This window comes from Nigerium massiliense, from assembly GCF_000826085.1.
In the GTDB taxonomy this organism is placed as follows: domain Bacteria; phylum Actinomycetota; class Actinomycetes; order Propionibacteriales; family Propionibacteriaceae; genus Propioniciclava; species Propioniciclava massiliense.
In genome coordinates this window covers 1,085,035-1,309,844 of sequence record NZ_CCYM01000003.1, presented here as the reverse complement: position 1 = coordinate 1,309,844, position 224,810 = coordinate 1,085,035, and the positions used below count along the sequence as shown (strand labels likewise).

The following is a 224,810-nucleotide window of genomic DNA, read 5'->3' as shown; positions in this document are numbered from 1 at the left end:
TGTGCACGAGCGTGGCCCGGTTCGCGCGGGCCACCTCGGCCAGCCGCGCGACGGCCTCGACGTTGATCTTCCACGCCGCGATGCGCCCCGACTCGGTCTCGGCGACGTCGACGGCGGTGTAGGCCGCCGCGTTGATGATCGTCGTGACGCCCGACCAGGGGTAGGAAGCGACGGCGTCCGCGTCCGTGAGGTCGAGATCGTCCTGGGTCAGCGCGTCGGCGTCCGGCAGCACCTTCTGCAGCGCCTGGCCGAGCTGACCGGAGGCGCCCACGATGACCGTGCGGGGCCCCGGGAACGGCGTCACGTCGGCCAGCTTCGGGTGCGCCTTGTCGGCGTCGGAGACGATGGCCCGGTCCAGCGGGATCGGCCAGTCGATGCCGACGGTCTCGTCGGCCAGGTTGACGAACGTGTAGGACTTCTTCGCCTCGGGGCTCCAGTGGTCGTTGACCAGGTAGGAGTAGGTCGTCTTGGGTTCGAGGGCCTGGTAGCCGTTGGCGACGCCGCGCGGGATGTAGACGGCCTTCTCGGGCCCCATCTCGAGCGTGAACGTCTGCCCGAAGGACGGCCCCTCGCGCAGGTCGACCCAGGCGCCGAGGATGCGTCCGGTGGCGAGCGAGATCAGCTTGTCCCACGGCTCGGCGTGCAGGCCGCGGGTGACGCCGGCCTCCTCGTTGTAGCTCATGTTGTTCTGCACCGGCGCGAAGTCGGGCAGCCCGAGGGCGACCATCTTGGCGCGCTGCCAGTTCTCCTTGAACCAGCCGCGGGAATCCCCGTGCAGGGGCAGGTCGATGACCAACACGCCCGGGATCGGGGTCGTGTGGACGCTGAGGTCAGTCACGGGTCGTGTCTCCTGGGGTGGTCCTGGATGATCCGGGGTTCACTGCCCGGACTTGGCGTACTTCGCCTCGGTCGCGTCCTTCTGAGGACGCCACCAGGCCTCGTTGCTTCGGTACCAGTCGATGGTGGCGGCGAGGCCGGACTCGAAGTCGCGGTACTCGGGCTGCCAGCCGAGCTCGGTGCGCAGCCGGGTCGAGTCGATGGCGTAGCGCATGTCGTGGCCCGGACGGTCGTTGACGTGGTCGTAGGCGTCCGCGGGCTTGCCCATGAGCCGCAGGATCATCTCGATGACCGACTTGTTGTTCATCTCGCCGTCGGCGCCGATGAGGTAGGTCTCACCGATCTTGCCGGCCTCGATGATGCGCAGCACCGCGGAGTTGTGGTCATCGACGTGGATCCAGTCGCGGACGTTCTCGCCGGCGCCGTAGAGCTTCGGCCGGACGCCGTCGATCACGTTGGTGATCTGCCGCGGGATGAACTTCTCCACGTGCTGGCGCGGGCCGTAGTTGTTGGAGCAGTTCGAGATGGTGGCCTGGACGCCGAAGGAGCGGACCCAGGCGCGAACCAGCAGGTCGGAGCCCGCCTTGGTGGACGAGTACGGGCTCGAGGGGTTGTAGGGCGTCGTCTCGTGGAAGCGCTCGGGATCGTCCAGCTCGAGGTCGCCGTACACCTCATCGGTGGAGATGTGGTGGTACCGCTTCTCATGCTGGCGGACGGCCTGCAGGAGCGTGTACGTGCCGATCAGGTTCGTCTCGATGAACGGGTACGGGTTGTTGAGCGAGTTGTCGTTGTGCGACTCGGCGGCGAAGTGGACGACGACGTCGGACGCGGCGACCAGCGGGTCGACGACCTCGGCGTCGCAGATGTTGCCCACCACGAGCTCGAAGCGGTCGGGGTCCAGACCGTCCAGCGAAGCGCGGTTGCCGGCGTACGTCATGGCGTCCAGCACGATGACCTGATGGTCGGTGGTCTCGATGATCTTCCGGACGAAGTTACTGCCGATGAAACCGGCGCCGCCGGTGACGAGATAAGTCCCCATAAGCACCATCCTAAAACAGGGGGTGGTCGCCGCGACAAATGGCCCCCGCGGTGGTGGCGTCGACTCACCGTCCGGCATGCTGGTCTTATGCGTGGAATCATTCTGGCGGGCGGCTCCGGTACCCGCCTGCACCCCATCACCCAGGCCAACTCGAAGCAGCTCGTGCCGGTGTACGACAAGCCGATGATCTATTACCCCTTGTCGACGCTGATGTTCGCGGGCATCAAGGACGTCTTGGTGATCACGACACCACACGAGCAGGACGCGTTCCGGCGGTTGCTCGGCGACGGGTCACAGTTCGGCATCTCGTTGACCTACGCCGTGCAACCGGAGCCCAAGGGCCTGGCTCAGGCATTCACCATCGGGGCCGACTTCGTCCGCGGCGAGAAGGCCGCGCTCGTCCTCGGCGACAACATCTTCTACGGCCCGGGTCTCGGCCGGCAGCTGGCGAGCTTCTCCGACGTGGACGGCGCCGCCGTCTTCGCCTACTGGGTCAGCGACCCCACCGCCTACGGGGTGGTGGAGTTCGATGACGCGGGGAAAGCGCTCTCGATCGAGGAGAAGCCGAAGCAGCCCAAGTCGAACTACGCGGTCCCCGGCCTGTACTTCTACGACCAGGACGTCGTCGACATCGCCGCGGACCTCAAGCCCTCGGCGCGCGGCGAGTACGAGATCACCGACGTGAACCGCGTCTACCTCGAGCAGGGGAAGCTGAGCGTCGGCGTCCTGCCGCGGGGGACGGCCTGGCTCGACACCGGAACGTTCGACTCCCTCAACGACGCCAGCAACTTCGTCCGCACCATCCAGGCCCGCCAGGGGCTGCAGGTCGGCTGCCCCGAAGAGGTCGCCTGGCGGATGGGCTTCCTGGACGACGACGGGCTGCGCCAGCGCGCCGAGCGCCTGACGAAGTCGGGCTACGGCACGTACCTGCTGGAGGTCCTCGCCCAGCAGCGCTGAGGACGCCGAGAACCAAGACGAACGTCGGCCCCCGTCCGGTGCGGACGGGGGCCGACGTGGCTTCGGAGGACGACGAAGACCGGGGCGATCAGGCGGCGCCGCGGGATTCGACGACAGCGCCGAAGGTGCGGAACAGGATCGACAGGTCCTGCAGCATCGACCAGTTGTCGACGTAGTACAGGTCGAGGCGGACGGTGTCCTCCCACGACAGGTTGGAGCGGCCGGAGACCTGCCACAGGCCGGTCATGCCGGGGCGGACGTCCAGGCGACGGCGGACGTGCTGCTCGTACTGCTCGACCTCGCTGGGCAGCGCCGGGCGCGGGCCGACCAGGCTCATGTCGCCGCGCAGGACGTTGAACAGCTGCGGCAGCTCGTCGAGCGAGAGCTTGCGGGTGACGCGGCCCACGCGGGTGATGCGCGGGTCGTGCTTCATCTTGAACAGCACGCCGTTGCCCTCGTTCTGGCTGCGGAGCTCGGCGAGCTTCGCCTCGGCGTCCAGGCACATCGAACGGAACTTGAGGCAGTAGAACGGACGCCCGCGGTAGCCCGTGCGGATCTGGCGGAACATGACGGGGCCGCCGTCGTCGATCTTGATCGCCAGGGCGACCGCCGCCATGATCGGCGACGCGACCAGGATGATGAGGCTCGAGCCCACGATGTCGAACGCGCGCTTGAACCACTTGCCGGCGCGTTCGGCGCGCGGCCGCTCGATGTGGACGAGCGGCAGGCCGGCGACGGGGCGCACGTTCACGCGCTCGGCGGAGATGTCGGTCAGGGCCGGCACCACGATCATGCGGGCCCGCTGGTCTTCCAGTGCGCGTGCCATGCGGTTGAACATCTTGGCGCGGGGGAACGACCCCTCGGCGAAGATCACCGCGCCGGCGCCGGTCTCGCGGATGGCGAGCACGGCGTCCTCGGGAGTACCGACGATCGGCAGGCCGGACGGCGTCTCGTCCTCGTAGGAGTCACTCGGCAGGGCGCCGATGACCTCGTAGCCGAGCCACGGCTCGCGCTTCAGGACGCGCAGGACGTCCTCGATGTGGTCGCGGCTGCCCGCCACCAGGGTCGGCGTCATCATCTTGCCGTTGCGGCGCAGCCGGTGCAGCACACGGCGCAGCGTGAAGCGGCCCAGCAGCAGCAGCGGGATGCCGATCGCGAAGAGCAGCAGGAAGTAGCCGCGCGACAGCGTCCACTGGAACAGGAAGGCGATGATGCCGATCGCGCCCGCCGCGATGAGCGAGGCGTTGAGCACGGAGACGTACTCGCTGGTGCCGGCACCCGTCCGCTTGAGGCGGTAGGCGCCGAAGGCGACGAGCATGCCGAACCAGACGGCGAGGATGATGAGCCCCATCGGAGTCATGTACTCGTCCGACGGGGGCTGCTGGAAGATGTTGACGGCGTTGCGGAAGTTGGCCGCCACCACCGTGGCGATGGTGATCGCGAGCAGATCGACCACAAGGAAGACAGAGACTTCGCGAGCCGTCGAGTCGCGCTGGGCGGTCCACTTGGAGCGCAGCGCCTCTGAGCGCGCGCTGGTACGGAAATCTAAGGTCATCGGTGTTCCCCCCGGAACCCATGGTTCTTGGCCCCCCGCGTCGCGATGGTCAGCGCGACTGGTCATAACGGTGGGCCGTTTGCTCTTTCAGTATGGCCGCTGAACGGGCCGTTTGGCAATACGACAAATGTCCCCATTTCCCATTACAAGATCAGTGTGTCGCGAACCTGGCCGACGGTGGGACGGGCTCGGACTGGCGTCCAGACGTTCGGTGACGCCGTTGTCACAGGCTCTTTTGTGGCCAGCCGGGGATCTGGACGGAAGAATCTGCGGTCGCGCCCGGAGCCGGGTGATGCCGGGTGTCGCGCCCGCGGGTTCGCTTTTTGGCCGCTGTCACCCGCGCGGGTGACAGGGTGCGGAAATAGGCAGGGATCCGATGCGAAAATGTTTGTGTCACCCACTGGGGGGACTAAAAGTGAAAGTTTATCGGAGATATTCGCGGTTGAATTGTCAATGCAAATTCGTTTTCGGGAACGCAATTATGCGGGCCGCCCGACGCCGGTCGGGCTCCCTGGGGCGCGGGGTCTCCCTTGTGTTGCGTCCGGGCGAACCGCCTGCCACTACCACGGACGCCGGGCTCCGGGCGGCACGTTCGGCGTGGTTCGCGGCCCGTGTCTACGCGCGGAACTACCCGATAGGTCATTGTGTGCCGCCGCCGCATCCAGTTCTGCGTCGCAATGTGACGCCGGCGCGGGCGGCGGGGCGCGCGTCCGCGCCGACGCCTCGGCCGTCCATACTTGTCCAATTGCCCGTTTTGCATATGGGCATTCTGTTTATTAGTCCAATTGCGCAATAAACCCGCGAGGGCTCAGGGGCGCTCGTCCCGAACCGCGCGTCCGGGCTGCACGACGGTCCAGCCGGCGGCGCGCCACAGGTCGGCGTCCAGCTTGAGGCGTCCGTCGATGAGGAGCGGGTTGGCCACCCGCGTCACGAAGGCGGCCGGGTCGAGCTGACGGAACAGCGGCCACTCGGTGAGGTGCAACATCACGTCGGAGTTGTCAAAGCACTCCTCGACCGTCGCGGCGGCCTCGACACCGGGCACCTCGACGACGCTCGCCTGCGGGTCGAAGACCCGCACGGACGCCCCGGCGTCGGCCAGCATCGTCGCCACCGTGAGGGCGGGGGAGTTGCGGGTGTCATCGGTGCCCGGCTTGAACGCGGCCCCCAGGACGCCGACGCGGCGGCCGGTGGCGTCTCCGCCCAAGGCCTCGATGGCGAGGTCGGCGATCTCGCGCCGCTGGTCGGCGTTGATGTCCTGCACCGCGCCGATGAGCTCGCTGAGGACCGTGACGCCGAGCTCGTTCGCCCGGGCCGAGAGCGCGGCGATGTCCTTGGGCAGGCAGCCGCCGCCGAAGCCGAGCCCGGCGTTGAGGAACTCGCGTCCGATGCGCTTGTCGTAGCCGATGGCGTCCGCCAGCAGCGTCACGTCCCCGCCGGCGGCCTGGCACATCTGGGCCATGGCGTTGATGAAAGAGATCTTCGTGGCGAGGAACGCGTTGGCCGCGACCTTGATGAGCTCGGCGGTGGCCAGGTCGCAGGCGACGAACGGGACGTTCTCGCTGATCGGCATGGCGTAGACCGCGCGCATCGTCGCCAAGGCGTCGGGCGACCGGGTGCCGATGACGATGCGGTCGGGGCGCAGGGTGTCAGCCACCGCGTGCGACTCACGCAGGAACTCGGGGTTCCAGACCACCTCGACGCCGGCCCCGGGCGCGAGCTCGTCGAACCTGGCCTGCAGTTGGGGGGCTGTGCCCACGGGAACGGTCGACTTGCCAGCGATGACGGTCGGGCGTGTCAGCAACGGTCCCAGCGTCTCGACCGCGGCCCGGACCTGGGACAGGTCGGCGGCGCCGGTGTCCGACTGCGGGGTGCCGACGCAGACGAAGTGCACCTCGGCCCAATCGGCGATCTCGGTGTAGTCGGTGGTGAAGCGCAGCCGGCCGGAACTCGTGTGCCGCTCCAAAAGCGGCTCGAGGCCCTCCTCGAAGATGGTCGAGCGGCCCGCGTTGAGGGTCGCGACCCGCGTCGGGTCGACGTCGACGCCGATCACCTCGTGGCCGAACTCCGCCATGCCGGCGGCGTGGGCCGCCCCGAGGTAGTTGGTGCCGATCACCGCGACTCTCATGTCCAAGGACTCCTTTGGGGTGTGTCAACGAGCAGGGGGAGGCTAGCGGGCCGCCACGACCCGATGACGAACGTCAGGCTACGACGGGGTGTCCACAAGGTCACCTCCCGGCGTCGTCTTGCGTCGGAATGTCGCCCTGGGCGCGCAGTTCGGACACAATGTGCTCGTGCCGCGCCTCGTCGAGCGTGAACCGGCGCTGGTGCAGCGCGTAGCCGAGCAGCATCATCGCCAGCGGGACAGCGAGCATCACCGCCTTGAGGCCGGTGATGCCGGCCGGCGACACGGCGTCCGCGCTGGGGGCCGAGTTGATGCCCGTGACGATCAGGGTGACGCCCGCGATCGCGCTGGACGCGGCACCGCTGACCTTGTAGACGAACGGCTGCACCGAGAACGTCGCCGACCCGTTTCGCCGGCCGCTCTTCCACTGGCCGTACTCGATGCAGTCGCTGAGGAAGGCCAGCATCAGCACCGTCACCCAAGCCTGGCTGACGAAGATGGCCAGACCCGCAACGGCCAGCCAGGCCATCTGCCGGGGCGCGACCCAGAAGGCGACATAGCCGACCGTCAGCGTGGCGACGGCCAGGGCGAACATCCGGCGGCGGTCGAGGCGCCGGCGCAGCAGGCCGAACGTGGCGTAGCCGATCAGCTGGCCTACGCCCAGGACGGCCGCGAACGGGGTGTACATCGCCTCGTCACCGTAGACGTACTTGAAGTAGTAGACGCCGAACGCCGTCGTGGTCGAGAACCCGGTCATGAACAGCGCCAGCGCGAGCGCCGTCCAGACCAACTGGTCGTTGCGCAGGACCAGGGCGAGCACGGCGCGCAGCGGCGTCCGGTCGGACGGGGGAGCGAGCCCCGGCTCGCGCAGCCCGAACAGCGTCACCGACTGGCCCGCGACGAGCACGAGGGCGACAGCGGCGGCGAAAAGCGTCCAGGCGCGGGTGTCACCGCCCAATGCCGAGGTGACGGGAAGCACCGCGATCACGGTGGTGAACACCCCGAGGGTGGCGATGATCTTGGTGTGCGAGCTGATTCGCTCGCGCTCACGCGGGTCGAAGCTGAGGGTGGGCAGCAGCGACCAGTACGGGATGTCGTTGACGGTGTAGGACAACCCCCACAACAGGTAGATCACGGCGAATCCCGCGACGACGTGAGGGCCGCGCGCGGCCGGCGCGACGAACAACAGCACGGTCAGCACCGCCGAGGAGAGCGCCCCGGCGGCGATCCACGGCTTGAACTGCCCCCAGCGGGTGTGGGTGTTGTCGACGACCACCCCCATCAGCAGGTCGGTGATCGCGTCGATCAGCCGCGCGCCGAGCATCAGGCCCGTGATCGACCACATCGTGGTGTCGTCGAGATCGACGACCTCGGTGAGGTACACGAGCAGGAACATGGTGACGAGCGTGTAGGCCATGTCCCGGCCCAGAGTTCCCAGCGCGAACGACCACCTGTTGCGGGTGGCGTCGATGGGACGCTGCGTCTCCCTGCGGCCCAGGCTCATGTCTCGCGGGCGGTTCGCTCAGGACCGGTCAGGCCTCGTCGGCCTGCACCTTCTCAACCGCCGCCTTGATCGCGGCGACGCTCTCGAAGGTCTCGCGGCGCATCATCGAGTCGGGGAACTCGATGTCGAACTCGTCCTCCAACGCCATCATCAGGTTCACGCTGGCGTGCGAGGTCATGCCCAGCTCGTACAGGTCGGCGTCGGCGTCCAGCCCGTTCGCCGCGTCGCCGATGCCGGCGTGCTGGCCGACGATGTCCTTGATGGTTTCTTCCATGGTTGCCTTCCCTTCGTGCCCGTCGCCCTCGAGTGCGATGGCGACGGCGAGCGTCCGGTCGTTCCCGGGCGCGATGCTGATGTCGATTGTGCCGACCCCGCGGGCCACCGCCCAGGCGGCCAGCTCGGGGTGCAGGACGACCCGGTGGCCGGCGGCGGCGTCCGGGCGGATCTCGATCCAGTGCCAGGGCAGCGGCTCGGCGGCGGGCCTGCCGAGCGCCTTCGCGACGGCCTCCTTGCCGGCCCAGCAGCCGGACAGCCGCTCGAGGCGTCCCCGCTCGGTGAGGGCGTCGAAGCCCGCCAGCTCGGCGGCGGTGAACACCCGCGTCAGGTAGCGCTGCCCGAAGCGGGCGTAGGAATCCGCGATCGCGGCGACCCCGGCGACGTCGATCCCGACCCCCACGGCAACGAGCCCCCTAGCCGGCGATCAGCCGGATCGCGGGCGGGTTGGCGTTCGACGTGGCGCGCCGGCCCACCGCGGCGATGAGGTCGGCGGCGGTCAGGTCGTCGGGGTTGTGCCGGGTCGCGAGGCCGCGGCGCTCCATCTCGTCGCAGATGAGGGTCTGGTGGTCGTCGACGTGCTCGCCGAACTGGTGCAAGCGGGGCAGCAGGATCGGCCGGTTGCCGGTCTCGAGCGCCATCAGCGTCGACCCGACGCCGGCGTGCGCGATGACGAGGTCGGCCTCGACCATGGCCTGCCGCAGGGTGTCCGGCGGGATGAGATCGCCGGCGACGATGCCGAGGTCGTCCGTGGGCGTCGGCCCCACCTGCCACAGGACATCGGAGGGGCGGACGCCGAGCTCGGTGAGCAGCCGGTGGACGCTCACGACCGCGCGCCGGAACGGGAAGCGCATCGTCCCGAGGGTGACGACGACCTTCTTCGGGACGTCCGCGACGGCGTCCACCGGCGAGAAGCGGTCGAACACCGATCCGGCGTAGGTCACCTTGCCGGTCGCCTGCGCCGGGTATTGCGTGTAGCAGTGCACGCCGGGGATGAGGTCGGCGAGGCGCCCGGTGACGCTCATGCCCCGCACCCGGGCGGCGCTTTCGATGTAGTGGCACTCGGCGCCCACCGCGCGGCCGGCGACGAAGTACGGGATGGCGACGGCGGCGCCCGTGGAGACGATGCGCCCGATGCCGTGAGTGCGGATCAGCGTGCGGGCCTCCGGCAGGGAGCGAACCGCTCCGCGCCAGGCGCGTGGGGGGACGTTGCGGATCGGCAGGTGCCGGCGCCCGGCGAGCAACTGGTCGGACTGCGGCGTGGACGCGGTCGCCCACCACGTCTGCTCGGACGGTGGTTCGATCCGCGGAGCGAGCGCGTCGAGTTCGCCGAGATGTCCTCCCGGCGAGCAGACCAACAACGTGCGCAGCTTCGTCATGCCTTGCTCCCGCTGTAGACCGTGCGCATGCGGCTGAGGTGCCCGAAGAGCCAACGGCCCACGAGCAGCAGGTAGAGCGCGCCGCCCACCAGGCCGCCCACCAGCAGTTGCGCCAGCGGGTGGTCGAGCAGCGTGGTGGTGAAGGAGGCGCCCAGGCCGGCGATCACGGACGCGAACAGCGGCTTGAGCAACTCGGGACGAACCCAACCGATGCCGACGCCCGTGCGGCGGTGCGCGACGATCAGGTACATCGGGATCACGATCAGGATGCCGACGGCGATGTGGGCGATCGCGGCTCCCTCGTAGCCGTACGTCGACACCATCCAGAACATCGCCGGGGCCAGCGCGACGAGCCAGACGACCTGCACCCACAGCAGGTCGCGGGTGAGGCCGAGCGCGGTGAACAGGTCGGTCAGCATCACCTGGACGAGCTTGACGACCGTGAACGCGCCCAGCGTCATGAGCGGCAGCGCGGCGGGTAGCCAGCGCTCGCCGTACACCACGGTGACGAGCGGGGCGGCAAGCGCCATGATCATCGCGGCGGCGGGGAAGGCGACCCCCGAGAGCGCGGTCGACAGCGATCTCAGGTGGAAGCGGAGGGTGGGGAGGTCGTCCTGGGAGCGGGCCAACGTCGTCATGGTGATGTTCATCATGATCTGGCTGAGGATCCCGATCGGCCAGGCCGCCACGGTGAACGCCAAATTGTAATAGCCCAGCGCCTCGGCCCCCGCGAAGCGCCCGACGGCCAGGGTGTCGACGTTGTTGATCCCGACGTCGACGCCCATGGCGGCCGCAAGCGGCAGCGAGAACCGCAGCAGCGGGACCGCCTCGCCCTTGTCGAAGCCGAAGCGGTAGCGCTCCTTGCAGACGACGTTCAGCACGATCGCCGAGGCGGCCTGGCCGCCGAACCGGGACCAGGCGAGCGCCAGGGCGCCGTAGCCCTGCAGGGCGAGCACGACGAGGAGCGCGGACGAGACGATGAGGTTCACCGCGTCCGACCAGAAGCGTTCTTTCTGTCGATAGTCGCGGGCGAGAACCGCCGCGGGCACCGTGCCCAGCGCTCCCACGCACATGGTCAGCGCCAGGATGCGGATGGCCGGCGCCGCGTCGACGGCGCCGAACATGGCCGCCACGGGCTCGGCGGTCCAGGCCATCAGCCCGGCCACCACCACGGTCGCGCCCATGTTGAGCGTCATCACGGTGGGGCCGATCTCGGGCGTCCGGGTCACCTCGCGAGGGATGGCCTGGGTGACGCCCATGTCGCTCATCGTCAGGACGATGCCGTAGACGGTCAGGGCGACGGCGAAGGCGCCGAACTGCTCGGGGGCGACCAGGCGGGCCGCGACGATGCCCATGCTGAACTGCGCGAGCCGAAGCACGACGGCCCCGGTCGCACTCCAGCGGATACCCTGCCCGACACGGCTGAAAGCCCCGTCGCCCGGCGCGCTCATCTCTGGATCGGTCACGACAGGCCAATCCCCCAGGATCGAAGCATTCTCATCTCCCAGTCGTCTCTGTGCGTAGGTGGACGGGCCGACCGGGCGACCGGCACATCAGCAGCACCGAGCGTAACTCCGTCACAAGACCCGGGTCACATTCACGCTTTGGTGTTGCTGTCCCGGACGAGCCGCACGACGCGGTCCGACACCCAGCGACGGCCGGCGCGGCTGAGGAGGGCGTGGTCGACGACATCGTCCTCGATGAGGCTGATCGGGGCGCCCCGGCGTGCGAGCCGACGCACCCCCTCGTCGCCGCGCTGCTGGTGGAAGCCGGGAGCGTCGTCGGGGCCGAAGACCATCGCCACCTCGCTGGTGCGCGCCGACGAGGCGAGGAGGACGCCGGGAGAGTGGGCGACGCGGAAGCGGCCCAGCAGCGTCCACAGCGGGTAGGGCATGTGGGCCTTCCAGAACTGCTTGACCTTGCCCGCCCGGGTGAGCGCCAGCGGCTCTGGCGGGACCTCGCCGGATGGTTCCATGACGACCGCCGTGTACGCCTCGGCGTCGGCGGGGTCGGCGTCCAGGACGACGTTGTTGATCGCCTCGATGTGCCGGAACAGGGGAGCGTTGGGCTCGACCATCGCCAGGTAGCCGCCGGAGCAGTGCCCGACCGCGACCGGCCGGCCGTACCCCGCGCCCAGCCAGCGAGCGGCCGCGCCGGCGTCGTCGGCGGCCGTCCGCGAGTAGGGGGTGGGGTCCTGCAGCTCGGCGCCGCCCAGTTCGCCGGCGCCGCGGCGGTCGTAGCGCAACGCGACGGCGCCCTCGCGGGCCACGTCGCGCGCGAGATCGGCCCACAGGCCGGTCGGGCCGGCCATCGGTTCGCTCGCGCCCGGCAGGAACAGGACGGGGACGCCCTCGGTGCGGTCGGCGGGCTCGGTCAGCAGTCCGGGCAGGTGTCCGGCGGCGTCGATCCACGACTCCCGCAGCCGGACGCCGTCGTGGTCCGCCTCGACGACGGCGTGGACGAGGGACGCGAGGTCGTAGTCGCGGGGCGTCTGGTCGAGGCCGTCGAACCAGTCGGCGATGGCGGTGAGCGTGGCGTCGGGCACGAGCGCGACGAGGCTCGGGGCGTCGACGAGCGCGGGCATCTCGTCCGTGCGCAGGACGTCGCCGGGGGCGACGCCGTCCGGGACGGGGGTCTCGGGGCGTCCGACGAGAAGGGTCCGGACGCCGGACAGATCGACGTTCTTCAGCGCGAGCGCCTTGAGCGCGGCGGCGTCCTCGGCGGTGTAGCTCACGCCGGGCCCGTGGCTGCCGTCGTCGTCCGGGGCAGCGATGCCGGTGACGGCCATCAGGGCGCGCTCGCCGCGCAGGTAGCGCCGGCCGCTGTCGATCGGGTCCCACAGGGTGAGGGTCGCGGGCCGGACGGCCTCGACGTTCGCCGCGGACACCAGGGCGCCGAGCCGCAACCCGAGCAGATGGACGTCCTCGATGCCCGCCGCACGGACGGCGTCCGTGATCGAGGCGAGGTCGGCCGCCCAGTTCTCCACCACGGTCAGGCCGGGGTCGCCGGGCCAGGAGTCGCCGACGCCGCTCCAGGCGAACCGCACGACCAGGTACCCGCGACGCGCGAGGCGATCGCCGAGCAGCCTCATCGCGCGATACTCCGAGACCTGCTCGCGTCCCGCTGCGCCCGCCAGGATGATCGCCCCTCGCGCGGTGCTCTCGCCCCCGGCGGGGGTGTGCAGCCAGGCGGCGATGGGCGCGTCGGGGCGTCCCAGCCAGGTCGGATGGGTGGTGGCAGGCATGAGGGGTCTCCTTGTCGACAACCTGTCCAGCCTAACCTCGCGGCGTATCAGGAGGCGGGGCACCGGGCGGGGGTGCTTTTTTCACGGGACCGCCCCGTTGCCTAGGCTGGGGGCATGATCGCATTCGGCACGTGTGTGGGCGGGGACGGAACGAAGTACCGCGAACGTTCCCTTCCCGGGATCGAGGGCGCCCGCGGCGCCGGCGACCTCGTACTCGCCTCCCCCGGGGACGGCGGCATCTGCTCGGTCTACAACCGCTTCGTCGAGCAGGCCGGTCCGGACTGCCGGGCGCTCGTGCTCATGCACGACGACGTCGAGATCCGCGACCCCGAGTTCCGCGCGAAGGTGCTGGCCGCCGTCGACGAGCCGGAGGTGGGCGTCGTCGGCGTGGTCGGCGGTGCGGGGCTGGCCAGCCTGTCCTGGTGGGACGCGCGCCGGCTGGCCGGGCACGTCGAAGAGCCACGCGGCCAGGTCAGCTTCCCCGATGTCGAGGCCGACGTGGACGCCTGCGACGGGCTCATGCTCATCCTCAGCCGCGCCGCCCTGGACCAGCTCCGCTTCGACGAGGAGACCTTCCCGGCTTTCCACGGCTACGACGTCGACATCTGCCTCCAGGCCCGTGAAGCGGGCCTGCGCGTCGTGACGCGCTCCATCGACGTGATGCATTGGACGAAGGGCGGCTTCGGCAACCAGGAGGCGTTCGACACCGCGGACGCCGCCCTGCGCCGCAAGTGGCCCACCTGGGTGAAGGAACGCGGGCCGCTGGAGCGTGTGGCGCGCCGCGGCCGCAACGTGGTCAAGCGGGTCTCGTCCAAGGTGCGCGGGCGCGAGCCCGGCTTCTGAGGGCGACGCGGCCCGCGCGGACGCCCCCGTTCCCGGGGCCGGAGGGGACTCAGGCCTGCGGGTCGGTGGCCGGCCACGTCCGCCAGCGGGTGGGATCCACCGTCACGAACGGCCCGACCGGGGACCAGCCGAACTCCTCGGAGTTCTCGCCGCGCAGGAGCCGCTCCCACAGGGCGTCGATCTCGTCGTCGCGCTGGCTGGCCAGGTGCTGCCAGTGCGTGCCCACGCCCTCGTCGTAGCCGCCCGCCTTCAAGGCCTCGGTGCCGTTGCGCACCTTGCGGACGAGCTGATCGCGTGAGCGCCACGGGAAGTGGGCGATGCGGAGCCCAGCGGTCACCGTCCCGGGCCGGATGACGAGGTGGTTGCCCTCGAGCACCGAGGAAAGCGGGTGCGACCGGAACACGACCTTGACGTCGGGGTGAGGGTGGGTGTCGAACCGGTTGAAGACGAGCTCGCCCTCGGCGCCCCGGGTCGGGAACACGTTGTGGATCTCGCCGGTCACGATGTCGGCGTCGCAGCCGCGCAGGAACTCCGCCACCGTCTGGCCAGGGGCCATCCAGCGCTCGTCGGCGTCGAACGGGACGATCCACTCGGCGCCCTGGCGCTGGGCGTAGTGCGCCAGCCGGGTGACCTTGATGGCCTGGTAGTACGCGGGTTCCTTGTCGCGGAAGACGGTCAGCGGGTAGGCACCACGGGCGGCCATCAGCCACTCGAGGGTGCCGTCGGTGGAGCCGTTGTCGGCCACCACGATGTGGTCGACACCCTGGTTGACGAGGTTGTCGAGCGTGCCGGGCAGCACGTCGATCTCGTTCTTGACCATCGTGACCGCGTAGATGCTGCCGCGCCTGCGGCGCCGCAGCGTGACCGGGAGCCGCAGGCCGCGGCGTGCGGCGTGCATCCCGCGCAACTGGGTGCGGGATGCGTACAGCCGGACGAGGTCGCCCACCGTCTCGGTCAGCGTGCCCGAGCGGCCGTCCAGCCCCTTGTGCACCAGTGTCGGGATCATGGGGTCCTCCTCCTAGGGGAGCGCGTCGAGGTCGGTCTGTGCCCGCGTCAGCCGCCAGGTGGCGCCGCACAGCCCCACCACGAGGCAGACGATGCCGGCGGATTGAGGGAAGGCGAACGCGTCGAAGAACAGCAGCGACACCGAGCCGGCGGCGGCCGCGGCCAGCAGGGCGGCGGAGTACTCCCGATCGACGGTGGCGCTCAGCCTCTTGGTCGCCTTGTAGGCGCAGACCATCGCGGAGACGAGGATGCCCACCAGGGCCGCCAGGCCGAGCAGGCCGGTATCGACGGTGTACTGCAGGTACAGGTTGTCGAGGATCCAGTACTTGGGCAGGAACGTCGCGAAGCCGCGACCGAGGATCGGGTTCTGCAGGATGAACTCGGTCGCGATGCCGTAGCCGCTCGTGCGGGACTGGACGCTCGGGTCGCCGGCGGCGCCGAGGAACAAGCCGCGCAGGGTGCCGCCCAGGCCCGGGAACACCAGGCTGGCGCCCAGCAACCCGACCACGCCGGTGACCATGATCAGCAGCCGGCTGCGCGAGGGCCACACCGGCAGCATCACGAGCACGGCCACGGCCGCGCAGATCAGGGCCGTGCGCGACATGGCGAGCAGGGCGGCCAGCGAGATCAGTCCCACGGCGAGCCAGCCCCAGATCGCGCGGGCCCGGGAGCGGGCCGCCCGCGCCGACGTGATGGCGATCGGCAGGAACATCGCCAAGATGGCGCCGAACTCGATGGCGTTGGTCGACGTGCCGGTGGGACGCACGCGGCCCTCGCGGAGGGTCACGTCGGCCGTCGCGGTGTCATGGGGCGCCAGGCCGGGGATCGTGATCGAGTCGACGATCAGCGAACCGCTCACGACCTGGACGATGGCCAGCACCGCCATCACGGCCCCGGCGATGCCGAGCCTGCGCAGCAACACCCGCAGCCGCTCGCGCGAGTCGATGCCGTCGTTGAGCGCGAGGATCACCCCGCACATGCCCAGGATGCGCAGCATGCCGCTGTCGGCGACGCTGCGCTCGTCCTCGGGAAGCGGCAGCAGCGCGGAGTGCGCGTAGACCATCAGCAGCACCACGAGGAAGATGAGGGCCGCCTTGCGGACGGCGGTGGAGCCGCCCGGCAGCGGCTGGAGCCGGTTCGTCTGCTCCCAGGCCCACCACGCGAACGCCAGGATGCCGATGAGCATGCCGGGGACGCCGAGGCTGCCGAGGGCGCTGATCGTCAGGTTGGACGGGATCAGCAGCAGCACGAAGACGTAGACGGAGAAGACCGTCACGCCGTCGAGCCGCACCCCTCGCTGCTGCGTGCGTTCCTCAGCCTCGACGGGGCGGGTGACGGTCACGACCGTCCCGTCGACCCCGGCTCGGCCTGGTCGGCGAGGTCACCTGCCCGGCGCGCGCCGGTGCTGGGCTCGCCGGGGACGACCGCGTCCGCGCGCGACGGGCGGCCCTCAAGCGGCCTGGCGTCGTGCTCGGCGGTGTCACCGGAGCCGTGGCGGTCACCGCCGTGGCGGCGCTGCTCGCGCCCCCGCAGTGCGGCGTCCACGAGACCGAGCAGCAGCAGCATGACGACGAGCGTCCCCGCGCCGGCCAGGCCGGCGAACTGGGTCTGGTTGCGGCGACTGACGGTGGGGGAGGCGTCGGCGCTCACGTCCATGGCGGAGACGCGGTTCTGCTCGGTGATCTGCAGCTCGTCCTGGATGCGCTTGAGCGTCGTCCGGATCTGGTTCTTCGTGTCGTTCAGCGCGGCCTGCGACTCCTCGGGGGTCTTGGCCTCCGACTCGATGAGCACGAGCGGGCTCTGCGAACTGGGATCCTCGGCCGCCTTGACGGTGGCGCCGGGGTGCTTCTCGCCGATCGCCTGCTGCACCTGCTCGGACTGCAGGTCGCGGACGACCAGGTCTCGCGCGTCGGACAGGCCGCCCAGGTAGAGCAGCGGGTTCGCCGGAGTGCCGGGGTTCTGCTTCTGCTGCGCCGCCACCACCGCCGGCGGCGGGATGAGCGTCGACGTCGCCTTCGTGACGTACGTGGGACCGATCGCGCTGAACACGAGGAAGCCCATGAGGCCGGCGACAACAAACGCCAACAAAGTCAGATACCACCGCCGGGCCAGTGCCGTGAACACGTGGCTCAGATCCATTCCATATCCCCCAGGTGCAAGTGTTCTTGAGCGTGTAAGCCTGCGGCCGCACACCGGGGCAACTGTAGACGACCCGGGGGTTGCTAAAATTTCTTGCGGAGTGCGTTGCCGTTGCTTCGGGGGATTGATGACTACACGAGAGGCCTTCGCCGCATGGCGTCGCCAGTGGCCGGTTCTCGTGATCGGTGCGTTGCTCACCGCCGCCGCATTGTTCCTCGTGCGCGGCCAGGATGTGTACTCGATCAGCACCGCCGCCGTCATCTCCGAGCCGTCCGGCCCGGTCCGGGACCGGGTGATCACCGACGACCAGAACTTCGCCATCCCGACGGCCCACATCGTCGCGGCGCGCGTCAACGACGGCATCCTCGCCGTCGTGCCCTCCGCCGTCGACGCGCCGTTGTACGGCTTCAGCCCGAAGCCGGCCACCCAGGTGCGGGTCGCCAACGTCGGCGGCCAGTGGGTCAGCATGGTGAAGGAGCCCGCGCTCATCGTGGACGTCGTCGACGTCTCCGAGGACGCCGCGCGCGCCCGCCTGGACGTGGCGCTGAAGGAGATTCAGTCCCAGCTGACCGCGGTTCAGGATGAGTTTCACGTGACGGCCGCCAACCGGATGACCCTGCGCACCGAGGTCCCGCCGGTCGAACACGTCGAGCCCAGCATGGGACGCGCCCGTGGCGCGATAGCCCTGGTGGGTGTCAGTATCACGCTTGGCGCCGCTGTCGTCGTCGATTCAATCCGTCGACGGCGCCGCTGAGACGCCAGAAAGCCTAACCGAGCTGTCATGACCGTTCCGCACGTCTTCTTGACCCGCTACAACCTGCCCAGCCCCGGAGTCGAGAGCCTCATCCGCGCCCAGGAGGGCTGGCTCCGCGAGCGCACCGAACTGTTCGAGCGCTTCACCGTGCCTTCGGTGCGAGCCCAGGAGGGCGACGGCATCCATTGGATCGTCTTCCTCGACCCCGAGAGCCCCGACTGGCTCAAGCAGCGCATGACCTCGCTGCAGGCCGAAGGGCTGCTCGACCCTGTGTACACCGAGAGCGTCGAGGGCGACGACCTGGCCCGCGAGGTGCGCCGCGTCGTCGGCGACGCCGATGCGGTCTCGACGTCGAACCTCGACAACGACGACGGCCTCGCGCGCGACTTCGTGGCGCGGCTGCGGCAGGCGGACGTGCCGGCGCCGCGTTCCGCGCTCTACGTCGTCAACGGCCTCATCCGCACCAGCGACCGGCTCTACCTGCGCCGCGACGACGACAACGCCTTCGTGGCCGTCCGGGAGCCCCTGGACGACGGCTTCCGGTCGTGCTGGGCCGACTGGCACAACAGGCTGCACCTGCACATGCCGGTCGTCGAGATCCCGGGCGCGCCGGGTTGGCTCCAGGTGGTGCACAGCAAGAACGTCAGCAACCGCGTCCGCGGCCGCCTGGTCTCCCCGGCACGCTACCGCGCCCTGTTCGGCGGGCGCCTCAGCGGCGTCCGCAATCCCAGCCGGATCGAGCTCCTGCGGGAGAACGGCGTCGGGGCCCCCGCCCGGGCCGTGCGCGACGGCGTCCGCGAGGGTGGGCGGCTGGTGCTGGTGCGCCTGCTCGGCAAGGAGGGCGTCAACAAGCTGAAGTTCGCCGCCGCCGGGCTCGTGAGGCGCGTCCGCGGCCACTGACGACCGGCGGCGCGGAGGCTCGGTGACCACCCCCGACCGGGGGTCACCGGGCCTTGTCGTCGGCTCGCGTCCGGGCCGGGCGACTCAGTGGACGCGGTAGATGTGGTAGGCCGACTCCTGAGCGAACGTGTCGGTGAAGCGGCCCTGGGCGTCCGGCGTGATGGTGCGGCGCTCGTCGACGACCTCGATCGCGCGGCCGCGCAGCTCCTGGGGGAGCGTGAACGTCCGTTCGCCGGGGTCGGAGGCGTTGTCGATCATCGCGAACACGTAGGCCGACCCGTCGTGCACCTTCAGCATGGTGTCGAGCCCGTCGCCGAACTTGTACCGGTACGACTGGGTGTTGATCACCGGCGCGAGCCTGTGCACCTGGTTGTTGAACTGGCCGACGGCCTCGACGTTCTTGGCCGCGCAGAAGTGCGGGTCCATCTGCGTCTGGCGCACCAGGCTGGAGCCCTTGCAGGAGCCGGTGAAGGACTGGTTGAACCACGCGAGGCCACGCGCCTCGTGGATGATCGAGTTCATCGCGGCGCCCTTGGCCTGGTCCGGCGTCACCTTCAGCTCGTCGTTGCCGCTGCCCATGCCGTTGTAGATCTCGACGAAGTTCCACAGCGGCATCAGCTTGCCGTCCGCGGCGTCCCGCTGCCGCAGGACGTCCACCGAGCGGCCGTAGTTGGCCGCCGTGCGGCAGTGCTTCTGGTCGGTCTGGAACGGGTACCAGGTGGCGTCGTAGTTCGGGTCCGAGCAGTGCGGGATGGTGTACCAGTACATGTCGAGGGAGACGACGTCGTTGTAGTCGTTGATGTACCTCTCGGCGTCGGCGGCCCTGAAGTGCTTGTTCATCACCAGCTGGGTGAAGTTCGTGTAACGGAATCGGCCCGCGTGCCCGGTCTCGTCCTTGCGCTGCTGCATCTGCTGGAAACCCTGGGTCGGGACGCCGAAGCGGCCGTCCGGCTCGTCCTCGAGGAAGTCGCCGACCCAGTTCGTCGAGTGCGCGTTGAAGCTGGAGTTGAGCGCGTCGCCGATCCAGTAGATGTCGTTGTCGGCGAACAGCTGGTACGGCGTGCTCTTGTCCATGCCGATGTAGGTGTTGAACCCCTTGGACTTGTCGTAAGCGGCTTCCTCGTTCGAGCTCACCCCGTTGAACCAGATGACGATCGGGAAGAACGACGGGTCGCTCCAGCCGGCGGCGTCCGCCTTGGGGAACTTCTTCCAGTACGCGGGGCCGCCCTCCCAGGCGATCCGCTCGTGGGGGAGGTCGGTGATGGGCCCGCTGGTGGACGAGCCACCCACCGGCGGCTGCGGGGTCGGCTGATCGGACGTCGTCGCGGAGCAGCCGGTGGCCAGCAGGGCGGTGGCGCCCAGAGCGGCGATCAAGGTGGTCAAGCGAGGACGACGGTTCGTGGGCATGGCTCTTCCGTGGTCGGCGGTCAGGTGGGACGGCCACTTTACCCACCAGGAGGTTGACCCCCCCGGGCGGGGGTTGCCGCCCTTGTCAGCGGGTGGTGCTGTCGCGTTCCCAGGCGCCCCGGCCGGTGCGGCCGCGCAGCCGGTCGGCGACCAGCGCGGCGCGAGCCCCGGCCGCCAGCGTCGTGTAGACGGCCGTGTCGGCGACGCCGAGCGGGCCGCGGCGCGCGTTGCGGGAGACCATCTCGCGCAGCGTCGAGCCGGACGAGCGGCGCTCGCGCGACTCGGCTGCCGGCGGCGCGGCGCTCTGCGGACGGTAGACGCGCTTGAGCGTCGCGGCCAACGCGGACGCCCGCCGCGGCACCCACACGCGCACCGGCTCGGAGTCGACGATCATCTTCTCGTCGTCGTCGAACAGCGAGTCGACGAGCAGGTCGTCGGGGACGTCCGCGGGGAACGCGTCCCAGCGCTCGCGCCCGGCCGCCGACACCGCGAAGAATCCGGCGCCCCACATCGCGCTCATCAACGACGCGGTGGCCGAGCGGGCTCGGTAGAAGGAGCGCACCACGGCGTCCGCGTCGTCGGTCACGTAGGTCAGCGGCGGCCGTGCCACGCGCGCCTGCGGGCCCGAGAGGGCGGCCAGCACCGCGGTGACGGCGGTGCCGCTCACCGCGATGTCGGCGTCGAGGTAGGCCCGCGGCAGCGCGGTGGTGGTGCGCTCGGCTTCGTTGAGCGCGCCCTGCTTGGACGCCGCCGGCACCTCGAGCACCGTCGCGCCGATCGCGGCCCCGTGGGCGCGGGCGACCTCCTCCGTGCCGTCGGTGCAGCCGTTGCAGGCAACGATCACGTCGATGCCGGGAGCCAGGCCGTCGGCGAGGGCGTCCAGGAGGCGTCCGATGACCTTCGCCTCCTGGTGCGCCGGGATGATGACGCTGCCGGTCACGTCCTGCGGCGGGATCGTCGCCGAGGGCTCCGGCTCGTCGCCCGGGCGGGTCGCGTGCGGCAGCTCGGAGCGGTCGCGCAGGCCGAGCAGGTAGGGCAGCGCCTCACGGGCCCCCGGCTTGACCGGGTAGCGCAACACGGACTGCAGGATCGACAGCCCGCGGAACGCCGTGGCGGCGAGCGGCCCGTGCTGTCCTGCGTAGTCGCGCACCCGGTTGACGCTCATCAGCGCCTCCAGCCGCGGCGACGCCCCGGACGCACCGCCGATGTGCATGACCGCGGCCCCGGGCAGGTAGCGGACGCGGAAGCCGGCCTGCCGCGCGCGGCGCATGAAGTCGGTCTCCTCGGAGTAGAGGAAGAACGACTCCTCCCACGGCCCGACGGCGTCCCAGCACTCGCGCGAGGCGACGAGCGCCGCCCCGCTGGCCCAGTCGACGTCGTGGACGCGCTCGTAGTCGTCCGGGCGCCGCAGCGTATCGCCCAGCACAGCCGGACGCCCCGGCCAGGACGCGCCGAGGGTCGCCTCGCCGAGCATCCCCAGCAGGCTGGGCTCGCGGCGCAGCGAGTGGAAGCGGACGCCGTCCGCGTCCTCGATGGCCGGCACGGTGACCCCGACGACGTCGCTCAGCCCGGCGACGAGGAGGTCCAGGGCCCCGGGGCGCACCGTGAGGTCGGGGTTGAGGGCGGCCACCGCGACCGCCTCGGGATCGATGCGGTCGCGCAGCGCGTTGAGGCCGCCGGCGTAGCCGAGGTTGCCTCCTGTGGGGACGAACGTGACGTCCTCCCGCGCGGTCGCGACCTGCGCGGTGTCGTCGGTGGAGCCGTTGTCGGCCACGAGGATCTGCAGCCGGTGACCGGGAGCCCCGGGGGGCAGGGAGTCGAGCAGATTACCGATCTCGTCGGCGCTGTTGTAGGTGACGATCACGATGCTGATGAGGGGTCGGATCTCGTTCGCGACCTGGTCCACGTGCTTGTCCGTTCTCTGTGCTGGCATCGGCCAGCCACAACCCTAACGGGCCGGGGCGCGGTGACCGGCTGGGACGGATCTCAGTTCCGTGCCGGCGCGGGGTGGCGACCCGATAGGTTAAGGACGACGGGGTGACCGGACGACGGATGTCCGGGCCCCCGCGTCGCGGAGGCTCAGCGTCGCAGGCGTCGGAGTTGACGCGCACAGCACGTGCATGGGAGCACCAACAAGGAGATGCAGCACTGATGACCGATCAGACGAAGTACGTCTACGACCTCGCTGAGGGCGACATGTCCATGAAGCCCCTGCTGGGCGGCAAGGGCGCGGGGATCGCGGAGATGAACAAGATCGGGGTCCCGGTCCCGGATGCCTTCACCGTCACCACCGAGGCTTGCGTGGCAGCCATGAAGAACGACGGCACGTGGCCGGACGGACTCAGCGATCAGATCGACGGCGGCCTGGCCCGCCTCGAGGAGCGCACCGGGCTGCAGCTCGGCGACGCCGAGAACCCGCTGCTCGTGTCCGTGCGCTCGGGGGCCGTCCAGTCGATGCCCGGCATGATGGACACCATCCTCAACCTCGGCATCTCGGACGAGACCGTCGAGTCCGTGGCCAAGCTGGCCGACAACGAGCGGTTCGCCTGGGACTGCTACCGCCGCTTCATCCAGATGTACGGCGAGGTCGTCGAGGGCATCGAGCCGCACGTCTACGAGGATGCGCTGACGAAGCTCAAGGACGACAAGGGTGTCGAGCAGGACACCGACCTGACCGCCGACGACCTCAAGGGCCTGGTCGCCACGTTCAAGCAGCTGTCCAACGAGGCGCTGGGCGGCAACTGGACGACCGACCCGCACGAGCAGTTGCACCGCGCCGTCAACGCCGTCTTCAAGAGCTGGCTGAACCCGCGGGCCGAGGTGTATCGCAAGAGCCAGGGCATCTCCCGCGATCTGGGCACGGCCGTGAACGTGCAGCAGATGGTGTTCGGCAACCGCGGCGACACGTCCGCCACCGGCGTCTGCTTCTCCCGCAACCCGTCCACCGGCGTGAAGGAGCTCTACGGCGAGTTCCTGACCAACGCCCAGGGCGAGGACGTCGTGGCCGGCATCCGCACCCCGCGCCCGCTGGCGGAGATGGAGGAGGTGCTGCCCGAGGCGTTCCGCGAACTGCTCGACACGATGGCCCGCCTCGAAGAGCACAACAAGGACATGCAGGACATGGAGTTCACGATCGAGGATCGCAAGCTCTACATGCTGCAGACCCGCAACGGCAAGCGCACCGCCGCGGCCGCGGTGAAGACCGCCGTCGACATGGTCGACGAGGGCCTCATCACCAAGGAAGAGGCGCTGTTGCGCGTCGAGCCCGCGCAACTGGACGCCCTCCTGCACCCCGGCATCGACCCCAACGACGCATCCGAGGCCATCGTCAAGGGCCTGCCCGCCTCCCCTGGCGCAGCGGTGGGCGCACTGTCGTTCAACGCCGACGACGCCGCGGAGCGTGGTGGCCAGGGTGAGAACGTCATCCTGGTGCGCTACGAGACCACCCCGGACGACATCCACGGCGTCATGGTGAGCCAGGGCGTCCTGACCGCCCACGGCGGCATGACCTCGCACGCGGCCGTCGTCGCGCGCGGCATGGGCATCACCTGCGTCGCCGGCGCTCCCGGCATCAAGATCGACCCGAAGGCCGAGACCGTCACGATCAACGGTAAGACCTACGGCACCGGGGACACCCTGACGCTGAACGGCTCCACCGGCGACGTCTTCGACGGCGCCCTCGAGCTGGTGCCGCCGGACCTCAACGAGGACTTCGAGAAGATCACCACGTGGGCCGACGAAGTGCGCCGCCTCGGCGTCCGGGCGAACGCGGAGAACTTCGAGGACGCCTCCAAGGCCCGCGAGCTCGGCGCCGAGGGCATCGGCCTGGCCCGCACCGAGCACATGTTCATGGCGTCCGACCGGTTGCCGGCGGTCCGCAAGATGATCCTCGCCGAGAACGAGGAGCAGCGCGCGGCCGCGCTGGAGGAGATCCTCCCCATGCAGCAGAAGGACTTCGAGGCGATCTTCACCGCCATGAAGGGCCTGCCCGTAACGGTGCGGCTGCTCGACCCGCCGCTGCACGAGTTCCTGCCGAACCTGGTCGACCAGTCGCTGCTCGTGCAGCGGCTGGAGATCGAGGGGGCGCCGGAGGACAAGCTGGCCAAGGAGCGCGAGACGCTGGCCCAGGTCAAGAAGCTGCACGAGCAGAACCCGATGCTCGGCACGCGCGGCTGCCGCCTCGCGATGCTGTACCCATCGATCCCCGAGATGCAGGCCCGCGCCATCATCAAGGCGGCGCTGGCGGTGCAGGAGCGCGAGGGGGAGACCGTCGGCGTCGAGATCATGATCCCGCTGGTCGTGATCAAGAAGGAGCTCGAGGTTCAGCGCGAGATCGTCACCAAGGCGGTCGAGGATGAGTTCGAGAAGGCCGGAAAGCGTCTCGACTACACGATCGGCACCATGATCGAGATCCCGCGCGCGGCCCTGACCGCCGACCAGATCGCCGAGGCCGCCGACTTCTTCAGCTTCGGCACGAACGACCTCACGCAGACCGGCATCGGCATCAGCCGCGACGACGCGGAGTCCGGCTTCCTCGGCCACTACGTCGCCGACGAGGTCATGCCGAAGAACCCTTTCGAGTCCATCGACGTGGACGGCGTCGGCCAGCTGGTGCGCATCGGCGTCGAGAAGGGGCGGGCGACCAAGCCCAACCTCAAGACCGGCGTCTGCGGCGAGCACGGAGGCGACCCGGCGTCCATCGAGTTCTTCAACAGCGTCGGCCTCGACTATGTGTCCTGCTCGCCGTTCCGGGTGCCGATCGCCCGGCTCTCGGCCGCGCGCGCAGAGCTGCTGTCCCGCAAGAAGTGAGCCGCTGACCCGAGAAGTCCTGAGTCCCGGGCGCGGGTGACGCCCGAGCCAGGACAGGGGAACGCCGGTGGTGCAGGCCTCAAGCCTGTGCCACCGGCGTTCGCCTTTTTGCCCGCTGACCCCGCGGTGGCCGAAACTGATGCCGGTTGAACGATAAATCTGGGGGGCGGGGCCACCGTCCCGGAAGTGGGAGTACAAGCGGATGGACCGCACTGAAGAATCGCTCGCCGCGGCGCTGGCCGGCGGCGACCACCAGGTGAACCTCGGCTTCGACGGGCTCCACGCCCGCGGTCAGGAGTTCCAGTCGGTGGTGCAGGCGCTCGGCGCAACCGCGTTCGCGCTGGCCGGCGACGAAGAGAACGTGCGGGCTCTGTTCCTGCCGCCGCTCATCACCGCGGAGAACATCAAGAAGACGAACTACCTGGCGTCCATGCCGAACCTGGCCGGCGAGGTCGAGTCGTTCCAGGGCAACGACAAGGATCATCGCCGCCTGGTCCAGGCGCTGGAGGAGGGCGGCGAGGGCTGGGAGGACTTCTTCAGCCCCACCGGCCTGGTGAACCTGCCGGCCGCCTGCGAGAACCTCTACCCGCTCTACGCCGGACGCCTCGACGAGCCGGTCCGCGTCGGCCTTCAGTCGTGGTGCTTCCGCTTCGAGCCGAGCCCCGACCCGATGCGCATGGTGTCGTTCCGGATGGCCGAGCAGGTCTACATCGGCACCGAGGACGGCGCCGCCGCCCACGCGCACTCCTGGTCGGGCAAGCTGCTCGGCCTGCTCACCGACCTCGGCTTGGACGTCGACTCCGAGTCGGCCAACGATCCGTTCTTCGGACGCGCCGGTCGCATGCTCGCCGGCGCGCAGACCGAGAACGACCTCAAGCACGAGCTGACCGTGCAGCTCTACCCGACGCGCCGCACCGCGCTGGGCTCGATCAACCTGCACGGCACGATGTTCGGCGAGAACTTCGGCATCACGCTGGCGGACGGCTCGCCCGCGCACTCGTCCTGCGCCGGCTTCGGCCTCGAGCGCGCGGCGATCGCGCTGTTCGCCTTCCACGGCATGGCCGTCGCCGACTGGCCCGCCGCCGTCCGCGACCGCCTCGGCCTGGCCTGATCGTCAGCGGGCGAGTTCCTCGGTGATCAGTTCGCCCAGGATCGTCCCCGCCTTGGTGAGTTGTTCTTCGGTGGGCAGGCAGTACGACAGCCGCATGCGGTCGTGCCCCTGCCCATCGATGTAGAACGCGGTGCCGGGGACGAACACGACGCCTCGGGCCATGGCCTTGACCATCAGGTCCTCGGAGTCCAGCCCCTCGGGAAGCTTCACCCACAGATAGAAGCTGCCTCGGGGACGCTGCCAAGTGACCGACGCGGGCATGGAGCCCCTCAGGGCGGCGATGAGGGTGTCGCAGCGGCGCTCGTACAGGGCACGCATGCGCTCCAGCAGGCCCTGCCAGTCGTAGCCGTCCAGATAGGCCGACATCTGGAGCTGGCCCATCGTGGGTGGATTCAGGATGAACGTCTCCACGGTGTCCTTGAGGACCCCGACGAGCTCGCGCGGGGGCACGATCCAGCCGAGCCGCAGCCCCGGGCCGAACATCTTCGAGAACGAGCCGAGGTACGCGACCTGCTCGGGGGCGTCCGCCTTCATGGCCCGCACGGTCTCACCGTCGAAGCCGAGCAGGCCGTAGGCGTTGTCCTCGATCAGCAGGATGCCGCGGTCGGAGCACAGCTGCACCAGCGCCTGGCGCCGCTCGGGCGGCAGGACCGTGTTGCCGGGGTTCTGGAACGTGGGGATGGCGTAGACCATCTTGACGGTCTTGCCCCGGGCGATCAGTTCATCGATCTGCGCCGCGAGCTTGTCGATCACGAGACCGTCGTCGTCGGTCTCGGCGTGTCGGACGTCCGTGTCGTAGCTCATCACGGCCGACAGGCCCCCCGCGTAGCAGGGTCCTTCCGTGATCACGACGTCGCCCGGGTCGACCATCACCTTGCAGATCGCTTCGAGGGCGAGCTGGCTGCCGGCCGTCACGATCACGTCGTCGGGGTCGACGTCCATGCCCTCCAGGGCCATGACGTCGGCGATCTGCTGGCGCAACCGCGGCAGCCCCACGCCGAAGCTGTACTGGAGCGCCACTGCGCCCTGCTCGGTCAGGATCGAGGACGCCTGCGTGGCCAGCTCCCCGAAGGGGAGGTCACCCAGGAACGGAGCGCCCCCGGCCAGCGAGATCATCCCCGGCGCGTTCGCCTGGGCGAAGACCTCGCGGACCTTCGAGGGCCGGTAGGAGCCCACGCGGTGGGCGAGTGGCGGAAGAGTAGCCACCTGGATCACTCCTGAACGCTGTAGTCGTGGGCGGGTTTGAGGCCGATCGGGCGGTCGGTGGAATCCGATTCGATCATCTTTCCGGCGATGATCACGCCCACCAACGAGATCAACGCGATGCCGACGATGAGGACGGTCGGCCCCCAGGCGGAGCCGCCGGTCGCCTGCGTGACCGTCGCGGTGATGTACGGCATGAAGCCCGAGATCAGGCCGGCCAGGTTGGCGGCGACCGCGAGGCCCGAGTAGGCGTAGCGGCGGGGGAACAGCCTGTTCATCACGGCGCCGACGGGTCCGTAGGGGATGCCGGACAGCCCGAGCCCGAGGACGAACGCCACGGCGATGATCGTCATGTTGCCCGTGTCCAGCAGGAAGAAGAACGGCGCGGTGCCGATCGCCGCGGCCAGATAGCCGAGCGCGACGGTCTTGACCGGGCCGATCCTCATGGCGGTGCGCCCGGCGAACCAGAGCGTGAAGACCTCGGCGACCGCGCCGGCGAGGATCGCGTTGAGAGCGATCTGGGGGTTGGCGCCGACGTTGTGCGTGACGTAGCTGATGCCGTAGGTGGTCATCATGAAGAATCCGGCGATGCCGTAGAGGTAGGACATGGTGGCGACGAGGAGGCGCGGCCAGGCCTCCCTCACGAGGTCGAAGAACGGCAGCTTCTGCACTTCGTTGGCGTCGGCCAGCTTGGCGAACTCAGGGCTCTCCGTGAGCCCCGACCGCATCCAGAGCGCCACGAGGACGAGCGCGATCGACAGCAGATAGGGGATGCGCCAGCCCCATTGCAGGAACGCCGGCCCGGTGAGCGCCAGGACGAGGGCGATGGCGCCGGTGGACAGGATGTTGCCGGCGGGCGAGCCCATCTGGACGACGGAGGCGTACAGGCCGCGCTCCTTCTCGGGGGCGAACTCGAGCGCCATGAGCGTCGCGCCGCCCCATTCGCCGCCGGTCGCGAGGCCCTGGACGAAGCGCAGCAGGGTCAGCAGGACCGGCGCGACGATTCCCGCCGTGTGGTAATCGGGAAGGACGCCCATCAGCGTGGTCGCCGTGCCCATCACGGTGAGCGTGGCGATCAGCGTCCCCTTGCGCCCGAGCCGGTCGCCGAAGTGGCCGAACAGAACGGCCCCGAACGGGCGCGCGATGAAGCCCACCGCGAAGACCACGAACGATTGCAGGGTGGAAGCCGTCGGGCTGGAGGCCGGGAAGAACAAGGGCGCGAAGACGATCGCGGCGGTCGTCCCGAAGAGGAAGAAGTCGTACCACTCGAGTGCGGTGCCCAGGAACGAACTCCACACCACTCGGCGGATCTCGGCGGGCGTGGGTTGGTACTCGGCGGCTACGCCGGGCGCATCGGTCATCGTTGTTCCTCGTGGCACAGGCGATTTCAATTCGGTCAACGTACCGCCGGGGTCGGCAGGAGGGAGCCCCGCCTTCAGATGGGGAAAACTGTGCATGGCCACGGACGTTTGGAACAGGCCCGGCGCCTTCGGGGCACGGCAGGCGACCTTTCGGTGAACTCTTGCCGGTGACGACCTCGAGGGACGGCGGTCGCGATAACTTGCCCGGGGCGACGCCCGTCGCGCCGCTTGTCAGCACACCCTCCCGTGTCCAAGGAGATCCCTCACATGCCCCCTGCCTCCACCACACGCCGCGCCTTCGCGGTGCTGTCGGCCGTCGCCTGTACGGCGGCCAGCCTGATCGCGGTCGCACCCACGGCCCACGCCGCCGCCGACCACATCGTCATCAACGAGTTCTACGGTCGCGGCGGGTCCGCGAACCAGCCCTTCGCGAACAAGTTCGTCGAGCTCTACAACCCCACCGGCGCCGACGTGGCGCTGGCCGGGACCTCGCTGCAGTACCGCTCCGCGACCGGGACGGGCAACGCCAGCGGCGTCGCCGCGCTCACCGGCACGGTGAAGGCCGGCGGCTACTTCCTCGTCCAGCTCGGCAGCAACGGCACCACCGGCGCCGCGCTGCCCGCCCCCGACCAGACCGCCACCGGCATCAACCCCTCGGGCACCACCGGCACCGTGTACCTGGCGAAGGCCGCGACGGCCATCAACCCGGACACCACCGCGTCCGTCATCGACAAGCTCGGCTACGGGACGTCCAACTCGCCCGAGACCGCGGCGGCGGCCTACGACGGTTCGAACACCACGCCGGGCTCGCTGAACCGCGCCAACGGCGCCGACACCGACAACAACGCGGCCGACTTCTCCTTCAGCGCCCCGGTGACGCCGCAGAACAGCTCCTCGGCTGGCGGGCCGGTGGATCCGGATCCGACCCCGACTCCTGAGCCGGGCGCGTCGAAGTCCATCGCGGAGATCCAGGGCACCGGCAGCGCGACCCCGCTGGCCGGCCAGTCCGTCACCACCCGCGGCGTCATCACCGCGGCGTACCCGACCGGCGGCTTCCGGGGCGTTTACATCCAGACCCCGGGCTCCGGTGGCACCGCCAAGACGGCCGGCCAGGCGTCCGACGGCATCTTCGTGTTCTCCGACACGCTGGCCGCCATGCCCATCGGCACCTGCATCGACGTCAGCGGCACCGCCACCGAGTACTACGACCTGACGCAGCTCACCAACGTGACCGCGACCCCGCAGACGGGCTGCGCGGCCGTCAAGCCCACGCCCCTGGCGACTCTGCCCGCCACGGACGCCGACAAGGAGGCCTACGAGGGCATGCTGGTGCAGCCCGAGGGCACCTACACGATCACGAACAACTACCAGGCCAACCAGTACGGCCAGATCGGCCTCGCGGTCGGCACGAAGCCGCTCTACCAGGCCACCGACGTGGTCGCGCCCGGCGCCGCGGCCGCGGCCTACGAGGCGGAGAACGTCAAGAAGTACATCACCCTCGATGACGGCTCGTCCTGGAACTACCTGACGAACAAGACCGCCCAGGATTCCCCGCTGCCGTACCTGTCGGCGACCACCCCGATGCGGACCGCGTCCCAGGTCACCTTCACCAAGCCGGTGATCCTCGACTACCGGTTCCAGTGGAACTACCAGCCCACCGGCCAGGTCGTCGGCTCCGACAGCCCGAACATCCCGGTGGCGTCCGAGAACGACCGCGAGGCCACCGTTCCGGCGGTCGGCGGCGACGTCCAGCTGGCGTCGTTCAACGTGCTGAACTACTTCAGCGACCTCGGGGAGAACGAGTCCGGCTGCCGCGCCTACGCCGACCGCAACGGCAACCCGGTGGCGACCAACAACTGTCAGGTGCGCGGCGCCTACACCGCCAAGGCGTTCGCCGACCAGAAGGCGAAGATCGTCTCGGCGATCAACGGCACCAACGCCGAGGTCGTCTCGCTCATGGAGATCGAGAACTCCGCGGGGATCTCGTACCTGCCCGGCCAGAACCGCGACAAGGCGCTCGCCGACCTCGTCGCCGGCCTGAACGCCGCCGCCGGCACGACGCGCTGGGCCTACGTGCCGTCGCCGACGGCCGTTCCCACGTCCGAGGACGTCATACGCACCGCGTTCATCTACGACCCGAGCAAGGTGCAGCCGGTGGGCCCGTCGCTGATCGACGTCGACACCGCGTTCGCCAACGCCCGCTACCCGCTGGCGCAGAAGTTCTCGGTGACCGGTTCCGGCACCCAGTTCGTCGTCGTGGCCAACCACTTCAAGTCGAAGGGCTCCGGCGCGGACGACGGCACCGGCCAGGGCCTGTCCAACCCGTCGCGCGAGGCGCAGGCCCGCCAGCTGACCTCGTGGGTCGGCCAGCAGTTCGCCGACGAGGCCGTGTTCCTGATGGGTGACTTCAACTCCTACAGCGCCGAGACGCCCGTCCGGATCATCGAGTCGGCCGGCTTCACCAACCTGGCCAAGAAGTTCGACGAGGGCTCCGCGAGCTACCAGTTCTCGGGACGCCTCGGCTCGCTCGACCACGCGTTCGCCAACGCGAAGGCCCTGGCCCTGGTGACCGGGGCGTCCGTGTGGGACATCAACGGCGACGAGTCCGTGGCGTTCCAGTACAGCCGGCGCAACTACAACGTGGTCGACTTCTACGCCCCGAACGCGTTCGCCAGCTCCGACCACGACCCGGTCGTCGTCGGGGTCAAGGCCGCGGCCGCGACCAGCCCGGTGGCGGTCAAGGCCACCGCGTCCGACTGCAACTCCTTCGGCTTCGCGGTCGAGGGCACCGTGCCCGCGGGCGCCCGCCTGAAGGTCACCTGGGAGCGCGACGGCCAGGGCCAGACCACCACGGTCACCAACTTCCCCTGGTGGTCGGGCAACAACCAGGCCGGCTGGAGCAACGCGAAGGCGACCCTGGTCGCAGCGGACGGCACCGTCCTGGCCACCAGCGGCGCCCCGATCAACCCGCAGTCGTGCCCGGTGATCTCGTCCTACGGCGTCACCAAGAACGCCTTCGGGTTCAAGGTGACCGGTGCGGTTCCGGAGGGTGCGCGCCTGCGCATCACCTGGACGCGCAGTGGCCAGAAGCAGACGACCACCGTGTCGGCGATGAACTGGTGGTCGGGCGCCAACCAGGCCGGCTGGTCGGGCGCCAGCGCCGTCCTGATCGACGCCAAGGGCGACGTTGTCGCCAAGAGCGCCCTGATCAACCCGCCCGCCTGACGGCGACCTGACAGCCGGGGGCCGACGCGTTCTGCGCCGGCCCCCGGTTCGCGTTTAGGAGTGTTCCGGACGCGCCGTACCTGGCAGGCTGGACGGGGCGGCGGCGTCCGCCCGCGGGAGAGTGAGGAGGACGCATGCTGACGACAAAGGTTCACGAGGACACCAACCTCGTCACCATCGATTTCGACGGGGCGCTCGACGCCGACGAACTGCGCGCCTGCCAGGACGCCGTGCGTCGGGTGATCGAGCGGCACGGCACGGTCCGCATCATCGAGCGCTACCGCAATATCGACTGGCGCGGCATCGATGTCGGCGCCCTGTGGCAAGACCTCAAGAGCGTCGGCCTGATCGGCAAGGTCCAGCGCTGCGCCGTGCTGGGCGACTCCCCGACGCTCCAGCGGGTGACGGATGCGGTCGGCCACCTGCTTCCCGTCGAACTGAAGACGTTCGACACCGACGACTTCGACGCGGCCTTCGCCTGGATTCAGGACGAGTCCCGGCGATCCTGACCGTGATGAACGTGGCCCCGGGGATACCCCGGGGCCACGCGTGCTGTGGCCGGACGCCGTGGGCCGCGCAGAAGTCGAGCATCTCCTGGGTCTCGGGGATGCCGCCGATGTTCGAGCCGGCCAGCACCCGGTTGGCGCCCGCGAGCGACCCCATCCGCAACTGGACGGGATGCTCGGGCAGGCCGACGTCCACCATGACGCCGCCCGGCTTGAGCAGGCGCAGGTACGGGTCGACCTCGTCCGTGCCGGAGACCGTGCACAGCAACAGGTCGAACGTGTTGCGAAGGGAGCGCATGGCCTCCGTGTCCTGCGTCGCGTAGCAGTGGGTGGCGCCGAACCTCAGACCGTCCGCCTCCTTGGCCATCGTCCGCGACAGCACGCTGACCTCAGCGCCCAGCGCCGCGGCGATCTGGACGCCGACGTGGCCCAGCCCGCCCATGCCGATGACGCCGACCGACTTTCCGGGGCCGGCGCCCCAGCGGCGCAGCGGGGAATAGGTGGTGATGCCCGCGCAGAGCAGCGGGGCGGCGTCCCTCAGGTCGATCGCCCGGGGGATCTTCAGGGCGTAGTCCTGCTCGACGGTGATGGCCGCGGAATAGCCGCCTTCGGTGGGACGACCGTCGCGCCCGGTGCCGTTGTAGGTCCAGACGGTGCCGCCTTCGCCCGTGCAGAACTGCTCCTGCCCCTGCAGGCAGAACTCGCACGCGCCGCACGAGTCGACGAAGCAGCCGACGCCGACGTGGTCGCCGACCGCGTGCTTGGTCACGCCGGAGCCCACCGCGGAGACGACGCCGGCGATCTCGTGCCAGGGGACCAGCGGATAGGGGACGCGGCCCCATTCGCCGCGCGCGGTGTGGATGTCGGAGTGGCAGATGCCGGCGTAGGCGATGGCGATGACGATCTCGGTGGGTCCGGGCTCGCGGCGCTCGATCGTGGTCTTGTGGAACGCGCCGTCGGGCGAATCGACGGCGTACGCGGTGACCTGGGACATGGTGCCTCTTCTCGTGTTCGGCTGGGGCGCGTTGACCCGTCCAGTGTGCTGCGCCACCCGGGCGCAGAAAGAAGCCGTCCACCCGGCGAGGGGGCCGGTCAGCCGGCCAGGGGGAGGCGCAGCTCGAAGCTCGTGCGCCCCGGTACCGAGGCGACCGACGCGGTGCCGCCGTGCGCAGCCATCACCGCCTGGACGATGGCGAGGCCCAGCCCGGTGCTGGAGGCGCCGCCGCCCTGGCGGGCCCGGGCCCTGTCGGCGCGGGTGAACCGCTCGAAGACGCGCTCGATGATCTCCGGCGGGATGCCCGGTCCGGTGTCGGTGACGCGGATCACGGCCTCCCGGCCGAGGCGCGCCAGCGACGTCTCCACCGCCGTGCCGGCCGGCGTGTGGGTCCGGGCGTTCGAGAGCAGGTTGGCGACCACCTGCTGCAGGCGGAACGGGTCGCCGAGCACCACGACGTCCTCGTCCGGCAGCGACAGCGACCAGTCGTGGTCGGGGCCGGCGACCTGGGCGTCCGAGACGGCGTTGGCGAGCACCTCGTTGAGCTGGGTCGGCGTCCGGTCGACGGCGGGCCCGGAGTCGAGCCGGGCCAGCAGCAGCAGGTCCTCGACGAGGGCCGACATGCGCTCCGACTCCGCCTCGATGCGGCCCAGCGCGTGGCCCGTCGCGGGCGGTAGTTCGTCGCGGTTGCGGCGGGTCAGCTCGGCGTAGCCCTTGATGGACGCCAGCGGGTTGCGCAACTCGTGCGAGGCGTCCGCGACGAACTGGCGCACCTGGGTCTCGGAACGCTGCCGGGCCGCCAGCGCGCCCTCGACGTTGTCGAGCATGTGGTTGAACGCCAGGCCGACCTGCCCGACCTCGCTGCGCGGGTCGGTGTCCTGGGGGCTCACCCGGACCGGAAGGGTCACCTCGCCGCGGTCGAGTGCGAGCCCGGAGACCGTGTTCGCGGTCGTCGCGAGGCGTCGCAGCGGCCGCAGGCTGCCGGTGACGACCTGCCGGGCCGCGGCGAAGGCGATCAGGATCGCCACGACGGTCAGCGCAGCGGCGGCCAGCGCCAGGTTCCGCACGGGCGCCAGCACCGACGACATGGGCAGTCCCACCACCAGCAGCTGCCCGCCGCTCGTGCGGGCCATCACCCGGTAGGTGCCCAGGTCGTCCAGGGCGATCGTGGTCGGCTTGCTCGTCGTGGGGACGTCCTCCAGCTGCGCGGCCTGCGCGGCGGTCACCAGCGCGGGGCCGCTCGACTGCTGGATGATGCCGGTGCGCACCGTCGTCGCCGAGTCCCAGGTGGCCAGGTCCCCGTATTGGACGAAGCCGAGTTGGCGCCCGATCGGACGCCCCGCCCGGCCGCCGTCCTGTCCGGGGGGACCCTTGTCGGCCTGCACCATGAACGTGCGCAGCTGGTCGTCCACCTGGCCCTGCAGGATGCCCTGCAGCGCGAGCAGTGTCAGCGCCCCCAGCGCGACAGCGACCACGGCCACGAGCGTCGTCACCCGAATGATCAGCTGCCGGCTCATGGTGCCGCGGTCGAGCGGGCGCACGGGCGTCAGCGCGACCGCAGCCCGTTCGGGCGCCGCGTCGGTGGCGCCGGTCCGGTCGTCCGGGGGAGAGGTCATGCTGCGGGCTTGAGCATGTAGCCGGCGCCGCGAAGCGTGTGGATCATCGGTGCCCGGCCCGCGTCGATCTTCTTGCGCAGGTAGCTGATGTACAGCTCGACGACGTTGGCCTGGCCGCCGAAGTCGTAGTGCCACACCCGATCGAGGATCTGCGCCTTGCTCAGGACGCGCCGCGGGTTGCGCATGAGATAGCGCAGCAGCTCGAACTCGGTGGCGGTGAGGCTGATCTCCTCGCCGCCGCGGGTGACCTCGTGGGAGTCTTCGTCCAGCGACAGGTCGCCGACGACGAGCTGGCTGGACGGCCGCGTCGTCGTCGCGCCCGAGCGGCGCAGCAGCCCGCGCAGCCGGGCGATGAGTTCCTCGAGGCTGAAGGGCTTGGTGACGTAGTCGTCGCCCCCGGCGGTCAGGCCGCCGATGCGGTCGTCCACGGCGTCCCGGGCGGTGAGGAAGATGACGGGGACGTCCGGCTGCTCGGCGCGGATGCGGCGCATCACCTCGAGCCCGTCGAAGTCGGGCAGCATCATGTCGAGCACGATGGCGTCCGGGCGGACGTCGCGGGCGGCCTGAACGGCGGCGAGCCCGGACGCAGCGGTGGTGACGTCCCAGTTCTCGTAGCGCATCGCCATCGCGAGGAGCTCGGTCAGGGAGGCCTCGTCATCGACGGCGAGGATGCGGATGGGCGTGCCGTCGGGCCGGGTGAGCGCCTCGGCCTGGGCTCGGGATGCTGGTGATGTCACGCGAACACTCTGACATCGCCGGGTACGCGCTCGCTGTCGGTTCCCTGTGTGTTCGCTGTGAAAGCCCGGTCCCAGGGGACGGCGGCGGGTGGGAGGATGGCCGCCGTGGACTCCTGTGTCAAGCTTTCGGCAGCCCGGTCTCCCGCGCGCCTTCGGCGGCGCGTCCGGCTGGGCCGGGGGACGCGGTGAGCGCCTCGACGCGCCCGGGCGTCGCGCGGGACGGCTGGCGGCTCGCGCTCGGCACGCTGACGGTGCTACCCACGCGCCCGCCGGAGACGATCGACGCGGGCGCGGCCGGGCTGGCGATGGCGCTCGCGCCGATCGCCGTGCTGCCCGTCGCGCTGGTCGCGGCGCTACTCGGCGGCGCGCTGGCCTGGCTGGGGCTCCCGGCGCTGGCGTGCGGCCTGGTCTGCGTGGGTGCCCTGGCGCTGGGCACCCGGTTCCTGCACGCGGACGGCCTCGCCGACACCGCCGACGGGCTCGGGGCGTCCTGGGATCGCGAGCGCGCGCTCGAGGTGATGCGGCGCGGCGACATCGGCCCGATGGGCGCCACGACGCTGATCGTGGTGCTGGGCTTGCAGGCGTCCTGCGCCGGGGCGCTCCTGGTCGCCCCGGGCGGCTGGGTCGCGGTGGCCGTGGCGTTCGCCGGATCCCGGACGGCGCTGATGCTGGGCACGCGCCGGGGCGTGCCGGCCGCACGGCCGGAGGGGTTGGGCGCCACGGTCGCGGGAACGGTGCCCACGTGGCTGTGCCTGGTGGGTTGGCTCGTCGTGGCCGACCTGGCGGTCCTCGCGGCACCGCTCGCGGGGCGTCCCTGGTGGAGCGGCCTGCTGGCGGCGGCCGCGGGGGCGGCCGCCGCCTTCGGGGTGCTGGCCTGGGTGCGCCGCCGGCTGGGCGGGATCACCGGAGATGTGCTCGGTTGTCTCGTGGAGATCGCGACGGCCGTCTGGCTTGGGGTTTCGCTGATCGGATCCGAGCCTTTCGCCCCGTGACGCACGGGGCCGGCCTGACAAGGCGAGGGCCCGCGTGGCACACTCACTGGGAGAAATACCCGGGGGGAGGCATCCCCCCGTTGGACTAGTGGCACGGGGAGATCCTGTATGGCGGAGGGGTGGTCTGAGCGCCGCGCGCCCGAACGCGCGGGTGTCGGCGAGCACTTTTTCGACTCGATCTTCCGTTCCTCGCCGCGGGTCGAACCCAGCCGCCAGGACGAGCCGGCCGCCGTGGACGCGCCTGCGGAGCCTCCCGACGCCGCCGATCAGCCCACCGAGGTGCTGGCCATCGCCGAGCCCCCCGCGGTTGAAGCCGAGCCGTCGCCTCCGGCCGGGCGCCCGTCCAGGACGCCGCGTCGGCCCTCCTTCCACCCGACCTCCGTGGCCGCCATCGCCGTCGTGGCCACCGCGATGGTGTTCGTCCTGTGGTACCTCGTGCTCGGCCGCAACGCGACCATGACCGTGGAGAGCGTGCCCGCCAACGCGCCCGGGCTCGTCACCGCCCCGGTCGCCGGCGACGCCGCCCCGGACGGCGGCGGAGCGTCGCTCGACCCTTCGGGGCCGCCCAGCCCCGGCGATGCGCGCGAGGAGAAGGCGGCCGTGACCGAGCTGCACCGGCTGAGCCGGTCCGACATGGCGAGTCTCACGTTCGACGGGCGTTACGTCGCCAGGCTGGCGTCCAAGTGGGACGGCATCACCGATCCGCTGCAGGTGGATGACCGCGGTAGCCACACGTTCCGGGCGGCGGCCATCCTCGCCGAGCACCGCGAGTTGCGCGCGAGCTTGCAGCCCACGCCGGTGCGGTTGCTCGACAGCACCACGTTCGGCACCCACCGGCACTACCACGGCACCCCGTACTGGATGACGGTGGCCACCGACCCCTCTTTCAGGACCCCCGAGGCCGTGCGCGCCTGGTGCACGCGGCAGTTCCCGAGCCTGCCCCAGGATCAGCTCAAGAACCGCTGCATCCCCATGCAGCTGACCCGCTGAGCGGACGCCGTCAGAGCAGCAGCGTCCGTCCCGCCACGCAGAGCACCACCTCGTCGCTGAGGCGACCGATCGCCTGATTCACCGTGCCCAGAAGGTCGGCGAACAGCCGTCCGGAAGGGGTCGCCGGCACCACGCCCCAGCCCACCTCGTTCGTCACCGCGACCGCGGGGTGCTCCAGGCCGGACCATGCGTCGGTCAGGGCGGTCAGCGCCTCGTCGAACAGCGGCCGCCACGTCTCCGCCGGGCGCTCCCAGCCGTCCCAGCCGTCGATCGAGCGGGTGAGCCACGTCCCCAGGCAGTCGATCAGCACCGGCCGGTCCGCGGACGCCAGGGCCGACGCCAGGTCGACGGTCTCGACGGTCGTCCACGCGGCCGGGCGCCGGCGCTGGTGCGCCTGCACCCGCGCCGCCCATTCGGGGTCGGTTGCGGGGTCGGCCGGGTAGCCGGGCGTCAGGTAGAGCACCGGGGAGAGGGCGGCGCAGCGCTCCTCAGCGTGGCGGGACTTGCCTGAGCGCACGCCCCCGGTCACGAGCGTCTTGGTCGCGGGCGTCCTCACCGCGTCTCGAAGTGGGTCGTGCCCGACTGCGGCTCCTCCTCGGTGACGCGGTGCCGGCGCACGACGCCGGGCCGCCCGCTGGGCGCGCGCTCGTCGGTCAGCAGCCGGACGAGCTCGTCCACGTCCTGCGCCGGACCCTGGGCGACCACCTCGACGCTCCCGTCGTGGAGGTTCTCGGCGGAGCCGGCGAGCCCGAGCCGATCGGCCTCGCGGGCGACCCACCAGCGGAAACCGACGCCTTGGACGACGCCGTCGACGGACACTGTGACGCGTTTCATCCTGGCAGTCTAGGAGGTGGCGCCGTCGTGCCGACAGCGCCGCGGGAGGGGGAGCGTGGGCGCGCGGATCAGCTTCGTCCGGCACGGCCAGTGCACCTGGAACGAATCCGGACGCGTCCCGGGCCAGGGCGATCCGCCGCTGACGGGGCTCGGCCTGACGCAGGCGCGCGTCGCCGCCGAGGCGCTGGCGGACGCCGGGGTCACCCGGCTGATCGCGTCCGACCTGCTGCGCGCCCGGCAGACCGCGGCCGTCCTCGGGGAGGCGCTGGGGCTCGCCCCGTCGGCCGACCCTGCGCTGCGCGAGCAGGACGCGGGATCGCTGACCGGTCTGGTGGCGGCGGACCTGCGTCCCGAGGTGCCGCCCGCCGGGGTGCACCCGAACGAGGTGCGCTGGGGCGGAGGCGAGAGCGTCGCGGACGTCCACGCCAGGCTGTCCGAATTCTTCGCGCGGCTGCGGCCGGCACCCACCGATCACGTCGTCCTGGTCAGCCACGGCCTCGCGATCCAGGTGGCGCTCGCCGTGCTGGAAGGACGCGGTGCCCGCGAGGTCCGCTGGGACACCCTGCCCAACGGCGGCGTCCGCACCGTGCCCTGGCTCACCAGGCAGACGCGGGGTCCCAAGGCGCGCCCGACGAGGGAAGATGGGACGACAGCCGGCAGAGAAAGGACGTCATGACCCAGCAGTCACGCATCACGACGAGCGTTCGGGCGGGGATCGACAAGGACACCTCGCAGGGGGCGGTGGTGCCGCCGATCTACCTGTCGACCAACTACAGCTTCCGGGGGCTGGCCGAGCCGCGAGACTACGACTACAGCCGGGCGGGCAACCCGACCCGCGCCCTGCTGGGCCAGGCCGTGGCCGGCCTCGAGGGCGGGGCGGGCGGCACGATCACCGCCTCCGGGATGGGCGCTGCCAGCGCTGTCCTGCACGGGCTGCTGCCGGCCGGGTCCACCCTGGCTTACCCCCACGACTGCTACGGCGGTTCCTGGCGGCTGTTCGACGCGCTGGAGCGCTGCGGCCACCTCAAGGCGGTCAAGCTCGACCTCACCGCGCAGGACGCCGGCGAGCGCATCGCCGAGCTGCGGCCGACCGCGGTCTGGATCGAGACGCCGTCCAACCCGCTGCTGCGCCTCACCGACATCGCCGCGGTCAGCCGCGCCACGCACGAGGCGGGCGGCGTCGTCGTCGCCGACAACACGTTCTGCTCGCCGGCCGTGCAGCGGCCCCTCGAACTCGGCGCGGACGTCGTCGTGCACTCCACCACGAAGTACCTCAACGGCCACTCCGACGTCGTCGGCGGCGCCATCGTGGCGGCGGACGAGGCGGTGCACGCCGAGCTCGCCTGGTGGGCGAACACGCTCGGCCTGACGGGAGGGGCCTTCGACTCCTACCTGACGCTGCGGGGGCTGCGGACGTTGTACGTGCGCATGCGGCAGCACCAGGAGAACGCGGCCGCCCTGGTCGCCGGCATCGCGGACCATCCCGCGCTCGCGGCGCTGCACTACCCGGGCCTGGCCTCCCACCCCGACCACGCCCTCGCCTCCCGCCAACAGGCGGGCTTCGGCGCGATGGTGAGCATCGACCTGGCCGGGGGAGCGCCGGCCGTCCGGTCCTTCCTGGACGGGTTACGCTTCTTCTCGCTGGCCGAGTCGCTCGGGGGGGTCGAATCGCTCGTCGCGCACCCGGCGACCATGACACACGCGTCCATGCCGTCCGAGGTGCAGCAGGCGGCGGGAATCACCGAAGGCCTCCTGCGGCTCTCGGTGGGGATCGAGGATCGGGAGGACCTGCTGGCCGACCTCACCGCAGCATTGGACAGGGCTGCGTAGCGCAGACCGAAAGGATGGACCTCGGCTCGCCCTCCGATACGCTGAGCCGAGAGCGAAAGGGAAGGCCGGAGCGACGATGAATGCCCCCGCAACGAAGATCCGAGTGGCGCTGGTCAATGACTACGACCTGGTCGTCGCCGGCCTCGACCACTTTTTCGACTCCTACCCCAACGATATCAGCGTTGTGCAGTTGGCGGCCGACAGCCCGGTCGACCAGGTCGTCGACATCGCGCTGTACGACACCTTCGGCCACGGCTCGCCCCGGTGCGACGCGATCAGGTCGCTGCTGAGCAACCCGCGGGTGAGCAAGACCGTCGTCTACAGCTGGATGCTCGAGCGCGGCTTGATCGAGGAGTGCCTCGCGTCCGGGGTCAGCGGCTACCTCTCCAAGAGCCTCACGGCCCGCGAGATGGTCGCCGCCCTGCAGCGCATTCACGGCGGCGAGACGGTCATCAGCCCCACCCCGGCCGAGAAGGAACTCCCGGTCGGCGGCGAGTGGCCAGGGCGCTCGGAGGCCCTCACCGGACGCGAGGCGGAGATCATCGCGATGATCGCCCAGGGCTACTCCAACCAGGAGATCGCCGACCGCGCGCGCCTGTCGATCAACTCGGTGAAGTCCTACATCCGCAACGCCTACCGCAAGATCGACGTCAGCCGGCGCAGCCAGGCCGTCGGCTGGGCGCTCGAGCACGGGTTCTCCCGCAACTGAGGACGCCCAGCGCGACGCCGTCGCGTGGGCCGGGCGTCAGACGGTCGCCGGGAACTCCTCGCGCGCCTGCTTGGTGATGCGGCTCATCATGGTGCCGTCGAACAGAGCGCCGATCACGCCGCCGGCGGCGGGCACGAGGCGGCCGAGCCGCGTCAGCGACCGTTCTCCGAGGCTCTTCAGCAGCTGGAAGCCGACGGCCTTGTTGATCATCATGATCGCGGCCTTCGGCAGGTTCTTGCTCGCCAGGCTGCTCACCGTATTGGCGCCGGTGTTGATGCCCACCTTGGTGAGGATGTCGTCCGACTTCGTGCCGATGAGGGTCAACAGCACGGCGGTGCGGATCTCCGGCTTGCTGATGTCGTACCCGCGCAGCGTCGCGACCGCGCCGACCGCCCGGGTCGCCAGCACGTAGAACTCGAACACGTTGGCCGGCAGCGCGACGGGCATCGTGATGAAGCCGCCGAGGCTGGTCACGAACCCACCGCTGGCTCCCAGGCGGATGTGCTTGCGGGCGAGGTCGTCGATGGCGGCCTCCCGGTCCCCGTGGTTGTCCTTGAGGGCCTCGTCGGCGACCTTCTTCGCGCCGGCGACAGGGCCCACGCCGTCCAAGCCGACGGAGAGGATGCGCTGGATGAGGTCGGTGATGGCCCCCTGACCCTCACTCGGGTCGCGCGCCTCGTCGAGGGCGGAGCGCGTCACCTCCTCGGTCTCGCGGTTGCGCTTGAGCAGGTCGAACAATCCCATGACAGATCCTTCTCGTGGTTGACCAGGTGCAGCGATGCTCTCAGGCTGGCGGCGCCGCCAGCCACTTCAGCAGGTTCCGGTTGCGTCTCACTTGTTCTGAGGGGCCTCAGCGGCGTCCGACCAGGGCCCGGAGGAAGAAGAAGAGGTTGGCGGGACGTTCGGCGAGGCGGCGCATGAAGTAGCCGTACCAGTCGGTGCCGTAGGGCACGTAGACGCGCACCTGGTGCCCCAATTCGGAGAGGCGCCGCTGCTCGTCGGGCCGGATGTTGAACAGCATCTGGAACTCGTAGGAGTCGACGGCCCGACGGGTCACGTTGGCCAGGGACAGGGCGGTGGAGATCATCGCCGGGTCGTGCGTGGCGACCATCGGGTAGCCCGGGCCCTCCATGAGGATGCGCAGGCAGTCGACATAGGAGCGGTCGATCTCTTCGGCGGTCTTGTACGCGACGCTGGCCGGCTGCTCGTAGGCGCCCTTGCACAGCCGGACGCGGGAGCCCTCCGTCGCCAGGTCGCGGGTGTCGTCGCGGGTGCGGCGGAGGTAGGCCTGGATGACCGCTCCGGTCTGCGGGAAGCGCTCGCGCACCTCGGCGAGCAGCCCGAGGGTGGACGACGTGGTGGTGTGGTCCTCCATGTCGAAGGTGACGGTCGTTCCGGCGTCCGCGGCTGCCTGGCAGATGCGCAGCGCGTTGGCGAGGGCCAGCTCGCGTCCCTCGGGGAGGAACTGGCCGATCGCGCTGAGCTTGAGGGAAACCTCGACGCGGTCCGTCAGCCCCTCGGCGTGCAGGCGCTCGATCAGCTCGACGTAGGCGTCCGCCGTCTCCTCGGCCTGCTGCCGGTTCGTGGTGTCCTCGCCGAGGCGATCGATCGTGGCGAGCAGCCCGGCGTCCGCCAGTTCGCGGACGCGGACGAGGCACTCGTCCAAGGTCTCTCCGGCGACGAAACGGTCCACGACGGAGCGGGTCAGCGGGAACCCCGTGACCATCGACTTGATCAGGTTGCTGTCCGCCATCGCCGTCATCGTCGCCCGTAGCATTTCGGCCCCTCTCACCTTTGCGCGCAATCTATCGCTGTGCAGGGCCGTCCGCACGCAATCAGCTGAAGCACACGGGCCCGCCGCCGGAGGGTCCCCGACGACGGGCCCGACGGCGCGGGACGGCGCGTCACTCCCCGGACGGCTCCTCGGGGTCCTCGGCGTCGGACTCGCGGTACCGCTCGGTGTCCAGGCGCTCGAACCGCTGGGCGGGGTCGCCGGCGGGGAAGCGCGTGGGGTTCCGATCGACGTAGTCGCCGTGCTGGCGGTGCGCCTCGTCGAGCATGTCGAGCAGCTCGTTCTCGCCGCGGATCAGCGGCTTGTACTTCGCCGGGATCGCCAGGAGGGCCTGCTCCTCGCGGACGAGCTGCTTGTAGTTCTGCTCGCGGACGGAGAGGTCGGCCTCGTAGTCGAGGTCGAGGTACTGCTGAGCGTGCCGACGGGTGTTGTTGATCGTGGTGAGCGCCTTGCCCTTGGGGGAGGCCAGCGAGGCCACGATCACGATCAGCAGCACGCCGACGATGACGATGAGCGACAGCTGGGTGGTCACCTCGACGACGGGGACCGGCTGGCCGTCGTTGATGAACGGGACCGAGTTCTCGTGCAGGGCGTGCAGGATGAGCTTGACGCCGATGAAGGCGAGGATCGCGGCCAGGCCGTACTTGAGGTAGATGAGGCGGTCGAGCAGGCCGTCGATGAGGAAGTACAGCTGGCGCAGGCCCAGCAGGGAGAAGGCGACGGCGGTGAAGACGATGTAGGGGTCCTGGGTGAGGCCGAAGATGGCCGGGATGGAGTCGAGCGCGAACATCACGTCCGTGCCGCCGATCGCGATCATCACCAGCAGCATCGGGGTCATTGCCCGGCGTCCGTCCACCTGGGTGAACAGCTTGTCGCCGTCGTAGTAGTCGGTGGTGTGGATGAACTTCTTGGCGATGCGGATGATGAAGTTGTTCGCCTCGGACGCCTCGCCGTCGGTCTCCTCCTGCTCGGGCTTGAGGAGGTTGCCCGCCGTCACCAGCAGGATCAGGCCGAAGAAGTAGAAGATCCAGGCGAAGCTGTTGATCAGCGCGACGCCCAGGAAGATGAAGGCGCTGCGGAAGATCAGCGACACCACGATGCCGAACATCAGCACCTTCTGCTGATCGGCGCGCGGCACCTTGAAGCTGCTCATGATGATGAGGAACACGAACAGGTTGTCGACGCTCAGCGACATCTCGGTGATGTAGCCGGCGAAGAACTCCAGGCCCGGGTGGAAGCCGCCGAACACGAGGATGCCGATGCCGAACAGGACGGCGATCGAGACGTAGATCCCGGTCCACTTGGCCGCTTCCTTGATCGTGGGGATGTGGGCCTTCCGCACGTGGAAGAAGAAGTCGAACGCCAACAGGCCGACGATGCCGGCGATCGTGAGCGCCCATGTCAGAGGGGACTCGACCATGCGCGAAACCTTTCGAGGAGGGGGGCAGGAGACGAGGCGTCACCGGGAGTCGTCCGGGCCGGTTGGCCTGCGGAGACAAAGGGTGGCGCCGAGGCGCCCGATAACTCATTGATTGTGCCAGGGTTCCCGCCCCGGGACCAGAACCGGTCAGGGTTTGGCCCCGGGGCGCGGACGGGGGTGTGCCGGCTCAGTCCGAGCCCGACGGGCGCGCTTCGGCGCCGGCATCGGGGTCAGCCTCGGGCTCGCGGAACGGGGCGGTGTCGAACTCGGGGCGCAGCGGCTTGCCCGGGGTGTGGTGCTGCGGGTTCGCCTGAATGAACCGGTCGTGCTCGCGGTGCGCGTCGTCCAGCAGGTCCAGCATCTTCTGCTCGTCGCGGATCAGGTAGTCCCACCGGTCGTCGAGCGCGCGCAGCTGCCTCTCCTCCTCCAGGAGGCGGCGGTAGTTGCCCTCGCGCAGCTGGGCATCGGCCTCGTAGCCGAGGTCGAGGTACTGCTCGGCGTGCCGGCGGGTGTTCTTGATCGTCGTCAGGGCCTTGCCCTTCTTCGACAGCAGCGACGCCAGCACCGTGACGATGAGGACGCCGAGGATGAAGGTGAGCGAGAACCCCGTGCTGATCTCGATCACGGGAACGGGCTCGCCGTCGTTGATGAACGGGACGTTGTTCTCGTGCAGGGCGTGCAGGATGAGCTTCGCGCCGATGAAGGCGAGGATGGCGGCCAGGCCGTACTTGAGGTAGATGAGGCGGTCGAGCAGGCCGTCGATCAGGAAGTACAGCTGGCGCAGGCCCAGCAGCGAGAACGCGGTCGCGGTGAAGACGATGAACGTCGACTGCGTCAGCCCGAAGATGGCCGGGATGGAGTCGAGCGCGAACAGGAGGTCGGTTCCGCCGATCGCGATCATCACCAGCAGCATCGGGGTCATGGCGCGCTTGCCGTCCACCTGGGTGAACAGCTTGTCGCCGTCGTAATCGTCGGACGTGTGGAAGAACCGGCGGGCCAGCCGCACGGCGCCGTTGTCGTCGAGGCTCTCGTCGTCTGACTCGGGCTGGAGCTGTTTGCCGGCCATGAAGATGAGCAGCGCACCGAAGAGGTAGAACATCCACGCGAAGCTGTTGATCAAGGCGGCGCCCACGAAGATGAACGCGGTGCGCGTGATCAGCGAGAAGATGATGCCGAACAGCAACACCTTCTGCTGGCCGGCACGCGGCACTCTGAAGCCGTTGATGATGATCAGGAAGACGAAGAGATTGTCGACGCTCAGCGCCTTCTCGGTGATGTAGCCGGCGAAGTACTCCATGCCCATGTCGCTGCCGCCGAAGACCCACACGACGACGCCGAACACCAGCGCGATGCCGACGAACACGGCCGACCAGATCGCCGCCTCCTTCAGCGTGGGCGTATGCGGAACGCGGACGTGAAAGAAGTAGTCGTACAGCAACAGACCGATGATGAAGATGACTGTGACCAGCCATACCCAAGGGGAAACCATGTGGCGGTGATGACCTTTCTAGAGATGTCGGAGACCGGCAAGGCCAAAGACTGTGAATGCGGGGCCCAATAGCTGAGATTCCCGCACGCCGCCATCACGCGCTGCTGTGCAACGTCGCGATTCTATCGGCAGCGCCCGCTCCGTCGCGAATGCCCGCCGCCGGTTGCCACCAGGACGACCGACCGAGCCCCGAGCCCAGGAGGCGGGCTGCCGTGCCACAGTGGGAGACATGAACACTGCTGAACTGTTGAGCGACGCCGTCGAGCGCAGCCGCGAAGTCTCCCACCACGTGCTGGACGGGCTGTCCGCCGATCTCGTCAACGAAGCGCCGCGTCCCGGCGCCAACCCGATCGGCTGGCTGGTGTGGCATCTCGCCCGCCAGGAGGACCTCCAGATCGCCGACCTGGCCGGCACCGAGCCGGTGTGGACGTCCCAGGGTTGGGCCGCCAAGCTCGCCCTCGACCTGCCCGACGACGCGATGGGCTACGGCATGAAGCCGAACGAGGTCGCCCGCGTGCGCATCACCGACACCGCCGCGCTGCTCGGCTACCTGGACGCCACCGTCGAGGCCACGCTGGCCTACGTCGCCACCCTCGACGAGGGGGCGCTCGACGACATCATCGACACGAACTGGGATCCGCCCGTCACCCGGGGCGTCCGGCTGATCAGCGTCGTGGACGACGCCGCGCAGCACGCCGGCCAGGCCGCCTACGTGCGCGGGCTGCTGGAGGGCTGACCGGGACACCCGCGGCCGCCACGCACGCCCGGCGCCGGACGAATCTCCCCGCCGCGGTTCGTGTTGGAGCCTCAGCTCACCGGCCGGAGCCGATCAGAGCTTGGCCTGCCACTTGCCGGCCCACACCAGGTCGTTCGGCGTGCCCTGGAACTCCGACTTGCCCTCGAGCTTGTCCAGCGTCGCCAGGACGTTGGCCTCGTTCGGGTGGTAGGCGTTCACGTAGCACTTGACCATCGTCGCGTCGTGCAGGTGCGTGGTGAAGTTGTGGCTGACCATGAAGGTCGGCACCTCCCACACGTACCAGGGCACCTCGTTGCTCATGGCCGTCTTCCACTGGATGCGGTAGTTGTTCTGCGCGCCGTACCCGATGACCTCGGCGAGCACGAGGGCGGCGTCCACGTCCTCGCGGTACTTCAGCGTCGGCCCCTTCACACGCGTCGTGCCGTCGTTGACCTCCGGCTCGTAGCCGCGCCGCTTCAGCTCCTCGAGGTAGAAATCGAGCATCGCCGACTCCCCACCGCCCGCGATGCCGCCCTTCTCACCGGTGAGGTGGTAGATACGGATGCGCTTGTGGTCGGTCGGGTTGAGCGGCAGCTGGTCGAGGGTGTTCTTGACCAGCGTGATGCCCTTGTCCGCGGCGTCCGCGCGCATCGCGAGGTGCTCCTCGCAGCCGACGACCTCGAGGTCCTCGGGCTTGGTGAGCAGCGTGCCGTCGGCCTGCTTCTCGTGCAGCCGCAGCTTGGCCTTGAGGCCCAGGATGCGGCGGTTCGCGTCGTCGAGGCGCTCTTTGGAGATGACGCCGGACTCGACGCCGGCCTTCATGAACCCGAAGTCCTCCTCCAGGTTGTTGAAGAACAGGAGGCGTCGCAGCCGGCCGCGATCGCGGCGGGGACGTAGTCCTCCCGGCGCATCGCCGACGTCATGCCGAGCATGTGCGAGGCGTCCGTGATGACCGCGCCGTTGAAGCCCAGCTCGGTCTTGAGCAGCCCGTTGATCAGCTCGGGGGCCAGCGTCGCCGGCAGGATGTCGGCGTCCGACAGCGCGGGGTTGAGCTTCTGCTGGTAGTACGGCAGGGCGATGTGCCCGGCCATGATCATCTCCACGCCGTTCTCGATGTGGGCGCGGTAGACCTTGCCGAAGCTGGCCTCCCATTCGTCGGGCTGCAGCTCGTTCACGCCGAGGACGAGGTGCTGGTCGCGCTCCTCGGTGCCGTCGCCCGGCCAGTGCTTGACCGCCGTGAGGATGCCGGACTCGCGCTGGCCCTCGACGAACGGGATCGTGTACTTGATCACGTCGTCGGCGGTGGTGCCGTAGGCGCGGGTGTTGACGATCGTGTTGCGCCAGTTGAACAGGATGTCGACGCACGGGTCGAAGTTCAGGTTGGCGCCGATCGCGCGCATCTCGCGTCCGGAGACGTAGCCGGCGTTGTGCGCCACCTCGGTCGAGCCGGACGCCTCGGTCTGCGCGCCGGATGCGACGTAGGTGCCGTCGCTCATCGCGCCGTTGCCGCCGGAGTCGCAGTTCGCGGCGATCAGCAGCGGGATCCTCGACGCCTTCTGCAGGCGGTTGATGAGGTCCTGCACCTTGTCGGACGTGCCGCCGTTGTAGCGGGCGACGCCGATGTGGAACTTCTCGATGATCTCCTCGGCCGTGTACGGGTTGCCCGAGAAGGTGTCGGGGCCGAAGTGGAACAGGTTCGTGAACGTCTGGCCGACCTGTTCGTCGAGGGTCATCGCCGCCAGCGTGTCCTCGACCCACGTGATCTGCTCGTCGTCGAGGTTGTAGGGCGCGGCCTTGAGATCCACGAGTTCAGGCATCGTTTCTCCCTGTCAGCTGAGGGGTAGTCACTTCACGTGCGGCATCTTGACGGCCTTGTCGCCCGAGAGGGTGTCCCACGGCACGTGCGCCGGGAGATGGCTGTTGAACTCGTCGATGAGTGACTTTTGGTACTCGCCCTCGAACTCCTCGTTGAGGAACTTCGGCAGGGCCTCGTCGGTGAAGCGCTTCCAGGACTGCTTCTCCTCGCCCGGGATGATCGGGTAGTACAGGACGCCTTCCTTCGCTGCCGCATCCCGGTCGCCGGGGGCGTCGCCGATCAGCATGATGTGGTTGTCGGGGTACTTGCCCTTCGCGGCGTACTCGACGTGCTGCGCCTTGCCGCCCATCTCCTGACCGGCGATGACCTTCATGTACTGGGCCAGGCCGTGCTCGCTCCACTCCCGGTTGAGGGCTTCGAGCGGGGTGGCGGACACCGTCATGCAGTCGACGCTTTCCTGCATGGCCTGGAAGGCCCCCTTGACGCCGGGGAACGGGCCGCAGTTATGCACCATCCACGCGATGGTCTGGTTCACGCCGTTGCCCCAGTTGATCGCCATCTGGATCTCGTCGGACGGGTGGTCGGCCGCGTAGGCGGCGACGCCCTTGTCGGACAGGGGGTAGCCGGGGGCGTCCAGGAAGGCCTGGAGCTCGGTGCCGGCGGGCACCTCGAAGCCGCGCTCGGCGACTTCGGAGCGTTCGCGCAGGAGGTCCAGCACCTGCTTCAGCGCCACCCAGCGGTTCAGTCCGCGGGTGATGGAGTACAGGTTCACGAACAGCGCCGTCTCCCGGGCGAGCGTCGAGACGGGCTGCAGGCCCCAGTGCTTGATGGTGTTGGGGGTGAAGCACTCGAGGTGCTTGATGTCCATGGCGTCCATGGCGCAGCCATCGGAATCGATGCCGACGAAGAAGTCCTTCGTGGGCTTGAAGTCGACCAAGACCTGCGCGGCTTCCGGAATGTTGCTCACGGTGAACTCCTTCGCGTCGGGAACTACGGCGCGCACCCCTGCGCACCGCTGCGTTCGTTTCACTTTTTCACGGCGTGCACGCGGGGTGACGGGGGTTGCCGACGTGTTGTCGGGGGCTAGTCGAACAGGGAGCGCACCAGGTCGGGGGTCAGATCGGCCAGGCCGTCGAGAACCGCGTCGCAGCGCTGGAGGATGTCGTCCGACGGCGGGTGGAAGGCCGGCGGGATCACCACGGTCTTCATGCCCGCGGCCAGCGCGGACTTCGCTCCGTTGCCGGAATCCTCGACCGCGACGCTCGCCGCGGGATCGACGCCGAGTTGCCGGCAGGCCTCCAGGTAGCCGTCCGGCTCCGGCTTGCCGTTGGCGACCTCTTCCGTCGAGACGACGACGCTGACCGCGTCGCGGACGCCGATGGCGTCCAGCCCGGCCTCGATGAGGACGCGCGCCGACGACGACGCGACGCCGAGGGGGAACTCCGCGGCCAGGCGCCGGACTGCGTCGGCGGCGCCGGGGAGCACCTCGATGCGGCCGTGCCGGTAGCGGTCGAGCAAGGCGTCGATGACGCGGCGGGCACTCTGGTCGGGATCGCTGGTCAGCCCGACGGTCTCGGACAGGTAGGTGCTCCACTCCTGCGTGCTCATGCCCATCATCGCGGTGGTGGCCTCGTCGGGCCACGGAACGCCGTCCTCGGCGGCCAGGCCGCGGCGGACCTCGTCCCAGGTCTGTTCGGAGTCGATGAGGGTGCCGTCGAGATCGAACACGACGGCGGCAGGGAATGTCGTCATGGGTCCTATTCAACAAGGCGAGCCAAGGGCGCGGCCGAACACGCGGGGCCGCGGCGCGGTCACGGCCGCGGGGTGACCCCCTGGCGCGGCGCTCGCCGGGGAAGCGTCAGGCAGCGCTGCGGGCGCGGCGCACCCGGCGTCGACGCAGGATGGACGCGGGGCGGCCGGCCTGGGCGGGTTGGGACGGGGTCCCGGGAAAGGCGACCTCGAGGTTGCCGTTCATCAGGGCGGGGGCCGGGATCGCGGCGATGGAGCTGGTGGTGCGGTGCATGGCCAATCTTTCGTCCGGGGCGCGGGGGAGCGCCGGGTCATCGCGCGAGACGCGAAAGCCGCGCCACATAGCGACAGGTGTCACATAGTAATGAGGGCCGGGGTGCAGCACCAGACCCCGGGGGGAAGACCTGAACCGCCGCTTGAGGGCCCGTTCGGGGCGGCGGTGTCCGAGGTCGAGGCCGTGGCGGGCGCCCGAGCGTGCTGATCAGGCCGGCGGAAGCTGCCAATTGATCGGCTGGGCGCCCTGGGCGACCAGGGCTCCGTTGGCGCGGCTGAACGGGCGGGAGCCGAAGAAGCCCCCGCTCGCCGACAGCGGCGAGGGGTGCGGCGACGCGATGATCGGGATGTCGCCCAGCGCGCCGGACAGGTTCTGGGCGTCGCGTCCCCACAGGATGGCGACCAGCGGGCCGCCGCGCTCGGCCAGCGCGTCGATCGCCCGCGCGGTCACCTGCTCCCAGCCCTTGCCGCGGTGGGACGCCGCGGCGCCCGGCCGCACGGTGAGGCACCTGTTGAGCAGCAGGACGCCCTGCTCGAACCACGCCGACAGGTCGCCGTGGGGGCTGGGCGCGATGCCGAGGTCGTCCGACAGCTCGCGGAAGATGTTCTGCAACGAGCGGGGGAGGGGTCGCACGGCCGGGCCGACGGAGAACGACAGGCCGACGGCTTGGCCGGGGGTCGGGTAGGGGTCTTGGCCGACGATCAGGACGCGGACGTCCGCGAGCGGCCGGGTGAACGCGCGCAGCACGTTGGGTCCGGCCGGCAGGTAGCCGCGGCCGGCCGCCAATTCGGCGCGCAGGAAGTCGCCCATGGCGGTGATGGCGGGTTCGACCGCCGCGAGGGCGTCGGCCCAGTCGTCGGCGACGAGGTCACGAAGCGGGGTGCGGGTCACCGGCTCACGCTAGCCCATGCAGGACCCGTCGGGGCGCCCGGCCGGACGTCCCCGGTTCCCTCGGGGACTGCCTCCCGCCTCCCGCGGCGGCCGGCGGACGATCGGGCGCTGGGGCGTCCACGTAGGGTTGGGCCATGAGCAACGGGCCCGACCTGACCCCCATCCTCAACGACCTGGCCGCGGGCAGGATCGATGCGGCGGAGGCGTCCCGCCGCATCGACGCGGTCACCGCCGCGACCGGCGCGGACCGCACCGAGAGCACCGTTCACATCGATGGCACCGACACCCCGTCGTCGCCCGAACCGGACGCCTCGCCCGCACCCGAGTCGGCGGAGCCTGTGTCCCAGCCGTCCGGCGACGGTTCGGCGCCGGGCGCCTCGCCCGGGTCCGACGTGCCGAAAGCGGAGGCAGAGGCGTCCGGCGACGGGGAGGTCGTGGACGGCGAGATCGTCGGCGACGACGCCGAGCAGCCCGACGTGCGGGTCAGCGTGCGGACGGTCGGTCGCCGGGTCCGCGTCGTCGCGGACGCCGGCGTCGCCACCGTCGCGGTCGAGGGGCCGCACACCATGCGCCGCGCCTCCGGGGTCTGGCAGGTCGAGAGCGAGGGCGAGCTCGGGGCCGGTCTGCGCGACCTGCGCGACCTGGCGGGGCTCAAGATGCCGCGCTCCCTCGACGACGCGCTGCAGCTCGGGCTGGGCCGGGAGGTCGTCGTGCGGGTGAACCCCGCCGCCGAGGTCGACCTCGAGGCGACGGCCGGATCGGTCCGTACCGAGGGGGTGGCGCGGCTCGGTCGCGTGCGGGTGACCGCCGGCAACGCGACCCTGGCGGACGTCCGGCGCATCGCCGACGCCTTGCTGCAGGCGGGGACGTACGCGGTCTCGGGAACCTTCTCGTCCGGACGCTCGCGGCTGCGCTGCGAGTCCGGGGCGCTGACGCTCGAGCTGGTCCAGGGCGCCGACGTCACGGTCCGCGCGGCCAGCCAGGTGGGCCGCATCGTCTGGCCCGGCGACGCCACGGCGAACCTCACCGAGTACGTCGTCGGCGACGGCGCCGGACGCCTCGACCTCGACGTCGTGATGGGCATCGTCACCGTGAAGGAGGGGTCATGACCGAACGGTCCTGGTCGCCGGATTCCTGCCCGCGCTGCGGGGAGCACCGGCTGATCGTCACCCGCGTCCGCTGCGCCGACTGTGGCCTGGAGATGGCCGCGGACGACCTCGGCCACCTGTGCGCGCACGACTCCGCGACCGGCCCGGGTGGCCGCGCCGAGACCCAGAACCCCCCGGCGTCGTCCGTCCCTGGGCCCGACCCGGCGCCCGCGTCCGTTGGCGCCTCGGGTGCCGAGGACGGCGTCCGGACGCAGATCTTGGACGCCGTCGCCGCCGGCCGTCTCGATCCGGCCGTGGCGGCCGGACTGCTCGCCGAGCGCGGTCGAGAGAGCTGAGCGGCGACCGCGCCCGGACACCCGAACGCCGGCGCCCATCGAGGGCGCCGGCGTCAAAAGCATCAATCAATTGTCAGGACGTGAACGGCTCGATCTCGAGCACCTGCACCTCGAAGGACTTGCCGGTGGGGCCCTCGTAGGTGGCAGTTTCGCCCACCTTCTTGCCGAGGATCGCAGCGCCCAACGGGGACTGCGGAGAGAAGACCTCGATGTCGACGTCGTCGGCCAGGCCCACCAGCTCGCGGGAGCCCAGCAGGAACGTGTCGGTGTCGTCGGTGTCGCCGTCGTAGCAGATCGTCACCCGGGTGCCGGGTTCGACGGTCGACGAACTGGCCGGGGCCTCGCCGATCTCGGCGTCGCGAAGCATCACCTCGAGCTGCCGGATGCGGGCCTCCTGCTGCCCCTGCTCCTCGCGCGCGGCGTGGTAGCCACCGTTCTCACTCAGGTCGCCCTCGTCGCGGGCCTGGGCGATCTTCGCCGACACCTGCTGCCGGCCCTCGCCCTTCATGAACTCGAGCTCCTCGGAGAGCTTGTCGTACGCATCCTGGGTGAGCCAGACGACGTTCTTCTGATCCTCTGCCATCGGGACAGCTTACCATCGGGGCCCGGCGCCCTCCTGCTCCCGGTCAGGCGGGCCGGCAGTAGGCGACGTCGGCCGTGGTCGCGCGCTTGAAGGTGTTCACGCTCACCTTCACGGTCGTCAGCCGTTCGGTGCCCGGCGGGACGTCGAACGGCAGCTGCCCGACCGTGTCGTAGGTGACCGCCTGTGTCGTGACCTCGCAGCGGGCGGGCTGCGCAGGATCGGTGCGCTGCACGGTGACGGTGACGTCGATCTGCGTGTCGGAGACGACGTCGAACGCGGCGACGTGCCCGGCCACCGGCGGGTTCGCGTGGTGCGTGGCCGTCCACACGAGCCACGAGCCCAGGACGGCCGCCAGCACGACGGCCGCCACGACCCACCACCGGCGTCCGCGGCGGGGCGGGTAGCGGCGGGCGATGCGTTCGGCGTCGGTCTCGGTCGTCACGGCCTCCATTGTGCCGCCCTCATGCCGGACCCGGGCGCCTCATGCTTGACCGGGTCGCCACAATGGCGCTCATGCCATCCCTTTCGAAGCCGGTGCGGCGGGACGCCGAGGGCGCCCCGCTGCGGCTGTTGCACGTCCACGCCCATCCCGATGACGAGTCGAGCAAGGGCGCGGCCACCACCGCGAAGTACGTCGCCGAGGGCGTCCGGGTGATGGTGGCGACGTGCACGGGCGGTGAGCGCGGCTCGATCCTCAACCCGAAGATGGAGGACGACTACACCCGCGAGCACATCGGCGAGATCCGCACCCGCGAGATGGACAAGGCTCGCGAGATCCTCGGCATCGAGCAGACGTGGCTCGGCTTCGTCGACTCCGGGCTGCCCGAGGGCGACCCGCTGCCGCCGCTGCCTGACGGCTGTTTCGCGCTGCAGGACGTCGACGAGGCGGCGGGCGCGCTCGTGCGGGTGATCCGGCAGTTCCGTCCGCATGTGATGACCACCTACGACGAGAACGGCGGCTACCCGCACCCCGACCACATCCAGTGCCACCGCATCACGATGGCCGCCCTCGACGCCGCGGCGGACCCCGCGAAGTGGCCCGAGCACGGCGAGCCGTGGCAGGTGCAGAAGGTCTACTACCAGATGTCCTTCCACCGGAACCGCTACGCCCGGCTCGATCAGCTGATGCACGAGGAGGGCCTCGACTCGCCGTATGCCGAGCGGCTGGCGTCCTGGGCCGAGGACCCGGAGGCCGAGGCGCGGCTCACCACCTTCATCCCGTGCGCCGAGTACTTCCCGGTGCGGGACGCCGCCCTGAAGGCGCACGCCACCCAGGTCGACCCCGACGGGATGTGGTTCGCGGTGCCGCTGAAGATCCAGCAGGTCGGCTGGCCCACCGAGGACTTCCAGCTCGTCCGCTCGATGGTGCCCACCGAGGTGCCCGAGGACGACCTCTTCGCCGGGCTGGACGCGCAGGTGGCCGACCCGGACGGCGAGTGGTTCTACTCCATCTGAGCGGAGGTAGCATGCTGGGCATGTCCGCGCCGATCTGGAGTGAAGGAGTGCGGTGATGGTTCTGCTCGACATGGGTGCGCTGGTGGCGCCCGGCTGGATCGCCCTGGCGGTCACGGCCGTCCTGGGCGCGTGCATCGTGTTCCTGTTCTTCAACATGCGCAAGCAGATGCGCAACATCGATCTGCCGGTGGACCAGCAGCGGGTCTCGTCGGGGCCGTTCTCCGGGGACGGCCCGGTCCGCAACCCTGGCGACAGCAGGTCGGGAGCCGACCCCGTCTGAGGTCTCGCTAGGCTGGACGGCATGCCCAACCGCCTCGCGAAGACGTCAAGCCCCTACCTTCAGCAGCACGCCTCGAACCCGATCGACTGGTGGCCCTGGAGCGAGGCGGCGTTCGCCTCCGCGCTCGAGCGGGACGTCCCGGTCCTCATCTCGGTGGGCTACTCGGCCTGCCACTGGTGCCACGTGATGGCGCACGAGTCCTTCGAGGATGCCGACGTCGCCGCCTATGTCAACGAGCACTTCGTGGCGATCAAGGTCGACCGCGAGGAGCGTCCCGACGTCGATGCCGTCTACATGCGCGCCACCCAGGCGCTGACCGGCCAGGGCGGCTGGCCCATGACCGTGTTCGCCACCCCCGACGGACGCCCCTTCTTCGCCGGCACCTACTATCCGCCCGAGCCCGGACGCGGCATGCCGTCGTTCATGCAGGTGCTGCAGGCGATGGCCGGCGCGTGGGCCGACCGGCACGACGAGGTCGTCGGGTCGGCCCAGTCGATCGCCGCGCAGCTCGCCGAGATCAACAAGCTCCCCGCGGCGGACGCCGCGCCGCCCGTCTGGGACGCCCTGGACTCCCTGAGCGCCGACTTCGACCTCATGCACGGCGGCTTCGGTGACGCCCCGAAGTTCCCCGCCCCGCTCGTCGTGGACGCCCTGCTCGTCAAGGGCGAGCCCGGCAGCCTCGACATGGCCCAGCGCACGCTGGACGCGATGGCCCGCGGTGGCATCCACGACCAGGTCGGCGGGGGTTTCCACCGCTACAGCGTGGACGCGGCGTGGGTGGTGCCGCACTTCGAGAAGATGCTCTACGACAACGCCCTTCTGCTCGGGGCCTACGCCCGCGGCTGGCGTCGGACGCCCGGGCACGACACCGCGCTGCGCGGCCAGTTCGAGCGCGCGGCCCGCGGCATCGTCGAGTGGCTGCGCCGGGAGATGACCGTGCCGTCCGGCGGGTTCGCGGCCAGCCTGGACGCCGACAGCGCCGATTCCCTGGGCATGCCGCACGAGGGCATCTACTACGTCTGGAACCACGACCTGCTCGTGGACGCGCTCGGGGAGGAGGACGCCGCGTGGGCGGAGCAGGTCTTCCACGTCACCAGCTCGGGCACCTTCGAGCACGGCCTGTCGACGCTGCAGTTGCGCGGCGTCCCCGACGAGGAACGCCTCGCGGAGGTGAGCCGGCGCCTGCTGGACGAGCGCCGGAACCGGTTCGCCCCGCCGCGCGACGACAAGGTCGTGACGTCGTGGAACGGATGGATGATCGACTCGCTCGTGCAAGCGGCGCTGATCTTCGACGAGCCGTCCTGGCTGGAGCTGGCCACCGACGCCGCCGAAACGCTGTGGGGCCTGCACTGGGCCGAGCACGGACTGCGTCGCTCCTCCCACAACGGGGTGGTCTCCGACGTGCCGGCGTTCGCCGAGGACTACGGCGCCCTCGCGCTGGCCTTCGGGCACCTGGGCGCGGCGCTCGGGGACGCCGGCTGGCTCAAGCACGCCGTGCGGCTGCTGGAGCAGGCGCTGGAGCGGTTCGGCGCCGAGGACGGGGGCTTCTACGACGCCGCTGAGACGGGGCTCTTCTCCCGCCCCCGGGACGTCACCGACAACCCGACGCCGTCCGGCACGAGCGCGCTGGTCGCCGCGCTGCGGACGGTCGGGCTGCTCGCCGACCGGCAGGACTTCCTCGACCGCGCGGACGCCGCCGCGCGCACCACGTGGGGGACGGTCGCGGCGACCCCGCGGTTCGCGCCCGCCGCGCTGACGGACGTGCTCATCGCCGACGAGGCCCGCCAAGGGCTGCGGCCCGCCGTCGCCGTCGTGATCGACGAGTCCGGAACGCCGCTCAACCGGGCGGCGGTGGCCGCGTGGCGGATGGCCCCGGCCGGCTCCGTGGTGGTGAACGGACGCCCCGGCACCAAGGGGTTCGCGCACCACTTCGACGACCGGGGTCCGGCGAAGCCGGGCGACGCCCGCATCGCGACCGAGGGCGGCAAGATCACCCGGGCGTCCATCGGCGGTTCGGGGCAGGTGAACGACGCCGAGTACGACGAGCACGAGGACGTCGAGACCGACGCCACCGTCTACGTGTGCCGCGGCACCACCTGCTTCGCGCCCGCGACCTCGGTCAAGCAGATTCGCGCCGCACTCTGGTCGCGCGCCAGCTGAGCCGCCGGGCAGGGCGGCCCGGCGGCCCAGAGGGTCGCCGGGGTGGCTCGAAGGCTCAGCGCTCGACGGCGTTCTCCAGCGGCTCTCCCCGGCGCAGGTGTTCGATCTGGCGGTTCACCATCTCGTCGGCGCCGACGGCGCGGCCGCCGGCCATGTGCGGGGTGATGACGACGTTGCGAGCGTCCCACAGCGGCCCGTCGGAGGGGTAGGGCTCCTCGTACGTGACGTCGAGGGCGGCGCCGCCCAGGCGTCCGGCGTTGAGGGCCTCCACCAAGGCGTCCTCGTCGACGGTGGTGCCACGGCCCACGTTGACCACCCATGAGATCGGCTTGAGCATCGCGATGCGCTCGGCGTTCAGGGCCTTCTCCGTGCCGTCGGAACTGGGCAGCACCATCACCAACACGTCGGTCTCGGGCAGCAACTGCGGCAGGTCGTCCTCGGTGAAGACCTCGAAGCCGCCGCGCTCACCGCGGCTGGTCGCGACGCCCCGGACGTTCGCCGAGCAGGCCGCGAAGAGCGTCGCCATGTGCTGGCCGATGGAGCCGAAGCCCCAGATCAGCACGTTGGACTCGATGAGCGTCGAGAGCCGGTCGGGGGAGTGCAGCGGACGCCACGAGCCGAACTCCTCGTGGGCGAAGTCGTGGTCGCGCTGCCGCTCCAGCAGCGTCGGGATGTCGGTGAGCGCCGTCAGCGTCAGCGCCAGCGCGTGCTCGGAGACTGTCTTGTCGTGGAAGCCGCGGCCGGTGCAGATGGTCACCTGCGGGCCGAACCCGGCTCGCAGCACGGCGTCGGGGCCGGCCGCCAGCGTCTGCACCCAGGTCAGGTAGGGGGCGTCCTCGGCGAGTTGCTTCAGCGTGGGGCTTCCCCAGCCCTCGACGAGGGCGCCCTCCGCGTCCAGGTGCTCGGCAGGGATGGGCTGCGTCGGATCGAGCTCGACCACCTCGACGTCATCGGGCGGGTCGAGGGTGAGGGGCGCGTTGGCGATCACGAGGAGTTTCATGAGCCCACCGTAGAGCGTGCCGCCGACGGTTCTCCAGGGGCGGCGGGCCGCCGGCGCGGGGCCGGTCGGGCCGTTGTTCGCTAATGTGACCCCATGTCTTGGGCCGACCGGACGCGCGAATGGGCGGATCGCTTGCACCCGTCGGAGCTGCTGTACTCCACGTACGAGCAGCGGCTGCGCTCCGAACTCGACCCCGAACACCTGCCGCAGCACGTCGCCGTGCTCGCCGACGGTAACCGGCGGTGGGCCCGCCTGAACGCCCCCGGTCAGCCGCTCGTCGTCGGCTACCAGGCGGGGGCGGACAAGCTGCGTTCCTTCGTCGAATGGTGCGACGAGGCCGGCATCGCCGTCGTGACGCTCTGGGTGCTGTCGACGGAGAACCTGCTGCGCGAGACCGACGTCTCCCCGCTGCTCCGGGTCATCGAAAAGCTCCAGCAGGACCTCGCCGGCACCAGGCGCTGGCCGGTCAAGTCGGTCGGCGACCTGTCGCTGCTGCCCGATGACATGCAGGCGTCCCTGCGACGCTGCGAGGAGGCGACCGCGGGCCTCGACGGCATGCGGGTGAACGTCGCGGTCGCGTACGGCGGACGCCACGAACTTCGGGACGCCGTCCGGTCGCTGCTCGCCAGCGAGGCCAGCAAGGGCCGCACGCTGGAGGAGGTGGCCGCCACGCTCGAGATCGACGACATCGCGTCCCACCTCTACACCGCGGGCCAGCCCGACCCCGACCTCATCATCCGCACCTCGGGGGAGCAGCGGCTGTCCGGGTTCCTGCTCTGGCAGTCGGCCCACAGCGAGTTCTACTTCTGCGAGGCGCTGTGGCCCGACTTCCGCCGGGTCGATTTCCTGCGCGCCCTGCGCTCCTACGGGACGCGGGAGCGGCGCTACGGGCGCTGAGCCGGTACGAAAGTACCGAGGTCCTCGTTCCAAGGTGCCGACTTGGCGACCCTCGCTATCGGAGCGGCTGCGGTGGCGCCTAACGTTATGAGTGCGGTCGTGAAAGAGGTTCGACTGGTCCCGAACCTCGACGCAAGCAAGAAGAACGTTGACCTCCTCCATGGTCAGCGTCGCCGTATGAGCGGAACCGCCAGCCCGTCCCCCGAGGCTGGCGGTTCCGCTCGTTAACGGCCCGGACTCACAGCGCCAGCATCAGCTCGGCCAGCGGCCCGCGGATCTCGGCGTCCATCTCCACGGCCTCGAGCGCCTGCAGTCGTGCGCGCTCGGTGTCTCGGCCGGCCACGATCGACCAGATGCGCTCCTTGAGGATGAGCCCGATCTCCGCCTGCAGCAGGAACCGCTTGATGCGCGCGACGACGTCGTTGCTCGCCACGCGGACGCCCGGCGCGGCGATGGCGCCGCCGGCGTCCGTCGCGATCGTGCCGCCGTCCAGCCGCAGGGTCGCCGACTCCTCGGCGTAGGACGCCCCGGCCGGCAAGGGCTCCGGGCGCTCGACTCCCACGAGGGCCAGGGTGTAGCGCCGGGACGCGGGCACGGGCGCCTGACCGGCGGGGCCGTCCGCCTCGGCGGCGGCGACCGTGAGGACGCCCGCCGCGTCGTCCCAGCGGAACCGGGTGCGCACCGACACCGGTTCGAGCGCGTCGTCGTCCTCGTAGAGCACGAACTCGCCGTCGGCGCCGGGGCAGACGCGCAACTCCAGCGCGTCCGGGTTCTCGATACCGTAGGCACCCTCGGGCTGCAGCGGGACGATCGCGCCGGCGCGTCCGAGCACGGGGTAGCCGTCGATGGGACGATGTAGCCGTACCTCACGGCCGCCGGAGTAGCGGACGCCGGTGAAGATGTCGGTCCAGGTGCCCTCGGGCAGCCACGTCGTCACGGCGCCTTGGCGGCTGTGCGGGTCCAGGGGGCGGGTGATCGGGGCCACGAGCAGCTGGGTGCCGAACAGGAAGCTGTTCAGCGACCGCAGCGCGGTCTCGGCGCGGGGGTCCTCGTAGTACAACGGACGGCACAGCGGTTCGCCCTGGCTGTGGGCGCGCTCGTTCATCGTGTACAGGTACGGCAACAGTCGGTGGCGGAAGCGCAGGCAGTCGCCCATCACCCGCTCGTGGATGGCGTCGAACGTCCACGGCTCCTTGCGGGTGAACTCTCCGCGGGAGGAGTGCAATCGGTTGATGGGGGAGAAGAGGCCCAGCTGGTACCAGCGGGACTGCAGATCCTGGTCCCGATAGCCCCACAGGTGGCCGCCGATGTCGTGGCTCCACCAGCCGTAGCCGATGTTGGCCGCGGTCGCGGTGAACCGGGGCTGGAAGTCGAGGCTGTCCCAGCTGATCACGCTGTCCCCGGAAAAGCCCACGGGGTAGCGATGCGACCCCGGCCCGGCGTAGCGGGACAACGTGAGCGGACGGCGTCCCTCGCGGGCGCTGTCGAGGAAGTGGAAGTGGTTCAGCGCCCACAGCGGGTCGAGCCCGGGCGTGCGGGTGTGCTTGCCCTGCTGCCAGTCGATCCACCAGAAGTCGACGCCCTCGTCCTCGAGGGGGTGGTGGATCTCCTCGAAGTAGGGGGCGACGAAGTCGCGGTCGCCGATGTCGAACGGGATCGGCTCTTCCGTGGCCGGGTCGATGCCCAGGCGCCGGGCCAGCTCGGGGTAACGGTCCTCGTAGGCGCGGACGCCCGCCGCCGGGTGGTCGTTGAGGGTGACCCGCAGCCCGCGGCTGTGGAGGTCGGTCAGCAGCGCGACGTGGTCGGGGAACAGGTCGGTGTTCCAGGAGTAGCCGGTCCAGCCGGCGCCGAAGCGAGGATCGATGTCCACCCAGTGCCAGTCCATGTCGAGGACGGCGACGCTGAACGGCAGCTCCTCGGCGGCGAACCGGTTCATGAGCGCCTTGTAGGACTCCTGCGAGTACGGGTAGTACCGGCTCCACCAGTTGCCCAGCGCGTAGCGGGGCAACATCGGCGTCGGCCCGGTGAGCCGGTAGAAGTCGCGCAGCGCGGCGGGGAAGTCGCGCTGATGGGCGAACAGGTACACGTCGACGTCGCCCACGCGCTGGTCGACCCAGCCGTCCTCGGTGAGCGCCAGCGACCCGGAGTCGTCGAGGGCCGCCGAGCCGGTCGTCGACATCAGCCCCGGCTCCAACTCGCAGGCGCCGTCGACGGTGTCGAGGGTGCGGGCGGTGCCGCCGAGGTTGTTCGGCAGGATCCACTCGTGCAGTTGCTCGCCGTAGCGCCACACCTGGCGGTAGCCCTCGCCGCCGACCGGGGTCATCACGAGCCCGCCCGGAGAGAACGGGCGGCCGTCGTACTCGAGTGTCAGGGCGTCCGTGTGGAGCTGGAGGCCCTCGCCCTTCTCGATGACCCGGAAGTCCACGGGCGGGAAGTCCCGGTGCAGCACGACCTGCGTCGCGCGATCCTCGAAGCGGCCGTCGGCGGAGTACTCCAACCGCAGCAGCCGGTCGGTGAGCACGGTGATGCGCCAGGTGTCGCCGCGGACGACGGACGAGGCGGGTGGGGGCGGCGAAGTGTGCTGGACGAGGGGGGGGGGGAGCGGCATGGGAGTCAGCCTACGAGCCGAACCGCCCCGGGGGACCCGTCCGTCGGCGAAGTGTGCTGGACGAGGTGGGGGGGTAGCGGCATGGAAGTCAGCCTACGAGCCGAACCGCCACGGGGCACCCGTCCCGATGAACCTGCCGCGGCGCGTCGGCGGCCATGCTGGCTACCCGGACGGCCCGGCCGGCGAGTAACCGACGGGTGAACACTGCCAAAACGTGTGGGCGCGCCACTCGGCATTGACCGGGGTGTTGGTTAACGTGACCACGTGGACGTCGCGTCAGGCGTCCCAACCCGGAGGCACTGGATCGATGAGACCCGTTCCCGTCAGGGAGTCCACCGGCTGAAACCGTCAAGGCGAGGCCGGGTGGAGATCACGCGGCCCGAACCAGTGAGGAATGACGTGCTCGATACCAATGAGTCACAGTTCGTCGCGGACGCTCCCGCGCCCGTCGTCACCAACGGAGATCTCAACCCCACCGAGCAGAAGGTGTTCGTCGTGGACACCTCGGTGCTGCTCAGCGACCCGCAGGCGCTGCGGTTCTTCGCCGAGCACGAGATCGTGCTGCCGCTGGTGGTCATCAACGAGCTGGAGGGCAAGCGGCACCATCCGGAGCTGGGCTTCGCGGCCCGGACGGCGCTGCGCTTCCTGGACGACCTGCGCATCAAGCACGGGCGCCTGGACCGGGCCATGCCGGTCAACGACTGCGGCGGCACGATCCATGTCGAGCTCAACCACACCGACCCCGAGGTGCTGCCGCTGGGGTTCCGCCTCGGCGACAACGACTCGCGCATCCTCGCCGTCGCGCTGAACTACGCGGCCGAGGGACGGCAGGTCACGCTCATCACCAAGGACCTGCCGCTGCGGGTGAAGGCGGCCTCGGTCGGCCTGGACGCCGACGAGTACAAGCACGAGCTCGCCCGCGACGCGGGCTGGCTCGGCATGGTCGACCTCGAGATGAGCGCGGCCGCGATCGATCAGCTCTACGACGAAGGCCAGGTCGCCACCGCGGAGGTGCTCGACCTGCCGTGCCACACCGGCGTCGTCGCCCGCGGCGGCGGCTCGACCGCGCTGGGCCGCGTCCACCCCGACAAGACGCTGCGGATGATCCGCACCGACCGGGACATCTTCGGCCTGCACGGGCGCTCGGCGGAGCAGCGGGTCGCGTTCGACCTGCTGATGGATCCGTCCATCGGCATCGTGTCGCTCGGCGGGCGCGCCGGGACCGGCAAGTCCGCGCTGGCGCTGGCCGCGGGGCTGGAGAACGTGATGGAGCGCCAGCTGCACGACCGGGTGATCGTGTTCCGCCCGCTGTACGCGGTGGGCGGCCAGGAGCTCGGCTACCTGCCCGGCGACCAGAACGAGAAGATGTCGCCCTGGGGTCAGGCGGTGTTCGACACGCTGGGTTCGTTCGTCCACAAGAACGTGGTGGACGAGATCGTCGAGCGGGACCTGCTCGAGGTGCTGCCGCTGACGCACATCCGGGGACGTTCCCTGCACAACGCGTTCGTGATCGTCGACGAGGCGCAGTCGCTGGAGCGCAACGTGCTGCTGACCGTGCTGTCGCGCATCGGCCAGAACTCGAAGGTCGTGCTGACCCACGACGTCGCCCAGCGCGACAACCTGCGGGTCGGACGCCACGACGGCGTCGCCGCGGTGGTGGAGAAGCTGAAGGGCAACCCGCTGTTCGGGCATGTCACGCTGACCCGCTCGGAACGCTCGCCGATCGCCGCGCTGGTCACCGAGATGCTCGAAGGGGACGTCGGGCTCTGATCCGCCGCCGGGACGCCGCGCCGTGGCGTCCCGGCGCTCTCGGCGGACGCGGTCGCGGGTCTGCCGGACGTCAGTCGCCCGGGCCGCGCCGAAGGCGATACAGGGCGTAGTCGAAGGCGCGTCCCTCGCGCTCGATGGGGACGATCACCTCGTCTGCCGCCAACCCCGGGCCGAGGCCCTGCAACGTGGCCAGGAGGGCGGGGCTCGGGGTTTCGCACCAGATCATCAGGACGCCGCCCGGCCCGAGCCGCCGGGCGAACTCGGTGAGCAGGGGAGCGGCGTAGAGCCGCTCGTTGCCGTCGTGGACGAGGAACGTCGGGCCGTTGTCGACGTCGAGCAGGATGGCGTCCCAGGTCTCGGCGCGGCCGGCGATCCAGTCGCCGATGTCGGCGGCGTGCAGCCGGACGCGGGGATCGCCTGCCACGCGCGCGAGCTGCGGGGTGACGCCGGCGCCGGCCCAGTCGAGCAGCGCGCCCGCGAGCTCGACCACGTCGATCTCGGCGGCGCCGTTGTCGAGCAGCCGGGCGGCCGTGTAGCCCAGGCCCAGACCGCCGACCAGGACCCGTCCCGGCGGGGTGCCCGCGGCGTCCGCGAGCGCGAGCTCGGACGTGGTCTCGGCCGAGTCCATCGCGAAGACCCCGTTGACGATGAGCTCGACGACGTCGCCGCGGCGGCGCAGCGCCAACTCGCCCAGCGGCGTGTCCGCGCGGGCGATGGTCTCGACGGGTTCCATGGGGTCATCGTGGCCGACGTCGGCGGCGTCCTCAATTCGTCGGCGGCCGCGGCCTGCGAGCAAGGCGGCCCGGGGCGTGCGGTGGCGGGACGGGTTCGGCGGGCGTGGGAGAATCGCACCCATGGCCAAGCCCCGTCCGAACCCGCCCGCGCTGCACATGCTCGTCGCGATGGTCGTGCTGCTCATCCCGGTGCTGCTGATCGTGGCGTGGTTCACGCGCATCCCCGAGGCGGCCGTCAACGTGGTGGACTACCGGCCGGTCGTGCAGGTCGCGCGCGAGGAGAGCCCCTATCCGGTGCTCGCCCCCGAATCGCTCCCGGACGGCTGGGTGGCCACCCGCGCGCGCTGGATCCGCAAGGGCGAGAACGGCATCAACAATGAGCCGGCCTTGGGGAACACGATGGCGCTCGGCTTTCTGAACGCCGACAAGACCTACCTGGCCGTCGACCAGCGCGACGAGCTTCCGGAGCTGTTCACGCGCGACGTGACCCGCGACGGCCATCCCGACGGGGAGAGCCAGGTGGCGGGCCAACAATGGCTGCGATTCGTCTCCGACGACGGACGCACGCACGCGCTGGTGCGCAACGAGGCGACGCACGTGTCGATCGTCAGCGGCGACGTGCCGTACGAGCAGTTGGAGCAGTTCGCCGGGACGCTGACCACGCGCTGAGGCAGCGTCCCGGCGTCGGCCTCAGCCGATCATGAACTCCTCGGTGCGCAGCGCGCGGTTGGCGATGCGCACATCGCCGATGGTGCCCTGGAACACCTTGTCGAGCTTGTTCGCGTACTCGTAGCCGCCCAGCAGCCAGCGCCGGTTCAGGGTGCTCAGGCCGCGGTTCGGCGTCGCCGGATTGCGGACGACCGGGCAGCCGTCGACGTACATCGTGGTGTGGGTGCCGTTGTTGACGACCGCGACGTGCCACCAGCGGGCGGTCCGCAGCTCGTGTCCCCAGTTCGTCAGGGACGTGGGGAGGCTGACGGGGTAGACCGCCCACTGAAGCTCTCGCGAACCGGACAGGCTCAGGGTCGCGACCGGCTCCTCGGGGTCGCCGGGCTTCTTGCCGGCCTCGGCCGACATGCCCTGACGCGAGAGCAGCGAACTCCACGCGTTGCGGGAGCCCCAGTCGGCCGGCAGGTGGAAGAACATCTCGACGGTGTAGCCCGCCTGGAACGTCTCCCGGTTGAGCGGCGCGGACGCGACCGTGCGCAGGTAGTCGCCGTTGGTGGTGCCGGCGCCCCCGATCGCGAGGCTGCGGTGGCCGGGCTGGTCGGGGTGGAAGTCGTCGACGACGCGCAGGGCGGGCGCGGCGTCCCCGACGACCTCGAGGTCGTTGCCATGCCCCGACAGGTCCTTCACAGTCGCGCCGTGACCGACCTGGGCGGAGTCCCAGCGCCAGTACGCGACGGTGCCGCGGACGAGCTGGGACGCCGCCGTGCGGGCCCGGCGCACAGGGGCCGGCGCGAAGGACTTGAACCGCGCGTCGAAGTCGATCTCGACGGTGAACCGGTCGAGGTCGGTCGAGACGACGAGCTCCTCCTGCATGAGCTCGCAGCGCTTCGCCGGCGGGACGTTCTCGACCCACGGGCAGATCGTCTCGACGTCGATCACGTTGCGCTCGAGGTCGAAGTGGTAGAGCCGCATGACGGCCGCGCCGCCGTAGTAGCGCTGCTGGTAGTTGGTCAGATGCATGTCGACCGAGTGGCCGGCGGCGTTGGTGCGGCGGAGGCGTCCGGACGGCCAGAAGTGGCCGTTGAGGGTGAGGAAGACCTGGTCGTTGCGGGCGACCAGCCTGTCCCAGACGAGCTGGCCGTACTCGGACAGGACGCCGACGCCGTCGCCGGTGTCGGCCTGGACGAGCTCGTGGGTCGTGAGGATGGTCGGCAGGTTCTTGTGGGCGTCCAGCTGCGCCTGCGCCCACGCGAAGCCCTGCGGGGAGAGCCGCCAGTCGAGGGCGAGCAGCAGCCAGTCGCGGCCGCCGCCGCTGAACCGGTGCAGGCTGTTGTAGCCGTCGGGGGAGACGGCCACCACCCCGTCGTCGCCGGTGCTGGGGCGGAAGTTCGCCAGGTACGGCGTCGCGCCGCGCTGGTCATCGGTCTTGCTGTCGACGTCGTGGTTGCCCGTCAGCGTGGAGAAGGGGATCTTGCTGCCGCGCAGCCGCGTCCAGGCCTTGGCGATCGCCCGCATCTCCTGGGCCTGGCCGTTCTGGGTGAGGTCGCCGAGGTGGGCGAGGAAGACGATGTTCTGGTCCGCGCGCTCGGCCCGCAGGTACGCCAGGGACGCCTCGATCGGCTCCGGCCGCAGGCTGGTCTCGTCGAACAGGTACTGGGTGTCCGGCATGACCGCGAGGGTGAACTCGGCGGACGTCGCACGGGGGCGTCCGGGGCGGGGGCGGTGGTGTTCCGGCGCGGTGGTTCCGGCGCGGTGGCGGTGGCGGTCGCGGGGAGAGGGAAGGCGGCGGAGGCGGCCGTGCCGAGGCCGGCAACGGCGCCCGCCTGCAGCAGGCGGCGGCGGGAGGGATGGGGAGCACGATGAGACGACATGGCCGGAGGCTAACGAGGCCGGGTTGACCGCGGCCCTCAGCCAGCCCCCGCCGCGGTGGCCGGAACGTGAACGCTCGTGCGGGGCGTTAAATGCGGGAAACCTCCACCACCGCATTGTGGTGAAGGCTTCGGTTTATCTCAGGTGGGGAGGGTCAGCGGTCGTCGCGGTACTTGAGTTCGATCCCTTCCTCGTGGAACTCGCTGTTCGCGGGCGTCCAGATGCTGAAGAAGTTGAACACGGGATCTCCTTTCGGCGTGCGATGGGACAGGAAGCGCTGGTGGGCGACGCCGGTCAGGCGTGGGACGGACCGAGTTGGCCCGACGTGGCGATCAGAACAGGCTCTCGCGATCGGTGCGGTCGATGTAGCGGCCGTAGTAGACGGACGCGACAGACTCGGCGCCCTCAAGCCAGCTGTCGGCCAGCTTGCTCATGACGTTCTTGAAGCTCATGCGGGAGGTTCCTCTCTTTATTAGTCGTTCAGACTATTTCCGAACTGAGACCAATATAGCGCGCCGGGGTGCAGATGCCCAATAGTGCGGACTCGTGTCTCTAAAAGGTTGTCGAGAGGCGCCCGACGAGCCTTGTCAGGCGTCCTTCTTCGTTGCCTCGTCGACACGCGCCCGCGCCCCGTCGAGCCATCGCTGGCACCGGTCGGCGAGGCCCTCGCCACGCTCCCAGAGCTCCATGGCGCGCGACAGCGGGACGTTGCCCGACTCGAGCTCGCGGACGACCTCGACGAGCTGGTCGCGGGCCTGCTCGTAGGACAGGTCGTCGGGGGCGGTGGTGGTGGGCTGGTCGCTCATGCGTCCTCCTCGGGTCGGGGTTGGTAGGGTTCGACGTCGATGACCGCGGCGGCGATGTCGCCGTCCAGCAGCCGGGCGACGATCACGTCGTCGGCCGAGACCTGGCCGATCGAGGTGACGGTGGCGCCGTCGTCGGTGGTCACGATCGCGTAGCCGCGCTGCAGCGTCGCCTTGGGGGAGAGCGTGCGGACGCGGGCCAGGGTGTGCTCGACGAACTGCTGCTCGCTGCGCGTGGCGGACGCGATGGCCCGACGCAGCCGCGCGGTGAGGTCGTCGACGCGTCCGCGGGCGATGTCGATGGTGGCGCCCGGATCGCGCAGCACGGGGCGCGAGCGCAGGTCGGCGAGCCGACGCTCCTCGGTGGCGACGCGGGAAGAGACGGCCTGCCGCAGCCGCGCTCGCGCCTGGGCGACGCCCGCCGACTCCGCCTGGGCATCGGGGACGACGCGCTTGGCCGCGTCGGTGGGGGTGGAGGCGCGCAGGTCGGCGACCAGGTCGAGGATCGGGGTGTCGGGCTCGTGGCCGATCGCCGAGACCACCGGCGTACGGGCGGCGAACACGGCCCGCACCAGGCCCTCGTCGGAGAACGGCAGCAAGTCTTCGAGCGAGCCGCCGCCGCGGGCGACGATGATCACCTCGACGGCCGGGTCGCGGTCGAGGACGGTCACCGCCTCGGCGACCTGCAGCGCCGCCTTGTCGCCCTGCATGAGCGCGTGCTCGACGCGCAGCGCGGCCCCGGGCCAGCGGCGCCGGATGTTCTCGATCACGTCGCGCTCGGCGGCCGAGCCCTCGCCGGTGACCAGGCCGATGACGCGGGGCAGGAACGGCAGGCGCTTCTTGAGCTCGGGGGAGAAGAGCCCCTCGGCCTGGAGCGCGCGCTTGCGCTGCTCGAGGTGGGCGAGCAGGCGTCCCTCGCCGGACGGCCGGATCTCGCGGCACTCGAACGTCAGGCTGCCCGAGCGCTGCCACAGCGTGGGCCGCACCCACGCGGTCACGAGCGTGCCCTCGGTGAGCGGACCCGCGGCGTCGAGGACATCCGTCGACGTGGACACCGAGACCGACACCTCGGCGAGCTTGTCGCGGAGCTTCAGGAAGTGCGTGCCGGCGCCGGCGCGGCGGCGCAGCTCGATGATCTGCCCCTCGACCCAGATCGGCGACGTGCGCTCCACCCAGTCTTTGAGCGCGCTGACGACGTTGCGCAGCGGCTGCGGCTGTTCGGGAGAGGATGTCAACGGCACGTCGCAAAGACTACGGTCGGCGTCCGACAAATTCTGGTTGCGCCGTCCGCGAGGGCTGCAAGGGGGCGCCGTCCGGCCTTGTCGGCCGCGGCTCGGGGCGGCCGAGGCGCGCCGGCGGCGTCCCGGATCGCGGTGGTCAGGCGGCCCCGTAGACTGGCCCCCATGACCAGGAGCGTTGTTGTCGCCGCGCCGCGCGGGTACTGCGCGGGCGTGGACCGTGCCGTCGTCACGGTCGAGCGTGCCCTCGAGATCTATGGGCCCCCCGTGTACGTCCGCAAGCAGATCGTCCACAACAAGCACGTCGTCGAGGATCTCTCGGCGCGGGGCGCGATCTTCGTCGAGGAGATCGCCGAGGTGCCCGAGGGTGCGAACGTCGTCTTCTCTGCGCACGGGGTCTCGCCCCAGGTGCGCGCCGAGGCGAAGGGTCGCAACCTGCACACCATCGACGCGACCTGCCCGCTGGTGACGAAGGTGCACCACGAGGCGAAGCGCTTCGCCGGCCAGGGCAACCAGATCTTGCTCATCGGCCACTCCGGCCACGAGGAGGTCGAGGGCACGATGGGCGAGGCGCCCGAGCACACGATCCTCGTCGAGCACCCCGACGACGTCGCGGGAGTCGAGGTGGACGACCCGGAGTCCGTCGCCTGGCTCTCGCAGACCACCCTGAGCGTCGACGAGACCTGGGAGACGGTGGACGCCCTGCGCGCCAAGTTCCCCAAGCTCATCGATCCGCCGAGCGACGACATCTGCTACGCCACCCAGAACCGGCAGTCCGCGGTGAAGCAGATCGCGGCGAACGCCGACCTTGTCATCGTGGTGGGCTCGCGCAACTCGTCGAACTCGGTGCGGCTCGTCGAGGTCGCTCTGGACGCCGGCGCGAAGGCCGCGCACCGCGTCGACAACGCCTCGGAGGTCGATCCGGCCTGGCTCGAGGGCGTCGACAAGATCGGCGTGACGTCCGGGGCGTCCGTGCCGGACGAGCTGGTGCAGGGCGTGCTGGACTTCCTGGTCGAGCAGGGCTACCCGGCCGCCACCGAGGAGCGGTTGACCGAGGAGAACCTGACGTTCGCGCTCCCGCCCGAGCTGCGCCGGGACCTCAAGGCGGCCCGGGGCTGACCTGACCCCGGCGCGTCGGCGGGGTAGCGATCAGGCGGTCGCGGACGCCGCGGCGCGCGCGGCGCCCGGGAGGGCGTCCACGATCTGGTTCAGCGCGGCGTCGTCATGCGCAGAGGAGAGGAACCATGCCTCGAACACGCTCGGCGGCAGCGCCACCCCGGCGTCCAGCATGGAGTGGAAGAACGGGGCGAACCGGAAGGCGTCCTGCGCCTTGGCCTGGTCGTAGTTCGCGACGCCGCGCTCGGCGGCGTCCGCCCCGAAGAACACGCTGAACAGGTTGCCCGCGGACTGGATGCGGTGCGGCACCCCCGCGGCGTCCAGCGCTGCGGCGACGGCGCCCTGCAGTTGCGCGGACACCCGGTCGACGTGGGCGTAGACCCCGGCGTCCGCGAGCTGGAGCGTGGTGATGCCGGCGGCGGTGGCCAGCGGGTTCCCCGACAGGGTACCGGCTTGGTAGACGGGGCCGACGGGGGCGAGCAGGTCCATCAGGGCGGCCGGCCCAGCGAGCGCGGCCAGCGGCATACCGCCGCCCACCACCTTGCCGAAGGTGACGAGGTCGGGGGTCCAGGTGGGGTTCTCGACCCCGGCCTCCAGCCCCCAGTATCCCGCGGGGGAGACGCGGAAGCCGGTCAGCACCTCGTCGCTGATCATCAGGGCGCCGTGCTCGCTCGTGAGGCTCCGGATCGCCTCGTTGAACCCCGGGGCCGGCGGAACCACGCCCATGTTGGCCGGCGCCGCCTCGGTGATGACGCAGGCGATCTCGTCGCCCCGCTCGGCGAACACGGCCTCCAGCGCGGCGACGTCGTTGTAGTCCACCACCAGGGTGTTGGACGCCGCGGCCCGCGTCACGCCGGCCGAGCCAGGCAGCCCCGCGGTGGCGACGCCCGAGCCGGCGGCCGCCAGCAGGGAGTCGGAGTGGCCGTGGTAACAGCCCGCGAACTTCACGATGACGTCGCGCCCGGTGGCGCCACGGGCGACGCGGATGGCCGTCATGGTGGCTTCGGTGCCGGTGGAGACGAACCGCACCTTCTCGGCGAACGGGACGCGGCCGCGGACGAGCTCGGCGAGCTGCACCTCCGCGGTGGTGGGGGCGCCGAACGACAGGCCTCGCCCTGCCGCCTCGCGGACCGCCTCGACGACCTCGGGGTGCGCATGGCCCAGCAGCGCCGGCCCCCACGAGCAGACCAGGTCGACGTAGCGGCGTCCGGTGATGTCGACGACGTGCGGGCCCTCCGCGGCGGTCAGGAACACCGGCGTGCCGCCGACCGAGCCGAACGCCCGCACGGGCGAGGACACCCCGCCCGGGATCAACTCGCAGGCGTGCTGGTAGACGGCGGCCATGTCCATGGTGGATCCTCCCGTGGTTGTGGGTTCTGCGGTCATGCTAGGCGCCCGGTCGGCGAGTGCCGGCGTCCGGGGATGCCGGCCGCCGGGCGCGGCGGTTCGGGGCGCAGGCAAGCGCTGCGGGTCGGAGGGGCTCAGAGGCGTCCGGCCAGCTCGAGGGCCCAGTAGGTCAGGACGATATCGGCGCCGGCCCGGACGATGCTGGTCACGGACTCGGCGATGACGCGGTCGCGGTCGAGCCAGCCGTTCGCGGCGGCGGCCTCGAGCATCGCGTACTCGCCGGAGACCTGGTAGGCGGCGACCGGCACCGGGGACGCCGCGGCGACGTCGGCGAGGACGTCCAGGTAGTAGCCGGCGGGCTTCACCATCACCATGTCGGCGCCCTCGTCGAGGTCGAGCGTCGCCTCGAGCAGGCCCTCGCGACGGTTGGCCGGGTCCTGCTGGTAGGCGCGGCGATCCCCCTGCAGCGACGAGCCGACGGCCTCGCGGAACGGGCCGAAGAACGCCGAGGCGTACTTGGCCGAGTAAGCGAGGATGGCGGTGTCCAGATGCCCGGCGTCGTCGAGCGCGGCGCGGATGGCACTGACCTGGCCGTCCATCATGCCGGAGGGGCCGACGACGTGCGCGCCCGCGTTGGCCTGCTCGACGGCCATGCGGCAGTACACCTCGAGCGTGGCGTCGTTGTCGACCCGGCCGTCGGCGTCGAGGACGCCGCAGTGGCCGTGGTCGGTGAACTCGTCGAGGCAGGTGTCGGCCATCACGACCGTGTCGTCGCCGACCTCGTCCCGGACGGCCGCGAGGGCCCGGTTGAGGATGCCGTCGGGGTCGCAGCCGACGCTGCCGGAGGCGTCCTTGTGCTCGTCGAGCGGGACGCCGAACAGCATGATGCCGCCGAGCCCGGCCTCGGCGACCCGGACGGCCTCGCGGCGGACCGAGTCGAGGGTGTGCTGCATCACGCCGGGCAGTGATGTGATCGGGCGGGGCTCGTCGATGCCGTCGCGGACGAAGACCGGCAGCACGAGCTGGCCGGGCTGCACGCGGGTCTCGCGGACGAGGTTGCGCAGCGCAGGGGTGGCGCGCAGGCGGCGCGGGCGGATGAGGGGGAGATCCATCACAGTTCCTTTCCGAAAATGCTTCCGAGGGCGGCGACCAGTCCGGTGCCGTCCTGGGTGGGGGCGACCGCCGCGACCTGCAGGCCCTGGGCCTGGGCGACGGCGGCGCTGGGGCGTCCGAAGGTGACGACGCGGGTGCGGTCGGGCGGCGCCCCGAGCAGCGTGACGAGCGCGCGGACGCCGGAACCGGCCATCAGGACGACGGCGTCGTAGTCGCCGCGGTCCCACGAGTCGCGCAGGTCCTCGGGCAGGCCGGCCAGCGGCTCGGTGGTGTAGGTGGGGACGGCGTCCACGTGCCAGCCCTTGGCGCGCAGGGCGTCGGCCAGCACCGGACGCGCGAGAGCCGAGCCGGGGATGAGGACGCTGCCGGTCCCGGGAGGGAAGGCCGCGGCGAGCGACTCGGCGTCCGAGCTGGTCTCGGGCGTCAGGGCGACCTCGACGCCGGCGTCCGCCAGCGCGCGGCGGGTGGCCGGCCCGACGGCCGCGACGGAGTGGCCGAGGGAGCGCGGGTCGTAGCCCTGGTCGAGCAGGACGGCCACCGCCGTCGGCGACGTCAGCACGAGCCAGGTGGCGCCCTGGGGCAGCCGGGGGAACGCGACGGGGACGGTGTGGGTCAGCGCGACCGCGTCGACGTCGGCGCCGGCCTCGCGCAGCGCGTCGGCGAGCGGGCCATCGGCGCGGGTCAGCAGCACGCGGCGGCCGACGAGGCTGGTGCCGGTGCCGGGCGCCCACAGCGCCCGGGAGTCGTGGAACTCCTCCAGGCGGCTCGGCCGGGACGCCCCGAGCGGACCGAGGTCGGCGGCGCCGGAGGCGAGCAGGTCTTCGGCGAGCCGCTCGCCGATGGCGGCGGGCGGCTCGGTGAGCGGACCGTCGTAGGACGCCGACGCGCTCGCCGTGCCGGCCGGGCTGAGCACGATGGCGCTGGCCCGGACGCCGGCCTCGTGGACGTGCGCCCGCACCCCGACGGGCGCGGCGCAGCCGGCGCCGAGCGCGGCGAGCACCGCGCGCTCGAGATCGGTCTCGGCGCGGGCGTGCTGGTCGTCGATGGCGGCGAGCGCCTCGCGGAGTTCGGCGTCGCCCTCGCGGCACTCGACGGCCAGCGCCCCCTGCGCGGCGGCGGGCAGGATGTCGAGGACGTCGGTGATCGCGTCCGCGCGGCCGAGACGGCGCAGGCCGGCGGCGGCGAGCACCACGGCGTCCAGATCGGCGGGTCCGACGCCGCCGCCGAGCGCGCGGGCGAGCCGGGTGCCCACATTGCCGCGGATCTCGACGACCTCGAGGTCGGGACGGCTCAGCTTCAGCTGGGCCGAGCGCCGCGGCGAGCCCGTGCCCACCTTCGCCCCGGCGGGCAGGTCGGCCAGGGTGCGACCGCGGCTGGCGCACAGGACGTCGTGGGTGTCCTCCCGGGGCGGGATCGCGGCGATCACGAGGCCGGGGTGCCCGGCGGTCGGCAGGTCTTTGAGGCTGTGGACGGCGATGTCGACCTCGCCGTCCAGGAGGGCGCCGCGCAGGGCGGCGGCGAACACGCCGGTGCCGCCGAGGTTGACCAGCGACCCCGTCTTGACGTCGCCGTGGGTGCGGACGGTCTTCAGTTCGACCTGGTGTCCGAGCGCCCGGAGGGCGTCCGCGACGTGGCCGGACTGGGTGAGCGCGAGCTCCGATCCGCGGGTTCCCAGGACGATCCTCATGCTCCAACCGTAGTCCCCGCGAGACGGTCGGCCGCCTCGGCTCCGTGGGGCAGGACGGCGGCGAGACCGGTGCCCGCGAACCAGGCGCCGGTGACCTCCAGGCCGGGCAACGCGGCGACCGCGTCCGCGAGCCGGGCGACCCGGGCGCGGTGGTCGGGCGTCTGCGGTGGCAGCGAGTTGAGGAACCGGATCGTGCGCTGCCCGCGCACCTGCGCGAACGTCAGCTCGACGCCGAGCAGTGTGGACGCGTCGCGGAGCGCCTGCGACAGCGTCGGTACCTGCGTGCCCGGCCCGCGGCCGTAGCTGACGCGCAACACGTGCAGCGGCTGGTCGCGCAGCACCCAGGGCCACTTGATCGAGTAGTGGGTCAGGGCCTTGGCCTTCACGGCTTCGTCCTCGGACGCCGACGGCGCGACCAGCAGGCCGGAACCGCGCGGCGCGGCGTCCAGCGCCGGGTTGGCGACGGCCAGGTCGACCGAGGCGAGGTCCGCGCCGGCGGGCAGTTCCCAGTCGCCGATCTCCAGCTCGGGGATGCCGCGCAGCAGCGTCAGGGCCTCGCGGCCGTCCAGGGCGACGACGAGGCGGTTCGTCCGCACGGTCGCGGGACGCCCGGACGCCCGGCCCATCAGGTGCGGCTCGGTGGCGCGCTCGGCGTTGTCGACGGTCACGGCCCACGCGTCACCGTCGCGGGCGATGCCGGTGACGACCATCCGCGTCCAGATCTCGCCGCCGCGCTCGGCGATGCGGCGCTCCAGCGCGACGGGCAACCGGAACAGCCCGCCGTCGACGGACGCGACGACGGCCCCGGCCGGCGCGGCGGCGCGCTGGGCGGCCGACGCCCGCACGAGCGAGCCCTCCTGCGCGAGGCGCTCGCGCAGGCCCGGCGTGACGACGTCGGGGGAGAGCCGGCGCGGGGAGGCGGAGTGGATGCCGCCGGCGATGGGGGAGACGAGCCGGTCGAGCACCTCGCGGCCGAGCCGGGTCTCGACGAGCGTGGCCAGGTCGGGGCTGTCGGCGCCGACCGCGCCGTCCATGGTGAGGTCCTCGCGGGCCCGCCGCAGGCCGTCGGACGAGAGCGCGGCGACCACCTCCGGATCGTCCAGGTCGGTGGGGATGCCGAGCGTGCCGCGGGGGATGCGGATCGCGCCATGCTCGGCCGACCACACCCACGAGCGGCCCTGGGGCTCGACGAGCGCGAGGCCGAGCTCGCCGCACAGGTCGAGCAGGGACCGGGAGCGCTTGGCGAACGACTCGGCACCGAGGTCGATGGCGACGCCGCCGACGTCGCCGCCGAAGACAAGGCCGCCGGTGCGGCCGCGGGCCTCCAGCAGCATCGGTTTCAGGCCGCGCTGGGCGAGGCGGTCGGCGGCGGCGAGCCCGGCCATGCCGCCGCCCACCACCAGAGCGTCGACGTCGACGCTCATGCCGTCGCCGGGAGACCGTGCACGAACTCGACGAGCCTGGTCAGCACGTCGGGGTCGGTGGTCGGGGGGACGCCGTGGCCCAGGTTGACGACGTGGCCGGGCGCTGCGTATCCCCGCTGGACGACGTCGCGGGCGTGTCTGGTGAGGGGCTTCCAGCCGGCCGCCAACATCGCGGGGTCGATGTTGCCCTGCAGCGGGGTGCGGCCGCCGAGGATCGTGTTCGCCTCGTCCAGCGGCGTGCGGTAGTCGACGCCGACGACGTCGGCTCCGGCGTCCCGCATGGCCGGCAGCAGGTGGCCGGTGCCCGTGCCGAAGTGGATCTTCGGGACGCCGGGGACGGCGTCGAGCACGGCGCGGCTGTACGGGGCGACATGGGCGACGTAGTCGTCCTCGCGCAGCGACCCGGCCCAGCTGTCGAAGAGCTGGACGGCCGAGACGCCCGCGTCGACCTGCGCGGCCAGGAACTGTCCGGAGATACGCGCGCACCACGACATCAGGGCGTCCCAGGACGTCGGGTGGCTGTGCATCAGGGCCCGGGCGGCGAGGTGGTCGCGGCTGGGGCGTCCTTCGACGAGGTAGGCGGCCAGGGTGAACGGGGCCCCGGCGAAGCCGATGACCGGCGTCCAGGAGGCGTCGCCGGACGGGGTGGACGCGAGCTCGGCAGTGATGAGGCGGATCGCGTCGCGGATCATCGAGGTGTCGCCGAGGTCGTGCGCCACGAGGTCGCGGACGTCCGCGGGCGACTTCACCGGGTCGTCGAGGACGGGGCCGACGCCGGGGGCGATGTCGACGCCGACGCCGGCCAGGCGCAGCGGGACCATGATGTCGGAGAAGAAGATCGCGGCGTCCACCTGGTGGCGGCGCACCGGCTGCAGTGTGATCTCCGCCGCCAGTTCGGGGTTAAGGCACGATTCGAGCATGCCGACGCCGGCGCGGGTCGTACGGTATTCCGGGAGTGACCTGCCGGCCTGCCGCATGAACCACACCGGCAGGAGCGACGGCCGCCGTCCGCTCAGCGCTTCGACAAGGGGAGGAACAATCTCGGTCACGCTGACGATTGTGCCTCAGATCGACACCGGGGGTTTAATGGGAGGCACTGTGGCACTTCACCTTTACTCCATGCATCACGAAGAGCACGGGCTGACTGCGGTCGAGCGCGTGGCTGCGGCGACCCCGGGCCTGGCCCACCGGCTGCTGCAGCGCACCGACCTCGTCTCCGGGGCCGTCGTGCTCGCGACCTGCAACCGCGTCGAGATCTACGTCGACGCCGTCACCGACGACCCCGCCCGCCTGGACGCGCACGTCCGCGCGGAGTTGGCCGCCGGCGACCCCGACGGCGACGTGCCATCCTGGCAGCGGCTCGACCTCACCACCCGCACGCACACCGAGGTGCTGTGGCACCTGTTCAGCGTCGGCGCCGGGCTGGACTCGATGGTGGTCGGGGAGCGCGAGATCGCCGGCCAGCTGCGCCGCGCGCTGAAGCAGGCCCGCGCCGAGAAGACCGCGACGTACCTGCTCGCCGAGAGCATCGAGCAGGCGCTGCGCACCTCCCGCAAGGTCGCGCACCTGACCAGCCTCGCCTCGACCGGACGTTCCGTGGTTTCGGTCGGCCTCGACATGCTGCGGCTCGAATGGCCGGGACGCCGCGTCCTGCTTCTCGGCACCGGCTCGTACGCCGGCGCCACGGTGGCCGCCCTGCGCGCCCGCGGCTGCGACGACATCGCGGTGCACTCCGGCAGCGGCCGCGCCGCCCGGTTCGCCGAGAGCCATGACGTGGCCGCGGTCGCCGGCTCGCTCCGCGACGCCCTGGTGGACGCCGACGTCGTCATCACCTGCCGCGGCGTCGGGACGCCCGTGCTGACCGTCCCGCTCGTCGCGGAGGCCATGGACCGGCGCGGCGGACGTCCGTTGACCGTGGTCGACCTGGCGCTCGCCCGCGACGTCGAGCCGGCCGTCGGGGACCTCGACGGCGTCACCCTGATCGACTTGGCGCTCATCCAGCGGCACGTGCCGGAGGCGTCCGTGCGCGAGGTCGAGCGCGCCCGCGAACTCGTCGCCTCGGGGGTCAACGACCTCATCGTCAAGCTGAAGGGACGTCAGATGGATCCCGCCGTCGTCGCGCTGCGCGACACCGTCAAGGCGATGGTCGCCGACGAGGTCTCCCGGCTGCCGCAAGGCCGGCCCGTCACCAGCGAGGAGGCCGAGCACGCGCTGCACCGCCTGGCCGCACGGCTGATCCACGTGCCGAGCGTGCGCGCCCGCAAGGCCGCCGAGGAGGACCGCGAGGACGTCTACCTGGCCGCCCTCTCCGAGGTGTACGGCATCGAGGCGGACGTCCGGCGCCCCGCAGGCGTCCGCGACATCGCGGACGGACGGCCCGGCCGCGACCCGCTGGTGGAAGTCGTCTCGCCGGACACGCTGGAGGAGGACGCCTGCCCGGTCACCGGGCTCGACCTCCGCGACCTCGGCGACGTCCGCCGCCGGAAGGCGGTCTGACGTGGGCGGCCTGGCTCCGTACGACGCCATCCTCGTCGCCTCGTACGGCGGGCCCGAGGGTCCCGACGACGTCCTGCCCTTCATGCGCAACGCGACGGGCGGGCGGGGCATCCCCGACGAGCGCCTCCTCGAGGTGTCCGGGCACTACCAGCGCTTCGGCGGCCGTTCGCCGATCAACGAGCGCAATGCGGAACTCATGGACGCCCTCGGCGCCGAGCTGCGCCACCGCGGCATCGACGTCCCGATCGTCATCGGCAACCGCAACTGGCACCCCTTCTTCACCGAGACGCTGCGCGACCTGGACGCCTCCGGCGCGAAGCGCGTCCTCGTGCTGATCACCGCCGCCTACAAGAGCTACTCCAGCTGCCGGCAGTACCGGGAGAACCTCGCCGCCGCGCTCGACGAGCTCGACTCGCCGATCTCGATCGACCGGGTCGGGCCCTACGCCGAGACCGAGGGGTTCGTCCGGGCGACCATCGCCAACGTCGAGGACGCCCTCGGTCTGTTCGGTGACGAGGTGCGCCCCGGCGTGCGGGTGCTGTTCGTGACGCACTCGATCCCCACCGCGATGAACGAGGGGACCGACCCCGATCCCGACGGGTCGTACGCCGCTCAGCATCAGCGGGTCGCCGAGCGCGTCGTCGCCGGTCTCACGCCGCGCCTCGGGTTCGAGCCCCGCTGGGAGATCGCCTACTGCTCCCGCTCGGGCGCGCCGCACATCCCGTGGTTGGAGCCCGACGTGAACGACCGGCTCGAGGAGCTGGCCGCCGACGGCGTCCGCGAGGTGATCACGGTGCCGTTCGGCTTCGTCAACGACCACATGGAGGTCGTCTACGACCTCGACACCGAGGCGAAGGCGACGGCCGACGGGCTGGGGCTGCACTACGTACGCGCGGCCACGGTCGGGACGCACCCGGCGTTCATCGCCGAGCTCGCCGACCGGGTCGAACAGCGCGCGGCGATCGCCCGCGGCGAGGTGCCGTTCGACGCCGCCGACCACCTGCTCTGCCCGCCCGACCACTGCCTGAGCCGACCCGGCGCGCCGACGCTCCCGGCCGTCTGCGAAGACGACCGCTGAGCCGGACGCGCCGACCCCTCGACACTCTCCCAACTGCGAAAGGAAGGCCATGAGCCACAACAAGGTTCCGGGCGCCCCGTTCAGCGGCGACCCGCGTGACACCTACGTCGCCCCCGAGGACGTCAACGCGTCTCCCCACTACCTGATGTACTCCGTCTTCGAGATGGACGTCCCGGCCCCCGAGAACGACGACGAGCGCGCCGCCTGGGCGACCGAGGCGATCGCCGCCATCGAGGACGCGGGCGTCACGATCCGCGGCTGGTACGACATCGCCGGCTTCCGCGCGGACGCCGACCTGATGGTCTGGATGCTCGCCGACGACCCCCGCAAGCTGCAGAACGCGTACCACGCGCTGCGTCGCTCCGAACTGGGGCTGCGCCTCGCGCCGGTGTGGTCGAACATGGGCGTGCACCGCGGGGCCGAGTTCAACAACGCGCACACCCCGTCCTGCTTCTCCGGGATCGCGCCGCGGCCGTGGCTGACGGTCTACCCGTTCGTCCGCAGCTACGAGTGGTACTACATGGACCCGGCCAAGCGCTCGCACATGCTGCGCACCCACGGCATGGCCGCCAAGGAGTACCCGGACGTGCTGGGCTCGACGACCTCGGCGTTCGCGCTGGGCGACTACGAGTGGCTGCTGGCCTTCGAGGCCGACGAGCTGCACCGGCTCACCGACGCGATGCGCGCCCAGCGCGCGGTCGAGGCCAGGCTGCACGTGCGCGAGGAGACGCCGTTCTTCACCGGTCCGCGCCTCGAGCTCGCCGAGTGGCTGGACGCCCAGCCGCGCCTGGACGTCGCCTGAGCTCATTGATCGGACGCCCCACGCGGGCTCGCTGGTTGCGGTCCTGCGCCTGACCTCCTGACCGGACGCCCACGCGGGCGGGCTGCGGTCCCGCGTCCGGCCGCTCGCTGTGGGGCGGCAGGGCTGTCGCCGGGGTCAGGACTGCCGGGTGCTCCCCGAACCGGACACGTCGGCCTGCCGCCGCTGCAAGGCTGACGAGCTGACGCCCGTGCGCGCGAGTTCCAGGTCGGCGAGGGCCGCGATGGCGGCGCCGTCGCCGGAGCGCCAGGCGGCGACGGGGTCGCTGCTGACGCGGCGCAGCTCGGTGACGGGCTGGTTGGCGAGCGCCCGCAGCGCGAGCAGGTCGGCGCCGTAGTCCTGGGCCATCAGCGCCTTGGTGGCGGCGGACGTGCGCGCGAAGCGGATTCGCCGCGGCAGCCACATGACGAGCAGCACCGCGACGGGCACCAGGAAGATCACCCAGCCCAGCACCGTGGCGGCGTGCTCGATGGTGGCGACCTGGCCGTCCGCCGACGCGATCACCGAGTCGATGTTGTGGCCTGCGGCGTCGAACGGTTCGCGAACGTCGCCGCCGACGTAGGGGATCTCGCCCATGCGGGCGGCGGCCCCGCCGACGTTGTCGCGCACCTGCCGCATCGCCGCGGCGACCTGCCGGCTCGGCTCGGCGATCGCGCGCACGGACGCGTCGACGCCGCGGCTGATGAACCACCAGGCGACGCCCCAGACGATGAAGAAAATGTCGGAGGCGATCTGGCGGACCAGCATCCACGACCGTCGGGCGTACAGGTTCATGCGACCTCCAGGCTCAGACGAGGAACCGGTAGAAGGGGCTGTCGGGGGAGACCACCTCGACGTTGATGGGGCTGGCGTTCAGGCGGGCGAGCAGATACGGGTAGTCGGACGGCTGGCCGATCTCGATGCCGACGAGGGCGGGGCCGAGTTCCCGGTTGGAGCGTTTCACGTACTCGAACCGGGTGATGTCGTCGTCGGGGCCCAGCACCTCGTCGAGGAAGCGGCGCAGGGCGCCGGGCTCCTGGGGGAAGTTCACCAGGAAGTAGTGCTTGCGTCCCTCGAACACGAGCGAGCGTTCGACGATCTCGGCGTACCGGCTGACGTCGTTGTTGCCGCCCGAGACGATCGCCACGACCTTCTCGCCGGCCGCGGGCGTGTACTGGCCGAGGACCGAACTGGCCAGCGCGCCCGCCGGCTCGGCGATGATGCCGTCGCTCTGGTAGAGGTCGAGCATCTCCGAGCAGATGCGCCCCTCCGGCACCGCGTACAGCTGGGGCCGGTGCAGCGCGGCGACCGCGTAGGTGAGGTCGCCGGCCCGGCTGACGGCCGCGCCGTCGACGAACGTGTCGATGTTGGGCAACTGCCGCGGGCCGCCCGACTGCAGCGCCGCGGCCAGGCACGCCGCACCGGCCGGCTCGACCCCGATGACGCGGGTGGAAGGGTATCGCTCACCCAGCCAGGTCAGGCAGCCCGCGAGCAGGCCGCCGCCGCCGACCGGGACGAGCAGCGTGTCGGGAGCGAAGCCCAGCTGCTCCACGATCTCGTGGGCCACCGTTCCCTGCCCGGCGATCGTGCGGGCGTCGTCGAAGGCCGAGACGATGGTCGCGCCCGAGCGGGCCGCGGCCTCTTTCGCCGCCGTGGCGGCGTCGTCGTAGGTGTTGCCGACGACCACGAGCTCGACGAAGTCGCCGCCCAGGTGCCGCATGCGGTCGCGCTTTTGCCGAGGCGTGGTGCCGGGCACGTAGATCTGTCCGCGGATGCCGAGCTGGGCGCACGCGAGCGCGACGCCCTGCCCATGGTTGCCCGCGGACGCCGCGATGACCCCGGCGGCGCGCTCGTCGTCGTCGAGCTGCGCGATGAAGTTGTAGGCGCCGCGGATCTTGTACGACCGGACGGGCTGCAGGTCTTCGCGCTTGAGCCAGACGTGGGCGCCCGTTCGCCCCGACAGTCGGTCGTTCGGCTCCAGCGGGGTGGTGCGGACGACCCCACCGACACGAGCGGCGGCGTCGTCGATCGTGGCGGCGGTGATCTTGTTGGTGGCGGCGTTCGTGAGGGTCACCGGGCCATTCTGCCCCGTCGAGCGAGGGGGGTCACGGTCGTCTCCTCGGCGACGTCGGCCATGTCGGGGTCGGGCCGGACGAGCTCGTCGGCCTCGGGCAGCCGACCCTGGACGCCGTCGGGTGCGGTCTCCTCGTCGGCGGCCGGCTCGCGTCCGATGAGCGGGACGGCGCGGGCGGCGTCCTCGACGAGCTCGGGCGCGGTGACGCCGCGGGCCTGCTCCTCGCTCGGGTTGAGCGCCAGCAACTCCTGATCGGACACGTTGAGGTCGCGGAACCGGCGCGCCGTGACCAGGACGCGGGACTCCAGCGAGCCCAGCGTGGTGTTGTAGGCCTTCACCGTCGAGTTCAGCGAGCGGCCGATCTTGTCGAAGTGGCCGCCCATGATGCCGAGCCGGTCGTACAGCTCGCGGCCCAGCTTGAACACCTCGGCGGCGGACTCAGCCAGCGCCGCCTGCTTCCAGCCGTAGCCGATGGCGCGCAGCATCGCGATGAGCGTGGTGGGGGTGGCGACGACCACGTTCTTGCGGGCCGCGTAGTCGTGCAGGTCGGGGATCTGCGCGAGCGCCTCGGCGCCGAGCGCCTCGTTCGGCATGAACAGGACGACGAACTCGGGCGTGCCGGGGTCGGCCTTCCAGTACGACTTGGCCGAGAGCTGGTCGACGTGCCCGCGGACGTTCTTGGCGAACAGCGCCCGGAAGCGCGCACGCTCGGCGTCCGTGTCGGCCTCTTCGGCGTCCAGGAACGCCGAGAGCGGCACCTTGGAGTCGACGTAGACGAACTTGCCGCCGCCGAGCATCACCTTCATGTCGGGGCGGATCACCGCGTCCGTGCTCGTCGTGGTGGTCTCCTGCTGCGTGAAGTCGCAGTGCTCGAGCATGCCGCTGACCTCGACGACGCGCTTGAGTTGCATCTCGCCCCACGCCCCGCGGACCTGCGGCTTGCGCAGCGCCGTGGAGAGCGCGGACGTCTCCTTGCGCAGCTGCTCGCCGGTGAGCTGCACCGCGCGCACCTGGCCGGCGAGCTCGGCGCTCATCTTCACCCGGGCCTGCTCCACCTCGTTGAGGCGGCTGTTGAACTGGGCGAGGCTCTCGCGGATGGGCGTCATCAGCTGCTCGGTGGCCTGCAGCCGGTGCGCCGCGGTCTCGTCGGCCTTGCGGGACTGCGCGTCGAGCGTCTCGGTGGACAGCGTCTTGAACTGATTCACCAAGCTCTCGCGGTCGGCCGCCAGCTCCTGCGCGCGGGCCGTCGCCAGGTCGCGCGCCGCGAGCGCGGCGCTCACTTCGGCCTGCAGCCCGGCCACGCGGGCCAGCGCGTCGGCGGTCTCCGACCGCGCCTCGGCGGCCAGCTGCCGCTCGTGCGACACGTCGCCGGCCATCTCCGCCGCCCGCGTGCGGGCATCGGCGGCCCGCGTCTCGGCCTCGGCCAGATCGGCCCGCGCCGCGGACGCCTCCGAGCGGGCGGCCGCCGCCTCACCGCGGGCCTGCGCCTCTTCGCTGCGCAGCCGCTCGAGCAGCGCCCGCTCGTCGGCGGCCTGAGCGCGCTGATTCGCCCGCGTCACCAGCCACGTGACGAGGGCGCCGAGCACCAGCCCGACGAGGGTTGCGACCACCAGGGGGACGACCGTTCCATCCATGGCTTCGATCTTGCCGCCCGCCTCTGACATTTTTCCCACCAACTCACCCGACTGAGGAAACTGGTCACCCGGGCGACGTTCGGCTGGCGCTGGGCTCGACCCCGGTGCGGCAGACTGTGGCCATGAACGCCGCCGAACACCTGCGCGACCTGGCCGACTTCGTCGTCGCGTCGCCGTCGTCCTTCCACGCCGCCCGCGAGGTCGCCGCGCGTCTGGACGCCGCCGGCTACGCCGCCCAGCGCGAGGAGGACGCCTGGAGCGACATTCCCGGCGGCCACTACGTGGTGCGCGACGGGGCGATCGTGGCCTGGTGGGTGCCGGAGTCGCTCTCGGAGAACCCCGGCTTCCGCATCGTCGGCGCGCACACGGACTCCCCGTCGTTCAAGCTGAAGCCCGAGCCGACGTCCGAGAGGGTCGGCTGGCAGCAGGCGGGCATGGAGGTCTACGGCGGCCCGCTGCTCAACTCCTGGCTCGACCGCGAGTTCGGCCTGGCCGGACGCGTCGTCACCCGCGACGGCGCCGAGCGACTCGTCAAGACGGACGCCTGGCTGCGCATCCCGCAGGTGGCGCCACACCTCGACCGGTCGGTCAACGACAACCTGCACCTCGACCCGCAGCAGCACCTCATGCCGGTCTTCGGCGTGGGGCACCCGGGCGCGGACCTGCTCGACCTCGTTGCGGACGCCGCTGGCGTCACGGCCGCCGACATCGCCGGGCACGACCTGTACGCCTACGTCACGCAGCCCCCGGCGCTTTTCGGCCCGACGGAGGAGTTCCTGGCGTCCTCGCGGCTGGACAACCTCTCGTCGGTGCACGCGGGGCTCACCGCGCTGCTGGCGGCAGACGAGTGCGAGGACGTCACGGTGCTGGCATGCTTCGACCACGAGGAGGTCGGGTCGGCGTCCCGCTCCGGCGCCGGGGGTCCGCTGCTCGAGCAGGTGCTGCAGCGCACCGCCGGGTCGCTCGGCCTCACCGGGGACGCCTACCACCGCATGCTCGCGCGGTCGTCCTGCATCTCCGCGGACGCCGGCCACGCCGTCCACCCGAACTACGTCGGCCTGCACGACCCCGACCACCGGCCGGTCCTCAACGCCGGTCCGCTGCTGAAGCTGAACGCCAAGCTGCGCTACACCTCGGACGCCGTCTCGTCGGCGCTGTGGCGGCGGGTCTGCGCCGAGGCGGACGTCCCGACGCAGAACTTCGTCAGCAATAACGCCGTGCCGTGCGGGTCGACCATCGGCCCGATCACCGCCGAGCGGCTCGGCATCGTGTGCGTGGACGTGGGCGTTCCGCTGCTCAGCATGCACTCCGCGCGGGAGATGTGTGGGGCGCTGGATCCCGCCTGGCTCGCGGACGCCCTGGCCGCGTACTTCGCCGGGGCTTGAGCCGGGCTGGCTCGACGGGACGCCGCGGCGTCCTAGAATGGTCTCTCGTGGCTCTCACCATCGGAATCGTCGGACTCCCCAACGCGGGCAAGTCCACCCTGTTCAACGCCCTGACCCGCAACGAGGTGCTCGCGGCGAACTACCCGTTCGCCACCATCGAGCCGAACGTGGGGGTGGTCGGCGTGCCGGACGAGCGGCTGCCGCGCCTGACCGCGATGTACGACTCGGCGAAGACCATCCCCGCGACGGTCAGCTTCGTCGACATCGCCGGCATCGTGAAGGGCGCCAGCCAGGGCGAGGGCATGGGCAACGCGTTCCTGGCGAACATCCGCGAGGCGGACGCCATCTGCCAGGTCACCCGGGTCTTCGAGGACGAGGACGTGACCCACGTCGACGGCGCGGTCAACCCGGCCAGCGACATCGACACCATCACCACCGAGCTGATCCTCGCCGACCTGCAGACGCTGGAGAAGGCGATGCCGCGCCTGGAGAAGGAGGCGCGCATCAAGAAGGAGTCCCGCCCCAAGTACGAGGCGTGGGAAGAGGCGTACCGAGTGCTCGGCGAGGGCAAGGGCGTCCACGCGGCCGGGCTCGACAAGGAGCCGCTGCGCGACCTGTTCCTGCTCACGGCGAAGCCGTTCATCTACGTGTTCAACTGCGACCAGGACGAGCTGGCCGACGAGGATCTGAAGAAGCGGATGGCCGAGGTCGTCGCGCCCGCCGAGGCGATCTTCTTGGACGCGAAGTTCGAGTCCGAGCTGGTCGAGATGGAGGAGGACGAGGCGCGTGAGTTCCTCGCCGAGATGGGCGTGGACGAGCCCGGCCTCGACAAGCTGGCGCGCGTCGGCTACGAGACCCTGGGGCTGCAGAGCTTCCTGACGGCGGGGCCGAAGGAGTCCCGCGCGTGGACGATCCGCCAGGGCGCCACCGCCCCCGAGGCGGCCGGCGTGATCCACACCGACTTCCAGAAGGGCTTCATCAAGGCCGAGGTGATCAGCTTCGACGAGCTGATGGAGTACGGCTCCGAAGCCGAAGCGAAGGCCCACGGGAAGATGCGCCTGGAGGGTAAGGACTACGTGATGCAGGACGGTGACGTGGTCGAGTTCCGGTTCAACGCATGAGACCAGATCGTCGGCGTGACCCGGTAGCCGCTTCTTGGCCTCAGTGATTGCATAGGTGCAATCAATCCAGGAGGTGGCCGCCATGTCGTCTCTCGTCGTCCGTGGCCTCGATGAGTCGGTCAAAGCCCGTCTTGCTGCTCAGGCGAAGGAGCATGGTCGTTCCATGGAGGCCGAGGTTCGCGCCATCCTGACCAAGGCAGCGACTCGTCCTAACATCGGTCTTGCACTCCTGCACGCGGGTCAGTCGGTTGGCGGGATCGAGGACCTCCCGATTCCCGAGCGGTCTGACCGTGCGCGTGCGACGGACTTCTCGTGATCGTTCTCGACACGAACGTTGTCTCTGAGGTGCTCAGGCCACGTCCAGACGCCTATGTCGTGGCGTGGTTGGAGGCGGTGACCGATGATGTGGCCATCACCGCCGTCACCTTGGCTGAGCTACTGGCTGGGCTCCGTCGCCTGCCAGACGGCCGCCGGAAATCTGATCTCACCGGGCGGGTCGAGAGTGCGATTCGCCCATATCGTGACACTGGCGCGATCCTCTCTTTCGATGCCCTGGCCGCCCCCCCGGCTATGCCGACATTCTCGCTTCGCGAGAAGCCGCGGGCCTGCCGATCGCCACAGGGGATGCGCAGATCGCGGCAATCTGTCGAGTCCGAGACGCCGTGTGCGCGACGCGCAACACCAAGGACTTCATTGAAACCGGTACTCATGTAGTCGATCCGTGGGGTTTCAACAACTGACGATCATGGTCCCGTCGCCTTGCGCTGCCGACCCGTGGAGTCGAGCGGCGACGTGAGCCGTGACAGATCTGCACTTCGATGGTGCACAACGGCTCTGGCCGCGCAGTCGTGGGCATCGAACGCACGAAAAGTCACGGCGTCAGCGGCCCCGCTTGGACCGCGGCGTGCGCTGGAGCGGTTGCCGCCCGTGGGGCTTGGCCGGCGTGGGCTTGTTGCCCGACTTCGCGCGTTCGGACTGCGTACGCGAGCTCTGGGCCGTGCGCCCGCGCACCACGCCCACGAACTCGTCGAGCAGCGGGTTCTCGTCGTCGACCCGCCACGCCAGGGCGATGGGGGAGGGCTCGGCATCGGTCACCGGCCGGTACGTCAGATCGCGCCGGCTTGCGCCGCGGGCGATCGACATCGGCACCAGCAGCACCGCCCCGGCCAGCACCCGGTCAAGGGCGATCGCATCGAGCTCGTGCAGCACGGTCTCGTCGGCGAGGTCCGCCAGCGTCACCTCGTCCGAACCGCTCGACGCCGACCAGGTCGGCGCGCTGCTCGCCGACCCGCCGGAGTGGCTGGAGCACGAGCGTGAGGTGCACCGCAGGGTCATCGCGGAGGCCGAGCGGGTCAAGGCGCAGAAGTCCCGCTGACGCTCCCGCGCGCGCTCAGTAGGGGTGCTCGCCCTTGATGACGAAGAACGTGCCGCGGATGGTGCCGGCCAGCTTCGACTTCTGGCGCGCGAACTTGAACGAGTCCAACTCCTCGGGAACGTCCATGCCCTCGCACAGCTTGAACCCCACGGCACGCTTCCCGCCGTCGGCGACGGTCCACAGCACGTTCAGCGCCAGCCCCGACCCGTAGAAGACATGCACCCAGTGGATGCCGTCCACGTCGTTGACGCTCACCTCGAGCGGCTTCGCGGCGATCACGATGTCGCGCTCTGCGAGGATCCTCTCCACCCAGGCGAGGACCTCCGGCTCGTCGGCGGCCGGCGCGACCTCGAACACGTGCTTGTACTTCGTGTCGAAGTAGCGGGCCTCGTTCGCGCGCAGGCCGGCGAGCGCCTCCGCGTGCGGGGAGGACTCGACGCCCTCGGTGGAGACGTCCTTGAAGTCAACGGGTGTGCCCATTGGAGCGGCTACTCCCCGGTTCGTGGTCAACGGTTGACGTGGGTCGGGGGTGCGTGAGGTTGATGCTACTCCACGAAACGCTAAGGTGAGGCTCGCCTAACTTCAGGAGGAGTCTCGATGGTCGAAGCCGCCACCCGTGTACCCACCCACCTGGTCCTCGACGAACACCGAGTGCCGGACCGGCCCCGCAAGGTGTTGCCCCTGGTCACGTCGCTCTACGTGACCCAGTACTTGGGAGTCGGCTTCATCTACGTCGGCCTCACCGCCATGTTGCGCCAGCGCGGCGTGGCGCTGGAGAGCCTTGCCGCCGTCGGCCTCGCCGGCATCGTGTGGGCGCTCAAGCCGCTGTGGGCGCCACTCATCGACCGCTTCGGCCGCACGCGCCACGGCCACTACCGGACGTGGCTCCTCGCTCTGCAACCCCTGCTGGCCGTGGCTGGGCTCCTGCTCATCATCCTCCCCGAACCGGAACGCAACCTTGGGTTCCTGGGAGTCGCCATCGCCGCGTACACCTTCGCCAGCGCCACCCAAGACATCGCCGCCGACGGGCTCACGGCCCGGGCCGTCGACGACACCACCCGCCCGCTGGCCAACGGCATCGCGAACGCCGCGCAGTGGCTCGGCAACGTGCTCGGCGGCGGTGTCATCGTGCTGGTCTACGACGCCTTCGGCTGGGTGCCCGCCATGGTCACCCTCACCGCGCTCTGCCTCCTGCCGCTGCCGCTGGTGTTGCGCCACCGCGAAGCGGTCCCCGACACGCCCGCGCCGAGCCTCGCCTCGGCGTACGCCGCGCTCGTCCGCGTGTTCCGTCGGGGCGAGGTCCTCGGGTGGGGCCTGGTCGTCATGCCGCTGTTCCTCGCCGGCACCACGGCCGCGTACGGCCTGCTGAGCCCGGCCCTCACCGACGCCGGATGGGGACTCGACCGCCTCGGCTGGGTGCTGGGCATGTTCCTCGCCGCGCCGGCGGCGCTCGCCTCGCTCGCCGTCGGCCCCTGCCTGACACGGTTCGGGCGGACCCGCTGCCTGCTGGCCACCGGACTCCTCGATGCCGCCGCCACGATGGCGCTCCTCCCGCTGGCCCGCGGCGCGGCGCCGCTGGTCGGGACCATCGTCGTGCTCAGCGTGTTCGTCGCCGCAATGGCAGCCGCGAGCACCGTCGTGTACTCCGTGAACATGTCGCTGTGCCGCCCCGGCTCGGAGGCGACCGACTTCACCGTCCTCGCCGCCGTCGCGATGGTCGCCAGCTACCTCTTCGGCGCCGCACTGATGTACGCGGCCGGCTCCCTCGGCTACCCCACGGTCATCGCGGCGTGCTCGGGCCTTGCCCTGGTGGGCACCGCCGTCGCCGTCGCGCACGCCCGTCGCGGCGAGAGGGGTGCCGCGTGACCACCATCACCGTCACGCAGGAGTGCGGGCCGCTCCGCGTGGAAGTCGTTCGCAGCGTGCGCGTCTCACCCCACGTGCAGCGCGTCACCTTCGCCGGCGCGGACCTCGACCGACTGCACTGGCGCGGCTTCGACCAGTGGGTACGCCTGTTCCTGCCCTCCGACGACCCGGCGAGCCTCGACCACGTGCCCCAACGGCTCACCCGCGGGACGTACGTGAAGATGCGCGCCCTCCCGGCGCGGCGACGCCCGAGCGTCCGCAGTTACACCCTCCGGTCCTGGCGTCCGGAGGTCCGCGAGCTCGACGTCGACTTCGTGGTGCACGGCGAGTCCGGCGTGGCGGGGCCCTGGTCGGTCAGCGCCCGTCCGGGGGACCGCGCGGTGATGCTCGACCAGGGCTGTGGCTGGACCGCTCCCGACGCGGGATGGATCCTCCTCGTCGCCGATGAGACGGGCATGCCCGCGGTCCTGGGGATCCTGCGCGACCTCCCGCGCACCGTGCGGGGGGTGGCCCTCATCGAGGTTCCCGACCTCGCGGATGCGCAGCAGGTCGACCATCCGGAGGGGATCTCGGTCGAGTGGCTGGTGCGCGGGGCCGATCAACCGCCGGGCCGTCCGGTCCTGGCCGAGCTGGCCCTGCGGGATCTTCCGGCCGCCGACCGGCACGCCTTCGCGGTGGGGGAGTCGGGCCTGGCCACGGGCGTACGCCGCCACCTGGTGCGTGACCGCGGCTGGGGCCGGGGCGATGTGACCTTCTGCGGCTACTGGAAACGCTGATCGGTCAGGTCAGCGAACACCGCCTCGTTGGCCCCGAACGCCGCCACGGCCTCGGCGAGCACGCGGTCGAGCGCGTCGCCGACCGGGAGCGCGTCGAGCTTCGCCCGGTACGCATCCTTGTACGGCTTGGGCCGACCGAGGTCGCCGAAGTCGTAGAAGGACACACCCTCGGTCAGCCCGTAGTGCCGACCGAGCATGGTCGCGATGACCTGTCCCCCGGAGAGGTCACCGAGGTAGCGCACGTAGTGATGCGCCACGAGCGCCGGGGCGTCGGCCGCCTCGATCCGGGCCACGTAGGCGGCCGTGGCGGGCAGTGCCTCGACGGTGGCCGGGTCGACGCCGAGCTCACGCAGGTCGGACTCCAGACGGGCAACGCGTTCCAGGCCCGGGTCCGCGATCGGCGCCAGCTCGGGGGCCTGCGCGTGGGAGCGCACGGCGGCCTCGAGGGCGCGGTACACGTGCAGCAGCTGCCCGGTCAGTGCCACGAACGCCGCGACGGACGCGCGGCCCTCGAGCAGGTCGGCCATGAAAGGAGAGTGCTCGGCCCGCTTGTGGGCCCGGTCGGTGGCCGTACGCAGGGCCTCGCTCAGTGGCGCATCGTTGCTCATGGGGCAAGGACGCATTCTTGGCGGTCTTGTGGGACCGTCCGATCGGACCGTTCTCGCGTCAGCCTGCGTACACCTGGCGGGCGAAGCCCTCGGCCACCGTCCGGCACGAGCGCGCGAGCTCGTCATCGACCTGGCGCATGCGGTCCAGCATCGCCGTGTTCCAGCCGCCGTGCTTCACGTGCCACCAGTGCTGCATGAGCTCCGGCGAGGCTTCGGGATGGAACTGCACGCCGAGCGCCGAGCCGAGCCGGAACGCCTGGTTGCCGTACGCCTCGCTGCGCGCCAGCTCGACCGCACCCTCCGGCAGGCGAGTGACCGCGTCGTAGTGGGACATCCGCACCGGGCCGTCGCCCAGCGCCACCATGCCGCCGAGGACGGGATCGTCGGCCGCGTCGGCGGTCCACTCCAGGCGGACCGGCCCCTCCTCGAGGCCCCGCGGGTCGGCGACGGTGACCTCGCCGCCCAGGGCATCGGCGAGCACCTGGTGGCCGAGGCAGATCCCCAGCACGGGGACGTCCATGCCCTGCGCGTCGGCCAGGAGGTCCTTGACGCGCGGGAGCCACGGGTGGCGGTCTTCGGCGAGTGCATCCATGCGACCGCCGAGCATGACGACACCGTCGCCGATCGTCTCCAGGTTCGGCACGTCCTTGGTCCGCAGGTCGATGACGGTCATGCGCAGGCCGTCCTCGACGAAGCCGCAGGGGTGCGCTTCGAGGTCTGGCTGCCAGGTGCAGCACCACCCATCCACCGCCCCTGCTGCGTGCTCTTCAGAGAGGGAACGAGCGCAGCGAGCGACCGGGGAGGGGGCTCGGGGGCCCGGCGGGCCCCCGAGCGTCCCAAGGTCCACTCACCATCCCCGCAGGAGCACGGTCAGGGAGGGCTTCGGAGGTTGGGAGTGACGTTTGTGACGTTTAGAACCTAAAGTCGCTACCGACGCGCGCGCGTGAGGAAGTTAGGGACTGAAACGTCACAAACGTCACTCCTTCTGTAAAACCCCTAGTCGTCGTCAAGAGCTGGGTGTCAGCCGTTGTACTCGATCGGAGCGTAGGTGTCCGTGCGGAGCGGGGTCACGTTGGCCGCCATCTGCTGGGCCTGCTGCGGCGTGAGGCGGTCGCGCGGATCCACCCACGCCAAGCCCTTGCGCACCGCACCGCGGTTCGTCTTGACGACGCCGAAGCCCAGGCGGTCCAGGGCCTCGCCGAACTTCTTGCGGCCAAGCATCTGGTCGGAGTGCACGCCCTCGGCCGACGCCCACCCCTCGTAACGGCTGAACAGCTCGCTGGTGGTGTCGCCGCCGGTGGAGACCTCCTCGCACTCCTCCTCGACGAAGCGCAGCACATCGTCCTGCGACTGGGCGTACTCGGTGGTGGCCACCCTGACGGCCTCGGGCTCGTCGAGACCGCGCTCCCAGTATTCGCGCAGCCCGGCAACGAGGAGCGCCAGGACGGCCTCAGGATTGGCCTGGATCTTCTGCTTCAGCTCCGGGTCGCGGTCCTCCTTCGGGATGACCACGTCGAACTTGGCGACCAGCGCCCGCTCCCACACGGCGGGGTCGTCCGGCGGCAGCTTGGGCAGGAAGTTCGAGACGTAGAGCAACGAGTGGCTCGGCGTGAACTCGAAGAAGTTCTCGTGCAGGAACCGGGCCTTGATCGGATCGCCGCCGGTCAGGCGCTTCATCAGCGCCGGCGCGAACCGCGCGCCCTCCTCGGTCTCCGACAGCACCGCCAGCCGCACGCCGCGGAGGTCGGCCAGGGAAGGGCTCGGCCCGTTGGCGTTGGACTTCGCCCGCTCGAGCAGCCCCTCGGCGCCCGTGGTGGCGTAGTCGCCCATCGCGTGCATGACGCACTCGTACAGGACGCCCTTGCCGTTCCGGCCGGCGCCGGTGGCGAACACGAGCTTGTGCTCCAGCACCTCACCCACGAGCCCCAGGCCGAGGTAGCGCATCAGGAAGTCGCGCACCTCCACGTCGGGCAGTGAGGTGTCCAGGTACTTCTGCCAGACCTCAGAGACGGCGGTGGGGTCGTAAGCAGCGCGCGTCACCTTGGTGTGGAACTCGCCGGGGTCGTGCGGACGCAGCTCGCCGGAGCGCAGGTCCAGGATGCCGTTGGCGCAGTTCAGCGAGTACGGATCGGCGTCGAGCTCGTCGATCCCCACGGCGATGCCAGGCATGGCAGCGCCCAGCGTCAGCACGCTCTTGACGCCGTTGGCCTTCTGCACCGACAGCAGAGCGCGCGTCTGAGCCTTGTCCCCGAGCGCATCGGGCGAGAGCCGCCGCACGGTCTTCAGCACAGCCCGCGTCGCCCGCTTGTCCTTGGCATCGGGCGCCCAGCGGCGGTCGTCCCAGTAGAACCAGCCCGCACCGGCGACATGGATCAGTCGGTCGATCTGGTCGGCCGCGAACTCCATCGCGATCCATGCGTGCTCCTGGTGCTGGGCTCCGAAAGCTCGGAGGGCGACCGCACGCGGGTCCGGTCCGCTGCCACGAGGGGGCACAGCTCCCGGGGGCGGCACCGAACTGGTAGCATTGAAGGTGTCCTGAGCAGGGACAAGATCTTGGCTGACCGCCGCCTCGGCCTGCACGTCGGGGCGGCTTTCTTCTGCACTCATGAGATCACGCTCCAGCCAGGACGTCGCGGAGCTTGTGAATCTGCTCGGTGCTCAGCGGGGGAGCGACGGCCAGCATCCGGGCGATAGCGACGTCGACCGCGTCGTCGGTGGGACGTGCCGGAGTCAGCAGGGCGTCGAGGTCTCGCCGACGCACCTTGATGCGAGCGCCCATCTTGACGGCGGGTAGCTTGCCCTGGGCGATGTACTTGCGCAGCGTGGAGTACGCGGCATAGCCGTCGGCAACGGCTTCCTGGAGGGTGAGGAACCCTGAATCGGGCATGGTGAAGCGAACCTTCGTACGAAGTTGTTCGCCGCACCGCAGTTTCCGTGGTCCGCTGCGGGGACTTCCCAGTCCGTCATGCTGGGCTCTCGACCCGGGAGCCGGGAAGAGTTCGATTCACCCTTGTAGGCGGGCGATCCGGTCGGCAGGCGCGTACAACGTCCACCTCAATGCCAATGGTATTCCTCATCGCCACGCAGTAGCAAGCCTGAGCGCTCCGTGCCGCCCAATGCTGAGGTGCTACGCAGACTGCAATCCGCTACGAAACGCGGTCGAGTTCAGGACAGGGCTTACGTCTGGGGGCAAGAAGTGATCAGGGACGCCCACGACGCGAACGAGACGACGAAACCGAACGATTTCGAGCTAGAACACCTCCGCGCGGCGTTGCCGGAGTACTTCGACAAGGACGGCGAGTTCAGGCTCGATCGCCTACAAGAGGCGCTGAGTTCCGCGGACGTGTCGATGACGCGCGAAGGCTACGAGCTCAAGTTCTTGGGGAAGTCGTACGCCAAGTACCTGGCCTCGACTAGGACCCAGACGGTGGTGGTTCCCGATGTCGAACACAATGCTTCGGCCGTAAACGCGGATTCCGAGAACCTGTAAATCGTCGGGGGATAACCTCGATGCACTCAAGCATCTGGTGGGGTCGTACGCGGGCAAGGTCAAGTGCATCGACATCGATCCGCCGTACAACACGGGGCCCGATGGCTTCGTCTATGCCGACGACTTCGGCTTCACGCCAAAGGATCTGGTCGAGAGGGTGGTTCTTGGCGAGGATGAAGCCGAGAGGGTGCTAGGACTCCAAGGCAGGTCATCGCACTTAGCGTGGCTCACATTTATGTATCCACGACTGGAGCTCGCGAAGGAACTACTTGCGTAGGATGGCGTCATCTTCATAAGTATCGATGATAACGAGCAGGCCAACCTTAAGATCCTCTGTGACCAAATCTTCGGCGAGCAGAATTTCATCGCTGGATTCATCGTCGTGGGTTCAAGGGGGGGTGGGCTTGCGAAGCAAGCTGTCATTGGACATGATTACCTCCCCGCCTATTGCCGAAACGTCGAGGAGTTCAGTCCATTGGGTCGCCCCAAAGATATCCGTGGCTCAGTAGTCTCGATGCCGCTGGGCCTGCGGTGAATCCAGCTCCATGTGCTCAGGGAGCACGCTCAGCACTGTGGCCATGCAGACATCCTGCGGGAGCAGGTTCTCGCTCGCCGGTGGACCGCCTACGGACTCAGCCCGTAGGCGCCCCGCAGTGACCGCCCTGGGTGTGCAATCTTCGCTGCGTCGCGACAAACGCGCGAATATGCTGCACACCGAGCGGAGGACTTGTGCCGTTGACAGTGGGATGAGCGCACCTGCGCTCTTATCCACCACCGCAACTAGGCAGCCTTGGATTTGTAGCGCATCGCGAGCTCCATGGACTTTTACCGCCCCTCGATGGCGGAACTTCGCGCAACAGCCGCCCTGCCATCCCATACCGCTACCGGTCTATCGAACGATGCGATCCTCACCGAGATCGAGGCCGGTCGATTGAAACCCGAGTGGTCATGCATCGCCACCAGCGATGATGGCGACTTGATCGGGCGGCCATGTGGTGGGGGCGTGATACCCATGAACCCATTGCGCTCGACATCTGGGATGTCGCGCCTGGTGCCCCAGAGCCGACCCGGGTTCCCTCCGGACTACTCACGCACGGCCGCGTCCTCGTGGAAGCACGAATGGGCACGCTCTGCTGCCCCACACCCTCCGGGTGCCGGTCGGGTACAGAGACCGGCCAGAGGTCGCGGAATACGTCCAGCTCAAGATGCAGGTCGCGATCGCCAACGGACTGGGCCGCGCGAATGAGCGACGGCAGTTCTAATTGGATGAGGGCGGAATGGTGCCCCCCGACCCAGCCCGACGCGGTTCACTCCGGCGAGCAACGAGGTGTTCACGCGGCTGTTCGCTGATGCCGCGGCGGGATCACTGGACGTGATGACGGCACGCGAGTTGGAGCAGACCACCGCCGCGGACCTGGCCCGTGACGAGGTCGCTTACTACCTCTCCTGCCCAGGAGAACGTTCGTGGTGGCGCGTCGCACAGACTCACGATGGCGAGATCGTCGGGCTGGCTATCCCCTCCGCCACCCCGACCAACCGAAACGTGGGGTACCTAGCCGTGCCAGCACAGCACCGCGGCCACGGTTACGTAGACGAGATCCTTGAGTACATCACCCGATTCCATATCGGGGATGGAGCTCGACGAATTACCGCGACCACAGATGCGGTCAATACCCCGATGGCGGCGGCGTTCGACCGGGCCGGTTACAAGCTGGTCGAGGTGCGCATCGACCTGGAGCCGTCCCAGATGCACTGACCTGCGACGACGGCACCCGCCAGCGGGCGAGGACTATTCTTCGCAGACCCCGCTGATCATCCGGTTCGGCGAAGAGTTCGCCCCGTGTCCTGCGAAATGTTCGATGCCTCTCGACAGGCGATCAGCAGGCCAAGAACCTCGAGCTCGCGGTGGGCTAGCCCGTGCAGGTCCTCGCAGGTGAGAGCACGACGACCAGGCTCAGGTGGCGGGGAGCGTCTTGAGGCATGCCCAGAGCCATGACGCGCAGGTAGCCGCCGGGTTCGGTTGGCGCGGGCAGCAGGAACGAGGTCTGCGGCCCGCCGAGCATCGCGTGGGGCCGCGGCCAGTACTGGCGAGCGGGGGCGTAAGGCGGGGTGGTCGGGCAGTCCGGGCAGGGCCAAGACGTCTCGTGACCGGCTGGACCCTGACCTCATTCCCCAGCATCAGCAATTCCCCAGCATCAGCACCGACCTGCGCAACGCCGGCGTGAACGTGGCAGACCAAGAGACCAAGAGGCGGCCCGAGACGGGAACCTGACCACCAGCCGCTCACACGATGACCTCTGCCTTGTGTTCCACCGTGGTGGTAATGTCCAACCCACCGGCGCCGGAAACTGCTCGTGAGCAGCCCGGTACGCCACATGGCGCAGACGGGGCTGACTACCAGCTCGACACCCGGCACCTCGGTACCCGCCACCCTCCTCTAAACCAGCACCGGTCGAGGACGCGCCGGCCCTTCAAGGATCTCAGCCCACGTCCCACCTCAGGACAACCAGAAGGAAGTGATCGCGGATGCGACGGATAACGCTGCCGAGCGGGGAGTCCATCGCTGTGCTGGGCCAGGGCACCTGGGGCTGGGGTGAGGACCCCGGCCGCCGCGGCGACGAGGTCGCCGCGCTGCACGCCGGCCTCGAGCTGGGCATGACGCTGGTCGACACCGCCGAGATGTACGCCGACGGCGGCGCGGAGGAGGTGGTCGGTGAAGCATTGGCGGGTCGCCGCGACGAGGCGTTCGTGGTCAGCAAGGTCATGCCGTCCCACGCCTCCCGTTCCGGCACGATCGCGGCCTGCGAACGCAGCCTGAAACGCCTGGGCACCGATCGGATCGACCTCTACCTGCTGCACTGGCAGGGCAGGTACCCGCTGCAGGACACCGTCTCAACCTTCCAACAGCTCGTCGAGGACGGGAAAATCCGATACTGGGGCGTCAGCAACTTCGACCACCAGGCCCTCGCCGACCTGCAGGACGTGCCGGGCAGCAGCGGGCTGGCCACGGATCAGGTGCTGTACAACCTGTCGCGGCGAGGACCGGAGTACGACCTCCTGCCGTGGTGCGCCGACCACCAGCTGCCGGTCATGGCGTACTCGCCGATCGAGCAGGGCCGCATCCTTCACGACACGACGCTGAACGACGTCGCGGTCCGTCACAGCGTCAGCCCCGCGGCGGCGGCCCTCGCCTGGGTGCTGCGCCGCGACTCGCTCTGTACGATCCCCAAGGCGAGCAGCCCGCAGCACGTGCGAGACAACGCCACAGCACTGGACGTGGAGCTGACCCGCGAAGACCTGGATGCTCTGGACCGTGCGTTCCCGCCCCCGAGCGGACCGCGACCACTGGAAATGCTGTGACCCTGCCCCAGGGCGCAGCCCGGTCGTTCCGGGCAGCGCTCCGGACAGCGCGGCAGCACCGTCGGTGAGGGGTGGGAGTTGCCGGGCTTGAAAGGGGATGATTTCGCGGATGTCAGAGAACTCTGAGCCGGGCAGCGAGTCCGGCGCGCGGGACATCGGCAGCGGGTCGGTGGGCGACCTAGAGCTGTTCTTCGACCTGGTGTTCGTGTGGGCGATGGCGCAGCTGACCGAGCTGGTGCGGGACGACGTTTCGTGGCGGGGTTTCGGTCATGGTGTGCTCGGCCTGCTGGCGGTGTGGTGGGCCTGGGTCTGCTACACGTGGCTCACCAACACCTTCACCACGAATCGGGTGGTATTTCGCTGCTTGGTCATCGCCGCCATGGCTGCGATGCTGCTGGCCGCAAGCGCACTCCCGACCGCGTTCAGCACCGGAGCCCTCGTCTTCGGGCTTGCCCTGCTCACCATCCGCGTCATCCACCTGGTCTTGTTCGTCGTGGCCGCCTCCCACGACGAAGAACACCTCCGTGCAGGCCTCCTGCGGCTGGTCCCGAGCCTGCTCATCGCACCCGTCCTGATCGCCGTCGCCGCCGCCTTCCAATCCCCCTACCGAGAGCTGCTCTGGATCGGTGCAGCCATCATCGACTTCGGCGGACCCCTGGTCGCCGGAGTCGAGGTTTTCCGGGTGGTGCCCTCCTACTTCGTCGAGCGCCACGGCAACATCATCATCATCGCGCTCGGTGAAGCCGTCGTCGGGCTGGGCACCGGGGCCAGCGAGCACCTGCAGCAACCGGTCGTGCTCGCCGCCGCCGTCCTCGGAGTCCTGATCGCCGCCTCGCTGTGGTGGACCTACTTCGGTCTGACCGCCGGCGCCGAGCAACGCCTCAAAGACGCCGACGGGCCCGAACGCGCCCGACTGGCCCGCGACGCCTACAGCTACCTTCACCTTCCCCTGGTCGCCGGGGTCGCCTTCTTCGGCTTCGGCGCCAGCGCGGCGCTCGAGCACGTGTCCGACCCCTTACCGCTGCTGCCGGCGATCGCCCTCAGTGGCGGGGTGGGCCTGTTCTACGCGGCCGATGCCGCCTACCGATGGCGCGATCACCATCAGCTCGTGCCGGACCGCCTCATCACGGCGGCCGCATCCCTGCTCATCATCCCGCCAGCACTGACCATGCCCGCATGGTCAGTGTTGACGGCTCTCACCGCGGTCGGCGCCCTGCGCCTGACGTGGGAACTCGTGCGACGGCCGCGGATCGGCCCCGCCGCCGCCGGCCAAGTCCACTGAGGCCGGAACGCCTAGGGCGTGTCTGACCATGAATCCAGGGGTCGGCTGGCACCCTCGAAGACATGTCCGCAGTTCCCGACTCGCTGAAGCTCGAGGGTGCCCGCTTTGTCGGCAGGAGCCTGCGGGGGGCTCAGTTCATCGACTCCGACCTCTCCCACGTCAGGGCGCGCGGCGTGATGCTCGACGGCGCGGACTTCGACTCCCCGTGGCTGCTCGATGGCGAGGGGTCTCTGATCGTCAACGGCGTCGACGTCGCCCCGCTCGTGGAGGTCGAGCTGAACCGGCGGTTCCCCGGCCGGGCGCAGCGGCGCGCCGAGGACGCCGAGGGACTGCGCGGGGCCTGGGGCGCGGTAGAAGCCTCCTGGCGCCAGGCGACCGACCGCGCATCGGCGCTCCCGGACGGCGCAGTCGACGTCTCGGTCGAGGGAGAGTGGTCCTTCTCCCAGACCCTGCGCCACCTCGTCTTCGCGACCGACGCCTGGCTGAGCCGGGGGATCCAGGGCGCCGAGGAGCCGTTCCACCCGCTCGGCCAGCCCCGCGCGGGTGCGGAGGACGATGGCGTCGACCTCGCCTTCTTCGCATCCACGCCCCCGCCCTACGAGCAGGTGCTCGCGGTGCGGTCCGAGCGCCTGGCCCAGGTCCGCGAGTTCCTGGCGTCCGTGGACGACGCCGGACTGGACGAGGAACGCCGCCACCCGTGGAGCCCCGAGTATCCGGAGACGGTGCGTTCGTGCCTCCACGTGATCCTCGAGGAGGAGTGGGAGCACCTGCGCTACGCCCTGCGCGACCTGGACGCCCTCGACGACGCCGCGGCCCAGGGGCGCTGAACCACCACGGTCGTCGCCGCATCATTCCCTGCACGGGGAATGGGACTGTGGAAGGGCACGGATGCGGCGGTCTCGCGAGATCTACGAGTGGGCGCTCCAGTCGTTCGACCTCGTGAAGATCTGCTCCATCAGGGTGGGCAGTGCCGACCAGGGCGATGCAGACCAGTCGTTGACGCGGCTCCACGACACCCTGGAGGGGGTGCTCGTCCGTTCGGGCAACTCCTGCTCCACGCAGCTCCAGAAGGACTTCGCGAAGGCGATGGAGCCGGTCGAGGATCTGGTGCGGGAGGTCCTCAGCGAGTCGGTGAACTCGGTGGCGACCGAGCTGCCCTTCCAGGATCCGGTCCTCGGAGTCGACCTGTCTGCGCCCCAGCACGCGCTTCGCGGAATGCTCCGAGAAGCAGTGATCACCAGTCACGACGACGTCGTGGTGCCGATCACCGAGCGCGGCACCGGATTCCAGTCCGCCCTGGTGCTCGGCATCCTTCGCTACGTCTCGTCGAAAAGCAGGCAGGCGGGGTGGGCGACATGGGACCAGCCTAGGTGCGCCTCGGGGCTGGGCCCGAGGCGCACCCGCGGTGGGCGGGACTCAGATGAGGCCGTGCTCCTCGAGGAGCTGGCCGATCTCCCCGTGCTCGAGCCTGCCGCGCAGGTAGCCGCGCAGCGCGGCCGGGCCGGGCATCCCCACCTTCTTGCCGTCGCGCATGCGCGCCGAGGCCTCGAGCAGGTCGCGCACATCGTACGTGGAGCCCCAGGTCTCCGGCACGCCGCGCTCCACGTCGAGGAGTTGGTAGACGGCCTCCATGCCGGTGCGCACCGAGTACTCGGTCGTGAAGATCGTGTCGCGGCCGGTCTCCGCGAACTGCCCGAGGAACGCGAAGTTCGCCGCCCCCTCCGGCACGACCTGCGGCCGGTCACCCGCGCGGCGGGGCATGAAGAAGCTCGTCACGTAGGGCATCATGACCGGCACGCACCGGGCGCCGGTCGCCGCGAGCTCGGGGATCTCATCGACGGGCACGCCCAGGTGGTAGAGCCACTCCTGGGTGATCTCCTCGCCGGTGCACTGCGCCAGGGGCTTCTTCACGTAGTCGCCGTCGACGTCGACGAACAGACCGTAGACCCAGACGACGATCTGATCCTTCGGCTGCTTCTTGAAGTGCGGCTGGCGATTGACCGTCCAGCTCAGCAGCCAGGAGGAGTCCTCGGCGGTGACGATGCCGCCGGTGACCACGCGGCCGCTGAACGGATCGCGCTGGGCGATGCGCTCGATGTAGGCGGGGATGCGCTCATCGAGCGTCGTGACGGTGGCCGATTCCCACTTCGTCTCCTCGATCGAGGAGCAGAAGACCTCCGGGCGCCCGAACGCCGGGTCCTTCTTCGCGATGCGCTTCCACAGGTCCCAGGCCGGGGCCGGGCCCTCGTTGAGGGCTGCGGGCGTGTGGTGGTCGCCGTCATCGGAGTTGTCCACGAGCGAGCCGATCGTCATGAGCGCGAGGTCGTGCTCGCCGAGCTCGATGGTCTCCTCGGCGCCGTCGCGGCGGCAGCGGATCGCGGTGGCGCGGATCTCGCCGTTGCGGTGGGCGAAGTCCACATCGAGGACCTCGGTGCCGGAGCGGAAGACGACGCCGTGCTCGGTGAGGTAGTGCATGAGCGGCAGGACGAAGGACTCGTACTGGTTGTACTTCGTGAACTTCAGCGCCGTGAAGTCGGGTAGCCCGCCGATGTGGTGGATGAAGCGGTGGAGGTAGAGCTTGAACTCGAGCGCGGAGTGCCACTCCTCGAAGGCGAACATCGTCCGCCAGTACATCCAGAACGGCGAGTCGAGGAACTCGCGGCCCATCACCTCGTCGATGCGCTTGCCCTCCATCTCCGCACGCTCGGCGAGGAAGATCTTCAACAGGTCCTTCTGCGCCCGCTTCGGCAGGTCGAAGCGGCCCTCGTGGCCGGCGTCCTCGCCCCGGCGCACGGTGGCGCGGCGCAGCGAGTAGTTGGGGTCGTCCTTGTTGAGCCAGTAGAACTCGTCGAGCACGGAGGCGTCCTCGAGCTCCAGGGAGGGGATGGAGCGCATCATGTCCCACAGGCACTCCATGTGGTTCTCCAGCTCCCGGCCGCCGCGGATGACGAAGCCCTTCTCCGGGACGTCGAGGCCGTCGAGCGCACCGCCGGCGATCTCGCCCTTCTCGAGGATCGTAACGTTGGCGCCGGGGACCCCGGCGTCGCGGATGAGGAAGACGGCCGCCGCGAGCCCGGCCAGCCCGCTGCCGACGATGTAGGCCTTCGTCTCCTGCGCGTGCTGTGCGGGGCGGGGACGCGCGAACGCCTCGTAGTTACCTGCCGTGTGCTGCATGATCCATCCTTCCCGTCGCGTGCCGGATGCCGATCACCCGGCCTCGATATTGAGTGTACTCAGAATTGAGTCGACTACAATGGCCGCATGGACACTCGGGATGACACGGAGCTGGCGCCCTCGGCGACGCTGGGCAGGCGCGAGCGGGCGAAGGCGGAGAAGCGCGCCCGCATCCTCGCCGCGGCGCGCGCGCTGTTCGAGGAGCGCGGTTTCGAGCGGACCTCGATGAGCGAGGTCGCGCGCGCGGCGGATGTGGCCGAGGGCACTGTCTTCCAGTACGCGGCGACGAAAGTCGAGCTGCTCATGATGGTCGTCGATGCGCTCTGGGGAGCCCACGAGCGCGCGACGACCACTCCTTCGCTCTCTGCGTTCGCCGCGCCCGGCGCCGCGACGGCGGGCGGGGAGACCGCGGACCGGATTGCGGAGCTGATCTCGCCGCTCGTCACCGCGATGCGGCGCTGGTCCGAGCTTGCGACGTGGGTCGCACGCGAGATCCTCTTCGGTGCGGACATGCCGCATCGCCGGCGGGTCCTCGACCACGTCGATCGCCTCGAAGAGAAGATCGCCGCGCGCCTGCAGGACGGCCGAGCCGACGCTTCCGGTGCGATCGGAGCGGCGCGGGACGGTGCGACAGGCACTGCCGGCGAGGAGCCCGGTGCGGCTGCGGCGGCCGGCGCCCGCCTCATCGTCGCCGGGGTGCTGGCCGAGCTCAACCGCTCCCGGCAGAGACGGATCGACGGCGAGGACGTCGATGTGGTGCTCCGCACGCTCATCGACCTCGTGGTGGCGGGGGCGGGCGCCGCCCGGTGACCCGGAAGCCGTCCGGGCCGTTCGGGCCGCCGCTGGCACCGGCCAGCGCCGCCGCGATTGCCCGCCGCGCGGCCGGCAGGCGCGTGCCCGCCGCGGTCGTGTGGGGCCCACCGTCAGATCCTCGCTCAGCAGGGCGGGGGCGATGGCGCCATCGGAGAACTCCACTGCCGGAGATGTCGTTGTCCTCGTAGTCCCCTGCTGGAGTCCATCCGCTAGCCTTGATGAGCGCCTCGGCGTCCTCCCTGTCGCGGTCCACACCAGGCGACGGTTCTCGCGATCCTGAGAGATCCGCATGTAGACGGCGGCCCGCCGAGGCTCAGCACTCATGGAGTCGATCTACGTCAAAGGTTATTCGGCTACCGAACGTGGTGGAGTTCCGATTTAACCTATGAGCCGGCTGTGACTCAAGTCCGGCATCCCGAGGATCGTTGGGAGAGCAAAAAGGTCTAACCGGCCGCTTTTGAACGGTTTTCGCGCGAGAAGGCGGGCTTGGCGTGATGCCTTGCGTCCATGATCCTGCTCAAGTTCACGGTGCGCAATCACCGAAGCATCCGGGACGAGGTCAGTCTGGACCTCACACGCCCGAGCCTTCGGACCCTGCAGCCGAAGGATGGCGACTGGTTGGCAGCCACCTACCGCATCGCGGGTATTTTCGGGGGCAACGGGACGGGCAAGTCAGCCGTGGTTGACGCACTCCACTTCGCCCTGGCGGCTGTCGCCGAGTCCTCGACGGCTTGGCAGGCTTCGCGCACGATGCGTCGGGTGCCCTTCCGTCTTGAGGCCGCAAGCCGTGACGCCAGCAGCACGTATGAGTTGGAGTTCGTCGTAGATGGTAGAAGGCACGCGTACGGCTTTGAGATCGACGCGCGTGGGGTCAAGCGCGAGTGGCTGCGCGACGTGCCGACCAGCCGGTGGCGCACCCTGCTCGATCGCGATCGTGCCGAGAAGACGCTGAGGCCCTCCGCTGAGGTGACCGACCGCGAGCTGGTGTTGAGTCGCGCACTCCAGCTGCCGAGATCCCCCTTCCATGCGGTGGCCGTTGAACTGACGGAGCACGTCGACCTGGTGCTGGTGCACCACTCCCACCGCGAAGCAAGACTTGCGGCTATCGCCGACATGCTCGCTGACGGCTCCGTCACGTTCACGGATCTGCAGTCCCTTCTCCAAGTCGCCGACATCGGTGTAACCGACGTCTCGTTGGAGGAGCGAGATATGCCGGAGCACATACGCGCGGCCTTTAGCAACTTCATGCGAGCGATGAATGTGGATGAGGAGCCGAGAGGGGAGTCCGAGGGCGAGCCTGCGGAGGGGCCGGATAACCTGGATTAACCGCTGCTCGAGTCGGTCGTGCGCCGACTGTTGTTCACACACCGGGGCGCTGACGCAGACTGCACTCCGTTCTCAATTCATGACGAGAGCGATGGCACGGTGGCATGGTTGGCCACGGCGGTCCCGGCTCTGGAGGCTCTCCGAACGGGGGGGCTTATTCTCGTCGATGAGATTGATGCCAGCTTGCATCCGCATCTGCTCGACCTGCTCCTGGGTGCCTTCGCGGACAGCGAGGTCAACGTGCGAGGGGGCCAAATCGTTTTCACCAGCCATGAGTCCTATGTCCTTTCTCCCCTGAGCGAGGTGGCACTCGAGCCGGAGCAGGTGTGGTTCACAGACAAGAGCGTCGAGGGTGTCACTGAGTTGACGAGTTTGGCCGACTTCCCGCGCCATGCCGATGCCAATGTGGCCAAGAGGTACCTGACGGGGAGGTATGGCGGGACGCCTCGTCTGTCGCCGAGCCTCTTCGGGGCGCTGGTGACCACGGGGTTGGAGTAGCTGATGGGAGGTCAAAGGAGGCCGAAGCGTCAAGCCGCGAGGCCGACCCGCAGGCTTGTGACGCGCATCCTCGTCGTTTCCGAGGGCAGACAGACCGAACCACAGTACGTTGAACGGCTCGCCGCCCATCTCCGCAGTCGAGACACTGCGACGGTGGTCGGTCGGGGCGGGCAAGGACCCACGGAAGGTGATCGAGAAGTGCGTCCAGTTGCGAGATGATGGCGCCGCGCGCGACAAGGGTTACGACACGTGTGTTTGCCTCGTCGACGTCGACCAGCACGCCTCTCTGCGCGAGGCTTTGGCGCTGGCTGCTCAGGAGGGCTTCTACGTTGACAGGGACGGCCAGGGCCGTGTCAGCGCGCCAGCGGACGTCGTCGCCGGGTCGATCGCAACTGATCTACAGACCGCCGCCCAGGTGATTGAGATGCTGCTCATCAAGGACCACACCCGCATGAAGCACGACGAGAGCACCCCGTACGACAGCACCCACGAGCAGCAGCACCGCCTCCTGCCCATTTCCCACCCCGAGGACTGGGCGGCGGCGCCTGAGTGGTTCCGAGCCAGCGGGGGCCGGTTGCCCCGTGACGAGTAGGCGGGAGCACCGCTGACGCGGTGCAGGGAAGCCCCGCGACAGCGATCGCCGCACCCGTCAGGAGTGCCTAACCATGTCCGCACCAACCACGATCACCGGCACGACCCCGCGAGTCTGGCCCGCATGCCTCGCCTACTACAACAACTGCCGCCTAGAAGGCTAGCGGGACGACTGCGCGGACGCCGAGGACGTCACCCTTGGGCAGCTCCACACTGGCTCAAGCGGCCCGTACGCGGGCTGCGAGGAGATCTGGTGCCTCGACTCCGACAACATCCCGGCACCGTACGAGATGGTCCTGTTGGAGGCCGCCGAGTGGGGTCCCGTCTACGCCGAGGTGGGCCTCGAGCAGTGGCCTGCCGTCAACGCTTGCGAATGCACGATCAGACGATTGCCTACATCGGGGCGGCCGTGAAGCCTTCCTTGCCCAACCTGGGGGTCATCGCGCCACGCGCGTCCAACTAAGCCCCTAGCGTCCGAGTGTCGTGCCGATCCGCCGGACCCCCTCGTCGATCACGTCCACAGGGTTGGTGACGAAAGACAGGCGCATGGTCGCGCGGTTGGGCGCGGCGGCGTAGAAGGCGTACCCGGGGACCCAGGCGACGCCGTTGTCGACGGCGCGGGGGAGCAGCGCGTCCGTGTCGGTTGCGTTGCCGGGATCGACCCAGCAGAACATGCCGCCCTGGGGCCGGGTGACGCGCGCGGTGCTCGGGAGCGTCCGCGCGAGCGCGGCCACGAGGGCGTCGCGCCGGGTGCGGTAGACGTCGGCGACGCGGCGCACGTGGGCGTCCAGGTCGCAGGTGGCCAGGTAGCGCGCGATGACGAGCTGCTCCGGGACCGGGCTCTGCAGGCCGACCGCCTGCTTGGCGATCGCCAGCGAGCGCAGGACGTCCCCCTCCGCGCGGAGCCAGCCGACGCGGGTGCCCGGCGCGATGGTCTTGGAGGCCGAGTTCAGCAGGATCGTCTGGGCCGCCATGCCGGAGATCGCGGCGATCGGGGCGACGGGGTCGCCGTCGAAGCGCAGTTCGCTGTAGGGGTCGTCCTCGAGCAGGGCGGTGCCGGTGCGCTGCAGCGCCTCCGCCACGAGTTCGCGGCGCCCTGTGGCATGGTGCGCCCGGTGGGGTTCTGGAACGTCGGGATGAGGTAGACGAACTTGGGCCGGTACTCGGCGATCTTCGCCTCGAGGTCGTCGGGCAGGACGCCGTCGTCGTCGGTCGCGACGGGGACGATGTCGGCGCCGGTCAGGTGGAAGGCCTGGAGCGCGGCGAGGTAGGTGGGTTGCTCGACCAGCACGACGTCCCCGGGCGCGAGGAGGGTCTGCGCCACGATGGAGAGGCCCTCCTGGCTGCCGGAGGTCACCTGCACGTCGTCCGCCGTGGTGGGCAGTGGCGCGACAGGCGTCGCGCGGCCTGCTCGCGTAGTTCCGGCTCCCCTTCGGTGGACGCGTACTGCAGCGCGCGGCGTCCCTGGGTGGAGAAGACGTGCTCGTAGCAGCCGGCGATGTCGTCCAACTCGAACAGCGCGGGGTCGGGGGTGCCGCCCGCGAACCAGATGACGTCGGTGCGCGCCAGGAGCGCCAGGACGTCGCGGACCGGGGAGGACGTCACGCCGGCGAACAGCGGCGACAGCGCGAAAGAGAACATCGCCCCGTGATATCAGAGGGTTCCGGGGGCAGGCTCGAGGTCCCAGGATGCGACGGAGGGGGCAACGGCGAGCGAGGCCGCGTTGGTCGGGCCGGGTGGAGCGATCGGGACGCCCAGGGCGCAACGGCTAGCGAGATCCAGCGCCGGGGTCGGGCTCCGCCGTTCCACCGGTCACGACCCGGTTGTACTCCAGCGCGAGGGCGATCCACCTCGCCAGGTCCGTGTCGTCGCTGATCGCGGCCGGCTCGATCTCGATCCAGCCGGGTCCCATGTCGCGCCGGTCGCGGCCCATGGTCGCCGGGTTCGCTCCCGGTTCGTCCAGCAGTTCGTCGTGCCGGGAGGCGTCCACTCGCAGCAGCAGGCCGCCGTCCTTGCGGACACTGACGATCATCTTGCCGTTGACCATCACCGACCGGCCGCCAAACATCGAGACCTCGCGGACGTCCCGCACTCCGGCGTCCTGGGTCAGCAGTGCACGGAGGCGGTCGAGGGTGGTCGTCTGCTCGGGGGTCATCTGTCCTCCTGTCGGTGCCCGGCGGTCGCGGAACCGGTCGATCCTCAGTCTGCCCGCTCGCTTCCTCAGTCTGCCGCTCGCTGACGAGGGCGAGCGAGGCCCCGTGTCGCGGGCATAACGGGATTATCCTGCCACTCGCTGCGCGGAGTGCCGGCAGCCCGTCGCGTATCCCCTAGTCACAGGGTCGGGAGCCGAGAGGCGAAAATTCTGGTGGCAGGATAATCCCGTTATGCTTCGAAGCTCACCGCCGGACTGACGCCGGGCGCTGGGCGGCGGCGTCGAAGGGGCAAGCATGACGACCACAACGAGACGTTTCGACGAGCAGGCCGAGTTCGTGCCGGCACAGGTCACCAGCTCAGCCGAGCCCGGCGCGGTGAGCGATCACCACGAGTTGAGCCCGGTCGCGGGCGCCCAGCTTGGTGAGGATGTGCCCGACATGGGTGCGCGCGGTCGCCTTGGAGATGAACAACCGCTCGGCGATCTCGTCGTTGTTGAGGCCCTCCGCGATCAGCTCGAGCACCTCACGCTCGCGCTCGGTGAGGTCGTCCAGGCCGGGATGCGGGGCGTGGTCGGTGACCGGACGCCGTCCGGCGAACCGGCCGATGACGGCCCGGGTGACCTGGGGCGAGAGCAGCGCCTCCCCGGACGTCGCCGCCCGCACCGCGCGCAGGATGTCGTCGGGGTCGGCGTCTTTGACGATGAAGCCGGCGGCACCGCCCTCCAGCGCGGCGAAGACGTACTCGTCCAGCGCGAACGTGGTGAGCATGACGACGTGGGTACCGCCCAGCCGCGGGTCGGCCGAGATCTCCCGAAGGGCGGCCAGGCCGTCGGAGTGCGGCATGCGGATGTCGAGCAGCGCCACGTCCGGGCTCGTCTGGCGGGCCAGAACGACGGCTTCGCGGCCGTCCTCGGCCTCTCCGACCAGTTCGAGGCCGGGCTCGGCCGCGATGAGAGCCCGCAGCCCCATGCGGACCAGCGGCTGGTCGTCGGCGATCAGGACGCGGATCGGATCGGTCATCGCGGTTCCTCCAGAGAGAGGGCGGTCTCGGCGATCAGGACGCGGATCGGATCGGTCATCGCGGTTCCTCCAGGGGGAGGACGGCCTCGACGATCAGCCCGCGCGTGCCCGGCGTGACCGTGAGCGTGCCCCCGAGGGTCGTGACGCGCTCGCGCATCCCGCGCAGCCCGGACCCCTCGACCGGCGGGGTGGCCAGCGGCCGGCCGTCGTCGGCGACCGTCACCGTGAGGCTGTCGTCCCTGCGGACGGTGACCCGAACGGACGCCCCCGGCGCGTGCCGGACCGCGTTCGTCAGCGCCTCCTGCACCACCCGGTACGCGACGGCCTGGGTGGCCTGAGGGACGGGCGCGCCCGGCTCGGGCAAGGCGAGCTCCACCGGGACGCCGCCCACGCGCACCTGGTCGACGAGCGCCGGCAGGGCGCCGAGCCCGGGCGTGGGGGAGAGCGGGGCCTCGTCGCGGAACACCCCGAGCGTTCTGCGGAGCTCCGCGAGGGCGTCCTTCGACGAGCCCCGGATCGCCTCCAGGGACGCGCGCGCTTGGGCAGGGTCGGCGTCCAGCACCTTGAGAGCGACGCCGGACTGCAACGAGATCATCGACAGCGAATGCCCCACCACGTCGTGGATGTCGCGCGCCACCCGCAGCCGCTCGGCTGCCGCCGCTTGGGCCAGCTCCTCGGCGCGGGCGCGGGCATGCGCCTCGCGGCGTCCCTGGGCGAGGAGCCCGATGAGGGTGGGGACGAACGTCCACATGACGACGGACGCGAGCGACCCCCAGCCGCGCAGGTCGCCCAGCCCCAGGGACGGTTCGTCCCAGCCGGCGAGCAGGTAGACCGGGATCACGGCGAGCAGCCACGGCCACGTTCGTCGAATCGTGAGCCTCCGCGTGATCGCCGCGCACGCGACAGCCAGGGCCGGCATGGCCCCGAACGGCGGTCCGCCGAGCACGAGGTAGCCCGTGCAGGCGGCGAACACGACGGTCGCGGCCCAGCGCGGCAGCGTGTCGACGAGGAGCAACGCCACCGCGGCGGCGATCACGGACGCGACGACGCCGGGCGGCATGGGGGCGAGGTCGACGGGCTCAAGCCGTCCCACTCGCGGCCACGACGGTGACGCCTCGTGCGACTGCTCGATGCGCCAGCCGAGCCGCATCGTCGAGCCGGCGAAGACCGCGAGGATCCCCCGGCGCAGCCACGATCGCCACTCCGCGCGGGGCCGTCCGGTGGTGGGGGCCAGGGTGCTCACGAGGGGGAGCCTACGCAGGGGATCGGCCGTGGGCATCGGCCCGATGACGTACAGCGCGCTCCGTCACGCGGCGCATCCGGACGCTACGCGGAATCGTCGGCCGGGCCGATGAGCGCGAGGAGCCGCGAGCGTTCGATGGAGACATGAACACCTTGCTGATTCCCCTCCATGGGGCCGGAGCCTTCGGGCCCCACCTGTTCGGCGGTTTCCTGACCGCCCTGCTGATCGTCGTGCTGGCGATCATGCTGCTGCGCCACGGCCGCGTCGGCCCGGTCCGCTGGGCCGGCTCGGGCGGGCGTCCCACCGCGTCCCACCGCACCCCCGAGGACGACGCCCTGGCGAGCCTGAAGGCCAAGCTCGCCGCCGGCGACATCACCACCGAGGAGTACCTCACCCGCACCTCCGTCCTCCGCCGACCCGATTCTGACAAGGAGTAAGACATGTTCCTCGTTCTCGCCATCGTCATCTTCGTCCTCATGTTGAAGAACACCGGACGCATCGGTCCGTTCGTCTGGGACCCCGCCGGCGCCCCCGACCGAGGCCGCGCGTGTTGCCGGCGCAACGACCCCGAGGCGGTGCTCGCGCAGCGCCTCGCCAACGGCGACATCACGCCCGACGAGTACCTGGAGCGGCTGAGCCTGCTGCAGGAGAAGTGACGGCCTCCGGCCGCATCACCCTCGACCAGTTCCCACAGTGCGGCGGCCACCCGGTGATCCCGGGTGGCCGCCGCCTGCCGCGTCCGCTGAGGGTCAGTCGGTGGGGCTGACGCGGATGAGGTTCCCGTCGGGGTCGGCGACCACGAAGGTGCGGCCGAACACGTCGTCGCGGGGCTCTTCGACCACGCGGACGCCCTTGGCGACCCACTGCTGGTAGATGTCATCGACGGCCGCAGCCGAGCGCGGGACCATCAGACCGATCTCGCTGGTGCGCGGCGTCTCGGGGGTGGCGTGCTCGTTGCGCCCGGTCCAGATCGCGAACAAGACGCTCGGAGCCACCTCGAACGCGACATAGCGCGGACTGGTGAAGCTGGGCTCGATGTCGAACAAGTCGCTGTAGAACGCGGTGGAGCGCTCCGCGTCCTGGACGTAGATCAGGAACAGGTTGGGTGCCGGCATGACGGTCCTCTCGTCGAAGGTTTCCTTTGACGGGACCCAGTCAAGGACCCATACGCGACAGTTCCTGTCATGTATTCGAGGAGAATGTCTGCATGAAGGCGTCTCGGCTGATGGCGATCGTCCTGCTGCTCCAGGTGCACGTTCGCATGACCACGCAACAACTCGCCGATCGCTTCGAGGTATCGACCCGCACCATCCTGCGCGATGTCGAATCCTTGTCCGCCGCGGGGGTGCCGGTCTACGCGGAGCGAGGTCGCCACGGGGGGATCGTGCTCGACACGCGGGCGCGACTCGACTTGTCCCGCTTCGAGCCCCAGGAGCTCCAGCTCCTGAGCGCCGTGGGTTTCAACACGGAGCAGCTGTCCCAGATCGGCCTCGGCCCTGTCAGTGCGCAAGCGCACCACAAGCTCAACGCAGCGACGCGCCGCCTCTCCTCGGACGCCGCGTCTTTGGCAGACGTCCTCATGATCGACGGCTCCGGGTGGTTCACGCCGCCCTCGACGCTCGAACTCTCCACGCTCCTGGCGGCGGCTCGGCGCGGTCGTCGCGTCGTCATCGCCTATCGGCACAGCGGCCGCGCGTCCACCGACACCTACCTCGTGGACCCCTACGGCCTGGTCAGCAAGCAGGCGGCCTGGTACCTGGTCGGCGACGTCGCGGGCGAGCCCCGCATGTTCAACGCGACCCGCATCGTCAGCCATGAGGTCCTCGACGAGGCCGCGCACGTGCGACCCGACCAATCCCTCGCCAGCGTTTGGAGCGAACTGCTCACCTCGTTCGCCTCGACCGCGTCCGTCGAGATCCGTGCCCGACTGCGCGCCACCCGATTGGACCTGGCGGCCAGGATCCTCGGAACCCGCCTCACCGACGTGACCGAGCCCGCCGACGGGTGGGTCACCATCACCGTCGCCTACCCCGATGTCGAGTCCGTGCGCCAACTCCTGCAATTCGGCGACCACATCCGCGTCCTCGACCCACCGCAGGCGGTCCAACGAATCCACGACCTGGCCCGCCACCTGATGACGGAGCACGCCCCCGGGGACCACGTCGCCGTGTCCGATCGGGACGGCTAGCGACGTCGAACGGTGCGGGCCACCCCGCGGACGGCTTGGACGATGCGGTACACGACCGGGAACACGCGGTCCCGCTGATCCAGCCACGGCTGCAGGATCTCGCGGTACGGCGTCCGGTCGGACTGCGGCCCGAACAACGCGTCCTCCACGAGGCTGGCCTTCGCGCCGAACGGGCGCCCGGCCGCGGTCAGGATGCGCATCACCACGTTCGCGACCCGGAACGCCGGGTCGGTGGACCTCACGTTCTGCATCAGGTGCCACGCGTAGGCGGCCAGGGCGTCCAGGTCCGGCGTCCGGGCTGCGCTGAAGTCGGCGAACGGCGTGGCCGACCCGGACGCGAGGTGCTCGGCGAGCAGGTAGGCATCCTCGAGCCCGGCGTTGACGCCCTCGCCGGTGGGCGGGATCACCGCGTGCGCGGCGTCCCCGATCAGCACCAACCACTCGCCGGCGTTGAGCGTCGGGCACCGCACGACCGCCCCGGTGAACGATCCCCGCGTGAAGTAATCGGCGTAGTCCTGCTCGGTGAGCAGCGGAGCCGCGAGGGGAGCGTGCTGGGCGACGAAACGTTGCAGCGCCCGGACGCGCTCGGGCGTCGCCGCCGTGGCACTCAGCAGCTCCTCCTCGTCCGAGCCGTGCACCGCGGTGGTGACGACGCCCCAGACGCCGTCCGCGAGCGTGGCGGTGTAGATGCCCTTGCCGCCGAAGATGTAATGCAGCGAGGGGTCCAGGCCGGGCGCCGCGGCCCCGGGTGCGGAATACAGGACGCGGAAGCTCAGCCCCCACTCGTCCACGCGCGGGGCGAAGCCGGGGAGCTGCGCGGCCAGGCTCCGGCGGGCGGCCGACCAGACGCCGTCGGCCGCGATCACGCGCGCCTGCGCGGCGTCCCACGTCACGGGGCCCCCGGCGGTGTCGAAGGTCAGCGTCCGGGCGGCGACGTCGAGCCCGGCGAGCTTGTGCCCGGTCAGGAGCGTGACGTTCGGGTCCGTGGACGCTCGCTCCCACAGGATGCGCGTCAGCGCCGCCCGCGTCGTCGAGACGACCGTGCCGCTGGCGAGCTTCGCGACGAGGCGTCCTCCGGCGTAGATCCGCCAGCCCGCGACCGTCTCGGAGTGCTCGCCGAGCACGTCCTCCAGCGCGGGATCGATGCGCCGCAGCGCCTGCTTTCCGCGCGGGTTGACGCCGATGGGGTAGCTGTTCGCGTCGCTGAGGACCGGTTCGTCCCTGGCCTCGGCGATCGTGACCGTGCGGCCCTGCGCCGCCAGCAACAGCCCCGCCGCGAGCCCGACCGGGCCGCCGCCGACGATAATGACGTTCGTGGTCGCGTCGGCCATGGCGTTCCTCTCGTCCGGGACGGGACGCCAGTATCGCACCTACGGGCGACAGTCCCGAGAAACCGAGGTGGTCATGCGGCTGTGGAGCCTTCACCCGAGCCTGCTGGATCGCGCGGCGCTCGTGGCCGGCTGGCGCGAGGGCCTGCTCGCGCAGAAGGTGCTGCAGGGCAGGACGAAGGGCTACCGCCACCACCCGCAGCTGGAGAGGTTCCGGGAGGGCGGCCAGCCCGCGGCATTGATCGCCGGCTGGCTCTTGCCGCTCGCGGACGAGGCCGCCGTCCGCGGCTACCACTTCAACACAAGCCTCATCGCGTCCGAGCCCGCGGACGCCGGGTCGCTGACGGTGACCCGCGGCCAGCTGGAGCTGGAGTTCGACCTCCTCGTGGCGAAGGTCCGGAACCGGGACGCCGCGTGGCTGCCGAGGCTGGGACGCCCGTCCGCGCACCCGCTCTTCCGAGTCGTGGCCGGTGCGGTCGAGGGCTGGGAACGCGCGAGCGTCCCGCCCCCTGATTAGCTTCTGGGCTGGGGCGTGGGCGTCCGGTCGGCTCGTACCGCCGCGGCCATCACCACCACCATCACGGCGGCGATGACCGCGACCACCGACACGACCCCGTTCACCAGGATGCCCCGCAGGCGTCCGACGGCGACCCAGGCGAGCCCCCAGACGACCGCCGCGACGAACGCCCACCGGGTCACCGGATGCGGGGTCCGGCGCAGCAGCGCGAGGGCGATGACGACCACCAACGCGATGATCCCCGCGGCCAGCGCCGTCGCCGGCCCGCCACCCTGGGCGACCCCCAGCGCGGCCAGCCAGGACTCGATGTTCGCGCCCGTGGCGACGCAGATCCATCCCAGATAGAGGCCGAACGTGGCGCCCAGGAACACCTGGCTCGACCAGCCCTCGGGCGGCAGCGCGTCGAGCCGGAGGACGAGCACGCCCAGCGAGACCAGAAGCGCGGCCATCACCACGACCGACCCACCGATCCAGCCCTGGTAGACCACCACCAACCACAGCCCGTTCAAGGCCAGGGACGCCGCGGCGGGCCACCGGGTCGCGGCGGCCCACCGCGAGCGCGCGGCGACCGGGAGCCACTGCCACACGACGTATCCGGCCAGGAAGACGTAGATCACGGGCCAGATCGAGAACGCGGGCCTGTACGGCGCGAGCAGGGTGGCGTGGTCGGAGAACAACCCCTCGCCCTGCGCGGCGTCCGGGGCCTGGCCCACCCAGCCCATGCCCACGAGCGTCCCGGCGATCCACACCGCAGCGGCGACCGTGACGATGAGCCTGTCGGGGACGGAGGTCGGGCGCCCCTGGGGCTGTCCCTGGGTCATGGCGAACACGATAGGGGTCCCGGGCGAGGCGCGCCCAGCGTCGAAGGTGATCGCCCACCCGGTGGGGGAGCGGCACAGCCGCGAACGACGCGTTGCCCGGTCGCGGCTACGCTGAGGGCCACGGGGAAGGAGCGGCGCACCGAACGCGCTGCCGATGCGGGAGTTCCGACCGGCGTTGCCGGGGGCCGGGTCCGCGCACCGCACCCGGTCTGGCATCCACCCGGCACGGGAGGGAGGGGCTCGCATGACCCAGCCGATCTTCGACGCCCACCTGCACATCATCGACCCCGCCTATCCCCTGGTGGAGAACGACGGGTACCTGCCCGACCCGTTCACCGTGGACGACTACCGGGCGCGCACCGCCGCGCTGCCGATCGCCGGCGGGGCCGTGGTCTCGGGATCGTTCCAGGCGTTCGACCAGGGTTACCTCGTCGGGGCGCTGCGCGCGCTGGGGCCGTCCTTCGTCGGGGTCACGCAGATCCCCGCCGACACCCCGGACCACGAGATCGTGCGCCTGCACGAGGCGGGGGTGCGGGCCGTCCGGTTCAACGTGCGGCGGGGCGGATCCGCGTCCCTGGACGACCTGGAGGGGCTGGCGCGGCGCGTCTTCGACCTGGCCGGCTGGCATTGCGAGCTGTACATCGACGCCCGCGCACTGCCCGGCCTCTTCCGCCGCATCGCCGCCCTCCCGGCCGTCAGCATCGACCACCTGGGCCTGCACGCCGACGGGTTGCCGACGCTGCTGCGGCTGGTCGAGCGGGGCGTGAAGGTGAAGGCCACCGGCTTCGGACGCGTCGAGCTCGACCCGGCCACCACGGTGCGGGCGATCATGGACGCCGACCCCACCGCGCTGATGCTCGGCACCGACCTGCCCTCGACGCGGGCCCGGCGGCCGTTCGAGGACGCCGACCTCGAGATCGTCCGCGGCGTCCTCGAGCCGGACGAGATCCCGGCCGTGTTCTGGGGTAACGCCGCGGCGTTCTACCGGGCGTGACGGAGTTGTTCGTGCGGGCCGGTTAGGCTCCGGGCATGGCTATCTCGCGCGACGCGCTCATCACGATTCTGGCCGAGGCGGACCCCGCCGGGCTCATCGCCGCCGGCGCTCCGCATGACGAGTACAGCGCCGAGGCGGACGCCATCGCGTCGCTCGAGGGCATCCCCACGCTCACCGAGATCACGAGCATCTTCGGCGTGCACTTCGAGGATCCCGGCATCTGCCGCCGCGAGACCGCCCGCTGGATCGCGGAGCAGATCGCCGCGCGCGGCGGCATCCACTGACCCCTGGCAGGCGGGGGCGGGCCGGGTCCGTTAAGTGAACCCTCAATCGTTGAAAGTGAAAGTACAGTCCGTCATCGCGGAATCGTCGTCGACCCCGGGGCGTTGTCTTGGACATGAACGAAACCAGCGCTCCCGCGTCGTCCCTGTCCGGCCGCCTCGACCCTGGTGCCGAGGACGTCACCGATCACGTGGGCTACGTCCAGGCGTCCACCGACGCCGATCCGGGCGACCACGCGCACCTCGATGACGCCGCGTCCATGGACGCCGTCACCCTCATCGCGGGCGACCTGGAGAACATGGCCTCCTACTACGAGTTGGCCCTCGCGCTGGAGCCGCTGGCCGAGAAGGCCGGACGCCGCGACGTCCAGCGGGTGCTGGGCCGCGGGGACACCCCGATGGTGCGCCTGGTGAGTTCCCCGGACCTCCCGGGCGTGGATCCGGCGCAGGCCGGCCTGTACCACAGCGCGTTCCTTTTCGACTCGCAGGAGAGCCTGGCGGCGACGGTGTACCGCGCGGCGTCCGAGCCCCGCAGCCGCTTCGTCGGCTCCAGCGACCACCTGGTCAGCGAGGCCTTTTACTTCACCGACCCCGAGGGCAACGGCATCGAGCTCTACCGGGACCGTCCGCGCGACACCTGGACGATCATCGACGGCCAGACCCAGATGGACACCACCTACCTCGACCCGCGCGCGTACCTCAACCAGCACCTCGACCGCGCCGTGCTGGACGCTGTGACGGACCAGCAGGGCAGGGTCGGCCACGTCCACCTGCAGGTCGGCGACGTCGACCGCGCGCGCGACTTCTACGTGAACACGGTCGGCTTCGACATCACGTTCTCCGGCATCCCCAGCGCCCTGTTCGTCTCCGCCGGCGGCTACCACCACCACATCGCGGTGAACGTCTGGAACAGCTACGGCGCCGGCCCGCGCGCCGCGTCCCTGGGCCTGGGCGACGTGTCGATCACCGTCCCCGACCGCGCCGCGCTGGATGGCTTCGCCGCACGTCTGCGTGCCCGCGGCGTCGATTTCGCTGACGACGGCCGCTCCATCGTGACCCGCGACCCGTGGAACACCCAGCTGACGATGACCCTGCCGGTCACGTCCGCGCAGGACTGGGCGGACGACCGCGCCGGCGTCCTTCGCTGACGGGTCCCCGAACGCCGAGCGCCCGGACGGTGTGTCCGGGCGCTCGGTTTCGTTTTCACCCGCGTGCAGCGGCCTCCAGGGCGGCGACGTCGATGCGAACCATCTGCCACAGCGCCTCGACGACGCGCTGGGCCCGGGCGGGATCCCCGCTGGTCAGGCGCTCCCAGGCCGCGGGCAGCACCTGCCACGGCAGGCCGAACGGGTCGACGATCCAGCCGCACTGCATCTCCGTGCCGCCGGCGGCCAGGAAGCCGTCCCAGACGCGGTCGAGCTGCTCCTGGTCGTCGACGATCAGCCACATCGAGTGTGCGGTCGTGAACCTCTCGGAGTGGTCCGCGCCCATCACGTGGGTGGTGCGTCCGGCGATCTCGATGGTCCAGATGGACACGGAGTGGTCCGTCTGCTGCTCGTTGTCGAACTGCTGCGTCTCGACGACCCGGGAACCGGGGATGAGCGTCGTGTAGAGCTCGATGGCCTTGGGGGCGTCCTCGGAGCTGAACCAGAGACAGGTCGATGCGTCGGTCATGTTGTTTCTCCTCACGTAGCCAGGACGGCGGTCAGGCGCGGTCGCCGGTGCGCTCGGTGTCGATGATCATGAACATGGCCCCTGCGGGGTCGGCGACGGTGGCGAGGCGTCCGAAGGGGGAATCCTCCGGGCCGTCCAGAACGCGCCCGCCCAGCTCCTGCACCCGCTGCGCGGCGGCGTCGCAGTCGTCCACGCGGAGGTAGAGCCGCCAGAACGAGCCCATCTCCGCGGGGATCCAGCCGTTCGAGTCGCAGATGCCGCTGCTGGCGTCGTCGCCCGCGCCGTTGGTGACGTAGTTGGCCCCCTCCATCTTCGCCGGCTTGAAGTCGAAGACGGCGGTGTAGAAGTCCACGGACTCCTGGAACCGCTGGGTCATCAGCTCGAACCAGACCGGCGTCCCGACGCCGCCGGTGAAGGCGTAGCCCTGGGTGTCGCCGCTCTGCCACAGACCGACGACCGCGTCGGTGGGATCGAGGACCATCGAGAAGCGGCCGGCGTCGCCGACGTCTCCGGGCTCAGCGAGGACGTGCGCGCCGTGCTCGGTGGCGAGCTTGGTGCGGGCATCGACGTCGTCGACCTCGAGGTAGACGTCCCAGCTGCTGGTCATCGGATCGCCGTTCGGGCAGGTCATGGCCGAGACGTCCATCGCGCCGCCGACGAGCCCGGCGGTGCCGCTGATCATGTTGTAGTGACCGTACTCCTCGCCGGAGTCGTGGAACGTCCAGCCGAACAGGGACTGGTAGAAGGCCTTGCTCGAGGTCAGGTCGGTCGAGCCGAGATCGGTCCAGGTGGGGGTGCCGAGCGGACGGGACATGAGCTTTCTCCTTTGATCGAGGTCGATGGCTTCACGCTACGAGGGCGGACGCCGGTGCGGTTTGTCCGATCGTGCGCAGTCGGTAGGGCTCAGCGCCGCCGGTGATCCATGCTCGGCAGCGCGCTGAGAAGGGGGAACTCGTCCGCGTTGGCGCGGAAGTAGGTGATCGTGACGGTCTGCGGCGCGGTGAGCGGCTCGGGGTGGAGCCCGACCAGGGGCTGCGACGGCGCCAGCTGATCGAGGACGCCGGCGCGCTCGCGGACCGCGAAGGTCAACAGCCACGGCGATCCGGGGCACAGCGGCAGGCGAACGGTCCCGGTGCCCTCGGTGAGGACGCCGACGCTCGGCAACCCGACCGGGACGGGCTGCGCATACCAGCCCAGCCATAGCTGCCAGTCCTGGCCGCGCTCGGGTTCGGGAAGGTTCGGGACGACGGTGACCCGGTCAGCCGGATCGCCGCCGAGCCGGAACGGCCGCACCGGACGGTCGGACACCCGGTCGGCGAGCGCTCGCAGCCCGGCCGGTGTGACCCCGACGGCGGTGCGGAAGCGACGGCTGAAGCTCGACAGGGAGTCGAAACCGACGGCGGTCGCGACGTCGATCACCGCGTCGGACGTGGTGAGCAGCAGCCGCTTGGCCTGCTCGATCCGCAGCGCGGTGAGGTATTGGCCAGGAGGGACGCGGCGCGCGGCCGTGAAGAGGCGGGTGAAGTGGAACGGGCTGTAGCCGGCCTCGTCGGCGAGGTCGGTGACGGTCAGACCGTCCGCGAAGCGCTCGCGCGCCAGCGCGAAGGCTGCCGTCAGCGCGGCGTCTCCGGGTGGTTGGGCGTGCGGTGTCGTCCCCACGGGGCGAGTGTAAAGGGTGCGGTGGAGAGCCCCACAAGGGCAGAGGGCAGGGGGCAGGAGGCTCAGGGGCCTAGGATCCTGGGGACGCCTCGCGGGCCCCGTCGCCGCGGGCCCGCCGTGACAGGCGTCGCCCGCAACCCATCGAAAGAGCCGCGTGAACCACCACGAGCCCACGGCGGAAGCCCGCGCCGCCGACGTCGCCGCGGTTCAGCGGCGCACCCTCGCCGTGCTGATCGTCACCCAGATCATCGGCACGGTCGGCGTCGGCGTCGGGCCGTCCATCCGCGTGCTGCTGGCCGGCGAGGTCACCAGGAACGAGGGCTGGGCCGGGCTGGCACGCACGGCGAGCACGCTCGGCGCGGCGCTGTTCGGGCTGCCCCTGGGGAACCTGGCGGCCCGGTTCGGACGCCGCACGGCCCTGAGCGTCGGCTGGTGGACGGCCGCCGTGGGCGCCGCGTTGACGGCGCTGGCGGCGCAGGGCTCCCTCGTCGTGCGGCTGTTCGTGGGGCTGCTGCTGTTGGGTGCCGGATCGGCGGTGGCCCTGCAGGGACGGTTCGCCGCGACGGATCTCGCTTTGCCGCAGCACAAGGGTCGCTCGCTGGCGATGGTCGTCTGGGTGGGCACGCTCGGCTCGGTGCTCGGGCCGAACCTGGGCGTCCCGGGCCAGGCGCTGGGGGACCGCACCGGCCTGAGCCTGTACGCGGCGGCCTTCCTGATCGCCGCGGTCTGCCTCGGGCTGGCAGGCCTCATCGTCTTCCTCGCCCTGCGCCCCGACCCGCTGCAGGTGCTGCGCGCGACCGCGCCGTCCGCCCCGATCCGGGCCGGGAAGAAGCGCGGCGGGGTCGGCGTCCTGGGCCATGTCATGCGGGAGAACTCCCTGGCGCGCTACGCGGTGATCGCGATCCTCACCGCCCAGATCGTGATGGTGACGATCATGACGATGACGCCGGTGCACATCATCCACGAGGGCGGCTCGATCACGTTGGTCAGCCTCACGATCAGCCTGCACGTGGTCGGCATGTACGCCCTCGCGCCGGTCGTCGGTTACCTCGCCGACCGCGGCGGGCACCGCCTCACGATCGTGATCGGGATCGTCGCCTTCCTGGCGTCCCTGCTGATCGGGACGCTGCAGCCGAACCACCTGGGCTGGATCGTGGCGTCGCTGTTCCTGCTCGGACTGGGGTGGTCGTTCGTCAACGTCGCCGCGTCGGCCCTGTTCAGCGGGGCGGTCGCCGACGAGAACCGCGCCTCCGCCCAGGGCGGCGTGGACGCCCTGGCGAACCTCTTCGGCGCGACCGCGGCCTTCGCCGCCGGCCCGCTGCTGGCCGCGAGCAGCTTCGCCACGCTGTCGGTGATCGCGATGGTGGCGCTGGCCCCGCTGGCGCTGCTGACGCTGCGGCCGCCAGCGCCGGCGCCGCGCCGCTGACGCTCCGGTCGGGCGCCGACAGGCGGACGCCTGCGGCTCACGGCTTCGGGACGGGCCCCAGCAACGCGTTCGCCCAGGCGGCGTGCACGGACTCGTCGTCGCTCGGGTGGAACAGCCCGGCGGCGACGTCGCGGTACAGGCGCGACAGCTCGTTGGAGCTGCGGTAGGACGACCCGCCCGACGCCCGGATCGCCTTCTCGACCGTGCGCAGCGCGACCTCGGTGGCGTGGCTCTTCAACGAGGACGCCTGCGGCATCCACAGCGGACGATCCGCCCGGGCGTCCAGATCGCGTGCCAGCGAGAGAAGGTGTTCGCGCACGGCGTCCTGCTCGATGGCGGCGTCCGCCAAGCGCCAGCGGATGTCGGGGTCGTGCGCGTACGGCGCCCCTGCGTTCTTCACGGACGTCCGCTTCTGCACGAGCTCGACGGCGACCTCGATCGCCCGCTGGCCGATGCCGTAGTAGACCGCGGCGAGCAGGATCTCGAAGGTCAGGAAGATGCCCATCACGAACGGGTCGTCGGTCGGGCCCGGGGCGACGCGCCGCACCACGCGCTCGGGCCGGGCGGGGGCGCCGTCCAGCACGGTGGTGCGCGACTGGGTACCGCGCATGCCGAGGGTGTCCCAGTCGTCCTTCACCGTGATGCCGCCCGCGTCGCGGTCAAGGAAAGCCCAGACGTTGACCGGGCTGGCGGGATCGCTGCGGTCGGCGCCGAAGGTGCCGAAGCGCGTCCAGGCCGGCCCGAGCGTGGTGAAGATCTTGGTGCCGGTGAAGGCGTAGCAGCCGTCGCTCTGCGGCGCGGCTTCGCTGATCGACCCGAACAGGACGAGGTCGTTGCCGGCCTCCGACACGCCGAACGCGAAGACCTCGCCGGCCATCGCGTCGGTGAACAGGAAGTCGCAGGACGCATCCCCGCCCGCGTGCACGTGCCGGGCGACGCCCAGCCAGATCTGGTGCATGTTGACCGCCAGCGCGGTCGCCGGGGCGGCCCCCGCGAGCCGGGCCTGCTCGAGCGCGATCTCCTCGATCGTGAGCCCTGCGCCGCCGAACTCCTCGGGGACGAGCGCGGTCAGGTAGCCGGCCGCGCGCAGGTCGGCCAGGTCGTCGAACGGGAAGACGTTCTCGGCGTCGACGGCGGCCGCGCGCGACCTGATGGTGCCGAGCAGGTCGTCGGTCAGGATCTGCCGGTGGCCGGCGGGCGTGGTGGCGGTGAGAGGCATGGGCCCATCTTTACCATCCCGTCCTGCCCTTCTCGGTGTCCGCGCGGCCCAGGAGGGGCCTCGTTCGCCGCGTCTCCCGCGCGCCGGGGGCGTCCCATGGAAAACTAGGGCGATGGGGAAGAAGAAGCCGAGCCTGCGCCCAGATCTGGTCGCCGCGCTGACGGACCGCACGCTGGTGCACATCCGCCGGTCGCCGCGCTACGCCGACGAGACGGAGGGCTTCGTCCTCGGCGTCGGAGCCCGATGGGCCCTGATCTCGCGCACCCTGCCCGGCGGCTACCCCAACGGCTACCGCGCCATCCAGGTCGCGGACGTCTCCCGCGTGACCCCCGTCGGCGGCTTCGAACAGCGCTTCGCCCGCTCGCTTCCGACGTGGCCGCCCGTCATGCCGCGCGGCGCCCGCCTCGACGATGTGTGGGAGGTCATGGGCACGCTCGCCCAGGTCTCGCCCCTGCTGTGCCTTCGGCTCGAAGGGGCGACGCGGCGGCGCGAGTGCGGCCGCCTGCTGCGTCTCAGCGAGAACAGGGTCTGGCTTCAGCGGGTGGACGCCCACGCGGTGTGGTCCGAGACAGAGGACTCCGTGAAGATGTCCCGGATCACCGCCGTCGACATCCGCGACAGCTTCCTGACCGCGCTCGGGCCGCTCGCGGGGGAGGCGCCCGAGATCCAGGAGCACGCGCCGCTGGCGCCCGACCCGGAGCCGGAGTCCGTGCCCGTCCCCGCGGCGCCCAACGCCCCGGGGCAGCCGGCCGTCGCGGGCCCGCAGGCAGACGCGGCGGACGCCGGCCCGGCGGAGCCTGACGAGACGCCGGCCGACCCGGACGCCGACCGCCCCTAGCACCGGCTCAGCCGAACGTGACCCCGGCGAGCCGCTGACCCCGGGAGCGCGCGACCAGGTCAGCCTGCTCCTCGACCTGCGCCGTCACGCCCGGGTCGGTCTTCGCCCACAGCGAGGCGGTGACGGTCAACGTCGCCCCGGTCGACTTCGGGCGCCAGGTGCCGAGCAGTTCCCCGTCGCGGGCGATCACGCCGGGGCGTCCGAGCGAGGGCCACAGCTCCGCGTGCCGCGGCTTCGGCGCCAGGAGGTCACGGTCCTTCGCCGCGGTGAAGAGGTCGAAACCGCTCAGCAGCCGCAGCGACGCGTCGCCGCCCGGATCGGCCGCGTCGGCGAGAGCGTCGGCGTCGTCGGCGAGGATCCAGCGCTTGCTGCCCTCGAGCGTCACCTCGACGACGTCGTCGGGCCAGTGCGCCTTGGCCTGCGCGACCGACGTGTCGAGGAACGCCGCGACGTGCGCCGGAGCGGCCGGACCCAGGAAGCGCAGGTACCCGCGGACGACGCCGAACTGGTCCGCCGCCTTCGCGGGGTCGCCGGTGCCGGGCTTGCGACGCCACCCCGGGATGCGGCGCAGCACGGGCGGGTTGGTGCCGGGCTGCAGTTCGAGGCCGCCGTGGAGCGCAGCCAGCCGAAACAGCTGCTCGTGCGGGTGGGTGGCCTTGCAGGGGCGGCAGTCGACCTGCAGCACCGCCGGCAGCGTCGCGTGCAGCGCCGTCGACACCTCCCCCTTGGGGGTCGGGTCGGCGCACGCGTCGCGCATGGCGGCGGCGACCTCGCCGAGGGCGTCCAGCACGCTGCCGCCGTCCTTCGAGACGGCCTTACCGCCGCTGATCGCGCGGCGCGTCGCGTCGTCCTCGTCGAAGGGCGAAACGGCGCGCTGGACGTCGCCGGCGTCGGACCGCCGGTACAGATGCGGGGCGCCGCGCAGCGTCCAGGCGAGCAGCAGATCGTCGGAGAAGTCCGACAGCACCCGGATCGCCTCGTCGACGGCGACACCACGGTTGGTCAGCGCGAGGCGTCCGGCGTGGTTGGCGCCGTCCTGCACGCCCAGGTCGAGCACCGCGGGGGCGTCCACGGCGGCGCTGTCCGCGGGGGCGTCGAGCTGCTGCGCGCGCCAGCGGAACCGGAGGGCCTGCGAGGCTGTGACGGGCGCCATGGGTCAGCCGACGAAGATGCAGAACGGGTGCCCGGCGGGGTCGCCGAACACGTACAGCGGCTCCTCGGGGTCGTCGAACCGGTCGAGCAGCAGGGTGGCGCCGAGGTCCTCGACGCGGCGGCGCTGCCGCTCGAGCTCGGCGGCGTCCGGCACCGTGAGGTCCAGGTGCAGCTGCTGCGGGACGCCGTCGCGCGGCCAGGTCGACGGGGGCAGCTCGTCGACCTGCTGGAACGCGAGGTTGTGGGAATCGCCGGGCCCCCGCAGGACCAGCCACTCGAGGTCGTCGGGACCGTCGGTCGGCAGCTCGTCGCCGGGCCTGTACTCGTAGCCCAGCAGCGCGCGGTAGAACTCGGCGAGCGCCCGGACGTCCGTTGCGTCCAGCACGGTCTGCCGCAGGCGGGGATGGTCGGCCATCGTCGCTCCTTTGTTCGCGGGCACCATCGTGGCATCGGCCTGCGGCCGCCGGTCAACCCCTTCCCGACGCCCCGCGGCGCGGCCACGCCCCAGCGGTGGGGACGACCAGCGGCGTCCCCGAGACCGGGTCCTCGATCACGAGGCAGGTCAGTCCGTAGACGTCCTCGACGAGGTCGGCGGTGAGCACGTCGTTCGGGTCGCCGGTCGCGACCACCCGGCCCTCCTTCATGACGATGAGGTTCGTGGCGTAGCGGGCGGCCTGGTTGAGGTCGTGCAGGACGGCCGCGACGGTCACGCCCTCGCCGTCGGGGGCGGGCCGGTTGAGCCGCGCGAACACGTCCAGCAGCTCGATCTGGTGCGACACGTCCAGGAACGTGGTCGGCTCGTCCAGCAGCAGGATCGGCGTCGTCTGCGCGACCGCCATCGCCGCCCAGACCCGCTGCCGCTGCCCGCCCGACAGCTCCGCGACCGGACGCCGGGCCAGCTCGGCCACGTCGGTGGCCTCCATCGCCGTCCACACGGCGCGCTCGTCCTCCTCCGTCCACTGCCGCACGAGCTTCTGGTAGGGGAAGCGGCCCCGCGAGACCAGGTCGATGACCGTGATGCCGTCCGGGGCGATGGACGCCTGCGGCAGCAGCCCGATCTCGCGGGCGGCCGTCTTGGGCCGGTAGCTTCGCAACGGCTGGCCGTCGAGCAGGACGTCGCCGTCGGTCGGCGCCAGCAGACGTGCGAGCGAGCGCAAGAGGGTCGTCTTGCCGCAGGCGTTGGGGCCGACGATGACGGTGAACGACCCGTCAGGGATGTCGACGGACAGCCTCTCGCTGACGAGCCGCTCGTCGTAGCGCAGCGTCACGTCGTGGGCGACCAGGCGCGAGCCCGGACGAGGGGGCGCGGCTCGTCGTAGCGCAGCGTCACGTCGTGGGCGACCAGGCGCGAGCCCGGACGAGGGGGCGCGGGGGCGTCCTGCCACGGGACGTCGTCGCGGGGCGCGGGGTCGGGCGGAGCGGGCGTGCCGATCACCGGTCGCTCACCCTGCTGACCAGGAGCCCGAGGAGATACACGCCGCCGCCCACGACCGTGACGATACCCACCGGGACGTCGCCGACGACGTGTTGCGCGACGGCGTCCGCGCTGAGCAGGAGGAACGCGCCCACGATCGCCGAGCCCGCCACCGGGACGCCCGCCCCGCCGAGCACCCGGTGCGCGATCTGCGGCGCGGCGAGCGCGACGAACGCGATCGGCCCGGCCACCGCGGTCACGGCCGCGACGAGGGCCACGGCGACGACCATCAGCGCCAGCCGCGTCGGCTCCACTCGGACGCCGTGCGCGCTGGCCGCCTCGTCGCCCAGCTCGAGCTGGCGCAGCGACGGCACGAGCGCGACGACCGCGGGGACGCCCAGGGCGATCACGACGAGCGCGGGCAGCAGGTGGGGCCAGTCCAGAAGGGACAGCGTCCCGGCCCCCCAGATGGACGCCGCCATGGCCACCTCCTGCTGGGCGCGCAGCAGCAGGAAGAGGTTCACCGCGTGCAGCATCGCCGTCATCGCGATGCCGACGATGATCAGGCGGTAGCCCTGGACGCCGTTCCGGTAGGCCAGGAGGTAGACGGCGGCGGCGGTCAGCAGCCCGCCGATGAACGCCCCGACCGTGGTGGACGCCGTCCCCTGCGCCAGTCCCAAGCCGGGCAGCACCGTCATCACGACGAGGACGCCGGTGTAGGCGCCGGTGGAGAACCCGATGATGTCGGGGGAGCCGAGCGGGTTGCGCGTGAGCGACTGGAAGACGGCGCCGGAGACCGCCAGCGCCGCGCCCAGGACGACCGCCCCGGCGATGCGCGGCGCGCGCCACTGCCGAACCACGGTCGAGGCGAACCCGGAGTCGCCGAAGAGCGCCTGCAGCACCTCGCCCGGGCCGAGCGGGTAGTCGCCGAGGCCGAGCATCCACACGACGAGGGCGAGGGTCGCCACCGCGAGCACGCCCGCCAGCACCAGGCGGCGCCGCGACACGGGCGTCCCGGCGACGGGCAGTCGGATGGTTCCGGGGCGGCGACGCGCGGCGTCGGGCGCGGGGGAGGTACGCGTACTCACAGCTCGCCCGCGTTCCGTCCACGCACCAGCGCGATGAGCACGGGCGCCCCGATCAAGGCGGTGACGATGCCCGCCGGCAACTCGCCCGGCGGCATGAGGAACCGGCCGGCGACGTCCGCGGCGAGCAGCAGGACCGGGCCGAGCAGCACGCTGTAGCCGAGCACCCAGCGCTGGTCGGGCCCGGTGAACCACCGCGCGATGTGCGGCACCATCAGCCCGATGAACGCGACCGGTCCGGCGATGGCGGTGGCCGTCCCCGCGAGCAGGGCGACCGCGACGACCGACAACGAGCGGACCAGGGCGACGTTCGCGCCCAGGGAGGTCGCCAGGCTGTCGCCCAGGGCCACGGCGTTCAGCGACGGCGCGACGGAGAGGGCCAGGGCGAGGCCCGCCAGCAGGAACAACGCGGCCGGGCCGAGGCCGTCCCAGCCGCGCCCGGCCAGCGATCCTGCGCGCCAGGTCTGCATGATCTGGAACCGCTCGGGGTCGCTCAGCACCATCGCGGACGTGATCCCGGTCAGGACGGCGCCCAGCGCGGTACCGGCCAGCACGAGCCGGACGGGGCTTCCGCCGTCGCGCCCGAACGAGCCGATGGCATAGACGACGACGGTGGCGATCGCCGCCCCGGCGAAGGCGGTAGCGAGCAGGCCGAGCGGGCTGCCCAGGCCCGCGAGTCCGGCGACCATCGCGACGGCGAAGCCGGCGCCCGCGGTGGTGCCGAGGATGCCGGGGTCGGCGAGCGGGTTCCGGGTCACGGCCTGGGCGAGCGCGCCCGCCACGCCCAGCCCGATGCCGGCCAACAGCCCGATCACGGTGCGGGGGAGCCTCAACGCGACCACGGCCGCTGCCGCGTCGGACGTCGGCATTCCGAGGACGGACGCCACGACGTCGGCGAAGGGGACAGAGCGGGCGCCCAGGGCCACGCTCGCGACGAGGGTGAGCACCAGCAGCGCCGCGCAGACGAGGAGGCCGGGCAGCCGCAGCGACCGCGGCCGGCGCCGCGCGCCGCGCCGCGCCGGGGCCCCGGCGTCCGCCTCTGTTCGTGTGCTCACTCGGGAAAGCATAGGTTAGCCTTACCTACTCACATGTCGGGCACCTCGCCCGGCCCCACGAAAGGCTGCCATGAACCGACGCCGTTTCCTCGCTCTCGTCGCCGCGGGTGGCACCGCGCTCGCCCTCGGCGGCTGCTCGACCGGCCAGCCCGCCGCGACCGGCTCCGCCGCGCCCACCGGGGAGGCGTCCGGTTCGGGCGCGTTCCCGGCAACCGTGGCCACCAAGTTCGGCGACGTCACGATCGAGAAGAAACCCACCCGCGTCGTCGCGCTCGGTTGGGGCGACGCGGAGGACGCCCTCGAGCTGGGCGTCCAGCCCGTCGGGGCGTCCGACTGGCTGGGCTTCGGCGGCGAGGGCGTGGGTCCGTGGCTGAAGGGTCGGTACACGACCCCGCCGCAGATCATCGCCACCATGGAGCCCAGCTACGAGGCGATCGCGGCGCTGAAACCCGACCTGATCCTCGACGTGAAGGGCTCAGGCGACGCGGCGCGACACGAGCGCCTGGCCAGCATCGCGCCGACCGTCGGCGTCCCCGCAGGTGGCGACAACTACCTCACCGCGTCCGACCAGCAGCTCACGATGATCGCCACGGCGCTCGGCGAAACGGACAAGGGACGCCGGCTGCTGGACGACGTGGACAAGAAGTTCGCCGCCGCCGTGTCCGCGCACCCGGCCTGGAAGGGCAAGACCGCCACCGCGGCGACGAAGACCAGCGAGGGGTGGGGTGCCTACACCAAAGGCGACGAGCGGGTCGCTTTCCTGGGCCGGCTCGGCTTCACTCAGAACCCCTCGGTCGACGCGCTGCCCGCCGACGGCTCGGGGTTCTCCGTGCGCCTGTCCGTCGAGAAGCTCGACACCCTGGACGCCGACCTGATCGTCGGCTTCCCGATCTTCATCCCGTCGGCCCAGCTGACCGGGGATGCCGCGTTCCAGGCCGTCCCCGCGGTGAAGGCCGGGCACTCGGTGATCATCGACGGCGACCTGGCCAACGCCTTCAGCCTCGGCTCACCCGCGGCGCGCAGCTACGCGATCGACAACCTCGTGCCCAAGGTGGAAGCCGCCATCGGCAAGTGAGCGGCGCCGGACGCCGTCTGGTTGCGGGTGACCGGCGGGCGCGAACGGGCTCGGCCGGCGGCTGCGTGCCGCGGCGTCCTCCTCAGGCGGGGACGCCCAAGAACTCCCGCCAGGCCGGCAGCTCGCGCCGGGCCTGGGCCAGCCCCAGCTCGTGGGCGGCGGTCAGCTTGGCGATGTTGCGCTCGCTGTTGCGGACCGGCATCGTCTCGGGGACGAACAGCATCGCGTCGCCGGAGCGCTCGAGCTCGAACAGCTCCTCGCGGACCCGGTTGTAGTTGGCCGGACGATCCCGCAGCGCCTCGGCGACGGCGGGGAACGAGCGGAAGTGGCGCTGGAACAGCCGCAGGTGCTTCTGCGGGCCCTTCCGGTATCCGCGCTCCTGGGTGAGGATCACGAGGAACTTCGAGTAGCCGGCCGCGCGGGCGGCGTCCAGCGCGATGCCGCCGTCGGGGCCCAGCGCCCCGTCCACGTAGACCTCTCCGTCGATCGTCACCGGCGGCATCAGCACCGGCATCGTGGAGGACGCGCGCACCCGCACCATCAGGTCGCGCATCGTCTTCGCGTCCTGCTTGCCCCACCAGACCTGCCGGCCGGTCGAGCACTGGAAGGCCGCGATCGCCATGGAGGCGGGGTTGGCCAGGAACGTGTCGTGGTCGAAGGGGAGGGCCTGATCGGGCAGACCCGTCTCCTCGTAGATGTACTGGGCGTTGAAGTAGCCCTGGCCGCGCGAGAACGTCCGCCAGCTGCCGAACCGCGGGTCGGCGGTGAAGTCGACGAACGACTGCCGGGCGCGCGAGGCGTCCCGGGAGAGGTAGTTGCACGTGTTGGAGGCCCCGGCGGAGATGCCGGCGACGAAGTCGATGTAGATCCCGGCCTCGAGCAGCACGGGCACGATCGCCGAGGTCAGCGACGCCCGCATGCCGCCCCCTTCGAAGATGAGGGCTGTATCGGTGACGTTGCTGCGCAGTTCGGACACGGATGGCCTCCTTCTTCCTCGACCCTATCCACGTTTTGTCGGCGTCGACCGTTAGCCTGGTCCGGTGACCACCTCAGCACCGGGTGACGGCAGCGTCGCCGCTCCCAAGAAGCCCCGCGTCGGCCTGCTCTGGCGCATCCTCATCGCGATCGTCCTCGGCATCGTGTGCGGCCTGTTCTTCCCCGACTGGCTCGTGCGCGTGTTCGTCACGTTCAACGGCCTGTTCGGCAACTTCCTCTCGTTCGTGATCCCGCTCATCATCGTGGGGCTCATCACGCCCGCCATCGCCGAGCTGGGGCGCGGTGCCGGCAAGTGGCTGGCGGTGACGGCCGGCATCGCCTACGCGTCGACGCTCTTCGCCGGTTTCCTGGGCTACGGGGCCAGCATGCTGGTGCTGCCGGGGCTGCTCGCCGGGCACACGGTCGCCGACGTCACCAACCCCGAGGACGCGTTGCTCAAACCGTACTTCGAGGTGACGATGGACCCGGTGTTCGGCGTCATGACCGCGCTGGTGCTGGCGTTCGTGGTCGGCGTCGCGCTCACGTTCATCAAGGGCGACCTCCTCCAGCGCGGTTTCGTGGAGTTCCGCGAGATCGTCAATCTGGTGATCGCGGCGGTGTTGATCCCGCTGCTGCCGCTCTACATCTTCGGCATCTTCCTCAACATGACGGCGACCGGCGAGGTGTTCACCGTCATCGCCACGTTCCTCGGCGTGGTGGTGTTCGTGTTCGCGCTGACGTTGGTCGTCCTGCTGGTGCAGTTCAGCGTGGCCGGGGCGTTCCAGCGCAAGAACCCGCTCGTGATGCTCAAGACGATGCTGCCCGCCTACGTGACCGCGCTGGGCACGTCCTCGTCGGCGGCGACGATCCCCGTCACCCTGCGCCAAACCATCAAGATGGGCATCAGCGAGCCGGTGGCGTCCTTCGTCATCCCGCTGTGCGCAACGATCCACCTGGCCGGCTCGACGGTGAAGATCACCTGCTTCTCGCTGGCGATCATGCTGCTGTACGGCATGCCGATCCCGCCCGGGCTGATCGTCGGCTTCATCTTCATGCTGGGCATCACGATGGTCGCCGCCCCCGGCGTTCCCGGCGGCGCGATCATGACGGCCGCGGGCCTGCTCTCGTCGATGCTCGGCTTCAACGAGGCCCAGGTCGGCCTGATGATCGCCACCTACATCGCGATCGACTCCTTCGGCACCGCCACCAACGTCACCGGCGACGGGGCGATCGCGGCGGTCGTCGACAAGCTCGTCGCCCGCTCCGGGGGCGCCCCACAACTGGCCGATTCGGTGATCGGAGAGGAACGATGACAACCCTGCCCATCCCCACGCTCACCCTGGCGGGGGACGTCGCGATCCCGCAGCTCGGGTTCGGCACCTACAAGATTCCCGCCGAGGACGCCGAGGCGGCCGTGAGCGACGCGCTCGAGCTCGGCTACCGGCACATCGACACCGCCGCGATGTACGGCAACGAGGTCGGGGTCGGCAAGGCGCTGGCCTCGTCCGGGCTCGCCCGCGACGAGCTGTTCGTTACGTCGAAGCTCGACAACCCCTACCACGAGCCCGCCGCTGCGAAGGACGCCTTCGCCCGCTCGCTCGACGACCTCGGCCTCGACGTGCTCGACCTGTACCTCATCCACTGGCCGTTGCCGCTCACCACCGACTACGCCGCCACCTGGCAGGCACTGGTCGACATCCTCGGCACCGGACGCGTCCGCGCCATCGGGGTCTCGAACTTCCAGCCCGATCACCTGCGTCGCATCATCGACGCGACCGGCGTCACCCCTGCGGTCAACCAGGTCGAGGTGAACCCGTACCTCACCCAGCAGCCGCTGCGGGCGCTGCACGAGCAACTCGGCATCGTGACCGAGGCCTGGTCGCCGCTGGCGCGCGGACGGCTGCTGGACGACCCGGCGCTGGTCGAGATCGCCGAGCGGGTGGGCCGCACCGTCTCCCAGGTCGTGCTGCGCTGGCACCTGCAGCGCGGCGACGTGGTGTTTCCGAAGTCCACCCACCGCGACCGCATGGCCGAGAACGCGGACCTGTTCACCTTCGAACTCCGGCCCGACGACATGGACGCCATCACGGGCCTGAACCGCGACGAGCGCTCGGGCAGCAGCCCCGACGTCGTCGAACTCAAGGGCTAGCGCGTCGGGCGGCTCGCGGGGCGGTGCGGCCGGGGCGCCGGCTCAGCCGCGGTGCCTGCTCAGCCGCGCCGCGTCCGACGGCCCGCATCGTCGGCGGCGAGCAAGGGCGCGGTGCGGTAGGGGATGAGCCGGCGCAGGTAGACGCTGGTGCGCGTCCGGACGATGCCTGGGCACAGCCGGATCTCCTCGCACACCCGGTAGAGGTCATCCGGGTCGCGCGCCACCACGCGGCACAGCAGGTCCGTCTCGCCGGCGGGCGCGAAGCACTCGAGCACCTCCGGAATGCGCCGCAGCGCCTCGACCGCCTTCTCGTACTGGTGCTGGTCGAGCTCGGCGGCCACCATCCCGGACAGCTCGCGACCCAGCGCGGCCGGGTCCACGCGCACGCTGTGCGCGCGCAGGGCGCCGTCGCGCTCGAGGCGCTCCAACCGTGCCTGCACCGTCCCGCGGGCCAGGCCGCAACGCTGCGCCAGTCCCATGATCGTGGCGCGGGGGTCGTTGTCGAGTTCGGTGAGAATGCGCCGATCGGTGTCGTCGAGGAGGTGGACCATGGCGGTGCCTTTCGTCGTCGCCGGACGAGCGGGCATCTCGTCCAATCGCCGGCAGCCTGGGGCCACGATACTGAACATTTTGCTCGATATGGCGACAGGCACTTGTCACGGTGTCGTCTGCGAGGTCGAATGGTGGGCGAACAGGCGATCCTCCGACCACGAGACGCCCACGGCGCCCACGCCACAAGCGAACGCGCCGGCGGCCCCCGGCACCATCCGAGCGGCCCGCACGTCAACAGGGCCCCCGCATCGCGGGGGCCCTGTTCTGTCGACCAGAGGAATGCGTGACGATCCCAGTCTTGCGGCCGGGGGAACCCGCACCGAATCCGTCACCTCATCGGTGGGGCGGCGTGCCGCCCGTTGTTGTTCGTTCCCTTGGCTTATCGGTAGTTCGAGTCTAAGCAACGCGACAGTACGTCGCAAAGGGTTTCGGCGAATCTCCGCCTCGAAACGCCACTTCCAGGATTGTTGCGACGGCCCGTCGCCTTGACTAGGCGTGTCGCACCGGTCCGTCACCGGGACTCTCTCGCCCGGTTCCACCATGTGGGACGCGGCGGCGAGCGGACGGCCTCAGGAGACCGGCGCTTCGGCCGACTGGCCGGGGTTCCCCGTCGCCGGGGGCGTCGGGGCTACCGTTTGGGTGTTGCGCAGCTGGCCCGCTTCGGTCGTCACCGTCTGCGTGGTGCTCGTCGGCGCCGGCACTGTCGGCCGGTCTTGCGGCGGAGCGGAGGAGGTGGTGGTCCTCGCCGGCCTCCACGTCGACGTCGTCGTCCGCGTCGAGCGTGGGCGGCGGGTGCGCGGCGCGTTGTCCGCGGTCTCGCTGGGGCTCGTGGTCGGCGTCACGGTGACGGTCTGAACCACGGTCGGCGACGGGACGGGGACGCGGTCGTGCGGCTGGTTCAGCCACAGCAGGGCCACGCCGCCGAGGGCCGCCGTCGAGACCAGCGCCGCCACCCACGGCAGAATGCCGCGTTGCCGGCGTGCGGTGCCCTCCGCCGCAGTGACGACCGGGATGCGCGACGTGCGTTCGGCGCGCTGGGACATCGGGACCACCGCGGCCATGGCCTGGGTCGGGGTCTCCGCGGGGACGCCGGGGTCGGCCGCGATGCGGGCGAACTCGTCGGCCGCCTTGTTGGCGTCCGGGCGCTCGGCGGGGTTCTTGCTCAGCAGCCGCGCGACCAGGGCGTCCAGCGCGGCCGGGACGTCCGGGCGGCGCGAGCTCATCCGGGGCGGGTCGTCGGAGACGTGCGCCCGGGCCAGGGCGATCGGGTGGTCGCCGTGGAAGGGCGTGCCGCCGGTGAACATCGTCATGAGCATGCAGCCCAGCGAGTACAGGTCGCTCGAGGGGCCGACCTCGAGCCCGCGGGCCTGCTCGGGCGACATGTAGGCGGCCGTCCCCGTCACGGTGGACGGAGCGGTCAGCGTCTCGTCGCCGGTCTCCGCGAGCCGGGCGATGCCGAAGTCGACGATCTTCGGGACGTCGTCGACGAGCACCACGTTCCCGGGCTTGATGTCGCGGTGGACGACGCCGACGGCGTGGGCCGCAGCGAGCCCGTGCGCGACGCCCTCGGCGATGGTGAGGCCCTCCGTCCACCCCAGCGGGCCCCGTTCGGCCAGGACCGTCTTGAGGCTGGGCCCGTCCAGGAGTTCCATGACCAGGTAGGCGGTGTGGTCCTGGCGTCCGGCGTCGTAGATGCCGACGACGTTCGGGCTCGAGAGCCCCGCGGTCGCGACGGCCTCCCGCTGGAACCGGGCCAGGACGCTCGGATCCTCGGTGCGCACCGCGAGGTCGACGGTCTTGATCGCGACGTCGCGGCGCAGCGTGGTGTCGCGCCCCCGCCAGACCTTGCCCATGGCGCCGCTACCGAGCTGGCTGAGCAGCTCGTAGCGATTGGCAAGGAGGGTTTCGGGCACCTTTCCATGGTGCCATGACGAGATGGCGCATCCCGACCGCTTGCCGGCTTGTTCATGTCTTTGTCACCCGGGGATGGGACCGAGCCGTTGCCGCGTGAGACAGTCAGCTCACGGTTGTCTGCTGTTCATGGCGCAACCGCCAAGAATCGCCGTTACGAATCCAGACGGACGCGACCGTCAGCACCTCGTCCGCCGTGCGACGGCGCCACCGGTGCAGGGCGATGAACGGTGCCAGTTCCTCGACGGCGACCTCCTCGAACTCGGTGTCGCCGAGGGGGCGTCCGGTACCGGCCATCGTCCGGCCCTTCCCGGACGTTTTGCCGCGGGCGTCCGTGAGCAGGAACTTCGGGTGCAGCAACGCGTCCAGTCGCTCGGGGCTGGAGCGCACCTCGTCGGTCAGCAACGAGCGCTGCAGCGCCACGACGGGGTGCTCCTCCGGTTCGGCGGCGAAGAGCGTGTCGTCCGGCTCGGGCGGCAGGACGGTGCGGGTCACCGTCGCCGGCGTGCCGGGGCGGAAGCCGGGGCCGCGGTTGACGGGCTTGCCATCGCGGTAGGCGGTCGCCGCGGCGCGGGCGCGCTCGTCGGCGGCCTCGTTCATCGTGTGCCCGGCGTGCCCGCGGACCCACTCGAAGGTGACCTCGCGGCCGCGCAGCGCGTCGTCCAGGTCTTTGAGCAGCTCGACGTTGAGGACGGGCTTGCCGTCGGCCTTGCGCCAGCCGCGTCGTTTCCAGCCGGGGATCCACTTGGTGCAGCAGTTGATGACGTACTGGCTGTCGCACAGGACGGTGAGGTCGTCCTTGGCGTCGGCGGTGGCGTTCAGGAGGTCGAGGACGGCCATCAGTTCGCCCATGTTGTTGGTGCCGCGCGCCCAACCGCCCGCCGCCCAGCGGTCGTCGTCGATGTACCAGGCCCAGCCCGCCGGACCCGGGTTGGACAGGGAGCTTCCGTCTGCAGCGGCGATGATCATCGAGCCATTGTGCCCGGGCGGCGGCTACGCGTTCAGCAGGCGCCCCGGCCTGCCCGTTCCGGTCGGCTCGCCCGGGCCGCGTTCGGGCGGCCGGGACCCCGCGGGCGCGCCGGACGCGGGCGTCGCCTCCGGGACCGGCAGCGACGGGACGGTCTCGGCGCCGGGACCGAGCGGGGCCGCCGCAGCGGGCGCCGGCCCGAGACGGGGGATCGTCGCCCGGACGCGCCAGGCGCCGTCGCACGGGCCCGCGCTGAACGTCCCTCCGTGCAGCGAGACGCGCTCGCCCAGCCCGCGCAGCCCCCAGCCCGTCGACAGCGGGGACGGACGGTGCGACCCGGCGTGAGGAAGCGGGCTCGCGACATCGACGACGACGTCGCGTTCCAACACCGTGATCGCGAGCCTGCAGCGGGCCCCGGCGGGGGCGTAGCGCAAGATGTTCGTGGTCGATTCCCGCAGCACGCGGGTAGCCGTCCGCCGGGTGGTGGCGTCGACGGCGTCCATGTCGCCGTCGGTCTCGGTGTCGACCGCGAAGCCCTCCTCGTCCAGCGTGTCCTCCAGCGCGGAGAGCACCTGCGCGAGGCTCAGGGTGAGGGGTTCGGGGGCCGGCTGGGACGCGGTGAGCGCCGGATCGGACGAGCGCAACACGTGCACGAGCAGGTTCAGGTCGACCTGGGTCGAGCGGAAGGAGGCCGCGACCCGGCCGAGCGCCCGCTGCACGGAGGCGGTGTCCGCGGCGGTCACGGCGGGCCGCAGCCCGAGGGTGATCACCGACAGCTGGTGGGCGATCAGGTCGTGCAACTCGCCGGCCAGCGCCACCCGCTCCTGGGCGCGGATCGCGGCGTTGCTGTCGCGCAACTCGTCGATACGGGACGCCTGCGCGCGCAGCGTCACCCCGAACGCATGGCCGACCAGCGCCACCAGCCCCTGGACGAGCGCCATGCTGAGCCACACAGGGACCGAGTCGGGCAACCCGATGGTGCGCAGGGCGGTGTAGGAAACGGCCCCGAGGTAGACGAGGACGGTCTGGCGCGGGCTACGGGTCACCGCGACCCAGGCCAGCATGCAGGGCACCAGCACCAGCACGTCGACGGCGGCGACTGGCTGGACGATCGCGGACCCCACCAGGACGAGCGCGCCGACCGGCAGCATCAGGTGGGGGAACGTGAGCCCGATGGCGACGGCGACGAGGGCTGCCATGCCGAGGAGCGGCTCGGGCCCCGTGCTGCGGACGAGGGGGACCTGGGCGGCGGCCGCGATCACCAGCAGCACGGTCCCGATCTGGCGGATCCAGCGCCACGTCGTGGCGAGAGGACGGTCCAGGGGGGCCTTGAGGGTCGGGGTCGCGGGGGGAGCGTTGTCGGCCGTCCAGCCCAGCGGCAGCGAGACGCGCAGCACCCAGCGGCCGTCCTCGACCCCGGCGAAGAACGTCCCCGGGCTCAGCTCGACGCGCTCGCGCAGGGCGCGCAGGCCGGCGCCGAGGTGGGGCGCCCCGGCAGCGACGTACCGGTTGCTCATGGTCAGCTCGACGCGGTCGTCGACGGTGATCGCGATGCGGCACGGGGTGCCGGGGGGCGCGTGCAGCTGCATGTTGTAGCCGGCCTCGCGGATCACCCTGGCCAGGATGATCCGGACGCCGTCCGAGAGCCGGTCGAGATCCCCGGCGACGTCGAGTTCGACGGGGAACCCGTACGCCACCAGATTCTCCTCGACGTCCTCGACGACGGCCCTGAGCTCGGGGGCGTCCACCGGGGTGGCCGCCGCGGCGGTGCCGGAAGCCTGCCCGCGCAGCGTCGAGACCAGCGCGCGCAGGTGCACCAGCAGCCGGCGGGACGCCTCCTCGACGGAGTCGACCGCGCCGTGCAGGGTCGCCTGGTCCGGGGACGCGCTGGCTGCTTCGATCATTCGGGCGTTGGCCTCGAGGTCCTCGCTGAGCAACTCGTGCAGCTCGACCGCGAGCGCGGACCGTTCCTCGACGCGCATGCGCTCGCCCGCGTGGGCGAGGGCGTCGATCTTGGCCGCGGAGGCGACGATCGCGTGCACGGCCGAGCGCAGGCCCCAACCGACGAGGTGGGCCACCGCGATCACCAAAAGCCAGGACGCCAGCCCGGCGAGCGGCAGGTCACCCGAGAGCGCCCGCGCCGCCGCGAAAGCCATGTACCACAGGCCGACAGCGATGCGGGTCCGGGGCGGGGAGATGACGCTCACCAGGACGATCGTCAGGGGGACGAGCAGGATCTCCTGGCCCGTCGAGCCGAGCACGGCGGTGGAGACGAGCGGGAACGCGCCGAGAACGCACCCGGCGACGGGTCGCCAGAGGGTGAGCAGCAGTGCCGTGTAGAAGAGGGCCTCTTGGGCGCCGCGCATGAGGAGGCCGGCGGTGAGCGGCTGGCCCACGTACTCGGTGACGGCGACGGTCAGGGCGTCCACCACGAGGACGGCGGCGGACAGCAGGCGCACCAGGCGTAGCGCCGCCGACCATCGGCCGGTGGCGGTGCGAGCGGCTCCGCTGTCGCTGGGGATGTTCATCCTCGCCTCCCATGCCCCGGGGGTGTGGGGCAAGACCAGGTTCATCGTATGCGTAGAGGGTGCTCGGTCGAGAGCTGTTCGCCTTCGCGAGAACGTGTGCTAGTCGTGCGGCAACTTGACCGTCACGACCCAGGAGCCGGCGACGGGGCCGGCGCTGAAGTAGCCGCCGGTCAGGTCGACGCGCTCGCGCAGGCCGCGCAGCCCCCAGCCGAGGTCCGCCTGGACGGGCGCATCGGACGCGAGCGGGTTGCTGATCCGCAAGCACACCTGGGCTTCGTTGACCGAGAGCGCGTAGGTGCAGCTCACCCGCTCGGGCGCGTGCCGGAGGATGTTGCTCGTGGCCTCCTCGATGGTGCGCGACAGCGTTCGCTGCACGGTCATGTCGAGGCGGTCCGCCTGCGCGGGGAGTTGGATGTCGGGCTCGAAGCCGGCCTCGGTGAGGGCCAGCGACGCGCGGGCGGCCGCTTCGGTCGGCGGGAGGCGCTCGGCGAGTTCGCGGATCTCGGTGCCTGCCGCCGCGGTGGCGGGATCGTCGCGCAGCACCCGAACGAGCAGCCGCAGTTCGGTGAGGGCGGAGTTGGTCGCGGCGTCCACCTTGTCGAGGAGCACCGGGACCTGCCCGTCATCGTTGCTGGCGCGCTGGCCCATGATCTGCAGGGACACGGTGGACAGCTGGTGGGAGATGACATCGTGCAGTTCGCGCGACAGCGTCCGGCGTTCGTCGGCGCGGATGCGCGCGGTCTCCTCACGGAGGCTGTCCTCGCTGCGGCTCGCGCGGGCGGCGCGCGCCCGCAACCACCGGATCAGCGCCCCCGCGATGCCGCCCACCAGCAAGGAGGCGATCAGCATGAGGGCGAGGCCGAGGGGTTCGGGACCGCGGTAGACGGCGACACGGGCCGCGGCATAGCACGGGACGACCGCGGCGAAGACCGCGGAGGATCGCCGGCCGAGGTGGGTCAGTGCCACGGCCGTCGCCAGGGCGATGAGCACCGCGTCCATCGACGTGGACGGCCACAGCAGCGCCACCGCCAGCGGTACGGCCGCCACGACGAGGCCGAGGCGCGGCTGCCAGAGCAGGGTGACTATGGCCACGTACGCGACGACGTCCATCGCGGTGCCCAGGACGGCGTCGTGGTCGAGCATGCCGGGGTGGGTCGCGGTCATGCGGATCAGGTCCGCCAGCATGAAGATGATGAAGGCGGTGGCGATCAGGCGCAGCTGGTCCGGGCCCGACAGAGCGCGGACGCGGCGCAGGGTGAACAGCTGGGCCCCCTCGCTAGGCGAGAGGGAGGCGCTGCTCATCGGCATGCGCCCATCAGGCGGAAGATCTCGAAGGCGCAGTAGAACTTGTCGGGATCCTCGCGCCCGGCGCGCAGGGCGCGATCGGTGCCGGCGACGAAGCCGGCGGTGTGGACCGCGGGGCGGGTCTCACGCTGGGGGGACGCCGGTGCGGCCAGCGAAGGGGTGATGAGGAGGAAGGCGGCCAGGGCGGCTGCCACGTGCGAGCGGAACATGTCGGGTCCTTCGGCAGGGGGTGGTGTAGGTGTTATCCCAGAGTCTTGTCGTGATAGTTCCGTGATTGATACTGACGAACGGCCAACCCTGCGTGAATGCGTCGAAAGTGAACTATCGGCTGGCCGAAGGGCTCCTATGCTGAGCCGCATGAACGCCACCCCCCACCGCACGCTCGTTGCCGACGACGACCCGCTCGTCCGTGAGGCCTACCGCCATTTCTTCCGTGCCCAGACGGAGTTCTCGCTGGTCGGTGAGGCTCGTAATGGGGCCGAAGCCGTGACCGCCTACGCCACCCTCCGCCCAGCCATCGTTCTGATGGATCTCCAGATGCCCGGTGTCTCGGGCATCGACGCCACCGCCCAGATCTGCAGCCGCAACCCGGGCGCCTGCATCGTCGCGCTGACCACGTTCGGAACGCGCGACTACATCGTCGCCGCGCTGCGCGCCGGGGCGTCCGGGTATCTGCTCAAGGACGCCGGCGCCGGCAACCTCCTCGCGGGGATGCGTCAGGCGATCGCCGGCGAGATGCCGCTGTCGACGTCCGTGCGGCGGCAGCTCGTCAACGTCATGGTCGCCGAGAATCCGGTCGAGGCCGAGCCGGTCGACGTCGGACTGACCCCACGCGAGATCGAGCTGCTCGGCTGGCTCGCCCAGGGCCTGACCAACAGCCAGATCGGCTCCCAGATGTACGTCTCGGAAGGCTCGGTCAAGCAATACCTTTCGCATATCGGCGACAAGCTGGGCGTGAAGTCGCGCACCCAGATTCTCGTCAAGGCCATCCAGCTCAATATCGTCGACCCGCGGGAAATGCCCACCGTGGGCGAACGCATCACCGAGCATTAACCTTCGTCCAGACAGTCGCCGAATTCATTGTCGCGGGTCGCTTTGGTTGGTGGACTTCCTTGCATCGGACCCTGATCGCCAGGGTGTCGAGAAGAAAGGAACCACCGACCATGGTGACTCACACTCCTCTTCCCCGGCAGGACGTCGTGCCGCCCGCACCCGTGGGCGCCATGATCAGTGCTGCGGAGGTCCACAAGTCTTATGCCGTCGGCCGCGGCACCGTCGAGATCCTGCATGGCGTCAGCCTTCGGGTGACCCCCGGCGAGATGGTGGCCGTCATGGGGCCGTCCGGCTCCGGCAAGTCCACGCTGCTCTACTGCCTGGCGGGCCTCGAGCGGGCGACGTCCGGCTCGATCACCCTGGCCGGCAAGGTCGTCGAGGAGCTCTCGGCGACCGACCTCGCGGTCATGCGACGCGGCGAGGTCGGCTTCGTCTTCCAGTCCTACAACCTGATCCCGACGCTGACCGCGGTCGAGAACGTGACGCTGCCCTACACGCTCGGCAAGCAGAAGGCGCCGAAGGATCTCGTGGAGCAGACCCTGGCGAAGGTCGGGCTCACCGAGCGCGCGAGCGCCCGGCCGCCGTCCATGTCGGGTGGCGAGCAGCAGCGCGTCGCGCTCGCCCGTGTCCTCGCCCAGCAGCCCCGGGTGATCTTCGCCGACGAGCCCACCGGCGCGCTGGACACCCGGACCGGCGAGCTCGTCCTCGACGAACTGGCCGCTCAGGCCCACCGCCCCGACCAGTGCGTCCTGGTGGTGACCCACGACCCGAAGGTGGCCGCGCGCAGCGACCGCACCCTGTTCATGCGCGACGGCCTGCTCGTGGACGAGCTCCGCGGCGCCGGCGTCGGCGAGGTCGCGGCGAAGCTGGCCAGCCTCAGCGTCGGCAGGGAGGGCTGAGATGAGGCGCGTCCAACTCGCGGAGTTGCGCGACTCGTGGTCCGCCTGGCTCGGCGTGTCGCTCGGCTTCCTCGCCACGAACCTCTCGATCGTCATGTCGGCGCTCATCATGGTGTCCGGGTACAGCGCGGTCGCCGACGGGCTCATGCCGTACGAGGACTCCAGTGAATTCACGCTGATGCCGATCACGAACTTCGTCTTCTCCGGCATCGTCGGCCTGACCGTCATCGCCTCGTCGACCAGCCTGGTGATCGACTCCCGCCGCGGCTCGCTGGCTCGGCTCGGCCTGGCCGGGGCCACCCCGAAGCAGGTGTTCCGGACGGTGATGACGCAATTGGCGGCGGTCTCGCTCGCCTGCGCGGTGATCGCCGACGTCCTGTGCCTCGCGACCCTGCGCCCGGCGCTGGTGATGCTCGCCGCCCAGGAGACGCTGCCGGTGCCGACCCCGGTCTACGACATCGGCATGATGCTGCTGGCCAACGTCGCCACCTGCGGTGTCGTGCTGCTGGGCGGACGGGCGCAGGCCCGCCGGGCCAGCAAGCTCGCCCCCGTCGAGGCGCTGCGCCAGGCGAGCGCCCTGCCCGGCCAGAAGATCGGCGCCGGCGCGATCGTGGCGGCCGTGCTCGCCGCGTTCGGCATCGTCGCCCTCTTCCTGACGCTGCCGATGATGCGCAGCTTCCTGGGCAAGGAGACCGTCAGCACGATCATCCAGTGCGCGGTCGGCGTCCTGGCGCTCGCGGCGTGCGGGTTCGCGGCCCTCGCGCCCCTCTACATCGGTCCGCTCACCCGGGCTTGGACGAGCCTGATCCCGTCGAAGTCGGGCACCTGGATGCTCGCCCGCACGGGCGTGTACGTCCGCGGTGCACGGTTCTCGAAGTCGGTCACGCCGGTCATGCTCACCATCGCCCTCACGCTCGGCCTCCTGATGCTCGGCCCCACGATCATCTCGTCGGCGCAGGCGTCCGGGTTCGAGATCCACATCGAGAAGACGGGGCTGTCGACGTTCCTGACCCTGCTGGGACCGGCCATCGGCATCGCGCTGGCCGGCGGCGTCGGCTCCTTGTTCATGATGAGCAAGCAGCGGGACGCCGAGCTGGCGCTCGCCGGCATCGTGGGCGCCACCCCCCGGCAGCGGCAGATCCTGCCCGTGCTCGAGGGGCTCATCATCACGGTGACCGCCCTCGTGCCGGCCTTCGCCGCCGTGGGCCTGCAGGCGCTCTACATCGTCGTCGGACTCCCGGCGGGAGGTGTGACACCGGTGGTGATCATCCCGGCGATCGCGTTCGTCTTCAGCATCGGCGTCACCGCGCTGATCACCGTCGCCGCGACCTATTTGCCGACCCTGGGCGCGCTGCGCCTGCCCGAGCCGCGCGTCATCGCGCGCCTCGCCGCGGAATAACCCCCAACCCGCGAACGGACGCCCCCGGCCCTGCGCCAGGGGCGTCCGTTTTTCTGCGTCGCGGCATCCCGAAGAATCGGTTCTGACTTTCGGGCAGAGGCGGGTAACTATGGGGCACGGCGGGGAGGAATTCATTGACCGTCATGCGGCGAGTGGATTGAATTGAGGTGTTGGGAACGAGCAAAGCGGAAAAGTCAGCACCGATTCCGCAGGAACTTTCCCCACAACCACCCCCATTTTTTCGAGGAGTTCACAATGGCTGTCCGCCCGGAATACGTCATGGCGATCAATGCCGATTCTCCGTACTACGGTCCCCAGCGCCGGCTCGCCGAGCTCGGTGACGCTCCTCAGCGCAGGCTGCAGACCGTCGAACTCCCCGCCGGCTGGACGAAGCAGTCCTGGACCGTCTGGGAGGGCTGGACGCCGCGCGAGTGGACGCCCCGCCTGCAGGGCTGGAAGCTGCACGTCTCCGCCACGCCGGAGTGCGCGGTCGAGACGCTGGCCCGGGTGACCCGCATCTGCGTGGCCCGCCAGGTGTCGTTCAAGTTCCTGCCCACGGACGGGGAACTCTCCGACGCCAACGGCAAGCAGGGAGACCGCGGGTCGTCCGGCAAGTTCATCACGATCTACCCCGACGACGACGAGCAGCTCGCGGTGCTGCTGGAGGAACTCGAGGAGGCGCTCCAGGGTCAGGACGGCCCCTACATCCTCAGCGACCTGCGCTACCGCGCCGCTCCGGTGTACGCGCGCTACGGCGGAATCCTCGCGCTCAACATGCCCGGCGACGACGACCAGCCGGTGGCCGCGATCGTCAGCGGTCCGGGCACGCGGTTGATCGCCGACCAGCGCACCCCGCGCTTCGTCATCCCCGAGGGCGTCGAGCTGCCGGCGTGCCTGCGCGACTCCTACGAAAGGTCGCGCACGTCCACCCCGTCCCGGCTGCGGGAGTTCACGTCCATCACCCCGCTGCACTTCTCCAACGCCGGCGGCGTCTACAAGGCCACGCTGCCGGACGGGACCGTCCGCACCCTGCGCGAGGCCCGGCCCCACACCGGGTTGGACGGACGTGGGCGCGACGCCATCACGCGGCAGCGCGAGGAGGAGCGGGTGCTGCGCGACCTGGCGGACGTCCCCGGCGTCCAGCAGATCGTCGGCGCGTTCACCGCGTGGGAGCACCGCTACCTCGAGCTGGCGTACGTGCCCGGCACGACGCTCACCTCGTGGGTCGTCCTGAACAGCGCGGACGTCGCGGGGGAGCGCTCGCGCCGGGCGTACGCCGAACGCTGCCGCCGCATCGCCGACGGGCTCATCGAGACCGTCGCGCGCATCCACGAGCGCGGCTGGACGATCGGCGACCTGCACACCGGCAACGTCATCGTCGGCCCCGACGAGGAGGTCACGGTCCTCGATCTGGAGGACGCCAGCCGCCTCGGCGAGCCCCGAACCGTCGGCTTCCGCGTCTTCGAGTTCTGCGCGCCGGAGGAGTTCGACGCCGAGCAGGCCGACTGGTACGCCGTCGCCCGGTCGCTCATGATGATGTACGCCGCCGACTGGGAGCTCGAGGTGATAGCGCCCGACTTCTGGGCGGCGTCCCTGGCGCTGGTCGAGCGGAACTACGGCGCCGAGTGCGCCGACCAGATCCGCCGCGTCGAGGCCCGCTACAGCCACCCCGCGCGGCACCTGCTCAGCCCCCGCCTCACCGTGGGCGTCCACGACGCACCGCCGAACGCGGCGCGCGCCATCGAGGCGCTGGACGCCGGGATCGAGTGGTCACGCCGGTTCAGCGCCGAGGGGTCGTTCCCCGGGGACCTGCCGCAGCCGCACACGCGGACCTCCGAGGTGTTCGGCACGGGCCGGGCGGGCGTCGTCTGGGCCCGAGGGCGGCTCGGACGTCCGGTTGTCGAGGCCGACGTCGATCGGCTGGACACGCTCGCCGGCGAGTGGGACGAGGCGGAGCAGCCCGGGCTGTACAACGGACTGGCGGGCATCGGGCTCGCGCTCCTGGACGCCGGACGTCCCGAAGCCGCGGCCTCGGCCGCCGAGAAGGCGCTGGAGTGGTCGCTCGCCCGCAGGCGCCTGGACCTGTACGGCGGCCAGGCCGGCATCGTCGCGGCGGCGTTCGAGGTCGCCCGCGGCTCCGGGCGCGAGGACCTGCTTGAGCGCACCGTGACCCACTACGAGCGGCTGCACGGCACGATCGTCCCCGAGACCTCTGCCTGGCGGACGCTGACCACGCGGCGAGGATTCTCCTACGGCCTGACCGGGGTGGCGCTGACGGACCTGGTCGCCCACCTCGCCACCGGCCGGGCGGACTACCTCGACCGGGCGATCGAGCGGCTGCGGCTCGACCACGACGCCTGCCTGGTCACGGGCAACGGTGAACGCATGGTGCGCGACGCGGTCAACAACCGGGCGATGCCCTACGTGGAATGGGGCGCCGCCGGAATCTGGGCCGTGACGATGCTGGCCGAACGCCTGGCCGGACGCGCGTTGCTGACCGACGAGGAACGCGTCAGCTACGTCCGTACCTGCTCCTCGGACTTCTACATCTACCCGTGCCTGGACCACGGCCGCGCCGGCATCATGGCGACGCTCGCCCTGGCCGGCCCGGAGCTGGCCGGCGAGACCCGGCGCCAGCGCGACTTCCTGCTGGGCAGCCTGTTGCAGCGCGACGGCATGGACTTCGTCATCGGGGACGGCCTCATCAGGCTGAGCTCGGACCTGTCCACCGGCGCCGCCGGCGTCGCCCTCGCCCTGCACAGCGTGGAGCGCGGGCGACCGTTCGACTGGCTGCCCCTGTCGGCGCTCACCGCCGCCCGGCTCAACGCGCTGCCGATCCCGGTGCGGGCCGTCGGGGTGGACGCCCCGCATCCCTCCAGCGCGGACGCCGCGCAGTTCGCGACGCTCGGAGGGGGTGCGTGAGATGGCCGACATCTTGAGCCTGCAGGGCATCGAGGTCGACCTGATCGACACGCCCGCCGACGTCTATTGCTCGACCAACAGCATGTACGCCTGCGCCCCGCGCAGCACGCTCAGCATCAGCTGTTGACGAGCTATCCCCGGTCCGTTCATTCGTCACGAGAGAGGAAAGGAGGTGACAACCATGGCCGACATTCTCGATCTGCAGGGTGGTCAGGAGGCCGCCGGCGAGGAGAAGGGCTCGAACAAGTCGTGGGCGATCTGCCACAACAGCTCTCGCTCCTACGCCGTCTGCTTCGTCAAGTGACCCGTCGAACGCGACGTGTCTGAAGCGTTCCCATCGATTCCCGAAAGGAGGTGAATGACAATGGCCGACATTCTCGATCTGCAGGGTGGTCAGGAGGCCGCCGGCGAGGAGAAGGGTTCGAACAAGTCGTGGGCGATCTGCCACAACAGCTCTCGCTCCTACGCCGTCTGCTTCGTCAAGTGACCGGTCGAAGCGACGTGTCTGAAGCGTTCCCATCGATTCCCGAAAGGAGGTGAATGACAATGGCCGACATTCTCGATCTGCAGGGTGGTCAGGAGGCCGCCGGCGAGGAGAAGGGTTCGAACAAGTCGTGGGCGATCTGCCACAACAGCTCTCGCTCCTACGCCGTCTGCTGGGTCAAGTGACCCCAAGTCCATCGTCCGAATCGATCGATCAGAGGGAGGTGAATTTCATGGCCGACATTCTGGATCTGCAGGGTGGCGAGGAGGCCGCCGGCGAGGAGAAGGGCTCGAACAAGTCGTGGGCGGTCTGCCACAACAGCTCTCGCTCCTACGCCGTCTGCTGGGTCAAGTGACCCGCAGGGCGAAGTGCGCCTTGGCGTCCTGAGTGAAGTGCGATCAGGACGGCTCCCCACCGAACGTCCGTTGCCCCAGCTCCGAAGGGAGGTGTTCACCATGGCCGATGTCATCGATCTCCAGGCGGCGTACGAAGAGACGCCCGACGAAGAGAAGGCGTCCGCTTACTCCGTGGCGGCCTGCCACAACAGCTATCGCTCGTTCGTCCTGTGCTGGGTCAAGTGACGTCAACACGTCCGCACCGACGTCATCGAAGGAGGTGACAACCATGGCTGACATTCTCGACATGCAGGCGGAAGAGACTGAGTCTCCCGCCGAGGAGAAGGGCTCGCGACTGAGCCTGCGCCTTTGCTACAACTCCTACGTCTCGCTGGCGCTCTGCTTCGTGAAGTGACGCAGTCCGACATCAGTTCATCCACTGAGGAGGTGAACCACATGGCCGATGTGCTCGACATGCAGCACAACGATCAGCCCGACACTCCGGAGGAGGAGAAGGCGTCGAACCAGTCCTACCTCGTGTGCCGCAACTCCAACCAGAGCCAGGCTTTCTGCTGGCGCTGGTGACATCAACGATTGACAAGAAGGGGCCGGTCCGGCAAGCGCCTATCTCGCGGGGCCGGCCCTTTCGCCTCGTTTTACCGACCACCCCCACCCGATGCAGGGAGGATTTCATGTCCGATGTCCTCGGAATGCAGAACGAACCCGAGCTCCCCGAGACCCCCGGTGAGCAGAAGGTGTCGTACGTCAGCGTGATGCAGTGCCACAATTCCGCTGTGAGCCTCCTCATGTGCACCATGATCGGCGGCCGCCGGAACTGAATTCCGGTCACAACCGACCCTTCGTCCCTCGTCTTTTCTTCACCGCCCGGGCCGGCCGAGACCGCTCGCCGAAAGTGGATAGTTCTCGGTCGGCCGCACCAAATAGTGTCGTTCCTACAAAGCACAGCCCGTGCTCTGGCCCATTCTCCGCGGCGCTTAAAAAGAATTGTCCCGGTCGGCGCCTATCCGATCGGGACCACTCTTGGAACTTCCACTGACCACTGTGCCAGAAGGACTGGCCGAAAGTAAACACCATCGCTTCGTTCTCTGCTGTCCCCCGACACGAAAGGTGCTCGCAGATGTCCACCACTGTGACGGGGTCCGCGCACATCGGCGAGTTGCTGGCCGAACCCCCCGCGAACCCCATCGCCCGGCTGATCCGGGTGCTTCGCTTCGACAGGAAGGCCATGGTCGTCGCCTTCACCGGCACCGTGGCCGCCTCCGTCCTCTCCCTGGCCCAGCCCGTCGTCGTCAGCTGGATCATCACGGCCCTGCAAGCCATGGACCTGCAACGGATGATCTGGCTCGCCGCCATGCTCGTCGGCGTCGCGCTCGGCTCATCCGTGTTGACCGCCGGCATCAACCTCATCGTCGCCTACGCCGGCAACCGGCTCGTCCGGGCCTTCCGGGACGAGTCGGCGTCCATCGCTCTGCGCGTCCCGGCCGAGAAGCTCGTCGATCACCCGACCGCCGACCTCGTCTCCCGCTGCTCCATCGATTCCGAGAAGATGGGGGAGGTCTTCACCCGCGGGCCCATCCAGGCGCTCGGCGGACTCGTCCTCGTGTTCGGGTCGCTCGCGCAGATGCTCGTCATCGACCCGATCCTCACCGCGTCCGCGCTGGGCCTGACGCTGGGCTCCTTCGCGTTGATCGTGCTGGCGTCCAACCGCCTGACCGGCATCTCGTTCAAGCGCCAGGAGGCCCAGGGCGAATACGTCGCCGAGGTCACCCGCGCGCTCGACTCCGTCCTCACCATCCGCGCTTTCGTCGCCAACAACTTCGCCATCGGACGCCTCGCCCGCACCAGCAAGCGGCTTCAGGACGCGTCCAACGCCTCCGCCAAGGCCGAGGCGTTCATGGGCCCCCTGGTCTCCGTCGCGGTGCAGGCGACCCTCCTGGTCATCATCCTGGTCGCGGTCATGCGCGTGCAGAGCGGGCAGCTGCCGGTCGAGTCGCTGGTCGCGTTCTTCATGTACACGATGATGGTCGTCTCGCCGATCGCGGGTTCCACCGAGACGGTCATGCTCATGGCCGAGACCCTGGGTGCGCTGAAGCGCCTCGTCGAGTTGCGCGAGGTCGTCGAGCCGACGCCGCGCGACACCGCGGCCATTCGCGCCGAACTCGACTCCATGACCCTGGAGGAGTACGGCAACCGGCCCAAGGCCGATCCCGACGTGATTGAGGGTGACATCAGCTTCCGCAACGTCTCGGTGCGTTACCAGGGCGGCGGTGCCGGCGCCCGCGAGTTCGCTCTCGAGGACGTCAGCTTCGATGTGCGGCGCGGCTCCTGGGTCGTCCTGACCGGCACGTCCGGCTCGGGCAAGTCGACCATCCTGTCCCTGATGGAGCGGTTCCTGACGCCGACGAAGGGCCTCATCCTGCTCGATGGCATCCCGCTGGACGACCGCGACGAGGACGTCTACCGCTCGCAGGTCGGCTACATCGAGCAGGCATGTCCCTTGTTCGCCGGCACGGTGCGGGACAACCTGTTGCTCGGCCGCAGCGACATCGAGGACGAGGTGCTGTGGGAGATGCTCTCCCGCGTCGGGCTCTACGACACGGTGTCGGCGCGGCCGGAGGGCCTGGACACCCCGGTCGGCGAGTCGGCCTACGCCTTCTCGGGCGGCGAGAGGCAGCGCCTCGCCATCGCCAGGACGCTGATCCGCAAGCCGCGGCTGCTCCTGCTCGACGAGATCACCTCGGGCCTCGATGTGGTCAACCGCACGCAGATCATGGAGCTCATCCGGCAGACGATGGGCGACATCACGGTGCTCGCCGCCGGTCACGGGAAGTTCGGGACGGAATGGGCGGATCAGGTCCTCGTCCTCGACCAGGGCCGTCTCGCCGAGGACGGGGAACCCGCCGTCGTCGCGGAGCGCTCCGCGCTGTTCCGTTCCCTGATCGCGCAGTAGAGGAGAGGACATGGACGCCCATCTCGCCCACAACGTCACCCCGGTGAACAACGCCTCGCCCGACGTCACCTGGGTCGACGACCTCAGTCACGACGACCTCCTCGCCACGCTCGCCGCCCACGGCACCGAGCTCGACGGCGATCCGGGGCACGCCGAGCTCGAGGAGTACGAGGGTCCGAACTACGAGCTGATCCCGCTGGGGGACGCCTGGTTCCGCCTCGAGCCGTCCGAGGACGGGCACCTGTGGGGGCACTTCGTCCCCGACGCCCGGTCCCCGTACGAGTCAGATGGGCGTCCACCAGTCCGCTTCGACGAATCCGCCGACGATCTGACCGGCTGGATGACCTCGCGCGCCGACATCGACGCCAGCGGGCGCCGCTGGGTGAGCGTGCTGCGCCGACCTGAGCGGGAGGCCTATGTCGCGCTGCTCTACGACGCCGCGGCCGAGGGGCCGCAGCGCCAGCTCGTCATCGCCGGGGTCTACCCGGACGTCGCGCTCGTCGACGGCGGTCGGATGCTGGCCTTCGTGGAGGCCGACCGCGAGCTCCGCGGCGCCCAGCGCGCGATCATCGCCTACGCCGACGAGCGGTACGAGGCGTCCCGGCACATCGTCGCGTACGCCGAGACCGGCGGGCTTGCGGTGCGGGCCTGCTCCGTGCGTCGCTTCTTCAAGCTCAGCCGCGGCATCCGCTCGCAGCGGGTCTGGGATCTCGTGGACGCCCGCCAGCCGCAGCCCCGTCCCATCTCGGTGCCCGGCGTGCCGCGCGAGCCCGACCTGTTCGACGTCGCGCTGATGGACGGGCAGACGATCCTGGTGCAGGCCGTCAACCAGGACCAGCACTGGACGCTGCGCGCCAGCCTCCTGATCGACGGCGAGATCCTCTCGTCCTGGACCTGCGCCAGCGGACGCGGCCACGCCCGGGACATCTATGCCGGCGAAGGCTACGCGGTCGTCCGGGTCGGCGCCGACGCGGAAGAGACCCTGCACCGCGTCCCGCTGGAGGGGTTCTCCACGCGCGCCGGAATGCTGCGCGCGGCGTCCGGGCTGCTCGACCTGGGCATCAACCAGGTCACCCCGTCGATCGGGTTCGGCGCGACCGAGCTCAGCGGGGGGGTGCCGCCCTATTCCTGGTACTGGGACGCCGCCGGCGGCTCGCTCAACGATCCGGCCGAGGTCGCCTCCCGTGCCGCGCGCGCCGCCCGCGGCAGGCGCGAGAAGGTCCTCTCGGACGACCAGTTCGAGTTCGATCTCGACCTGCGCTGGGCGGCGTCGGCGGGGGAGACCTTCACCGGGCCGGTCGTGCTGATGCTCTACGGGGCGTACGGGCTCGACATCGATCTCGACACCGATCCCGACTTGGCCCAGTGGCTGAACCGCGGCTTCGCTGTGGCGACCCCGCACGTGCGTGGGGGTGGGCCCGAGGCGCGGCACCTGGCCGGCACCCGCGCCAAGCGGGACCGGTCGCTGGCCGACGCTGCCGCGGCGGTCCGCCACCTGCGCGACGGCGTCGGCGCAGTGCACGCCACCGCGATCGTGACGCTGGGGGCGTCCGCGGGCGGGTTCCTGTCCGCGACGACGCTCAACACCTGCCCCGACCTCGTGGACGTCTGCGTCATCGTCAACGGCTACGTCGACCCGTTGACGAGCCTGCTGCGGCAGGACACCCAGACCACCGCCAGCGACCAGGACGAGTGGGGCGACCCGAGCAACCCGAACGACCTCGAGACCCTGCGCGCGGTCTCGCCGGTCGACAACCTCACCACCAGTCTCGGCGCCGAGGCTCTGGTCATCGTGTCGGGCAGGGACGTCCGGGTGAACCCGCGCCAAGGCCTGAAGTGGTTCCTGCGCTACACCGCCCTGGGCGGGCCGGGCGAGCTGTGGTTCGACCCGATGGGCGCGCACGACTGCTGGGGCGCGGGCATGCCGCGGACCGCCCTGGTGGATTGGGTCACCGCGGCCCTGGACCGCAGGCGAGAGGCGGTCGCTGCCTGAGGAATCGAGGGGACATCCTCGCCCCTCCGGGATGCCGCGGGCTTCCGGAGGGGCTGCCCCCTGTCCCGAGCCGAGCCCCTGTCCCGAGCCGGGCCGCTGTCCCGAGTCGTGCCCCCTGTCCCGAGCCGTGCCTCTGTCCCGAGTCGAGCCTCTGTCCCGAGCCGAGCGCGGCCGTGGTGGCCGGCGCAGGTCGACGACCGTCTGCCGCTCCATGGTTGCGAGAGCGGGCGGCGCGGCCGCGTCACTGACGTCACACTCGCTGCGCGCGTCCGAAGCGGTCGTCGGTGGAATCGCTTGTCAGCGCGCCGACGCTCGAGCGGGCAGGAATCGAGTGTGACGTCTGTGACGGCGGCGTCCCTCGCCAGCTGTGACGGCAGCGTCCTTCGCCAGCGGACGGGGCGCCAGGCCGAGCGGGGACCGGGGCCGGGCGCGGACGCAGCACGGCCCCGGGGTTGTCCCGGGGCCGTGCTGGGTGTCAGCGCTGGAAGGGCTGCTGCCCGTCGGAGCAGGTGATGGAGCGGGAGGTGGTGGTGCCGGTGAGGAGGTACCGGTCGATGGCCGCGGTCGCGCAGGCGGAGACGCCGTACGCGGTGTGGCCCCAGTTGTTGCTGCTCACCAGGGTGCTGTTGGGCAGCAGCCGGGACGCGGCGACCGCGCTCTCATAGTTGGTCGCGGGGTCGTAGTGGTTGCCGACCACCAGCACGGGGGCTGAGGTGGTGCGGGTGAACGGGCCGGCGTAGGCGTCCTCGTCCTTGACGGTCCAGGTGTCCTCGGCGCAGGCGGCCGATCCCCACAGCCAGTGCCGGCCGAAGTACGGCGCTCGGGCGTCGGCGGTGGCGGCGAGAGCGCGCCAGGCGTCGCTCGAGCCGGGATTGCGGCTGTCGGTGCACATGATCGCCGGGACGACCTCGAGCTGGTTGTCGTAGGGCAGCGGGCCCTTTCCGCCCTTCTTCGCCTTCTCCTTGACGTCCTGAGCGGTCTTCCGGTACGCCTTCGACAGTTGAATGGCCGGCGCGGCCGACGGGCCGCTCGCCTGCATCGAGTCGACCATCGCGACCAGGCCCGGGATCTCCCCGACGCCCGCCTCGCTGTAGAGCGAGTACAGCACCGTCGCGACGAACTGTTGGTAGGTCAGGGTGAACTGGCCGTCGGGGTCGTCGACGACGAGGTGCTTCGCGCGCAGCTTGGCCGCCACGCGGTCGAAGTCAGCTTGCGGGTTCGCCAGCGGGCACGCGTCGCCGGCCTTGGCGCACAGGGCGAGGCTGGTCTTGAGCGCCTTGGACGAGCCCTCCGCCGAGCGCAGCCGCATCGACACCGGGATGGAGCGGGTGGCGTCCGAGCCGACCCAGGCCGTCGGGTCGATCACGCCGTCGACCGCGACCGCGCGCACGCGATCGGGGAACATGTTGGCGTACACCTGGCCGAGGTAGGTGCCGTAGGAGAAGCCGAGGTACGTCAGCTTCTCGTCGCCGACGGCGCGGCGCAGGACGTCGAGATCGCGGGCGACCTCGGCGGTGGACACGGACCCGACGACCTGCTTGCCGCGGGTGGAGCAGGCGTGACCGAGGGCGTCCGTCGCGCCGGTGTAGGCGACCTCCTCCTGGGCGATGACTGGGAAGAGCATGGCCAGCGGCTCGAGGGCGCGGGTCTGCTGCTTCTCGGTCGGGAAGCAGTGCGTGGTGGTGCTCTGGTTGACGCCGCGGGGATCGAAGCCGACGAGGTCGAAGCGCTCGGTGATCTCGGGCCCGGCCCACTGCAGGAAGCGCGCGGTGAACTCGGTGCCCGACTGCCCGGGGCCGCCGGGGTTGAGGAAGAGCGTGCCGAGCTTGCGGGCCTGGTTGCGCGCGGGGACGCGGGTGAGCGCGACCTCCACCGACTGGGCACGGGGCTTGTCGTAGTCGCGCGGCAGCGAGACCTTGGCGCACTGGAGGTCGCCGCACGCCGTCCAGGACAGGCGAGGCGTGGGCACGGCATCGACGCGGGCGCGCTCGACGGGGTTGGTCGTGTCGGACGTGGTGGTGGCCGCGGTGGCGGTGACGGCTCCGGAGGTGACGAGGACGCCGGCGGCCAGCGCCGCTGCGACGCCGACGCGCCCGGGGAGAGTTCGGGACATGGGGGTGGGATCCTTTCGGACGAGGTGGCGTCCCGGGCAGGACGCCTGGTCACCTCTACTCAAGGACAGCCCCCGGGGCCCAGCAAGGGATCCTGGGTCGGTCTGTCCGAAGGTTAGGCGCAGAGGACGCCGCACCCGGATCCCGCCCGTCAGCAGGTTGAGCCCGGACGAGTACATCGACAGGGCGGCTGCCGGACGTCGCGCAGCGGTGGGCGACGTCGGGGATGGCCCGGACGAACTCCGGGTCGGACGCCGCCGCCGAGCGGCCGCTCCGTCGTCGAGGGAGCGGCCGAGCGGTCGGTGGGTCAGACGGTGACGCGCTCCCGGGACGGGGCCTCGTCCGCGACCGGTGCCGGCTGCAGGCTGGCGCGCGCGCCGAGCAACACCTGGCTGAAGAGCAGCCCCACGGTGGCGATGGAGTACAGCATCCCCCAGCCGGTGATCTGCTGGGTGGTCATGATCACCAGGCCCAGCGCGAGCACGGCCACCAGCAGCACCACGCTCGCCACAGCGTTGCCGCGCAGCGAGGCGTCCCGGCGGGCGGCCGCGGCCGAACCGGCGATCGCCCCCAGCGCGCCGACCGCGAGCACCATCCGGACGACCTGGCCCGCGGGGGAGTGGTCGGCGGCGACGAGTTCCCAGACGGGCCAGCTCATGCAGCGGGTATAGGAGCCGCTCCCGGCGACGAGGACACCCAGCAGGTGCATCGGCACGAGCAGCGCGACGCTCAGCCAGGCCAGCCGGCCGGCCCGGTTCGGACGCCAGCGCGCGGGGTCTCGTTCCAGGGCGACGGTGGCGACAGCCATGGCACCCATCGCGGCGAGGGCGCAGAACAGGTCGATCGCTGCCGCCCACGTGGGGATGCCGCCGAGCACGGTGGCCCGGCCGAAGGCGCCCGCGGCGATCGCGCCGGCGACCGCCACCCACGGCAGCAGCTTCACGAGGTTCCCGGCCGACCGCAACCGCATCGCGACGAGCGCAGCGACCAGCACGAGCGGCCCGGACATGATGGCCGAGAACCGGTGGACGAACTCGATGATCGGGTTGCGGTACAGCAGGGCGATGACGTCGTTCTGGCTGGGCGCGAGCCGGTCGGGGTAGCACCCGGGCCAGGTGCTGCACTCGAAGCCGGAGTCGGTCGCGCAGACCACCGATCCCATGACGACGGCGAGACCGGTGAACAACGCCGCTGTCTGGAACAGGCGGCGTGACGCGCGCCGAGGCTCTTTCATCGGTGGTCCTTCGGGGGAATCGGGGGACGAGTCGCGCCTTCACGCTAGCCCGCGGGGCCGCGTCGCGAAGGCGGTTCGTGAAACTGAACGGCACAGGTTGCAGCGTGTGGCGAGCTAGTCCGTCCAGCACATAGGTTGGGTTGGATGAATGCCAGGAGCGCCCGATGACCCAACCGGTCTCGCCCGGCGGCCCGGCTGCCGCGACCTCGACGCTGCCGCGCGTCGAGGTGATCGTGATCGGCGCCGGCTTCGGCGGGCTCGCGGCGGCCGTCTGCCTGGCCCGCCGCGGGGTGTCGGTGCGCGTCTACGACCGCGTCAAGAAGCTCGGCGAGGTGGGCGCGGGCATGCAGGTGGCACCGAACTGCTCCCGGGTGCTGCGTGACATCGGCCTGCTCGACGAGACCCGCGCGCTCGGCGTGGTCCCGCAGAAGCTCACCTTGATGGACGCCGTCGCCGGCCAGACCCTCAGCGAGCTCGACCTCGCCCGCGTCGAGGAGCGCTACGGCGCCCCGTTCCTCGTGATCCACCGCAGCGACCTGCACGGCGTCCTGCTGCGGGCTGCCCTCAAGCTCGACGTCGACCTGCGCACCCAGATGAAGTGCGTCGCCTACTCCAGCAGCGCGTCCGGGGGGCGGGTCGAGTTCGCCAACGGAACCACCGACGAGGCCGACGTCGTCATCGCCGCGGACGGCCTCCACTCGCTCGCGCGTCCCTTCGTGGTGGACGACGAGCCGGTCGACTCGGGCTACGTCTCCTACCGAGGCGCGATGCCCGCGTCCGTCGCCGCGTCCGCGGGGGTCCGGCCGCAGGAGGTCACCGTGTACGCCGGGCCGGGCTGCCACCTCGTCCAGTACGGAGTGCGTCCGGGCGAGCTGGTCAACCAGATGGCGGTCTTCCGCGCCCCTGAGGGGGTGCGCGGCCGCGTCGGCGCCGAGGACCTCCTCAAGGAGGCCTTCGCCGGCGCGCTCCCGGTCGTGCAGCGCAGCATCTCCCTGCTGTGGCGCGAGCGCTGCTGGCCGATGATCGATCGCGACCCGGTGCGGCACTGGATCTCGGGGCGCGTCGCGCTGCTCGGGGACGCCGCGCACGCCTCCCTGCAATACCTCGCCCAGGGCGCCGGCATGGCCATCGAGGACGCCTGGGTGCTGGCCGAGCACGCCACCGCCCACCGCGACGCCGACGGCCACGTCGACTGGGACGCCGCCCTGAGGGCCTACGACACCGTCCGGCCCGAGCACTGCCGGCGCGTCGTCCAGGCGGGCCGCGAGCTCGGCGAGCTCTGGCACGCCGAGGGACGCCGCCGCGACCGGCGCAACGTCGTCCTGCCGCAGATCGACCTGCATTCCTGGGCGTTCACCGATTGGCTGTGGGGCCCGCCGGCGCTGACCCCGCAGCAGGAGGCGCCACCGTTCCAGCGCGTCCCGCTGGAGGGCTGACCCCGGCGCGCCGGCCCCACGCGTGCGGTGGCCGGACGAGGTGCGCGGTGGCGTGGGGCGGTGGCCGGACGAGGGCGCGCGGCGGCGTGGGGCGTCGGTCCCCACGGCGGAGAGTCCGGCCGTCCCGAGGCCGGGTTTGCGGCCCGCGCATGCTCGGGCATAGCCTGTCGCGTCCCCTTTTCTCGTCAGGAGCGCGATGCCCGAGCCCGTCCTCGACGCCGAACGCGCCCACCTTGAGGCGTCCCGCGCCGCGCTGAAGCAGATGCGCGCCGAGACGTCCCGCGGCTTCGAGCACGCGGTCGCCGGCAACGCCGTCTCAGCCCAGCACCTCAAACAGGTGCTGTACCGCCGCATGCGGGCCCTGGAGGACGACCCCGGCACCCCGCTGTTCTTCGGACGCCTCGACTACGACCGCGACCTGGGCGCCGAGTTGGACGAGACGCTCTACATCGGGCGCCGGCACGTCTCCGGCGAACTGGGCGGCGACCCGCTCGTCATGGACTGGCGCGCGGACATGGCCGTCCCGTTCTACCGCGCGAGCGCGACCGACCCGATGGGGGTGCGGCTGCGGCGCCGGTTCGGGTTCAACCAGGGCGTCCTGACCGCCTACGAGGACGAGGACCTCACCCGGACGCAGGAGACGTCCTCGCGGCTGCTGCAGGCCGAGATCGAGCGTCCACGCACCGGGCCGATGCGCGACATCGTCGCCACGATCCAGCCCGACCAGGACGTCCTCGTCCGCACCGACCTGGCGGAATCGATCTGCATCCAAGGCGCGCCCGGCACCGGCAAGACCGCGGTCGGCCTGCATCGCGCGGCTTACCTGCTGTACCAGTTCCGCTCACAGCTGGCCCGCTCGGGCGTCCTGGTCGTCGGCCCGAACGAGAACTTCCTGTCCTACATCGGCGACGTGCTGCCGGCCCTCGGTGAGATCGACGCCCGCCAGGAGACCCTCGAGACCCTGCTGGCCGACGCGACCGGCGCGCGCGTCCGCGCCGAGGACGCCCCCGCCGTCGCCACGCTGAAGGGCGACGCGCGCCTCGCGGACGTCCTCGAGCGGGCGGTCTGGGGCCAGCTCGTCGAGCCCACCGATGGCGTGACGGTGCCGCGCGGCTCGCGCCAGCTGCGCCTGTCGGCCGGCCGCGTCGCCGAGGCGGTCGAGGCGCTGCGCGGCATGGGCGCCCGCTACGAGACCGGACGGACGCTGCTGCCGCAACGCCTCGCGCACGCCGTCCTGCTGCAGCTGGAGGCGCTCGGCGACTCCACCGACGACCGGGTGCAGAACTCGGTCGCCAAGACGTCCGCGGTGAAGAAGGCCTGCGCCGCCGTCTGGCCGGTCGTGAAGCCGGCCGCGCTGTTGCACCGGCTGTTCAGCGACCCGGCGTTCCTGGCCGAGTCCGCCGACGGCATCCTGGACGCCGACGAGCAGCGCGCGCTGCTGTGGGTCAAGCGGCCGCGAACTCCCGGCTCGGCGCGCTGGAGCCTGGCCGATCTCGTCCTGCTCGACGAGCTCGCCGACCTGTTCGTGCGGACGCCGAGCCTGGGGCACGTGATCGTCGACGAGGCCCAGGACCTCTCGGCGATGGCGCTGCGCGCGGTCGGACGGCGGGCGTCCACGGGGTCGATGACCCTGCTCGGCGACCTCGCCCAGGCCACCACGGCGTGGGGCGTCACCGACTGGGCGGACGCGCTGACCCATGCCGGGGTGCCGCAGGCCCGGCTCACCGAGCTCGTGGAGGGCTTCCGGGTGCCCGGCCAAGTCATCGACTACGCCGCCCGCCTGCTGCCCGCGATCGCGCCCGGCCTCACCCCGCCCCGCTCCGTGCGGCACAACCGCGGCGAGCTCGCCCTGCGCGCGGTCGAGGACCCGATCGCCGCGCTCGCGGACGCCGTCGCCGAGCTGTTGGGGCGTGAGGGCACCGTCGGGGTCATCGTCCCCGACGCGGACGCCGACACCGCCCGCGCGGCGCTGACCGCCGCGGGCATCGCGTCCGACGACCTCGCCCGCGAGCACGACTTCGCCGAGCGGGTCGAGATCGTCCCGGCGAGCCTCGCCAAGGGCCTGGAGTTCGACCACGTCGTCCTCGCCGACCCGGCCGGACTGGTCGCCGCCGAGCCCGACGAGACCACCGGCCTGCGCCGGCTCTACGTCTGCCTCACCCGCGCGGTCACCTCGCTCGTCGTCCTGCACCGGGACGACCTGCCCGCGCTGCTGGGCGAGGAGGGTCGTCGTGCCGCGTAGGGACGTCGGGCTCGCGCTGCTGGTCGTCGTGACCTGGGGCGTGAACTTCGTCGCCGCGAAGATCGCGATGGAGTCGCTGCCGCCCCTGCTGATGACGGTGCTGCGGTTCGTGATGGTGGCGTTCCCCGCGGTGCTCCTCGTCAAGCCGCCGGGCAACGGCTGGAAGACCGTCGTCGGCGTCGGGCTCACCATGAGCGCCCTGCAGTTCGGCCTGCTCTACACCGGCATGATGCTCGGGCTGCCCGCGGGGTTGGCGTCCCTGGTGCTGCAGGTGCAGTCGATCTTCACCGTCGTCATCGCGGTGATCGCGCTGGGGGAGCGACCGACCGCGATCCAGGTCACCGGCATCGTCGTCGGCCTGGCCGGGATGGCGGTGGTGGGCTGGCAGTACATCGCCTCCGCGCCGGCGTTGCCGTTCCTGCTCGCGGTGGGCGCGGCGCTCTGCTGGGCGACCGGCAACGTCCTCACCCGGCGGCGTCCGCCGCGCAGCGGTTTCTCACTCGTGGTCTGGTCGGCCCTCGTGCCGCCGATCCCGCTTCTGATCGCGTCGCTGCTGCTCGAGGGACCGCAGCGCGACCTCGCCGCGCTCAGCCAGCTCTGCCTGCGTTCGTTCCTGGCGCTGTGCTTCATCGTCTACGGGGCTTCCATGCTGGGTTACGGCATCTGGAACATGCTCCTGTCGCGCCACCCCGCGGCCAGCGTCGCGCCCTGGTCGATGCTCGTTCCCGTCGTCGGCGCGGCCGCCGCGTTCTTCTACAACGGCGAGACGCCGACGGTGCCGGGCCTCATCGGCGCCGGCATCACCATCGCGGGCGTGCTCCTGGCGCTCGGCGTGGTGGAGGCGTGGCTGGCGCGGCGCCGCAGGGCGGGGGAGGACCCCGTCCCGATCGAGCCGCCGGGGCTGTGAGCGTGACGGGGGAGTTCTTCGTCGCCGCCGTCGTGCTGCGGGACGCCGCGGGCCGGGTCGCCATGGTGCGCAAGCGCGAGACCACCATGTTCATGCTGCCCGGCGGCAAGATCGAGCCCGGCGAGACCCCGGACGCCACCGCCTGCCGCGAGATCGCCGAAGAGTTGGGGGTCGCCCTCGACCGGGCGCACCTGGTCTCCTGGGGCTCCTACCGGACGCCGACGGCGAACGAGCCCGGCTTCGTCCTCAACTCCGACGTCTTCGCGTACACGGTGCCGGTGGCCGGCGCCGCCCCGGCCGCCGAGATCGTCGAGCTGGCCTGGGTCGACCCGGCCCAGGGGCCCGCCGACGACTGGGCGCCCCTGACCGTGGCGTTGCTGCCCCGACTGCGCGGCTGAGGGTTCAGTCGAGGTGCGGGTGCTTGCGCGGGGAGTGGTCGTGCTCCTCGACGTCGCGGTGCGCGTGCGCGGGGTCGTCCACGAAGGCGTCGCCCGGGTCGTGCAGCGAGCCCAGCCCGTACGCCGCCTCGAGGTTGGCCCGGGTGAGCACCTCCGCGGGCGGCCCCGAAGCCAGGACGTGGCCGGCCATCAGCACCACGTGATCGGCGGCGCGCGCCTCATCGATGTCGTGGGTGGTCAGCACCACCGAGTGCCCGCGCTCGCGCTCGCCGTGGACGATGTGGTCGATCGTCTTCGCCGAGACCAGGTCGAGGCCGGTCAGCGGCTCATCCAGCAACAACGCCTCGTGCTCCTGGGTGATGCCCTGCGCGACGTAGACCCGCTGCCGCTGCCCGCCGGACAGCTCGTCGAGGTGCCGCTTGGCGAGGTGCGAGACGTCCAGGCGCTTCATCGCGCGCTCGACCCGGTCGCGGTCCTCCTTGCGGAAGCGCCCGAACCAGCCCAGGGTGCTGTAGCGGCCCATCGCGACGACCTCGCGGACGGTGATAGGGGTGCCGGCCGGGAACGCCAGCGACTGCATGACGTAGCTGACCTTGCGGAAGGCCTGCTCGGGTGGCTCGCCGAGCACGGTGAGGCTGCCCGAGCGCGGCGCGATGACGCCGGCCAGCGCGTTCAGCAGCGTCGACTTGCCCGAGCCGTTGGGGCCGATGATCGCCGTCACGGCCTGCGCCGGGATCGTGAACGTGGACGGCCGCACCGCGACGTTCCCGCCGTACGCGAGGACGACGTCGCGCCCCTCGGCCAGCGTCTCCGAGACGGCGGGCGAGCCCGCGGCGCGGCTCATGCGCGGGCCTCCGCGGTCTGCTCGGCCGCGTCCCGGGTGCTGAGGTCGGCGGCGCGGGCGCGCCGCTCGGCGGCGTGACGCCGGCCACGGGTCAGCGCGAGCACGAGGAAGAAGAAGCCCACCGCCACCAACGACATGGACGCCGCGCCGGCCGTCCCCGCGTAGTAGCTGATGGTCAGCCCGAGCCAGACGGACAGGGACGCGATGATCATCGAGGTGATCATCATGCGCGGCACGGTGCGGCTGATGAGCGCGGCGGTGGCGGGCGGCCCGACGAGGAGGCCGAACACGAGCAGCGTCCCGACGGCCTGGAAGCTGCCGATGACCGCCGCCGCGATCATCACCAGCAGCATCGCGTGGGCCAGGCCGGGGCGCATCCCCAGCGTCGCGGCCTTGGTGGACGAGAACGACAGCGCCAGGAGCGGCCGGTACAGCAGCAGGGACGCGACGATCACCACGGCGGCGATGACGCCCTGGGAGACCAGGTCGTCGGTGGTGACGCCGAACGCGTCGCCGAACAGGATGCTCGTCAGGCTGCCGGTGTAGGCGCTCGACCGCGAGATGATCACCACGCCGAGCGCCATCATGCCGACGAACAGCAGGCCGATGGCGGTGTCTTCCTTCAGGGCGGTCTGCCGGTGGATCAGCTCGATGCCGCCGACCATGGCCAGCGCGGCGATCGAGGCGCCGAGGAACGGCGAGAAGTCGAAGACGATCGCCGCGGCGATGCCGGGCAGGACGCCGTGCACGAACGCGTCGCCGAAGAAGCTCATGCCGCGCAGCACCAGCCACACCCCGACGATCGAGCACATCAGGCCGGCGATCAGGCCGCCCATGAGCGCGCGTTGCTGGAAGCCCAGCGCGAAGGGTTCGATCAACCAATCCACGAGTGCCAAACCTACTTCAGCGCGCCGGCGACGGCCTCGGCGTCCTTGGTCATCATGCCCGCATACGTCTCCGCGCCGCTGCCTTGCGGCCCGACGCTGCCGACGTAGAGCGGGACGACCCGGACGCCCCGCCCGGTCTCCTGCGCCACGGACTCGACGAGCTTGGGGCTCACCGCCGTGTTGCTGAAGATGGCGGGGACGCCGGTCCTGCGCACCGTGGCGACGATCGCGGCCAGCTCGGCGGAGCTCGGCTCGGCGTCCGTCGAGCCACCCGGGACGACGACCCCGACGACCGTGAAACCGTAGGCGTCGGCGAAGTAGCCCATCGCGTCGTGGTCGGTGACCAGCGTCCGACGCTGCTTCGGGACGGCCTGCAGGGTCGAACGCACCGTCGCGTCGGTCTCGGTGAGCTTCGCCGAGACCTCGGTCGCGCACCGCGTGTAGCGGGCGTCGCCGGTGGCGTCCTTCAACTGGGTGCCGATGGCGGTGGCGGCCTTCGCCATCCGCTTGGCGTCCAGCCAGACGTGCGGGTCGTACGTCCCGTGCTCCTCGCCGCCCTGGGCGTGCGCCTCGTCGTGGGCGTGCTCGGCGAACGGGATCGGGTCGACTTTCGGCCCCACCTCGTAGACGCGGCCGCCGTCGCGCCGGACGTTGTCCAGGGCGGGCGTGAGGCCCTCCTCGAGGCCGAGCCCGTTGCTCACCACGAGCTTGGCCCGCACCATCTCCGCGACCTGGCGCGACGAGACGGAGAACGTGTGCGGGTCGTCGCCCGGCCCCATCAGCGTCGCGGACGTGCCGCCCGCGCAGGCGGTGATGTCGTGGACGATCGAGCCGAGCGGCGTCGTGGTGGCGACGGCGACCGGCGCGTCGCCGGGGCTCGCAGTGCACCCGCTGAGGACGAGCGCTGCGGCGCTGAGGATGGAGGCGGTGCGGCGCATGATGCTCCCTAATCAATAATGGTTCTCAATAATAGGCACAGGCGACGGCGGCGCGCCAAATCGGGCTGGCAAGATGGCGCCATGCTCATGCTGCCCGCCGGTCACCGTCGTGAGGCGGAGATCGAGGTGCGGCGCTCGCGCTTCATCGCGACGGTGGCCCGCGCCGACTCCGAGGAGGCGGCCCGCGCCGTCGTCGCGGACGTCCGCGGGGCCTTCCCCGACGCCCGGCACCACTGCTCCGCGTTCATCGTCGAGGTGCCCGGCGCCCAGCCGGTCGAGCGGTCCTCCGACGACGGCGAGCCCGCCGGGACAGCCGGCATGCCCATGCTCGAGACCCTGCGCGGGGCGGGGCTGACCCAGGTCGTCGCCGTGGTGACGCGCTACTTCGGCGGCGTCCTGCTCGGCACCGGCGGCCTTGTCCGGGCCTACTCGGACGCGGTGGCCGCCGCCCTGGACGGCGCTCCGCGCGTGCGGCCGGTGCGGCGTCCGCTGTTCCGGGTCGTGCTCGATCACGCGGACGCGGGGCGCGTCCAGGGCGAGTTGCTCAACCACGACGTGACGATCGTGGACGCCTCCTACGACGCCCGCGTCACGCTGACGCTCGCCGCGGGTGCCGGCGCCGATCTGCCGACCCTGGTCGCCGCGGCCACCCAGGGCGCGGTGGTGGCCGAGCCGGCGGGAGAGCTGGTGGACGAGGAGCCCGCGGAATGAGCGCGGCGCCGCCGGCGTTGGGCAGGGCGGACGAGTGAAGAGCGAGGTGGTCGTGTGGACCCGATGATGATGGGCGGCCCCACCGCCCGCGTGAACCCGGACGACCGGGCCCAGCTCGACCAGTCCCCGGTCTCCTTCCGCCGCGTCGCCGCGCTGTTCGGACGCCACAGCGGCCCCCTGGGCATCCTCACCGTCACGATCGTGGCGACCTCGATCATCGGCCTCGGCCAGCCGTTCCTGCTGCGCGCGATCATTGACGACGCGCTGCCGCACCGCAACACGGAGCTGCTCGTGTGGGCGGTCGCGGGCATGATCGGCATCGCGATCGTCACCGCGGTCCTCGGCGTCGCGCAGACCTGGATCGCCAGTTCCATCGGCGAGAAGGTCATGCATCGGCTGCGCGTCGACGTGTTCGACCACGTCCAGGGCCAGTCGATGGCGTTCTTCAAGCGCACCCGCGGCGGCGAGATCCAAAGCCGCCTGGTCAACGACATCGGCGGTCTGCAGAACGTCATCACGACCACGGCGACCTCCGTGGCGTCCAACTTCACCACGGCGGTCGCCACGGCCATCGCGATGGTCGCGCTCGACTGGCGGCTCTCGCTGATCTCCCTGGTGGTGTTGCCGCCGTCGATCTGGTTGACCCGCCGGGTCGCGCTGATCCGCCGCGACATCACCGCGCAGCGCCAGGCGGCGCTCGCGGACCTGCACGCGCAGGTGGACGAGGCGCTCAGCGTCAACGGCGCGATGCTCACCAAGACGCTCGGCGCCGCCCCTGCCCGGCTGGCGTCCTTCACCGAGACGTCGAGCGAGATCATCGACCTTGACCTGCGCTCCCAGCTCGCCGGCCGCTGGCGGATGGCGACGATGAGCATCGTCTTCGCCGCGATCCCGGCGGTGATCTACCTGGCCGCGGGGATGCCGCAGGTCGCCGGCACGATCTCGATCGGCACGGTCGTCGCGTTCACGGCGCTGCAGTCGAGCATCTTCCGTCCGATCATGGGGTTGCTCAACGTGGGCGCCCAGTGGATCAGCTCGATGGCCCTGCTCAGCCGCATCTTCGGCTACCTCGACCTCCCCGTCGAGGTGCCCGCTCCGACCGACCCCGTGCCCATGCCGCGCGACGCCGTCCGCGGCGACGTCCGCTTCGACGGCGTCGCGTACCGCTACCCGGACGGCGACCGGGACGTGCTGAGCGGCCTCGACCTCGTCGTGCCCGCCGGGACGTCCCTCGCGCTGGTGGGGGAGACCGGCTCGGGGAAGTCGACGATCGCGGCGCTGATGGTGCGGCTCGCCGACCCCACGGCCGGGTCGGTGACGATCGACGGCGTCGACCTGCGCGACATCGCGCCCGACCAGCTCGCCCGCGTCGTCGGCGTCGTCACCCAGGAGACGTACCTGTCGCACACGACGATCCGGGAGAACCTGCGTCAGGCCAACCCGGACGCCACCGACGAGCAGCTGTGGCAGGCGCTGCGCGCCGCCCAGGTGGACGGCGTCGTCCGCTCCCTGCCCGACGGAATCGAGACCATCGTCGGCGCGCGCGGTCATCGGTTCAGCGGCGGCGAGCGGCAGCGCATCGCCGTGGCGCGGACGCTTCTCGGCAACCCCAAGGTGCTCGTGCTCGACGAGGCGACCAGCGCGCTCGACACCGAGACCGAGCGCGAGCTGCAGGCCGCCCTCGACGTGCTGATCGAGGGGCGCACCACGCTGACGATCGCGCACCGGCTCAGCACCGTCCGCAATGCGGATCAGATCGTCGTCCTCGACCAGGGACGCGTCGTGGAGCGGGGGACGCACGAGGAACTCCTCTCCGCCGGCGGGGAATACGCGCAGCTCGCCGGGTGGCGCGCCCCCTTCCGGCCCCCGGGTACGCCGGTGCCACAATGAGCATCCATCGAGGGGAGCGTCCGTGCGGGTTGTCAAGGAAGTACCCGATCTGACGGCCTGCCGCGCGGTCTGGGCCGGCCCCGGCGTGATCGCCTGGCCCGCCTCCGCGCTGCCGCCCGGGCTCGACCCGACCGGGCTGGAGTGGCGGCTGCACTGGTCGCCCACCGGGGGCATCGATCCCCGCGCTCCCGAGCCCGTCGACTGGCCGAACGTCCGGCTCGCCGTCGGCGACCTGCCGGACGCGCTGGCGTCCCGGTTCCCACACCTGGCCGGCGACGTGGCCCTGCGGGTGCCGGCGGGGCTGGATCTCGCCGAGATCGTCCGCGGCCAGGTGGTCGTCGTCGTGCAGCGGCCCTCCGGCGTCCTGGTCAACGCGTCCGGCGTGCAGACGGCCGGCCTCCTCGACGTGCTGTACGCCGCCGCCGCGAAGGCCGAACTCGGGCCGACGTGGCGCGACGGCGTCCCGACGCTGCGGGTGTGGGCGCCGACGGCCCGGACGGTAGCGCTGCGGCTGGTCACGGACGGCGACCACCCCGACGGGGCCGAGGCCGGGCAGGCCCCCGAGGACCTGCTCCCCATGACCCGCGAGCCGGATGGCTGCTGGTCCATCATCGGCGACGCGTCCTGGCGCGACGGCGCCTACCGCTACGAGGTCGACGTGTACGCGCCGAGCTTCGACCGGGTCGTCCGCAACAGCGTCACCGACCCGTACGCGGTCGCGCTGACGCCGAACTCGACGATGTCGGTGCTCGTCGACCTCGCCGACCCCGGCCTGGCCCCGCGGCCCTGGCTCGCCAACGCCGCCCCGCGCTTGGCGAGCCCGGTCGACCAGACCATCTACGAGCTGCACGTCCGCGACTTCTCGCTCGGCGACCTGACGATCGAGCCCGCGCTGCGCGGCACCTACCGCGCCTTCACCTGCGAGGGGTTGGGAACCCGGCACTTGCGCCGGCTGGCCGGGGCGGGGCTCAACACCGTCCAGCTGCTGCCGATCTTCGATTACAGCACCGTGGACGAGAGCCGGGACCGCCAGGAGGTCGTGCGGCTCGAGCAGCTGTTCGGGCTGCCGCCCGATTCCGAGGAACAGCAGCGCCGGCTGCGGGCGTCCGCCGCGCGCGACGGCTTCAACTGGGGCTACGACCCGTGGCACTTCATGGCGCCGGAGGGTTCCCTGGCGACCCCGGACGGGGTGGCCGGCGGCGGGCGCGTCCGTGAGGTGCGGGAGATGATCGGCGCGCTGCACGGCATGGGCCTGCGCGTCGTCCTCGACCAGGTCTACAACCACACGGCGGGGGCGGGGCAGGGCGCCAATTCGGTGCTCGGCCGCATCGTCCCCGGCTACTACCACCGGCGCACGAACGACGGGTACGTGGCAACGTCCACCTGCTGCCCCAACGTCGCGACCGAGCACCGGATGGCCGCCAAGCTGATGGTCGACTCGGTCGTGCTGTGGGCGAAGCACTACAAGGTGGACGGCTTCCGCTTCGACCTGATGGGCCATCACAGCCGGGCCAACATGGTCGCGGTGCGGGCCGCCCTCGACGCGCTCACGCTCGAGGCCGACGGGGTGGACGGCCGCGCCGTCACCCTCTACGGCGAGGGCTGGGACTTCGGCGAGGTCTCCGGGAACGCCCGCTTCGAACAGGCCGTCCAGGGCCAACTGCACGGCACGGGGATCGGGACGTTCTCCGACCGGCTGCGCGACGCCGTCCGCGGCGGCAGCCCGTTCGACGCCGATCCGCGGCACCAGGGCTTCGGTTCTGGCCTGTGGACCGCGCCGAACGCGTCCACGTCGCAGGGCAACGAGTACGACCAGCGCGACCGGCTGCTCTACGCCGCCGACCTCGTCCAGCTCGGCCTGGCCGGCACGCTCACCGACGTCTCGTTCGTGTCCCAGCGCACCGCGACGGCCGTCCGGGGCGACCAGCTCGTCTACAACGGCAAGCCCGCCGGCTACGCCTGGGAGCCCGACGAGGCCGTCAACTACGTCGACGCCCACGACAACGAGACGCTGTTCGACGCGCTGACGATGAAGCTGCCCGCCTCGACCGCGATGCGCGACCGCGTCCGCGCCAACACGCTGTGTCTGGCGCTGGCGACGCTCGGACAGAGCGCGGTGCTGTGGCACGCGGGCACCGACTTCCTGCGCAGCAAGTCGCTGGACCGCAACTCCTACGACTCCGGCGACTGGTTCAACCGACTCGACTTCTCGATGACCGACAACGGGTTCGGCTCCGGGCTGCCGATGGCGGCCGACAACAAGGCGCACTGGCCCTACATGCGCCCGCTGCTCGCCGACCCGAGGCAAAAGCCGAGCGCGGACGACATGCGGCACGCGCACGACCTGGCCTGCGACCTGTTGCGGCTGCGCGCGTCCACCCGGATGTTCCGACTGGGCAGCGCGGCGGCGATCAAGCAGAAGCTGACGTTCCCGGTGTCGGGGACGTGGGCCCAGCGTCCCGGCACGATCGTGATGGCCGTGGACGACACCGTCGGCGAGCCCGTCGATGAGCGCTGGGCGCGGCTGGTCGTGGTGTTCAACGCCACCCCGTGGTCGTTGCGCCAGCAGGTGGAGCGGTTGCGGCCGGCGGTCTGGCAGTTGCACCCGGTGCAGGCCGGCGGCGCCGACCCGCTGGTGCGGCGATCGCGCTACGACGACGGCGTTTTCACCGTCCTGGGCCGCACGGCCGCGGTGTTCGTCGAGCCCCGCGCCTGAGACGTCCGCCCCGCAGGCGAAGGTTCGGTTGCACCGGCCGGCAATTTGGGACCAGCCCTGCCGTGGCCTTCGTGGTCTGGCATACGCTGGCCACAACCGACAGTCCGATTCGCCGCTGAAACGTGAGGTACCACATGACTGACCTGACCTGGAACGATCTCGACCGCAAGGCGGTCGACACCGCGCGGGTCCTCGCCGCAGACGCCGTGCAGAAAGTTGGCAACGGCCACCCGGGCACCGCCATCTCGCTCGCGCCGATCGCCTACCTCCTGTACCAGAAGGTGATGAACGTCGACCCCTCCGACGATCTCTGGCTGGGCCGCGATCGGTTCGTCCTGTCGGCGGGACACAGCTCGTTGACCCAGTACAACCAGCTCTTCCTGGCCGGCTTCGGCCTCGAGGTGGACGACATCGCCTCGCTGCGCACCTGGGGCTCTTTGACCCCGGGCCACCCCGAGGTGCACCACACCAAGGGCGTCGAGTGCACCACCGGGCCGCTGGGCGCGGGCGTCAGCAACGCCGTCGGCTTCGCGATGGCCGCCCGCCGCGAGCGCGAGCTCTACGACCCGAACTCCGCCCCGGGGGAGTCGGTGTTCGACCACTTCGTCTACGCGATCGCCGGCGACGGCTGCATGCAGGAGGGCGTCGCCTCCGAGGCGTCCTCGCTCGCCGCGACGCAGGATCTGGGCAACCTGATCCTCATCTACGACGACAACCGCATCTCCATCGAGGGCGACACCAAGATCTCGTTCTCCGAGGACGTCGAGGCCCGCTACGCGGCCTACGGCTGGCACACCCAGCACGTGGACTTCACGAACGGCTTCACCGAGTACGAGGAGAAGGTCCAGGAGCTCTACGACGCGATCGAGGCCGCGAAGAAGGTCACCGACAAGCCGTCGTTCATCAAGGTCACCACCGTCATCGGCTGGCCGCTGCCGACCAAGGCCGGCGACCACTCGGTGCACGGCTCGGCCCTCGGCGACGAGGAGGTCGCGGCGCTGAAGAAGGAGCTCGGCTTCGACCCGGAGAAGTTCTTCGACGTCGACCCCGAGGTGCTCGACCACACCCGCGCGAACGCCGCGGAGCGCGCCGCCAAGGCCCACGAGGAGTGGGACGCCAAGTTCGAGGCGTGGAAGAAGGCCAACCCCGAGCAGGCGAAGTTGCTCGACCGGGTCCTCGCGAAGGAGCTGCCGGCCGAACTCGACGGGGCGCTGCCCACCTTCACCGACGAGAAGATGTCGACGCGTAAGGCGTCCGGCAAGGTGCTCACCGCCATCGGCGCGGCGCTGCCGGAGCTGTGGGGCGGCTCGGCCGACCTGGCGTCCTCGAACAACACCACCATCGAGGGCTCCGGCTCGTTCCTGCCGTCCGAGCGTGGGTCGCACGACTGGGAGGCCCGCAAGGACGGCCGAACGCTGCACTTCGGCATCCGCGAGCACGCGATGGGCGGCATCCTCAACGGCATCAACCTGTCCGGCCTGACGCGCGCCTACGGCGGCACCTTCTTGGTGTTCTCCGACTACATGCGCCCGTCGGTTCGCCTGGCGTCCATCGGCAAGACCCCGACGGTGTTCGTGTGGACGCACGACTCCATCGGCGTCGGCGAGGACGGCCCGACGCACCAGCCGATCGAGCACGTCGCGTCCCTGCGGCTGATCCCCGGCCTCGACGTCGTCCGGCCGGCGGACGCCAACGAGACCGCGGCGGCCTGGAAGCAGATCCTCTCGCACACCGATCGCCCGGCGGGCCTGATCCTGTCGCGTCAGGACCTGTTGAACGTCGACCGGTCCGGCGGCGAGTACGCCTCGACCGACGGGGTCGCGAAGGGCGGCTACACCCTGATCGATGCGTCTGAGGGCGCGCCGAAGGTCGTGCTCGTCGCGACCGGCTCCGAGGTCGAGATCGCCCTCGCGGCGCGCGAGCAGCTGGAGGGTAAGGGCGTCCCGGCGCGCGTCGTCTCGATGCCGTGCGTCGAGTGGTTCAAGGAGCAGGACGACGCCTACAAGGCCGAGGTGCTGCCCGACGACGTCCCGCGGGTCAGCATCGAGGCGGGCGTCACCGACGGCTGGCGCGACGTCCTGGGTTGCAACAGCGCGTCGCTGGGCCTGGACCACTTCGGCGCCTCGGCCTCCGGCAAGGTGCTCTACAAGGAGTTCGGCATCACCGCCGAGGCCGCCGTCGAGCTGGCCGACAGCCTGCTGAAGTAACAACGAGCCGACGGCGCCGGTCCCACGTGGGGACCGGCGCCGTTCGCCTGCCCGAGCGGTTCCCGTGAGATCGGGCGGAGCCGCGACGGGGGCGGCTACATTGGGCGGCGAAGTTGACAGGTGTCCCTCATTTCGGGACGCGGCGGAGGGACGACGCAGATGGCAGCACGACGGGGGAGGCCCGCGCGGGTCGCCGTGATCATCGGGGCGGCGGCGCTGGTCGTGGTGGTGGCGGTCTACCTGTTCGGGGTGTCCCGCACCGGCGCGCAGCTCCCCTCGAACGCGACGGTCGCCGGCGTCCGGGTCGGCGGCATGACGCGTGAGCAGGCGGCCGAGGCGGTCCGCACGAAGCTCAGCGGCGCCGCCGCCCAGAAGATCACGGTGAGCGCCGGTGACACGTCGGTCACCCGCACCCCGGCCGGTCTGGGACTGAGCGTGGACTACGCGGCGTCGGTCGCCGCGGCGGGCGGCGCGCGCAGCTGGAACCCGCTCGTCGTCTGGGAGAACCTCACCGGCGGCCACGCCCACGAGCCGGTCGTCCGCGTCGACGAGGCGAAGCTGGCGGACGCGGTAGGCCTGCTCGCGAAGCGGTACGACCACGAGCCCGTCAACGCCCGCATCGTCGTCGACGGGACGACGCCGTCGCTGGTGAAGGGGTCGACCGGCGGCACCGTCCAGGTCGACGAGACCGGACGTCTCGTACGGCAGGGCTACCTCCACAGCACCACCGTGGCGGCGGCGGTGACCGAGGAGCAGCTCGACATCACCGACGCCGAGGCCCAAGACACCCTCGACAAGCAGGCCAAGCCCGCGCTGGCGTCCCCGGTCACGCTGACCGCGCAGGACAAGACGTTCCAGGTGACGCCCCCGATGCTCGCCCCCGCGCTGTCCTTCCCGGCCAAGGACGGCAAGCCGGCGATGGCCCTGGACGCCGAGAAACTCAGCGTCGCCGTCCGCCCGGCCCTGGCCAAGGCCGGCTTCACGACTCCGGTCGAGGCCCGCATCGTCATCGCCGATGGTAAGCCGACGATCGTCCCCTCCCAGGACGGCACGGGGGTCGACCCGGACGTGCTGGCCAAGGCGGTGACGCCGCTGCTGACGAAGACGTCCGGACGGACCGCCGCGGTGAGCGTCAGCCCGCAGCAACCCGCGTTCACCACCGCGCAGGCGCAGGCGCTCGGGGTGAAGGAGATCACCGGGCAGTTCAGCACCCGCTTCCCGGCGTCGGCCTACCGCGTGAACAACATCGGCAAGTCGGCCGGTCTGGTCAACAACACCCTGCTCAAACCGGGGGACACGTTCGACATGAACAAGATCCTCGGCCCGCGCACCACACGCCGCGGTTGGATGGCCGGCGGCGCCATCGACAACGGCCAGGTGGTCGAGCGGATGGGCGGCGGCATCAGCCAGACCACCACGACCGTCTTCAACGCGATGTTCTTCGCGGGCCTGGAGGACATCACCCACAAGCCGCATTCGCTGTACTTCAACCGCTACCCGATGGGCCGCGAGGCCACGCTCGACTACGTGTCGGTGCCGATGAGGTTCCGCAACGACAGCAAGTACGGCGTCCTGGTGCAGGCGTTCACCAACAACCCGCCGGTCGGCGGGAACGGCAAGGTGACCGTGCGGATGTGGTCGACGAAGGTCTTCGACGTGAAGGCCAGCGAGCCGGTGCAGAGCCAGTTCAGGCGGCCTGGGGAGCCCATCAAGGACGACAGCCTCGTGTGTTCGCCGCAGAGCGCCAAGACGGGCTTCCGCGTCGACTACAAGCGACTCTTCTACCAGGGCGGCAAGCTCGTGCGCGCCGAGCCGTTCCACTGGACCTACAATTCGCTGACCCCGCGTGAGTGCACCAACCCGGACGCCCGCCGCGACCGCGTCGTCCGCTGACCGCCGCGGCCGACGGCGCCGATAGGCGGCGTGTGCCGAACGGTGGGTCGACCGGCAGAGGCCGCGCGCCGCGCCGGATCAGTGTCTCGGGAACGGCGCGAAGCCGGCGGCGCGCAACGCGGCGTCCGGCTCGTCGAGCACCAGGCAGGCGCTGCGCGCGCCCATCCGGGTCGCCCACCAGCAGGCCGCCCGGACGGCCTCGAGCCTCGCGGTCCCGTCCGGGACCACGACGACCCACTCGCCCTCGAACCGTGCCCGGAGCCCGTCGAACGCGGCGGTCTCGCCCCAGGCGGGGACGTCCGCCGGGGCGTCCACGCCGGCCAGCAGGTCGCTGAGCCGGGCCACCCACCAGGACCCGTCGGGCGCGCCGGCCCGGGCGACCAGCCCGGCGAGCAGGTCCGGGGGAGTGGCCAGCGGGTTGCGGCCCCGGGCGGGGTCGACGCGCTTGCCCGCGACGAGGGTCTCGCGGCCGAGGTCGTGGGTGATCCCGCGGCGGTCGACGATCGCGATCCGGGCGTCGTCGACGGCCGTGACGAAGCCGATCACGTCGGTCGGGACGCCGTCCTCGGCGCCCCGGATGCTCACGCGTTCGCCGGTCCGCAGGCCGGGGAGGAGACGGTCGGCGTGGTCCATGGACGTGCTCCTGACTGTGTGGTTTTCGCGGGGTAGAGTGTGGCGCGGACGGCTCAGCATAAGGGCCCGATCTTCAGGAGCGATTTCATGACCTATGTCATCACGCAGCCCTGCGTTGACATCAAGGATCTTGCGTGCGTCGAGGAGTGCCCCGTCGACTGCATCTACGAGGGCAACCGCATGCTCTACATCCACCCGGATGAGTGCGTCGACTGCGGTGCGTGCGAGCCGGTCTGCCCGGTCGAGGCGATCTACTACGAGGACGACGTCCCCGCCGACCAGGCCGGGTACTACGACGTGAACGTCCAGTTCTTCGACGGCATCGGCAGCCCCGGTGGCGCGGCCAAGCAGGGCCCCATCGACAAGGACCACCCGGTCGTCGAGGCGCTGCCTCCGCAGGGCGAGTGACCACGCCGGTCTCCGGGCGGCTCCCTGATTTCCCCTGGGACACGATCGCGGGCGCCAAGGGGCGCGCGATCGCCTATTCCGGAGGCATCTGCGACCTCTCGGTCGGGACGCCGATCGATCCGGTGCCGCAGATTGCGCTCGACGCCCTCGCCGAGTCCGGGCCCTCCTGGGCCGGTTACCCCACGGTCTGGGGGACGCCCGAGGTGCGGAGGGCGATCGTCGACTACCTGCGTACGCGCTGGGATTCGGTCGACCTGACCGACGACAACGTGGTGTCCGTCCCCGGGACGAAGGAGCTCGTCGCGCACCTTCCGCTGCAGCTGGGGCTGGGCCCGGGCGACGTCGTGGTGATCCCGACCACCGCCTACCCGACGTACGAGGTCGGCGCGCGGCTGTGCGGCGCCACGCCGATCGCGTGCGACGACCCGGCGCGCATGGCCGCGCTGAACCCGGCGCTTATCTGGATCAACAGCCCCGCGAACCCGCACGGCCGCATCCTGGACGCCGACGAGCTTCGCGCCTGGGTGGACGCCGCCCGCGCCTGCGGGGCCGTCCTGGCCTCCGACGAGTGCTACGGCGAGTTCGGCTGGGACGCCGACCCCGTCTCGGTGCTGCGCCCCGACGTGTGCGGCGGCCGCCCGGACGGGATCCTCGCCGCGTTCTCGCTCTCGAAGCGCTCGAACGTCGCCGGCTACCGCTTCGGCTTCGTCGCCGGCGACGCCGCGCTGACCGCCGAGTTGCTGGCGGTGCGCAAGCACTCCGGGCTGATGGTTCCGGGGCCCGTGCAGCAGGTCGCCGCGGCGCTGCTGCGCGACGACGCCCACGTCGAGGAGCAGCGGCAGCGCTACCTGCGCCGGCGCGGCGTCCTGCGGCCGGCGCTCGAGGGCGCCGGGTTCCGCATCGATCACTCCGAGGGCTCGCTCTACCTGTGGGCCACGCGCGGCGAGAACTGCCGCGTCACCGTGGACGCCCTGGCCGACCTGGGCATCCTGGTCGCGCCCGGAGACTTCTACGGCGAGAGCGGCGCCGAGCATGTCCGGGTGGCGATGACCGCGTCCGACGAGCGCATCGAGGCCGCCGCTCAGCGTCTCCGCGAGCGCTGAGCAGCCGCGCGCAGAGCAACGACGAGCCTGAGCAACGACGAGCGCTGAGCAACGACGGGCGCCGCCGGGGGTCTCCCAGCGGCGTCCTTCGTCGTGGGCCTAGGAGAGGTCGATCACCACGCGCTGGGCGGACTGGTCCGCCTTCCCCTCCCAGGAGGAAAGCCCCATCGTGCCGGGCGTCCAGGAGCGGTCGCCGACGCTGACGCGACGCACGCCGAACGTGGCGGTGTTGGCGACGGCGATGTGGGCCGCCTGCCACGCATGCTTGGTCGAGCCGGTCTGCACGGTCACGCTGCTGCCCGAGCGGGTGACGGCGTCCGACTCGGGAAGCGTCTGCTTCAGGAAGGACGCCAGCCCGCCGGGGTCGCCGGCCGGGAGATCGCGGACAGCGCACGAGAAGGACGCGGGCGTCTCCCCGCTGAGCGAGCTGGCGAGCAGCCGGGCGTTCGGCACGTGCTTGTCGTAGGCGTCCGGGTAGCCGCTGCGCTGGACGGTCTGGGCGACCTGGCCGATGTCCCGGCTCTGCCAGCCGCTGACGCCGACCATGACCGCGTAGAACTGCCGGGACGCGTAATAGGGGTCCATCACCTGGGCGGCGGTTCCCCAGCCCTGCGAGGGCCGCTGCTGGAACAGGCCGAGGGAATCCCGGTCGCCGTAGTCGATGTTGTGGATGCCCGACTCCTGGTAGGCGGTCGCGAGCGCGATCGTCACCGCACGCGGTGCGAGGTTCCGCCGGCCGCCCACGCCCGCGATGATCGACGCGTAGTGCGCCTGATCGGGGTCGACCTCGACGGTTCCGCCCTGGACGGTCGCCGCGCAGCGCGGCGACCACGGCAGCGGGCGCTTCTGCGCGTTGTAGAGCACGGTCAGGCCGCCGATGAGCGCCACGCCCAGCACGAGGGCGAGCACGACGACCACCGACACCCACACGGCAGGACCACGTCGGCGCCCCCGGCCGGTTCCTCGTCGCGCCATGCTCAGTTCTTGTGCAGGGCCGCGTTGAGCTCGATGCGGCGACCCGCGCGCGGGCGGGCCTCGACCGCGCCGGTTTGGCTGTTGCGCAGGAACAGGACGTCATCGGAGCCGGACAGCTCGGCGGCCTTGACCACGGAGCCGTCCGGGAGCAGGACCTTGGTGCCGGCGGTGACGTACAGTCCCGCCTCGACGACGCAGTTGTCGCCCAGCGAGATGCCGATGCCGGCCTCGGCGCCGAGCAGGCACCCCTGACCGATGGAGACCTGCTCCTTGCCGCCGCCGGACAGGGTGCCCATGATGGACGCCCCGCCGCCGATGTCGGAACCGTCCCCGACGATGACGCCGGCCGAGATGCGGCCCTCGACCATCGACGACCCGAGCGTGCCCGCGTTGAAGTTGACGAAGCCCTCGTGCATGACCGTGGTGCCCTCGGCGAGGTGGGCGCCGAGGCGGACGCGGTCGGCGTCCCCGATGCGGACCCCGGAGGGGACGACGTAGTCGACCATGCGCGGGAACTTGTCGACGCCGAACACCGACACGTGGCCGTACGCGGCGCGCAGGGCACCGCGGATGTCCTCGAAGCCCTCGACGGGGCAGGGCCCCGCGGACGTCCACACGACGTTCGGCAGGACGCCGAAGATGCCGTCAAGGTTCAGCGATCGCGGCGCGCACAGGCGCGTGCTGAGCAGGTGGAGGCGCAGATAGGCGTCCGCGGTGTCGGCGGGCGCGGCATCCAGGTCGATCTCGGTGAAGACGACCTCCGTGTGCACCCGGCGGATGCCGTCGACGCGGATCGCTTCGGTGAGGGAGGCCGGCGCCTCGGTGTCGTCGGCGGTGCCGAGCTGCGGCTGCGGGTACCAGACGTCGAGCGTGCGGTCGGACGAATCGAGGGTGGCCAGGCCCCAGCCCCAGGCCGTGCGAGCGGAATCGGTCATGCGGGTCAGCCTACCTGTGGTCACCGAAAGGCCCGGGTCACCGATCCGTCCATGGGCGGTCGGGTGCGGCGCCCGGCCCCGACGGTGCGGACCCACATCGTGGAGGGCGGCGCGGTCGCTGGCCGCCCGGTTCCCCGGCGGCCCCACTAGGGTGATCCCCATGACGCTCGACCTCACCCAGCCCCTGCCCGGCCTGCTGGCCGCGATCGTCGACATCGAGTCGGTGAGCGGGAACGAGGCCCGCCTGGCCGATGAGGTCGAGGCCGCGTTGTCGGCGTGCGAGCACCTGAGCGTGTGGCGCGACGGCGACGCCGTGGTCGCCAGCACGAACCTGGGTCGCGCCGACCGCGTCCTCATCGCGGGGCACCTCGACACGGTGCCGGTGGCCGGCAACCTGCCGAGCCGGGTCGAGGGCGGCCTGCTCTACGGTCGTGGCGCCTGCGACATGAAGGGCGGCGTCGCCGTCCAGCTCGCGCTCGCGGCGGCGCTGGACGCCCCGCGGCACGACGTGACCTGGGTGTTCTACGACAACGAGGAGGTCGAGGCGTCCCGCAACGGACTCGGCCGCGTCGCGAACGCCCGGCCCGATCTGCTCGAGGCCGACTTCGCCGTGCTCATGGAGCCGACGTCGGCCGCGGTCGAGGGCGGTTGCCAAGGCACGCTGCGCTGCGAGATCACCACGACCGGGACGGCCGCGCACTCGGCCCGGTCGTGGAAGGGACACAACGCGATCCATGACGCCGCGGACGTCCTCGGGCGCCTGGTCTCCTACGAGCCCCGGCGCGTCGTCGTCGAAGGCCTGGAGTACCGCGAGGGTCTCAACGCGGTCGGCATCGCGGGTGGGATCGCCGGCAACGTGATCCCCGACTCCTGCACGGTGACGATCAACTTCCGGTTCGCGCCCGACCGCGACGAGGAGGACGCGAAGGGCCACGTCCGGGAGGTGTTCGAGGGCTACGACGTCGTCTTCACCGACTTCTCCCTGGGTGCCCGGCCCGGGCTCGACCGGTCGGCGGCCCGGGAATTCCTGGCCGCGGTCGGCGGGACGCCAGGCCCCAAGTACGGCTGGACCGATGTGGCTCGGTTCTCCGCGCTCGGTGTTCCCGCGGTCAACTTCGGGCCCGGTGACCCCGGCAAGGCGCACGCGGACGACGAGTTCTGCCCGCTGGCCGACCTGGACACGTGCGCGGACGCGCTCACCCGCTGGCTGAAGGGCTGAGCCGTCCTGATCGGCCGCTGGCTAGGCTGAGCCGCATGACGAAGAAGAAGGCGCGACAGCAGCAGGGCCCGGTCCTGCGGCGACGCGATCAAGTGCAGAGCACCACCACCGACCAGCGGCTGCTGCAGTCGCGCGGCGCGACCGACTGGGTGCACGCCGATCCGTGGCGGGTCATGCGCATCCAGGCGGAGTTCGTCGAGGGCTTCGGGACGCTCGCGGAGCTCGGCCCGGCGGTCAGCGTTTTCGGGTCGGCCCGGACGTCCAGCGACAGCCCGTACTTTCGGGCTGCCCAGCAGCTCGGCAAGGCGCTCGTCGAGGCCGGCTACGCGGTCATCACCGGCGGCGGTCCGGGCATCATGGAGGCCGCGAACAAGGGGGCCGTGCAGGCGGACGGCGTCTCGGTCGGGCTCGGCATCGAGCTCCCGTTCGAGGAGCGGCTGAACAAGTACGTCACCCTCGGCATCAACTTCCGCTACTTCTTCGTCCGCAAGGTGATGTTCCTCAAGTACGCGCAGGGCTTCGTCGTGATGCCCGGCGGCTTCGGGACGTTCGACGAGCTGTTCGAGGCGCTCACGCTCGTGCAGACGAAGAAGGTCACCCAGTTCCCGATCATCCTGTTCGGACGCGACTACTGGCAGGGGCTGCTCGACTGGCTGGAGAAGTCGGTGGAGGCGGACGGCTACATCGGCGACCTCGACCGCGGACTGCTGCACCTCACCGACGACGTCGACGAGGCGGTGGCGATCGTCCGGGAGCACGCCGCGAAGGTGAGCCGCGCCGAGAAGGCCGCCGCGGCGGAGAAGGAGCGCGCGGAGCGGAATGCCGCGGAGAAGGGCGACTGATGCCCGGGCTGGAGTGGGTGATCTACGCCTGCGCGGTCCTCGTCCTCGCGATCGCGGCGCTGGTCGCCGGCGGGCGGTTCCAGGGCATGCCCCCGGTCGTCACCGACGTCCCCGCCCCTGCCGAGCGCACCGGCCCCGTCACGGCAGACGAGTTGCGCGGGGTCCGCTTCGGCGTCGTCATGCGCGGCTACTCCCCGGCTCAGGTGGACGCCCTGCTCGATCGGATCGCGAACCAGCTCGTCGTGCAGGAGGCGTCCTCGCGGCAGTCGGCGGCGCGGCCCGACGCCGGGGTCGAGGACGCCGGCGACGTCGGAATCGGCGGCCCCCAGCGGGGGCGTGGCCCGGACGACCCGCCCTGGCTTGGCTGAGGTTCGCGGAGGGATCTGCGATAATGGGTCGGGTAAATGCACGCGAGATGAGAACAGAGGTAGCGCGATGGCAGCGATGAAGCCGCGAACGGGAGACGGGCCGATCGAGGTCGCCAAGGAATCTCGGGTGATCGCCATGCGGATCCCGGCCGAGGGTGGCGGACGTCTCGTGATCGAGATGAATGCGCAGGAGGCGTCGGATCTGCTCGAGGCCCTCAAGGGCGTCGTCGGCTGAGCGCACCTGCTTGCTGAACGTTGAGGCCGCCGGCTCAGGACCATCGTCCTGGCCGGCGGCCTCGTCACGTCGTCACTTCTTCTTGGACTCCTCGTGGGTGCGGATCGCGGCCTCGTAGACCCCCACGGTCTCCTGGGCGATCTTCTCCCAGCTGAACTCGGCGATGCAGCGCTCACGGCCCGCCTTGCCCATGCGTTCGGCCAGCTCGGGGTCGCGGGTGATCGTGTTGATCTTCTCGGCGAAGGTCTTCTCGAAGTTCTCGATGAACGCCGCGTCCTTCTCCTTGGCCGGGTCGTAGGGCACCAGGAGGCCGGTCTCACCGTCGACGACGACCTCGGGGATGCCGCCCACCGCGCTCGCCACGACGGGGAGTTCGCAGGCCATCGCCTCGAGGTTCACGATGCCCAGCGGCTCGTAGATCGAGGGGCAGGCGAAAACGGTGGAGTGGGTCAGCACCTGGCGCACGGACGACCGGGGCAGCATCTCCTGCACCCACGTGACGCCGCTGCGCGTCGCGTTGAGGTCGGCGAACGCCTTGTCGAACTCGGCGGCGATCTCGGGGGTGTCGGGGGCGCCGGCCAGCAGCAGCACCTGGGTGTCGGGGTCGAAGTCCTGCGCCGCGCGGACGAGGTGGATGAGGCCCTTCTGCCGCGTGATGCGGCCGACGAACGTCACGATCGGCTTGGACAGGTCGACGCCCAGGCCCTCGATGACATCGGTGTCATGGTCGGGCTTGAACTCCTCGGGGTCGATGCCGTTCTTCACCACATGGATGCGGGCCGGGTCGACGTTGGGGTACGCGTTGCGGATCGCGGGCACCATCGCCTCGCTCACCGCGATCACCGCGGACGCGTGCTCGTAGGCCGTCTTCTCCGCCCAGCTCGACACGTGGTAGCCGCCGCCGAGCTGCTCGACCTTCCACGGACGGTCGGGCTCCAGCGAGTGCGCCGTCACGACCAGCGGCTTGTCCTGGTAGACGGACGCCAGGAGCCCGGCGAACGCGACGTACCAGGTGTGGCCGTGGATGACGTCCACCTCGGGGATCGCCGCCGCCATGGAGACGTCCGCGCCGATGGTGCGGATCGCGGCGTTCGCGCCCTCGGGCCAGTCCTCGGCGTGAGCCGTCGCGCCCTCACGCTCGGCGCCCATGCACTGCACGTCGACCGAGTCGGTGAACTTGCGCAACTGCGGGACGAGCTGACCGACGTGGACGCCGGCACCGCCATAGATGAAGGGAGGGTACTCACGGGTCAGGATGGATACGCGCATGACGCGATCGTGTCACAACGCGACCCTCACGTCACCGGATTCGACGCGTCCGTCTCGGCCCCCACGCGCAAGATGAAACGAGGGGCAAGACGAGGTGACGGAATCCATGATTCCGTTGTGGACGGGCCGAAAAGACCCTAGGTTCAGAGCATGACTGACCGACCGAACGTCTTAGCACTCGTCCTGGCTGGCGGCGAGGGCAAACGGCTCATGCCCCTCACCGCCGATCGGGCCAAGCCGGCCGTCCCCTTCGGTGGCACCTACCGTCTCATCGACTTCGTCCTGTCGAACCTCGTCAACTCCGACATGACGAAGATCGCCGTCCTGACCCAGTACAAGTCCCACTCGCTCGACCGTCACATCTCCCAGACGTGGCGCATGTCGACCCTGCTCGGCAGCTACGTGACGTCCGTCCCCGCACAGCAGCGCACGGGCAAGCAGTGGTACTCCGGCAGCGCCGACGCCATCTTCCAGTCGATGAACCTGATCAAGGATGAGCAGCCCGACTACGTCGTCGTGTTCGGCGCCGACAACATCTACCGCATGGACGTCGAGGCCATGCTCCAGGCGCACATCGAATCGGGCCTCGACTGCACCGTCGCCGGCATCCGCGTCCCGCGCGCCGAGGCGTCCGCGTTCGGCATCATCGACGCCGCCGAGGACAACAAGATCAACGAGTTCCTCGAGAAGCCGGCCGACCCGCCCGGGCTGCCCGACAGCCCCGACGAGTCGTTCGCGTCCATGGGCAACTACATCTTCACGACCGAGCCCTTCGTCAAGTGCCTCTACGAGGACGCCGAGAACGAGGAGAGCAAGCACGACATGGGCGGCAGCATCGTGCCGTACTTCGTCGACCGCGGTCGCGCCCAGGTCTACGACTTCACCCTGAACGACGTTCCGGAGTCCACCGAGAAAGACCGCAACTACTGGCGCGACGTCGGCACCATCGACGCCTACCACACCGCTCATATGGATCTGGTCAGCGTCAATCCAGAGTTCAACCTGTACAACCGCAAGTGGCCGATTTTCTCCTTCCAGGAGCAGCTGCCGGGCGCGAAGTTCACGCTGCGCGGCACCGCGGAAGACTCGATCGTCTCGGCCGGCTGCATCATCTCGGGCGGTGACGTCGACCGCTCGGTGCTCTCGCCGAACGTGGTCGTCGACAAGTGGGCCAACCTCGAGGAGTCGGTGGTCTTCAGCGGCGCCCGCATCGGGCGCAACGCGGTGATCCGGCGCGCCATCCTCGACAAGCACGTCATCGTCGAGGACGGGGCCGAGGTGGGCGTCGACCGGGAGGCCGACCTCGCGCGCGGTTTCTTCGTCAGCGATGGCGGCATCACCGTGGTCTCGAAGAGCCAGCGCGTCGCGGCCCAGTAGAGCCCTCGACCGGGCAGCGAGAACCCCCGCCGGACGCGTCCGGCGGGGGTTCTCGGCGTCGAGGGCGCCCTGCTCAGGCGCGGGTCGCGACCAGCAGGCCGTCGCCGACCGGGAGCAGCAGGGGTGTGAACTCCTCCATCTCGGTCACGGCGTCCAGGGTCTCGCGGATGATGACGGTCTCGTCGTCCTCGTTCGAGGAGTCGGCGACGGCGCCGCCGGCCAGCGCGTGCCCGACGACGAGCAGGCCGCCGGAGCGCAGCAGGCGTGCGGCCTGGGCGACGTACTCGACGAACTCGAGGGGGTCGCCGTCGGCGAAGACGAGGTCGTAGGCAGCGTCCGACAGCTTCGGCAGCACGCCGAGGCCCGGCCCGGCGATCAGGCGGGCGCGGCGGGGGACGATGCCGGCCGACGTGAAGACGCGGCGGGCCTGGGTCTGGTGCTCGTTCTCCAGGTCGATGGAGGTGAGGATGCCCTCGGGGTTCATGCCGCGCAGCAGGGCGAGGCCGGAGACGCCGGCACCGGTGCCGATCTCGACGGCGGCCTTGGCGTCGAGGATGCGGGCGAGGAGCGTCAGCACAGCGGCCTCTCCCTGGGAGGCGGAGGTGACGCCCAGCTCCTGCCCGGCGCGCCGCGCCGCCTGCGCGTACTCGTCCTCGGGCACGAACTGCTCGGCGAACTGCCAGGACGCCGCTGACGGGGCGCCGACCGTACTCGGTGTTGAAGTCACAGGGGCAGCCTATCCGAACCCCTACGATGACTTTCCATGAGTCACACCGTCACCGCTGAACTCGTCGCGACCGTGCTGAGCGTGTCCGTCGAGGTCGGGCAGAAGGTCGAAGCGACCGACGAAGTCTGCCTGCTCGATTCCATGAAGATGGAGATCCCCGTGCCCGCCGACGTCGCCGGCACCGTCACCGAGGTCGTGGTCCACGCCGGCGACCATGTCCGCGATGGTGATCCGCTCGTCATCATCACCAGGGCCTAGACTGACGCCCATGCTGAATCCCCCCTTCGGCCGCGTGCTCACGGCCATGGTGACCCCGTTCCACGACGACGGCAGCGTGAACCTGGACGAGGCGCGGCGGCTGGCCGCGTACCTCGTCGACGAGCAGCGTAACGACGCGCTCGTCATCAACGGGACGACGGGGGAGTCCCCGACCACCACCGACGAGGAGAAGTTCGAGCTCCTCAAGGCCGTCGTCGCCGAGGTCGGCGACCGGGCCAAGGTCGTCGCCGGGGTCGGCACCAACGAGACCGCCGCGACGATCAAGCGCAGCCGCGAGGCCGCGGACGCCGGCGCGCACGGCCTGCTCGTCGTCACGCCCTACTACAGCAAGCCGCCGCAGGACGCCGTCGCCGAGCACTTCACGATCGTCGCCGACTCCACCGACCTGCCGGTGATGCTCTACGACATCCCGGGTCGCACCGGCATCCCGATCGATCCGCGCACGCTGGTCGAGGTCGCGAGCCATGAGCGCATCGTCGCCGTCAAGGACGCGAAGGGCGCGCTCGCCTCCTCGGCCGAGGTCATGGCCGAGACCGACCTGGCCTACTACGCCGGGGACGACGCGATGACGCTCCCGCTGCTGTCGGTGGGCGGCGTCGGGGTGGTCGGCACGTCCACCCACTTCACCGGCGCACGCACCAAGCTGATGATCGACGCCTTCCTGGCCGGCGACCTCGACGGCGCGCTGCAGGAGTACCGCCGCCTCCTGCCGGTCTACAACGGCGTGTTCGCCACCCAGGGCTGCATGCTGGTGAAGGCCGCCTTGGGCGCCCGCGGCTTCAGGCCCGGTCCGCTGCGGCGTCCGCTGAAGGCCGCCTCGGACGGCCAGCGCGACGCCTTCGTCGCGCTGTTGGACGCCGCGGGCCTGTGAACCGGGGGTAGGCGAGGCGGTCATGGACTTCAACTGGACCGAGATCATCGTCATCGGCATCCTCGCCGTCGTCATCTTCGGTCCCGAACGGCTGCCCGAGTTCGCCCGCAAGGTCGCTCGGGTCATCGCCTACTTACGCCGCATCGGCAACGACGCACGTGGCCAGCTGCGCGACGAGCTCGGGCCCGGCTTCGACGATCTGCACCTTGCCGACCTCAACCCGAAGACGTTCGTCGCCCGGCATCTATTGAGCGAGGACGAGAAGTCCGACCTGCTCGAGATCCGCGACGAGTTCGTCGAGACGCGTGAGCTGGCCCGCTCGGCCGCCGGCATCGAGAGCGGGGGCGCCTCCCGGGCGGTCCGCGCGGACGTGCAGGGCGACCGCGAGGTGTGGTCCGACGGGCCGGCCGACGACAGCGTCGACCCCGAGTTCCTGCGCGCGGTGGCCTACGACTCCGAGGCCACCTGAGCCGCCGGCGGCGACGCGGGCACGGACCCTGGCCGTCCCGGCGCGCGCCGCGCGCTACCCTCCCAGCGTGAACCCATCGTCTTCGGCCGTCTTCGTGTCGCGGATCGTGAACCTGCCCATCCTCGATCGGGGTGGCGATCAGGTCGGCAAGGTCCGCGATGTCGTCGTGCAGAACCGCACGCAACTGCGACCCCCGCGGGTGAAGGGCCTCGTCGTCGAACTGTTCGCGCGCCGGCGGGTCTTCCTCCCGATGCAGCGCGTGCACTCGATCGACGCGCAGCAGGTCATCATCTCCGGCGTCATCAACACGCGCCGATTCGAGAGTCGCGAGGGCGAGCTGCTCGTCGTGGAGGACCTCTTCGACAAGCGCGTCCGCGACCGGTCCGCGACCGCGTCCAACGTCACCATCTACGACGTCGCGATCAACCAGCCGCGGCCGCACGAGTGGGCGGTGTTCGAGGTCGCCCTGCGCGAGCAGACGGGGCGACGCCCCTTCGGGGGCAAGGGGCACGTCCGGGTCACGACCTGGCGCGACGTGCCGGACTTCTTCCTCGAGACCGGCCAGGAGAACGATCAGCTCATCGCCCGGCTGGCGGAGTTGAAGCCCGCCGACATGGCCCGCGAGCTGCACGACCTCACGCCCGAGCGGCGCGACGAGATCATCGAGGCCCTCGACGACGACGTCCTGGCCGAGGCGCTGGAGGAGCTGCCCGAGGCCGAGCAGGTGCGCGTCATCGGGCAGCTCGACACCGAGCGGGCGGCCGACGTCTTGGAAGAGATGGATCCCGACGACGCCGCTGACCTCATCGCCGAGCTGAGCCCCGACTTGGCCGAGAAGATCCTGGGCCGCATGGAGCCCGAGGACGCGGAGGACGTCCGCACCCTGCTGACCTACGACGCCGAGACGGCCGGCGGCCTGATGACCCCCGAGCCCGTCATCGTCGCCCCGGACGCGACGGTCGCCGACTGTCTGGCGCTGCTGCGGCACGAGGACAACACGCCCGCCATGGCCGCGCTCGCGTTCATCTGCCGCACCCCGCTGGAGACGCCCACCGGGCGCTTCCTCGGCGCCGTCCACATCCAACGGCTGCTGCGCGAACCACCGTCGCTGCTGGCGGCGAACCTCATCGACAACGCGATCGAACCCCTCGACCCGGAAGACGACATCGCGCACGTCAGCCGCTACTTCGCCACCTACGACCTGGTGTGCGCCCCTGTCGTGGACGACCAGAATCGGCTGCTGGGCGCCGTGACGGTCGACGACGTCCTCGACCACATCCTGCCGGACGACTGGCGGGGTGCTCAGCTCGCCGGAACGGAGGAGATCGATGTCTAACGCCAACCAGCAGCCCCGCCTCAACACGCCGGGCCGCGAGCGCACGTTCCGGCTGCTGCCGCGGTTCTCCTCGGACACGTTCGGCGAGTTCGCGGAGGGCTTCGCCCGGTTCATGGGCACCGCACGCTTCCTGATCTGGATGACCCTGTTCATCGTGATCTGGCTGGCGTGGAATACCTTCGCCCCGCCCGCGCAGCAGATCGACCCGTACCCCTACATCTTCCTCACGCTGTTGCTGTCGCTGCAGGCGTCGTACGCCGCGCCGCTGATCCTGCTGGCGCAGAACCGGCAGGAGGCCCGCGACCGGGTGAGCCTCGAGCACGACCGGGAGGTGTCCGCCCAGTCCCGCGCCGACATGGACTTCCTCGCCCGCGAGATCGCGTCCCTGCGGATGCGCGTCAACGACATGCCGACCCGCGACTTCATCCGCTCCGAGCTGCGCGACCTGATCGAGGACCTACGCGAGGACGGCGACGACGAGGGCGACGAGTCGTCGGACGAGCGCGACGAGCGCCGCGAGGAGCGGCGCCGGCGACGTTCCGAACGCTGAATCGAGCACTCTGAGGACCCGACTAGAATCGCCCCCATGTCTGCTGAGCATCCGCTGCTTCCCGCCGTCCACGCCGCGTTGGCGACCGTCAACGATCCCGAGATCCACAAACCGATCACCGAACTCGGCATGGTCGACACGGTCGAGGTGGACGAGGATGGCTACGCCCGCGTCAAGGTGCTGCTGACCATCGCGGGCTGCCCGCTGAGCAACACCATCGAGCACGACGTGCAGGCCGCGCTGCGCGAGGTGGAGGGCCTCAAGGGCCTCGACCTCGAGCTCGGCGTCATGACCGACGAGCAGCGCGCCGAGATGAAGAAGCAGCTGCGCGGCGGACTGGCCGAGCGGGAGATCCCGTTCGCGAAGCCCGACAACCTGACGCAGGTGTACCTGATCGCGTCCGGCAAGGGCGGCGTCGGTAAGTCGTCGGTCACCGTGAACCTCGCCATGGCGCTGGCCCAGCGCGGCAAGAGCGTCGGCCTCCTGGACGCCGACATCTACGGCCACTCGATCCCGCAGATGCTGGGGCTGATGGACGCCGTCCCCACCGCGTTCGACGACATGATCATGCCGGTGCCGTCCATGGGCATGAAGGTCATCTCGATGGGCATGCTGAAGGCGTCCCGCGATCAGGTGATCGCGTGGCGTGGCCCGATCCTCGACCGGGCGCTGCACCAGCTGCTCGCCGACGTGTACTGGGGCGACCTCGACTTCCTGCTGCTCGACCTGCCGCCCGGCACCGGCGACGTCGCGATGAGCCTGGGCAGCAAGCTGCCGAACGCCGAGGCGATCGTCGTCACCACGCCGCAGCAGGCCGCCGCCGAGGTGGCCGAGCGCGCCGGCACCATGGCGTCGATGATGGAGCAGCGCGTCTACGGCATCGTGGAGAACATGGCCTACCTCGACACCGAGTGCCCGCACTGCGGCCAGACGCACCGGGTCGACGTGTTCGGCTCCGGCGGCGGCGAGGAGGTCTCCCGCACGCTCACGACGCGGCTCGGCTACGACGTCCCTCTGCTCGCGCAGATCCCGCTCGATCCCGCCGTGCGGGCCGGCGGGGACGAGGGCGTCCCGCTGGTCGCCGGGGACGCCTCGCGTCCGGCCGCCAAGGCGCTGGACGAGCTGGCCGACCGGCTCGCCACCCGCAAGCGCGGGCTGGCCGGCAAGAAGCTCGGCCTGCACGTCAACTGAGCCGTCCGAGCTGGCGAGGCGGGGCGTCCGGATGGCGAGGGTCGATGCCGTGAGCACCGGGTCGGACGGCCAGGTGCGCCGCACCGTGCTGGCGGTCCCTGGATCGTCCGACCGGTTCATCGCCAAGGCGCGCACCCTCGGCGTCGACGCGGTGTTCCTCGACCTCGAGGACGCCGTGGCGCCGCACGTCAAGGAGGAGTCGCGGGCCCGCGTCGTCGCCGCGCTCAACGACCCGGCCGGGTTCGCCGCGCCGCTGGTGACGGTTCGCGTCAACGACTGGACGACCTCGTGGACGTACGGCGACGTCATCGAGGTGGTCACCGGTGCGGGCGCGCGCGTGGATGCGCTGCTGCTGCCCAAGGTGCGCTCGGCCGCGCATGTCCAGGCGCTCGACCTGCTGCTCACCCAGGTGGAACGCGCCGCCGGCCTCGCGGTGGGGCGCATCGGCATCGAGGCGCAGATCGAGGAGCCGGAAGGCTTGCTCAACGTGCGCGAGATCGCCGCGTCCAGCCCACGCCTGCAGACGCTGGTCTACGGCCCGGGCGACTTCATGGCCGCGCTCGGCATGGGCGGCCTCAACGTCGGCACGCAGCCGGCGGGTTACGAGGCGGACGCCTTCCACCACCTGCAGATGACGATCCTGGTGGCCGCCCGGGCCCACGGGCTGCAGGCCATCGACGGGCCTTTCGTCGGCGTCCGTGACCTGGAGGGGTTCCGCCGCTCGGCCCGCTCGTCCGCGGCCCTGGGCTACGACGGCAAGTGGGTGCTGCACCCCAGCCAGGTGGATGCGGGGAATGAAATCTATTCACCGAGCGCTGAAGATTTCGAGCGTGCGCAGCGCATCGCGGCGGCGTACGCGGAGTCGACTGCGGCTGCCGGTGGCGCGGTCGGGGCCATCGTCGTCGACGATGAGATGGTGGACGAGGCCGGTGTGAAACTGGCCAGGGCCGTCCTGGCTCGCGGCCGAGCGGCCGGAATGTGAAAGGAACGAGATGACCCAGCCAAACCCAGGGTTCGGCGGCGGGAACCCGCTGGCCGATCAGTCGCCCTTCAAGCTTGAATACCCGCAGTCGGTGGGGATCTTCAACACCTACGCCGAGGCGCAGAACGTTGTCGACCACCTCGCGGACGGGAACTTCCCGGTGAACAACCTGGTGATCGTCGGCACCGACCTGAAGCTGATGGAGCGCGTCACGGGGAAGAAGACGTGGGGCACCGTTCTGTCCCAGGGCGTCACGACCGGCGTCTCGACCGGCCTGCTCGTGGGCTTCCTGATGCTCATCTTCACCCCCGGGGGGAACTTCCTCGTCCTGCTGCTCACCGCGCTGGTGATCGGCGTGCTGATCGGCATCGCCTTCGCCGGTCTCGGCTACGCCCTGCAACGCGGCAAGCGTGACTTCAACTCGATCACCATGACCGTGCCGAGCCGCTTCGAGCTGTTGTGCGAACACCGGGTCGCCGCCCAGGCCCGGGAGAAGATCGCCGCGATGCCCGAGACCCGCGCCGCGGCCTTCGACCCGAACCGGCAGCGCCAGGCCTACCCGCAGCCGGGCCAGCAGGGCTACGGCCAGCAGGCCCAGCCCTACGGCCAGCCGGGCTACGGACAGACCCAGGGCTACGGCGCGGCGTCCGCCTACGGTCAGGGCGGGTACGGCCAGGGCTACCCGCAGCAGGGCCAGCAGCCTCAGCAGGGCTACGGGCAGTCTCCGCAGCAGAGCTACCAGCCTCCGCAGCAGGGGTACGGCCAGCCCGAGGCTCACGACCAGGAGGGCCAGTGGCAGCCGACCACGCAGCGGGGCGGTTCGTCGGCGGCGTTCGATCAGCGGCAGTACCGGCCGGAGGACCGCACCGCCGAGCAGTCCCGGCAGTGGGAGGCCGGCACCGACCGTCCCGTCGGCGACATCCCGCGCTCGCTGGACGACGAGGAACCGCGCTCCTGACCCCCGGTGAGGGCGGGCACACACATCACGAGGAGGCGGGAACGGCGAGAGCGCCGGTCCCGCCTCCTCGTGTCGTCGGCCCCGGGGCGACGCCTCAGGCGTCCATCATGGTGCCGGCCAGGAAGTCGGCGTAGGCCGGCAGGTCGAGTTGCCCGGAGCCCGAGACGCCGATCACGATGACCTCCTCGGAGCCCTCCTCCTTCGCCTGGCGGGCGCGGCGGACGGCGCCGGCGATGGCGTGGTTCGACTCCGACGCCGGGACGATGCCCTCGGTGCGGCTGAACAGGACGCCGGCCTCGAACGCCTCGCGCTGGCCCAGCGCGATCGCCGACAAGAGCCCGGAGTCGTAGGCGTGCGAGACCAGCGGCGCCATGCCGTGGAAGCGCAGCCCGCCCGCGTGCACCGGCGACGGCACGAAGTCGGCGCCGAGCGTGTACATCTTCAGCAGCGGGGTGAGCCCCGCGACGTCGCCGTGGTCGTAGCGGTACTCGCCCTGGGTCAGCGACGGCGCCGCCGCGGGTTCGCAGGCCACGATCTGGGTCTGCGCGCGGCCTTCGAGGTTCTCCCGGATGAACGGGAACGCGATGCCGGCGAGGTTCGACCCGCCGCCCGCGCAGGCGAACAGGTAGTCGGGACGCGCCTCGTCGAAGGCGTCCAGCTGCTTGAGGGCCTCCTGGCCGATGATCGTCTGGTGCAGGGCCACGTGGTTGAGCACGGAGCCCAGCGAGTACGATGCGTTCGGGTCCTTCGCGGCCTCCTCCACGGCTTCCGAGATCGCCATGCCGAGCGAGCCAGGGGTGTCGGGGAAGCGGCGCTGCATCTCGCGGCCCGCGTCCGTGGTGTCGGACGGGCTCGGGGTGACGGTGGCGCCGAACGTCTGCATCAGCATGCGGCGGTACGGCTTGCCCTCGTAGGTGCTGCGCACCTGGAACACGTCGCACGCCAGGCCGAACGTCTCGGCGGCGAACGCGAGCGCGGAGCCCCACTGGCCGGCGCCGGTCTCGGTGGTGAGCCGCGTGCGCCCGGCGAGCTTGTTGTAGTAGGCCTGCGGGACCGCGGAGTTCGTCTTGTGCGAGCCGACCGGCGAGGCCCCCTCGTACTTGTAGTAGATGCGGGCGGGCGTCTCGAGCGCAGCCTCCAGCCGGCGGGCCCGGTACAACGGGGACGGCCGCCACAGCCGGTAGACCTCGCGCACCGCGGCCGGGATCTCGATCCAGCGCTCGGTGCTGGCCTCCTGCTCGATCAGCCCCATCGGGAAGATCGCCGCCAGGTCGTCGGGAGCCAGGGGCTCCCTCGTCGCCGGGTTCAGCGGGGGTGGGGGAGGGGTCGGGAAGTCCGCCACGATGTTGTACCAGTGCGTGGGGATCTCCGACTCGTCGAGAACGACCTTGGTCACGTTGTCAGCCACGCCTGCATCGTAGAGGGGACGCCCTGCGGCCGGTGGGCGGCTTCACCATGCGGGAGCCGCGGCGTCCTCAGAGCCAGCGCCTGCGGCGGAAGTACAGCCAGACCAGCAGCATGCCGGTGGCCATCACGCCGAGCACCACGAAGTAGCCGTACTTGGTGTGCAGCTCGGGCATGTTGTCGAAGTTCATCCCGTAGATGGCGCCGATCAGCGTCGGCACCGCCAGCATCGCCACCGCCGCGGAGATCTTGCGCATGTCCTGGTTGTCGGCCACGGACGTGCGGGTGAGCGCGGCGCTCAGCACCGACGTCAGCACCTCGTCGAGCGACGCGATGCTCTCGCGCGTGGCCAGCAGGTGGTCGCCGAGCTCGCGGAAGTAGGCGCGCGCGTCCTCGGGGATGGCGGGGAAGGGGCGGGTCTGCAACACCGTCAACGGCGCCTGCAGCGGATGCACGGTGCGCTTGAACTCGATGAGCTCGCGCTTGAGTTGGTAGGGCCGCTCGATCTCGTGGGTGCCGTCCTTGGCGAAGACGGCCGCCTCGACCTCTCCGACGTCGGTCTCCATCTCGCGGCCTGTCTCCGCGAAGTCGTCGATGACGAGGTCGAGCACCCGGTACAGGACCCGCCAGGGGCCCATCTCCATCTCGGCGCGGTCGCTCTCGAACCCGCGGCGCAGGTTGCGCATCTGCGGGCGGCCGCCCTTGCGCACCGTGATGACGTACCAGGACCCGAGGAACACCATGATCTCGCCGGTCGACACGATCTCGGACGTCTCGGTCAGCTTGTCGTGCTCCACGTAGTCGACGGTGGAGATGACCATGAACAGGCTGTCGTCGAACGCCTCCAGCTTCGAGCGCTTGTGGCCTTCGATGACGTCCTCGCTGGCCAGTTCGTGCAACTCGAACAGCATCGCGACGTCGTCCATGAGTTCCTCGGACGGGTCGCGCAGCCCGAGCCAGACGTAGCCCGCGTCGGAGCGGGCGCTCTCGACGGCGTGCCGGAAGTCGTCGGTCGGCTGCCGCCGTCCGTCCGCGTACCACGCCCAGCTCACGCCCGGCCGCTCGGTCAGCTGGTAGGCGTTCTGCCTGGCTGCGCGCGCATGGCTGCTCGACGCCATGGCCCTTCCTTTCGAGTCAGGGCAACAGGCGTGCCATCCACTCTTCGACGGCGTCCGGCTCGCGGGGCAGCTTGTCGGACAGGATTCGGGGCTCGTCGTCGGTGATGAGGATGTCGTCCTCGATGCGGACGCCGATGCCGCGCAACTCGGGCGGAACCATCAGGTCGGTCGACTTGAAGTAGATCCCCGGTTCCACCGTGATGACCATACCGGGACGCAGCGTCCCGTGCCGGTACTGCTCGTTGCGCGCCTGGGCGCAGTCGTGGACGTCCATGCCGAGGTGGTGGGACGTCCCGTGCACCATCCAGCGCCGGTGATGTCCGCCGCGCGTCGGGTCGAGGGACTGCTCGACGTCCACGGGAAGGATGCCCCACTCGTGCAGGTACGTCGCGACCACCCGGATCGCCGCGTCGTGCACGTCGGAGAAGGTCGCCCCGGCGCGCGCCGCGGCCATGCCGGCGCGCTGGGCGTCGAGGACGGCCTCGTAGACCTTGCGCTGCTCGGGCGAGTAGGTGCCCGTGACGGGGAGGGTGCGGGTGATGTCGGCGGTGTAGAGGCTGTCGAGCTCGATGCCGGCGTCGATGAGGATCATGTCGCCGGGCCGGACGTCGCCGTCGTTGCGGATCCAGTGCAGCGTGTTCGCGTGGTCGCCGGCCGCGGCGATCGAGTCGTAGCCGACGGCGTTGCCGGCGTGCCGGGCGTGCAGGCCGAAGACGCCCTCGACCCACCGCTCGCCACGCCCCTTGGCGACGGCCTGCGGGAACTCCCGGACGACCGCCTCGAACGCCTCTGCGGTGGCGTCGCACGCCGCCTGCAGCTCCGCGATCTCGAAGTCGTCCTTGGTCAGGCGCAGTTCGGAGACCATGGTGGCCAGCTCGGCGTCCGCCTGCGGGTCACGCTCGGAGCCGGCGGCGCGAGCGACCTCGTCGACCAGCGCGGTGACGGGGGCGTCCACGTCGCGGAGCACCCGGACGCCGGCGATCGATCCGGTGTCGGCCAGGTCGACGGGCAGTTCGCCGAGGTGGCGGCAGCCGAGCCCGGTCAAGGCCTCCATCTCCTCCAGCGACTCGCGCTGGCCCACCCACATCTCGCCGTAGCGGGCGTCGGCGTAGAACTCGGGGTCGGTCCGCGGCGCGCGGGGCCGGAAGTAGAGGACGTCCTCGTGGCCCTCCCCGGTCGGCTCGATCACCAGGACGGCGTCCGGCTCGCGGTCGGTGCCCAGCCCGGTGAGGTGGGCGAACGCGGTGTGCGCCCGGTAGCGGTAGTCGGTGTCGTTGGAGCGGGTCCTCAGCGGTCCCGCCGGGATGACGATGCGCTCGCCCGGGAAGGCGGCGGCGACGGCGTCCCTGCGCGCCACTGCGGCCTCGGCCGCGGGCAGCCGCTCGGGCAGCGTCGTGTCGTAGGGCGCCCAGTTCTGCGGGATGAACTCGACGAACGCCTCCGAAAAGGGCTGTTGCCGGTTGTCGAGCTTGGGGGGCTGCTTCTTGCTCGTCATCAGTTACGTCTCCTTCGAGCGACTCGCGCGTTCCGCCGTCCAACGTACTCCGCCCTCCCCGTGGTGACGGGGAGGGCGGATCGGACGGAGGTGCCGGTCAGCTGTTCCAGCGCAGGATGGCCCACGACTCCTTCTCGCGGCCCAGCACCGAGACGCTGGCGACCTCGACGGGGAAGCTCTGGCCGAAGATGATCGGGAAGTCGAGCCAGCTGAGCGCCAGCACGCGGGAGCTGTGCCCGTGGCCGAAGCAGATGGCCTTGTCGACGCCGGACTCGCGGACGCGGCGCACGACGTGCGTCAGCCGGGCGCGCACCTGTTCGGCGCTCTCGCCGTTCGGGCAGCCGTTGAACCAGATGCGCCAACCCGGGTGGTGTTCCTTGCGGATGGTCTTGCTGGTGAGGCCCTCGTAGTCGCCGTAGTTCCACTCCTGGAGGTCGTCGTCGATCTCGAAGTCGGTGAAGCCGGCGTAGCGGGCGGTCTGCTGGGCGCGGGTGCGGGGGCTGGAGAGGACGAGGCCGAACTCAGCGGGATCGAGGCGGTCGCGCAGGGACTTCGCCTGCTCGACGCCGTGCTCGGTCAGTTCCAGGTCGGTCACCGAGGTGTGCTGGCCCGACTTGCTCCATTCGGTCTCCCCGTGCCGGACGAGGTAGAGGTCTGTCATGGGACCATCTTCGCCTGAACCGGCCCGTTTCCGCACCTGTTGCGGACGCTAGAGTGGCGGTTCAGCGGTTCGAACGGCGGACGAGGAGAGGACGCACCATGAAGGCTGCTCCGCAAGCACAGCGACGGCTCCTGGATCTTCAGGCGCTCGACACGAACCTCGCCCAGCTGGAGCATCGCCGCCGGACCCTGCCCGAACTGAAGGAGATCGCCGGCGCGCAGGGGCGCCGGACGGCGCTGTCGGAGGAGATCGTCGCCGCCCGCACCCGCAGCTCCGACCTGGAGGGTGAGCTCGCGAAAGCGGAGGCAGACCTCGTCCCCGTCCGAGAGCGGTTGGCCCGTAACCAAAAGCGCGTGGACGACGGGTCGGTCAGCGACCCCAAGGCGCTGCGCTCGATGACCGAGGAGATCGAGCACCTGCACCGGCGCATCTCCGACCTCGAGGATGCCCAGCTCGAGGTGATGGAGCGCTCCGAGGCCGCCCAGGGTGAACTCGCGGAGCTCACCGAGCGTCGGGCGTCCGACGACGCCGGCCTGCGAGATCTGGTGGCGCGGCGGGACGAGGCGTTCGCGACCATCGACGCCGACATCGCGGAGCGCACGCTCGAGCGGGGCGCCGTCGCCGCCGAGCTGCCCGCGGACCTCTTGGCCCTCTACACGAAGATCGCCGCGAAGGGGGGCGGTGTCGGGGCGGCCGAACTGCAGCACGGCCGCTGCGGCGGCTGCCAGCTCGAGGCCAACAGCGCCGATCTGAACCGCTACCGGGCGGCCGCGCCCGACGACGTCCTGCGGTGCGAGGAGTGCAACCGCATCCTGGTGCGCACCGGCGAATCGGGGCTGTGAGCCGAGCGTCCGTGACCGAACCGTTGGGGCGAGGCACTTTCGTTGTGGCCCCCGGTTAGGGAGGATGGGGCCGTGACTGAGCAGAGCAGCAACACCGATCCCGCCAACGACGCCCGCCCGCAGGCGACGGGCATGCATGGCGAGCCCGCCGAGCCGATGGACGACCGCGCCGGCCGCGAGCGCCCCGCCGAGGAGTCCGAGCAGGACGGCATGCCCGCGCCGGCGATCGCCGGTGAACAGGACACCCGCGTGACGCGTCCCACCCAGGACCCGACCGGCCCCGTCTCCGAGCGCTGACGTGCCGGCGCGCCAGGTCCGCGTCCGGGAGGCGATCCCCGAGGAACTGCGCGCGGGGGTGGCGCGGCTCAACGACCAGCTGGACGTCCCCGCGGACTTCCCGCCCGAGGTCCTCGCCGAGGCCGAGCAGGCGGCGCGCAATCCCGCGCTGCCCGAGCAGGACCTGACGGGGATCGAGTTCGTGACCATCGACCCCGAAGGGTCGAAGGACCTCGATCAGGCGTTGCACATCGCCGCCGAGGGTGACGGCTACCGCGTCCGCTACGCCATCGCCGACGTCGCCGCGTTCGTCCGCCCCGGCGGTGCGATCGACGCCGAGTGCCACGCCCGCGGCGTCACCCTGTACGCCCCGCACAAGCGCACCCCGCTGCACCCGCCCGTCCTCTCGGAAGGCGCCGCGAGCCTGCTTGCCGGCCAGGTTCGGCCCGCCGTGGTGTGGGACATCGCGCTCGACAAGGCGGGCGAGGTGACCGGCGTGAGCGTCAGCCGCGCCCGCGTGCGCAGCCGTGAGCAGCTCACCTATCCCGGCGTGCAGGCGGCGCTGGACGACGGCTCCGCCTCGCCGATGCTGCAGTTGCTGCGCACCGTCGGGCAGCTGCGCGAGCAGGTCGAGATCGACCGCGGCGGCGTCAGCCTTCCGGTGCCCGATCAGGAGGTGCACGCGACGGGGGACGTCTGGAAGCTCGAGTTCCGGGCGTCGCTCCCGGTCGAGGGCTGGAACGCCCAGATCTCGCTGCTGACCGGCATCTGCGCCGCCACGATGATGCTGGACGCGAAGGTCGGCATCGTCCGCACGCTACCGCCCGCGAAGCCCGGGGACATCGACCGGCTTCACAACGTCGCGAAGGGGCTGCACATCGCGTGGCCCGCCCAGATGGCCTACCCCGACTTCGTCCGCTCGCTCGATCCGGCCGACCCGGCGCACGCCGCGATGCTCAACGCGTGCACGACGTTGTTCCGCGGCGCCGGCTATGCCGCGTTCAACGGCACCGCGCCCGAACAGCCGCTGCACGCGGCGCTGGCGACGCCGTACGCGCACTGCACCGCGCCGCTGCGCCGGCTGGTGGACCGGTACGCCAACGAGGTGTGCCTCGCGATCGCGTCCGGGCAGCCGGTGCCCGCCTGGGTGCTGGACGCCCTCGACGCGCTGCCCGCGGAGATGGCCGCCGCCGACCAGCGCGCGAAGAAGTACGAGCGCGGCATCATCGACCTCGTCGAGGCGCTCGTGCTGACGCCCTACGTCGGCACGACGTTCACCGGCACCGTCATCGAGCTCGACGAGAAGAAGGGCCGCGGCACCATGCAGCTCACCGACCCCGCCGTGCAGGGCCCGGTCAGCGGGCCGGGCATGAAGCTGGGCGAGGAGCAGCAGTCCGTCCTGGTGAAGGCCGACCTGCTGGAGGGAACCGTCCAGTTCGAGGTACGCGGCTGACCAACCCGCCCGGACGGGGCCGTCCAGGCGGGCGCGTGGCCGGCCCCGCGTGCGCGGTGGCGGTCTCAGTTGGCGCTTCGCGACGCTGGCCGCGTAAACTGCTCCGCTGGACGAGTCGGCCGGGCGGTCGCGGCGCCGCGGCGTCGAGGAAAGTCCGGACTCCACAGGGCAGGGTGGTGGGTAACGCCCACCCGGGGTGACCCGCGGGACAGTGCCACAGAAAACAGACCGCCCTGGAACGCGGTGGGCGACCACCGGCCGCCAGGGTAAGGGTGAAACGGTGGTGTAAGAGACCACCAGCGCCCCAGGTGACTGGGGCGGCTCGGTAAACCCCACCCGGAGCAAGACCAAGAAGGGCCTTCGGGCCCGCGGACGCCGTTCGAGCGTTGCCCGCGCGAGGCGTCCGGGTAGGTTGCACGGCTCTGCCTCCGGGCAGGCCGAAGGCGGTTGGCAACAGCCGTCGCAGATGGATGATCGCCGGCCCATGCGGTCACAGAATCCGGCTTATAGGCCGGCTCGTCCCCTCAGAAGCCCGGACTGCCGACGGTGGCTGGCCAAGGCAACCACGACACGTGTGCTGTGAACGGAGAACGATGCGCGACCTCGTCTACTACGTCGCCGCCTCGCTGGACGCCTTCATCGCCGACCCCGACGGCGACTTCTCCGCGTTCCCGCAGGACCCGGCCACGCTCGCCGTCCTGTTCGACCGCTATCCGGAGACGTGCCCGGCGCACGCGCGGGAGGCCCTCGGGGTGGACGCGCCGCCGCGCCGCTTCGACACGGTGGTGATGGGGTATCGCACCTATCAGCCGGCGCTGGACGCCGGCCTCACCGGCGGCGCCTATCCGCACCTGCGGCAGGTCGTCGCCACCCACCGCGCTCTGCCCGACGCCGAGGGCCTGAGCGTCATCTCGGGCGACGTCGCCGGCGCCGTCCGGCAGCTGAAGGAGGAGCCGGGCAGGGACATCTGGCTGTGCGGCGGCGCCGACCTGGCCGCCCAGCTGGTCGAGCTGATCGATGAGATCCAGATCAAGGTGAACCCGGTCCTCCTCGGCTCCGGCATCCCTTTGCTGCCCGCCGGCGGACCGCGCCCCTACGAGCTCACCGCCGCCGACGAGCTTCCCGGCGGCGTGGTGCTGCAGACGTACCGTCAGGTGCGGACGCGCTGAGCGGACCGCCCGCGGGCCGGGTCAGGCCAGCGGGCGCGAGGGGACGGTCAGGATCTCCGAGCCCTCCGGCGTCACGACGAGCGTCTGCTCCCACTGGGCGACCCGGCTGCGGTCGTTGGTGACGACCGTCCAGTCGTCGTCCCAGACGTGGGAGCGGTAGTCACCGAGCGTCAGCATCGGCTCGACGGTGAAGGTCATGCCGACCTGCATGGTCGTGTTGTAGTACGGGTGGTCGTAGTGCGGGATCACCAGCCCCGAGTGGAACGCCGTGTGGACGCCGTGGCCGGTGTAATCGCGGACGACGCCGTAGCCGAACCGCTTGGCGTAGGCCTCGATGACGCGGCCGATCACGTTGACCTGCCGCCCGGGCCGGACGGCCTTGATGCCCCGGTTCATCGCCTCGCGGGTGCGCTCGGCGAGCAGCTTCGACTGCTCGTCGACGTCCCCGCACAGGAACGTGGCGCAGTTGTCGCCATGGACCCCGTTCTTGTAGGCGGTCACGTCGATCTTGACGATGTCGCCGTCCTCGAGGGGGCGCGCGTCGGGGATCCCGTGGCAGATGACCTCGTTGACCGAGGTGCAGATCGACTTGCGGAAGCCGCGGTAGCCCAGCGACGCCGGGTAGGCGCCGTGATCGAGCATGTACTCGTGCGCGATGGCGTCCAGTTCGTCGGTGGTGACACCCGGGGCGACCGCGTCGCCCGCCACGTACATCGCGTCGGCTGCGATGCGGCCGACCTCGCGCATCCGCTCGATGACGTCGGCGTCCATCACGTCCGGGCCGTCGTAGCGTTCCGGGCCGTCGACGTCCACGTAGACGGGCCGCTCGATCGACGGGGGAACGGGACGGCGGGGGGTGATGGGATAAGGCTTGATCGGTGTCACGGGCCGATCATAGTGTGATCGTCACGGCGGACCCCCGGCGGGCCGCCTCGACGGAGAGGGACATGATGGCCGAGGGACAGTGGTACTACTGCCTGAAACACCACGCGGTGGAGCCGTTCGAGGCGTGCAGGAGCGAGGACCGGCTGGGCCCCTACCCGACGCGGGAGGAAGCCGCCCACGCCCTGGAGAAGGTGCAGGAACGCAACGAGGAGTGGGACAACGATCCGCGCTTCAACGACGACGAGGACGACGACAAGCGCTGACGGACGCCGCGCGGCGCCTCACCCCACCAGCGCCGCGGAGCCCAGCGCGATCAGCCAGCTGGTGAAGCTGCCGACGAGGAAGTACTCGGTGACCTCGTCGACCGTCGTCGACTTGTGCCCCAGCGGGACGTCGCTGCGCGCCACCGCCTGCAGTTCGGGGAACCGGAGCAGCCCCTTGGCAGCGATGACGAGCGCGGCCGCCTCCAGCGTCCCGGCCGCCGTCAGGCCGAGGATGAGCAGCCGCTCCATCGGGCCGAGCAGCCGTCCGCCGCGCAGCCGCTGAGCCGGACGAAGCGTCGCCGGCCCGGGCGTCTGCTGGGCCGCCGACGGGGACGCCCCGACCGCGACGAGCACCGCGCGCACCAGCAGGTTCGCCGACGACACGTTGAACAGCGCCGTGGCCAGCAGGATCAGTACCCACGCCGCCGGGCGGCCGGCCAGCGCCGGGAGTTGGCTGCTGCCGAGCCACATCCGTAGCGGCCCGCCGACGCTGGGGGAGAGCCCCGAGGCCGCCAGCAGCAGCGCGAGGGGGACGCCGAAAGCGAGCAGCGCCCGTCGGGCGGTGGACCGGTCGCGGTCGGCGACCGGGGCCTCGCGCCGCCACCACAGCAGCGCCGCGACCCCGCACGCGAACACGATCCAGCTGCCCGCGTCGGCCGCGAGGCCGCCGGTCAGAAGGCCGGCCAGCCACGCGGCGCCGCCCACGGCGGGCGCCAGCCAGCCCGGCCGGTCGCGGAGGCTGCCGACGGCGTCCGCGAGCCCGAAGCTGAGCAGGAACAGGGCGATCCAGGTCATGCTGCCTCCCTCAGCCGGCGGATGGCCCCCGCCGCGATTTCGAGCCCGTCGCGCCGCACCCGCTGCGACACCGCCGAGGGCGAGACGCCCTCGGTCTCGGCGATCTCGCGCTGGGTGCGCCCGCCGAGCAGCCCGGCCAGAACGCGCGCGGACCGCTCGTCGAGGCGGTGCAGGAGGAAGTCGAGGGTGGCCAGGGCGGCGTCCAGCTCGGGCGCGGGATCGGGGAGGCCCGCGGCGGGCACGACGCGCACGCGCAGGGCGGCCAGGGCGGGCTGCTCCGCGAGTCCCTCGACCCGTTGGACAGCCTCGCGCGCCGCCCACCAGGCCGACCCGTCCTGGATGCCGGACGCCTCGTCGACCACCGTGACCGTCCCCAGCCCGATGCCGAAGCGCGCGTCGCCGAGCCCGGCCAGCGCGAGCCGGACGCGGTAGGACGCCTCCAGCGCGGCCCCCAGCGTGGCGTAGACGCCCTGGAACTCGTCGCCCACGGTCACGCCCAGCGGGTGGACGGCCGGGACCTCGCGCCGGGTGCGGGAGAGCGCGGTGGTGAGGGCCCCGTGCAGGCGGGCGCGATCGCCTGCCCGCCGCGACCCGACGAGGTCGCCGATCAGCGCGGCCACGGTCGTCACGCCGTCCTCCCCTCGCTCGCTGGTGCCCACTCTGCCGGACGCCTCCGACAGTTTCGGCTGAAGCATATGTCTTCATTCAGCAAAAGTGAAGCAATCAGCTTCATTCCGCCAGAACGAAGGGATTGGCTTCACCTCCCGGGCCGCCTCCACAGCCGACGCGCTGACCCGCGGGAGGGGATCGCGCTCGGACCGTTGGCACCAGAGAGCCGGGCGTCACCGCTGGTGACGCCCGGCTCGACGGTGGGGACGCTGTCGGTCAGCGGGTGGCGGCCGTCCAGCCGTCGGCGACGAGGCGCTCGGGCTGCCCCTCTCCGTTCAGCAGCAGGCGCCCGTTCGCGCCGGCGATGCGGATGTCGTCCACGTAGACGCCGCGGCCGAGGTAGATCGCGTCGGTCGTGACGCGCCAGCGCAGCTGGTACCGCCCGGCGGCGAGCACGGCCCGCGCGCGCTGCCACTGCCGCAGGCCGGAGGCCGTGTAGGAGCCGTCGGTCGCCGTCGAGACGCCCTTGAGGGTCAGTTCGAAGGGCACCGCCGTCCACGTCTTGCCGTCGTCGGCCGACCGCTCCAGGAACAGCTTGTCGCTCTCGTCGGTGTCCACGAAGGTCTGGAACGTCAGGGTCGCCGGCGTCGCGGCGTCCACGTCGGTCGTCAGGGTGGACGTCGTCCCGTCCACGACGCCGGTGAACCAGGCCGTGCGGCCCTTCGCCGGCTTGACCGCCAACGCGAGCGCCAGCCCTTGGGCGGCTGCGCGACGGACGGGGTTGTTGGAGCCCCAGTTGCGCGACGGGTGCACTCGGTTGGCCAGCACCACGACGATCGAGCGCGACGCGAAGTCGATCACCAGCGACGGGCCGGTGAAACCGGTGTGCCCGGCGGTCCGCAGGCTCGACAGACCCGCCATGTACCAGCGCTGGTCGAGTTCGAAGCCGAGGCCGTGCGCGTCGCCCGGAAAGGCCTTGTTGAAGTTCGTGATCATCAACTCGACGCTGGCCGGCTTCAGGATCCGCTTGCCGGCGTACGCGCCGCCGTTGAGCAAGGTCTGCGACAGGACGGCCATGTCCTCCGCCGTGGAGAAGACGCCGGCGTGCCCGGCCACGCCGCCCAGCGAGCGGGCGTTCTCGTCGTGCACGAGCCCGCGGATGATCTGCGGCGCCTCGCCCGGGTTGACCGGCGCGTACTCCGTCGCCGCGACCCGGTACAGCTTGTCGGGACGCGGGTTGTATCCGGTGTCGGTCATGCCAAGTGGACGCGCGATGCGCTGCTCCACGACCCGGTCGAGGGGGCGTCCACGCAGCTTCTCGACCAGGACCCCGAGGGTGATCAGGTTGAGGTCGCTGTACAGGTACGTCGTGCCCGGGGCGGAGGTGGGCGTGGTGTCCATGACGGCCTTGATGCGGCTGGCCTTGTCGGGGTACTGGGAGTAGAGCGGCAGCCACGAGACGAGCCCGGACGTGTGCGTCAGCAGCTGGCGCACCGTGATCGCCTGCTTGCCGTTGTTCCCGAACTCGGGCAGGTAGCGGGCGACGGGCGCCTCGAGCTCGATCTTGCGCTCCTCGAGCAGCTGGACGACCGCGATCGACGTGAACAGCTTCGACACCGACGCCATGTCGAAGATCGTGTCGGGACGCATCGCGACGCGCTGGGCGGGGGGCAGTTCGGTGCCGGACCCGTCGGCGTAGCGCACCGCGTAGCCGGACGCCCGGCGCTTGGCGATGATGCCGTCGTGCGCCATCAGCACGACCGAACCGGCCTGCAGCGGGCGCGTGCTGCCGCTGGGTTCTTGGACGGCCTCGATCTGGGCGAGCGCCGCCTCGATGGGGGCGGGGTCCAGCTTGGCGCGCGCGGGCGTGCCCTCGCGCAAGCGGGTCGTGGCGGGCATGAAGCCCTGCTGGGGCTGATCGAACCTGCCCCGGACGCCGGCGGCGTCGGCCGGGACGCCCGCGAGCGCGCTCAGGCTGAGGACGACGGCGGAGGCGAACGCGGTGAGGCGCTGCACCATGGTCATGAGGGATCCTTTCGGAGGGGGTCGGCGGCGTTGCCGTGAAAGGTGTCGGATGAGGGTGTCTCTATCCGAATCACACCTTGTCACGGACCCTTGTCCCCGGCAAGGGGGGCTGCGGCGTCCGCTGGTGCAATCTGGCGATAACACCCGCACGTCGGGACCGATGTGCCTAGTCTCGGAGCGACACTGAGTTCAGGGAGGAACCATGGGCGAGGCCACCTCGCCCACGGAGGCCGCTGGAAACCAGGAGCGGCGGGTTCTCGACACGACCGTCGACCTGCTGGTCGTGGGGTCAGGGACCGGCTTGGCCGCCGCGCTGACCGGGCACGAGGCCGGGCTCGACGTCCTGATCATCGAGTCCACGGAGTACGTCGGCGGATCGACGGCGTTGTCGGGCGTGCCTTCTGGATTCCGGCGAACTCCATCCTGGCCGACAACGGCGTCTACGACAGTGCCGAGCTCGGCAACGCGTACCTGGACGCCGTCGTCGGCGATTCGGCGCCCGTCGAGCGGCGCCGCGCGTACGTCGAGCACGGCGCCGAGACCGTCGAGATGATGCGCCGCCTGACGCCCCTGCGCTTCCAGCACGACTACGGCTACGCCGACTACCACCCGGAGGAGCCGGGCGGCTCGGCGTCCGGGCGCTCGTGCGAGGCGAAGCCCTTCGACGCCAAGGGTGCGCTGGGCGAGCACCGCTATGAGTTGCGTCCGACCGACCTGGCGGCGCCGGTGCCCATGCCGATCACGTCGCCCGACTACCGCTGGATGAACCTCATGGCGAAGGTGCCGGGGAAGGGCATCCCCAGGGTGATGCAGCGCGTGATCCAGGGCATCGGCGGCATGGCCCTCGGTAGGGAGTACCTCGCGGGCGGGCAGGCCTTGGCGGCGGGGCTGTTCGCCGGCGTCCTGAACGCGGGCATTCCCTACTGGCTCAACACGGACCTCGTGCGTCTGGAGGTCGAGGACGGACGCGTGACCGGCGCCGTCGTCCGGCAGCGGGGCGAAGAGGCGCGGATCACCGCGCGCCGGGGCGTCGTCCTCGCGGCGGGCGGCTTCGATCACAACATGGCCAAGCGTCATCAGTGGCAGTCCGACGCGCTCGAGGAGTGGACGCACGGCTCGCCCGGCAACGTCGGCGGCGCGATCGATGCGGGGACGGCCGTGGGCGCGGCGACCGACCTGCTCGACCAGGCGTGGTGGTTCCCGTCGATCGCGCCTCTCCCTGGTCAGAAGCCGACCGTGATGCTGGCGGAGCGATCGCTCCCCGGCTCGTTCATCGTGGGTGCCGACGGGCGCCGGTTCATCAACGAGTCGATCGACTACATGACCTTCGGCCAGCAGTGGCTGAAGCGCGAGAACGAGGGCGACCCGATCGGCGACATGTGGATCGTGTTCGACCAGGAGTACCAGAACTCGTACGTGTTCGGCACCATCAGCATGCCGCGCATGCCGCTGCCGAAGGCCTGGTACAGCAACGGCATCGCCGTTGGACGCCCCGACCCCGGCCGAGTTGGCCGCCAAGATGGGCGTGCCGGCGGACGCCTTCGGCGAGCAGCTGACGCGGTTCAACGAGATGGCGTCGACCGGCTACGACCGCGACTTCAACCGTGGGGCGTCGAGGTACGACAACTACTACGGCGACCCGACCGTGACCCCGAACCCGAACCTGCGCCCCTTGTCGGGGAAGCTCTACGCGGTGCGGATGGTGAACTCCGACCTCGGCACCTGCGGCGGACTGGTCGCCGACGAGCGGGCGCGAGTGCACCGCGAGGACGGCTCGGTGATCGACGGCCTGTACGCGATCGGCAACACGGCCGCGAACGCGTTCGGGACCTGTTACCCCGGCGCGGGAGCGACGATTGGGCAGGGGCTGGTCTTCGGCTACATCGCGGCGAAGGACGCGGCGGGCCGGGCGTAGTGCTCCCGTCCGTCTGTAACCCCCACGTAACACGGCGCGCGGCAGACTGTCGGCATGGATAAGCAGACCGAGTTCGTCCTGCGTTCGATGGAGGAGCGCGACATCCGCTTCGTCCGGCTGTGGTTCACCGACGTCCTGGGCTACCTGAAGTCCGTGGCGATCGCGCCGGCCGAGCTGGAGGGCGCCTTCAACGAGGGCATCGGCTTCGACGGATCGGCGATCCAGGGCTTCGCTCGCGTCTACGAGTCCGACATGGTCGCGCACCCCGACCCCGGGACGTTCCAGTCGCTGCCCTGGCGCGGGACGACCCAGGGCACCGCCCGCATGTTCTGCGATATCCGGCTGCCGGACGGCTCGCCGTCCTTCTCCGACCCGCGCTACGTGCTCAAGCGCGCCCTGGAGAAGGCCGCCAAGATGGGCTTCACCTTCTACACCCACCCCGAGATCGAGTTCTACCTGTTCAAGCCGCCGATCGTCCCGGGCCAGGTGCCGGAGCCCGTGGACTCCAGCGGCTACTTCGACCACACGACGACCAGCGCCGGGACCGACTTCCGCCGCAAGGCGATCACGATGCTCGAGCAGATGGGCATCTCAGTGGAGTTCAGCCACCACGAGGGCGGCCCCGGCCAGCAGGAGATCGACCTGCGCTACGCGGACGCGCTGACCATGGCCGACAACATCATGACCTTCCGGGTGGTGATCAAGGAGGTCGCGGCGCTGCAGGACCTCTTCGCGTCCTTCATGCCGAAGCCGCTCACGCAGCACCCCGGCTCGGGCATGCACACCCACGTTTCGCTGTTCGAGGGGGAGCGCAACGCCTTCCACGACGGGTCGGCCGAGTTCAACCTGTCGAAGACGGGACGCCACTTCATCGCCGGCCTTCTGCACCACGCCGCCGAGATCAGCGCCGTCACCAACCAGTTCGTGAACAGCTACAAGCGGCTGGCCGGGGGCGGCGAGGCGCCGTCCTATGTCTGCTGGGGGCAGAACAACCGCTCCGCGATGGTGCGGGTGCCGATGACCAAGCCCAACAAGTCGTCCTCGGCCCGCATCGAGTTGCGCTCCATCGACAGCGCGGCGAACCCCTACCTGGCGTTTGCGCTGATCCTCAACGCCGGGCTGGACGGCATCGAGAACGAACTCCCGCTGCCCGAGCCCGCCGAGGACAACGTGTGGACGCTGACCGACCGCGAGCGTCAAGCCCTCGGCATCAAGCGCCTGCCGCGCACCCTCGAGCAGGCGGTGCGGGCGATGGAGTCGTCCGAGCTCGTCGCCGAGACCCTGGGCGAGCACGTGTACGACTTCGTCCTGCGTAACAAGCGCGCCGAGTACGACGAGTACATGCGCGAGGTCACCCAGCTGGAGCTGACCAAGCTGCTGCCCTCGCTCTGAGGCGCGGCGCCCGAGCGGCCCGTGAGGGATCGCGCCGGGCCTCCAGTTTGGGACGCGGGCGTGGCACCCGCCCCCTTGTGACAAGGTGGCGGGCACTGTGAGCTTCTACTTCGCCGACTATTCGCCGCAGACGCACGGGGAGCCGCTGCCCGGTCTCGTCGTGCGCCCGGGCGTGGACGCCGACCTGGCGATCTGCGGGTCCTTGTGCGCTCAGCGCGAGGGCGGCGACCCGCAGGCCTGGGCCGAACGGCTGTCGCGGGCCTGCGAGGGCCGGGTGGCCCTGTTCGTCGCCGAGGTGGACGGCGCCGTGGTCGGCTTCGGCAAGGTCGCGCACCTGACGCCCGAGGGGGACGGTGGCCACGGGGCGCCCGACGGCTGGTATCTGGGCGGTGTCGTCGTGGCGCCGCAGCTGCGCCGCCGCGGCATCGGCCGGGCGCTGACGCGTGCGCGCTGCGCGTGGGTGTGGGAACGGGACGAAACCGTCTACTACCTCGTCAACGAGAACAACCGGGCGTCGCTCGACCTGCACCGCGAGCTGGGTTTCTCCGAGATCAGCCGCGACTTCCACGTCCCCGGTGTCATGTTCAGCGGCGGCGCGGGCCTTCTGTGCGGCGCGGACGCCGCCTCAGCGGAGCGGCAGAACGTCGTCGAGCTGCGCGTGCGCCCCGCTCGCTGAGACGCGGTGCGCGGCGAGGGCGTCCGCCCAGCCGAGGTCGCCGTCGGCCAGCCGCAGCCACGTGGCCGGATCGGTCTCGACGACGTTGGGCGGGGTGCCGCGGCGGTGCACGCTGTCGACGCCGGGCACGCCGATCTGGACCGCGCCGTACGGCGGCACCCGCACCTCGACGAGGTGTCCGGGGTGCCGCGCCTCCAACCGCGTCAGGGACGTCCGCACCGCGCCGGCCAGGGTCGCGCGCTGCAGCGGGACGCCGGCGTCCGGGTGACGCGCCGCCAGGGCGGCCAGCCCGCTCATCAGCCCGAGCTCGGCCAGCAACAGCGCGTCGTCTCCGGACAGGCCGGACAGCTGCGCCCGTCGGCCCTCGAGGTCCACCAGCGCGTGCCGTTCGGAGTCCGCGATCGCCTGGTCGAGTCCCTCGCGCCAGGGGCGCAGGGCGTCCAGCTGGGCGGCGAGGCGCTCCCGGATTCCGGTCTGCTTACGGGGCACCGCGGCTACCTCGACGGGGTGGGGGTCGGGGAGGCATCGCCGGTGCCGCCGCGCCGGGCGTTCTGGTACTGCGCCATGCCGCCGGGGACGGGCAGGCGCCGGTCGGCCAGCACGACGACGCGGCCGGGCTCGAGCCCGGACGAGATCTCGATGCGGCCGCCGCCCGTGGCGCCCGTGGTGACCTCGACGGTCTCGGCGGTGGTGGCGTCCGCGGCCGCCACGACCTGCACGGTGCCGGCGGTGTCCGTCGTCTTGGTGACCGCCGACAGCGGGACGGTCACGACGTCGCGCACCGTCCGCAGCGCAAGCCGCACCTCCGCCTTGCTGCCCGCCTTCAGCAGGCCGTCGGGGTCGGCGGCGGCGATCGTGGCGGTGTAGCTGGGGGACCCCGACGACGAGGCCGGCAGCACCGTGACCGAGGTCACCTTGCCGGTCAGAGCCGGGTCGCTGCCGACGAGGCCGACCGACGCGCTCTGCCCGGAGCTCACGAGGCTGCGGACGTTGAGCGGCACCTGGACGTCCACCTCGGCCTGGCCGGCGCCGACGACGGTGAGCGACCTGCCGGCGGAGCTCTCGCCGACCCTCAGGTCGACCGCCCCCACGGTGCCGGCCAGCGGGCTGCGCATGGTCGTCGCGGCGACGGCGCGCTGGGCGGCGTCCACCTGCTGGCGGGCCTGCACCACCCGCGCGCGGTCGGCGGCCAGGGTGCCGTCGGTGATCTGGGCGCCCAGCTGCCGCTGCGCCTGCGCGGCGAGCTGGGCGCGGGCCTGCGCGATGGCCTGGCGGGCGGCCTCCTGGGTGGCCTTCGCCATCTGCGACTGCGCCTGCTGCAGGCGGGCGGCGGCGGCGCGGTTGGCCGCGGCGAACTGCGCGGACGCCGTGGCGATCGCCCGCCCGGCCGCGATCTGGTCGCGGGAGAGCCGCTGGACGGCGCTGTTGCAGGCCTGCACCTGCGCGACCGCGCGGGCGGCCTGGCTGGCCGCCGCGGACGCCGGGCTCGCGGGCACCGTCACGGTCGCGGTGACGGTGACCGTGCGGGGGCCGGAGGGAGCGGCAGGGGCGCTGGGCGGCGCCGTCGCCCGGGCCGGTGGCGCGGCGGCGGGGGACGCCGGGGCCGACGACGCCTTGTCGGCGGCCGACTTGGCGGTCTCGTCGGCGTCGAGGGCGGCCTGGGCCTGCGCGAGCGTGGCCTGGGCTTGCAGCAGCTGCGTGCGCTGCTGGGAGGAGTCGGTGGTCGCCAGGGTCTGCCCGGAAGCCACCTTGTCGCCGACCTTGACGGCCACGCTGGTCACGGTGGCGGGGGTGTCGAACGTCTGCTTCGACGCGTTGGGGCGGCTGACGGTGCCGCTGGTGCGGAAGTCCTGCTCGATCGTGCCGCGCTCGGCGGTGGCGACCGTGTAGGCGGCCGGTCCCGGGCGGGTGACGGCGAAGGCGATCCCGCCGGCGATGAGCGCGACGACGAGGAGCGGGACGATCCAGCGGAGGTGGCGTTTCATCACTCGCTCCTCAGGGCGTCGATGGGGGCGAGCTTCGCGGCGCGCGAAGCCGGGTAGACGCCGGCCACGATGCCGATGGTCAGCGACACCGCGAGCGCGATGAGCGTCGCGACGGGGGACAGCACCACGTCGATGCCGAGCGCGGGCGTCAGTGCGAGCGCGCCCAGGACGCCGGTGATGACGCCCAGCAGCCCGCCGAGCAGGCCCACGATCGCCGCCTCGACGAGGAACTGCCGCCGGATCACCGATGGCGTCGCGCCGAGCGCCTTGCGCAGGCCGATCTCGCGCACCCGCTCGCTCACGCTCACCAGCATGATGTTCATGACGCCGATGCCGCCGACCAGCAGCGAGATGGCGGCGATGCCGCCGAGCAGGGTGGTGAGCAGGCCGGTGATCGAGTTGGCGGCGTCCATCAGGGCCTGGAACGTCATCACCGAGAAGTCCGCGTCGTCGTGGCTGGTCTGATGGTTGGCGCTGAGCGCGCGGGTGATCTCCTGGTGGGCAGGCGAGATGGACGCCTGGTCGCGCGCGGTGACGTAGATCGCGCTGACCGAACGGGCGTTACCGCTGGTCGGCATGCGCTGGGCGAAGGTGGAGATCGGGATCACCGCGGTGTCGTCGTCGTTCGTCATCGAGTTGCTGCCCACCGACGCGAGGACTCCCACGACGGTGAACGACTGGCTGTTGATCGTGACGCGCTGCCCCACAGCGGGCTGGTCGTTGAACAGGTTGGCCGCCGTGGACGGCCCGAGCACGGCGACGGACGCCCCCGTCGTGAGCTCGTCGGGGGTGAAGAAGCGGCCGTCCGCGACGGTGCGGGCCCGGACGGCGGCCCACGACACCGTGGTGCCGGTCACGGACGTGGCGGTGCTCTCGGTACCCGCCGCCAGCGTCCCGCGAGCCGTCGAGACGGGCGCGACGGCCGCGATGTCCGGGGCGACGGACGGGTCGCCGAGGACGCGCGCGTCATCGAGGGTGAGCGTCGATCCGGCGGCCCCCACCCCGCTGAACGCGTTCGACCCGGACCCCCCGCCCGGCATCACGATGAGCAGGCTCGAGCCGAGCTTGTTGATCTCGGTGTCGATCTGGCGGCGCGCGCCCTCGCCGAGGCCGATGGTCAGCATGACCGCGGCGATTCCGATCAGGATGCCCAGCATCGTCAGCAGGGTGCGCATCCGCCGGGCGGTCAGCGCCTCCCAGGCGGTGCGGACGGTCTCAAGCCAGCCCATGGAGCACCTCCGTGGGGGCGTCCGGGTCCGACGGGCGGGCGCCGGGGCCCCGCACCGCGTGGCGCGCCTCCGTGGGGGCGTCCGGGTCCGACGGGCGGGCGCCGGGGCCCCGCACCGCGTGGCGCGCCTCGTCATCGGCCGAGCCGAAGGCCCCCTCGCTGAGCAGTCCATCGTCGATGCGCATCACGGTGGCGGCGCGCTGGGCGACGTCGGCCTCGTGGGTGATGAGGACGATGGTGCGCCCGGCGTCGTGGAGCTCGTCGAAGAGCGTGAGCACCTCGCGCGTCGAGACCGAGTCGAGGTTGCCGGTCGGCTCGTCGGCGAGGATGAGCGTCGGGTCGCCGACCAGCGCGCGGGCCACCGAGACCCGCTGTTGCTGGCCGCCGGAGAGTTCGCCGGGCCGGTGATCGACGCGTCCGCCCAGCCCCACCCGGTCGAGGGCCTCGCGCGCCCGCTCGCGGCGCTCGGCGCGTCCGACGCCGCTGTAGACCAGCGGCAGCTCGACGTTGCGCAGCGCGGTCAGCGAGGCGAGCAGGTTGAACTGCTGGAACACGAAGCCGATGCGCCTGTTGCGCACCTCGGCGAGCTCGCGCTCGGTCATCGAGCTGACCTCGGTGCCGCCGAGCCGGTAGCTGCCCGACGTCGGGACGTCGAGGCAGCCGATGATGTGCATGAGGGTCGACTTGCCCGACCCGGACGGGCCCATGATCGCCACGTAGTCGCCGGCCATGACCTCCAGGTCGATGCCGCGCAGCGCCTCGACCGTGACCGCGCCGGTGTCGTACGTCTTGCGGACGTCCGTCATCTCGAGGAGGGCGGTCATCAGCGGCTCGGCGTCGAACTGGGCGGCCCGAACTGCGGTCGCGTGGGTGAGGGGACGGCGGCGTTGCGGGGCACCTCGATCTGGTCGGCCTCGGTCAGCCCGGCCGTGATCTCGACGCGCCCGCCGAAGTGCCGCCCTGCCTGGATCTCGCGCGGGGTGACGAGGGTGCCGCGCACGAGCCGCACGGTGGACTTGCCGTTCTGGGTGGTCAACGCCGTGTCGGGGACGGTGAGGACGTTCGCGAACGTGCCGACGGTCACGGTCGCGTCCGCCTTCGACCCCGAGTAGAGCTTGTCGGAGTTCTCGTCCACGCGGATCGTCACGGGGAAAGTGGCGGTGCCGTCGCTGTTCTGGTCGGCGACGATGCCGACGGTGTCGACGGTGCCGGCCACGGTGGTGGAGGTGCCCGTGGGGGTGATGGACGCCTTCTGGCCGCGCTTCAGGCTCGGCAGGTCGGCGGTGCCGACGCCGGCGTCGAGCTGCCACGCGTTGGTGGCGACGATGACGATCTGGCTGCCCGCGCCACCCGAACCGCCCGACCCCGAGGCGGAGCCGATGTTGGGCAGGCCCTGGCCCATCGCGCCACCGGCCCCCGCGGCGCCGGCCCCGGCGGCCGACCCCAGCGCCGAGCCGAGCGACGAGCTCGAGCCCGCAACCTCGTCGCCCACCTCGTAGCCGACCTCGGCGACCGTCCCCGCGACCGGAGCGGTCAGGGCGGCGTCCGCCAGCCGGTTCTGCGCCTCGGTCACATTGGCCTCCGCGGAACGCACCTGCGCGCGGGCGGCCTCGACCTGGGCGTCGCGCGCCTGGGAGGAGCTGCGGGCGCTGGACAGCTGGGCGCGGGCGGCGGCGGCGTTCGCCCGGGCCACGGTGACGGCGTTCTGCAAGTCTCGCGTGCCGACGCTCGCCAGGCGCTGGCCCTTGGTGACCCGGTCGCCGACCTCCACCGACACGGACGTCACCGTGCCCGGCACCTTGAACGCGACGTTGGCCTGCTGCTGCGGCGCGACGGTGCCCGACAGCGACACGGTCTGGGTCTGGGTGCCGCGGCTGGGATGAACGACGTCGACGGCCGGCGCCTGGTTCGCGGACTGGCGGCCGAAGGCGAACCACGCGGCGACGACCGCGAGGACGACGAGGATGACCGCGGGGACGATCACCCAGCGCATCCGGGAACGCTGGCTGCGCGAGCTTCGGTCCTTCGCCATGCGGGGGCTCCATTCGGTCGGCACCGAGGTCATCGTAACCTGGTCCACAACAGCGTTGCGGGGCCAGGCGGACCGCGAGGGCGTCCTCTAGTCTCGACCCTATGACGCGCATGTCCACTCCGGCCGGGCGTCTTGCCGCCCGCGGCTTCGCCGAGCCCCAGGTCGCCGTCACCGTCATCGAGCGCTGGATGACCGAACTCGACGACGACCAGATCTGCTCCGGGCTGGTCGAGGACGTTCTCGCGAGCGCCGATCCCGACCTGGCCCTGACCGGCTTGGACCGCATCGCCGCCTCCCCGGACGGCCGCTTCCGCCGCATCGCCGCCGACCCCGTGTGGCGCGCGCGGGTGGCGCGCGTGCTCGGGGCGTCCGCGGCGTTGACGATGCACTGCGGCGTCCACGGCGAGCAACTGGAGGCGCTGGCGGGCGACATCGGCCCCCGAGGCCGCGACGAGCTGCGCGCCGAACTGCTCGCCGCGGTGGGCGCCGACCCGGACGCGCCGGCGCCCGTCGCCACGTCCGACCCGGACGCGCTGCGGCTGGCCTACCGCCAGGCGCTGCTGCGCACCGCCGCGCGCGACCTGAGCGCCGAGGACCCCTCGGAGGAGGTCTCCGTCGTGGGCGCCGAGCTGGCGGCGCTGGCGGACGCCGTCGTCGAGTCGGCGCTGGCGCTGGCGCGCGCGGAGGTGCCCGGTTGGGAGGACACGCGGCTCGCCATCGTCGCCCTCGGCAAGACGGGCGCGCGGGAACTCAACTACGTCAGTGACGTCGACGTCCTCTACGTCGCCGAACCCGCCCTGGACGGCGAGGGCGCCGAGCGGATCTCGCCCCACCGGGCGGTCGCGATCGCCAGCAAGCTCGTCGGCGCGGTCTCCCGCATCTGCTCGGCGCACAGCGCCGCGGGCACCATCTGGCCGATCGACGCCGCGCTGCGTCCGGAGGGCAACGCCGGCCCGCTGGTCCGCACGCTCGCGTCTCACGAGGCCTACTACTCCACCTGGGCGAAGAACTGGGAGTTCCAGGCCATGCTGAAGGCGCGTCCGATGGCGGGCGACCTGGAGCTCGCCCAGCAGTTCGTCGACGTTGTCTGGCCGCACGTGTGGCAGGTGGCGGACAACGAGATGTTCGTCGCCGAGGTGCAGGCGATGCGCAAGCGGGTGATCTCGCTGATCCCCGCCAAGGACGCCGACGACGAGATCAAGCTCGGGGCCGGCGGTCTGCGCGACACCGAGTTCACCGTCCAGCTGCTGCAACTCGTCCACGGCCGCACCGACGAGCGGTTGCGCCTGCGCGGCACGTTCGAGGGCCTGCAGGCGCTCATCGACCACGGCTACGTGGGACGCGAGGACGGCGCACTCCTCGACGCGGCGTACCGTTTCCAGCGGGTGCTGGAGCACCGCAGCCAGTTGTTCCAGCTGCGCCGCACCCACCTCATCCCGCGCGACGAGGCGAGCCGGCGCCGGATCGCGCGCAGCATGGGCCTCAAGGACGCGGCAACGCTGATGGACCAGTGGCACCGCTCCAAGCGGCGAGTGCTGCGGCTGCACCAGCGGCTGTTCTACTCGCCGCTCCTGGAGGCCGTGGCGCGCATCCCGTCGCAGGCCGTCCGGCTCACCTCCGACGCCGCCGAGACCCGGCTGCGCGCGCTGGGCTACGCGGGTTCCAAGGACGCGCTGCGCCACCTGGCCGCCCTCACCCAAGGCGTCACGCGGCAGGCGGAGATCCAGCGGCAGCTGCTGCCGGCCATGCTGGGTTGGTTCGCCGAGGGGCCCAACCCCGACCACGGCCTGCTCGCGTTCCGGCAGCTCAGCGAAGCGTTGGGCCACTCGTCCTGGTACCTCCGTGCGCTGCGCGACGAGGGCGCGATGGCCGAGAACCTCGCCCGGGTGCTGGCGTCCAGCCGGTACGCCACCGATCTTCTCCGCCGGGCGCCGCAGACCGTCGAGATGCTGGCCGACATCGACCAGCTGAAGCCGCGCCCGCTGGAGGACATCACCGCCGAGATGCGTTCCACGGCGTCCCGGCACGACGACGAGGACGATGCCGCCGGCGCGATCCGGGCGGTCCGCCGTCGCGAGCTGCTGCGCCTGGCGATGGGCGACCTGCTCGGCGTGCTGGAGCTCGACGACCTCGGCACCGCGCTCACCGACGTGACGACCGCCACCATCGACGCCACCCTCGACGTCGCGGGCCGGGACGTCGAGGGCGTCCCCCGGCTGGCCGTCGTCGCGATGGGGCGCTGGGGCGGGCGCGAGCTGTCGTACGGCTCGGACGCCGACGCGCTCGTCGTCATCGAGGACGGCGAGGACGCGGACCGGACGAAGGCCGCGCTGGCCGTGGTCGGCACCCTGCGCCGGCTGCTGGCCAAGCCGGGTGCCGACCCGGCGCTCGAGGTCGACCTCGACCTGCGTCCCGAAGGGAAGCAAGGCCCGATGGTGCGTACGCTAGCCTCGTACCGGGCCTACTACGAGCGGTGGTCGTCCACCTGGGAGCGTCAGGCGCTGCTGCGCGCCGGGCTCGGGGCGGGCGACCGCGAACTGGCAGGGGAGTTCCTGACGCTGATCGAGCCGGTGCGCCACCCGCGGGACGGGCTGTCGGGCAAGGAGGTCGTGGAGATTCGCCGCCTCAAGGCGCGCATGGAGGCCGAGCGGCTGCCGCGCGGCGTCGCGCCGCAGCGGCACGTGAAGCTCGGGCCCGGCGGGCTTTCCGACGTGGAGTGGACGGTGCAACTGCTGCAGCTCGAGCACGCCGGACGCGTCGAGGCCCTGCGCACGACGCGGACGACGGCCGCCCTGGACGTCCTGTTCCAGACCGACCTGATCAATGAGGCGGACGCCCACGCGCTCCGGCGCTCGTGGGAGGAAGCGGCGCGCATCCGGAACGCGGCGACGTTGCAGCGCGGCAAGGCGTCCGATGTCATCCCGAGCGACGTTCGCGAACTGGTCCCGCTCACCGAGCTCCTCGGCTACGCCAAGGGACAGACGTCGGTCTTCATGGAGGACCACAGCAGGGCGGCGCGCCAGGCCCGTCGCGTGATGGACCGGCTGTTCTGGGGCCAGTAGGAGGACGCCAGAGGGCGCCCCGGGATGGCTCCCGGGGCGCCCTCGTGTTCGGAGGAGCCGCTCAGTTCTGGGGGCCGGTGGCGCCCGGCCAGTACCGCACGTAGTCGTACTGCGTGAGCGTGTCCCGCGTCGGGATCGGCCCGAACCAGTCGTCGTTGCCGGCCCACGAGTTCAGCATCAGCTCGCCGTCGATCCCGCCGTCCGCGCCGAGGTTGTCGCGCAGGCCGTCGAACGTCTTGACGAGTTTGCCGTCGATATAGAAGTCGACGGAGTTGCGCTTGATCGCATAGCCGTAGCGGTGGAAACCGGCAGCCGGGTCGAAGTCGACCGGCTCGGCCCACGCGTGGGCGTTGAACTCCTCGTCCGTCTGGTGGAGGCTCATGTTCACGAAATGCTGCTTGCCCGGGCCGTTCATGACGGAGCGAATCTCCATGTCGACTTCCGGGAAGCGGTAGCCGTCGCTCATGAAGAAGAACGTCGACAGGATTCCGGGGACGTCCGAGGCCTTCATGCTGGTCTCGTAGTAGCCGAGCCCGAGGTTCTGGTCGATGGTCTGGATCTCGGCGCCCGACAGCTGGTTGCCGCGGCTGACGAGGCTGAGGTAGCCGCCGGAGACCTGTGCGTTGGAGCGCAGCATCATGTTGTTGCGGCTGCCGACCCAGTCGCCGTTGATGCGCCAGGCGCCGTCGGGTGAGAGGGCGCCGTCGGTCCAGGAGTCGAACTCCTGGGCGAACGGGGCGCGGGCGTCCTGGGTGCTCGCGGGCGCGGCGCCTGCCGAGGGGGCGAACGCGCCGAGGGCGAGGGCGGTGAGCGTGGCCGCGGCCAGGCCACGGCGGAGGGAGGGAGTACGCATGGAGTGCCTTTGTATGAGAGTCAACTGAAGGACTCCTGAAGAGTAGTTGAGAAGTCCCCCGGGTGGGTGACATCTGAGCGACGGGTGCCTGACGTGTCGGGCTCCCGTGTCGGTTCCCGAGGGACGAGGCCGCCCTGCCGTCTCGGCGAGCGGGCCTGGGAGAAGGGGCCGGCGGGCGCCCGTCCCGAGTAGAGTCGGCGCCGATGAGTACGACAGCTGAGACACCGACGACCCGGCTGGCCGGCTGGGGTCGCACCGCCCCGACGACGGCGCGCCTTCTGCGCCCCCGCGGGGCCGAGGACATCGTGCGAGCGGTGGGGCGCGCCGCCCAGGACGGGGCAGACGGCACGGGCCGCGGCATCGTGGCCCGCGGGTTGGGCCGCTCCTACGGCGACGTCGCGCAGAACGCGGGCGGCGTGGTCGTCGACATGACCGGGCTCGACGTCATCCACGACATCGACGCCGGCGCCGCCACCGTCACCGTGGACGCGGGCGTGAGCCTCGACGCGCTGATGAAGGCCGCGCTGCCGCACGGGTTGTGGGTCTCGGTGCTGCCCGGCACCCGCCAGGTCACCGTCGGCGGCGCGATCGCCAACGACGTCCACGGCAAGAACCACCACAGTGCGGGCAGCTTCGGTGACCACGTGCTCTCCCTCGACCTGTTGGTCGCGGACGGCCGCGTCCTCACCCTCACGCCCGAGGGCACCGTGGACGATCCTGACGGCGACCTGTTCTGGGCGACGGTCGGCGGCATCGGAATGACCGGCATCATCTTGCGCGCCACGCTGTCGATGACCCGCACCGAGACGGCCTACTTCAAGGCGGACGGCGTCGTCACGTCCACGCTCGACGAGACCATCGCCGCGCACTCGGACGGCTCGGAACGGAACTACGACTACAGCTCGGCGTGGTTCGACGCGATCTCCGCGCCGCCGAAGCTGGGCCGGGCGGCGATCTCGCGAGGCAACCTGGCCACCCTGGACGAGCTGCGCGAGCTGGCGCCCAAGCTGGCCGCCGACCCCCTCAACTTCTCCGGCAAGACGTTCGTCACGCTGCCCGACGTGTTCCCGAACGGGCTGGCCAACAAGCTGACGTTCGGGACGCTGGGCTGGCTCTGGTACGCCAAAAGCGGTACCTACACCGACAAGATCCAGTCCCTGACGGCCTTCTACCACCCACTCGACATGTTCGGGGAGTGGAACCGCGCCTACGGCACGGATGGTTTCCTGCAGTACCAGTTCGTCGTCCCGCCCGAGGCGGTGGACGAGTTCAAGCGCATCATCGGGGACATCCAGGCGTCGGGGCACTACTCGTTCCTCAACGTGTTCAAGCTGTTCGGCGAGGGCAACCGCGCGCCGCTGTCCTACCCGATGGCGGGCTGGAACGTGTGTGTCGACTTCCCGATCAAGCCGGGGCTCGACACGTTCCTCAACGGTCTGGACGCCCGCGTCCTCGAGTTCGGCGGACGGCTCTACACCGCCAAAGATTCGCGCACGGCTGCGGCCACGTTCCACGCCATGTACCCCGAGATCGACCGCTGGATCGCCACCCGGCGCGCGATCGACCCCGACGGCGTCTTCGCCTCCGACATGGCCCGCCGTCTCGAACTGCTCTGACGACCCTTCCACCTGCTGAGGAGAACCACGTGATCGACGCTGTCGGCAACCCCGCCAAGATCCTGCTGCTGGGCGGCACGTCCGAGATCGGGCTGGCCATCGTCTCGGAGTACCTGCGGCACGCGCCCGCGCACGTGGTGCTCGCGGCGCGACCCGGGGACGACCAGCTGGAGGCGTCGGCTGAGCTGCTGCGCGGCCGCGGAGCCCGCGACGTCACCACGCTCGACTTCGACGCGACCGACTTCGAGACCCACCCCGACGTCATCGACGCGGCGTGGGCGGGCGGGGACGTGGACGTGGCGATCGTGGCCTTCGGCGTGCTGGGCGATCAGGAGGAGCTCTGGCGGGATCAGGGCAAGGCGGTCCTCGCCTGCGAGGTGAACTTCACCGGGGCCGTCAGCGTCGGCGTCCTGCTGGGCGAACGCATGCGGCGCCAGGGCTTCGGGCAGATCATCGCGATGAGTTCGGTGGCCGGCGAGCTGGTGCGCCGCAGCAACTTCGTCTACGGCGCCACGAAGGCGGGCCTGGACGGCTTCTACCGCAACCTCGGTCTCGCCCTGGAGAAGGATGGCGTGAACGTGCTCGTGATCCGTCCCGGCCAGGTGCGCACCCGCATGTCGGCGGGGGTCAAGGAGCCGCCGCTCACGGTGAACAGGGAGGATGTGGGAAGCCTCGCCGTCGCGTCGGCGAAGGAGGGTAAGCGCGTCGTCTGGGCCCCGCCCGCTTTCCGCTACGTGATGATGGTGCTGAAGGCGATCCCGGCGCCGATCTTCAAGCGCCTGCCGATCTGAGCCCCGTCGAGGCGCGCCCGCCCGTCCTCCCCGTCCGCCCATCGTGCGGGCGGGGAGTTCTGCGTTTAAACGAGAAACGTATTGCATTTACTTTATGCACATTCTGGAAATGTGTGCGCGCCCTATCTCCGCGTATTTGTCCCTGCAGTGGGGGACGGATATCGCCGGGTCGGGCGATCGAGACGACCGATTCCCCACGCGGGTGTCACCCCTGGGGGCGACTTTAGCGACTTTTTGTCGCAAACTGCTTGCGAGGGTCATTGCGCCTCGGGAATACTGAGGGCACCGCACCACGACCAAGTGCGGCAGATTTTTCCTATTACTGGGGAGTTCTAGGGGAATCTGGACCACATATTTCCGGGGGGAATTCACAATGAGTGCCAACTCTTTTGGCAAATTTGCGCTGTCCGCTACCGCTGCCGTGTCGATGTCGATCGGCGGTTTGATGGCGTTGAACCCGACCATGGCGATCGCCGCCGGCCACCACGCGGGGACCGAGCGCTCGGCGACGTCCGTCAGCGAGCCCGGCACGGTGCACGTCGGTCGGGACATGCCGGCGCAGCGTCCCGCGGACAGCGCGCCCGACAAGCTGTCGGCCGGCGACAAGGGATCAAACGACAAGCAGGACGACCAGCGCGCCAAGGGCGACAAGGACGCCAGGGACCGCGACGGCTCCAAGGGTGACCGAGGCTCCCGCGGCGACAAGGGCTCTCGGGACGACAAGGGCTCCCGGGACGACAAGGGCTCCCGGGACGACCACGGCAAGCCCGGTGACAAGGGCTCCCGGGACGACCACGGCAAGCCCGGTGACAAGGGCTCCAAGGGTGGCCGCGACGTGAAGGACCGGGACGGTTCGAAGGGCGACGACGGTCGCCACGGCGAACACGGCGAACACGGCGACAAGGGCGACAGGGGCTCGAAGGACCACCACGGCGACAAGGGCGGCCGCAAGGACGACTGCGACAAGCCGGGCCACAAGGGTCACGACAAGGGCGAGTGCGACAAGGGCGGCCGCGATAAGGGCCACCACAAGCGCGACTGCGACAAGCCCGGCCACAAGGGCCATCACAAGGGCGAGTGCGACAAGGGCCACCACAAGCGCGACTGCGACAAGCCCGGCCACAAGGGCCATCACAAGGGCGATTGTGACAAGCCCAAGACCCCGAAGCCGGACAAGCCGTGCCCGGAGACTCCCGCGCCGGAGACTCCCAAGCCTGAGGAGCCGAAGCCGGACAAGCCGTGCCCGGAGACTCCCGCGCCGGAGACTCCCAAGCCTGAGGAGCCGAAGCCGGACAAGCCGTGCCCCGAGACTCCCGCGCCGGAGACTCCCAAGCCTGAGGAGCCGAAGCCGGACAAGCCGTGCCCCGAGACTCCTGCGCCGGAGACTCCCAAGCCTGAGGAGCCGAAGCCGGACAAGCCGTGCCCCGAGACTCCTGCGCCGGAGTCGCCGAAGCCGGAGTCGCCGAAGCCGGAGTCGCCGAAGCCGGAGACTCCCAAGCCGGGAAAGCCGGAGACTCCCAAGCCGGGAAAGCCGGAAACCCCCAAGCCGGAGAAGCCGGAGACTCCCAAGCCCGAGGCGCCCGCGTCCCAGCATTCCTCGACCGTCGTGACCGTGCCCACGCAGAAGGAGCACACGGTTCTCGTCAGCGTCGAGACTCCGAAGGAGCCGCAGCGGAGCTCGGTCGTCACGCTGGTGGACCCGGGCAACCGGGGTGTCGCCGCGGAGACCGGTGACACCGACGCCGTGTCGGCCGCCGGCCTGCTCGGGATGGTCGCGCTGGTGAGCGGCGCGGGCGTCCTCACCCTCGGTCGCCGCCGCAAGTGATCTGGGGGCGGCGCATCGTCGCCGCCCTCCTGCTGCTGACCGGAATGTGGCTGCTGACCGGGAACCCCGGCACGGCGGAGGAGATCTTCTCCGTCGTGCCCGGTTCCGGGAAAGCTCCTGGTGTCACCGCCGACGCGGGCGACACCGCGACGGTCATTCCGGCTCAAGGGTCCGCTGGCGTAACGTCCAGAAAATCCACGGACCCGACACCGGCCGGCGGCAGCAGTGCGGCGCGAGCAAAGCAGAACGACGTCACGAACATGGGTCGTCCGGTTTATGCGGAACTGCCCGCTCAGGGATATCGCTCTGACACCCCGATGATGACGATCGGGACCTCGGGCGTTATTCATCCACCCGATTTCTCGCACTTGTTCTGGATCGCCGACCGTGGGGTCGCCCCCGCGGCCGACGCAGCGGACACCGCCTATTTCGCCTGCCACACGAATTCGAAACGGTCGGCGGACGAGGTTCCCTGCAACAAGCTGTCCGGAGCGGTGAAGCGGGGAGACCGGCTCACCATCGGCCTCGAGCGCGGACGGCTCCAGTACACGGTCACCAGCGCCCGTGCCGTCGCTCGCGATCAGTTCGCCACCGATCAGGAGAGCTGGGGCGTCCACCCCGGCCGGCTGGTCTGGGTGAGCTGCTATCTGGAGAACGGACGCCGAACCGCCTTCAACTACGTCATCACCGCTCAGGTCGACGCCCGAGCTTCCGCGAAGCGCCCCGGGGCGGGGTCAACACTGTCGGTCACGCGACTGCCCCGGGGCTTTCGCGACGTCGCCCTCGCAAAGGTTCGCCCACTTGTGATGGGCGGGCGGCGTCAGCTCCGACGGTCCTCACTAGAGTGGGGGCATGGTCCCTCCCGTGGTCTCCGCATCGTGGCTCACCGATCACCCTGACGCCGTCGTCGCCGACGTGCGCTACTACTTCGACGGCAGGTCGGGGCGCGACGCGTACGTCCACGGGCACCTCCCGGGGGCGGCTTTCATCGACCTGGCGGCCGACCTGGCGGGACCGTCCGACCCGAGGATGGGCCGGTTCCCGCTGCCGACCCCGCAGGTGTTCGCCGAGGCTATGCGCCGGGCGGGCATCTCCAACGACTCCACGGTCGTCGCCTACGACGACGCCGGGGGCATGTTCGCCGCCCGCCTGGTGTGGATGCTGCGCATGATCGGCGTGGATGCGGCCGTCCTCGACGGCGGCATCGAGGCCTACGACGGCCCGCTGCAGAGCGGCGTCCTCGAGGGCGTCCAGCCGGGCGACTTCTCGATCCGGCCGTGGCAGCCCGCCGACCTCGCCACCATCGACGACGCCGCCCAGCAAGACCTCGTCCTGGACGCCCGGCCCACCACCGCGTACACCGGCGAGGACGACCCCGACGCTCGCTCCGGCCACATCCCGGGGGCCGTCAGCGCGCCGGCCTCGCAGAATCTCGCCTCCGGCCGCTTCCGCGCGCCGCAGGAGTTGGCGGAGCGGTTCGAGAAGCTCGGCGTGGACGACGCTTCGCGCGTGGTCTCTTACTGCGGCGGCGGCATCTCCGCATGCCACAACCTCGTGGCGATGGAGTACGCGGGGCTGGGACGCGGCCGGCTCTACCCGGGCTCGTGGTCGCAGTACGTCAACACGGAGCGTCCGGTCGCGACCGGCGCCGAACCGGGGGAGCGGCCGCGTCCGCTGACGCCGAACGACCCCAGCTGACGACGGCGCCTGGCGACAGAGAAGCCGGGATGGGCTTCCCCCGAAACCCATCCCGGCCGAATGGTCGCCCGGTCCATGGCGACAGGTCAGCAGTGCGATCCCCCCGTCTGCTGACTTTGACTAGCGTAGCCGCCCGGTTGGGGCGGAGCGTGATGGAAACCGTCCTCATTTATAGGGACGTTAGTACTAGTACTTTGGTGCCGCTGGTCCTTGGTGGTGTCTTCGGTCGGTGAACCCCGTCTCGGGGACGTGAGGTCCGCCGCGCCGAGCCCGGTTCGCGGCGCCGAAGCGGCGGAGCGCCCAGGCCACGTGCGTCCGGACAAGCACGGTCCGCACGAGCGCCTGTCGCTGGTGCGTTGGCTGATCGTGCGGACCGTGTGCGGGCTCAAGAGCCCGATATCCCTGGCGGACGAGGGGCGTCGCTCACAGATCGAAGTACATCTCGAACTCGTGCGGGTGCGGGCGCAGGCGGATCGCGTTGATGTCCTCGCGCTTCATCTCGATCCAGGTGTCGATCAGGTCGGACGTGAAGACATCACCCGCGAGCAGGAATTCGTGGTCCTCCTCGAGCGCGTCCAGGGCGGCTTCCAGGGACGCCGGCACGGTCGCGATGTCCTCGTGTTCCTCGGGCGGGAGCTCGTAGAGGTCCTTGTCGATCGGGGCCGGGGGCTCGATCTTGTTCTGGATTCCGTCGAGGCCCGCCAGCAGCATGGCCGAGAAAGCGAGGTAGGGGTTGGCGGACGGGTCCGGGCAGCGGAACTCCATGCGCTTGGCCTTGGGGCTCGGGCCGGTGATCGGGATGCGGATGCAGGCGGAGCGGTTGCGGGAGCTGTAGACGAGGTTCACGGGGGCCTCGAAACCGGGGACGAGACGGTGGTAGCTGTTCACGGTCGGGTTGGTGAAGGCCAGCAGCGCGGGGGCGTGGTGGAGGATGCCGCCGATGTAGTAACGGGCGGTCTCCGACAGGCCCGCGTAGCCCGCCTCGTCGGCGAAGAGCGGCTCGCCACCCTTCCAGATGGACTGGTGGACGTGCATGCCCGAGCCGTTGTCGCCGAAGATCGGCTTCGGCATGAAGGTCGCGGTCTTGCCCGCCTCCCAGGCCGTGTTCTTGATGATGTACTTGTACTTCATCAAGTTGTCGGCGGCCGTGAGCAGCGTCGCGAAGCGGGTCGCGATCTCGCCCTGGCCGGCGGTGCCCACCTCGTGGTGCGCACGCTCGATGGTCAGGCCGGCGTCCTGCAGGTGACGCACCATGTCGTCGCGGAGCTCGCTGAAGTGGTCGACCGGCGGGACGGGGAAGTAGCCACCCTTGTAACGCACCTTGTAACCGCGGTTCGAGCGGCCGTCGGCCTCGTGCTCGACGCCGGTGTTCCAGGCGCCCGCCTCGGAGTCGATGAAGTAGTAGCCGGCGTTCGCGGTGGTGTCGAAGCGCACCGAGTCGAAGACGTAGAACTCGGCCTCGGGGCCCATCATCGCGGTGTCGCCGATGCCGGTCGACTGCAGGTACGCCTCCGCCTTGCGCGCGATGTTGCGCGGGTCACGGCTGTACGCCTCGTGGGTGAGCGGGTCGTGCACGAACCAGTTCATCACCAGGGTCTTCGACTTGCGGAACGGGTCGAGGTACGCCGTCGTCACGTCGGGCAGCAGGGTCATGTCCGACTCGTGGATCTTCTGGAACCCGCGGATGGACGAGCCGTCGAACGAGAGGCCTTCCTCGAAGAGATCGGGCTCGAGGAACGCGGCCGGGATCGTGAAGTGCTGCATCACTCCGGGGAGATCGCAGAAGCGGACGTCGATCGTCTCGACGTTCTCGTCCTTGACGAAGGCCAACAGCTCGTCGGCAGATTGGAACATCTTTCCTCCAGTGGTCTGGTCTAAACAGGTCCGACGCTAAGGGCAGCACGTCACCGCGCCGTTGCGGAGTTGTTTCAGCGAAGTTACACGGAGGCCCCGGTATACCCCCGGCGCGCGGCGTCCTGGGTACGCTGTCCGGGATGTCCGCGCCCGAACCGTACCCTGGCCGCGATCTCGGTCTGCCCGAGTCAGGTCGCGGATCGCTGGCGTCCTGGGGTTCGCGGGTCGGCGCGCTGCTCGTCGACTGGGGTGTGAGCATGGCGGTGGCGCTGCTGCTCTTCGGCCCGGGGGTGCTGAGCGCAGGCGGGTGGCTTCGCTGGATGATCCTCACGGTTTTCTTCGTGCAGAAGGCGCTCCTCACCGCGGCGAGCGGCAGCAGCGTCGGGCAGCTCCTCTCCGGCGTCGGCGTCGTGAGGGTGGACGGACGCCCCGTGGAATGGTGGCGTGCCATCGTGCGGTCGGCGCTCGTCTGTCTCGTCCTGCCGGCGCTCATCGTCGGGGCCGACCGGAGGGCGTTGGACGACATCCTTTTGGGCACGGTCGTCGTTAACAGGCGGTCGCGAGTGAATAAACCCCGCAGCGCCTGATCTGCACAATCAGTAGGCGCACAACGGGGTTTGATGCATTATTGGCCCACATAGGTTGGGCGTAGCGTTCTGAGCTCGCTCGCGGGGGTTTCCGACGTGACGCTACGACCTGTGCGCTCGTTCGACGCGACACTCAGACTGACGGGGACTGCGGAGGAGCGGATCTTCGTTCGTCGACAGGCTGATCGATTCACATGGAGGAATCTTGAGTAACCGAAAGCTTCTTGCCGCGGCTGCCGCCGTGGCGGCCGGCGCCCTCGCGCTCGCCGGCTGCAGTGGTCCCACCACGCCCGCAGGCGGGGGCCAGTCCGCCATCAACAACCAGCAGGTCGCCACGGTCGCGTGGAACCAGCCGTTCTACTCGTACAACAACGACACGTCGTCGGGTAACAACGTGGTCAACGCGAACATCAAGTACCTGACGAACGAGTGGGCCTCCCACTACGACCAAGATCTCAAGTACGTACAGAACCCCGGGTTCGCGAAGTACGAGAAGGTCTCCGACAACCCGCTCAAGGTGAAGATCACCCTCGCCGACACGGCCACCTGGTCGGACAACACGCCCGTCACCGCCGCCGACGTCGTCATGCAGTGGGCCGCCAACTCCAGCAACTTCAACACCTACGAGGCCGCCACCGACGACGAGGGCAACGTCAAGGCCGACAACACCGGGTCCAACGTGTTCTTCAACGCGTCCAGCCCCGGCTACGCGCTGATCAAGGCCTTCCCGGAGATCGGCGACAACAACAAGTCCGTGACCTTCACCTACTCCAAGCCGTTCGTCGACTGGGAGACGCTGGCGATGCAGCCGACGGGTCTGCCGGCGCACATCGTCGCGAAGAAGGCCCTGGGCGTCAACGACCCGACCCAGGCCGCGCAGGCGGTGATCGACGCCTTCCAGAAGAAGGACAACGCCGCGCTCGCGAAGCTCTCCAACGTCTGGAACAAGAGCTTCGACTTCGTCAACATGCCCGCCGACAAGGACCTCGTCGTCAGCAACGGCCCGTACACGATCTCCGACCTCAAGGAGAACCAGTACATCACCGTCACGAAGAACCCGAACTACAAGGGCGACCACAAGGTCTCGATCGACACCATCACGGTGCGCTTCATCGATGACCCGCAGGCGTCCGTCCAGGCGCTGCAGAACGGCGAGGTGCTCGTCACCCAGCCGCAGGCGACCGCCGACATCAAGAAGCAGCTCGAGGGCCTGGGCGACTCGGTGAACGTCCTGTCCGGTCAGGGTGCCACGTACGAGCACGTCGACATGGTGTTCAACAACGGCGGTCCGTTCGATCCGAAGACCTACGGCGGAGACGCCAACAAGGCGAAGCTGGTTCGCCAGGCCTTCCTGCAGACGATCCCGCGCCAGGACATCGTCGACAAGATCATCAAGCCGCTCAACCCGGACGCCACCGTCCGTAACTCGCTCGCGGTGGTCCCGGGCTCGCCCAACTACGCCGACGCCGAGGCGAACAACGGCATGAAGGCGATGTACGGCGATTCCGCCGACGTGAACAAGGCCAAGCAGCTGCTGTCGCAGGCCGGCGTCACCGCGCCGAGCGTGCGCCTGCTCTACGCGAACAACAACACGCGCCGCCAGCAGGAGTACCAGCTGATCAAGGCGTCGGCCGAGCAGGCCGGCTTCAAGATCGTAGACAAGGGCAGCAAGGACTGGAGCACGATGCTGCCGAACAACAAGCAGTACGATGCCTCGCTGTTCGGCTGGCAGTCCACCAGCACGGGCGTGTCCGAATCCGACGCGAACTTCCGCACCAAGGGCCAGAACAACTACGGCGGCTACTCCAGCAAGGCGGTCGACGGGAAGCTGAACGAGCTGCAGGTGGCCACGGATCCGGCTCAGCAGAAGACGATCCTGAACGACGTCGAGAAGCAGTTGGTGCAGGATGCCTTCGGCCTGTCCATCTACCAGTTCCCGGAGGTGACCGGCGTGAGCAAGAAGCTGCAGAACGTGAGCTCGATCCCGCTGTCGCCGACCTACTTCTGGAACTACTGGGAGTGGAAGCTCTGAATCGCTGAGTGAGGCGTTGGTCACCCGGCAGTCCGTCGCGAACCGGTGGCGGGGCAGCAGCCCCGCCAGCGAGCCGGGTGACCAACGTTTCGCCTGTTCGGGCTCGACCAATCACCGTTCGTCTCGGGGTACCTCATGATCAGATTCCTGGCGCGCCGTCTAGGGCTGGCGCTCGCCATCCTCTTCCTGCTCTCGTTCTTGATGTATGGGCTGCTCAACATCGCGATGGATCCGCTCGACGATCTGCGCCAGAGCCCCGCGCTCAACCGTGAGTTCCTCATCGAGACGCGCATCCGGCAGCTGAAGCTGGACGTGCCGTGGCCGGCGCGCTGGTGGGATTGGCTGACGGGGGTCCTCCAGGGCGACTTCGGTGAGGCGTGGCGCACCGGCCAGCCCGTGCGCTCGATGCTCGGTGGTGCGATCGCCACCTCGGTCCAGCTCGTGTTCGCCGCGACCGTCATCGCCCTCCTGTTGGGCGTCACCATCGGCGTCATCTCGGCGCTGCGGCAGTACACGGCCTTCGACTACACGATCACCTTCATCGCCTTCGTGCTGTAC

The 224,810-nt window shown here is 70.8% G+C and carries 215 protein-coding genes, 1 other RNA gene and 4 pseudogenes (2 of these 220 only partly in view); 113 read left to right on the top strand and 107 right to left on the bottom strand.

Annotated features, from left to right (window positions below):
- Together BN1187_RS12505 and rfbB are read right to left on the bottom strand one after the other, a co-directional pair.
- Positions 1-838: the 5' portion of a sugar nucleotide-binding protein gene (locus BN1187_RS12505; protein WP_040162194.1), read on the bottom strand. The gene continues 557 nt to the left of window position 1, outside the view; 838 of the gene's 1,395 nt are visible here — the first part of the coding sequence; it begins with the start codon at positions 836-838; the stop codon falls past the left edge of the window.
- Positions 839-877: 39 nt separating this feature from the next.
- Positions 878-1,876, bottom strand: a complete 999-nt coding sequence (gene rfbB, locus BN1187_RS12500) for a dTDP-glucose 4,6-dehydratase (protein ID WP_040162191.1) — start codon at positions 1,874-1,876, stop codon at positions 878-880.
- Positions 1,877-1,963: 87 nt separating this feature from the next.
- Here rfbB and rfbA point away from each other — a divergent pair, with 87 nt between their 5' ends.
- Positions 1,964-2,833 (top strand): glucose-1-phosphate thymidylyltransferase RfbA, encoded by an 870-nt coding sequence (gene rfbA / locus BN1187_RS12495; RefSeq protein WP_040162188.1) that lies wholly within the window; start codon positions 1,964-1,966, stop codon positions 2,831-2,833.
- Positions 2,834-2,921: 88 nt separating this feature from the next.
- Here the strand turns inward: rfbA and BN1187_RS12490 are convergent, their stop codons facing one another.
- The 7 genes from BN1187_RS12490 to BN1187_RS12455 form a co-directional block, all read right to left on the bottom strand.
- Positions 2,922-4,388: a sugar transferase gene (locus tag BN1187_RS12490; protein ID WP_082034693.1), complete on the bottom strand. Its 1,467-nt coding sequence runs from the start codon at positions 4,386-4,388 to the stop codon at positions 2,922-2,924.
- Between the two features lie 808 nt (positions 4,389-5,196).
- A complete protein-coding gene (locus tag BN1187_RS12485) occupies positions 5,197-6,513 on the bottom strand; it encodes a UDP-glucose dehydrogenase family protein (RefSeq protein ID WP_040162183.1) in 1,317 nt (438 codons plus the stop codon).
- A 100-nt stretch (positions 6,514-6,613) separates the two neighbouring features.
- Positions 6,614-8,014: a glycoside-pentoside-hexuronide (GPH):cation symporter gene (locus tag BN1187_RS12480; protein ID WP_052462676.1), complete on the bottom strand. Its 1,401-nt coding sequence runs from the start codon at positions 8,012-8,014 to the stop codon at positions 6,614-6,616.
- Positions 8,015-8,042: 28 nt separating this feature from the next.
- Positions 8,043-8,690, bottom strand: a complete 648-nt coding sequence (locus BN1187_RS13930) for an acyl carrier protein (protein WP_082034691.1) — start codon at positions 8,688-8,690, stop codon at positions 8,043-8,045.
- 13 nt (positions 8,691-8,703) lie between these two features.
- Positions 8,704-9,666 (bottom strand): glycosyltransferase, encoded by a 963-nt coding sequence (locus BN1187_RS12465; RefSeq protein WP_052462675.1) that lies wholly within the window; start codon positions 9,664-9,666, stop codon positions 8,704-8,706.
- Positions 9,663-11,132, bottom strand: a complete 1,470-nt coding sequence (locus BN1187_RS12460) for an oligosaccharide flippase family protein (protein ID WP_040162180.1) — start codon at positions 11,130-11,132, stop codon at positions 9,663-9,665. Before BN1187_RS12460 ends, BN1187_RS12465 begins: the two co-directional genes overlap by 4 nt.
- Before the next feature lie 131 nt (positions 11,133-11,263).
- Positions 11,264-12,910 (bottom strand): alpha/beta fold hydrolase, encoded by a 1,647-nt coding sequence (locus BN1187_RS12455; protein WP_040162178.1) that lies wholly within the window; start codon positions 12,908-12,910, stop codon positions 11,264-11,266.
- Between the two features lie 114 nt (positions 12,911-13,024).
- On the opposite strand from BN1187_RS12455, the gene BN1187_RS12450 reads away from it, so the two are divergent.
- A complete protein-coding gene (locus tag BN1187_RS12450; RefSeq protein WP_040162175.1) occupies positions 13,025-13,753 on the top strand; it encodes a glycosyltransferase in 729 nt (242 codons plus the stop codon).
- A 49-nt stretch (positions 13,754-13,802) separates the two neighbouring features.
- On the opposite strand, the gene BN1187_RS12445 is transcribed toward BN1187_RS12450, so the two are convergent.
- From BN1187_RS12445 to BN1187_RS12435, 3 genes are read right to left on the bottom strand one after another with little or no spacing between them, the layout of a single operon-like run.
- Positions 13,803-14,759: a glycosyltransferase family 2 protein gene (locus BN1187_RS12445; RefSeq protein ID WP_052462674.1), complete on the bottom strand. Its 957-nt coding sequence runs from the start codon at positions 14,757-14,759 to the stop codon at positions 13,803-13,805.
- A gap of 12 nt (positions 14,760-14,771) precedes the next feature.
- On the bottom strand, positions 14,772-16,100 hold the full coding sequence (locus tag BN1187_RS12440; protein WP_052462673.1) for an O-antigen ligase family protein: 1,329 nt from the start codon (positions 16,098-16,100) through the stop codon (positions 14,772-14,774).
- The gene (locus BN1187_RS12435; protein ID WP_040162173.1) at positions 16,097-16,897 is read right to left on the bottom strand and encodes a YveK family protein; all 801 of its coding nucleotides are present in this window, start codon (positions 16,895-16,897) and stop codon (positions 16,097-16,099) included. The genes BN1187_RS12440 and BN1187_RS12435 overlap by 4 nt, the downstream gene beginning before the upstream one ends.
- A 127-nt stretch (positions 16,898-17,024) precedes the next feature.
- Between BN1187_RS12435 and BN1187_RS12430 the strand changes: the two genes are divergently transcribed.
- Both BN1187_RS12430 and BN1187_RS12425 read left to right on the top strand, forming a co-directional pair.
- On the top strand, positions 17,025-17,651 hold the full coding sequence (locus BN1187_RS12430; RefSeq protein WP_147675120.1) for a hypothetical protein: 627 nt from the start codon (positions 17,025-17,027) through the stop codon (positions 17,649-17,651).
- 27 nt (positions 17,652-17,678) lie between these two features.
- On the top strand, positions 17,679-18,551 hold the full coding sequence (locus tag BN1187_RS12425) for a glycosyltransferase (RefSeq protein WP_040162168.1): 873 nt from the start codon (positions 17,679-17,681) through the stop codon (positions 18,549-18,551).
- An 84-nt stretch (positions 18,552-18,635) separates the two neighbouring features.
- Here BN1187_RS12425 and BN1187_RS12420 read toward each other — a convergent pair whose 3' ends face one another.
- Complete coding sequence (locus tag BN1187_RS12420; RefSeq protein ID WP_147675119.1) at positions 18,636-19,958, bottom strand: hypothetical protein; 1,323 nt, start codon at positions 19,956-19,958, stop codon at positions 18,636-18,638.
- An 85-nt stretch (positions 19,959-20,043) separates the two neighbouring features.
- Positions 20,044-21,891 (bottom strand): glycosyltransferase family 2 protein, encoded by a 1,848-nt coding sequence (locus tag BN1187_RS12415; protein ID WP_082034690.1) that lies wholly within the window; start codon positions 21,889-21,891, stop codon positions 20,044-20,046.
- Between the two features lie 218 nt (positions 21,892-22,109).
- On the opposite strand from BN1187_RS12415, the gene ppdK reads away from it, so the two are divergent.
- The gene (gene ppdK, locus BN1187_RS12410; RefSeq protein ID WP_040162165.1) at positions 22,110-24,767 is read left to right on the top strand and encodes a pyruvate, phosphate dikinase; all 2,658 of its coding nucleotides are present in this window, start codon (positions 22,110-22,112) and stop codon (positions 24,765-24,767) included.
- A 202-nt stretch (positions 24,768-24,969) separates the two neighbouring features.
- The gene (locus tag BN1187_RS12405) at positions 24,970-25,878 is read left to right on the top strand and encodes a class-II aminoacyl-tRNA synthetase family protein (protein ID WP_040162161.1); all 909 of its coding nucleotides are present in this window, start codon (positions 24,970-24,972) and stop codon (positions 25,876-25,878) included.
- Between the two features lie 3 nt (positions 25,879-25,881).
- Here BN1187_RS12405 and BN1187_RS12400 read toward each other — a convergent pair whose 3' ends face one another.
- Both BN1187_RS12400 and BN1187_RS12395 read right to left on the bottom strand, forming a co-directional pair.
- Positions 25,882-27,084 carry an aminotransferase-like domain-containing protein gene (locus BN1187_RS12400; protein ID WP_147675118.1) on the bottom strand — a complete coding sequence of 401 codons (1,203 nt, stop codon included), beginning with the start codon at positions 27,082-27,084 and terminating at the stop codon, positions 25,882-25,884.
- Between the two features lie 5 nt (positions 27,085-27,089).
- The gene (locus BN1187_RS12395; RefSeq protein WP_040162160.1) at positions 27,090-28,442 is read right to left on the bottom strand and encodes an MFS transporter; all 1,353 of its coding nucleotides are present in this window, start codon (positions 28,440-28,442) and stop codon (positions 27,090-27,092) included.
- Positions 28,443-28,709: 267 nt separating this feature from the next.
- On the opposite strand from BN1187_RS12395, the gene BN1187_RS12390 reads away from it, so the two are divergent.
- Positions 28,710-31,667, top strand: coding sequence for an ExeM/NucH family extracellular endonuclease (locus BN1187_RS12390; RefSeq protein ID WP_072042070.1), 2,958 nt, complete (start codon positions 28,710-28,712; stop codon positions 31,665-31,667).
- A gap of 134 nt (positions 31,668-31,801) precedes the next feature.
- Entirely contained in the window at positions 31,802-32,176 is a 375-nt protein-coding gene (locus BN1187_RS12385; protein WP_072042069.1) for a SpoIIAA family protein, read from the top strand.
- A 76-nt stretch (positions 32,177-32,252) separates the two neighbouring features.
- Here the strand turns inward: BN1187_RS12385 and BN1187_RS12380 are convergent.
- The 3 genes and pseudogenes from BN1187_RS12380 to BN1187_RS12370 all read right to left on the bottom strand — a co-directional run.
- Positions 32,253-33,167 (bottom strand): annotated as a pseudogene (locus BN1187_RS12380) (NAD(P)-dependent alcohol dehydrogenase); the annotation flags it as partial.
- Positions 33,168-33,265: 98 nt separating this feature from the next.
- Entirely contained in the window at positions 33,266-34,783 is a 1,518-nt protein-coding gene (locus BN1187_RS12375; protein WP_082034688.1) for a sensor histidine kinase, read from the bottom strand.
- A complete protein-coding gene (locus BN1187_RS12370; protein ID WP_040162159.1) occupies positions 34,780-35,520 on the bottom strand; it encodes a response regulator transcription factor in 741 nt (246 codons plus the stop codon). The genes BN1187_RS12375 and BN1187_RS12370 overlap by 4 nt, the downstream gene beginning before the upstream one ends.
- Positions 35,521-35,705: 185 nt before the next feature.
- On the opposite strand from BN1187_RS12370, the gene BN1187_RS12365 reads away from it, so the two are divergent.
- On the top strand, positions 35,706-36,512 hold the full coding sequence (locus BN1187_RS12365) for an adenosylcobinamide-GDP ribazoletransferase (RefSeq protein WP_040162157.1): 807 nt from the start codon (positions 35,706-35,708) through the stop codon (positions 36,510-36,512).
- A 108-nt stretch (positions 36,513-36,620) separates the two neighbouring features.
- Positions 36,621-37,502 carry a hypothetical protein gene (locus BN1187_RS12360; RefSeq protein ID WP_040162154.1) on the top strand — a complete coding sequence of 294 codons (882 nt, stop codon included), beginning with the start codon at positions 36,621-36,623 and terminating at the stop codon, positions 37,500-37,502.
- A gap of 10 nt (positions 37,503-37,512) precedes the next feature.
- On the opposite strand, the gene BN1187_RS12355 is transcribed toward BN1187_RS12360, so the two are convergent.
- Entirely contained in the window at positions 37,513-38,058 is a 546-nt protein-coding gene (locus BN1187_RS12355) for a bifunctional adenosylcobinamide kinase/adenosylcobinamide-phosphate guanylyltransferase (protein ID WP_040162152.1), read from the bottom strand.
- Positions 38,055-38,336 carry an acylphosphatase gene (locus BN1187_RS12350; protein WP_040162149.1) on the bottom strand — a complete coding sequence of 94 codons (282 nt, stop codon included), beginning with the start codon at positions 38,334-38,336 and terminating at the stop codon, positions 38,055-38,057. Before BN1187_RS12350 ends, BN1187_RS12355 begins: the two co-directional genes overlap by 4 nt.
- 55 nt (positions 38,337-38,391) lie before the next feature.
- On the opposite strand from BN1187_RS12350, the gene BN1187_RS12345 reads away from it, so the two are divergent.
- From BN1187_RS12345 to BN1187_RS12335, 3 genes are all read left to right on the top strand, one after another.
- Complete coding sequence (locus BN1187_RS12345; protein ID WP_052462668.1) at positions 38,392-39,012, top strand: histidine phosphatase family protein; 621 nt, start codon at positions 38,392-38,394, stop codon at positions 39,010-39,012.
- Complete coding sequence (metB, locus tag BN1187_RS12340; protein WP_040162146.1) at positions 39,009-40,166, top strand: cystathionine gamma-synthase; 1,158 nt, start codon at positions 39,009-39,011, stop codon at positions 40,164-40,166. The genes BN1187_RS12345 and metB overlap by 4 nt, the downstream gene beginning before the upstream one ends.
- A 103-nt stretch (positions 40,167-40,269) precedes the next feature.
- On the top strand, positions 40,270-40,875 hold the full coding sequence (locus BN1187_RS12335; protein ID WP_235750671.1) for a response regulator transcription factor: 606 nt from the start codon (positions 40,270-40,272) through the stop codon (positions 40,873-40,875).
- Positions 40,876-40,911: 36 nt separating this feature from the next.
- On the opposite strand, the gene BN1187_RS12330 is transcribed toward BN1187_RS12335, so the two are convergent.
- The 4 genes from BN1187_RS12330 to BN1187_RS12315 all read right to left on the bottom strand — a co-directional run bounded on the left by BN1187_RS12330 (position 40,912) and on the right by BN1187_RS12315 (position 45,576).
- Complete coding sequence (locus BN1187_RS12330; protein WP_040162140.1) at positions 40,912-41,619, bottom strand: EcsC family protein; 708 nt, start codon at positions 41,617-41,619, stop codon at positions 40,912-40,914.
- A gap of 106 nt (positions 41,620-41,725) precedes the next feature.
- Positions 41,726-42,628 (bottom strand): proline dehydrogenase family protein, encoded by a 903-nt coding sequence (locus tag BN1187_RS12325; RefSeq protein WP_235750670.1) that lies wholly within the window; start codon positions 42,626-42,628, stop codon positions 41,726-41,728.
- Positions 42,629-42,779: 151 nt separating this feature from the next.
- Entirely contained in the window at positions 42,780-44,087 is a 1,308-nt protein-coding gene (locus tag BN1187_RS12320; RefSeq protein ID WP_040162136.1) for a TerC family protein, read from the bottom strand.
- 187 nt (positions 44,088-44,274) lie between these two features.
- Complete coding sequence (locus BN1187_RS12315; protein ID WP_052462667.1) at positions 44,275-45,576, bottom strand: TerC/Alx family metal homeostasis membrane protein; 1,302 nt, start codon at positions 45,574-45,576, stop codon at positions 44,275-44,277.
- A gap of 229 nt (positions 45,577-45,805) precedes the next feature.
- Here BN1187_RS12315 and BN1187_RS12310 point away from each other — a divergent pair, with 229 nt between their 5' ends.
- Complete coding sequence (locus BN1187_RS12310) at positions 45,806-46,312, top strand: mycothiol transferase (RefSeq protein ID WP_040162134.1); 507 nt, start codon at positions 45,806-45,808, stop codon at positions 46,310-46,312.
- Positions 46,313-46,405: 93 nt separating this feature from the next.
- Here BN1187_RS12310 and BN1187_RS14740 read toward each other — a convergent pair whose 3' ends face one another.
- The 6 genes from BN1187_RS14740 to BN1187_RS12290 form a co-directional block, all read right to left on the bottom strand.
- Positions 46,406-47,134 (bottom strand): glycoside hydrolase family 3 protein, encoded by a 729-nt coding sequence (locus BN1187_RS14740; protein ID WP_218184656.1) that lies wholly within the window; start codon positions 47,132-47,134, stop codon positions 46,406-46,408.
- The gene (locus tag BN1187_RS14735; RefSeq protein WP_218184655.1) at positions 47,131-48,129 is read right to left on the bottom strand and encodes a glycoside hydrolase family 3 N-terminal domain-containing protein; all 999 of its coding nucleotides are present in this window, start codon (positions 48,127-48,129) and stop codon (positions 47,131-47,133) included. The genes BN1187_RS14740 and BN1187_RS14735 overlap by 4 nt, the downstream gene beginning before the upstream one ends.
- Positions 48,130-48,156: 27 nt before the next feature.
- Positions 48,157-49,095 (bottom strand): HAD family hydrolase, encoded by a 939-nt coding sequence (locus tag BN1187_RS12300; protein ID WP_040163258.1) that lies wholly within the window; start codon positions 49,093-49,095, stop codon positions 48,157-48,159.
- A gap of 116 nt (positions 49,096-49,211) precedes the next feature.
- Positions 49,212-49,880: an HAD family hydrolase gene (locus BN1187_RS12295; RefSeq protein WP_040162131.1), complete on the bottom strand. Its 669-nt coding sequence runs from the start codon at positions 49,878-49,880 to the stop codon at positions 49,212-49,214.
- 106 nt (positions 49,881-49,986) lie between these two features.
- Positions 49,987-50,151, bottom strand: a complete 165-nt coding sequence (locus BN1187_RS14400; RefSeq protein ID WP_157754779.1) for a hypothetical protein — start codon at positions 50,149-50,151, stop codon at positions 49,987-49,989.
- A gap of 207 nt (positions 50,152-50,358) precedes the next feature.
- Complete coding sequence (locus BN1187_RS12290) at positions 50,359-51,042, bottom strand: uracil-DNA glycosylase (RefSeq protein ID WP_040162128.1); 684 nt, start codon at positions 51,040-51,042, stop codon at positions 50,359-50,361.
- Between the two features lie 134 nt (positions 51,043-51,176).
- Between BN1187_RS12290 and BN1187_RS12285 the strand changes: the two genes are divergently transcribed.
- Positions 51,177-52,151 (top strand): hypothetical protein, encoded by a 975-nt coding sequence (locus BN1187_RS12285; RefSeq protein ID WP_040162125.1) that lies wholly within the window; start codon positions 51,177-51,179, stop codon positions 52,149-52,151.
- Positions 52,148-52,486 carry a hypothetical protein gene (locus BN1187_RS12280; protein WP_040162122.1) on the top strand — a complete coding sequence of 113 codons (339 nt, stop codon included), beginning with the start codon at positions 52,148-52,150 and terminating at the stop codon, positions 52,484-52,486. The genes BN1187_RS12285 and BN1187_RS12280 overlap by 4 nt, the downstream gene beginning before the upstream one ends.
- Before the next feature lie 73 nt (positions 52,487-52,559).
- Here BN1187_RS12280 and greA read toward each other — a convergent pair whose 3' ends face one another.
- Entirely contained in the window at positions 52,560-53,069 is a 510-nt protein-coding gene (gene greA / locus BN1187_RS12275) for a transcription elongation factor GreA (RefSeq protein WP_040162120.1), read from the bottom strand.
- 43 nt (positions 53,070-53,112) lie between these two features.
- Complete coding sequence (locus tag BN1187_RS12270; protein ID WP_157754778.1) at positions 53,113-53,511, bottom strand: DUF4307 domain-containing protein; 399 nt, start codon at positions 53,509-53,511, stop codon at positions 53,113-53,115.
- Positions 53,512-53,582: 71 nt separating this feature from the next.
- On the opposite strand from BN1187_RS12270, the gene mca reads away from it, so the two are divergent.
- From mca to BN1187_RS12255, 3 genes are read left to right on the top strand one after another with little or no spacing between them, the layout of a single operon-like run.
- Entirely contained in the window at positions 53,583-54,524 is a 942-nt protein-coding gene (gene mca, locus BN1187_RS12265) for a mycothiol conjugate amidase Mca (protein WP_052462666.1), read from the top strand.
- Between the two features lie 55 nt (positions 54,525-54,579).
- On the top strand, positions 54,580-54,804 hold the full coding sequence (locus BN1187_RS12260) for a hypothetical protein (RefSeq protein ID WP_040162113.1): 225 nt from the start codon (positions 54,580-54,582) through the stop codon (positions 54,802-54,804).
- Between the two features lie 21 nt (positions 54,805-54,825).
- Positions 54,826-56,964 (top strand): thioredoxin domain-containing protein, encoded by a 2,139-nt coding sequence (locus tag BN1187_RS12255; protein ID WP_040162110.1) that lies wholly within the window; start codon positions 54,826-54,828, stop codon positions 56,962-56,964.
- A gap of 55 nt (positions 56,965-57,019) precedes the next feature.
- On the opposite strand, the gene BN1187_RS12250 is transcribed toward BN1187_RS12255, so the two are convergent.
- Complete coding sequence (locus BN1187_RS12250) at positions 57,020-57,964, bottom strand: NAD(P)-dependent oxidoreductase (RefSeq protein WP_040162107.1); 945 nt, start codon at positions 57,962-57,964, stop codon at positions 57,020-57,022.
- Between the two features lie 93 nt (positions 57,965-58,057).
- On the opposite strand from BN1187_RS12250, the gene uppS reads away from it, so the two are divergent.
- The gene (gene uppS / locus BN1187_RS12245; RefSeq protein WP_040162105.1) at positions 58,058-58,861 is read left to right on the top strand and encodes a polyprenyl diphosphate synthase; all 804 of its coding nucleotides are present in this window, start codon (positions 58,058-58,060) and stop codon (positions 58,859-58,861) included.
- Positions 58,862-59,099: 238 nt separating this feature from the next.
- On the opposite strand, the gene BN1187_RS12240 is transcribed toward uppS, so the two are convergent.
- The gene (locus BN1187_RS12240) at positions 59,100-61,469 is read right to left on the bottom strand and encodes a glycoside hydrolase family 31 protein (protein WP_040162103.1); all 2,370 of its coding nucleotides are present in this window, start codon (positions 61,467-61,469) and stop codon (positions 59,100-59,102) included.
- Between the two features lie 486 nt (positions 61,470-61,955).
- On the opposite strand from BN1187_RS12240, the gene BN1187_RS12235 reads away from it, so the two are divergent.
- Positions 61,956-63,239: a PhoH family protein gene (locus BN1187_RS12235; protein ID WP_235750705.1), complete on the top strand. Its 1,284-nt coding sequence runs from the start codon at positions 61,956-61,958 to the stop codon at positions 63,237-63,239.
- Between the two features lie 70 nt (positions 63,240-63,309).
- Here the strand turns inward: BN1187_RS12235 and BN1187_RS12230 are convergent, their stop codons facing one another.
- The gene (locus BN1187_RS12230; protein ID WP_040162097.1) at positions 63,310-63,972 is read right to left on the bottom strand and encodes a spermidine synthase; all 663 of its coding nucleotides are present in this window, start codon (positions 63,970-63,972) and stop codon (positions 63,310-63,312) included.
- 121 nt (positions 63,973-64,093) lie between these two features.
- Here BN1187_RS12230 and BN1187_RS12225 point away from each other — a divergent pair, with 121 nt between their 5' ends.
- Positions 64,094-64,642 carry a DUF4245 domain-containing protein gene (locus BN1187_RS12225; RefSeq protein ID WP_052462665.1) on the top strand — a complete coding sequence of 183 codons (549 nt, stop codon included), beginning with the start codon at positions 64,094-64,096 and terminating at the stop codon, positions 64,640-64,642.
- Positions 64,643-64,663: 21 nt separating this feature from the next.
- On the opposite strand, the gene BN1187_RS12220 is transcribed toward BN1187_RS12225, so the two are convergent.
- The 3 genes from BN1187_RS12220 to xseA all read right to left on the bottom strand — a co-directional run bounded on the left by BN1187_RS12220 (position 64,664) and on the right by xseA (position 68,555).
- Positions 64,664-66,310 (bottom strand): LamG-like jellyroll fold domain-containing protein, encoded by a 1,647-nt coding sequence (locus tag BN1187_RS12220; protein WP_052462664.1) that lies wholly within the window; start codon positions 66,308-66,310, stop codon positions 64,664-64,666.
- A 788-nt stretch (positions 66,311-67,098) separates the two neighbouring features.
- A complete protein-coding gene (locus BN1187_RS12215) occupies positions 67,099-67,317 on the bottom strand; it encodes an exodeoxyribonuclease VII small subunit (RefSeq protein WP_040162094.1) in 219 nt (72 codons plus the stop codon).
- Positions 67,314-68,555 (bottom strand): exodeoxyribonuclease VII large subunit, encoded by a 1,242-nt coding sequence (gene xseA, locus BN1187_RS12210; RefSeq protein WP_040162091.1) that lies wholly within the window; start codon positions 68,553-68,555, stop codon positions 67,314-67,316. The genes BN1187_RS12215 and xseA overlap by 4 nt, the downstream gene beginning before the upstream one ends.
- A gap of 162 nt (positions 68,556-68,717) precedes the next feature.
- Between xseA and BN1187_RS12205 the strand changes: the two genes are divergently transcribed.
- On the top strand, positions 68,718-69,671 hold the full coding sequence (locus BN1187_RS12205) for a 4-hydroxy-3-methylbut-2-enyl diphosphate reductase (RefSeq protein ID WP_040162088.1): 954 nt from the start codon (positions 68,718-68,720) through the stop codon (positions 69,669-69,671).
- Positions 69,672-69,701: 30 nt separating this feature from the next.
- On the opposite strand, the gene hemL is transcribed toward BN1187_RS12205, so the two are convergent.
- From hemL to hemE, 6 genes and pseudogenes are all read right to left on the bottom strand, one after another.
- Positions 69,702-71,018, bottom strand: a complete 1,317-nt coding sequence (hemL, locus tag BN1187_RS12200) for a glutamate-1-semialdehyde 2,1-aminomutase (protein WP_097677341.1) — start codon at positions 71,016-71,018, stop codon at positions 69,702-69,704.
- A gap of 131 nt (positions 71,019-71,149) precedes the next feature.
- Positions 71,150-72,127, bottom strand: coding sequence for a porphobilinogen synthase (hemB, locus tag BN1187_RS12195; RefSeq protein ID WP_040162083.1), 978 nt, complete (start codon positions 72,125-72,127; stop codon positions 71,150-71,152).
- Entirely contained in the window at positions 72,127-72,819 is a 693-nt protein-coding gene (locus BN1187_RS14935; protein WP_235750704.1) for a uroporphyrinogen-III synthase, read from the bottom strand. Before BN1187_RS14935 ends, hemB begins: the two co-directional genes overlap by 1 nt.
- A gap of 69 nt (positions 72,820-72,888) precedes the next feature.
- Positions 72,889-73,815 (bottom strand): annotated as a pseudogene (hemC, locus tag BN1187_RS14930) (hydroxymethylbilane synthase); the annotation flags it as partial.
- The gene (locus BN1187_RS12185; RefSeq protein WP_040162080.1) at positions 73,812-75,239 is read right to left on the bottom strand and encodes a protoporphyrinogen/coproporphyrinogen oxidase; all 1,428 of its coding nucleotides are present in this window, start codon (positions 75,237-75,239) and stop codon (positions 73,812-73,814) included. The pseudogene hemC and the gene BN1187_RS12185, both read right to left, overlap by 4 nt.
- Positions 75,236-76,297 carry a uroporphyrinogen decarboxylase gene (gene hemE, locus BN1187_RS12180; protein ID WP_072042067.1) on the bottom strand — a complete coding sequence of 354 codons (1,062 nt, stop codon included), beginning with the start codon at positions 76,295-76,297 and terminating at the stop codon, positions 75,236-75,238. Before hemE ends, BN1187_RS12185 begins: the two co-directional genes overlap by 4 nt.
- A 61-nt stretch (positions 76,298-76,358) precedes the next feature.
- Between hemE and BN1187_RS12175 the strand changes: the two genes are divergently transcribed.
- From BN1187_RS12175 to hemQ, 3 genes are read left to right on the top strand one after another with little or no spacing between them, the layout of a single operon-like run.
- Entirely contained in the window at positions 76,359-77,735 is a 1,377-nt protein-coding gene (locus BN1187_RS12175) for a glutamyl-tRNA reductase (protein WP_052462663.1), read from the top strand.
- Position 77,736: 1 nt separating this feature from the next.
- Complete coding sequence (gene hemH / locus BN1187_RS14730; protein WP_040162075.1) at positions 77,737-78,813, top strand: ferrochelatase; 1,077 nt, start codon at positions 77,737-77,739, stop codon at positions 78,811-78,813.
- 49 nt (positions 78,814-78,862) lie between these two features.
- Positions 78,863-79,615, top strand: coding sequence for a hydrogen peroxide-dependent heme synthase (hemQ, locus tag BN1187_RS14725; RefSeq protein WP_040162073.1), 753 nt, complete (start codon positions 78,863-78,865; stop codon positions 79,613-79,615).
- 135 nt (positions 79,616-79,750) lie between these two features.
- On the opposite strand, the gene BN1187_RS12165 is transcribed toward hemQ, so the two are convergent.
- The 3 genes from BN1187_RS12165 to rmuC are packed head-to-tail and all read right to left on the bottom strand — an operon-like array spanning position 79,751 to position 83,320.
- Entirely contained in the window at positions 79,751-80,407 is a 657-nt protein-coding gene (locus BN1187_RS12165; protein WP_052462662.1) for a hypothetical protein, read from the bottom strand.
- 13 nt (positions 80,408-80,420) lie between these two features.
- The gene (ilvA, locus tag BN1187_RS12160) at positions 80,421-81,686 is read right to left on the bottom strand and encodes a threonine ammonia-lyase IlvA (protein ID WP_218184654.1); all 1,266 of its coding nucleotides are present in this window, start codon (positions 81,684-81,686) and stop codon (positions 80,421-80,423) included.
- Positions 81,683-83,320, bottom strand: coding sequence for a DNA recombination protein RmuC (gene rmuC / locus BN1187_RS12155; protein ID WP_052462793.1), 1,638 nt, complete (start codon positions 83,318-83,320; stop codon positions 81,683-81,685). Before rmuC ends, ilvA begins: the two co-directional genes overlap by 4 nt.
- Positions 83,321-83,442: 122 nt before the next feature.
- Here rmuC and BN1187_RS12150 point away from each other — a divergent pair, with 122 nt between their 5' ends.
- The 4 genes from BN1187_RS12150 (at position 83,443) to BN1187_RS15250 (ending at position 86,540) form a co-directional block, all read left to right on the top strand.
- A complete protein-coding gene (locus BN1187_RS12150; protein ID WP_040162070.1) occupies positions 83,443-84,705 on the top strand; it encodes a M18 family aminopeptidase in 1,263 nt (420 codons plus the stop codon).
- A gap of 47 nt (positions 84,706-84,752) precedes the next feature.
- Positions 84,753-85,826, top strand: coding sequence for a redox-regulated ATPase YchF (ychF, locus tag BN1187_RS12145; RefSeq protein WP_040162068.1), 1,074 nt, complete (start codon positions 84,753-84,755; stop codon positions 85,824-85,826).
- 82 nt (positions 85,827-85,908) lie between these two features.
- Complete coding sequence (locus BN1187_RS12140) at positions 85,909-86,142, top strand: FitA-like ribbon-helix-helix domain-containing protein (RefSeq protein WP_040163242.1); 234 nt, start codon at positions 85,909-85,911, stop codon at positions 86,140-86,142.
- Positions 86,139-86,540 (top strand): PIN domain-containing protein, encoded by a 402-nt coding sequence (locus tag BN1187_RS15250; RefSeq protein WP_218184653.1) that lies wholly within the window; start codon positions 86,139-86,141, stop codon positions 86,538-86,540. The genes BN1187_RS12140 and BN1187_RS15250 overlap by 4 nt, the downstream gene beginning before the upstream one ends.
- Positions 86,541-86,705: 165 nt before the next feature.
- Here BN1187_RS15250 and BN1187_RS14390 read toward each other — a convergent pair whose 3' ends face one another.
- Together BN1187_RS14390 and BN1187_RS12120 are read right to left on the bottom strand one after the other, a co-directional pair.
- Complete coding sequence (locus BN1187_RS14390; protein WP_157754777.1) at positions 86,706-87,161, bottom strand: type 2 periplasmic-binding domain-containing protein; 456 nt, start codon at positions 87,159-87,161, stop codon at positions 86,706-86,708.
- 55 nt (positions 87,162-87,216) lie between these two features.
- Positions 87,217-87,681: a hypothetical protein gene (locus BN1187_RS12120; protein WP_040162064.1), complete on the bottom strand. Its 465-nt coding sequence runs from the start codon at positions 87,679-87,681 to the stop codon at positions 87,217-87,219.
- Between the two features lie 117 nt (positions 87,682-87,798).
- Here BN1187_RS12120 and BN1187_RS12115 point away from each other — a divergent pair, with 117 nt between their 5' ends.
- The gene (locus BN1187_RS12115) at positions 87,799-89,067 is read left to right on the top strand and encodes an MFS transporter (protein ID WP_072042064.1); all 1,269 of its coding nucleotides are present in this window, start codon (positions 87,799-87,801) and stop codon (positions 89,065-89,067) included.
- Positions 89,064-89,843 (top strand): siderophore-interacting protein, encoded by a 780-nt coding sequence (locus BN1187_RS14385; RefSeq protein WP_052462660.1) that lies wholly within the window; start codon positions 89,064-89,066, stop codon positions 89,841-89,843. Before BN1187_RS12115 ends, BN1187_RS14385 begins: the two co-directional genes overlap by 4 nt.
- Here the strand turns inward: BN1187_RS14385 and BN1187_RS12105 are convergent.
- The 4 genes from BN1187_RS12105 to BN1187_RS12090 all read right to left on the bottom strand — a co-directional run bounded on the left by BN1187_RS12105 (position 89,828) and on the right by BN1187_RS12090 (position 93,338).
- The gene (locus tag BN1187_RS12105; RefSeq protein ID WP_097677340.1) at positions 89,828-90,451 is read right to left on the bottom strand and encodes a biliverdin-producing heme oxygenase; all 624 of its coding nucleotides are present in this window, start codon (positions 90,449-90,451) and stop codon (positions 89,828-89,830) included. The two genes, BN1187_RS14385 and BN1187_RS12105, sit on opposite strands and share 16 nt — an antisense overlap.
- A 58-nt stretch (positions 90,452-90,509) precedes the next feature.
- The gene (locus BN1187_RS12100) at positions 90,510-91,199 is read right to left on the bottom strand and encodes a type 1 glutamine amidotransferase (RefSeq protein WP_147675117.1); all 690 of its coding nucleotides are present in this window, start codon (positions 91,197-91,199) and stop codon (positions 90,510-90,512) included.
- A 272-nt stretch (positions 91,200-91,471) separates the two neighbouring features.
- Entirely contained in the window at positions 91,472-92,857 is a 1,386-nt protein-coding gene (locus BN1187_RS12095; RefSeq protein ID WP_052462657.1) for a DNA primase family protein, read from the bottom strand.
- Positions 92,858-93,062: 205 nt separating this feature from the next.
- Positions 93,063-93,338, bottom strand: a complete 276-nt coding sequence (locus tag BN1187_RS12090) for a helix-turn-helix domain-containing protein (protein WP_040162062.1) — start codon at positions 93,336-93,338, stop codon at positions 93,063-93,065.
- 309 nt (positions 93,339-93,647) lie between these two features.
- Here BN1187_RS12090 and BN1187_RS14720 point away from each other — a divergent pair, with 309 nt between their 5' ends.
- The 6 genes from BN1187_RS14720 to BN1187_RS12060 all read left to right on the top strand — a co-directional run bounded on the left by BN1187_RS14720 (position 93,648) and on the right by BN1187_RS12060 (position 99,410).
- Positions 93,648-93,941: a hypothetical protein gene (locus tag BN1187_RS14720; protein ID WP_218184652.1), complete on the top strand. Its 294-nt coding sequence runs from the start codon at positions 93,648-93,650 to the stop codon at positions 93,939-93,941.
- A 535-nt stretch (positions 93,942-94,476) separates the two neighbouring features.
- Positions 94,477-94,584, top strand: coding sequence for a mycothiol transferase (locus BN1187_RS15145; protein ID WP_315969077.1), 108 nt, complete (start codon positions 94,477-94,479; stop codon positions 94,582-94,584).
- A gap of 684 nt (positions 94,585-95,268) precedes the next feature.
- Positions 95,269-95,697 (top strand): GNAT family N-acetyltransferase, encoded by a 429-nt coding sequence (locus BN1187_RS12075; protein WP_052462656.1) that lies wholly within the window; start codon positions 95,269-95,271, stop codon positions 95,695-95,697.
- Positions 95,698-96,467: 770 nt separating this feature from the next.
- Entirely contained in the window at positions 96,468-97,301 is an 834-nt protein-coding gene (locus BN1187_RS12070; protein ID WP_040162059.1) for an aldo/keto reductase, read from the top strand.
- A 109-nt stretch (positions 97,302-97,410) separates the two neighbouring features.
- A complete protein-coding gene (locus tag BN1187_RS12065; RefSeq protein WP_040162057.1) occupies positions 97,411-98,583 on the top strand; it encodes a low temperature requirement protein A in 1,173 nt (390 codons plus the stop codon).
- Positions 98,584-98,645: 62 nt separating this feature from the next.
- Positions 98,646-99,410 carry a DinB family protein gene (locus BN1187_RS12060; protein WP_040162052.1) on the top strand — a complete coding sequence of 255 codons (765 nt, stop codon included), beginning with the start codon at positions 98,646-98,648 and terminating at the stop codon, positions 99,408-99,410.
- A 589-nt stretch (positions 99,411-99,999) separates the two neighbouring features.
- Here the strand turns inward: BN1187_RS12060 and BN1187_RS12050 are convergent.
- On the bottom strand, positions 100,000-101,757 hold the full coding sequence (locus tag BN1187_RS12050; RefSeq protein ID WP_040162046.1) for an oleate hydratase: 1,758 nt from the start codon (positions 101,755-101,757) through the stop codon (positions 100,000-100,002).
- An 87-nt stretch (positions 101,758-101,844) separates the two neighbouring features.
- Between BN1187_RS12050 and BN1187_RS12045 the strand changes: the two genes are divergently transcribed.
- The 4 genes from BN1187_RS12045 to BN1187_RS12030 all read left to right on the top strand — a co-directional run bounded on the left by BN1187_RS12045 (position 101,845) and on the right by BN1187_RS12030 (position 104,986).
- Positions 101,845-102,567, top strand: coding sequence for a TetR/AcrR family transcriptional regulator (locus BN1187_RS12045; protein WP_052462655.1), 723 nt, complete (start codon positions 101,845-101,847; stop codon positions 102,565-102,567).
- 510 nt (positions 102,568-103,077) lie between these two features.
- Positions 103,078-103,896: an AAA family ATPase gene (locus BN1187_RS12040; RefSeq protein WP_040162043.1), complete on the top strand. Its 819-nt coding sequence runs from the start codon at positions 103,078-103,080 to the stop codon at positions 103,894-103,896.
- Positions 103,897-103,914: 18 nt separating this feature from the next.
- Positions 103,915-104,394, top strand: a complete 480-nt coding sequence (locus BN1187_RS12035) for an AAA family ATPase (RefSeq protein ID WP_072042063.1) — start codon at positions 103,915-103,917, stop codon at positions 104,392-104,394.
- A gap of 187 nt (positions 104,395-104,581) precedes the next feature.
- Positions 104,582-104,986, top strand: coding sequence for a hypothetical protein (locus tag BN1187_RS12030; protein WP_052462654.1), 405 nt, complete (start codon positions 104,582-104,584; stop codon positions 104,984-104,986).
- Positions 104,987-105,452: 466 nt separating this feature from the next.
- Here the strand turns inward: BN1187_RS12030 and BN1187_RS15060 are convergent, their stop codons facing one another.
- The 6 genes from BN1187_RS15060 to BN1187_RS12010 form a co-directional block, all read right to left on the bottom strand.
- On the bottom strand, positions 105,453-106,007 hold the full coding sequence (locus BN1187_RS15060; RefSeq protein ID WP_261795333.1) for an aminotransferase class I/II-fold pyridoxal phosphate-dependent enzyme: 555 nt from the start codon (positions 106,005-106,007) through the stop codon (positions 105,453-105,455).
- Positions 105,935-106,348: an aminotransferase class I/II-fold pyridoxal phosphate-dependent enzyme gene (locus tag BN1187_RS15055; protein ID WP_261795316.1), complete on the bottom strand. Its 414-nt coding sequence runs from the start codon at positions 106,346-106,348 to the stop codon at positions 105,935-105,937. The genes BN1187_RS15060 and BN1187_RS15055 overlap by 73 nt, the downstream gene beginning before the upstream one ends.
- On the bottom strand, positions 106,339-106,626 hold the full coding sequence (locus tag BN1187_RS14710) for a hypothetical protein (protein WP_218184649.1): 288 nt from the start codon (positions 106,624-106,626) through the stop codon (positions 106,339-106,341). Before BN1187_RS14710 ends, BN1187_RS15055 begins: the two co-directional genes overlap by 10 nt.
- Positions 106,627-106,753: 127 nt before the next feature.
- A complete protein-coding gene (locus BN1187_RS12020) occupies positions 106,754-107,140 on the bottom strand; it encodes a TfoX/Sxy family protein (protein WP_040162037.1) in 387 nt (128 codons plus the stop codon).
- A 355-nt stretch (positions 107,141-107,495) separates the two neighbouring features.
- Positions 107,496-108,158 carry a response regulator gene (locus BN1187_RS12015; RefSeq protein WP_040162033.1) on the bottom strand — a complete coding sequence of 221 codons (663 nt, stop codon included), beginning with the start codon at positions 108,156-108,158 and terminating at the stop codon, positions 107,496-107,498.
- Positions 108,159-108,213: 55 nt separating this feature from the next.
- Positions 108,214-109,401, bottom strand: a complete 1,188-nt coding sequence (locus tag BN1187_RS12010; RefSeq protein WP_052462653.1) for a sensor histidine kinase — start codon at positions 109,399-109,401, stop codon at positions 108,214-108,216.
- A 143-nt stretch (positions 109,402-109,544) separates the two neighbouring features.
- Here BN1187_RS12010 and BN1187_RS12005 point away from each other — a divergent pair, with 143 nt between their 5' ends.
- Together BN1187_RS12005 and BN1187_RS14090 are read left to right on the top strand one after the other, a co-directional pair.
- Positions 109,545-109,838, top strand: coding sequence for an SHOCT domain-containing protein (locus tag BN1187_RS12005; RefSeq protein ID WP_040162030.1), 294 nt, complete (start codon positions 109,545-109,547; stop codon positions 109,836-109,838).
- Between the two features lie 3 nt (positions 109,839-109,841).
- The gene (locus BN1187_RS14090) at positions 109,842-110,057 is read left to right on the top strand and encodes an SHOCT domain-containing protein (RefSeq protein ID WP_040162028.1); all 216 of its coding nucleotides are present in this window, start codon (positions 109,842-109,844) and stop codon (positions 110,055-110,057) included.
- A gap of 93 nt (positions 110,058-110,150) precedes the next feature.
- Here the strand turns inward: BN1187_RS14090 and BN1187_RS11995 are convergent, their stop codons facing one another.
- Complete coding sequence (locus BN1187_RS11995; RefSeq protein ID WP_040162026.1) at positions 110,151-110,516, bottom strand: VOC family protein; 366 nt, start codon at positions 110,514-110,516, stop codon at positions 110,151-110,153.
- 92 nt (positions 110,517-110,608) lie between these two features.
- On the opposite strand from BN1187_RS11995, the gene BN1187_RS11990 reads away from it, so the two are divergent.
- Positions 110,609-111,589, top strand: a complete 981-nt coding sequence (locus tag BN1187_RS11990; RefSeq protein ID WP_040162024.1) for a helix-turn-helix transcriptional regulator — start codon at positions 110,609-110,611, stop codon at positions 111,587-111,589.
- On the opposite strand, the gene BN1187_RS11985 is transcribed toward BN1187_RS11990, so the two are convergent.
- A complete protein-coding gene (locus BN1187_RS11985; protein WP_040162020.1) occupies positions 111,586-112,920 on the bottom strand; it encodes an FAD-dependent oxidoreductase in 1,335 nt (444 codons plus the stop codon). The genes BN1187_RS11990 and BN1187_RS11985 overlap by 4 nt on opposite strands.
- On the opposite strand from BN1187_RS11985, the gene BN1187_RS11980 reads away from it, so the two are divergent.
- Positions 112,904-113,434: a pyrimidine dimer DNA glycosylase/endonuclease V gene (locus tag BN1187_RS11980; RefSeq protein WP_235750668.1), complete on the top strand. Its 531-nt coding sequence runs from the start codon at positions 112,904-112,906 to the stop codon at positions 113,432-113,434. The two genes, BN1187_RS11985 and BN1187_RS11980, sit on opposite strands and share 17 nt — an antisense overlap.
- Here the strand turns inward: BN1187_RS11980 and BN1187_RS11975 are convergent.
- A complete protein-coding gene (locus BN1187_RS11975; RefSeq protein ID WP_072042106.1) occupies positions 113,431-114,255 on the bottom strand; it encodes a hypothetical protein in 825 nt (274 codons plus the stop codon). The genes BN1187_RS11980 and BN1187_RS11975 overlap by 4 nt on opposite strands.
- Positions 114,256-114,499: 244 nt before the next feature.
- Here BN1187_RS11975 and BN1187_RS11970 point away from each other — a divergent pair, with 244 nt between their 5' ends.
- The 3 genes from BN1187_RS11970 (at position 114,500) to BN1187_RS11960 (ending at position 116,678) form a co-directional block, all read left to right on the top strand.
- Positions 114,500-115,249, top strand: a complete 750-nt coding sequence (locus BN1187_RS11970) for an amidohydrolase family protein (protein WP_040162017.1) — start codon at positions 114,500-114,502, stop codon at positions 115,247-115,249.
- Between the two features lie 35 nt (positions 115,250-115,284).
- The gene (locus tag BN1187_RS11965) at positions 115,285-115,533 is read left to right on the top strand and encodes a hypothetical protein (protein ID WP_040162014.1); all 249 of its coding nucleotides are present in this window, start codon (positions 115,285-115,287) and stop codon (positions 115,531-115,533) included.
- Between the two features lie 113 nt (positions 115,534-115,646).
- Positions 115,647-116,678, top strand: coding sequence for a VOC family protein (locus tag BN1187_RS11960; RefSeq protein WP_082034680.1), 1,032 nt, complete (start codon positions 115,647-115,649; stop codon positions 116,676-116,678).
- A 55-nt stretch (positions 116,679-116,733) separates the two neighbouring features.
- Here BN1187_RS11960 and BN1187_RS11955 read toward each other — a convergent pair whose 3' ends face one another.
- The 3 genes from BN1187_RS11955 to BN1187_RS11945 form a co-directional block, all read right to left on the bottom strand.
- The gene (locus BN1187_RS11955; protein WP_040162011.1) at positions 116,734-117,204 is read right to left on the bottom strand and encodes a VOC family protein; all 471 of its coding nucleotides are present in this window, start codon (positions 117,202-117,204) and stop codon (positions 116,734-116,736) included.
- 31 nt (positions 117,205-117,235) lie between these two features.
- The gene (locus BN1187_RS11950; protein WP_040162010.1) at positions 117,236-118,018 is read right to left on the bottom strand and encodes a VOC family protein; all 783 of its coding nucleotides are present in this window, start codon (positions 118,016-118,018) and stop codon (positions 117,236-117,238) included.
- A gap of 89 nt (positions 118,019-118,107) precedes the next feature.
- On the bottom strand, positions 118,108-118,863 hold the full coding sequence (locus tag BN1187_RS11945; protein ID WP_040162008.1) for a helix-turn-helix transcriptional regulator: 756 nt from the start codon (positions 118,861-118,863) through the stop codon (positions 118,108-118,110).
- A gap of 154 nt (positions 118,864-119,017) precedes the next feature.
- Here BN1187_RS11945 and BN1187_RS11940 point away from each other — a divergent pair, with 154 nt between their 5' ends.
- A complete protein-coding gene (locus BN1187_RS11940) occupies positions 119,018-120,289 on the top strand; it encodes an MFS transporter (protein ID WP_040162005.1) in 1,272 nt (423 codons plus the stop codon).
- A gap of 37 nt (positions 120,290-120,326) precedes the next feature.
- Here BN1187_RS11940 and BN1187_RS11935 read toward each other — a convergent pair whose 3' ends face one another.
- Positions 120,327-121,508 carry an acyl-CoA dehydrogenase family protein gene (locus BN1187_RS11935; protein ID WP_052462651.1) on the bottom strand — a complete coding sequence of 394 codons (1,182 nt, stop codon included), beginning with the start codon at positions 121,506-121,508 and terminating at the stop codon, positions 120,327-120,329.
- Between the two features lie 112 nt (positions 121,509-121,620).
- Here BN1187_RS11935 and BN1187_RS11930 point away from each other — a divergent pair, with 112 nt between their 5' ends.
- Positions 121,621-122,346, top strand: coding sequence for a hypothetical protein (locus BN1187_RS11930; protein ID WP_040162002.1), 726 nt, complete (start codon positions 121,621-121,623; stop codon positions 122,344-122,346).
- A gap of 7 nt (positions 122,347-122,353) precedes the next feature.
- Here the strand turns inward: BN1187_RS11930 and BN1187_RS11925 are convergent, their stop codons facing one another.
- The 6 genes from BN1187_RS11925 to BN1187_RS11905 are packed head-to-tail and all read right to left on the bottom strand — an operon-like array spanning position 122,354 to position 127,052.
- Positions 122,354-123,499, bottom strand: a complete 1,146-nt coding sequence (locus tag BN1187_RS11925) for a DNA glycosylase AlkZ-like family protein (RefSeq protein ID WP_040161999.1) — start codon at positions 123,497-123,499, stop codon at positions 122,354-122,356.
- A gap of 3 nt (positions 123,500-123,502) precedes the next feature.
- The gene (locus BN1187_RS11920; RefSeq protein WP_040161997.1) at positions 123,503-123,913 is read right to left on the bottom strand and encodes a VOC family protein; all 411 of its coding nucleotides are present in this window, start codon (positions 123,911-123,913) and stop codon (positions 123,503-123,505) included.
- Between the two features lie 52 nt (positions 123,914-123,965).
- Positions 123,966-124,766, bottom strand: coding sequence for an ABC transporter ATP-binding protein (locus BN1187_RS11915; protein WP_235750667.1), 801 nt, complete (start codon positions 124,764-124,766; stop codon positions 123,966-123,968).
- Positions 124,763-124,933 (bottom strand): hypothetical protein, encoded by a 171-nt coding sequence (locus BN1187_RS14705; protein WP_218184698.1) that lies wholly within the window; start codon positions 124,931-124,933, stop codon positions 124,763-124,765. Before BN1187_RS14705 ends, BN1187_RS11915 begins: the two co-directional genes overlap by 4 nt.
- Positions 124,930-126,000, bottom strand: a complete 1,071-nt coding sequence (locus BN1187_RS11910; protein WP_235750666.1) for a FecCD family ABC transporter permease — start codon at positions 125,998-126,000, stop codon at positions 124,930-124,932. Before BN1187_RS11910 ends, BN1187_RS14705 begins: the two co-directional genes overlap by 4 nt.
- On the bottom strand, positions 125,997-127,052 hold the full coding sequence (locus BN1187_RS11905; RefSeq protein WP_235750665.1) for a FecCD family ABC transporter permease: 1,056 nt from the start codon (positions 127,050-127,052) through the stop codon (positions 125,997-125,999). The genes BN1187_RS11910 and BN1187_RS11905 overlap by 4 nt, the downstream gene beginning before the upstream one ends.
- A 70-nt stretch (positions 127,053-127,122) precedes the next feature.
- On the opposite strand from BN1187_RS11905, the gene BN1187_RS11900 reads away from it, so the two are divergent.
- The gene (locus BN1187_RS11900) at positions 127,123-128,127 is read left to right on the top strand and encodes an iron-siderophore ABC transporter substrate-binding protein (protein WP_040161989.1); all 1,005 of its coding nucleotides are present in this window, start codon (positions 127,123-127,125) and stop codon (positions 128,125-128,127) included.
- An 82-nt stretch (positions 128,128-128,209) separates the two neighbouring features.
- On the opposite strand, the gene BN1187_RS11895 is transcribed toward BN1187_RS11900, so the two are convergent.
- On the bottom strand, positions 128,210-129,094 hold the full coding sequence (locus BN1187_RS11895) for a patatin-like phospholipase family protein (protein ID WP_218184693.1): 885 nt from the start codon (positions 129,092-129,094) through the stop codon (positions 128,210-128,212).
- Positions 129,095-129,167: 73 nt separating this feature from the next.
- Between BN1187_RS11895 and BN1187_RS11890 the strand changes: the two genes are divergently transcribed.
- Together BN1187_RS11890 and BN1187_RS11885 are read left to right on the top strand one after the other, a co-directional pair.
- Entirely contained in the window at positions 129,168-130,415 is a 1,248-nt protein-coding gene (locus BN1187_RS11890) for a dicarboxylate/amino acid:cation symporter (RefSeq protein ID WP_052462650.1), read from the top strand.
- Positions 130,416-130,420: 5 nt separating this feature from the next.
- The gene (locus BN1187_RS11885; RefSeq protein WP_040163207.1) at positions 130,421-131,251 is read left to right on the top strand and encodes an aldo/keto reductase; all 831 of its coding nucleotides are present in this window, start codon (positions 130,421-130,423) and stop codon (positions 131,249-131,251) included.
- A 59-nt stretch (positions 131,252-131,310) separates the two neighbouring features.
- On the opposite strand, the gene BN1187_RS11880 is transcribed toward BN1187_RS11885, so the two are convergent.
- The 6 genes from BN1187_RS11880 to BN1187_RS11855 all read right to left on the bottom strand — a co-directional run bounded on the left by BN1187_RS11880 (position 131,311) and on the right by BN1187_RS11855 (position 138,723).
- On the bottom strand, positions 131,311-131,802 hold the full coding sequence (locus tag BN1187_RS11880; protein ID WP_040161983.1) for an Lrp/AsnC family transcriptional regulator: 492 nt from the start codon (positions 131,800-131,802) through the stop codon (positions 131,311-131,313).
- Between the two features lie 570 nt (positions 131,803-132,372).
- Positions 132,373-133,716, bottom strand: coding sequence for a serine/threonine-protein kinase (locus BN1187_RS11875; RefSeq protein WP_052462649.1), 1,344 nt, complete (start codon positions 133,714-133,716; stop codon positions 132,373-132,375).
- A gap of 103 nt (positions 133,717-133,819) precedes the next feature.
- Positions 133,820-134,683 (bottom strand): ribonuclease HI family protein, encoded by an 864-nt coding sequence (locus BN1187_RS11870; protein ID WP_040161978.1) that lies wholly within the window; start codon positions 134,681-134,683, stop codon positions 133,820-133,822.
- A 24-nt stretch (positions 134,684-134,707) separates the two neighbouring features.
- Positions 134,708-137,209 (bottom strand): sensor histidine kinase, encoded by a 2,502-nt coding sequence (locus BN1187_RS11865; RefSeq protein ID WP_040161974.1) that lies wholly within the window; start codon positions 137,207-137,209, stop codon positions 134,708-134,710.
- 99 nt (positions 137,210-137,308) lie between these two features.
- A complete protein-coding gene (locus BN1187_RS11860; RefSeq protein ID WP_157754776.1) occupies positions 137,309-138,511 on the bottom strand; it encodes a sensor histidine kinase in 1,203 nt (400 codons plus the stop codon).
- Entirely contained in the window at positions 138,508-138,723 is a 216-nt protein-coding gene (locus BN1187_RS11855; protein ID WP_040161968.1) for a hypothetical protein, read from the bottom strand. Before BN1187_RS11855 ends, BN1187_RS11860 begins: the two co-directional genes overlap by 4 nt.
- 148 nt (positions 138,724-138,871) lie before the next feature.
- Here BN1187_RS11855 and BN1187_RS11850 point away from each other — a divergent pair, with 148 nt between their 5' ends.
- The 15 genes from BN1187_RS11850 (at position 138,872) to BN1187_RS11825 (ending at position 150,570) form a co-directional block, all read left to right on the top strand.
- Positions 138,872-139,567, top strand: a complete 696-nt coding sequence (locus BN1187_RS11850; protein ID WP_040163203.1) for a response regulator — start codon at positions 138,872-138,874, stop codon at positions 139,565-139,567.
- 170 nt (positions 139,568-139,737) lie between these two features.
- Positions 139,738-140,466 carry an ABC transporter ATP-binding protein gene (locus BN1187_RS11845; RefSeq protein ID WP_052462789.1) on the top strand — a complete coding sequence of 243 codons (729 nt, stop codon included), beginning with the start codon at positions 139,738-139,740 and terminating at the stop codon, positions 140,464-140,466.
- Between the two features lies 1 nt (position 140,467).
- On the top strand, positions 140,468-141,865 hold the full coding sequence (locus BN1187_RS11840; RefSeq protein WP_040161965.1) for an FtsX-like permease family protein: 1,398 nt from the start codon (positions 140,468-140,470) through the stop codon (positions 141,863-141,865).
- Between the two features lie 255 nt (positions 141,866-142,120).
- Positions 142,121-144,787, top strand: coding sequence for a class III lanthionine synthetase LanKC (gene lanKC / locus BN1187_RS11835; protein WP_040161962.1), 2,667 nt, complete (start codon positions 142,121-142,123; stop codon positions 144,785-144,787).
- Between the two features lies 1 nt (position 144,788).
- Positions 144,789-144,914, top strand: coding sequence for a hypothetical protein (locus BN1187_RS15050; protein ID WP_261795314.1), 126 nt, complete (start codon positions 144,789-144,791; stop codon positions 144,912-144,914).
- A gap of 54 nt (positions 144,915-144,968) precedes the next feature.
- Positions 144,969-145,091: a hypothetical protein gene (locus BN1187_RS15045; RefSeq protein WP_261795313.1), complete on the top strand. Its 123-nt coding sequence runs from the start codon at positions 144,969-144,971 to the stop codon at positions 145,089-145,091.
- A gap of 60 nt (positions 145,092-145,151) precedes the next feature.
- Positions 145,152-145,274 carry a hypothetical protein gene (locus BN1187_RS15040; protein ID WP_261795313.1) on the top strand — a complete coding sequence of 41 codons (123 nt, stop codon included), beginning with the start codon at positions 145,152-145,154 and terminating at the stop codon, positions 145,272-145,274.
- 59 nt (positions 145,275-145,333) lie between these two features.
- Positions 145,334-145,456, top strand: a complete 123-nt coding sequence (locus BN1187_RS15035; protein WP_261795312.1) for a hypothetical protein — start codon at positions 145,334-145,336, stop codon at positions 145,454-145,456.
- A 47-nt stretch (positions 145,457-145,503) separates the two neighbouring features.
- Complete coding sequence (locus BN1187_RS15030; RefSeq protein ID WP_261795311.1) at positions 145,504-145,626, top strand: hypothetical protein; 123 nt, start codon at positions 145,504-145,506, stop codon at positions 145,624-145,626.
- Positions 145,627-145,726: 100 nt separating this feature from the next.
- Positions 145,727-145,852 carry a hypothetical protein gene (locus BN1187_RS15025; RefSeq protein ID WP_261795310.1) on the top strand — a complete coding sequence of 42 codons (126 nt, stop codon included), beginning with the start codon at positions 145,727-145,729 and terminating at the stop codon, positions 145,850-145,852.
- A 43-nt stretch (positions 145,853-145,895) separates the two neighbouring features.
- On the top strand, positions 145,896-146,021 hold the full coding sequence (locus BN1187_RS14380; protein WP_157754775.1) for a SapB/AmfS family lanthipeptide: 126 nt from the start codon (positions 145,896-145,898) through the stop codon (positions 146,019-146,021).
- 41 nt (positions 146,022-146,062) lie between these two features.
- Positions 146,063-146,191, top strand: a complete 129-nt coding sequence (locus tag BN1187_RS15020) for a hypothetical protein (protein WP_261795309.1) — start codon at positions 146,063-146,065, stop codon at positions 146,189-146,191.
- A gap of 107 nt (positions 146,192-146,298) precedes the next feature.
- Positions 146,299-146,445 carry a SapB/AmfS family lanthipeptide gene (locus BN1187_RS14375; protein ID WP_157754774.1) on the top strand — a complete coding sequence of 49 codons (147 nt, stop codon included), beginning with the start codon at positions 146,299-146,301 and terminating at the stop codon, positions 146,443-146,445.
- Between the two features lie 299 nt (positions 146,446-146,744).
- Positions 146,745-148,577: an ABC transporter ATP-binding protein gene (locus tag BN1187_RS11830; RefSeq protein ID WP_040161959.1), complete on the top strand. Its 1,833-nt coding sequence runs from the start codon at positions 146,745-146,747 to the stop codon at positions 148,575-148,577.
- Positions 148,578-148,587: 10 nt separating this feature from the next.
- Positions 148,588-150,570, top strand: a complete 1,983-nt coding sequence (locus BN1187_RS11825; RefSeq protein WP_040161957.1) for a prolyl oligopeptidase family serine peptidase — start codon at positions 148,588-148,590, stop codon at positions 150,568-150,570.
- Between the two features lie 475 nt (positions 150,571-151,045).
- Here BN1187_RS11825 and BN1187_RS11820 read toward each other — a convergent pair whose 3' ends face one another.
- Positions 151,046-152,683: an alpha/beta hydrolase gene (locus BN1187_RS11820; RefSeq protein WP_052462647.1), complete on the bottom strand. Its 1,638-nt coding sequence runs from the start codon at positions 152,681-152,683 to the stop codon at positions 151,046-151,048.
- Positions 152,684-152,988: 305 nt separating this feature from the next.
- Positions 152,989-153,915: a COX15/CtaA family protein gene (locus BN1187_RS11815; RefSeq protein ID WP_052462646.1), complete on the bottom strand. Its 927-nt coding sequence runs from the start codon at positions 153,913-153,915 to the stop codon at positions 152,989-152,991.
- A 164-nt stretch (positions 153,916-154,079) separates the two neighbouring features.
- Between BN1187_RS11815 and BN1187_RS11810 the strand changes: the two genes are divergently transcribed.
- The 4 genes from BN1187_RS11810 (at position 154,080) to BN1187_RS11795 (ending at position 158,898) form a co-directional block, all read left to right on the top strand.
- Positions 154,080-155,351, top strand: a complete 1,272-nt coding sequence (locus BN1187_RS11810) for an FAD-dependent monooxygenase (protein WP_082034676.1) — start codon at positions 154,080-154,082, stop codon at positions 155,349-155,351.
- Positions 155,352-155,547: 196 nt separating this feature from the next.
- The gene (locus BN1187_RS11805) at positions 155,548-157,593 is read left to right on the top strand and encodes a HelD family protein (protein WP_040161954.1); all 2,046 of its coding nucleotides are present in this window, start codon (positions 155,548-155,550) and stop codon (positions 157,591-157,593) included.
- On the top strand, positions 157,583-158,500 hold the full coding sequence (locus BN1187_RS11800; protein ID WP_040161952.1) for an EamA family transporter: 918 nt from the start codon (positions 157,583-157,585) through the stop codon (positions 158,498-158,500). Before BN1187_RS11805 ends, BN1187_RS11800 begins: the two co-directional genes overlap by 11 nt.
- A 2-nt stretch (positions 158,501-158,502) precedes the next feature.
- Positions 158,503-158,898 carry an NUDIX hydrolase gene (locus BN1187_RS11795; RefSeq protein WP_040161950.1) on the top strand — a complete coding sequence of 132 codons (396 nt, stop codon included), beginning with the start codon at positions 158,503-158,505 and terminating at the stop codon, positions 158,896-158,898.
- Between the two features lie 4 nt (positions 158,899-158,902).
- Here BN1187_RS11795 and BN1187_RS11790 read toward each other — a convergent pair whose 3' ends face one another.
- Genes BN1187_RS11790 through BN1187_RS11780 form a run of 3 tightly spaced genes read right to left on the bottom strand, consistent with a single transcriptional unit; the run spans position 158,903 to position 161,567 of the window.
- The gene (locus BN1187_RS11790) at positions 158,903-159,742 is read right to left on the bottom strand and encodes a metal ABC transporter ATP-binding protein (RefSeq protein WP_072042061.1); all 840 of its coding nucleotides are present in this window, start codon (positions 159,740-159,742) and stop codon (positions 158,903-158,905) included.
- Entirely contained in the window at positions 159,739-160,629 is an 891-nt protein-coding gene (locus BN1187_RS11785; RefSeq protein ID WP_082034675.1) for a metal ABC transporter permease, read from the bottom strand. The genes BN1187_RS11790 and BN1187_RS11785 overlap by 4 nt, the downstream gene beginning before the upstream one ends.
- Before the next feature lie 11 nt (positions 160,630-160,640).
- The gene (locus tag BN1187_RS11780; protein ID WP_052462645.1) at positions 160,641-161,567 is read right to left on the bottom strand and encodes a metal ABC transporter substrate-binding protein; all 927 of its coding nucleotides are present in this window, start codon (positions 161,565-161,567) and stop codon (positions 160,641-160,643) included.
- 81 nt (positions 161,568-161,648) lie between these two features.
- Between BN1187_RS11780 and BN1187_RS11775 the strand changes: the two genes are divergently transcribed.
- The 5 genes from BN1187_RS11775 (at position 161,649) to BN1187_RS11755 (ending at position 170,984) form a co-directional block, all read left to right on the top strand.
- Positions 161,649-162,278, top strand: a complete 630-nt coding sequence (locus BN1187_RS11775) for an IMPACT family protein (protein ID WP_052462644.1) — start codon at positions 161,649-161,651, stop codon at positions 162,276-162,278.
- A 63-nt stretch (positions 162,279-162,341) separates the two neighbouring features.
- Positions 162,342-164,168 carry an ABC transporter ATP-binding protein gene (locus BN1187_RS11770; protein ID WP_097677356.1) on the top strand — a complete coding sequence of 609 codons (1,827 nt, stop codon included), beginning with the start codon at positions 162,342-162,344 and terminating at the stop codon, positions 164,166-164,168.
- A 22-nt stretch (positions 164,169-164,190) separates the two neighbouring features.
- Positions 164,191-166,884: a pullulanase-type alpha-1,6-glucosidase gene (gene pulA / locus BN1187_RS11765; protein ID WP_052462643.1), complete on the top strand. Its 2,694-nt coding sequence runs from the start codon at positions 164,191-164,193 to the stop codon at positions 166,882-166,884.
- Between the two features lie 134 nt (positions 166,885-167,018).
- Complete coding sequence (gene tkt, locus BN1187_RS11760; protein WP_040161947.1) at positions 167,019-169,091, top strand: transketolase; 2,073 nt, start codon at positions 167,019-167,021, stop codon at positions 169,089-169,091.
- A 159-nt stretch (positions 169,092-169,250) separates the two neighbouring features.
- On the top strand, positions 169,251-170,984 hold the full coding sequence (locus BN1187_RS11755; RefSeq protein ID WP_082034673.1) for a VanW family protein: 1,734 nt from the start codon (positions 169,251-169,253) through the stop codon (positions 170,982-170,984).
- A gap of 78 nt (positions 170,985-171,062) precedes the next feature.
- Here the strand turns inward: BN1187_RS11755 and BN1187_RS11750 are convergent, their stop codons facing one another.
- Positions 171,063-171,617, bottom strand: a complete 555-nt coding sequence (locus tag BN1187_RS11750) for a hypothetical protein (RefSeq protein ID WP_040161944.1) — start codon at positions 171,615-171,617, stop codon at positions 171,063-171,065.
- 87 nt (positions 171,618-171,704) lie between these two features.
- Between BN1187_RS11750 and fdxA the strand changes: the two genes are divergently transcribed.
- Together fdxA and dapC are read left to right on the top strand one after the other, a co-directional pair.
- Positions 171,705-172,025 (top strand): ferredoxin, encoded by a 321-nt coding sequence (gene fdxA / locus BN1187_RS11745; protein WP_040161942.1) that lies wholly within the window; start codon positions 171,705-171,707, stop codon positions 172,023-172,025.
- Positions 172,022-173,128 carry a succinyldiaminopimelate transaminase gene (dapC, locus tag BN1187_RS11740; protein WP_040161940.1) on the top strand — a complete coding sequence of 369 codons (1,107 nt, stop codon included), beginning with the start codon at positions 172,022-172,024 and terminating at the stop codon, positions 173,126-173,128. Before fdxA ends, dapC begins: the two co-directional genes overlap by 4 nt.
- A 99-nt stretch (positions 173,129-173,227) precedes the next feature.
- On the opposite strand, the gene BN1187_RS11735 is transcribed toward dapC, so the two are convergent.
- Positions 173,228-174,103: a hypothetical protein gene (locus BN1187_RS11735; RefSeq protein WP_040161937.1), complete on the bottom strand. Its 876-nt coding sequence runs from the start codon at positions 174,101-174,103 to the stop codon at positions 173,228-173,230.
- Positions 174,104-174,105: 2 nt separating this feature from the next.
- Complete coding sequence (gene dapD, locus BN1187_RS11730) at positions 174,106-175,038, bottom strand: 2,3,4,5-tetrahydropyridine-2,6-dicarboxylate N-succinyltransferase (protein WP_040161934.1); 933 nt, start codon at positions 175,036-175,038, stop codon at positions 174,106-174,108.
- Between the two features lie 160 nt (positions 175,039-175,198).
- On the opposite strand from dapD, the gene dapE reads away from it, so the two are divergent.
- The 4 genes from dapE (at position 175,199) to BN1187_RS11710 (ending at position 177,702) form a co-directional block, all read left to right on the top strand.
- Entirely contained in the window at positions 175,199-176,257 is a 1,059-nt protein-coding gene (dapE, locus tag BN1187_RS11725) for a succinyl-diaminopimelate desuccinylase (RefSeq protein ID WP_040161931.1), read from the top strand.
- 35 nt (positions 176,258-176,292) lie between these two features.
- Entirely contained in the window at positions 176,293-177,099 is an 807-nt protein-coding gene (locus BN1187_RS11720) for an LOG family protein (protein ID WP_052462641.1), read from the top strand.
- The gene (locus BN1187_RS11715) at positions 177,099-177,467 is read left to right on the top strand and encodes a DivIVA domain-containing protein (protein WP_072042060.1); all 369 of its coding nucleotides are present in this window, start codon (positions 177,099-177,101) and stop codon (positions 177,465-177,467) included. The genes BN1187_RS11720 and BN1187_RS11715 overlap by 1 nt, the downstream gene beginning before the upstream one ends.
- A 67-nt stretch (positions 177,468-177,534) precedes the next feature.
- The gene (locus BN1187_RS11710) at positions 177,535-177,702 is read left to right on the top strand and encodes a DUF3117 domain-containing protein (protein WP_072042059.1); all 168 of its coding nucleotides are present in this window, start codon (positions 177,535-177,537) and stop codon (positions 177,700-177,702) included.
- A gap of 72 nt (positions 177,703-177,774) precedes the next feature.
- Here BN1187_RS11710 and glgA read toward each other — a convergent pair whose 3' ends face one another.
- Entirely contained in the window at positions 177,775-178,971 is a 1,197-nt protein-coding gene (glgA, locus tag BN1187_RS11705; protein ID WP_040161928.1) for a glycogen synthase, read from the bottom strand.
- Positions 178,972-179,121: 150 nt separating this feature from the next.
- Here glgA and glgC point away from each other — a divergent pair, with 150 nt between their 5' ends.
- Positions 179,122-180,348, top strand: a complete 1,227-nt coding sequence (gene glgC, locus BN1187_RS11700) for a glucose-1-phosphate adenylyltransferase (RefSeq protein ID WP_040161926.1) — start codon at positions 179,122-179,124, stop codon at positions 180,346-180,348.
- Between the two features lie 73 nt (positions 180,349-180,421).
- Here glgC and BN1187_RS11695 read toward each other — a convergent pair whose 3' ends face one another.
- The gene (locus BN1187_RS11695; RefSeq protein ID WP_040161923.1) at positions 180,422-181,075 is read right to left on the bottom strand and encodes an O-methyltransferase; all 654 of its coding nucleotides are present in this window, start codon (positions 181,073-181,075) and stop codon (positions 180,422-180,424) included.
- Positions 181,076-181,111: 36 nt separating this feature from the next.
- Between BN1187_RS11695 and BN1187_RS11690 the strand changes: the two genes are divergently transcribed.
- The 8 genes and pseudogenes from BN1187_RS11690 to BN1187_RS13905 all read left to right on the top strand — a co-directional run.
- Complete coding sequence (locus BN1187_RS11690; RefSeq protein WP_040161920.1) at positions 181,112-181,333, top strand: biotin/lipoyl-binding carrier protein; 222 nt, start codon at positions 181,112-181,114, stop codon at positions 181,331-181,333.
- Positions 181,334-181,343: 10 nt separating this feature from the next.
- A complete protein-coding gene (gene dapA / locus BN1187_RS11685; protein ID WP_040161918.1) occupies positions 181,344-182,225 on the top strand; it encodes a 4-hydroxy-tetrahydrodipicolinate synthase in 882 nt (293 codons plus the stop codon).
- A gap of 22 nt (positions 182,226-182,247) precedes the next feature.
- Positions 182,248-182,694, top strand: a complete 447-nt coding sequence (locus BN1187_RS11680; protein WP_052462640.1) for a sec-independent translocase — start codon at positions 182,248-182,250, stop codon at positions 182,692-182,694.
- Positions 182,695-182,761: 67 nt separating this feature from the next.
- Positions 182,762-184,030 (top strand): magnesium transporter MgtE N-terminal domain-containing protein, encoded by a 1,269-nt coding sequence (locus tag BN1187_RS11675; protein WP_052462639.1) that lies wholly within the window; start codon positions 182,762-182,764, stop codon positions 184,028-184,030.
- Entirely contained in the window at positions 184,023-184,580 is a 558-nt protein-coding gene (locus BN1187_RS11670; protein WP_040161913.1) for a DUF1003 domain-containing protein, read from the top strand. The genes BN1187_RS11675 and BN1187_RS11670 overlap by 8 nt, the downstream gene beginning before the upstream one ends.
- A 36-nt stretch (positions 184,581-184,616) precedes the next feature.
- Positions 184,617-185,771, top strand: coding sequence for an Mrp/NBP35 family ATP-binding protein (locus tag BN1187_RS11665; RefSeq protein WP_040161912.1), 1,155 nt, complete (start codon positions 184,617-184,619; stop codon positions 185,769-185,771).
- A 49-nt stretch (positions 185,772-185,820) separates the two neighbouring features.
- Positions 185,821-186,753 (top strand): HpcH/HpaI aldolase/citrate lyase family protein, encoded by a 933-nt coding sequence (locus BN1187_RS11660; RefSeq protein WP_040161910.1) that lies wholly within the window; start codon positions 185,821-185,823, stop codon positions 186,751-186,753.
- A 10-nt stretch (positions 186,754-186,763) separates the two neighbouring features.
- Positions 186,764-187,288, top strand: a pseudogene (locus BN1187_RS13905) (general stress protein); the annotation flags it as partial.
- A gap of 517 nt (positions 187,289-187,805) precedes the next feature.
- Here the strand turns inward: BN1187_RS13905 and BN1187_RS11650 are convergent.
- From BN1187_RS11650 to BN1187_RS11635, 4 genes are all read right to left on the bottom strand, one after another.
- Entirely contained in the window at positions 187,806-189,119 is a 1,314-nt protein-coding gene (locus BN1187_RS11650; protein ID WP_040161908.1) for a TrpB-like pyridoxal phosphate-dependent enzyme, read from the bottom strand.
- Positions 189,120-189,186: 67 nt separating this feature from the next.
- Positions 189,187-190,233, bottom strand: a complete 1,047-nt coding sequence (locus tag BN1187_RS11645; protein ID WP_052462637.1) for a magnesium and cobalt transport protein CorA — start codon at positions 190,231-190,233, stop codon at positions 189,187-189,189.
- A gap of 16 nt (positions 190,234-190,249) precedes the next feature.
- Entirely contained in the window at positions 190,250-191,728 is a 1,479-nt protein-coding gene (locus tag BN1187_RS11640; RefSeq protein ID WP_040161905.1) for an aminopeptidase P family protein, read from the bottom strand.
- A gap of 97 nt (positions 191,729-191,825) precedes the next feature.
- Complete coding sequence (locus BN1187_RS11635; protein ID WP_040161902.1) at positions 191,826-192,389, bottom strand: histidine phosphatase family protein; 564 nt, start codon at positions 192,387-192,389, stop codon at positions 191,826-191,828.
- Positions 192,390-192,487: 98 nt separating this feature from the next.
- Between BN1187_RS11635 and BN1187_RS11630 the strand changes: the two genes are divergently transcribed.
- The 5 genes from BN1187_RS11630 to BN1187_RS11610 all read left to right on the top strand — a co-directional run bounded on the left by BN1187_RS11630 (position 192,488) and on the right by BN1187_RS11610 (position 196,129).
- Entirely contained in the window at positions 192,488-193,231 is a 744-nt protein-coding gene (locus tag BN1187_RS11630) for a zinc ribbon domain-containing protein (protein ID WP_040161899.1), read from the top strand.
- 72 nt (positions 193,232-193,303) lie between these two features.
- Positions 193,304-193,528: a hypothetical protein gene (locus BN1187_RS11625; RefSeq protein ID WP_040161896.1), complete on the top strand. Its 225-nt coding sequence runs from the start codon at positions 193,304-193,306 to the stop codon at positions 193,526-193,528.
- Position 193,529: 1 nt separating this feature from the next.
- On the top strand, positions 193,530-194,960 hold the full coding sequence (locus BN1187_RS11620; RefSeq protein ID WP_040161895.1) for an RNB domain-containing ribonuclease: 1,431 nt from the start codon (positions 193,530-193,532) through the stop codon (positions 194,958-194,960).
- A gap of 111 nt (positions 194,961-195,071) precedes the next feature.
- Positions 195,072-195,483: RNase P RNA component class A (gene rnpB / locus BN1187_RS11615), an RNA gene on the top strand.
- Between the two features lie 70 nt (positions 195,484-195,553).
- The gene (locus BN1187_RS11610; RefSeq protein ID WP_040161892.1) at positions 195,554-196,129 is read left to right on the top strand and encodes a dihydrofolate reductase family protein; all 576 of its coding nucleotides are present in this window, start codon (positions 195,554-195,556) and stop codon (positions 196,127-196,129) included.
- A gap of 21 nt (positions 196,130-196,150) precedes the next feature.
- On the opposite strand, the gene map is transcribed toward BN1187_RS11610, so the two are convergent.
- Complete coding sequence (gene map / locus BN1187_RS11605; RefSeq protein ID WP_040161889.1) at positions 196,151-197,014, bottom strand: type I methionyl aminopeptidase; 864 nt, start codon at positions 197,012-197,014, stop codon at positions 196,151-196,153.
- Between the two features lie 62 nt (positions 197,015-197,076).
- Here map and BN1187_RS11600 point away from each other — a divergent pair, with 62 nt between their 5' ends.
- Positions 197,077-197,277 (top strand): hypothetical protein, encoded by a 201-nt coding sequence (locus tag BN1187_RS11600; protein ID WP_040163156.1) that lies wholly within the window; start codon positions 197,077-197,079, stop codon positions 197,275-197,277.
- 18 nt (positions 197,278-197,295) lie between these two features.
- Here BN1187_RS11600 and BN1187_RS11595 read toward each other — a convergent pair whose 3' ends face one another.
- From BN1187_RS11595 to BN1187_RS11585, 3 genes are all read right to left on the bottom strand, one after another.
- Positions 197,296-198,072 (bottom strand): hypothetical protein, encoded by a 777-nt coding sequence (locus BN1187_RS11595; protein WP_040161886.1) that lies wholly within the window; start codon positions 198,070-198,072, stop codon positions 197,296-197,298.
- Positions 198,069-198,767, bottom strand: coding sequence for a SatD family protein (locus tag BN1187_RS11590; RefSeq protein WP_097677336.1), 699 nt, complete (start codon positions 198,765-198,767; stop codon positions 198,069-198,071). Before BN1187_RS11590 ends, BN1187_RS11595 begins: the two co-directional genes overlap by 4 nt.
- 190 nt (positions 198,768-198,957) lie before the next feature.
- Positions 198,958-200,706 (bottom strand): serine hydrolase domain-containing protein, encoded by a 1,749-nt coding sequence (locus BN1187_RS11585; protein ID WP_218184648.1) that lies wholly within the window; start codon positions 200,704-200,706, stop codon positions 198,958-198,960.
- Positions 200,707-200,908: 202 nt separating this feature from the next.
- Between BN1187_RS11585 and BN1187_RS15245 the strand changes: the two genes are divergently transcribed.
- Together BN1187_RS15245 and BN1187_RS15240 are read left to right on the top strand one after the other, a co-directional pair.
- Positions 200,909-201,259 carry an FAD-binding protein gene (locus BN1187_RS15245; RefSeq protein ID WP_218184647.1) on the top strand — a complete coding sequence of 117 codons (351 nt, stop codon included), beginning with the start codon at positions 200,909-200,911 and terminating at the stop codon, positions 201,257-201,259.
- Positions 201,166-202,056, top strand: a pseudogene (locus BN1187_RS15240) (FAD-binding protein); the annotation flags it as partial. The gene BN1187_RS15245 and the pseudogene BN1187_RS15240, both read left to right, overlap by 94 nt.
- Here BN1187_RS15240 and BN1187_RS14695 read toward each other — a convergent pair.
- Positions 202,023-202,184 (bottom strand): hypothetical protein, encoded by a 162-nt coding sequence (locus BN1187_RS14695; RefSeq protein WP_218184646.1) that lies wholly within the window; start codon positions 202,182-202,184, stop codon positions 202,023-202,025. The pseudogene BN1187_RS15240 and the gene BN1187_RS14695 sit on opposite strands and share 34 nt — an antisense overlap.
- 5 nt (positions 202,185-202,189) lie before the next feature.
- Here BN1187_RS14695 and BN1187_RS14690 point away from each other — a divergent pair, with 5 nt between their 5' ends.
- From BN1187_RS14690 to BN1187_RS11570, 3 genes are all read left to right on the top strand, one after another.
- Positions 202,190-202,621 (top strand): FAD-binding protein, encoded by a 432-nt coding sequence (locus tag BN1187_RS14690; RefSeq protein WP_218184645.1) that lies wholly within the window; start codon positions 202,190-202,192, stop codon positions 202,619-202,621.
- Positions 202,622-202,708: 87 nt separating this feature from the next.
- Complete coding sequence (locus BN1187_RS11575) at positions 202,709-204,013, top strand: glutamine synthetase family protein (protein WP_218184691.1); 1,305 nt, start codon at positions 202,709-202,711, stop codon at positions 204,011-204,013.
- Positions 204,014-204,110: 97 nt separating this feature from the next.
- Positions 204,111-204,689, top strand: coding sequence for a GNAT family N-acetyltransferase (locus BN1187_RS11570; protein ID WP_052462636.1), 579 nt, complete (start codon positions 204,111-204,113; stop codon positions 204,687-204,689).
- Here the strand turns inward: BN1187_RS11570 and BN1187_RS14920 are convergent.
- From BN1187_RS14920 to BN1187_RS11545, 5 genes are read right to left on the bottom strand one after another with little or no spacing between them, the layout of a single operon-like run.
- Positions 204,639-205,178, bottom strand: a complete 540-nt coding sequence (locus BN1187_RS14920; protein ID WP_052462635.1) for a sterol carrier family protein — start codon at positions 205,176-205,178, stop codon at positions 204,639-204,641. The genes BN1187_RS11570 and BN1187_RS14920 overlap by 51 nt on opposite strands.
- 5 nt (positions 205,179-205,183) lie before the next feature.
- Entirely contained in the window at positions 205,184-206,674 is a 1,491-nt protein-coding gene (locus BN1187_RS11560) for an efflux RND transporter periplasmic adaptor subunit (RefSeq protein WP_040161882.1), read from the bottom strand.
- Positions 206,674-207,903 (bottom strand): ABC transporter permease, encoded by a 1,230-nt coding sequence (locus BN1187_RS11555; protein WP_040161880.1) that lies wholly within the window; start codon positions 207,901-207,903, stop codon positions 206,674-206,676. Before BN1187_RS11555 ends, BN1187_RS11560 begins: the two co-directional genes overlap by 1 nt.
- Entirely contained in the window at positions 207,890-208,726 is an 837-nt protein-coding gene (locus tag BN1187_RS11550) for an ABC transporter ATP-binding protein (RefSeq protein ID WP_082034670.1), read from the bottom strand. Before BN1187_RS11550 ends, BN1187_RS11555 begins: the two co-directional genes overlap by 14 nt.
- The gene (locus BN1187_RS11545) at positions 208,726-209,934 is read right to left on the bottom strand and encodes an efflux RND transporter periplasmic adaptor subunit (RefSeq protein WP_162182380.1); all 1,209 of its coding nucleotides are present in this window, start codon (positions 209,932-209,934) and stop codon (positions 208,726-208,728) included. Before BN1187_RS11545 ends, BN1187_RS11550 begins: the two co-directional genes overlap by 1 nt.
- 101 nt (positions 209,935-210,035) lie before the next feature.
- Between BN1187_RS11545 and BN1187_RS11540 the strand changes: the two genes are divergently transcribed.
- A complete protein-coding gene (locus tag BN1187_RS11540) occupies positions 210,036-212,996 on the top strand; it encodes a bifunctional [glutamine synthetase] adenylyltransferase/[glutamine synthetase]-adenylyl-L-tyrosine phosphorylase (protein WP_040161878.1) in 2,961 nt (986 codons plus the stop codon).
- A gap of 61 nt (positions 212,997-213,057) precedes the next feature.
- On the opposite strand, the gene BN1187_RS11535 is transcribed toward BN1187_RS11540, so the two are convergent.
- On the bottom strand, positions 213,058-213,849 hold the full coding sequence (locus tag BN1187_RS11535) for a glycoside hydrolase family 16 protein (protein WP_040161875.1): 792 nt from the start codon (positions 213,847-213,849) through the stop codon (positions 213,058-213,060).
- Positions 213,850-214,052: 203 nt separating this feature from the next.
- On the opposite strand from BN1187_RS11535, the gene BN1187_RS11530 reads away from it, so the two are divergent.
- The 5 genes from BN1187_RS11530 (at position 214,053) to BN1187_RS11515 (ending at position 219,779) form a co-directional block, all read left to right on the top strand.
- Positions 214,053-215,465, top strand: coding sequence for a decaprenylphosphoryl-beta-D-ribose oxidase (locus BN1187_RS11530; protein WP_040161872.1), 1,413 nt, complete (start codon positions 214,053-214,055; stop codon positions 215,463-215,465).
- A gap of 29 nt (positions 215,466-215,494) precedes the next feature.
- Positions 215,495-216,256, top strand: a complete 762-nt coding sequence (locus BN1187_RS11525) for a decaprenylphospho-beta-D-erythro-pentofuranosid-2-ulose 2-reductase (RefSeq protein ID WP_040161869.1) — start codon at positions 215,495-215,497, stop codon at positions 216,254-216,256.
- A 445-nt stretch (positions 216,257-216,701) separates the two neighbouring features.
- Positions 216,702-218,081: a hypothetical protein gene (locus tag BN1187_RS14500; protein WP_052462633.1), complete on the top strand. Its 1,380-nt coding sequence runs from the start codon at positions 216,702-216,704 to the stop codon at positions 218,079-218,081.
- Positions 218,078-218,980, top strand: a complete 903-nt coding sequence (locus BN1187_RS14370; RefSeq protein WP_147675116.1) for a sortase family protein — start codon at positions 218,078-218,080, stop codon at positions 218,978-218,980. The genes BN1187_RS14500 and BN1187_RS14370 overlap by 4 nt, the downstream gene beginning before the upstream one ends.
- Entirely contained in the window at positions 218,934-219,779 is an 846-nt protein-coding gene (locus BN1187_RS11515) for a sulfurtransferase (RefSeq protein WP_040161866.1), read from the top strand. Before BN1187_RS14370 ends, BN1187_RS11515 begins: the two co-directional genes overlap by 47 nt.
- A 423-nt stretch (positions 219,780-220,202) precedes the next feature.
- On the opposite strand, the gene glnA is transcribed toward BN1187_RS11515, so the two are convergent.
- Entirely contained in the window at positions 220,203-221,633 is a 1,431-nt protein-coding gene (gene glnA / locus BN1187_RS11510) for a type I glutamate--ammonia ligase (protein WP_040161863.1), read from the bottom strand.
- Positions 221,634-221,773: 140 nt separating this feature from the next.
- On the opposite strand from glnA, the gene BN1187_RS11505 reads away from it, so the two are divergent.
- From BN1187_RS11505 to BN1187_RS11495, 3 genes are all read left to right on the top strand, one after another.
- Complete coding sequence (locus tag BN1187_RS11505) at positions 221,774-222,220, top strand: RDD family protein (protein ID WP_040161860.1); 447 nt, start codon at positions 221,774-221,776, stop codon at positions 222,218-222,220.
- Positions 222,221-222,425: 205 nt separating this feature from the next.
- A complete protein-coding gene (locus BN1187_RS11500) occupies positions 222,426-224,252 on the top strand; it encodes an ABC transporter family substrate-binding protein (protein ID WP_040161858.1) in 1,827 nt (608 codons plus the stop codon).
- 135 nt (positions 224,253-224,387) lie between these two features.
- On the top strand, positions 224,388-224,810 hold the 5' portion of the coding sequence (locus BN1187_RS11495; RefSeq protein ID WP_040161855.1) for an ABC transporter permease. It continues 1,104 nt past the right edge of the window; the window shows 423 of its 1,527 coding nt (coding positions 1-423); it begins with the start codon at positions 224,388-224,390; its stop codon lies off the right edge, out of view.

Excerpts from the sequence above, each read along its gene's own strand:
- hemB (WP_040162083.1), bottom strand. The coding sequence starts at position 72,127 with ATGGATCTCCCCCTCATCCGCCCGCGCCGCCTGCGCGCCACCCCTGCG.
- glgA (WP_040161928.1), bottom strand. The coding sequence starts at position 178,971 with ATGCGCGTATCCATCCTGACCCGTGAGTACCCTCCCTTCATCTATGGC.
- BN1187_RS12260 (WP_040162113.1), top strand. The coding sequence starts at position 54,580 with ATGGTTCTGCTCGACATGGGTGCGCTGGTGGCGCCCGGCTGGATCGCC.
- BN1187_RS12430 (WP_147675120.1), top strand. The coding sequence starts at position 17,025 with ATGACTACACGAGAGGCCTTCGCCGCATGGCGTCGCCAGTGGCCGGTT.
- tkt (WP_040161947.1), top strand. The coding sequence starts at position 167,019 with ATGACTGACCTGACCTGGAACGATCTCGACCGCAAGGCGGTCGACACC.
- metB (WP_040162146.1), top strand. The coding sequence starts at position 39,009 with ATGACCCAGCAGTCACGCATCACGACGAGCGTTCGGGCGGGGATCGAC.
- BN1187_RS11600 (WP_040163156.1), top strand. The coding sequence starts at position 197,077 with ATGATGGCCGAGGGACAGTGGTACTACTGCCTGAAACACCACGCGGTG.
- BN1187_RS12320 (WP_040162136.1), bottom strand. The coding sequence starts at position 44,087 with ATGGTCGAGTCCCCTCTGACATGGGCGCTCACGATCGCCGGCATCGTC.
- BN1187_RS12015 (WP_040162033.1), bottom strand. The coding sequence starts at position 108,158 with ATGACCGATCCGATCCGCGTCCTGATCGCCGACGACCAGCCGCTGGTC.
- BN1187_RS12140 (WP_040163242.1), top strand. The coding sequence starts at position 85,909 with ATGTCGTCTCTCGTCGTCCGTGGCCTCGATGAGTCGGTCAAAGCCCGT.
- ppdK (WP_040162165.1), top strand. The coding sequence starts at position 22,110 with ATGACCGATCAGACGAAGTACGTCTACGACCTCGCTGAGGGCGACATG.
- BN1187_RS11850 (WP_040163203.1), top strand. The coding sequence starts at position 138,872 with ATGAACGCCACCCCCCACCGCACGCTCGTTGCCGACGACGACCCGCTC.
- BN1187_RS11720 (WP_052462641.1), top strand. The coding sequence starts at position 176,293 with ATGACGAAGAAGAAGGCGCGACAGCAGCAGGGCCCGGTCCTGCGGCGA.
- BN1187_RS11555 (WP_040161880.1), bottom strand. The coding sequence starts at position 207,903 with ATGGGCTGGCTTGAGACCGTCCGCACCGCCTGGGAGGCGCTGACCGCC.
- BN1187_RS11560 (WP_040161882.1), bottom strand. The coding sequence starts at position 206,674 with ATGAAACGCCACCTCCGCTGGATCGTCCCGCTCCTCGTCGTCGCGCTC.
- BN1187_RS12165 (WP_052462662.1), bottom strand. The coding sequence starts at position 80,407 with ATGAACCTGTACGCCCGACGGTCGTGGATGCTGGTCCGCCAGATCGCC.
- BN1187_RS12395 (WP_040162160.1), bottom strand. The coding sequence starts at position 28,442 with ATGACCGATGCGCCCGGCGTAGCCGCCGAGTACCAACCCACGCCCGCC.
- BN1187_RS12250 (WP_040162107.1), bottom strand. The coding sequence starts at position 57,964 with ATGAAACTCCTCGTGATCGCCAACGCGCCCCTCACCCTCGACCCGCCC.
- BN1187_RS14710 (WP_218184649.1), bottom strand. The coding sequence starts at position 106,626 with ATGTTCTCTTTCGCGCTGTCGCCGCTGTTCGCCGGCGTGACGTCCTCC.
- BN1187_RS11770 (WP_097677356.1), top strand. The coding sequence starts at position 162,342 with ATGATGATGGGCGGCCCCACCGCCCGCGTGAACCCGGACGACCGGGCC.
- lanKC (WP_040161962.1), top strand. The coding sequence starts at position 142,121 with ATGGCTGTCCGCCCGGAATACGTCATGGCGATCAATGCCGATTCTCCG.
- BN1187_RS12255 (WP_040162110.1), top strand. The coding sequence starts at position 54,826 with ATGCCCAACCGCCTCGCGAAGACGTCAAGCCCCTACCTTCAGCAGCAC.
- rfbB (WP_040162191.1), bottom strand. The coding sequence starts at position 1,876 with ATGGGGACTTATCTCGTCACCGGCGGCGCCGGTTTCATCGGCAGTAAC.
- dapD (WP_040161934.1), bottom strand. The coding sequence starts at position 175,038 with ATGACCGATTCCGCTCGCACGGCCTGGGGCTGGGGCCTGGCCACCCTC.
- BN1187_RS14695 (WP_218184646.1), bottom strand. The coding sequence starts at position 202,184 with ATGCCGTTGCTGTACCAGGCCTTCGGCAGCGGCATGCGCGGCATGCTG.
- BN1187_RS12425 (WP_040162168.1), top strand. The coding sequence starts at position 17,679 with ATGACCGTTCCGCACGTCTTCTTGACCCGCTACAACCTGCCCAGCCCC.
- BN1187_RS11900 (WP_040161989.1), top strand. The coding sequence starts at position 127,123 with ATGAACCGACGCCGTTTCCTCGCTCTCGTCGCCGCGGGTGGCACCGCG.
- BN1187_RS12105 (WP_097677340.1), bottom strand. The coding sequence starts at position 90,451 with ATGAGCAACGATGCGCCACTGAGCGAGGCCCTGCGTACGGCCACCGAC.
- BN1187_RS12005 (WP_040162030.1), top strand. The coding sequence starts at position 109,545 with ATGAACACCTTGCTGATTCCCCTCCATGGGGCCGGAGCCTTCGGGCCC.
- BN1187_RS12095 (WP_052462657.1), bottom strand. The coding sequence starts at position 92,857 with ATGGAGTTCGCGGCCGACCAGATCGACCGACTGATCCATGTCGCCGGT.
- BN1187_RS11955 (WP_040162011.1), bottom strand. The coding sequence starts at position 117,204 with ATGACCGACGCATCGACCTGTCTCTGGTTCAGCTCCGAGGACGCCCCC.
- BN1187_RS15040 (WP_261795313.1), top strand. The coding sequence starts at position 145,152 with ATGGCCGACATTCTCGATCTGCAGGGTGGTCAGGAGGCCGCCGGCGAG.
- rmuC (WP_052462793.1), bottom strand. The coding sequence starts at position 83,320 with ATGGATGGAACGGTCGTCCCCCTGGTGGTCGCAACCCTCGTCGGGCTG.
- BN1187_RS12485 (WP_040162183.1), bottom strand. The coding sequence starts at position 6,513 with ATGAGAGTCGCGGTGATCGGCACCAACTACCTCGGGGCGGCCCACGCC.
- BN1187_RS11805 (WP_040161954.1), top strand. The coding sequence starts at position 155,548 with ATGCCCGAGCCCGTCCTCGACGCCGAACGCGCCCACCTTGAGGCGTCC.
- BN1187_RS11830 (WP_040161959.1), top strand. The coding sequence starts at position 146,745 with ATGTCCACCACTGTGACGGGGTCCGCGCACATCGGCGAGTTGCTGGCC.
- BN1187_RS12040 (WP_040162043.1), top strand. The coding sequence starts at position 103,078 with ATGATCCTGCTCAAGTTCACGGTGCGCAATCACCGAAGCATCCGGGAC.
- BN1187_RS11595 (WP_040161886.1), bottom strand. The coding sequence starts at position 198,072 with ATGACCTGGATCGCCCTGTTCCTGCTCAGCTTCGGGCTCGCGGACGCC.
- BN1187_RS12285 (WP_040162125.1), top strand. The coding sequence starts at position 51,177 with ATGAGCAACGGGCCCGACCTGACCCCCATCCTCAACGACCTGGCCGCG.
- BN1187_RS15020 (WP_261795309.1), top strand. The coding sequence starts at position 146,063 with ATGGCCGATGTGCTCGACATGCAGCACAACGATCAGCCCGACACTCCG.
- BN1187_RS12230 (WP_040162097.1), bottom strand. The coding sequence starts at position 63,972 with ATGGAACCCGTCGAGACCATCGCCCGCGCGGACACGCCGCTGGGCGAG.
- BN1187_RS12150 (WP_040162070.1), top strand. The coding sequence starts at position 83,443 with ATGAACGCCGCCGAACACCTGCGCGACCTGGCCGACTTCGTCGTCGCG.
- BN1187_RS12445 (WP_052462674.1), bottom strand. The coding sequence starts at position 14,759 with ATGATCCCGACACTGGTGCACAAGGGGCTGGACGGCCGCTCGGGCACG.
- BN1187_RS12390 (WP_072042070.1), top strand. The coding sequence starts at position 28,710 with ATGCCCCCTGCCTCCACCACACGCCGCGCCTTCGCGGTGCTGTCGGCC.
- BN1187_RS12385 (WP_072042069.1), top strand. The coding sequence starts at position 31,802 with ATGCTGACGACAAAGGTTCACGAGGACACCAACCTCGTCACCATCGAT.
- BN1187_RS12435 (WP_040162173.1), bottom strand. The coding sequence starts at position 16,897 with ATGGATCTGAGCCACGTGTTCACGGCACTGGCCCGGCGGTGGTATCTG.
- BN1187_RS12060 (WP_040162052.1), top strand. The coding sequence starts at position 98,646 with ATGTCCGCAGTTCCCGACTCGCTGAAGCTCGAGGGTGCCCGCTTTGTC.
- BN1187_RS11755 (WP_082034673.1), top strand. The coding sequence starts at position 169,251 with ATGGCAGCACGACGGGGGAGGCCCGCGCGGGTCGCCGTGATCATCGGG.
- BN1187_RS11960 (WP_082034680.1), top strand. The coding sequence starts at position 115,647 with ATGAACGAAACCAGCGCTCCCGCGTCGTCCCTGTCCGGCCGCCTCGAC.
- BN1187_RS11975 (WP_072042106.1), bottom strand. The coding sequence starts at position 114,255 with ATGACCCAGGGACAGCCCCAGGGGCGCCCGACCTCCGTCCCCGACAGG.
- BN1187_RS14740 (WP_218184656.1), bottom strand. The coding sequence starts at position 47,134 with ATGAAGGCCGGCGTCGAGTCCGGCGTCATCTCCAAAGAGCGCCTCGAC.
- BN1187_RS11815 (WP_052462646.1), bottom strand. The coding sequence starts at position 153,915 with ATGAAAGAGCCTCGGCGCGCGTCACGCCGCCTGTTCCAGACAGCGGCG.
- BN1187_RS12310 (WP_040162134.1), top strand. The coding sequence starts at position 45,806 with ATGAACACTGCTGAACTGTTGAGCGACGCCGTCGAGCGCAGCCGCGAA.
- BN1187_RS11810 (WP_082034676.1), top strand. The coding sequence starts at position 154,080 with ATGACCCAACCGGTCTCGCCCGGCGGCCCGGCTGCCGCGACCTCGACG.
- BN1187_RS11855 (WP_040161968.1), bottom strand. The coding sequence starts at position 138,723 with ATGTTCCGCTCGCACGTGGCAGCCGCCCTGGCCGCCTTCCTCCTCATC.
- BN1187_RS11820 (WP_052462647.1), bottom strand. The coding sequence starts at position 152,683 with ATGTCCCGAACTCTCCCCGGGCGCGTCGGCGTCGCAGCGGCGCTGGCC.
- BN1187_RS14500 (WP_052462633.1), top strand. The coding sequence starts at position 216,702 with ATGGCGTTGAACCCGACCATGGCGATCGCCGCCGGCCACCACGCGGGG.
- BN1187_RS12375 (WP_082034688.1), bottom strand. The coding sequence starts at position 34,783 with ATGACCTCTCCCCCGGACGACCGGACCGGCGCCACCGACGCGGCGCCC.
- BN1187_RS11645 (WP_052462637.1), bottom strand. The coding sequence starts at position 190,233 with ATGGCGTCGAGCAGCCATGCGCGCGCAGCCAGGCAGAACGCCTACCAG.
- BN1187_RS11505 (WP_040161860.1), top strand. The coding sequence starts at position 221,774 with ATGTCCGCGCCCGAACCGTACCCTGGCCGCGATCTCGGTCTGCCCGAG.
- BN1187_RS11930 (WP_040162002.1), top strand. The coding sequence starts at position 121,621 with ATGGGGAAGAAGAAGCCGAGCCTGCGCCCAGATCTGGTCGCCGCGCTG.
- BN1187_RS11870 (WP_040161978.1), bottom strand. The coding sequence starts at position 134,683 with ATGATCATCGCCGCTGCAGACGGAAGCTCCCTGTCCAACCCGGGTCCG.
- BN1187_RS12405 (WP_040162161.1), top strand. The coding sequence starts at position 24,970 with ATGGACCGCACTGAAGAATCGCTCGCCGCGGCGCTGGCCGGCGGCGAC.
- BN1187_RS12280 (WP_040162122.1), top strand. The coding sequence starts at position 52,148 with ATGACCGAACGGTCCTGGTCGCCGGATTCCTGCCCGCGCTGCGGGGAG.
- uppS (WP_040162105.1), top strand. The coding sequence starts at position 58,058 with ATGTCTTGGGCCGACCGGACGCGCGAATGGGCGGATCGCTTGCACCCG.
- BN1187_RS11575 (WP_218184691.1), top strand. The coding sequence starts at position 202,709 with ATGGAGGAGCGCGACATCCGCTTCGTCCGGCTGTGGTTCACCGACGTC.
- BN1187_RS11735 (WP_040161937.1), bottom strand. The coding sequence starts at position 174,103 with ATGGCGCGACGAGGAACCGGCCGGGGGCGCCGACGTGGTCCTGCCGTG.
- BN1187_RS11515 (WP_040161866.1), top strand. The coding sequence starts at position 218,934 with ATGGTCCCTCCCGTGGTCTCCGCATCGTGGCTCACCGATCACCCTGAC.
- BN1187_RS12465 (WP_052462675.1), bottom strand. The coding sequence starts at position 9,666 with ATGACGAAGCTGCGCACGTTGTTGGTCTGCTCGCCGGGAGGACATCTC.
- BN1187_RS12240 (WP_040162103.1), bottom strand. The coding sequence starts at position 61,469 with ATGCCGCTCCCCCCCCCCCTCGTCCAGCACACTTCGCCGCCCCCACCC.
- BN1187_RS12490 (WP_082034693.1), bottom strand. The coding sequence starts at position 4,388 with ATGACCTTAGATTTCCGTACCAGCGCGCGCTCAGAGGCGCTGCGCTCC.
- BN1187_RS11550 (WP_082034670.1), bottom strand. The coding sequence starts at position 208,726 with ATGACCGCCCTCCTCGAGATGACGGACGTCCGCAAGACGTACGACACC.
- BN1187_RS12325 (WP_235750670.1), bottom strand. The coding sequence starts at position 42,628 with ATGGCGGACAGCAACCTGATCAAGTCGATGGTCACGGGGTTCCCGCTG.
- rfbA (WP_040162188.1), top strand. The coding sequence starts at position 1,964 with ATGCGTGGAATCATTCTGGCGGGCGGCTCCGGTACCCGCCTGCACCCC.
- BN1187_RS12415 (WP_082034690.1), bottom strand. The coding sequence starts at position 21,891 with ATGCCAGCACAGAGAACGGACAAGCACGTGGACCAGGTCGCGAACGAG.
- BN1187_RS11635 (WP_040161902.1), bottom strand. The coding sequence starts at position 192,389 with ATGACAGACCTCTACCTCGTCCGGCACGGGGAGACCGAATGGAGCAAG.
- BN1187_RS11690 (WP_040161920.1), top strand. The coding sequence starts at position 181,112 with ATGAGTCACACCGTCACCGCTGAACTCGTCGCGACCGTGCTGAGCGTG.
- BN1187_RS11965 (WP_040162014.1), top strand. The coding sequence starts at position 115,285 with ATGGCTATCTCGCGCGACGCGCTCATCACGATTCTGGCCGAGGCGGAC.
- mca (WP_052462666.1), top strand. The coding sequence starts at position 53,583 with ATGCCATCCCTTTCGAAGCCGGTGCGGCGGGACGCCGAGGGCGCCCCG.
- BN1187_RS11985 (WP_040162020.1), bottom strand. The coding sequence starts at position 112,920 with ATGGCCGACGCGACCACGAACGTCATTATCGTCGGCGGCGGCCCGGTC.
- BN1187_RS11750 (WP_040161944.1), bottom strand. The coding sequence starts at position 171,617 with ATGGACCACGCCGACCGTCTCCTCCCCGGCCTGCGGACCGGCGAACGC.
- BN1187_RS12220 (WP_052462664.1), bottom strand. The coding sequence starts at position 66,310 with ATGCCGGACACCCAGTACCTGTTCGACGAGACCAGCCTGCGGCCGGAG.
- BN1187_RS11925 (WP_040161999.1), bottom strand. The coding sequence starts at position 123,499 with ATGGCGCCCGTCACAGCCTCGCAGGCCCTCCGGTTCCGCTGGCGCGCG.
- BN1187_RS11640 (WP_040161905.1), bottom strand. The coding sequence starts at position 191,728 with ATGACGAGCAAGAAGCAGCCCCCCAAGCTCGACAACCGGCAACAGCCC.
- BN1187_RS11670 (WP_040161913.1), top strand. The coding sequence starts at position 184,023 with ATGTCTAACGCCAACCAGCAGCCCCGCCTCAACACGCCGGGCCGCGAG.
- BN1187_RS12120 (WP_040162064.1), bottom strand. The coding sequence starts at position 87,681 with ATGGGCACACCCGTTGACTTCAAGGACGTCTCCACCGAGGGCGTCGAG.
- BN1187_RS12070 (WP_040162059.1), top strand. The coding sequence starts at position 96,468 with ATGCGACGGATAACGCTGCCGAGCGGGGAGTCCATCGCTGTGCTGGGC.
- BN1187_RS12185 (WP_040162080.1), bottom strand. The coding sequence starts at position 75,239 with ATGAGCGTCGACGTCGACGCTCTGGTGGTGGGCGGCGGCATGGCCGGG.
- BN1187_RS11680 (WP_052462640.1), top strand. The coding sequence starts at position 182,248 with ATGGACTTCAACTGGACCGAGATCATCGTCATCGGCATCCTCGCCGTC.
- BN1187_RS11950 (WP_040162010.1), bottom strand. The coding sequence starts at position 118,018 with ATGTCCCGTCCGCTCGGCACCCCCACCTGGACCGATCTCGGCTCGACC.
- BN1187_RS15245 (WP_218184647.1), top strand. The coding sequence starts at position 200,909 with ATGGGCGAGGCCACCTCGCCCACGGAGGCCGCTGGAAACCAGGAGCGG.
- BN1187_RS11715 (WP_072042060.1), top strand. The coding sequence starts at position 177,099 with ATGCCCGGGCTGGAGTGGGTGATCTACGCCTGCGCGGTCCTCGTCCTC.
- BN1187_RS14390 (WP_157754777.1), bottom strand. The coding sequence starts at position 87,161 with ATGACCCTGCGGTGCACCTCACGCTCGTGCTCCAGCCACTCCGGCGGG.
- hemL (WP_097677341.1), bottom strand. The coding sequence starts at position 71,018 with ATGGACATGGCCGCCGTCTACCAGCACGCCTGCGAGTTGATCCCGGGC.
- dapE (WP_040161931.1), top strand. The coding sequence starts at position 175,199 with ATGACGCTCGACCTCACCCAGCCCCTGCCCGGCCTGCTGGCCGCGATC.
- BN1187_RS11970 (WP_040162017.1), top strand. The coding sequence starts at position 114,500 with ATGACCCAGCCGATCTTCGACGCCCACCTGCACATCATCGACCCCGCC.
- greA (WP_040162120.1), bottom strand. The coding sequence starts at position 53,069 with ATGGCAGAGGATCAGAAGAACGTCGTCTGGCTCACCCAGGATGCGTAC.
- BN1187_RS12450 (WP_040162175.1), top strand. The coding sequence starts at position 13,025 with ATGATCGCATTCGGCACGTGTGTGGGCGGGGACGGAACGAAGTACCGC.
- BN1187_RS11860 (WP_157754776.1), bottom strand. The coding sequence starts at position 138,511 with ATGAGCAGCGCCTCCCTCTCGCCTAGCGAGGGGGCCCAGCTGTTCACC.
- BN1187_RS12020 (WP_040162037.1), bottom strand. The coding sequence starts at position 107,140 with ATGACCCCCGAGCAGACGACCACCCTCGACCGCCTCCGTGCACTGCTG.
- hemQ (WP_040162073.1), top strand. The coding sequence starts at position 78,863 with ATGAGCCACAACAAGGTTCCGGGCGCCCCGTTCAGCGGCGACCCGCGT.
- BN1187_RS11530 (WP_040161872.1), top strand. The coding sequence starts at position 214,053 with ATGAGTACGACAGCTGAGACACCGACGACCCGGCTGGCCGGCTGGGGT.
- BN1187_RS11920 (WP_040161997.1), bottom strand. The coding sequence starts at position 123,913 with ATGGCCGACCATCCCCGCCTGCGGCAGACCGTGCTGGACGCAACGGAC.
- BN1187_RS15025 (WP_261795310.1), top strand. The coding sequence starts at position 145,727 with ATGGCCGATGTCATCGATCTCCAGGCGGCGTACGAAGAGACGCCCGAC.
- BN1187_RS12215 (WP_040162094.1), bottom strand. The coding sequence starts at position 67,317 with ATGAGCGACCAGCCCACCACCACCGCCCCCGACGACCTGTCCTACGAG.
- glgC (WP_040161926.1), top strand. The coding sequence starts at position 179,122 with ATGACTGACCGACCGAACGTCTTAGCACTCGTCCTGGCTGGCGGCGAG.
- BN1187_RS12050 (WP_040162046.1), bottom strand. The coding sequence starts at position 101,757 with ATGCAGCACACGGCAGGTAACTACGAGGCGTTCGCGCGTCCCCGCCCC.
- BN1187_RS12480 (WP_052462676.1), bottom strand. The coding sequence starts at position 8,014 with ATGAGCCTGGGCCGCAGGGAGACGCAGCGTCCCATCGACGCCACCCGC.
- BN1187_RS11840 (WP_040161965.1), top strand. The coding sequence starts at position 140,468 with ATGAGGCGCGTCCAACTCGCGGAGTTGCGCGACTCGTGGTCCGCCTGG.
- BN1187_RS11845 (WP_052462789.1), top strand. The coding sequence starts at position 139,738 with ATGATCAGTGCTGCGGAGGTCCACAAGTCTTATGCCGTCGGCCGCGGC.
- BN1187_RS11535 (WP_040161875.1), bottom strand. The coding sequence starts at position 213,849 with ATGCGTACTCCCTCCCTCCGCCGTGGCCTGGCCGCGGCCACGCTCACC.
- BN1187_RS14090 (WP_040162028.1), top strand. The coding sequence starts at position 109,842 with ATGTTCCTCGTTCTCGCCATCGTCATCTTCGTCCTCATGTTGAAGAAC.
- BN1187_RS12175 (WP_052462663.1), top strand. The coding sequence starts at position 76,359 with ATGCATCACGAAGAGCACGGGCTGACTGCGGTCGAGCGCGTGGCTGCG.
- BN1187_RS11780 (WP_052462645.1), bottom strand. The coding sequence starts at position 161,567 with ATGCGCCGCACCGCCTCCATCCTCAGCGCCGCAGCGCTCGTCCTCAGC.
- BN1187_RS11865 (WP_040161974.1), bottom strand. The coding sequence starts at position 137,209 with ATGAACATCCCCAGCGACAGCGGAGCCGCTCGCACCGCCACCGGCCGA.
- BN1187_RS12205 (WP_040162088.1), top strand. The coding sequence starts at position 68,718 with ATGACCAGGAGCGTTGTTGTCGCCGCGCCGCGCGGGTACTGCGCGGGC.
- BN1187_RS11610 (WP_040161892.1), top strand. The coding sequence starts at position 195,554 with ATGCGCGACCTCGTCTACTACGTCGCCGCCTCGCTGGACGCCTTCATC.
- dapA (WP_040161918.1), top strand. The coding sequence starts at position 181,344 with ATGCTGAATCCCCCCTTCGGCCGCGTGCTCACGGCCATGGTGACCCCG.
- BN1187_RS15030 (WP_261795311.1), top strand. The coding sequence starts at position 145,504 with ATGGCCGACATTCTGGATCTGCAGGGTGGCGAGGAGGCCGCCGGCGAG.
- BN1187_RS14380 (WP_157754775.1), top strand. The coding sequence starts at position 145,896 with ATGGCTGACATTCTCGACATGCAGGCGGAAGAGACTGAGTCTCCCGCC.
- BN1187_RS11825 (WP_040161957.1), top strand. The coding sequence starts at position 148,588 with ATGGACGCCCATCTCGCCCACAACGTCACCCCGGTGAACAACGCCTCG.
- BN1187_RS12420 (WP_147675119.1), bottom strand. The coding sequence starts at position 19,958 with ATGCCCACGAACCGTCGTCCTCGCTTGACCACCTTGATCGCCGCTCTG.
- BN1187_RS11665 (WP_040161912.1), top strand. The coding sequence starts at position 184,617 with ATGTCTGCTGAGCATCCGCTGCTTCCCGCCGTCCACGCCGCGTTGGCG.
- BN1187_RS12225 (WP_052462665.1), top strand. The coding sequence starts at position 64,094 with ATGGCCAAGCCCCGTCCGAACCCGCCCGCGCTGCACATGCTCGTCGCG.
- BN1187_RS11990 (WP_040162024.1), top strand. The coding sequence starts at position 110,609 with ATGAAGGCGTCTCGGCTGATGGCGATCGTCCTGCTGCTCCAGGTGCAC.
- glnA (WP_040161863.1), bottom strand. The coding sequence starts at position 221,633 with ATGTTCCAATCTGCCGACGAGCTGTTGGCCTTCGTCAAGGACGAGAAC.
- BN1187_RS12350 (WP_040162149.1), bottom strand. The coding sequence starts at position 38,336 with ATGAAACGCGTCACAGTGTCCGTCGACGGCGTCGTCCAAGGCGTCGGT.
- BN1187_RS12295 (WP_040162131.1), bottom strand. The coding sequence starts at position 49,880 with ATGACGACATTCCCTGCCGCCGTCGTGTTCGATCTCGACGGCACCCTC.
- BN1187_RS11995 (WP_040162026.1), bottom strand. The coding sequence starts at position 110,516 with ATGCCGGCACCCAACCTGTTCCTGATCTACGTCCAGGACGCGGAGCGC.
- BN1187_RS12115 (WP_072042064.1), top strand. The coding sequence starts at position 87,799 with ATGGTCGAAGCCGCCACCCGTGTACCCACCCACCTGGTCCTCGACGAA.
- BN1187_RS12455 (WP_040162178.1), bottom strand. The coding sequence starts at position 12,910 with ATGCCTGCCACCACCCATCCGACCTGGCTGGGACGCCCCGACGCGCCC.
- BN1187_RS12360 (WP_040162154.1), top strand. The coding sequence starts at position 36,621 with ATGGCGGAGGGGTGGTCTGAGCGCCGCGCGCCCGAACGCGCGGGTGTC.
- BN1187_RS11545 (WP_162182380.1), bottom strand. The coding sequence starts at position 209,934 with ATGGCGAAGGACCGAAGCTCGCGCAGCCAGCGTTCCCGGATGCGCTGG.
- BN1187_RS11540 (WP_040161878.1), top strand. The coding sequence starts at position 210,036 with ATGACGCGCATGTCCACTCCGGCCGGGCGTCTTGCCGCCCGCGGCTTC.
- BN1187_RS14735 (WP_218184655.1), bottom strand. The coding sequence starts at position 48,129 with ATGCCTGAACTCGTGGATCTCAAGGCCGCGCCCTACAACCTCGACGAC.
- fdxA (WP_040161942.1), top strand. The coding sequence starts at position 171,705 with ATGACCTATGTCATCACGCAGCCCTGCGTTGACATCAAGGATCTTGCG.
- BN1187_RS11775 (WP_052462644.1), top strand. The coding sequence starts at position 161,649 with ATGCTCATGCTGCCCGCCGGTCACCGTCGTGAGGCGGAGATCGAGGTG.
- BN1187_RS11790 (WP_072042061.1), bottom strand. The coding sequence starts at position 159,742 with ATGAGCCGCGCCGCGGGCTCGCCCGCCGTCTCGGAGACGCTGGCCGAG.
- BN1187_RS15045 (WP_261795313.1), top strand. The coding sequence starts at position 144,969 with ATGGCCGACATTCTCGATCTGCAGGGTGGTCAGGAGGCCGCCGGCGAG.
- BN1187_RS12330 (WP_040162140.1), bottom strand. The coding sequence starts at position 41,619 with ATGGGATTGTTCGACCTGCTCAAGCGCAACCGCGAGACCGAGGAGGTG.
- BN1187_RS11880 (WP_040161983.1), bottom strand. The coding sequence starts at position 131,802 with ATGGTCCACCTCCTCGACGACACCGATCGGCGCATTCTCACCGAACTC.
- BN1187_RS11935 (WP_052462651.1), bottom strand. The coding sequence starts at position 121,508 with ATGCCTCTCACCGCCACCACGCCCGCCGGCCACCGGCAGATCCTGACC.
- BN1187_RS11630 (WP_040161899.1), top strand. The coding sequence starts at position 192,488 with ATGAAGGCTGCTCCGCAAGCACAGCGACGGCTCCTGGATCTTCAGGCG.
- BN1187_RS12045 (WP_052462655.1), top strand. The coding sequence starts at position 101,845 with ATGGACACTCGGGATGACACGGAGCTGGCGCCCTCGGCGACGCTGGGC.
- BN1187_RS15035 (WP_261795312.1), top strand. The coding sequence starts at position 145,334 with ATGGCCGACATTCTCGATCTGCAGGGTGGTCAGGAGGCCGCCGGCGAG.
- BN1187_RS12090 (WP_040162062.1), bottom strand. The coding sequence starts at position 93,338 with ATGCCCGATTCAGGGTTCCTCACCCTCCAGGAAGCCGTTGCCGACGGC.
- BN1187_RS12065 (WP_040162057.1), top strand. The coding sequence starts at position 97,411 with ATGTCAGAGAACTCTGAGCCGGGCAGCGAGTCCGGCGCGCGGGACATC.
- BN1187_RS11590 (WP_097677336.1), bottom strand. The coding sequence starts at position 198,767 with ATGCTTCAGCCGAAACTGTCGGAGGCGTCCGGCAGAGTGGGCACCAGC.
- BN1187_RS11710 (WP_072042059.1), top strand. The coding sequence starts at position 177,535 with ATGGCAGCGATGAAGCCGCGAACGGGAGACGGGCCGATCGAGGTCGCC.
- BN1187_RS15050 (WP_261795314.1), top strand. The coding sequence starts at position 144,789 with ATGGCCGACATCTTGAGCCTGCAGGGCATCGAGGTCGACCTGATCGAC.
- BN1187_RS11585 (WP_218184648.1), bottom strand. The coding sequence starts at position 200,706 with ATGACCATGGTGCAGCGCCTCACCGCGTTCGCCTCCGCCGTCGTCCTC.
- BN1187_RS14400 (WP_157754779.1), bottom strand. The coding sequence starts at position 50,151 with ATGCACCGCACCACCAGCTCCATCGCCGCGATCCCGGCCCCCGCCCTG.
- BN1187_RS12315 (WP_052462667.1), bottom strand. The coding sequence starts at position 45,576 with ATGGTTTCCCCTTGGGTATGGCTGGTCACAGTCATCTTCATCATCGGT.
- BN1187_RS14375 (WP_157754774.1), top strand. The coding sequence starts at position 146,299 with ATGTCCGATGTCCTCGGAATGCAGAACGAACCCGAGCTCCCCGAGACC.